Origin of the sequence: Bacillus proteolyticus (genome assembly GCF_001884065.1) — a bacterium.
GTDB lineage: Bacteria > Bacillota > Bacilli > Bacillales > Bacillaceae_G > Bacillus_A > Bacillus_A proteolyticus.
The window spans coordinates 1-230,686 of record NZ_MACH01000116.1; the positions used below are offsets into that span (position 1 = coordinate 1).

Sequence of the window (230,686 nt, forward strand, 5' to 3'; positions counted from 1 at the left end):
AGGTAACACGGGTGCTACTGGATCTCAAGGTGCTCAAGGTAACACGGGTGCTACCGGACCTAGAGGTAACACAGGCGCTATCGGTGCCACTGGACCTCAAGGCGCTCAAGGTAACACGGGCGCTACTGGACCTCAAGGTGCTCAAGGTAACACAGGCGCTACCGGACCTAGAGGTGCTCAAGGTAACACGGGTTCTACTGGACCTCAAGGTGCTCGAGGTAACACGGGTGCTACTGGACCTCAAGGTGCTCAAGGTAACACGGGTGCTACTGGACCTCAAGGTGTTCAAGGTAACACGGGTGCTACTGGACCTCAAGGTGCTCAAGGTAACACGGGTTCTACTGGTATAGGAGTTACCGGACCTACTGGACCTTCTGGTGGGCCTCCTGGACCTACCGGACCTCAAGGTGCTCAAGGTAACACGGGTTCTACTGGACCTCAAGGTGCTCGAGGTAACACGGGTTCTACTGGACCTCAAGGTGCTCAAGGTAACACGGGTTCTACTGGACCTCAAGGTGCTCAAGGTAACACGGGTTCTACTGGGCCTCAAGGTACTCAAGGTAACACGGGTGCTACTGGTGCCACTGGACCTCAAGGTGTTCAGGGTAACACAGGTGCTACCGGTGCCACTGGATCTCAAGGTGTTCAAGGACCAACGGGTGCTACTGGTATAGGAGTTACCGGACCTACTGGACCTAACTTCCCAGTAGCGACAATCGTTGTAACAAACAACATCCAACAAACAGTACTCCAATTTAATAACTTTATTTTTAGCACTGCAATTAACGTAAACAACATTATCTTTAACGGCACAAATACAGTTACTGTTATTAACGCTGGTATTTATGTAATTAGCGTATCTATTTCTACAACTGCGCCAGGATGCGCTCCACTTGGAGTAGGAATTTCAATTAACGGAGCAGTTGCTACTGACAACTTCTCTTCAAATCTAATAGGCGACTCACTTTCATTTACTACAATCGAAACATTAGCTGCTGGAACAAACATTTCTGTCCAATCTACTCTTAACGAGATTACGATCCCTGCAACAGGAAACACTAACATCCGTCTTACTATATTTAGAATCGCTTAAATTTCACTATTTATTGTTTAAAGCAAATAAAAAAAGAGCGAGAAACTCGCTCTTTTTTTATTATGTACAATAATTCATTACTACTCTAATTCAATTGAAACATTTTTTTGAGGTACAAATGTAGAAATTGCATGTTTATAAATAAGCTGTTGCTTACCTTCTGTTTCCAGTAGGACTGTAAAATTATCAAATCCTTTAATTAATCCACGAAGCTGGAAACCATTTAATAAGTACAGCGTAACGAACGTATTCTCTTTACGGAGTTGATTTAAAAACTGATCTTGAATATTGATTGATTGCTTCATGTCGAATCCTCCTCTTTTTCTCTACTTAATATTATTCGACTTTAGTTGTAACTTTCCTTCTATGTATCGTAAAATTTCTGACGTTTTTTCACCATCCGTAACATCAAACCATGCGACATCCATTTTATTGCGGAACCATGTTAATTGACGTTTGGCATAACGGCGTGAATTCGTCTTTAATTGTGACACCGCTTCTTCTAAAGAGACACGATTCTCAAAATAACCATATATCTCCTTATACCCAATCGCTTGAATAGATTGACAATCTCGTATCCCTCTATTATACAGCCCTTCTACTTCCTCTAATAAACCTTGTTCCATCATTAAATCCACTCGCAAGTTAATGCGATCGTATAGCATTTCTCGATCCATTGTCAAGCCAATTAATGAAACATCATATAATAACTCGTTTTCTTGTTTTTCAAGTTGATCACTCATTTTTTCGCCCGTCGTGTGGAAAATTTCTAACGCACGAATGACACGTCGCACATTATTTGCATGAATACGCTCCGCGCTTTCTGGATCTACTTCTTGCAATTTTTTATGTACATATTCCACACCACGTTCCAAAGCTAACTTTTCCATTTGTTCTCGGTATGTAGCATCACCAGCATCATCTGTAAACTGATAATCGAATAAAACAGATTGTATATAAAGACCGGTTCCCCCAACTATAATTGGTAATTTACCACGCTTTGTAATTTCTCGAATATGTTTACGAACACGTTCTTGAAATTCCGCAACGGAAAATGATTCTTCCGGATCTTTTATATCGACCATATAATGCGGAATTCCATCCATCTCTTCTTTTGTTACCTTTGCAGTTCCAATATCCATCGTGCGATAGATCTGCATGGAATCACCACTTATAATTTCACCGTTCAACGCTTTTGCAAGATCGATACTTAACTTCGTCTTCCCAACAGCAGTGGGTCCAATTATGACAGCAACTTTTTCACGTTGCACTTCTCCCATATCATTCAACTCTCTTTATGTAATGTACTCCATCTATTGATTATACCCAATCTTACCAATTTTAACGACATGATTGCAAGTTCTTTCATTTCGGTAAATGAAATTATAAATAAAAAAAGAACATAGTTTGTCCAATTCTGCATATACATGATAAAAATCGCTCGGAGAGGATGGGTTGACTATGAGACAATCCACTATCAATTTTTCAACACTAACAAATGACCTCATTTTGGCTACAGCTACAAAAGAACAAAATTGTTCACAAGACGAATTATACTTCGCCTTAAATTGTTTACTACGTTCTTTTCATTCTACTCTTCAAGAAACAACGTTACATTCGGAAAACACACATACAGAGTATATGCAAACTCAATTTTGCAGCGCATATAAAATTATTACAGGTAAAACAATTTATCCATTTCAATAACCATTCTTTGAGGCGATATTGTTATTACAAAATGATAAAAAGCGGTTGCTTACATATTTTCAAGCAACCGCTTTTTATCATTAATAAAGATAAACTATTTTATAACTTTCACTTTAACGGATTTACGACCCCAACTATCCGCATTACTATCTGAACCAACTAAAACATCAATACGGTTTCCTTTAATCGCGCCACCAGTATCTCCAGCAATTGCTTCTCCATACCCTTCTACCCATACTTTTGATCCAAGAGGGATTACTTTCGGATCAACAGCAATAACTTTCATGTTTGGATTCGCTGTTAAATCATGACCCATTGCAGTTAACACTCGACCACCATATGTGCCATTTTCACCTGGATTCGCTGTGTACGCTGTCGCTTCTACCGTTATTTCACGACCACCAGCCGGTGCACTTGTTTCAGTAGATTTCGCCACTGGTTTAGCTGCCGGTTTAGCTGTTTGCTTCGCCTGCGCTACTGGTTTACTTGATTCTTCACTCTTAGCAGGTGCTTTCCTATTAACTGCCGTATCATTTTTAACCGCCGTTTTCACCTTAGTTGGTGCTTCAGTTTGAGCTGGAATTTCTTTTCTTTCAACAACAGGTGCTGTACCTGTTAAAAATGGTACGTGAACATATGCCGCTTTCCCACCATATTCGAATTGTAACCATTCGTTTTGCACTTGATTTGTCGTTTCAATCACGTCATCTTTTTTTAGCGTGCCAAGAATTTCTGAATCCGTATTTGCACCAGTACGAACGTTTAATACGTTTGCTGTTACATAGTAAGTACTTTTCGTGAACTCAGTACTTACAAACGCTTCTTTACCGTCTAATTTAATTTTTGACCATCCGTTTTCTGTATTTATAACATCTAATTTATTTCCACTTAACATTTTACCTACAAGTTTTGATTCTACAGTTGGGTTTTCTCTAACATTTAATACATCCGTTGTTACAATCGTTTCCGCTTTCGCAGAACCTGCAAAAATCCCAAGACCAAAAACTGCTGCTGTTGCTATACCTAATAATTTTTTCATGAATAGCCTCCATTTGCTTTGTTTTCGTATTTTCATTATAGCAACAGATTTTGGGGATTTTTAGAAATCACACAATTACAAAGCATTCGTAATATATGATTAATGAGCTGTAACATAAATTTCCATATTCATAAAGTGCATTTCCAATAGAATCCCCAATAGTTTTCATATATTTTCCACATAGGAGCATGAGAATCTTTTCCAGAAAAAATTACAGTATTACTGTTTTGTTACAAAAAAATCACGTTTCATTACATCTTTTACCAAAATTCATCATTCTCCAACTATTAACCTACTTTTTTGTAATAAAAAAGGAACAACTCCTATTAGCTGTCCCTTTTATCATTTATTTAACTTTCTTTTTCCAAACACCTATCATAACCGCTGAAACAATCGTTCCAATTAATATAGAGAAAATATATAGCAACGGTTTATTTACTAATGCTATAACAAACAACCCACCATGTGGCGCCGGTAATGTAATTTGGAATAACATAGATAACGCACCCGCAATACTTGAACCAACAACACAACTTACAATTACTCGAATCGGATCTGCAGCTGCAAATGGAATTGCACCTTCTGTAATAAACGATGCTCCCATAATATAATTTGTTAAACCAGATTTACGTTCCGCTTCTGTAAACTTCGATTTAAAGAATGTAGTTGCAAATGCAATTGCAAGTGGAGGTACCATACCACCAGCCATAACAGCAGAGTGCACTCCAAAGTTCTGCGCTTCTATTGCAGCAATACCAAATGTAAATGCCGCTTTATTAATTGGACCACCCATATCAATTGCCATCATACCACCTAAAATAAGACCTAGTAATATAGCATTTGTACCGTTCAAACCATTTAACCATCCTGTTAACATTTCATTTAATGCTACTACAGGTGGATTTACTACTTTTTGCATTACAACTCCTGTAATTAACAACCCAAAGACTGGATATAACAAAACAGGTTTAATTCCTTCTAACTGTGCTGGTAATCCTGAAAATAATCTTTTCAATCCTAAAACAACATATCCAGCTAAGAAACCAGCAATTAATCCACCTAAAAATCCAGCATTCGCATGTGCCGCTAAAAATCCTCCGACAACACCAGGCATAAAACCAGGACGATCAGCAATAGAACTCGCAATAAATCCAGCTAGAATTGGTACAAGGAATAAAAACGCCCCTGTTTTCCCTCCACCAATAGACATGAACAATTCAGCTAATGGACCTTCCGCCTTTATACCACCAAACGAAAACGCTAGCGCTATTAAAATTCCACCGCCAACAACAAACGGAAGCATATTACTTACACCGCTCATTAAATGCTTATAAATTCCTAATCCTTTTTCTTTCTCTACACTTTCTGTCTTCCCATTCTCTTCTACACCTTGAAAGATTGGCGCATCTTGTTTTACAGCTCTATTAAGAAGGACTTCAGTTTTTCTAATACCATCAGCTACTGGCACTTGAATGACACGCTTTCCAGCGAAACGGTTCATTTCTACTTGTTTATCTGCAGCGACAATAATTGCTGTTGCACGATTAATATCTTCTTTCGTTAAACCGTTCTTTACACCTGTTGATCCATTCGTTTCAACTTTAATCGCAATCCCTAACTCTGCTGCTTTTGCTTTTAAACTATCCGCAGCCATATATGTGTGAGCGATACCAGTCGGACAAGCTGTAACAGCTAATACGTATGGTTCATTCCCTTCCGGCTTTGCTACTTCAACTTCAACTTCTTCTTTTTCATTCTCTTTTTCATCAAATAAACGGAGAAGTTCATCCTCATCCTTCGCTTCTAACAATCGCTTGCGAAACCCTTCATCCATCAATAACGTAGAGAGACGAGATAACGTTTCTAAATGAGTATTATTTGCCCCTTCACTCGCAGCGATCATAAAAAACAGATGTGCCGGCTGTCCATCAAGCGATTCATAGTTGATACCGCTTACACTTCTACCAAAACAAATCGATGGTTGCTTAACTACCCTCGTCTTCGCATGAGGTATTGCAATACCTTCCCCAATTCCAGTCGTACTTTGGGACTCTCGCTTTAAAATAGCTTCTTTAAATTCAGCCTTATTATTTAAACGATCGGCACCACTTAATTTCTCAACTAATTCATCTATGACAGCTTCTTTATTTGAAGCTGTCAAATTCATAATGACTGTATCCCTTTTTAATAGTTCTGTAATTTTCATATGTTGCTTCCCCCTATCGCTTTGTAACAATTACTTGCGACAATAATTCTTCTACTTTCTCCTTTGTACATAAATCTGCTGAAAATGCTGTTGCACTCCCTGTTGCAACGCCATATTGAAATGCCTTTTCAATATCTTTTGTTTGTTCATATTCCCCTACAAATCCTGCAACAAGAGAATCTCCTGCCCCAACTGAGTTAATAACAATGCCTTTCGGAACAGTCGCCTCATATATACCTTCTGCCGTAAACAATAAAGCTCCATCTCCTGCCATTGATACTATAACGTGCTGTACACCTTGTTCGATTAATTTTCTTCCATACGGTAAAATGTCTTCTACTGTTGAAATCTCCACTCCAAATAACTCACCAAGTTCATGATGATTTGGCTTTATTAAAAACGGCTTATTTTTAATTACATGCTGCAGCGCACTACCACTTGCATCTACTACTACACGAATACCTTTTTCTGCTCCAAACGCTGCGATTGATTCATAAAAGGTATTTGGAATAGAAGCTGGTACACTTCCAGCTAGTACAACACAATCTCCAAATTGCATACTTTCGATTTTTTTCATTAACTGCCCAAATTGCTCATCTGTCACACTAGGACCCTGTCCGTTTAATTCTGTTTCTTCTTGTCCTTTTATTTTCACATTAATTCGAGAATCTCCGTCTACTTGGACGAAGTTTGTTGTTACACCTTCCGTCTGTAATACATCTTTAATAAATTGACCGGTAAATCCACCCGTAAATCCGAGTGCTACATTTCCAACACCTAAGCGATGAAGAACGCGAGAAACATTAATCCCTTTTCCTCCAGGAAACTTCATATCTTTCTCTGCTCGGTTTACTGTTCCTAAACTGAAAAAATTAACTTGTACTACATAATCAATAGATGGGTTTAAAGTAACTGTATAGATCATTGTTTATCAGCCTCAATTACATTTGTTTGTCTTTTATATTTTTCTAAATCAAGTTCTAAATGGTTTGTAATAATGCTTGCCTCTTCAACATTTGCAATTTTCGCAAACGCAACTTCTGAAAATTTACTTTCATCAATTAAGAAATACCCTTCGTTTGCTAATGTTAATGCCATTTGTTTCAAGAGTGCTTCTTCTGGATCTGGTGTTGTATACCCTAACTGTTCATGTACACCATTAGCTCCTAAAAAGCATTTATCAAAGCGGTACTTCTGCATACTTTCCTGTGCCATGGCACCAATTAAAGCTTTCGTCCTACTCTTCATCATTCCGCCTAGTAAATACGCCCGAATGTTATTTTCAACTAAAGCTTCAATATGCATAAGACCATTTGTAACAACAGTAACATCTTTATTTATTAAAAATGGAATCATTTCAAAAGTCGTACTTCCTGCATCTAAATAAATACAATCACCTTGTTCAACCAAGTTTGCCGCAAACCTTGCAATTTGTTGCTTTATATGAATGTTTTTGGATGATTTTTCAACCATCGTTGGCTCTTGCCCTTTTCCAGTTAATATAGAGGCACCGCCATGAACTCTTTTTAATAATCTTTGTTTTTCCAATTGCGCTAAATCACGACGAATTGTCGATTCAGAGCTTTCCGTTCTTTCAACTAATTGCTGCAATTTAACAATTTTCTGTTCCTTTACAAGTTGCAATATCATTTGATGACGTTCAGGAGTTAACATTTTATTCACCTCTCCTTTGATTACAGTATAATGAAAACGATCACAAAAATCAACCACAAACAACCAAAAATAATCATTAACAATCACAAACAGTTATAAACAACAAAAAAGAAACCTATTTGATACAATAATCAAATAGGTTTCTTCTCTCGATTTACTTATAAAGAAGCTTTATAAATTGCAAGAACATCGTCTTTATTTAATTTTTTAAAGTTACCGAATTCACCATAAGCCATCGCTTTATCCGCCATTAAGTCAATTTCATTTTCTCCAATAGCGTAATCAGCTAATGTTACTGGTGCTTCAATTGAAGTCCAAAATTGACGTAACGCCTCAATTCCCTCTAATGCAACCTCTTTATCTGTCTTCCCATCTGTTTCTACATCGAATACACGAATAGCGAACTGTTTAAAACGATTCACATTCTCATCCACAACATGCTTCATCCAGTTCGGGAATAAAATCGCTAGGCCACCTCCATGTGGTATATCATGAATTGCCGAAACTGCATGCTCAATATTATGAGTTGCCCAGTCTCCTTTTACTCCCATTGCTAAAATGCCGTTTAACGCCATAGTACCGCAATATAAAATTGTTTCCCTATGCTCATAATTTTCTAGATCACTTAAAAGCTTAGGAGCTGTTTCAATTACTGTTCTTAAAACAGATTCACAATAACGATCTTGTAGTTCTGTATTTGTTCCATGATGAAAATATTGTTCTAATACGTGTGACATGATATCTACCATACCGTAAATTGTTTGATCTTTCGGTACAGACGCAGTATGAACTGGATCTAAGATTGAAAACTGTGGGAAAGTAACCGGGCTACCCCAGCCATATTTTTCATTCGTTTCCCAGTTTGTAATTACAGATCCTGCATTCATTTCAGATCCTGTTGCTGCAAGAGTAAGTACAGTACCAAACGGTAACGCCTCACTTGCAAATGCTTTTTTCGTTACAATGTCCCATACATCTCCATCGTACTTACTACCAGCGGCAATTGCTTTCGTACAGTCGATTACACTTCCTCCACCCACTGCTAAAATAAAGTCGACTCCATTATCTTTACAAATTTGAATCCCTTTCTTTACAGTTGATACACGAGGATTCGGTTCAACACCTGTCAACTCAAACACTTCCGCATTTATATCCTTTAAAATAGAAACTACATTATCATAAATACCGTTTCTTTTAATACTTCCTCCTCCATATACGAGAAGAACTTTTTTACCGAACTGTGGAATTTCAGTTTTTAACTGCTCTAATTGTCCTTTACCAAAAATAAGTTTTGTTGGATTGCGAAATACAAAATTTTGCATATACCTTTACCATCCCTTCCATATAAAAAGCAACTATACTTTTGTATACCATATTTTTTAAATTTCACAAACAAATTTGCTTAACAAAAAAATCCCAGCCCTCAGGCTGGGATTTTTTATTGATAATAAGGTGAGATCATTAAGTAAACAATAACACCAGATAAGCTTACATATAACCAAATCGGCATCGTCCAACGTACAATTTTACGGTGACGTGTTAATTGATTCGTAAAACCAAATACAAGTGCGAACAAAGCAAGTGGTACGATAATCGCTGCAAGGATAATATGTGTAATTAAAATGAAGAAATACACATATTTAATGAAACCTTCTCCTCCAAAATGCGTTGCTGGTGCCAAGTAATGGTACGATAAATATGACACACAAAATAATAAAGTCGTTGTAAATGCTGCAAGAATAAAACCACGGTGCATTTTTACATTCTTTTTAATAATAGAGAATAAAGCTGCTAATAAAAATACAAACGTAAAACTATTAAAAATTGCATTTAACATTGGTAAGATAGTTACATCAAAATGTAATTCTCCTTCATAGCCAACAGGTCCAAAGAACAAAAATAAAATAATCGCGTTTACAATTACAGAAAGCGTTATCACAATAGGAGCATAGCTTTTCTGATTTGTTGATTGATCCACCAAATTGGTCACTCCTCTTCTTTCAAATATGTATAATTAACCTCACTATTTTAACATATTATTCACGGTGTAAATGTGACAATAGTTTGACACAGTAAGACAAGGCAAAGAAAAAACCCTTCTTAACAATATTTCTTAAGAAGGATTTTATCGCTTTATTATTCAAATAGCAATGCAATTAGTTTTTGTTAAAAAACGTACTGCTATATGCTTGAAAAATTTCAGACACTTGATATCCCATTAATGTAATTGCTGTTAATGAAAAGAAACCAATCATAAGAAATCGAAACCACATGTAAATCTCCTCCTTGTATTTAGCTTAAAAAACGTTCGCTATATTACAAGTTGAGTGGCACTCTTCATCGTCACTTTCCTTTTTCTTTACAATCGCTGTTATAAAACGAATCATAAAGAAGATAACAAAAGGAATTTGTTCATCATTTCTATTGGCATAGTTTAGCAACGGCTCACGTTGCAACTCGAACGGGGATGAGAAGGAATAGAACATACCTTGCTCTTCCACATATACGATTATAATTTTCATACAAAATACTATCCCAAGAAACGAAACAATATCTTGCCATTCTGTCGTATATAACAGGTTATACAGATCTAATACGTACTCTTCCATCATCATCCCCCCTTCCTTTTTTACCATTTTGCTCGCCTTCGTATAAAAAGTCAAGAAAAAAGTTTATATTCACTATGACAATAGTAATTACTCTTTTCTTTACTTAATATATGAATCTTTTCTAGCAATGATTGGATATACCTTTCTTCGAAAACAAGAAATTAGAATTGAACGGGTTCTTTATCCCCACTTTTAGGATTCAAAACCGAACTATTTTTATTTCTATTAAAAATAAAATAAGAAACTATAATAAGAACAGTAACAAGCATCGTTAAAAGTGCTTGTGAACGTAAAGATTCAATTGCAACCATTGCAACTAAAACTGCTATAATAGCGGCAATTGTAACATACGTTACATACGGGAAAAGCCACATTTTCACTTTCAAATTTTGTTGTTCTACTTTCCCCATTTTTTTACGTATCTTGAAATGTGAAACTGCTATAACGAGATAAACGAGTAACGCAATCCCGCCAGATGCATTCACTAAAAATAAAAATACTTTATCTGGAGATATGTAACTAAAAACAACTCCAATGTAAGCAAAGAAAGTTCCAAATAAAACCGCCCGAACTGGAACACCACTACTGTTCAATTTCAAAAATGCCTTTGGCGCATCTCCTCTTTCTGCCATTGAAAAAAGCATTCTTGAGTTCGTATATAAGCCCGAATTTAAACAAGAAAGGACAGCTGTTAAAACGATAAAATTCATAATTTGTGCTGCCGCTGGTATTCCTATATGTTCAAGCACCGCTACAAATGGACTTTTTAGTATGTTTGCTGAATTCCAAGGAAGGAGTGTAACAACTACAGCGATAGATCCAATAAAAAATACGAGAATACGCCAAATTACACTATTTGTTGCTGTTTTTACTGCTTTTACAGGTTCGGCAGATTCACCAGCCGCTACTGCAACAATCTCTGATCCCATAAATGAAAATATAACGACGGTAATTCCAAGCAGCACCGAACTTATACCATTTGGCATAAATCCACCTTGCCCTACTAAATTTGAAGTGCCAGGTGCTTCCGTTCCTGGTACAAATCCTAAAATCACAGCAAGACCAAGGCATAGGAACAAAACAATACTAATTACTTTAATAAATGAAAACCAATATTCAAACTCTCCAAATGATTTCACTGAAAAAACATTCGTCAACGTTAATAAAATTGTTAATAGTAAGCTTAATAACCATAGTGGGATTTGTGGAATCCAGTATTGAATGATACCAGCCCCTGCTGTAGCTTCTATTGCAATAACAATTACCCAGAAGAACCAATATAGCCACCCAATTGTATAACCCGCCCAGGGACCGATTGCTTCTCGTGCATATGTTGCAAACGAACCACTTGTCGGATTAATAGCTGCCATTTCCCCCAGCATTCTCATAACGAAAATAACTAGAAGTCCTGCTAATGCATATGAAACGATAGAACCTGGCCCTGCTGAATGCACAACTGCACCACTTCCGACAAACAAACCAGCTCCTATTACGCCGCCAATTGAGATCATTGTAATGTGGCGTATTTTGAGATCTTTCTTAAGATTTTTATCCAACTCTTGTACATCCCCTTCCAAACTTGATTTTGAAATTTATGTAAGAGTATTATGCGAAAAACCTTGTCCTACACTTCAAAATATATCAAAATATTCTGAACTTTAAAATTGCAATGCAAGCTCCTACAGAAATTATTACATTAGGTTTAATAATTTTCCATACAAAATTGTTGAGAAAATTATAAATCTAGATAACTTTTTGTATAGATTATATTTCGATACTATTTCCACGCAAAAAAGAACAATAGATCCCTTTACAACCTATTGTCCTTTTTATTTATGCAAATTAATTTATCGTATTCACATCTAAAGTCTCAAGAAATTCTTTTCCATCTCTTAAATAACTATTCACAAGACTTAAAAGCAACTTACCACCAACCAACATCGCACGTTCATCAAAATCAAATTGAGGATGATGATGTGGATATGTTGCCCCTATTTCTTCATTACCGGCACCTGTGAAGAAAAATGCTCCTGGAACATGTTCTAAGTAGTATGCAAAATCTTCTCCCCCCATAATCGGTGGTACTTCAATGACCCTTTCTCTTCCAAGATCTCGTTTCGCAATCTCCATAAAATGACTCGTTTCATCTAAATGATTTATTAATATCGGATAGCCGCGTTTATATTGAATATCAACTTCAGCATGAAGAGATTGACAAATCCCCTCAACAACTCTTTTAAATTCCTTCTCCATAAATTCTCTCACTTCAGGATCCATCGTCCGAATTGTCCCTGTAAATATAGCAGTATCCGCAATAATATTATCCGCTTGACCAGCCTGAAACGTACCAACTGTTAATACCGCAGATTGAAGCGGATCTATTTTTCGACTCACTAAAAGTTGCAACTGATTAATTACTTGTGTTGCAACGATAATAGCATCAACAGTATGATGCGGCATACCACCGTGACCGCCTCGCCCTTGAATCTTCACTTCAAAAGTATCAGCTGCCGCCATCATTGCTCCAGCTTTCGCTCCAACAATTCCTAAAGGCATCTGAGAAGATAAATGTGTACCAAAAACAACATCTACTCCTTCTAAACAACCATCCTTAATCATAGCAATTGCTCCGCCAGGCTCTTTCTCTTCTGCATGTTGATGTATAAGAACTATTTTGCCAGAAAGCTGTTCTCTATGGTCACTTAATATTTTTGCAACGCCTAAAAGTGTTGCTGTATGTCCATCATGGCCACAAGCGTGCATTACGCCTGGAATCTTTGATTTATATGAAACTTGCTTTTCATCTTGGATAGGTAGTGCATCAAAATCAGCACGTAGCGCTATCGTCTTCCCAGGTTTTCCACCTTCAATTACGCCAATTACACCTCTTCCCCCAACGTCTGTTGTCACATCAATATGAAAGCTTTTTAAGATTTTAGCTATTTTTTTCGGTGTTTCTATTTCTTGAAACGATAGCTCTGGGTATTGATGAAAATCTCTTCGCCACGAAACCATTTCGTTATATAAACTTTCCAATTCTTTATGCCATGTTTCTATCATAGAAATTCTCCTTTCTTTTTTAACACTTTAAATAAAAGTTACATAATATTCTGTGTTTAATCAATAAAAAAGAGAACTTTCTCTGAAAGTCCTACTACTCTAGAATAGTCTAGTTGCTATTTTGCTTTAACACAAATACTGAAAGTTCAGGTACACTCCAAAATCTAACAGGCATTCGGGTTGTCCCAATACCACGATTTACGTATAAATGTAACGGCTTATTCTTCCCTTCTAATTCATACATACCTTCCACATAGCTCTCAGCTAGTTTTGTAGTAATTAATGGACCTATAAAAGGAATTTGAACTTGTCCTCCGTGACTATGGCCTGACATTTGAAAATCAACTGGGTAACGAGCTACTCTATCTACAACATCCGGCTCATGTACTAATAGCATATTGAAATCTTCTTGTCTCACATGTTTTAAAGTCGAGTCTATTTGCGGCTTTCCTAATAAAAAATCATCCAAACCTGATATTGTAATATACTTTCCGTTTTCCGCTTTAATTTTTTGCACTTCATTTACTAACACAGAGAAACCGGCTTCCTCCATATACTTTTTATAAAATAAACTACCTCCCCCGCCCCTATCATGATTCCCATACACTGCATATTTCCCTAAGGGCGCATGTATTTTTTGTAAAATACCTTTCGCTTCTTCTCTTTCGGCTTTATATGATCCAAACTTATCTATTAAATCCCCTGTAAAAACTACTACATCTGGATGTAACGCATTCATCTTCTCCACCAAATTTTCTAGTTGTTTCAGTGTAAATTCTGGTCCTAAATGCACATCTGAGAATTGCAATATCTTTTTATTATTAAACTCTTTAGGAATTGTCGATGTTTCTATTTCATTCCACGTAACTGTTACTAGTTTTCGTTCTATTTCTGTCGCATAGAAATACAAACTTACTGAAATCATTACTATACTTATGAAACTGATTATAAATATTTTTATGATTGATTTTTTTTGTTCTTTTTTTACATGATGCGTATTCATGTTCTCACCTCTAGAAGTACTTTAAAGCCTTATTGTTACATTAATGTGACAACATGAACAATGTTAGCTATATCTAATTCCATCCCTATTCACTTTGACAATTTTATACAGAAGGCATAACATATTTTTATAATACATAGATTCTTAAAAATGTTCCTTCTATTCATTCTATCATTTTATTAAGGAGAGATTATTCATGTCTGTATTTACACCCGAAGAAATTACGGAACTTGCTGCGAATTCCGGAAGAAAAAAAGCGCATTTATCATTACTCCCTATGCTAATTCTCGGTTTTTTTGGCGGTGCTTTCATAGCATTAGGGTATTTACTCGATATTCATGTTATTGGAACAATGCCAAAGTCTTGGGGATCATTTACTAGTTTTCTAGGCGCTGCTGTATTCCCTATCGGTCTTATACTCGTTATTCTTGCAGGTGGTGAATTAGTAACTGGCAATATGATGACCGTTTCAATGGCGTGGCTCCACAAAAAAATTGACTTATTTCACTTCATTCGAAATTTAGTCATTGTTACGTTTAGCAACTTCATAGGTGCTGTATTCGTTGCTTATTTTTTCGGTCATATCGTTGGATTAACAGAGGGTGCTTTTTTAGCGAAAACAGTTTCTATTGCGCAAGCTAAACTACAAGATACCCCACTGCAAGCCTTCATTTCTGCAATCGGATGTAATTGGCTCGTTTGTTTAGCTGTTTGGCTCAGTATGGGAAGTAAAGAATTTATCGGAAAGATTATCGGCATTTGGTTCCCTGTTATGACTTTTGTTGCGATTGGATTTCAACACGTTGTAGCCAATATGTTTGTCATCCCAGCTGCAATTTTTTCTGGTCATTTAACTTGGATTGAATATTTTCCAAACTTCATTTTTGTTTTCTTCGGAAACTTAGTAGGAGGTATGTTATTTGTAGCGTTACCTTATTTCATATCCTATAATAAGAAACTATCTTCCAATAAAGAGCAAACTGAATTAAAGAAAAAATCTGTATCCGCTTAAATAAAACGACTATACAGATATCCTGAAAAATATTACAAATTTCATTTTTTTTGCGAATATATGTACGTACACTTGTTCTCGAATGTTTTATACGTTATAATAACAACTTAAATAGCATTATTTACATATGAGGTGAAAAACATGAACAAAACAGAATTAATTAAAAACGTAGCACAAAATGCTGAGATTTCTCAAAAAGAAGCTACTGTAGTTGTACAAACTGTAGTAGAATCAATCACTAACACTTTAGCTGCTGGTGAAAAAGTACAACTTATCGGATTCGGTACATTCGAAGTACGCGAAAGAGCTGCTCGTACAGGCCGTAACCCACAAACTGGTGAAGAAATGCAAATCGCAGCTTCTAAAGTACCTGCTTTCAAAGCTGGTAAAGAACTTAAAGAAGCTGTAAAATAATGAAAAAATAGCCTTCTCGTTTACGAGAGGGCTATTTTTTCATTATATAATTAATAAAAATCTGACCATTATGCTGTTTCTTTTGTTCCTTTATGCAAATAAAACCTTTCCTTTCAAAGAAAGGTTTTGCTGTAATACTCGCTTCTGTATATATCTCCCTATGCCCCAAGTTCACTGCTTCTTTTTCTAACTTCTGTAGTATGTATGAAGCTATCCCTTTCCCTTGATAGTCTTTATGCGTAAATAAGCGATCTACATAATAATCATCATTATAATCCCCAAATCCCACTATCACACCGTTATGATCCGCTACATAACTAATATTCTTCTCTAAAGACTGTAACCAACTTTCTCTATCTAGTCGATCTGGTGCCCATGCCTGTAGCTGTAACACGTTATAATCTTTTGCATTAATTGTATGAACTGTTTCATAAAACAACTGTAATACTTGTTCTAAATCCTCTTTATGGAATGTTCTAATGATCGTATCTTTTAACATATATGAACCTCCTTACTAAACTATCATTTAACTTTTCTATCATCTAGTATTCAATATTTCTGCTTTATTATATCTTTTTTCTTTCTATATAAACAAAAAACAATACTTATTTCAAAGTATTGTTTTTTGTTTAAAAGCATATTCAATTACCCTATAGATTTAAATTTCATTATTTTAATTTCACTCTTTGCAATCGCAATGCATTTAATACGACCGATACAGAACTAAATGCCATCGCCGCTCCTGCAACCCAAGGTGCTAAGAAACCGAACGCTGCAATCGGGATTCCTAAGCCGTTATAAGCTAATGCCCAGAATAAATTTTGCTTAATATTTCTTATAGTCATTTTACTCATAAAGATTGCATCAGCAATACTATTTAAATCACCACGGATTAACGTAATATCCGCCGCTTCCATCGCTACATCCGTTCCGGTTCCAATTGCCATACCGATATCCGCCGTAGCAAGTGCAGGAGCATCATTTATTCCATCCCCAACCATTGCTACTTTCTTACCTTGAGCTTGAAGTTTTTTCACTTCTTTTGCTTTTCCTTCTGGTAATACTTCTGTAATTACGTGATCAATACCAACTTGCTTAGCGATTGCCTGAGCAGTTTGTATATTATCTCCTGTAATCATAACAACGTCTAGACCCATTTTCTTAAGTCTTGCAATAGCTGCTTTTGAAGTATCTTTTACAGTATCCGCAACAGCAACAATTCCAGCATATTCCTTATCTATCGCAATAAGCATTGCTGTTTTTCCTTCTCGCTCTAGTTCTTCCATTGATTTAGAAACTTCTTCAATATCAATATTAAACTTCTTCATTAATCGGCGTGTACCAATTAATAATTGTTTTCCTTCGACAACCGATTCAATACCAAATCCCGGAATTGCTTCAAACGTTTCTGAACTTGGGATATCAATTCCCTTTTCTTTAATTCCTGCAACAATCGCTTCTGCAAGTGGATGTTCAGAATTTCTTTCTGCTGCACCGACTAATTTTAATATTTCCTTCTCTTCAAATCCGTCTGCTACAATAATATCTGTTAATACTGGTTTTCCATTTGTTACTGTACCCGTTTTGTCTAAAATAATAGTATCTAATCGATGCGTTGCTTCTAAATGCTCTCCACCTTTAAATAAAATACCATACTCAGCTGACCTTCCTGATCCAGCCATAATAGATGTAGGTGTCGCAAGACCTAAAGCACATGGACAAGCAATCACAAGTACTGCAATCATTTTCTCAAGCGCTCCGCCAAAATCACCAGGTGTAACAAATATCATCCACACCGCAAATGTAATAATAGCAATCACAACTACAACTGGTACGAAAATACCAGAAATTTGATCAGCTACCCTTTGAATAGGCGCTTTCGATCCTTGAGCTTCTTCTACTACTTTAATAATTTGAGCTAATGCAGTATCTCTACCTACCTTAGTAGCCTTAACTTTTAAAAATCCATTTTTATTCATTGTAGAACCGATTACTACATCCCAAATTGTTTTATCAACTGGAATACTTTCACCCGTTAACATCGATTCATCAATCGCTGACTTTCCTTCTACAATCTCACCATCTACTGGTATTTTTTCACCAGGCTTTACATAAACGATATCACCAGCTACTACCTCTTCGATTAAAATTTTCATTTCCGTTCCATCTCGCACAACTGTAGCTGTCTTCGCTTGTAAACCCATCAACTTTTTAATTGCTTCTGATGAACGTCCTTTTGCTTTTGCCTCAAATAATTTACCTAAAATAATTAATGTAATAAGTACTGCGCTCGTTTCAAAATATAAATCTGTCATATGTTCCGAAGAACCAATCGACCTAATGCTTAAATACACACTGTAGAAATACGCTGCAGAGGTTCCAAGTGCTACGAGAACATCCATGTTGGCACTTTTATTGCGTAACGCTTTATAAGCACCAATATAAAACTGGCCTCCAATTATAAACTGTACTGGAGTTGCAAGGGCTAGCTGCACCCAAGGGTTCATAAGCATATCAGGTAAATAGATAAACGATGTAAATGAGAAGTGGCTCACCATTGCCCATAATAATGGGAATGATAAAATAAACGAAATAATAAACTTCTTCTTTTGTCGTTCAATTTCTTGTAATCGATGATCCGTTGATGCATCTTGCTCATCTGATTTCACTTCTAATTGATATCCTAGCTTTGTAATCGCACTCTTCATTTCATTTACATTGACTTCATCAGGATTAAAGTCTACTGTTGCCGATTCTAAAGCGAAATTTACTGTCGCTTTATTCACACCCCCCAGCTTATTTAAACGTTTTTCTACTCTATTCGCACAAGCTGCACATGTCATTCCTGAAACAGTAAACTCAGCTTTATCACTTACAATTCCATATCCTAACGATTCAACTTTTTCTTTAAATTGTTGCGGATTTGTTTTTGTCGGATCGTACATTATTTTTGTTTTTTCCAGTGCAAAGTTTACATTTGCATCATGAACACCTTCTACTTTTTTCAGACCTTTTTCAATTCTATTTGCACATGCCGCACATGTCATTCCTGATATTTGAAGATTGGCCTCTTTTTGTTCATTCATGTCTCTCACCTCTATATACCCTTATGAGGTATAATTATTAGCAAAATAAATCGTACTTCGTTTAAAGTACGATTTATTTCCATATCTAAAAATAATTATTGAACATCGTATCCTTGATCTTCGATTACAGCAACGATATCTTTTAGTGTTACGGCAGACGAGTCGATAGTAACTTCAACAGTTCCTTCTGCTAATTGAACCTTCACTTGTTCAACACCGTTTAGCTCTTTCACACTGCTTTCGATAGAATTTACACAATGGCCACAAGACATACCTTCAACTTTTAATGTTAACTGTTCCATTTAAAACCCTCCTCTTGTTCATTCATTGTTTGTTAATCACAACCCTATCTTACCATACCCCCCTAAGGTAATCAATGGTTTTGTATCATGATTTTTCAATTATTTTCTAAAAATTTATTTTATACACAATTTTTCACATCAATACACCTAAGTTCTATATGCGGATAAACAAAAAAACAAGCCAGTTAAATACTAGCTTGTTTTTACGCTTTTGAAAAACGTTCAAATACTGTCATTAATTCTTCAATTGCTTCGTCACCATTACCATCTTTAATAGCTCCTGAAACACAATGACTTGTATGATTTTTGAGAACACCCATTCCTACTTTTTTCATCGCTGCATTAATCGCTGAAATTTGCACTAAAATATCAACGCAGTACCGATCATTTTCAATCATGTTTTGAATACCACGGACTTGCCCTTCAATTCGCTTTAATCTATTTATAATTTGTTCTTTTTCTTTTTCTGATCTATGTGTTACTGATTCATGCTCTTTATGATCCATATTATCACCTTCTCAAAATTTTTCTTCAACCAATAAAACAATTATTTTTACGAGTATACCAATTATAGCATCAAACATCTATGTATGATACCCCACATGAGTATATTTCCACTTTATGATTATTCTTAACAATTTATTGACTTCTCAGTCCCCATTATCATTATACCCTGTCCTTTTTAAAAAAAATCATTACATCTTCCATCAAAACTCAATAAAGAAAAACTTTAATCAGAGGGAGTTTTGTCCATCCCCCTCTGATTATTTTTCCTAACGAATCGGGCTTTTACGGGCAGTTAATGCGGGATAAAATGAAACATTAATAAGCGGGGATTGTCCATCCCCGCTTATTATTCGCCCACAAATGTAACAGTCTCAATCTTCACATATTTAAATTGAAACTTTTTTCTTCCTATATATAATTATTGTTGATCACATACTTTTGTATCATTCACTACAGAAGTTCCTTCAACGGTTACCGTATGAAAACAATCCTTTACTCGGACAGTAACAACATTGTCTTGTCGATCAATGATATGATATTCATTAAAATTTTTATTCAGAGCACTGCGAATTTGTTCTCCTTCATAAATTGGAATACCATGTGATAAAACCCAAATAAGCCCAGCGATAGCAAGAATAGTTTTCATACGATCTACCTCCTTGAGAATATAGTGAACTTTTAATCCGCATTTTTTTAGCTCTACTAATCATGAATTAAATTAACCAAGCTTTTTTAGAAATAAGTTCATTTCGTCTATATTATGTTTATGCTAATTGTGACTGAATTGTGACAACTTTTTGTCTCTTTAGACGAAAAGTTGAAACAAAACTTTCAAAAAGGACAATTCTACTTACAAAAACAAAAGGCTATGAGGAATTTCCCCATAGCCCTTTCTTTGCATTTTATTAAACAATCATTACATGGACGCTTAATGCATCTAATCCCGAAGTAATTGTCCCAATATGAAGATTATGTATATCGCGTACACCTTCTACACATGACTAATAAATCGTAACCCCTTACTTAAAGAAGTCGGCACAACAGATGCATGATTCTCTCCTTCAGCTTCATAAAACTTATACCTAAACTTCTCATGTTTTAATTGAAGTAGACGTTCTGATAATACATTTGCATCTATAACCATGTGCTCTCGTTCCAATGAGCCAACTGTAAGGAATACTCCCGTTTCAAACTTAGCATTATTTAATTCATTTGTAATGTTCCCTTCTTTTTCAAGCACGGATCGGTTATTCCACCAAATAGATGGACTACTTATAAAATAATTTTGAAAGGCATTTACGTTTGTGAATAGTATATGTAAAGCAAATAGACCACCTAAAGAATGTCCAAATAACGTTTGCTTTCCTTTATCAATCTCAAATTCTTTTTCAATTTGTGGTTTCAATTCTTCTTCAATAAAAGTAAAGAAGTTATGCGCTCCCCCTGTTTTAGGCCACGGTTTACCGTCCGGTTTTAACGGGGCATCTTTTGAAATTACACTAGGCGTAAAATCATAGCATCTTTCTTCTCCTGAAAATGCACCTTCAATCGGATAACCAATACCGACTATAATGGCTGGTGAAACACCTGTTTTTTCTGCTCTAACTGATTGTATTTTAACCGCTTCATGGAATGTTTGAAAAAAGGCATTGCCATCTAAGACGTATATGACAGGATATCCTGACGTTGCTGCTGGTTGCTTCGGCTTTGAAATATGAATTTGATATTCTTTATCTTCTAATTTCGAATACATTTTCCACTGTTCTGTATTAGATGTAATAATCTGCTGTTTTTCAATAGTAGTATTCACCCTATATCCCCCCTTTTTAACTTGTTACATATATTTCTACTTTTTCTTCTTGCGATACAACGCTATCGTAGCCGAAACAAACAGGAGAGCCGTTATACGGATCAATCATGACACGCGCATCAATATGAAATACTTCTTTTAATACTTCATTTGTAATGATTTCTTCCGGACTACCAGTTGTAACAATTTCCCCTTCCTTCATTGCAATAATTTCATCTGAAAACCTCGCTGCATGGTTAATATCATGTAGTACCATTACGACTGTACAATTATGTTCTTTATTTAATTTCTCCACAATTTGTAATACATCTAATTGATGAGACATATCAAGGTATGTAGTTGGCTCATCTAACAGCAATACCTCTGTCTCTTGTGCTAAAGCCATCGCTAACCATACCTTTTGTCGTTGACCACCCGATAAATTTGCAATTTGTCTCGTTCGAAATTCAGAAGTTTTCGTTATATCTAGTGCCCAATCAATCATCTCTTTATCTTTTGAAGTTAACTTATTTACGTTATTTCGATGAGGATAACGTCCATAAGAAATTAATTCTTCTACTTTAAGCTCTCCTGGTGCAATTGGAGTTTGTGGAAGTAAAGCTAACTGCTTTGCAATTTCTTTCGTCGGAATTGTATTTAAATCTTGCCCTTGCAAATACACTTTACCGCTTTTTTGTTTTAAAATCCGTCCCATTGTCTTTAACAAAGTTGATTTTCCGCACCCGTTCGGACCTATAATTGTCGTTACTTTTCCTTCTTGTATTTCCACATTTAAATCGCGAAACACGGTAAGCTTTTCATAACTCGTTTCTAAATTTTTTGCACTTAAAATACTCACTTTTATTCCCCCTCTTACGCTTTCGCCTTATAAAGTAAATATAAGAAATACGGTACACCGACAATAGAAATAACAATTCCAACTGGTAACTCTACAGGTGTGAAAACTGTTTTTGCAATAAAATCTGAGGCAATTACAAGAAACATTCCTATTACTCCGCACGTAGGAATTATATGCTTATGCTGAATACCAACAAGTCTTTTCGCTATATGTGGTGCCATTAGTCCGATGAAACCAATACTTCCTGAAACAGCAACGCATGCGCTCACAAGTCCGATACTACTTAATAGTAAAATAGATTTCTCTCTTTCTACCGAAACACCTAAACTTGTAATGCTCGTTTCTTCCAATTGGAATAAATCTAATAGATAAGCTTTCTTTTGTATAAGAGGAATTAATATGATAAGCCACGGCAACATCGCAACAATATACTTCCAGTTCGCACTATATATACTTCCAGACACCCATACTGCAGCCATCTCGAAATCAGTTGACTTCATTTTGAGTGATAAATACATAGAAAAGGCTCCAAATCCTGATCCAATTGCAATCCCTGTTAATAAAAGTCGCTGCGAGTCTAGCTTACCGTTTTTCCAAGAAAACAGATAAATCATTATCGCTGCACCTAATCCACCTATTAAGCCAAACATCGGCATCATCATTATAGAAACCCAGTCTGTGCTCTTTAATTGCCCTTGAAAGAAACACATAAAAATTACGATTGCTGTTCCTGCACCTGCATTTACTCCTAAAATACCTGGATCCGCCAAGCCATTTCTCGTAATCCCTTGAATTACAGCACCCGCAACGCCGAGACCTAATCCTACTAATCCAGCAATTACTATGCGCGGAAGACGAAATTCAAAAATAACTAAATCATGGTCTGGTACTGGATCTATCCTAAGGAGTGTTTTAAATACATCTATAATCGTAATATCAAACGTACCATTCGTTAAACTAATATAAATAGCACATAGTATTAAAAATATAATAATCCCCATCGTCATTCCAAAACGTTGACTTGAACTTTTAAGCATGTCTTTCTCCTCCTCTTGTACGGATTAAATAAAGGAAGAAAGGAATCCCAATTAAAGATGTTACGACTCCAATTGGCGTTTCAAATGGATAATTTACAAATCTACTTAAAACATCACATAACGCTAAGAAAACGCCACCAATAACACCTGCACATGGCAATATCCACTTATAATCTACCCCAATTAAAAAGCGAGTAATATGCGGAATAATTAAACCTACAAAACCAACTTTCCCCACTAAAGCAACTGCTGTTCCCGTTAAAAAAATAACTGATAAAATAGCCATCGCTTTAACTAGCTTTGTACGCTGCCCTAGATTAATAGAAACTTCTTCTCCTAAAGAAAGAATAGTAATAGATTTTGATATTAACAGCGCTAAAACTATTCCAATTATCCCAAAAGGTATCGTGATTTTAATAATATTCGGGTCCACTTGATCTAATTTTGCATTAAACCAAAAGCTAACATTTTGAGAAATTTGGAAATATGAAGCCATTGCAGCAGATACACTACTTAAAAATGTTCCAATAACTGTTCCGATAATTGCTAACCTAACTGGTGATAAGCCATTTTGAAGGAGCGAACCAAAGCCAAACACGATACCGGCTCCTAGTGCAGAACCAATCATTGAACATAAAACCATACCAATTGATGACATTCCCGGAAGAAAAATCATACAAATTGTAATAACAAAGGCTGCCCCATCCGTCACACCCATAATAGAAGGGGATGCAAGATAGTTTCTTGTCATCCCCTGCATAAGTGATCCTGATATGGCTAGAAATGCTCCGACTAAAAGAGCTGCAACTACCCTTGGTAAACGTGAAGTAATAATAATATTATGATTTACATCACTTGAATCAAAATGAAATAATGCATTCCACACTGTTTCAGCATCAATGTTTTTCGCACCATATAAAACAGAAAGTATAACGATAATTAAAATCAATATGGGTGCTATACATAAAATGGTTACTGGTACTGCATTCGTTTTCTGCATATCATTCAACGCACCTTACTTATTGTATTATTTAGATAAATTTTTCACTGCTTCTTTTAAGAATGCTGTTTTACTCCAAGCTGTACCACCTTGTGCCATTGGATCTACAACGTTTACAAATACTTTCTTTTCTTTCGCAGCATTCATACTTTGCCAAATTGGATTGCTTTCAATTTCTTCTAGCACTTTCGGGTTTTTATTTTCACTTGCCTCATATTGTAAGAAAATATAATCTGGGTTAAGTTCAGCAAGTTTTTCAAATGAAATTTTCTCTTGTGCTTTTACAGCTTTAAGTTGTTCTGGAGCAGTTAGTCCAAGATCTTTATAAATCACAGGGTTAAAGTATACTCCTTCTGGATATAGGAATAATTCGTTTGCTCTTAGTCTTATAACAAGTACTTTTTTATCTTTTAACTTATCTCCTAGTTTTGCTTTTGCTTTTTCAGCGTCCGCATTGTAATCTTTAATAATTTTTTCTGCTTTATCTTTTTTACCAGTTAGTTCTCCCATTAGCTTTAAGTTATCTTCCCAATCTGTTGAAACATGTGATACTGGGAACGTCGGAGCTACTTTCGTAAACTTTTCAGCTGTTTCTGCTGGAAATTTCGTACTAGATGTAATAACATCTGGTTTTAATTGAAGCAATGTTTCAAAGTTCGGTTGCATCTTTTCACCTACAGATTTTGCACCCTCTAATTCTTTTTCAAGATACTTTGGTAATTTACCGCCTACAGTAATTGCACCAACTGGTTTAATTCCAAGTACTGCCGCATCTTCCATTGACTCTAAACTAGCCGTCGCAATTTTATCTACTTTTGCTGGTACTGTATATTCTTTACCTAAATATGTAATTTTTCGCGTTTCATCTTTTTTCGTTTCCGTAGCTTTTGTTTGTTGCTTTTGTTCCCCAGAAGTGTTGTCTGCACTATTACATGCTGCCAAACCTACACTTAAAACTGTTACCATCCCTAATGTAAATAATTTCTTGTTCATATTGATATATCTCCTCTCGAAATCTTTAAATATATTATTCCAACAACTAAACTTAATTATATGAAACATAACCTTCATCTATATTTCACATCATTAACAAATCTATGTAAAATGAAGATTCATCCTCGTTCACTTCCCCTAGTATGAAATTATTTGCCGTTCCCACCAACGATAACTATTATCATTGATAATGATTATCGTTATTAAGTATATATTTAATATTTAATTATTTCAAGAATGATTTGAAAAATTTTAACAAACTGAACAAAAAAAGAAGTATCTCCTTTTCTCAGGAAGATACTTCTTTTTTTAGAAATCCATATGTAATTCAACCGGACAATGGTCGGATCCCATTATTTCACTATTAATTTTCGCATCGGTAATTTTATGTTTTAGCCTTTCAGAAATTACAAAGTAGTCTAAGCGCCACCCGATATTTTTCGCTCTTGCTCCCATACGGTATGACCACCATGAATATGCGCCTTCTTGCTCAGGGTATAAAAAGCGATATGTATCAACAAAGCCTTCCTCTAAAATATTTGTAAACTTCTCTCTTTCTTCATCCGAAAAACCAGGATTTTTCCGATTGCTTTTCGGATTTTTCAAATCGATTTCTTTATGGGCAACATTTAGATCACCACAGAAAATAACTGGTTTCTTTTTATCTAATCGCTTTATATAGGCCCTGAAATCATCTTCCCATTTCATTCTGTAATCTAAACGTTCTAATCCCCGTTTTGAATTTGGTGTATATAGCGTTATCATGTGAAAATCTTCAAATTCTAATGTAATAACGCGTCCTTCTTGATCATGTTCTTCAATCCCTAAACCGTATGTAACAGAAAGCGGTTCTTTTTTCGTGAAAATAGCCGTTCCTGAATAACCTTTTTTCACAGCATAATTCCAATATGTATAATATCCCTCGGGATTTAAATCAATTTGTCCACTTTGTAATTTAATTTCTTGTAGACAAAATATATCTGCATTGGATTCCTCAAGATATTCTAAAAAACCACCCCTCGCGATAACTGCACGCAAACCATTTACATTCCATGAAATTAACTTCACTTATAGTCCTCCTCTTGATGTTCACTTTCAAAGTTCATGCTAACACAAAATAGATAACCTATCATAGTTTCATCTTTGTAATCTTGCTCTTACATTTATGAATACGTACATACGCACATGATTCAGGTTATACTAATTTCAGAGGTGATGATCTTTGCAAAATGAAGAGTTTACGCTAACAAGTGAGCATTGGCAAGCTATTATTCATAATGATTCTTCCTATGATAACAAATTCTTTTATGCTGTGAAATCAACCGGGATTTTTTGCCGGCCATCATGCAAATCAAGAATACCGAATAAAAACAACGTACGAATTTTTCTAAACGCAGAGCAGGCATTGCATGAAAACTTTCGTCCGTGCAAACGTTGTAAACCAAATGGGATTGCTTTGCCTAATGAAGAGTGGGTAAAACAAATTAAAGACTATATTGAAAAGCATTATGACGAAGAGTTAACTCTCGACACACTCGCAGAAATGTGCCACGGTAGCCCATTTCATTTACAACGCACTTTCAAAAGATTGATAGGGAAAAGTCCAATAGAATATTTACAGCAAATCAGGATTGTTAAAGCGGCAGAATACCTTTCACATACAAATCAATCTATCAAGGAAATTAGCACTGCTGTTGGGATAGAAAACCCAGAGTATTTCGCAACTTTATTTAAAAAGAAAACCGAATTTACTCCTACTGAATATCGAAAAAAGAACGGAACAAAAGAGGTATGAAATAATGAAACCATATGAAAGTAAAACTATATATTGGACATTGCTTATTCATAAACATTGGCGTATGCATATTGCAGCTACTTCAAATGGATTATGCTTTATCGGATCGCAAAATGAAACTTTTGAAGAACTAAATACGTGGGCTAGCAAAAAACTGCCACAACATACATTCATCCAAAATCCAGATTATCTGCAAACATATACAAAAGAACTTATCGAGTATTTGGAAACCAAACTAGAAACCTTTACAATTCCTATCGATGTTTACGGAACTGCATTTCAATTATCTGTTTGGAATATGGTACGTGAAATTCCTTATGGAAAGACATATTCTTATTCAGAAATCGCGGAAAGCATTCAAAAACCTACAGCTGTGCGTGCCGTTGCTACTGCTATTGCCGCCAATCCCCTTCTCATTACAATTCCTTGCCATCGTGTTATAGGAAAAGATGGAAAACTGACTGGTTTTAGAGGAGGATTAGAAATGAAGAAAGAATTGCTTACATTAGAAACGTTACAGGTGGAACCTATATGACCGAACTTAGCTATGACTCATTAACTTTAACTGTTCCGAAAGAATTTAGTTTTCAAGAAAACTTGCGCTATCTATCACGTTCTAACAATGAATGTATGTTTCACATTGAAGATGACAAAATCTATAAAGTCATCCCTGTTCAAGATGTAAATCCTTTAATTGAAGTTAGCATGAATACTGATGGCAATATTCAAGTACGTTTTTTAGGAGAATTATATATCTCTGAAAAATGGATATGCGATGCTGTAGCTAACTATGTAAAAGAGTGGTTTGATTTAACTACTGATTTAGCTCCCTTTTATAAATTAGCTATACATGACCCACTCCTTCAAGGTCCTATTCAAGAGTATTATGGGCTTCGCACATTAGGTATTCCAGATTTATTTGAAGCACTTTCCTGGGGAATTATCGGTCAACAAATTAACCTCACATATGCCTATACTCTAAAAAGAAGATTAGTCGAACAATTCGGAAATTATGTAGAATGGCACGATAGAAAACATTGGATATTCCCATCACCTGACACAATTGCAAATCTACATGTAGAAGATCTCAAAAAATTAAAAATGACAACTAGAAAATGTGAATATTTAATCGGTATCGCGGAGCTTATTGCAGAAGGGAAACTATCAAAAGAATCTTTACTACAAACACAGGATATAAAGATTGCCGAAAAACAATTAACTGCTATCTATGGTATAGGACCGTGGACTGCCAACTATGTTTTAATGCGCTGTTTACGATTTCCTTCAGCTTTTCCAATTGATGATGTTGGTTTGCATAATGCAATTAAATTTATAACAGGTTCCGAAAGTAAACCGACTAAAAATGAAATAAAAGATTTTGCAGCAAATTGGATAAACTGGGAGTCTTACGCCACTTTTTATTTGTGGCGAATACTATACTAAACAACCAAGTAGCACATCCGTACTACTTGGTTGTTTTTTTAAGCTTGTTCTTCAAACCTTCTTGCGATTTCTACAATAACTTGAACGGCTTTTTCCATAGTATCTACCGAAACATACTCAAATTTTCCGTGATAGTTTTCACCACCAGTGAAAATATTCGGCGTTGGTAATCCCATATACGATAATTGTGATCCATCTGTTCCACCACGAATTGGATGGATGTTCGGTTCGATATTTAAACTTTTCATCGCTTCATATGCAATATCAACAATTTCTCGCACTGGTTCAATTTTTTCAAGCATGTTATAGTACTGATCATTCATCTCTAAAACAATCGCATCTTCACCGTACTTCTCTTTCATGTTTTTCACAATATCTTTAATGTTATTTTTACGCGCTTCAAAATGATCACGATCAAAATCTCGAATAATATAGTAAGCTTTACTTTGCTCGACATCACCATTTAAAGAAAGCAAATGATAGAATCCTTCATAGCCTTCCGTATATTCTGGTGCATCTTCTACTGGTAAATGCCCATTAAACTCCATAGCAAGTTTAGTTGCGTTACGCATTTTATTTTTCGCTGTTCCAGGATGTGTATTCGTTCCGTTAAATGTTAACTTAGCACCTGCAGCATTAAAACTTTCATACTCTAAACCACCTAATGGACCTCCATCCATCGTGTAAGCAAATGATGCACCAAACGCTTCTACATCAAAATGCGCTGGCCCACGACCAATTTCTTCATCCGGTGTAAATGCTACTCTTATTTTCCCGTGCTTAATTTGCGGATTATGTATTAAATAGTTCATTGCAACCATAATTTCTGTAAGACCAGCTTTATCATCTGCTCCTAGAAGTGTTGTACCATCAGTTGTAATAATGGTATGTCCTTTATATGATGGTAATTCCGGGAACTGCTCTGGTGTTAACACAACATTTAACTCTTCATTTAACGTAATTGCATTACCATCAAAATTTTCATGAATTTGTGGTTTTACGTTTTTCCCTGTAAAATCTGTTGCTGTGTCTAAATGAGCTAAAAACCCTATTACAGGAACATCCTTATCTGTATTAGCAGGCAGTGTTGCCATTACGTAACCATTATCATCCATCGTCACTTCTGATAACCCGATCTCTTTTAACTCTGTCACTAATAACTTACCAAACTCAATTTGACCTGGTGTTGTAGGCACTGTATGACTTTCTTCATTTGATTGTGTATCAATCTTTACATATCTCGTAAATCTTTCAATAAGTTCTTGTTTCAAATTCGTTCACTCCTTTTATAGTTCTCTCTCTATTATAATCCTTAAAACGAAATATTTTAACTTTTTTGACTGTGAAAATATATATCCATTTACATTTTTAATAAATTATAAAAAGACATAATATTTGTACATTGAAATTCAAACATGTAATATACATCATTATATATTGGGAGGTTTTAAAGATGAGGCTAACTCTCTTTCGCTATTTTCTTTTTTTCCTAGGATTAATTTTCTTTGGACTTGGAAATGCTCTTGCAGTCAAAGTTAAATTCCTCGGTTTACACCCTTGGGAAGTTTTAAATATGGCTCTCTACCAACGATTTGGGTGGACAATTGGTACGTGGAGTGTCATATGTGGATTATGTCTCGTTCTTATCTCTTTACTAGTAGATCGAAAATATATAAACGTGGGCACATTTTTAAATGCACTACTTATCGGTCCTATTATGGACTTTTTCTTACAATCAAAAATCCTTCCAAACGCTAGTGATTATTTATGGATAAACTTACTCATTTTATTTTCTGGTATTGCAATTACAGGAATTGGGGGCGGCATGTACGTTGCGGCTGGTATTGGTGCTGGACCCCGCGATGGATTCATGCTTACCATTTCTGACAAAACTGGGTTATCTATTAGCCGTGCTCGAATCATTGTAGAATGCTTTGTACTAGTCATTGGATACATGCTAGGAGGTCCTGTTTTTATCGTAACTTTTCTATACACTTTTATTCAAAGTCCAATATTCCAGCATTCATTTAAGGTATTTCAAAAACTCTTACATACTTTAAATAACAAAAACAAAGAACATATTAGTGAAAATATTTAAAACTCAACTTAATACAAAAGAGTGTGTTTTAAAGGTAATTTTTAAAACACACTCCATATACCCCATTTCATTCTTCTTTCCATACTCTCTCTACATTCATTAATTGCTCTTCTTTAAATTCTAGCTTATATATATCCGGTTTGGATGTATTCATTAAAAATTCAAGTCCATATTGATTATCAAAATAGTTCATCATTAGTGTCATTACAAGCCCATGTGTACCAATTACAATTTTATGTCCTTGAAAATTCATTAATATTTCTTTTAACACTTTCACTACCCTTCTCTGACAATCCGCATATGACTCTCCATCCGTCAGTGCATATTTTGGATTAAAAAACATCTCCTTTACAAGTGGGTACACTTCCTTATCCGATATAATTTTATCTTCATTTGAAAACTTACACTCTTTAAGATTTTCATATACTAATATTTCTTTTTCATGTAGATTTGCTGACTCTTCTATCGTTAACATAGCCCTCTTATACGGACTTGAAATGAAAGTATTAATTCCCTCTGTTTTTAATATCTCAGTTACTCTTTGAGCATCTAAAATTCCCTTCTCAGTTAATCCACGTGTTCTTTCATTTCCTTCTAATTTTGGCGATTCACCATGCCTAACCATATAGATATATGTATTCATAATTCCTCCTTAAAAATATTTATAAGTTAATTACTTTAATCTTTTCCGTATCAAAACTTGAATACAATCAAAATATTAATTTATTCTTTTTTTATGAACTTTGCTGAGCAGTTCGTCTAACCCACTCCGAAACTAAACTCTCAAATAATTCAGGCTGTTCAATTTGCAAATTATGTCCCGCCATATCTAATACCGCTAATGTCGCTCTTGGATAATCTTCAATGATTCCTACAATATCTTGATAACCTACCGATATATCTTGTCTTCCGGCCAATAAAAGAACTGGCTTCTCATATTTTCTACAATGAAAATTCATAGTAAGAGAGTAATTCTTTTGCAACCTTTCAATAAATTCATAATTAGCAACATCTAACCCTGGCTTAATTTCTTCTTTAAATCGCGTATATGTATATTCATTTGCTACCACCGCTAACTCACTAAATTCTTCTCTTTCGGTAGAAGTTAGCGTATTTAAAAACTCCTCATCTCGTACAAATACCTGTTTATCTGGTAATCGTCTTTCTTTTTGCTGTGCTACGACAACAGGACATACTAATAATAATCCATTCACTCTCTCAAACACCTTTGAAAGTATCCCTCTAGCTAAATATCCGCCGAAAGACTCTCCTACCAGTAAAAAATCTTTCTTTTGAATGATTTCTTCAATAAATGTAGTTAACACTTCTAATATATGATCTGAACTATTTATCCAATCTGGAGCGTTCGACTTTCCCATACCAGGTAAATCAATATATATTCGTTGATAACCTTCATATTTCTGAAATACCGATTCCATACATTTCATCATTAACCTATGGTCAGGAGCACAGCCATGTATGATAAGTACTGGCTTTCCTTCTCCAATGATTTCATAATATAATTCTGCATCCCTAATCCGGCATATCATAAAAAAACCTCCCTATTTTTATATTCACCTTTAAAAACAATCCTCTCAAACTCAAAAGAATACACGTTCTCATTTTATATCTTTTCAGAAGTTAATTTCAAATCTTAATTTTCAGATTACAAAAACAAAAAATCTTCCCTATGAGTGTATCTCCTCCAAGGAAGCTTTTTTATATTTTCTTATACTCTATCAAAATTCGAAACTTCTCTAGCCTCATTCTTCTATTTGCATCAATACAATTCTCCAACCATCTGGGTCCTCTATAGTAATCCCCTTTTCTTTCCAATATGGATTTTCCGGTTCTACTTCATCGTATCCCATTGCATGCAGCCTTTTACTCACTTTTTCTATTTCTTTATATTCTCTTATATAAAACACAAGTAAATTATCCTTTGTTGGGGCTGGACATGGGCTTCCATCTATATGTCTTGTAAATTCTAAATGATATTCTTCATCCGGTAGACCAAACATGACTCCATCATAGCCATCATGATCATAAAACTCACCTATACGTTTTAAGCCTAATCCTTCTTCATAAAACGCTATAACCTCTTCAAACTTATCCGTTGGACGTGCTATTCTAAACTTCACCCATTTCATCATGATTTTCCCTCCATCTTAAAAATTAATTACTGTATTACATATTATTGTATATAATTAACACGTTTCTTTAATCCCTCATTAGTATGAGAATAGCTAAATACAAAGGTCTTAATTAATACTCTATAATAGCGAAAAACTCCCCTCATCTAGAGAGAAGTTCCCATCACTTTATATGCAATTTTACATCTCCTCTTGCAAATCACTAAAAAACCTTTAAAATCTAAAGGATGACTAAATATACAAATTCTATCTGCATTCCTTATAATCTAAAAATTATTGAACTCAATACTTTTTCAATTTTAAGAAATATTACATTCTTCATTTTTTCTTATAGGCATGCTTTTTATAAAGAAATCTGATACAATCTTTTAGTAATATTATTATGTATAGATATTACGAATATAGTGCATACTTTAAGAAGGTGATTTTATTGAAATTAAATAAAAATTTACAACTATGTATATTAATTACAACACTAATATGCTATTCAATCTATTTTATGTTTTTCTTTCTGTTCCCTACTCATTTTTCAAATTTCAATGTACGCTTCGCTTCACTCATCGTTGAAGCCATTACATTTGTATCACTAATATACTCTATATATTCTAAAAGAGTTAGTTCAAATCCTTTTTGGATATGTATTACAATTGCAATTGGTAGTTTTTTATTAGGAAAAATAGTATATACGTATCAAGAGAATTTTTTCGAATTTCCAATACATCGTTTTACTGTTTCTGATGTATTTTACATGTTTTTTCTATTCTTCTGCCTTATCGCTTTCTGCTATAAAATCTTAAAAGAGTGCAATAAATGGGAAAAAGCGTTCTTTATTTGTGATATATGTATAGTACTTACTTCCATATTCACATTAGAATGGTATTTATTTAATCAGCCAAATTTAAATATATTTTCCCTTTCACTGGGAGATATTTTTCTTTCCTTTCTTTATCCAATTGCAGACCTATTATTTCTTCTACTAGGTGTTAGTCTCTTTTTCCGTCCAACTGTTTTTAATTCCAAACGGAAAATTTATATTTTTATTTTTGTATTAATAAGCTCTGCAACTTTTAACTATATTTATTTTTACTTACATAACCATTTATCAACTGACACGATAACATTATTACGTCTTTTATATAGAATACCTATATTACTTATCGCAATAGCTGGGGCTATTTCCGAAGATTATAATAGTCATAAAAATTATTTCATTGTAAACCATATACTAGGAAAAAAAGTATTAGTTGTATTTCCATATCTTGCTGTTGCAATACTAATCGGGTTTACATTAAAAGAACAAACAGCACCTTCAACTCTCATTACAGGAAATTGTATTACTTTTATTTTCGTACTCATTCGTCATTCTATTGTACGTACGCAAAACAATTCCCTAACAAAACGTCTACAAGCATTTAATGCTCAACTAGAAGAAAAAGTTACTTTAAGAACCTCTGATTTAGTCCAAAAATCAGAGGCTTTATCTCAAAAACAACAAAAATTGAAATCTTTATATGAGTATCATCCTGATCCTATTTTTACGATTGATTTAAATGGAACATTCTTAAATGTAAATAAAGCAGGAAGCGTATTACTCGGAGCACCAACGAACGAGTTACTCGGTGAAACATGTTTTTCGATTATTTTAGATGAAGATAAACATAAACTAGCATCTGCATTAGAAAAAGTTAAACAACAAGAATCAGCATCCTTACAACTTAGTTCTCAATATAAAGATGGCTTTACTTATTTTTTATACGTTACCATCGTTCCTATTATGATAGATGGACAAATTTCAGGAAGCTATATTATGGTAAAGGATATTACCGCACAAAAAAAACAACAAGAAGAAATAAAATATTTAGCATTCCATGATACGATAACGAAAATTGGGAATCGAGCTTATTTTCATAAAAAATTAAAGAAGGCTATAAAAAGAGCACAAGCAACCAATAGTGAATTTGCATTATTGTATTTAGATTTAGACCGATTCAAAGTTATTAATGATACACTTGGACACTCAACAGGCGATTACATATTAGGAGAAGTAGCAAAACGTTTCCAATCATGTCTTCCATCACATACTCATCTGTCAAGAATCGGTGGCGATGAATTTACAATTTTAATCGAAAACTATACGGACCATGATTCCTTATTCAAGTTATGTAACCAATTATTTGAAAACATGAAAAAACCGTTTCTCATACATGAGCATAAATTAACTTTATCACTGAGTATCGGCATCGCTATTTATCCACATTCTGGAATCGATACCGCTACACTTCTGAAAAACGCTAATGTTGCAATGTATGATGCAAAGGCAAAAGAGCTTAACTCTGTCTCTATTTATGACGATGTAATCGCTAAAAAAATCGAAAGACGATTACGATTAGAAAAAGATTTACCAAACGCAATACAAAATGAAGAATTGTTCCTTTTGTATCAACCTCAAGTTGATAGTGAATCTAATAAAATTATAGGTGCAGAAGCTTTAATTAGGTGGAATCATCCTGAATTAGGTGTTATTTCTCCATACGAGTTTATTCCAATTGCCGAAGAAACACTGCAAATTATTCCAATTGGACAATGGACATTACAGCAAGCCTGTCAGCAAATGAAGCACTGGCATGCATCTGGCTATCCTCATTTAAAAATAGGGGTAAATTTATCTGCTAAAGAATTTGAACAAGAAGACTTTGTAAAATCTATTTCTTCTACTTTAGCAAATACAGGCTTACAAGCAAGTTCCCTTGATCTAGAATTAACAGAACGAATTGCAATGATGGATGAGAGAGAAACATTGATAAAACTGCGTACACTAAAAAGTTTAGGGGTTCACATTTCAATCGACGACTTTGGTACAGGCTATTCTTCATTATCATATTTACCTTTATATCCAATCGATACGTTAAAAATTCCGAGAGAATTTATTACAATGTCTGAAACGTGTGAAGATGGAATGGAAATCATTAAAACGATCATCACATTAGCAAATACATTAGGAATGTCTGTCATTGCTGAAGGTGTAGAAACGAAAGAACACGTAAATTTCCTTCAAAAAAATAAATGTCAGTTTATTCAAGGTTATTATTTCAGTAAGCCTATTCATGCCGATTCATTTTCTATTCTGCTGAAAAAGGGAATTCACACATAATAACTTTACATTATAGTTTCTAATACAAAAAAGGAAAGAAGAGTCAGCCTCATCTTTCCTTTTTTCTATACTTTTTAACTTTTCATTTCCCTCGCATATCATTTATTTAAGCAATTATTAATACATTTATGATAACAGACTTGAATAGGAGGGAATGAAATGTACCAAGATAACCAAAATAATAAACTTTACAAAAACATCCCTCTGTCCCTCTTCTCTATAAAAACAGAACTAAAACAAAAATGTATTAACGCAAATAGCTCCCCTTATACTCTTTCTAAAGAGGAAAAAATATTAATCTCTACAATTAAAGAACGAACTAAATTATTAAATCAAAACAACGTTACAAGAACACGTGCTTACTATCAATTTTACAAAAGATATCCTGAAATACATTGGGCACTGCTTGGACATATGGTATCGCGTAACGGCGGTTGGAACATGACAGATTTAAAAGGTGACTTATATACGAAGTTATTATCTGAGAAAGATCAATTTACTTTCTTTTCTTTTTTAGAGCGAGGAAATTGGCTTATTTTTCAAGATGTGTATCCACAATTTTTATTATATGAGCAAAGTTTAAAAATATCCCGAAACCTCTTTCACCTTCTACCGTCCCTTAATGTTTCAACATTTATGGAAACGATGTGGAACTTTTTTTGGAAAACTGGAAACAAAAAAATATTAGCAATTGCGACGATTATTAATGAACAAAACTACTTAGAAAAAAGAGTGATTCAAAATACACACTTCAAAAAAACAGTACTAAATAGTATTGGTTTCAAACTTTTTGATTTTTTTCAATTTAATCATATCCTTTTTCCCTTCTATGAAGAAAGTTCCAAACAGAAAGCAATATTAATTGGTGATACAATGACACATTTTACTTCCTTACACGAACGACTTTTGCTCGGAAAAAGATTATATGCATTATTATTTCATGATGAACATGCGTTAGCTCGTATACTACAATGGGTTGATACTCATCCACACACTGGCTCACGAAAAGATTATTGGCCACATTTATTTTCAAGTGTAAATGAATCTTTCTCAAGAGAGTTTTATAAACGAAGAATAAAGAAATGCCAATTAAAAAATGATTCCTACCGTATATATAGCCCTGCACTTATGTACGCATGGAAAAATATAAAACATGAAGAAACAGTACATGAAGATTGGTTTAACGACTGGCAAGTCATACATTATTTAACTGATAAGGAGGAAAGCATACATGGACAAATTACAGAAGAATACTGTAAAACACTCGAAAAAATTGAACTCGCAATTCTTGCAAAAAAAAATATTCTCCTTCGAGAAGAAGAATGATTATCTAGCATTGGTAGTTACAATCTTTCTCTCTTCTATTATTGGAACTTGCTTAGATGCTTTCTTTATTCATAAACAAATATATTCCTTTCCAGCTAGGCCCTTTTCCTCCACATTTTCGGTTAATATAGCTTTTACATTGTTCGTACTGCCAATTTTAACAGCTACCTTTATGCACATTTCAAAAAAATTATCTAAAGTCTCTAGAATTCTATTTATTATTTCAATAGGTATTTGCGCTAGTATTTTTGAACAAATCGCGGAAGGTTTAGGTTTATTTGTACATAGTGCAGATTGGAACCATATATATTCTTTATTTGGTTATATGATTTTCTTTTCTTTTATTTGGAAAGTGTATAATTTAATACAAAAATAAAGAGACCATTATAGGTCTCTTCTTAAGCATAATCTTCAGTTATGGCTAATGGTGCAAGAGTTTGAAGACTTTTAGAGCGCAAACGATAGGCAACGACTTTCTTTTTATATTGCTTTATTACATCAACATGTTCCTCATAGCTATATAGAGAAAATCTAATATTTTTATTCCCTTTCTTCGTATCAATGACTATTGGTGTTCCTTCACCGTGCGGCGGAAAATAATGTTTATCCAAAAATAAGGCCTCATTAAATTCGTTAATAACTTGTAGTTTCATTTCTCCCTCTATATTTTTTCCATCTATCGATATAGAGGTATTCTCCTCCTCAAGTTTTTGATGTAATTCAAATCTACTAATAATAGATTCTACAACAGAAGTTGGCATACTAGAAACTAGTACTTTAAGAGAACCAAAAATAAATAATGTAACTATAAACCATGTTGTCACTTTTATCATCTCCATTACATTTTAAAATATAAATTTCGTTCCATACGGTATGAATATACTAATGAGTATTCCTGTTACAATCATCGTTACCGAACCGATAGTCGCTTCTTTCTCGCCTTCCTTCACTAGACGACTCACACCGATAATATGTGAGGCGCAGCCCATTCCAACGCCTTTTCCAATCGTACTTGTTATACGAAAAAACTTAAGTACTGTTGGTCCGATAATAGCACCTGTTATTCCTGCAACAACTACAAAGCTAGAAGTCATAGATGGAATACCACCAATTTGATCCGCTAATGAAATGGCAATTGGCATTGTCGCTAATTGCGGGAGCGTTGTTAGTATAAGTTCCTTATCTATATTTAAAATTCTACCAAGTGCTACATTCATAATCGTTAAAGCTACTATACCTATCAATACGCCAATTAGTATCGATAAAAAGTTTTTTATCAGTATCTTGCGCTCTTTAAATAGAGGTATAGCTAACGCTACAATTGCAGGGCTCAAGAAGCCTGAAAGAATGTCTCCTCCATTTTCCTTATACTCATGATGAGAGATTCCGAAAATAAGGAATAAACAAATCATAATTGTTGTAACTGTTAATACCGGTAACGTAAATGGAAACGTATATTTTTTATACAGCTTTGTCGCGAATAAATATATTACTACAGTAATAATAATAAAGACCATTTGAATAGCGCACCTTGTCGATTTTATTTTTTTGATGTTACTAACAATTGACTTACATACCCTGAAACAATCAATGTTACTATCGTACTTGCAACAACTAAAAGAAATATAATACTCCCCTTACTAAAAAGAAAAGACCCATATTCCATTAACCCAGTTGTCGAAGGAATTAGAAATAATGGTAAAAATATTATTAACTTTTCTGCACCTACCTCAAACCATTTTAACGGTAAAATACGAGTGGAGAGGAGCAAGAACAGCATTAACATCCCAATTAAACTTCCTGGCATCGATAGATGGAATACTCCCTGAATCCACGTTCCAGCTAAGCTAAATACATATAGCACGCCTACTTGAAGTAAAAGCGTCACGTACTTCATTTTTTTCCCTCATTTCAATATCGAGCATCACTATTACGAAATCTCATTTAACGTTTCTGCAAACCTCATAATTCCCAGTTGAATTTGTTCTACGTCTACTCTCCCAAAAGTAAAACGAATATATTCACTTTTAGAACCTAAAACACTTCCCGGAACGAATGCTACACCATTTCGTATCGATTCACCTAACAAATGATATTCATCAAACGTTCCTTGCACTTTGCACCATAAATGTATTCCGCCCTCCGGAACGAAAAATTCAACTCGGTCCCCTAATAATTCTTCAAGCTTTTTAATTAACTCATCTCTTCTTTGTTTCAATTGTCCACGAAGCATTGTAATATGCGCATGAAAATCTTCTGATTCTAAAAATTGATTTGCTACCCACTGTGTAAATACACTATGACCAAAATCAACTTGTTGCTTCGCATCTGCTAAACGTTCTATTACGCGTGTAGGACCAATTACCCAACCAATACGTAATCCTGATGCAACAATTTTTGATAATGAACTTACATAAAGAACATTCCCATTTTGATCCATTGATTTTAATGTGGGATTCACTTCTCCATTAAAAGAAGTTAAGCTATATGGATCATCTTCAACAATCGGTATACCGTATTCAGAAGACAGTTCTAGAATTTTTTTACGTCTCGCTACTGAAAGCACAGTACCAGTTGGATTTTGATAATCTGGATTCAGAAAGACCATACGAATACGATGCTTTTTGTGCAAATCAATTAAATCATCTGGATTCATTCCGTGCTGATCAACAGGTAAATGGAATATTTTTAAACCAGCGGATTTAAACATCGGAAGTGAGAAACAATACGACGGATCCTCAATTGCAATCGCATCACCAGGTTTTAATAAACATTGAACGATAAGATTCAGCGCCTGTTGTGCTCCAGATGTAATAAGTATAGAACTTGAATCTGCTTCAATTTGTTTATATTGCTGAACATGTGCTGCAATTGTTTTTCTCAACATTTCATTTCCAAGTGGATGGTCATAACCAAGGTTTTCCATAAATGTTTTCTCCGACAAAATCGTTCGGAATCTATCACTTGGAATTAATTCCGGTGACAATTCACCACTCGCTAAATTAATTAAGTCATCTTTTTGTGTTTCCGTTCGAATTTGTTGAACAAGTGGTACATTAGGTAAGAACGATCCATCCTCAACGTACCTACCCCAGTTCGGTATTCGTTTATGTGACACACCCCATATATCTGTATTTACCCGTGTTCCGCTTCCTTTTTGCCGTTCTACTACTCCAAGTGATTTTAATTCTTCATATGCAGCTACTATTGTGCTCCGGTTCACTTGTAATTCCTTTGCTAACATACGCTCAGAAGGTAACTTACTATCAGAAGGAAATTCACCTGAAGAAATACCTCTTTCAATATAATCAGCAATTTGTTTATATACAGGTGTCTTATCTGCACGATTTGGTTTCCATTCCATATAGTTGCCTCCTCTCAAAACTAACTATACCTTACTCATTAATAACAGTATTCACTGTAACAATAGTATTAATTAAGCGCATGATATAAAAATGTTTCTACTGTTATATTAAAGCTAGTCGGCTGTTCTAAATAAGGCAAGTGCCCGCTATTTTTAAACTCAATGAAAGTTGTATTTTTTAAATACTTTTCAAACACTCTTACATATTTTTCTGGGACAAAATCATCATTTCTCCCTCTTATAATTAAAGCAGGACATGAAATATTTGAAAGAAACAGTCTTTGATCATAATCAACTAATTCAGCAAATAACCTTTGAATATGCACCGTGTTAATAGACTGTAAAGATTGATAAAATCCTCGAACGATTCCTTCATTACCTTCTACTCCCATCGCCTTCAATAATGTATCCGCCCATGTTTTTCCGTTATCATGTAAGCTAAGTAAATCATATACTTCAAGTCGTTTTTTCTTATCTATTGGTTCCAAATAGGGAAATGCATTTACAACAATTAAGCTAGAAACAAAACTTGGATATTGAATGGAAAAATCGATACCGACTCTAGCCCCTTTTGAAAGGCCGCAAATGACTACTTTTTGTAACTTTAAATAATTGCATAACTCATACAAAACATTTGAGTATTCTTTAAAGCTAATTTCTAGTCCTTCAGATTTCCCATGTCCAGGTAAATCAATTGAAACCACTGTCCAACTTTTCTTAAAATATTGCCTTTGATATAGCCAATTGTTTGAGTTTCCTCCAAGGCCATGTAAAAACAATATAACAGGACCAGATCCTTCTATATTGTAAAAAACCTTTCGATTATTATATTCAAAATACATATTCATCACCTTCAGCTGTCGTATCACTCATTCTTATCTTTGAATGGATATATCCAAAACGGTTCTCTTTCTAACCACTCGACTGTGCCTGAAATACCGTCTTCATACTCTCTTTCCAGCTCATCCACTTTAGTTGTAAATTGTGATGCATGTGCTCGTAATGCTTCCAATTTTTTCGGAACATATTTTTTCACTTCATTTTTAAAATCTGGAGGTCCTATTTCGTCTTCATGATTTTTCGAAAAAGCTACAGCATAAAAGGCTGGTCGTTTACTTTCTGAAATATTAGCTAAGGCCTCTACTACTGCTTCCCCTGTTGCATCGTGATCTGGATGAACTGCATACCCAGGATAGAAAGAAATAACTACAGAAGGATTCAATTCTTCAATACAGTTTTGAATCAAGCTTTTTAATTTTCCAGGCTCTTCAAATTCAAGAGTTTTATCACGATATCCCATCATACGTAAATCTTCAATCCCTAAAATATTTGTAGCTCGCTTTAACTCTTTTTCTCTAATAGTATATAAAGATTCACGAGTTGCAAAAGGTGGATTCCCTATCGCTCTCCCCATTTCACCAAGCGTTAAGCAAACGTAGGTAAGAGGGACTTTCTGCTCCGTATAAGCCAAAATTGTTCCCGCCACACAATACGACTCATCATCTGGATGCGGGAAAACAACTAAAACATGGCGCTCATTTTTCATCAATACATTAACTCCTCCATCATATACACACTCTATAAAATAACGACCGCATACCAAGTAACTCCCACAAGAAGCCCTAAAAGAAGAATGATATAGATAGCAGATAAGTTTTTTACATTCCTCTTTGTAGACTTACCGTAATTCTCTTCTACATTTCGTGCGACTAGTACGGTCCCAAATAGTGATACAACTACAATAATAACAACTAGTGAAATCGCAAAACTCATTGTCTTTCACCTCTCTAAGGCCAGTCTATTTTAAAGCATGAATAAAATACTACCTTTCTTCTCTTATCATAATAGATGTTTGTAAAAAACGGACCAACCACTTTTGTGTTTTTTTGCTCATCCACTTTAAATATAAAAAGCAACTGCTCACTTAGGACCAGTTGCTTTTTTATAAGGCTACTTATATTCATTTTCAATTAAAATTAATTCGATTTAAAAGTTTGGTCCTTTCATAATGAAACATTGATTGAGATAGCTCGAAAATTGTTCCATTTACAAGATAAACTGTATTTTCAATAAGGAGCGCTGGATCATAGTACCAATACGTTTCATATTCATTCGCATGATTTGCTGCTAGTACATTTTCTTTTTAATCATCCACACTATAAGCAGGCAAGTAAACATGCGTAAATGTTAACAGACTTATTCTTCAATAATGAATTGTGAAATTAGCATTTCTAAATTTTCGACTTTCTTTTTCATTTCATTAGATTTCGTCGTTATTTCTTGAATCAATGTGGCTTGTGCTTGAATTGATTGTACCGTTCGATTCGTTTCTTGTGCGACTTGTGTTGCAGTTTCAGAAACTATTGATAAAGAGGCATTCACTTCTTCTGTCCCAGCAGACATTTCTTCTGTGGCAGCAGACACTTCTTGAATTTGGGACGTTATTCTATTAATATCTTGCATAATAGATGAAAATGCGAGTTCTGCCTTATGTACTGCTTCTTTACCACCACTAGCCTGTTGTTGACCTTTTTTCATTACATGAACTGTATCCTGTGTATCTTGATGTATAAAGCGTAATAAATTATTTATATCATTTACAGATGTTTTAGATTTCTCCGCCAGACCTCTTACTTCAGCTGCAACTACTGCAAATCCTTTTCCATTTTCTCCGGCGCGTGCTGCCTCAATTGCTGCATTTAAGGCAAGTAAATTCGTTTGTTCCGCAATATTAGTAATAATATCTAGCGCTTCTTCAATTTGTTGTGTACGCGTAACAAGTCTATCAATGACCTTAGAAGTTTCTTCGACAACTTCATTCACACTATTCATTTGACGAATAGATTGTTTTATAACTTCACTACCAAAATTTGCTTGGTCTATTGTTGCAACAGCAACTTCAGCAACCATCGCTGAAGATTCAGCTACTGTTTGAACTCCAGTTGCAATTTCTTCCATCGAAGTTGAACTTTCTTGAATACTAGTCACTTGTCCCTCTATTTCTTTATTTACTTCAGAAGTAGTTCGAACAACCTCGTTTGATATATGTGCTGCCGTTTTTGTCTCTTGTAGCATATTTTCAGTTGAAATAATTACTTCTTTCGCTGTAACCTTTACCTGACCGATTAATTGTTGCAAGTTATCTAACATACTATTAAAGGATTGTACAATACGGCCTAATTCGTTCTCGGATTTATAAGAAGTTCGAATTGTTAAATCTCCAGCAGATACTCGTTCCATATCTTTTTGTAATAATACAATTGGTTTTTTTATAGCATTTTTTATTATAAAACCAATAAAAATGATTATTATGATTCCAACAAATGAAATAATTACAAATGTTATTATTGTATTTCTCACACTATTAATATTCTCTTTTTGTAATTGTTCAGCCGCGGTATTATTATGTAAAATAAGTTCACGAATAGACTGAATTGTTTTTCCCATATTAGGTTCAATTTCTTTTAAATAATAGCTATACGCTTCTTCATTATTAGTCAGTCCCAAGTCCTGTGCTTTCTCCATTTGCATTCTTAAATCTTTGAATTGACTTTGAAATGCATTATACAAGTTCTTTTCTTTATGAGAACTAATTCTAGCTTCAAATTGTTTTAATAACTCATCACTTTCTTTCCTAGTCTTATCTATTTCTGTTATTAGTTCTTTCATTCTGTTTTCATCTTTCGATATCATAATCTCCATAAAATTCATATTAGCATGGTAAAAATTTGATTCTACAATTCCTATCCATTGAATTGGTAATAGCCTTTCGTCATACATACTAGAAGATGTATTTTCACCTTTTTGAAGCCCTAAAAACCCCAGTGAAGATAACATGATACAAGCCAAACTCGATATAATGACTAACACATTTAATTTCGTTCCAATTTTACTATTTTTAATAAAAAACAACAAATCCACCTAATCTGTATATTATGTTTATATGTTTCATATTACAACAATAATCGACATTTATTTCGTATCAATCTTATAATTGTATTAAGTTATTATATTAACTATATAAACCTATTCAAAGAACTTTGATTCTCATAATATCAAATACTAAAAAGTCTTATGGGAATTCTACAAAACTTTTAATAGAGTTACATTGTTTCTATGAAATTATGGTGAAAATGAAAGTGACTTATTAGTACTTATAACTTCTTGATAGAGAATCGGTAACCACGTCTTCGCTAAATAAGATTTGAAATCATTAACAGACCTCTTCACTTAAAAGGTCTGTTTTTTTATATGTAAGATTTTATTAATCATATGACATAGTGATCATTTAAAACTATTTCTTCTTTCAAATAAAAACATTTGTATTTACTCCACCACTCGGAGAAATTAAAAAAGCATCAAGTTCAAAAACGCCCTCTTTATTAATAAAAGCTATTTCTTAACTTCATAAAAGTGTTATACACTAAGAAAATAAAAAACAAACTATTCGTTAGCAGGTGAAAAAATATGTATGACATTACTATTATCGGCGCTGGCGTAAGCAGTATTTTTACGGCTTATTCATTAGCTCAAAGTAACAAAAATATTTTAATTCTTGATAAAGGTAAACCGCTAGAACATCGGAATTGTCCTTTAGACCAAGGGAAAACGTGTAATTGTAATACATGTGATAAATATTTCGGGCTTGGTGGTTTAGGAAAATCTGAAGGGAAATTTAATTACACAAACGGTTTTGGAGGCGGACTTGAGCAAAAGGTAGGTAAAGAAGGCTTTATACAACTCATGGATGAAGTAGATGAAATTCTATGTCAGTTTGGCGGAAATTCAGTTTCAAAATATTCTACAGAAAATCTAAATCTCACTAAGAGAGCTGAAGCGTGTGGTTTACAAATGCTAACAACTGAAGTAAGGCATCTTGGTACTGCACTTTCAAGTAACATTTTCCAGCTGCTCTATGAATTTTTACTTACGAAAATAAATATCCAATTTCATATAGATGTACAACATATCAGTAAACAAAATGATCATTTTAAAATAGAAACAAATCAAGGAACAGTTCATTCTAAGCAACTAGTATTTGCAACAGGGCGTTCCGGGGCGGATTGGTTAAAAGAAATGTGCACTTCTCTAAATATTTCTCAAGAGCAAACTCGTGTAGATTTAGGTATTAGAGTAGAGATGAAAGAACACCAATTACGTTCTATATTAAAAGATACATTTGAGACGAAACTTTCTTATCAAGGCGAAAACTTCACAGCAACTACTTACTGTATGAATCCAAAAGGACGCATTATTCGAAAGTACGAAGACGGCTTGATTATGCCTGACGGTCAAAATTTCCGAGAGCAAGAAACTGGCACTTCTAATTTAAATTTCACTTTATTTATCCCGCGCTATTTTCTAACTCTCAAAGAAGCAAATGTATACGCAAGTTCAATTATTAAAAGCATTAACCAAGGACGAGATCGGATTGTTATACAGCGCTTAGAGGACTTAATAAAGAAACAACCTACTACGGAAAAAGATATGACACATAATCGTATACAACCTACACTACACGGAGATTATGGAGATTTGCATAAAGAAATTCCTCCATTATATATTGATGGACTCAAAGAATTTTTATTACGCTTAGAACACTTTACCCGAGAACCTATCGATCAAGATACTTTATTATATGGAATTGACGGAAAGTTCTATGCCCCTACAATAAAAACCAATAACCATTTTGAAACAAGTATAAATGGATTATTTTTAGTTGGAGATTGTTCAGGCGTCACTCATTCATTATCTCAAGCAGCTGCAAGCGGTCTGTATGTTGGAAAATATTTATCTGCCCTTTAAACTCTTTAATTAAGATGCCAGTCAAATATTTTAAGTTTCACCAACATTTTACTTATTTAGTAATAACGATAATGAAATTTTTATCTCTCTCTGATGATTAACCCAAAAAAAATCAGTATTTTATGGGATACATGAAATATATACGAAAAACTACATTCTATATAGAATGTAGTTTTCTACTAATTCATATAATCGCTTCGTTACACTCCCCTTTCATTTAAATTCTAACTACCTGAATTTCAAAAGTATCTATTCATCTTCACTTTCATTTGTTCAATATTTTGTAACATCATCATAGTGTTTAATATGTTAGGATGTCTATAAGTCACTATAACTATGACTTTTTTTGCTCCGTTTCTAAACAAGAGTTAGTTTTATGTTACTTCGCTTTAAAATTCCCCATTGTATGTATACGAATACTTCAAATTATTACCTTTAGAAAAATATAATCTAAATGGTTCACCACACTCTAATAGTTATAAAAATATAATATATAACATTAGTTAAATAAACTCTATAAAGAAGGTGTAAAAATGAAGAATAAAATAAATTTACAAATGCAAAATATAAGCTTTGTTATAATAATTGCTTTAGCAGTATGGTTAAAAACATATCTTATTACGCGATTCAGTTTTGATTTAAAAATTGAGTCTTCTACACAAGAACTTATTTTGTTTATTAGCCCTCTCGCTGCATCGTTAGCATTTGTTGGATTAGCATTATTTGCAACCGGTGAAAAGAGAAATTATATAGCGCTATGTATTAATTTCTTATTAACAATCGTACTTGTTGGGAATGTAATGTTCTATGATTTTTATAATGATTTCGTTACATTGCCAGTACTTGGACAAACATCAAACTTTGGCCAATTAGGCGGCAGTATTATAGAAATATTGAACTACAAAATTATACTCGCATTCGTAGACATTATTTTCTTCTTTATTTTATTAAAAAAGAAAGCAATAGTCTTTAAAACAGAACGTGTAACTCATTCTGCACGCTTATTATATTTTCTTTTAACGATTGGTGTATTTTTTGCGAATCTACATCTTGCAGAAAAAGAACGACCTGAATTATTAACGAGATCCTTCGACCGCGTAATGCTTGTGAAAAATTTAGGACTATACACTCATCAAGTATATGATTTAACACTACAAGTAAAAGCAGGATCCCAAAAGGCACTTGCAGATAGTAGTAAATTACAAGAAACTGAAAACTACGTAAAAGCAAACCAAAGTGAACCAAATCCTAATATGTTTGGTGTAGCGAAAGGAAAAAACGTAATTGTCGTTACTCTTGAATCCTTGCAAACCTTTTTAATAGGTGCATCCGTCAATGGTCAAGAAGTTACACCGTTCTTGAATGAATTCATAAATGAAAGCTATTACTTTGATAACTTTTTCCACCAAACTGGGCAAGGAAAAACATCAGATTCTGAATTTCTAATAGATACATCGTTGTATCCATTAAATCGAGGAGCTGTATTCTTCACGCACGGTAACAACGATTATACTGCGACTCCAGAAATTTTACGTCAGCAAGGCTATTTTACTTCTGTATTCCATGCGAATAACGCAACATTTTGGAATCGTAATATCATGTACTCTGCTCTTGGTTATGATCGTTACTATAATGAGCTTGATTACAAAATTACACCCGAAACAAATTTAAATTGGGGATTAAAAGATATCGAATACTTTGATCAATCAGTAGATATATTAAAAACTGTTGATCAACCATTTTATGCTCGTTTCCTTACTTTAACAAATCATTATCCATTTACGTATGATGAAGATACAAAATTCATTGAACCTTACAACTCTGGTAATGGCGTATTTGATCGTTACATCGTAACAGCACGTTACTTAGACGAATCAATTAAAAAATTTATTGAGCGTTTAAAAGCCGAGGGAATGTATGATGATTCTATTATTGTGTTATATGGTGATCATTATGGCATTTCTGAAAAACATAATCGCGCAATGGCACAGTTTTTAGAAAAAGATCAAATAACAGAATTTGATGCTTTAAATTTACAACGCACACCTTTATATATTCATATCCCTGGCCAAACAGAAGGTCAAACTATTTCAAAGCCTACGGGACAAATCGATATGAAACCTACTATTCTAAATTTATTAGGGATTGATACTACTAACGATATCAGTTTTGGCCATGATATGTTTTCAGATGAATATACCGGTTTTGTTGTTTTACGTGATGGTAGCTTTATTACAGACAAGTATGCATACAAAAATCACACTTTCTATGACCGCATAACAGGTGAAATTGTAGATTTACCAAAAAAAGAAGCACAAGCACTCATTAACCGTGCACAAAACGAATTACGAATGTCTGATAAAATTATTGGAGGCGATTTATTACGTTTCTCTGAAAGTAATAAAATGAAAACTGGCGAAGTACAAACTAAAATTAAAGAAACTGAAAAATAATCTATATATATGGAAAGGGAGCACCCCATTACGGTTGCTCCCTTTTTACTCTCTTATAACAGATGATGCAATTTGATATAAAAAAGACCTGACATATTATACGGATGTAAGCAAAAAAACAACTCCAAAATCCACTTTCATTATATAATTTGGAGTTGTTTTACGTTTATTCTATAGTTGTTTCTACAGTTAAATCTGTATAGGCATGTTCCTCACCTATATTTAAGATTACTTCACATTGACGTAATCTCAATTCAAAGAGCGTTATAGAATCATGATAGACTTCAGGATTTGATTTCATTTTATGTAATATCTCTTGTTTTTCTTGTATTTCTAAATGAGTATTTTCTATAGCTTGTTTCAAGGAGATAAATGGATTCCTAAAGAACATATTAATATCTCGCTCTTGCGTGTTTTCAAACAGCTCAAATTGCAAGAAAAATTTATTCATAATAGAAGCCGTTACTTCCGTATAATCTTCATTTTCTACATACTGTTTGTATTTGTTATATAGCATAGCTCTATTCTTTGGAAGAACTCCAAATAATTTACCGGCACTTTTCAGTAAAAATTGTGCTGGCGTAAATCGGCGTAAAATATTTACTTCTTCCATTTGTATTCTAGTCGTCATTCTATCAGTATCTCTGCGCCAGTCATCCAGTACTTTAAAGTCACATTCTAACTGTATTCGATTTTCTCCAAATAAAGAATTAAGTCCTTCACTGAGCTCTTCTAAGTACGATTGACTTTGAAGGAACTCAGTATTAGAAGTTGCAATCCAATTTTGCATAGAACGAGCAAGGTTAGGTAATACAGTTTGTTCTAAATATTTGTGCACTCTTTCGTTCATCGCTGTATTTAGTTCCGTATCAATGTGTCCGAAATCGCTTTCTTCACTAATTAAATCGGAACAACTCTGCAATAGTTTCGGAATATGTTCTGTAAGATCATTAGTAATTTCGTTTTTCATTGTACGATATGATTCTGTAATGAAATGAATTTTTTCCTTCTCAAATGCAGTAAGGTTATTAATGCTACCATTTAGTTTAACTAACATATCCTCATTCCACTTAATAGCATCCACTATATTGTTTTCCTTCTCAACACGCTTATCCAAAAGATATGTAATTGTTTTTCGAATGAAAAACACTAACTTTTCAGTACGTTCTGCATCGATATTTTTATGGTTAAAGTTAAAACGAATAAACTCAGTTAAATCATTTAGTTGTTGACTACTTGTATATAACGAAGAGTAAGGGAAAATTCTCGCATGCGGGAAATATGCGTTTATTCTCGCTTGCGTATCATGTAAAACCCTTTTTATTTCTGCTTCACTGTAAATGTTATCGATTTTATTTAACAAGAAATGAATTTGTAGATTTGGTGTATGTTCTTGAATACCTAATAGAATATCACGTTCTTTATCAGTAAAAGGTGAATCCGCATTCAATACGAACAATAATTCATCTACCGAATTTAAATATTCAAATATCTCATCCCTAGTATCGTTATTCCTATTAAATCCAGGTGTAACTACGAATGTAAGTTTATTTTTACTTAAAAATCTGCATGGTAATTTAAATTCAACACATGCTCTATCTCTATATGTTTGATGGTGCACTGCCATCATATTATGGTAATCATAGAAATTTTCAGTTGTTGTAATGGCTGAATCTGTTATAGCGTTAATTTCTGTATGGGCATCATTTTTTAAAACTACTACATTTGAGATTGAGTTTTCTAATATATTTTCTCCTAATATAGAGTTAATAAATGCAGTTTTTCCGTTTCCTGACGTTCCCGTTACTAAAATACGATTTGTTTTTAAATCTGCAAGCTCGCCAACTAACCATCTAAATCTGTGACCCATTTCTATTTCATGCTTTTGTGCCCACTGTGTAATAGATTCAAAAAGATGTAAACTATACTCTAAGCCATTCACATGATTAATAGAATATGACAGTAGGTCTTCCGCATGCTTTATATTTGCTGAATCTATTTTGGAAGGAAAAATCTCATTCCATGCCAATACAGCTGCTGATGGAAATACAGCATGAGACGGATTGACTACCTTTAACCAATTTGTTAACAGATTTGGAATGATATCGTGTAATTGTCTAAGCATATATTGACCTTGAATTAATTCAAAGTACGTTTCTTCGTAAAGAGAAGAAATTTTGTCCCATATATCGGACGAATGTATTTCGATATGTATGAAAAATTCATTTATTGTATTAAGCCATAATAAGTAATTTTGTTCATTTTTATAACTGTTCCAAAGTGATGAAACCATTTGCGTAAATTGCACTTGATCTACATTATTTAATGTCACTAATACTTCATAAAAATAATCTGGTGAAATATTTTTAGTAAATCCTTTATCGATATATCCTTTTAGCACCTCAAACCACGGATAAGATTCTGTTCGAATTAACTCATTCACAGCAAGCTCTACTGCACTATCAAAATCTTGCTGTTCCTCATAAAAGGAACGGGCAATGATTGTGACATTTGGATAATCAGGGTTTAAAGAAACCGCTTCTTTTATAACAGTGAAAGCTGAATCAAAATTATTCTGCTCGATGTAAAGAGAAAGTAATTGCAGTCCAATTTCGGTCATCAATATTTTATTATCAGTAGTAATGGAAGTATACACATTTTCAGCAACTGATAATCTGTTAAGTTCGAAGTAAGCATCCGCAATATTTTTTTGTGCCCATGGTGCTAATTCATTACTAACTTTCTCCCATTTAAAAATAGCTGCTTCAAAATCTTGATGATGATAATAAAATTCACCCTGTGCAAAACGAATATAAGATCCATCGGAAATTTCATTTTTTTCTTCATTTACATAAGCTTCTCCAAGTACTTGAAGAGGTGGTTGTGTTTCATTCTCCATTAGGAATGTTTCATAGTACATCTTTTTTATTAATTGTTTTTCTAATCTCATCTTTTCCCCCACCATATCTTGAAATTACATTTTTGAGATATGTCAATACTTTTTTGTATGTATGCTTTTTATCTTAACAAAGAATTCCTGTTGGAAAATTTCATTTTCCTTTCATTTTTCAAGTAAGATTGAATTTTTATGAGAAAAGTTGCAGTTTTTTTTCAATTCCCTTTCAGTTGTGAAACAACATTAAATGTTCCTAATAACCTAATAACAATATAATATTCCACATTATATTATCAGGAAAACTCCATATAAGTCATATTATAAAAACAATCTATAACGAATATATATGCATTGTTTACTTTACTGATAAAGTAAAACTTTAATCAGTGTGGGTGTCCATCCCCTACTGATTATTAGCCTATACCAATTGGGTGGCAGTTGATCTCCCACTTAATTTCTTTGCTTCAGCCGAATTACTTTCCTTTAAAATATTTCAGTAGTTATGTAATTAAATTCCTCTAACCTATATAAATAACTAGTCCCAAAAAAATCTATATGCATATCATGTTATAGTAAAGAATTTAGGAAATCCTAAAAAGGAGGCATTTTCATGTTTGAAGATAAATCTAAAATAAATTACCCATATGAATTTACAGAAACTACAACAGTTCCTCTAAAGAACCCCATTGATAAAAAATTCAAGAACGGCACAGATACACATAATTTCCCAATTAAAAAACACTACAAAGAACAGGTGCTCTATACTGAAAAAATTAATAATAATAATAAAAATAAATAATTGTATAGATCCTTGTAACAATGTGCCAAATAAGAATCTATATTAGACCTTGCATAGTTATGTTTTTAGTAATGTATAAATCTTTCTTATACAACTCATGTACTTTTAAAAAGTGCTGATATACAGCGCTTTTTTATACATAGATAAATTTAAGCTAACGTAGCCAAGAAATAAACTACTTACAATCTTAAGTATGATATGCTCAAATTTAAATAAACTGCAAAATTACTCCGCCATATTCTCGTTTAACAATTAATTCTACATATTAAAAGGGAGCAACAGTAAATGTTGCTCCCTTTTGAAACCTAGTTTTATTAACCCTACATAACCCTCTTAAACATCTTCTCCAACTCATAAGTAGAATGATGCACAAGAATCGGTCTTCCGTGCGGGCATGTATACGGGTTTGTTGTTGTGCGAAGTTCTTCAAGTAAAGCAAATATTTGATCGTTCGTTAAATATTGATTTGCTTTAATCGATGCTTTACAGCTCATCATGATGGCAGCTTCTTCACGCAACTTTTTAATATCTACTTTTTTTAGTTTAACAACTTGCTCCATCATTTCATCAATGATTTCTGTTTCTTGTCCTTTCGGGAACCACGTTGGGTGTGAACGGACGATAAAGGATTGATGGCCGAATTGCTCCAAGAATAGACCGACTTTTTTTAGTTCTTCTAGTTGCTCTTCGACACGTAAAAATTCAGTAAGAGATAAATCGATACGGTACGGTACAAGTAGCTCTTGTACTTCTTGCGCTACTCTCCCCACTTTATCACGGAAGTATTCATAATTGATACGTTCTTGCGCTGCATGTTGATCAATCATATATAGCCCATTATCATTTTGAGCGAAAATATATGTTCCGTGCATTTGTCCAATTGGATAAAGCGGTGGTAAGTCATTACCGTTCATTTCAATCTCTTTTATTTCGTGAACTTCTTCTTCCAATTCCTCTAATTCAAAATCGTCACCGTTGCTAGTCCATTCCTTTTCCTCTCGAACCGTTTCTTCTATTACCGGCTTAGAGGATGACTGCCAACTTTGCTCTTCTCTTACTAGTGACTGTGGTGGTTGCCATTCTTGCTTCGGCGATTGCCAAAGTTGTGCCGGCTGTTTCACAGTCGTTAGTTCTTCTTGCTTTTCATCCATACCAGTCGGTAAAACGATGTTAGGCATGGATGATTCTCTCGGTTTTGTATGCTCAAACTTGAACTGTTCTTGCACACTTTCATCTTTTTCTTTTTTCTTTGTTGTTACACCAGCATCTGGAATGAGTTGTATTTTTTTGAATGCAGCTTGCAATGTTTCTTCGATCAGCTTTAGCAACTCTTGTTCTTTACTAAAACGAACTTCTAATTTCGCTGGATGTACGTTAACATCAACAAGCATTGGGTCCATTTCAATCGATAAGAAGCCGATTGGGTATCGTCCGACTGGCAGTAATGTATGGTATCCTTGCTGAACTGCTTTCATTAATACAAAATTTCGAACGTAACGACCATTTACGATCGTTGACATATAATTACGAGACGCTCTCGTTACTTCTGGTAATGTTACATACCCTTTAATTGTGAAGTCTAAAGATTCTGCTTCAATTGGAATTAGCTTCTTCGCAACTTGAATGCTGTAAATCGCTGCAAGCACTTGTCTTACATCACCATTTCCTGATGTATGAAGCAATTTCTTTTCATTATGAAACAGCTTTAACGATACTTCTGGATGTGACATTGCAATACGATATACAATATCTGTAATATTCCCAAGCTCTGTATGAATCGTTTTCATATATTTAAGACGCGCTGGGGTATTAAAGAATAAGTTTTGAACTGTAATATCTGTTCCTTTTCGGCTCGCTGTTTTCTCTTGTTTTATAATGTCTCCACCTTTAATAATAAGGTGTGTACCAGGCGCATCACCTGTGCTTGTAATTAATTCCAATTCACTTACAGAGGCAATACTCGGCAGAGCCTCTCCGCGGAAACCGAGCGTTCTTATACGAAATAGATCATTTTCATCTTTAATTTTGCTCGTTGCGTGGCGTTCAAATGCAACGATACAATCTTCTTCTGCAATGCCATCTCCATTATCAATGATGCGAATTTTCGATAACCCAGCTTCTTCTAAGTGGATTTCAATAGATGTACTATTCGCATCGATGGAATTTTCCACGAGTTCTTTTACAACTGAGGCAGGGCGCTCTACTACTTCCCCTGCCGCAATTAAGTTAGAGAGTTGATCATCGAGTTTGCGAATTTTCCCCATCTACTTACTCATCCTTTCTTTAACTTTTTTTGTAAACGATACAGTTCGTTCATCGCTTCTAAAGGTGTCATATCGAGTAAATCAATTTTTTTAATTTGTGTAAGTACTGCCGTTTCTTTTGCATCTAGAACTAGCTTGTCTTGTTTTTCCAAAGACTTTTCTGCACTAAAGAAAGATAGTTGTGATTCTTCTTCAGTCTCTACTTTCGTTTCTTGTATTTCTACAGGTTCTTCTTTTACAACTACAGGTTCCGGAGCAACTTCTTGCACTTTCACTTCTGTGCGCTTTGGAATAATAATTTCTTCTTGTCCTTCTAGCTGCGCTAACACTTCTTTCGCACGAGCGATTAAGCTATCTGGCAATTCAGCAAGTTGCGCAACGTGAATTCCGTAACTTTTATCGGCCGCTCCATCTTGAATTTTATGAAGGAAAACTACTTTTCCATTCTCTTCAATAGCTGAAACATGTACATTCTTTAGTTGGTCTAAACTTTCTTCTAACACTGTTAATTCATGATAATGTGTAGAGAATAACGTTTTTGCGCCAATTTGGTCATGAATATGTTCAATAATTGCTTGTGCAAGTGCCATACCATCATACGTAGATGTACCGCGTCCAATTTCATCGAATAAAATTAAACTTCTTTCTGATGCATTTGCAATTGCATTTTTCGCTTCTAACATTTCAACCATAAATGTACTTTGACCTGAGATTAAATCATCCGCTGCACCAATTCTCGTAAAGATTTGATCGAAGACAGGTAATACTGCTTCTGTCGCTGGTACAAAGCAACCAATTTGTGACATAACAGTAACAAGTGCTAATTGTCTCATATACGTACTTTTACCAGACATGTTCGGTCCTGTAATTAAAAAGACATCCATCTTCTCCGGCATAATACAATCATTCGGTACATACAATTTCCCGTTCAATACTTTTTCAACGACAGGATGACGACCATCTTTAATAAAGATTTCGCGCTTAGTTGTTAAAACAGGTTTTACAAACTGCTCTTCTTCACTAACTGTCGCAAAGCTTTGCAGTACGTCTAGCTCACTAATTACTTTCGCTAAATGCTGTAATTTCGGAATGAATACTTTGACTTCTTCGCGAAGTGCTGTAAATAAATCGTATTCTAATTGCACAATTTTCTCTTCTGCTTCTAAGATTAATGTTTCTTTTTCTTTTAGTTCATCTGTTATGAAACGCTCTGCATTTGCAAGTGTTTGTTTTCGCTCATAGCGCCCTTCTGGAAGTGCCGCAAGATTTGCCTTCGTCACTTCAATGTAGTAGCCGAAAATACGGTTGTATCCAATTTTTAATGATTTAACCCCTGTAATATCACGCTCTCGTTTTTCAAGCTCAGCGATCCACGTTTTCCCGTTTTTACTAACGTAACGATATTGATCAAGCTTGTCATTATAACCGTCTTTAATAATATCTCCATCTTTAATAGAAAGCGGTGGGTTTTCTTGAATACTTCTTCCTAGCAATTCTGTTAAGCTCTCACATGGATCCGCACCTTGAATTAATCTAGCTGCATAAGCATTATCTAAAAGACTAATCGCTTCTAAAATAGCTGGTACTTGAAGTAAAGAACGTCTTAACTGTAATAAGTCCCGTGCATTTACATTACCAAATGCAACTTTCCCTGCTAAACGCTCTAAATCATATACTTCTTTTAACTTTTCTTTTAAATCTTCACGTAAGAAGTAATCATTTACAAACGTTTCAACCATTTCTAAACGCTCTTCAACTTTTTCTTTCTGAATAAGCGGACGTTCCATCCACTGTTTTAACATACGACCACCCATAGCTGTTTTCGTTTTATCTAATAGCCATAATAATGATCCTGTTTTTTCTTTTGTTCGAAGGGTTTCTGTCAGTTCTAAATTTCGCTTTGAATGCACATCAATTTTCATAAACTGGTTCGTATAATAAATTTCCACTGGTTGCAAGTGATCTAACGAACGTTTTTGTGTTCTTATCACATAGTTAAATAAGCGTCCAATCGCTTTAATTAACTTTGCTTGTGAAACATTTTTCACAAGCTGTTCTAACCCTTCCGGAATAGTTGTTGCATCTTCATACGAAATCGTCATTTTTAATGTTTCAGTTAATTTATTTAATTCATCTTTTGAAAATGTAGAATCTACAACAATTTCTTTTGAACCAGTTGCATACACTTCTAATAAAATATCTTCTACTGAACCCGTTAACAACGTCACTGTATTTTGTCCAGTCGTTAAGTCATTGCAAGCTAGCGCATAAGATCCATCTTCGAAATGTGTTAATGCTGCTAAGAAGTTATTCTCTTTCTCGTCTATTGTACGCCCTTCCATCATCGTTCCTGGCGTAATTAGTTGTACTACTTCACGACGTACTACACCTTTAGCTGTTTTTGGATCTTCCACTTGCTCACAAACAGCTACTTTATATCCTTTTTCAACAAGTTGTTCAATATAATTTTTAGCTGCATGATGCGGTACACCGCACATCGGTATACGATCACTACTACCACCATCTCGGCTCGTTAATGTAATTTCAAGTTCATGAGCTGCTTTAACCGCATCTTCAAAGAACATTTCATAAAAATCACCTAATCGGAAAAATAAAAAGGCATCTTGATAGTCTGCCTTAACCTTTAAGTATTGCTGTATCATAGGGGTATATTGCGTCATGTCTTTCCTCCATAATTCTTACATAATAATCTATATTCATATATGTCACACTTCACGGACACCCATATCTCCTATTTCAGGAGTCTTTCCTCATTATAGCACATTTCATAAGAAATCATGTTCATTCAGCACCACTTATGTAATGTAAAAAGCTAGGAAGAACTTCTCCCTAGCTTTCTATTACTCTTCTTCTGCATCGACGATAAAGTTCGGATCTAATTCTTCAAACTCATCATCATCGATTTGAAAATCCTCGTCTGATTCTACGCAACCTTCAGGATTTACACTTACACAAATTTTCGTTTCTCCAACTACTTCTGTTACAAATTCACGTTCTACCGTCACAACAATTTTATTACCATTTGGTGATACAAGAGCTTCTAAACAATTTGGCGGTTGAATTACACGAGCAATAATTTCTAAATCGTCACCCGAGAAGTTTTTATCACGATACCCAATGCTTACTTCGTCAGTGTAGTTAACACGCTCTGTTACAACTTCGGTCTTTGTGTTTCCATCAAATGAATACCAAGTGTTTACATCATAGAAACCTTCAATTTCCACATGTTTTCCATTCTTTCTCGCTTCGTACGAATGGTTAATTACCCAGCACCCTAAAATACTTGTTGGCTCATTATTCGATTCACATGTATGCGTTGACTTTGTATACTTACGTCCTTTTCCAACCACTGCTTTTGTAATAATCTCTCTAAATTCGGACATTCGTAACCCTCCTCAATCACTATTCACTTAATCATATGCGTGACAATAGCGGAATGTGTCATTCTTTTTTTGAGAAGAATTTACGTTATAACCCATAAAAAAAAGAGATGTCAATAAGACATCTCTTTAACAACCACAATTTCCTTTTTTACTTTCTACTGCTGCACCAGTTTCACCCTTCAACACATCGCCACCAGTTGAAGCTAATACTTCATCTGTTACATTGTTAGAAATCGTACTAGCAACTAGCTGCAGTAAATCATTTACATATGTTTGTGAAGATTTAAACTCCTGCACAACTGGGATACTATCTAAATTATCTTGAAGCGCATCAATTTCAGCTTCTACTTTTTTCAAAGCTTCCCATTTTCCATAATGTTGTAAGTTAACTGCTTGTTTTTGCAAAGCTTTAATTTCATCAATTGCTCGCTTTACATTTTCATTTTTATGAATTTGTGCTTCTGCTCGCTTAAAGAAGTCGACTTCTTCTGTTTCAGAGATCATTTTCGCTAATTCTTTCGCTTGCTCAACAATTTCATCTTTCGTATATACTTTCATCTATTATTTCACCTCAATCGGCTCCTTAACCAATTCCCCGTTAAGTGACCAAGTTTTTGCTTCCGTTACTTTTACTTTCACAAGCTGACCAATTAAAGATTTTGAAGCAACGAAGTTTACAAGTTTATTCGTACGTGTATACCCCGCAAGTACTTCAGGATTATTTTTACTTTCTCCATCAACTAATACTTCTACAACTTGCCCTATATAACGCTTATTCTTATTAACAGCATATTCATTCACTAGTGTATTTAAGCGTTGTAATCGCTCTTTCTTCACTTCCATCGGCACATTATCTTTCATTTTTGCAGCTGGTGTACCCTCGCGCGGGGAATAAATAAATGTAAATGCCGTATCAAATCCTACTTCACGATATAGCGACATCGTTTCTTCAAATTGCTCATCCGTTTCATTTGGGAAACCAACGATAATATCCGTTGTTAGGACTGCATTCGGAATCGTTTCTTTAATTTTTCGTACAAGCTCTAAATAATGCTCACGCGAATATTTACGCGCCATAATTTTAAGCATATCTGTACTACCAGATTGAACTGGTAAGTGGATATGTTCTACGAGGTTACCACCTTTTCCAAGAACATCAATTAAATGATCGTCAAAATCACGTGGATGACTTGTTGTAAAACGAATACGTGCGATATCGATTTTACGAAGTTCATCCATTAAATCGCCAAGACCATATTGTATGTCTTCAAAGTCTTTACCGTATGCGTTTACGTTTTGTCCAAGTAACGTAATTTCTTTATAACCGTTCGCTGCTAAATGGCGAATTTCTTTAATAATATCTTCTGGACGTCTGCTGCGCTCTTTTCCGCGTGTATACGGTACAATACAATATGTACAGAACTTATCACAGCCATACATAATATTTACCCAAGCTTTAATATCACCACGACGTACTTTCGGAAGGTTTTCAATTACGTCCCCTTCTTTTGACCAAACTTCAACCACCGTCTCTTTTGAGAACATTGCGTCCTTTAAGATATACGGTAATCTATGAATATTATGTGTACCAAACACCATATCTACATGCTGATTTTTTTGCATAATTTTATTTACAACAGATTCCTCTTGAGACATACAACCACATACACCAATTAAAAGATCCGGGTTTCTTCGCTTTAATGATTTTAAATGACCAAGTTCACCGAACACTTTATTTTCAGCATTTTCACGGATTGCACAAGTATTCAATAAAATGACATCGGCCTCTTCAGTTGAAAAAGTTGGCTCATATCCAAGTGTTGTAAAAATCCCCGCCATTACTTCAGTATCATGCTCATTCATTTGGCAGCCATATGTACGAATGTAAAACTTTCTTCCTGCGCCAAAATTGCGGAACTCTTCAGGTAAGCCAAAATCTCGTTCAATTTTAACTTCTTCTTTCCCACGCTTTTTTGCCTCTTTCAAGGAAGGTGGTTTGTATACACTTTCAAAGTATTTACTATAATCTTTCTCTTCTTTTTTCGTAGAGGAATTTGCTTGTTGACTTGCTAATCGTTGTTGCTCGTTCATCGGTAATCTCCTTTCACCCTTAACTATACACACTCTGTAGTCCATTTTAATGCGCTTAGACCCATCTCAATGATGTTAGATAGCTTGAGAGATAACTTGCCCTTTGAAACTTGAGTAATCGATCTAATCATCCGTAAGAATGAAGTCTTCCCCACACCAATAGACATTCCCTTTTTAGTATTTCACCTTGTCCTACCCAAAAGCATATTGCTTTATCCCTATACACATTATCATAGTATAGAGCCTTTAGCCAATTTTAACGAAGAAGCATTCTTATCCTATTTTACATTTTACAGTTAATGAACATGCTATTTCTATACAACGATTTATATATTATTTTATCATTCTGAATTTTCCAAGTAAACAAATCTATTCATTATTTTTATTCATTCAAAAAAGGTTGCCAAGTGGCAACCTTTTCTTTTAGCATTACATAAATTCAGCAACAAGCTCATCAAACATTTTCTGATCCATATTCAAATCAGCTTGCACTAAAGGCTTTTCGCTATAGTCTTTTACAAGCTCTTGGTAAGAAGGCTGCTTTGTATTTTGATAAATTAAACCAGTTACTAACCCGTTCTTTTCCATTAATGTTTGCATAGCCATCATGCGGTTAGATGGATCATATCCTTCTACTGTACTTAGTTTCGTTAAATTCTCTTTAAACCAATCATAAGTATTTACTTTATTGTAAGTAACACATGGACTAAATACGTTAATTAATGAAAATCCTTTATGATTAATACCAGCTTCAATAATTTGTGTTAATTCTTTTAAATCACTTGAAAAACTTTGCGCCACAAATGTCGCACCAGCTGTTAAAGCCATTTCCATAACATTTAGTGATGGTTCAATTGAACCTTGTGGTGTACTTTTCGTTTTAAATCCAGCTTCACTACGTGGTGAAGTTTGACCTTTTGTCAATCCGTAAATTTGGTTATCCATTACGATATACGTAATGTCAATGTTACGACGAATAGAATGGATTGTATGTCCCATACCAATCGCAAAACCATCACCGTCACCACCTGATGCGATAACTGTTAAATCACGATTTGCCATCTTCACACCTTGTGCGATTGGAAGAGCACGTCCATGAATACTATGCAAACCATATGAATTAATATAACCTGAAATACGACCTGAACAGCCGATACCAGAAATAACAGCTAGTTCATCTGGATTTAAACCAACGTTAGCTGCCGCACGTTGAATCGCAGCTTGTACTGAGAAGTCTCCGCAACCTGGGCACCAGTTCGGTTTTACACTGTTACGAAAGTCCTTAAATGTTGCCATTTAATACAACCCCTTTTTTGCATTCGTTGTAAATCTCTTTCGGTAAGAATGGGTTTCCGTCATATTTTAAAAGACTAGAAATTTTCTCACCATTACCAAGATTCATTTTCATAATGTTAGCAAGCTGACCAGTTGCATTGTTTTCTACTACCACTACACGCTTCGCTTTTTTCACAAGTGGATCGATTTCAGCTGTTGGGAAAGGATGAATTAAACGTACATGAGCATGGTTTACTTTCATTCCTTCTTGTTCCAAACGCTGCATTGCCTCTTCGATCGCACCACGTGTTGAGTTAAAACCAACTAGCAATACGTCTGCGTCATCATGCTTAACATTTTTATAAACAGGGGTATTAAACTTTAAGTTCTCCATTTTACGGAAACGTTTGTCCATTTGATTTTTACGGTTTATTGCTGATTCAGATGGTTTACCCGTTTCATCATGTTCTACACCTGTAACATGGTGAATACCATTTTTCATACCAGGTAAAACACGTGGTGAAACGCCGTCTTCTGTTACTTCATAACGTTTGAAGTATGCTTTATTTTCACGTTCTGGTAATTCTACTTCTAAGTCAAGCTTACCACGACGAATTTCCACTTTATCTAACGTAAGTGGTTCTACAGTTTGTTTCCCTAAAGAAAGCTGTAAATCTGTTAAGAAAATAACAGGCACTTGATATTCTTCTGCTAAGTTAAACGCTTCTACAATATCATAGAAAGCTTCTTCAACTGTACTTGGCGCCATTACGATTTTTGGAATTTCACCATGCGTTCCGTAAATCATAGCCATTAAGTCAGACTGCTCTTGTTTTGTTGGTAAGCCCGTACTTGGACCACCACGTTGTGTATCAATGATAACTAGCGGTGTTTCAGTAATACCTGCTAAACCTATTGCTTCCATCATTAAAGAAAGACCAGGACCAGCAGATGCAGTTAATGTACGAACACCAGCGTAGTTTGCACCGATTGCCATTGTACAAGCTGCGATTTCATCCTCAGTTTGGATTACTGTCCCGCCGACTTTCGGTAACTTTTTAATTAAGTATTCCATAATTTCAGATGCAGGTGTGATTGGATATGCAGACATAAAGCGAGCACCACCAGCTACTGCACCGAATGCGATTGCGTCGTTTCCAATCATAAACATGCGTTTCTTACCGTCAGCTTTTTCAAGCTGCATCATGTTTACTTTTTCACCAAGCAATTCTTTCATATATTGAGAGCCGCGTTTAATGGCTTCCATATTCTTTTGAACGACTTGCTCTCCTTTACGACCAAAGATTTCTTCAACAACCTCTAAATACGCTGTTTCGTCTAATCCTAATACCGCACTAGATGCCCCAACAGCAACCATGTTTTTCATTAGTGATGTGCCTAACTCTGAAGCAATATCTGTAAACGGTATCACATATAGATTTACATCTGTATTATCAGGTATTGTTGGATTAAATTTCGCATCCGCAACTACAATTCCGCCCGGACGTAGTTCGTGGAAGTTAAAATCAATTGTTTCTTGATCAAAAGCAATTAAAATATCTAAATCATCTGAGATCGCGCGTACTTCTGTTGTACTTACACGAATTTTATTATTTGTATGGCCGCCTTTAATACGTGATGAGAAGTGGCGGTAACCGTATAGGTAATATCCTAATCGGTTTAATGCAATACAGAAGATTTCCCCTGTACTTTCAATTCCTTCACCTTGTTGGCCTCCAACTTTCCATGAAAGTTGACTAATCATCTCCTACACCCCTTTTGGCTGCATTCATTGTAGTGTATTTTTTTACAGTATTAGTTTAGCATTTTTTATACAAATAAACTACAATGGACGCAAATTATGCCTCTTCTGATTTCCCTGAATCTTTAGTATAAAGCTATTTCGTTTACCATTCTAGTATTAGGTCTTAAAAAAATCAATAAATTCAAGTGGGTTTATTTTAATTTTTCTGAATTTTTAAAACACAACCTTTAGAACGTTACACAGTCAACAAAATTTTTATACAAAAATCGATCTACAGTTGATTCACTATACTTTTTACACAGGTGATTAATTATATTTTCATAATCCCTATATGCTTCTACACCTACAACGGTTTCTAAAATCCCATCAAAATCAGAACCGAATCCTATATTTTTTTCTCCACCTAATGAACAAATATGTTCCACATGTCTTAATATATCTGCTATATTCGCTTGTCTTTCATTCGTTAAAAACTGCGGTACGAATGTAATACCAATAATGCTATTTTTCTTTATGAGAGCTCTTATTTGTTCATCGGTTAAATTGCGTGGATGCCCACAAAGTTGATAACAGTTTGAGTGCGATGCAATTGGGTTTTTAGCTATTTCTATACCATCCCAAAAGCTTCTTTCATTTAAATGAGACACATCGGTCCATAAATCTAACATATTAAGTTCTTGTACAACTTGTCTACCAAATGTAGTTAAACCTGCACCACGTGTCTCTAGCGCCCCATCAGCTAATAAATTAGCATAGTTCCATGTTAATCCAAAGGAACGTACACCTAAGCGATAAAACAAACGTAATCTCATCGCTTCTTTTCCAATCGCTTCGCATCCTTCTAATGTTAATAACGCTCCAATCTCGTCCTGTTTTAGCATGTTAATATCGTTTTTTGTCTGAATAAACTTCATTCCTGGTAGCGATAGAATTTCACTATGAAAAATATCTATCATTTGCAGTGCAACTTCAAAGCGCTTTTCATACGCTACTGTTTCTGGTACATATATCGCGAAGCATTGTATACTTCCTTTTCTTTTCTTTAATTGTTCAAATGTAATATGTAATTGTGAATCGTTTTGAAAGTCTTTTTTTCCCTTTGCACTCCATAACTGAAAGAGTACATCGCAATGAGCATCAAAAATTTTCATATTCATTCCTCCACTATAAAAACAACCTGTTTGCATACATGCAAACAGGTTGTTTTAACTTAACGAGGTTCTACAATTAATTTTATCGCTGTACGCTCTTCGCCATCAATCATAATATCTGTAAACGCTGGGATACAAATCAGATCCAAACCACTAGGCGCTACAAATCCTCTTGCAATTGCTACTGCCTTTACCGCTTGGTTCAATGCACCTGCACCAATAGCTTGAATTTCTGCTGTTCCGCGTTCGCGAATAACACCTGCAAGTGCACCAGCTACAGAATTAGGGACCGACGTTGCTTTAACTTTTAATATTTCCATTCCGCGTTTCCTCCTCGTTTTTATAAAAAGTAATAGCAATTATTTCACTTTAACTTATATTCACGAGGAATGGCACGTATTCCTGCTAAATTTCTGTAATTTTTCTAAAAAATTAAAATATAATGACTTCTCTAACTTTTCGTTAAAAATTACTCAAAAAACGGCTGATCATCATTAATTAAAATGCGTTCAATTTTCTTCGCTTTCCCTGTATTTGGATCCACATCGATTAAAACTGCACTTAATTGCGTTCTGCCATTCGTTACTTCAAAACGTACTGGTAAGTTCGTTAAAAACTTCTTCAATACCGCTTCGCGATCCATACCTAAAATACCATCATACGGTCCTGTCATACCAACATCTGTAATATAAGCTGTTCCGCTTGGTAAAATACGATTATCAGCTGTAGGAACGTGTGTATGTGTACCTACTACAGCTGTAGCACGACCATCTACGTACCAACCTAACGCCTGCTTCTCACTTGTTGTTTCAGCATGAAAATCAACAAAGATAATATTCGTACGTTTTTTTGCAATATTGATTAATTCATCCACTTTACGGAATGGACAATCAATTGGAGGAAGGAAAGTACGTCCTTGTAAGTTAATTACCGCAACTTCTGTTCCGTTACAGTTCACAAAGATAAGACCTTTTCCTGGCGTTCCTTCTGGGAAGTTAGCTGGTCTTGCAAGATATTTAGCATCATCAATAAATTCAAATACTTCACGATTATCCCAAGCATGGTTTCCAAGCGTAACTGCCTGTGCCCCGCACTCCAAAAAGTTTCGATATATTTTTTCCGTAATTCCACGTCCACCCGCAGCATTTTCTCCATTAATGATTGTTACTGTAGGTGTATATTTTTTCTTTAATGCCGGTACGTACTGTTGAATCATGTCTCTACCAGGAGATCCTACTACATCCCCAACAAATAATATTCTCATATGTCTTACCCTTTCTATGTACTACATTTTTTATTACCTTACTCTAACAAGCAATTTCCTTATAATATTAAAATTTTACCTATTATAAGTTTCTTTCACTTGCATACTTCTCATAAATAATTTTCTTTATTTTACCCAATTCCAACACAAAAAAATAAAGTGGTGTTTCACCACTTTATTTTGCGTATTCCACTGCACGTGTTTCACGAATAACAGTAACTTTAATATGTCCTGGATAATCCAGTTCATTTTCAATACGTTTTCGAATATCACGAGCTAAACGATGAGCTTCTAAATCATCAATTGTATCCGGTTTTACCAGAATACGAACTTCACGTCCTGCTTGAATTGCGAAAGATTTTTCTACGCCTTCATAAGACTCTGAAATTTCTTCTAACTTTTCAAGACGACGAATGTAGTTCTCAAGTGTTTCACTACGAGCTCCCGGTCTTGCAGCTGATAATGCATCTGCTGCTGCAACTAGAACTGCAATGATAGAAGTTGGTTCTGTGTCACCATGGTGAGATGCGATACTGTTTATTACAACAGGGTGCTCTTTATATTTCGTTGCGAGTTCAACACCAATTTCAACGTGGCTACCTTCTACTTCATGATCAATTGCTTTTCCGATATCATGTAATAGACCAGCACGTCTTGCTAGTTTTTCATCCTCACCAAGCTCCGCTGCCATAAGTCCAGTTAAATATGCAACTTCCATAGAGTGTTTTAAGACGTTTTGTCCATAACTTGTACGGTATTTTAAACGACCTAAAATCTTAATTAAATCTGGATGTAAGCCATGAACACCCACTTCAAACGTTGTTTGCTCTCCGACTTCACGAATATACTCGTCCACTTCACGTCTTGATTTTTCGACCATCTCTTCAATACGCGCTGGGTGAATACGTCCGTCCTGTACTAGTTTATCAAGAGCGATACGAGCTGTTTCACGACGAATCGGATCGAATCCAGATAGAATTACCGCTTCTGGTGTATCATCGATAATAAGGTCAATACCTGTTAACGTTTCTAGCGTACGAATATTACGACCTTCACGTCCGATAATACGTCCCTTCATTTCGTCGTTTGGAAGATTTACAACCGAAACGGTTGTTTCAGCAACATGATCAGCTGCACATCTTTGCATTGCAAGAGATAAAATCTCTTTTGCTTTCTTATCCGCTTCTTCTTTCGCACGAACTTCACTTTCTTTTACCATAACGGCAATTTCATGAGAAACTTCACTTTCTACTTTACCAAGAATAATTGCTTTCGCTTGTTCGCGTGTCAGATTGGAAATGCGCTCTAATTCTGTTTGTTGCTTTTGAACTAACTCTCCCACTTTGCTTTCCAACTCTTCAATCTGTTGTTGTTTCGCTACAAGAGAATCCTCTTTCTTTTCCAACTGTTGCTCGCGCTTATCGAGCGTTTCGTCTTTACGATCAAGGTTCTCTTCTCTTTGCATTAAACGATTTTCTTGTTTTTGTAATTCGCTTCTACGGTCACGAATTTCTAATTCAGCTTCTGTACGAAGTGTATGAATTTCATCCTTTGCTTCTAAAAGCGCTTCTTTCTTAAGTGCTTCTGCCTCACGATTCGCTTCGTCTAGAATACGTTTCGCTTCATTAGTTGCACCATTAATCTTCGCTTCAGCAATAGACTTTCGAACAAAAAAGCCAACAACTGCACCGACTGTTGTTGCAAGCAAAATGGAGATGAGTATCCAAACTGTACTACTCATGATTTCACCTCCCCTTGCTATGAATGAAAAAAGACTGTCGGCATGTACATTGAATAGCAACGTACAGCAAAGACCGTCGTCCCGCTTTTTTAAGGGACTTTCTTCATTTCACAATTAAAATGTCATATTATTATTTCGGCAAGATTTAAGTCTTACTCCGAATATTACTTCTCTTCTTGAGAAGAGTGTATCGTATATAAGAAAAAATATACATTCTCATTGTATCTATCGCAATTTTCATTGTCAAGCGTTGTCTACTTTTACTTTCTTTACCTTCAGCCCTGAATCTTATCTGAATTCGAAAAGTAGGTAGCATATTATCCTGGAAAACCTTAGTAAATTCCATTGTCTTCACGTAAAACATATAAATATTCCTCTTTACACATAGCCTTTTGGATAGAATAAATATTTTATCTCCAGCTATATACAACGCTTTCATAAGACATTAAAAAATAAAAGACACGGGAGCGTGTCTTTTATTTTTTAATCTTGAATAGTTGAACCTTCCGTGTCTTCAACACCAGAGTCTTCACCAATTCCGTGATGTTCACGAACAAAGAAGGCAATTTCTTCTCTTAAATCCGTATTCTCTTTTAAGAATTGCTTCGAATTTTCACGACCTTGTCCTAAGCGTTCTTCATTATAAGAGTACCAAGCACCGCTCTTTTGAACGATATCAAGTTCAGAAGCCATATCTAAGATTTCACCTTCTCTTGAAATACCTTCTCCGTACATAATATCAACTTCAGCAACACGGAATGGTGGTGCTACTTTATTTTTAACTACTTTTACTTTTGTTTTATTACCAACGATGTCATTACCTTGCTTTAATTGCTCAGCACGACGTACTTCAAGACGGACAGTTGAATAGAATTTCAACGCACGACCACCTGGAGTTGTTTCTGGCACTATCTATAGATTTTCCATCTCTATAGTCCGGACTATCTCTTCATCTCTTCACAGAGAGCCTTGCACTTCCAGCAGTAGCCTATCATCTGCCGTACCCTACTCAGTTAACTAAAAGTCCTTTTCGGTAGTCTCTACACCTTCCCCATATAACTATGGAGCTTGGCACGGTATTACCCTAACAAAATGGTGGGCTTCACCGTTAGCAACTATATGAATAGTTACACCCTTAGGCAATAAGGTTCACAAGGTTTTTTAACATGCTATCACTAGCAAGGGAAACCCAGAGTAAACTCCTTAATCTTTTCGATTAAGCAACTTGTAGTTGATTTCCGAACATAACCCCAACTTTTTCACGAATTTGGTTGATAAAGATTGCGATTGTTTTTGATTTATTAATTGCACCTGAAAGTTTACGAAGTGCTTGTGACATTAAACGTGCTTGTAAACCAACGTGAGAGTCACCCATGTCCCCTTCGATCTCAGCTTTCGGTACAAGAGCTGCTACAGAGTCAATTACGATAATATCAACCGCGCCACTTCGTACAAGTGCTTCTGCGATTTCTAGTCCTTGCTCCCCTGTATCAGGCTGCGATAATAGTAATTCATCGATGTTAACACCTAATTTTTGTGCATAAACAGGATCCATCGCATGCTCCGCATCGATAAATGCTGCTTGTCCACCTTGTCGTTGCACTTCCGCGATTGCGTGTAATGAAACTGTTGTTTTACCTGAACTTTCAGGTCCGTAAATTTCAATAATACGGCCACGTGGGTATCCGCCTACCCCTAGTGCCACATCCAGTGCTAAAGAACCGCTTGAAATTGTAGAAATTCTACGCTCCGCTTGTTCTCCTAATTTCATAATTGAACCTTTACCGAATTGCTTCTCTATTTGTTTTAACGCCATATCTAATGCCGCTTGACGATCACTCATTCAAAATTCCTCCTTAACTGAATTGCTAATCTTATTATACCTATTTTCAATTCAATTTGCCAACAAAAATCGAACATTTATTCGATTTTTTATTTTATATCGAATAAAACTAGATTTCCCCACAAAAAAACTAGAAGAAATTTATATCTCTTCTAGTTTTTTGTATAAATGATAAAATCCATATTTTGTAGAGCGTTCTCTAATTTGTTGACGACTTCCACTTAAATTAAGAGAGAAGACTTCAGTCGGTTCATCCTTAATCGCCAATCCAACAAATACTGTTCCTGGTTCTTTATACTCTGAACCGCCAGGTCCTGCCACCCCAGTAAAACTAATTCCGATATCTGCTTTTAATAATCCCTTAACATTTTCAGCAAGATAACGAGCACATTCTTTACTAACCGCACCACCCGTATGTAACACTTCTTCAGGCACATGTAAAACATGCTGCTTCACATCATTATGATAACAAATGACACCGCCTTTAAACACAGACGAAACACCCGCATTTTCTGTTACTTGATTTCCAAAGAGACCGCCTGTTAAACTTTCTGCACATGCTAAAGTTAACCCTTTTTGCTTCAATAACTCTATTGCCTTGTAATGAAGAAAATCTTGGTCATATCCGTAGAAAAATTCTCCTACTCTTTCTAAAATCAAATTTTCCACATGTTGAATTAGTTTCTCCGCCTCATTCGCATCATGATGTTTTGCAGTTAAACGTAATGTCACTTCTCCATCATTTGCGAGTGGTGCAATGGTCGGGTTCGTTTGTCCATCAATTAAATCTTGAACTTTTACCTCTAATTGAGATTCCCCAATACCGAAAAAGCGAAGAACGCGAGAATAAATATTTTCCCCTGTTGTAAAGTTACGTAAAAAAGGCTCTACGTAACTCACGTACATCGGCTTCATTTCTTTTGGTGGCCCTGGTAATAAAATATAAACTTTGCCGTTTTTATTTAACCCCATGCCAGGCGCCATACCGTGATCATTCGCAAATACAGTCGATCCACTTAGAACGAGCGCCTGCTTTTTATTATTTTCCGTAAATTCACGGCCTGTACGCTTAAAATAATCGCTTATGGATGTTAATGCTGTTTCATCATACACAAGCTCTTCACCTAAGCTAGACGCTATTGTTTCTTTCGTCAAATCGTCTTTTGTCGGCCCTAATCCGCCTGTAAAAATAAGCATATCAGCGCGCTCTTCAGCCACTTCAATTGCCTTTTGTAATCGCTTGTTATTATCACCCACAACAGTATGATAGTACACATTTATTCCAATTGAAGCTAACTTTTCAGATAAAAACTGGGCATTTGTATTTGCAATTTGTCCAAGTAACAATTCAGTTCCAACCGCAATAATCTCAGCATTCATCCCAATTCCCCCATAAAACTTCTATTTTGAGTTTACAAAAGCAGCCCTATTTTTCCAGAAATAATCCCATCCTGAAATAACAGTAAAGATTAATGCAATCCATATGAAAATATCAGCAACTGGAATATGGATTAAATTTAAAGGTACATCGTGTAATAAATACGCTGCAATCGCAATAATTTGTGTCCATGTCTTAATTTTCCCTAACTGATTTGCTGCCACTACTTCCCCTGTCCCAGCAAGTACAAGGCGTAAACCTGTTACTGCAAACTCACGGCTTATAATTACAATAACGATCCAAGCAGGTACATATTGCATTTCTACCAATGTGATAAGTGCTGCCGAAACAAGTAATTTATCTGCTAACGGGTCAAGAAATTTCCCTAAATTCGTTACAAGATTATACTTTCTTGCATAATGTCCATCAATCCAATCTGTAGCCGAAGCAATAATAAAGATAAGTGCCCCTACTAAATGTTGAATTGGTAACTCTACATCACCAATTATAAATGAGCCCCACTCAAAGGGTGCTAACATAATTACCATAAAAATCGGAATTAAGAAGATTCTAGATATTGTAATTTTATTTGGTAAATTCACAGCTATTCCTCCATCATATCAAAAACATTTGTTCATTGAAAAAAGTCATCGAAGCGATGACTGTTATTGTGCAGGTTGCCCTATCCCTTGGTTTTTTATCACCAATCTTTGGTGAAGTTCTTTTTCTGGATCCAATGGGAAAGCAACCACTTGACCATTCAGTTTAACTTCAACATTCATTGCATTTCCAATATTAAGTCGCACTTCTTTTACTGTTGATAAATCACGTTTTTCTATTTGGCCACCTTGTACTGTAGTGTTTAGAATTTCGTTCCCAGCATCATCTTTAACATCTACATAACTCGCACCTTTGCCCGATATTTCCAGTTCTAATGTTTTATTATTATGAATTTCCAAAGTAGATACCTTACCAGTTGTTCCAACTACCTTTATCTCTTGCTGTCCAGTTGGTTGTGCTGGTTGTTCCTCTTTCTTTGGTTCTTCTTTCTTTGGCTCTTCTTTTTTTGGTTCTTCCGCTTTCTCTTCATCTTTCTTCGTATCTAGCGGAGAATTTTTCGCTTTTTGAACTTCAATTTTCTCACTTTGAGCATTTGGAACTTGCCTATCATCTTTTCCAGTTAACGATTGAATAACAAACCAGACTACCACTCCAATTGCAATCACTAATAACGCAATCAAAATTTTCGGCATATGATCTGCAATTGGCCATGATGAAGATTTTTGCATTGTTTCTTGTGTTTTCTGTCCAGTTGATACTTGTGGAACATCGTGTTTTTCAGATTGTGGTATCGTACTCTGATATTCTACAAGCAGTTCCTCTCCATTTAATCCAACCGCATCTGCGTATTGTTTAATGAATGCACGCGCATAAAAAGCTCCTGGCAATACATCATAATTGCCTTCTTCAATCGCTACTAAATGGCGTTTTTGAATTTTTGTAATTTCATGCAGCTGATCAATAGACAAGCCTTTCGCTTCTCTTGCTTCTGTCAGCTTTTGTCCTAATTCCGTCACTACTAACACCTCAATATTTCTTTAAAAGTCAAACATAGAGAAATTATTTTGCGTACCTTGCTCAATTTCATCTACTAAATTATATTGAATTTCTTCATCATAATCGTTACGCAATTCGATAATATAATCAAAATCATCCAATGTGTATTCCGACTGAGTCACAAATACATCTGGATGTTCTACAACTTTCGTTGCAGGCAATCTCATGATTTCACGAACAAGCTGCCAATGTCTTTCATTTGCACGCTTTGTTGATACAATTCCATCTAGTATGAAAATATTATCGTCGCTATACTCATCTTCAATCAATTGGCTACGGACAGTTTGCTTAATAAGAGTCGATGATACGAATAGCCATCTCTTATTTGCACAAACACTTGCGGCAACAATGGATTCTGTTTTTCCGACACGAGGCATTCCTCGTATCCCAATTAGCTTATGACCTTCTTTTTTCATTATCTCCGCCATAAAGTCTACAAGTAAGCCTAATTCATCACGTACAAATCGAAATGTCTTCTTATCATCTGCATCTCGTTGTATGTACCTACCATGTCTAACTGCTAGCTTATCTCTAAGCTTTGGCGGACGATATTTCGTTACCGTTATATTATCCATCGTATTTAGAATTGATTCAAGTCTAGAGATTTGCTCTTGATTATCACACATAAGCAGAAGTCCACGTCGTGCATTATCTACACCATTAATTGTGACAATATTGATGCCAAGCATACCGATTAACGAAGAAACGTCACCAAGTAAGCCAGGTCGGTTTTTATGTATTTCATATTCAAAATACCATTCAATCATCCAAGATCACTCCCCCACGCTTACTTTACACCTACGTACTATATTATATGATTTCATCTTAATAGGGAAGCTAAATGTATAATCTATCCCGTGTAATTATTATACAAAAAAAATAGAGAGGAGAATCTCCTCTCTATTTTTACTTATGTTGTACAAACTTCACCATTAAATTTGCGATTGTATGTTGCTCTTGTTCATCAGCAACTTTCCAAAGCTCAGACAATAATTTTTCTTGATCGTTGCGCGCTTCTACTTCATTTGCTAAATAATCACCAACACGAAATGCCATATCTGATACTGCACCACCATCAAGGCCTTTTCCTCCCGCTTGTTCTAAACGTTCTCCTAAAAAGCTCTTCCACTGATCAAAATTATCTAACACTGACATGTTTAAGCACCTCACTATTGAGTAATAGAATCATGCTTAATTTGCACAATTTCTTGTTTTTTATGTAAGTATTTTTAACAATGCCAACCGCCATTGACTCCAATAACCTGCCCCGTAATATAAGAAGCTCCTGGCGAAACAAGGAAAGAGACTGTTTTTGCTACCTCTTCCGGTAGCCCTAGTCTACCTAATGGAATATCTTCAGCAATTTCATTTTTATCATCTGCTGAAAATACATTTAACATTTCTGTTTCGATTGCACCTGGCGCTACCGCATTAACACGTAATCCACTTAAAGAAACTTCTTTCGCTAAAGCTTTCACATATGAATTTTGCGCACCTTTTACCATTGAGTACAGCACCTCACAAGATGCTCCTATTTGCCCCCAAATGGATGAAATAACAATAACATTTCCACTTCTCCGCCCAATCATCGATGGAAGCGCCATCGAAAGAAGTCTATATACACTCTTCACTTGAAGCTCGACCATATAATCTAATTCTTCATTCGAAACATCTGTTACTAATCCAAAAATACTCTTTCCAGCTGCGTATACAATAACATCAATTGGATGTTCGATTTGCGCCCACAATTCCTCTGCTCCATCTCTAGAAGCTAAATTTGCTTGCACAGGAATCACTACATCAAATTCCTTCTGTAACTCCCTTACCTTCTCTTCGCTTTTATTGTAATGAATATAGACTGTATAACCATCCTCCATTAACTGCTTCGAAATAGCAGAGCCAATCCCTCCGCTCCCTCCAGTTACTAATGCATACTTTTTCATAAGTTCCCTCTCTTATCTTTTATGTATAAATAAATAATACCCTCATCTTACCATTTGGCAATAACCAAACGTTAGATGAGGGATATAGATACTGCGTTTTTTATTCAAATATCAATTTACTTTTTTGGCAGCACTTGGCAGACGCTCATTTTCTCTTCAATTAATAATGTTTTTGCTGCTTGTTGTAGGTCTTGAACAGTTAATCCTTCTAACACTGTAAGAGCATCAAATAAACTAGATTCATTAAACGCATATCGTGTAAACTGATTTGCAATATATTCAGGTGAATTCAATGATCGTAAAAATCCACCTATTTTCTTTTTCTTCACCCGTTCCAACGCAGCCTCATCTAACTGATCATAATTCGTTTGTAGTAAAATACCTTTTAATCGATCTGCCAATTCATCAGGTTGCTTCGTATCTCCACCAACCATTGCAAAACCGAAGTTATTTTCTTCTGTATAGTCATACGAGAACGAATCATCAATAAGACCTTCATTATATAAAGATTCATAATGAACTGACCCTTTTCCAAATAAATAATCTAAAAGTAATGTAAGCGCAATTTCTTGTTTTAAAAGAGCTTGCCCTTTTTCTTGTAAATTCGTTGCTTTAATACCAACTAAACATTTTGGAGTTTGAACAGGCATTAAAATAATCTTTTTCTTTTCATTTACTTCTTCTGGTTCCTCTTCAAAAGAACGAACGATTTCCGGTTGATTTTCGTAATCTTTTTTCGCTTGATTTTCACGAACTAAATCCATTGTTTTTTCAGGATCAATCGCTCCAACAACAAACAATAACATATTGCTTGGATGGTAAAAAGTCTCATAACACTCATACAATAGGTCTTTTGTAATTTTACTAATAGACTCGATTGTCCCTGCAATATCAATTTTAATTGGATGTTTCACAAACAAGCTATCGATTAATCCAAAATATAAACGCCAATCTGGATTATCTTGGTACATTTGAATTTCTTGGCCAATAATACCTTTTTCTTTTTCAACCGTTTTTTCTGAGAAATACGGTTCTTGAACAAAATTTAACAACGTATTTAAATTTTGTTCTACATTTGATGTACAAGAAAAGAGATAAGCAGTTCTCGTAAAGGACGTAAAAGCATTCGCTGAAGCACCTTGTTTACTAAACAATTGAAAGGCGTCATGGTCCTCCTTTTCGAACAATTTATGCTCAAGAAAATGAGCAATCCCATCTGGTACACGGGTCATTTCTTCTTTTCCAAGTGGGACAAACGTATTATCAACAGAACCGTACTTCGTCGTAAATGTCGCAAATGTTTTATTGAATCCTTGTTTCGGTAAAATGTATACGTCTAATCCATTCGGAAGTTTTTCATAATATAGTGTCTCTTTTAATTGCTCATACACAATTTTCTCCATTTACTCTCCCTCCGTTCCATGTAAAAAGTAAATTGTATCTAATTCAATATTATTAGCAACTTTCACAATTTCTTCTTTCGTCACGCCTTCTATACCTGTTAGCCACTCTTCAACTGGACGCGTACGCTCTGAAATAACGCCATGATAAAGCATTTCAACAAAACCACGTGGTGTATCAACAGCCTCTAAGATTTGATTTTGAATTACACTTTTCGTTTGTTGAATCTCTTCCTCTGAAAAATCACCGTTTTGCATTGCTTTCATCTGTTCTTTAATAATTTCAACCGCTTTTTCAAAGTTCTTCGCTTCAATTCCAGACATAACGAAGAGCAAACCTTTATGACTTTCAAATCTTGATGCTGCATAGTACGCTAAACTATTTTTTTCACGGACGTTTACGAATAACTTTGAATGAGAAAATCCCCCAAATAATCCGTTAAACAATTGTAGGGCAAAATAATCTTCATCTTTATACGTAATGAATGTGCGATAGCCGATATTTAATTTACTTTGCTTTAGTTCTTGTTTTTCAACAATTTCTTTCTCTTCATTATTTCGTTTATGAAGAAGTACATTTCTTTCTTTCCTAGCGCGAGGTGAAATCGAAAAATACTTATTTACAAGCTCCACAGCATCTTCTGAAATGTCACCAATGATATATAAATCCATTTCATCTTCAGCTAACACTTTTTGATAATATTGATACAAACTTTCATTTGTAATAGAAGCAACACTTTCTTTTTTCCCATTTGCACTTAAACGATATGGTTCTACTTTGCACATTTCTTCAATTAAACGCTCGTTTGCATAACGCATTTTATCATCATAAGTAGCTTCAATTCGTTGCAAGAGTGCTCGTTTCTCACTTTCTACAATAGCAGGTAGAAAACCTTCGCCTTCTGTTGCTGGATGCAAAACAATATTAGATAACATAGAAAGCGCCTTTTCAAATAACGGTGGTGCATCGCGTAAATATGTTTCATTTGCGATGTCTACATAAATAGAGATGATATGGTCTTCTCCTTTTTTACTTACATCTACCGCTAAAGAAGATCCATATAATTCTTCTAAATATTGGCGAAGACGAATTACAGAAGGCAGTTTTTCTGTCGCACTTTGTAATACGTATGGCAATAGGGCACGCTCTGTCACCGTCTCCTCATTTAAAGGTGCTTTAAAACGAAATACAAAGGTATTTGTTTTATATTTATCAGTCGGAATAATATGTACTCGCAAGCCACCTAATTCATGTAGTCGCTGTTCCATTAGTTTCATTAATAGCCCTCCTTTACGTATGTAGGAATATTCCTCTTCAATATACAGTTTTTAGAAATAAAAAATCAACTTTTCTTCCTTATTATGCTTACATTTGAGTCTTTCTAAAAACTTTAATATGTAAGGAACATAGTAAATTTCCGTATTAAATATATTCTATGTAAAAAAGCCCGCACTAATGTGCGAGCTTTTCTTATACTTTCTAAATACTCATCGTTTTCCTTTTTCATAAGGCGTTCCTAATGCTTTCGGAGCTTCAGATCGGCCGACAAAACCAACAAGTGCTAATATTGTGAATACATACGGTAATATCGTTAATAAAACACTTGGAATTTGGTCTAATACAGGAATTGTTCCACCGGTTACACTAAGAGACTGAGCAAAACCAAAGAATAGAGCTGCACCTAGTGCGCCTAGTGGATTCCACTTTCCAAAGATCATAGCAGCTAAAGCTAAGAAACCTTGTCCTGTAATAGTTGCCCCTGAGAAGTTATTAGAAATTGACATTGCAAAAATCGCCCCACCAATTCCAGCAAACACCCCTGATATACAAACGCCGATATAGCGCATTTTATATACGTTAATCCCCATCGTATCCGCTGCCATTGGGTGTTCACCAACAGCACGCAATCGAAGACCGAACGGTGTTTTATAAATAACATACCAAACAACAAATGCTAAAATAATCGCAATATACGACGTTATTGGTACATTTGAAAAGAATATTTTCCCTATAACTGGAATATCCGAAAGACCTGGAATATCAATCTTTTCAATACGGTACTGAATAAAGTCAGTCTGCCCTTTATCAAAGATCTTCTTAATTGCAAATACTGTTAAACCAAGAGATAAGAAGTTAATTGCTACACCACTTACAACTTGATCCGCTCGGAATGTAATAGATGCTACTGCATGAAGCAATGCAAATAACCCACTGCCAATTGCCGCAAATAATAACGCAATCCACGGAGTCATCGTTCCCCAAGTATCACCCATTAATAAGTTTGTAACAACTCCAATAAATGCACCAAATAGCATTAGTCCTTCTAATCCGATATTTACAACACCCGATCGTTCACTAAATACACCACCTAGTGCTGTGAAAATTATAGGTGCTGATGTATATAACGTACCCGTCACAAGAATGGCTAATATATCTAAAAAGCTCATTTATTTCCCCTCCTTGCTCATGCGTGTAAGCGCCCATCTTAACACATAACTACATGCAACAAAGAAGATGATACATGCAATAATTACGTTTATAAGCTCTGATGGCACATCTGCCTCAAAGTTCATTTGAGGGGAAGCACTTTTCAAACCACCAAATAATAAAGCTGAAAGGATAATGCCAAACGGATTATTTCCACCAAGTAACGCTACGGCAATCCCATCAAATCCTACCCCTGTAAACGAAGACATCGCTGTCATGCTTTGGAATGTTCCTAACCCTTCCATCGCTCCACCAATCCCTGCAAATGCACCAGCAATTGTCATGGAAAATACTACATTACGAGAAACTTTCATACCTGCATATTGAGAAGCATGTTGATTAAATCCTACCGACTTTAATTCATAACCTAAAGTTGTTCGATCTAATAAGAACCACATTAAAATAGCGATTAAAATTGCTACAATAATTCCCCAGTGAAGGCGTGAACCGTCAGTAATGGAAGCAAGCCAGTCTGAAGATAATGACGCACTCTCTTTAATGTCGTACGTTTTATCATTACCCTCGTGTAAGAAACGCTTAATAATGTCGTATGTTACATATAATGCGATATAGTTCATCATAATTGTTACAATAACTTCATTAACTTGAAACTTTCCCTTTAAATATCCAGGGATGAAACCCCAAATTCCGCCTACCAATGCTGCGAATAAAATAGATAATGGAATGTGAAGAACAGCTGGTAGTGAGACTGCATAACCGAACCAAACCGCTGCAAGCCAACCAACTAACAATTGACCCTCTACCCCGATATTAAATAAACCTGTACGAAATGCAAACGCCACCGATAAACCAGCAAGAATAAGCGGTATCATTGTACGAAGCGTTTCACCAATCGCACTTGGGCTACCAAACATTCCTGTCCAAAGTGCACTATAACCAACAATTGGGTCATAGCCACTAACTAGCATTACAATTGCTCCTACAAGTAAGCCGAAAATAACGGATAGTACTGGGACTAAAATATTTATCGTTCGTTCTGTTAAAAGTTTTTTAGCCATTTGTACCCACCTGCTCTTTCTTTGTTCCTCCAGCCATTAACAATCCAAGCTGTTGTTCATTCGTTTCTTTCGCATCAACAATTGCTACAATTTTCCCTTCATAAATAACAGCAATTCGATCGCTAACATTTAAGATTTCCTCTAACTCTAGTGATAAAAGTAATACACCTTTTCCTTTATCTCTTTGCTCTATTAATCTCTTATGAATAAATTCAATTGCCCCTACATCTAAGCCACGTGTTGGCTGTGCTGCAATTAATAAATCTGGATCACGGTCTACTTCACGTGCAATAATTGCTTTTTGCTGGTTTCCCCCAGATAGTGCACGAGCTAACGTTTGCTCACTAGGTGTACGTACATCAAACTGTTCAATAAGTGCCTTTGCTTTTTCTGTAATTTTACTGAAATTTAAAATCCCTTTCTTTGAAAACGGATTTTTATAGTACGTTTGCAAAACTATATTATCTCTAACAGAAAAATCAAGAACGAGTCCGTGTTTATGACGATCTTCTGGAATATGACCAATTCCTTCTTCTGTGATTCTTCGAACAGGCCAATTCGTTATTTCTTTCCCTCTAATTGCAATAGAACCTGACTCAACTTTTCGTAAACCAGTAATTGCTTCTATTAATTCACTTTGTCCGTTTCCATCAATCCCTGCAATCCCAACAATTTCCCCCGCACGAACAGTTAAGTCAAGGCCTTTTACAGCAGGTAGTTGACGCGCATCGTGAACAACAAGGTTTGCAATTGAAAGTACCTCTTCTTTTGGCTTCGCGTCTATTTTTTCTGTTTTAAAATTCACTTGACGTCCGACCATTAATTCTGCAAGTTTATTTTCATCCGTATTTGCAACGTCAACCGTTCCAATCCCTTTTCCTTTACGAATAATCGTACAACGATCGCAAACTTCCATAATTTCTTTCAACTTATGTGTAATAAGAATAATAGATTTACCTTCTTGCACAAGCTTTTTCATAATTTGAATTAGCTCATGAATTTCTTGTGGTGTTAACACAGCTGTCGGTTCATCAAATATTAAAATTTCTGCCCCGCGGTAAAGTGTTTTTAAAATTTCAACACGCTGTTGCATACCGACAGAAATATCTTGTATTTTTGCATATGGATCTACAGCTAAACCGTATTGTTCAGACAGTTTTTGAATTTCTTTAGCAGCTTCCTCCACAGCAATTTTCCCTTTTTTCTTCGGTTCGTTTCCGAGAATAATATTCTCTGTAACTGTAAAATTATGAACAAGCATAAAGTGCTGATGGACCATTCCAATACCAAGGTCATTTGCTATATTCGGATTTGTAATTTTTACAGGTTTTCCTTTAATTTTAATTTCGCCTTGTTCTGGCTGGTACAAACCAAATAGTACATTCATCAATGTGGATTTCCCTGCACCATTTTCTCCAAGTAAAGCATGTATTTCTCCCTGCTTTACTTGCAGCGTAATATCATCATTCGCTACAATGCCTGGGAATACTTTCGTAATATTATTCATCTCAATTACGTATTCCATTGTGTTCCTCCTTTTAACAGGGAACATTCCCCTATTACACTATTAACTTATTAAGCAATTCGGAAGTTTTATACATACAAAGGTTAGTTCTATGAACTAACCTTTGCTATTTCTCTATTTATTTTTTTAGAGAAGCTTCATATTCTTTATACTCTTTATCTGTAGCTGGTACTTTAATTGCACCATCTGTAATTTTCTTTTCAAACTCTTCTACTTTTGTTAGAATTTCAGGGTTAACTTTTTTCACGTTGTCAGTTGTTTTTGCAATACCAACGCCGTCATCTTTTAAGCCAAACGCTTCTACTTTACCGCCTTTTAATTTACCGTCTTTCGCTTCTTGTGCTACTTTTTCAACAGCGATATCTACACGTTTTACCATTGAAGTTAATGTTACGTTTTCAGGCATACCTTCTTGGTTTTGGTCACGGTCAACACCGATTACCCAAACGTTTTCACCTTTTTTCTTACGGTTTTTCGCTTCAGTGAACACACCGTTACCTGTACCACCAGCAGCATGATAAATTACATCTACGCCTTGACCATACATTGCTGAAGCAAGAACTGTACCTTTTTCAGGTTTATCAAATGCTTCTGCATATTCAGATACGATTTCAATATTTGGATTTACTGCCTTTGCACCTGCTTTAAATCCATTTTCGAATTTACTAATTAAATCACTCTTCATTCCACCAACAAATCCTACTTTATTCGTTTTTGTTGACATAGCTGCTACTGCACCTACAAGGAATGATCCTTCATGATCTTTAAATGTAATGCTTGTTACGTTTGGTGCATCTACAACAGTATCAACGATTGCGAATTGTTGTTTTGGAGTTTCTTTTGCAACTTCTTTAATTGCACCTTCTAATTTATAACCAATTCCGAAAGTTAAATCATATTTATCTTTTGAGAACTTTTTCAAATTCGGAATATAATCAGCTTCTTTTTCAGACTGTAGATAACGATAATTTGTCTTTTCTTTTAATCCATTCTCTTTACCAAAATTTTGTAATCCTTCCCAAGAAGATTGGTTAAATGACTTATCATCAACGCCCCCAACGTCTGTTACCAAACCAACTTTGAAGTCTTTATTGTCTTTCGTGTCTTTCTTGTCACTGCTCGCCTTATCCGAGTTACCACATGCACCTAACACTGTACTTGCTGCTAACGTTAACGATAATAAAAGACCTGTTTTTTTCTTCATACTAGAAACCCCTCCTGAAATGTTTTGTCTAATGATTCATACGCTGCTGTCCCTTACTTCTTGCTGTCACCTCCCTAAAAAGGAACTTCCCTACATACGTTTTCTTAATACGTGGAAGCTAAACTTATCAGCTCTAAAGTAATTAATAGAATATAAGATTGGCTCATCATTTTGATCATAGTGCATTTGTTTTAAAACTAGCAGTGCCGTTTCAGGTTCACATTCTAAAATCGGTGAAATTTTCGGGTGATAACCAATCGGTTCAATATGAGCAACTGCGTACGTGATACGCTTATGCGTATTATTATGTATAACTGTAAGCAGCGATTCCTCATTGTACCCCGATAAATCTGGTAATATCTCTTTCGCTAGTTTATCAATGCAATATACAACTGGTTCCCCATCCGCTGTACGAACACGCTCAATCATTACCGCACTAAATCCATCTTCACAATTAAACTTCTCTTTTTCTTCTTCTGTTAAAGTTGTTGTAGATGATGATAAAAAGATTGTTCCTGGTGTTTTCCCCACACTAGAAATCATATCTGTAATACTAGAAAGTTGCTCTATTCCAGAAGAAAATAACGGCTTCGCATTTACAAACGTCCCTACACCATGTCTACGAATAACAACATTTTCTTCTTCTAAAATACGTAGTGCTTCCCTTAAAGTTGCCCTACTTACACCAAGCTCTTTCGCTAGATCAAACTCTGAAGGTAACTTTTGCTTTTCTTTATAAGCCCCATCTTTAATTTTTCCTTTGATGTGATCAATCACCCGCAAATATAGGTGACGACTATCGGATTTTACTGACATAAGACTCCCCCGCATTTCAATTATTCGACCTCTGATGTAAGACTTCTTTTCTCTTTTTTCAACTTACAACACAGCATAATTACTAAATACTAAAAATAAGTGTAATTATCGAACAAATATTAATAATTTTTCAAGATGAAATTTTCACTCTTTATTCTATAAAAAAAACTTTGCACCATAAACATTCCTCATATCGAGAAAAAGTTCGGCACAAAGATCCCTTACATCCTTTGTTACACACTTTTCCCCCATAGTCTAGCAATTCATGGTTGCCAGGTAGAAACTTATGGACCTTATCTCCAAGATTATATGAGGCAGTGATTCTTTTCGAAGTAATCTTACCACTTGCTCCCATATGTGTCAACAGAATTCAACATTTTTCTACATTAAATATCGAACGTTTCGAAAATCAAAACAATAAGCATTCGTATTCTAAAGAGTACCTCGTTATGTAAGCCCTTTCTTTTATGTTGACTATAGTATATAACAAAAACAGCATATAAAAAAGCCTAATTGTAAAAACAATTAGGCTTTTTTTCAAGAACTTTTTTCTTGCACATCTTTAATGAGTACTTCTCTCGGTTTACTACCTTCATAAGGACCTACTACACCATTCATTTCCATGGCATCGATTAAACGAGCCGCTCGCGTATATCCTACTCTAAATCTACGTTGTAACATAGACACAGATGCTGTTTGCATTTCTACTACAAGCTGAATCGCTTCATCGTATAATTCATCTTCTACTTCCTGCTTTGTTTCAGGAATATCTTGCGGAATCATATCCTCTTGATATTGCGCTTTTTGTTGCGCAATAACAGATTCTACGACTCTCTCAACTTCATCATCTGATAAAAACGCCCCTTGTACACGAACAGGTTTCGATGCACCAATTGGTATGAACAACATATCTCCACGACCTAGTAGCTTCTCTGCGCCACCACCGTCAAGAATTGTACGCGAATCCGTTTGCGAAGATACAGCAAATGCAATACGCGATGGAATATTCGCTTTAATAACACCCGTGATAACATCAACTGATGGGCGCTGAGTCGCAATAATTAAATGAATACCAGCAGCACGTGCCATTTGTGCTAAACGCATAATTGCATCTTCTACATCCGATGAAGCAACCATCATTAAATCAGCTAACTCGTCCACAATCACTACAATATATGGTAATTCAGGTTGTTTCGCTTCCGATTGACTATTGTGTTCTTTAATATAATCATTATATCCTTCAATGTTACGTGTGCCACTATGAGCAAATAATTCATAACGACGCTCCATTTCACTCACAACTTTCTTCAAAGCCTGTGACGCTTTTTTCGGATCAGTTACAACTGGTGTTAATAAATGCGGAACACCGTTATATACATTTAACTCTACCATTTTCGGATCAATCATCATTAATTTTACTTCATGTGGTTTCGCACGCATTAAAATACTTACAATAATTCCATTAATACATACACTCTTCCCACTACCAGTCGCACCAGCTACTAATAAATGGGGCATTTTATTTAAACGTGCCAATACAGCCTCTCCTGTAATATCACGTCCAAGACCAATTAATAACTTCTCTTCTGGGTGGTTATTCGCCTTTGAATCAAGAACTTCTCTAAGCGTTACCATAGAAACTTCTGAATTCGGAACCTCAATCCCAACAGCTGATTTCCCGGGAATAGGTGCTTCAATACGAATGTCTTTCGCTGCTAAAGCAAGCGCTAAATCATCACTTAAACTAACAATTTTACTTACCTTTACTCCCATATCAGGATACACTTCATACTTCGTAACTGCAGGACCTCTATGTACTTTTGTTACTTTCGCTTTCACACCAAAACTTTGGAATGTACGTTCCAATTTACGAGCATTTTCATAAATTTCCGCATTTTCATTTGTAACTTGCTTATTTTGGGGAAACTTTAATATATCAAGCGAAGGAAGCTTATAATCTTTATTTTCCACATTAGAAAATTGCATAGGAGGTGCTTTCGTTTCGCCTTCTAGCGATTCAACTATTTTTTCTCCTCGTTTCTTTTGAGGTTGTTCTTCTCGCGTAGGCGGAACTGCCTCTTCAATAAACGGAGAAGTGATTAAATCATTTTCTTCTATTTGCTTTTCCGTCTCTTCGCTTACTGGATAATTCTCAGTAAAATTTGAAATAATTGGCGGACCAATTTCTATCTCTTCTACTGGCTCAATAGCTTCTTCTTGTTCAGCAACACGTTCACGCCTCTTGCTTCTTGTTGTTTTTTTCTTTTCAGTTTGCTCAGCGACCCTTTGAGATTTCCAATCTTTATAATCCCCTTGCATTACTTGAAATTGACTTCTAAGAATTCTCCCTACCGGAGCAAGTACTTCTCCAATATGCTTATTTGTTATACAAAGTATTCCAAGAATAACTAAAATAATTCCAATGATATATGCCCCTACTTCGTCAAATAAGAAGTAGCACGTTGCGAACATAAGTGCACCGAACATACCACCACCTAAATGAACACTATCCGGGCCCTTTTTCATTTCAAGGAAGAAGTAATCTTTTGTACTAACAATTACAGAAGTATTTTGCACAGCTCCATCTTTCGTAAGAAGGTTAAATAATGTAATATGACTAAACATTAATATTGCTAGTACAATTAAATAAACACCTATTAGCCGTTTATTTAAAAGGTTTGGCCATCCACGCTTTATTACAAACGCAACAGATAAAGCTATTACACCTAACACACCAATTATGTACCACTCACCAAAGAAGAAGCGAAAAAATAACACAAACGATTTCCCTACAACACCTAGCTGTAAAATCGTAATAATCGAAAGTGCAAAAAGAGTCAACCCGACGATTTCATAATACAAAGTTGGCTTTATCGTACGTCTTGCCTTAGCCTTCGTCCCTCTTTGCTTTTGTTTTGCCATTTCTTCACCTCGTGTTCTAAAAATTAAGTACAACTTCCTAAAAAAGCTCTACTTATATGTCTTTCTCTCTATTTTCTGGTCTTTATATCTTCTATTTTTACACTTCTTGTAAAATGTTAAATAAACAGAAGAAAGCAGCCTACTCATGGCTGCTCAACCGTCTTGTTTTTTATATTATACCATAGCTCCTAAACAAAATCCTTCTTTTTGCTAAAAGGTAATTTTCTGTCCAGGCTCAAACTCTAAGTAGTGAGACGGATTCGTACTTAACACACGTACAATAGAATAACATTGATTATCCTCCTCAGAGACCATTAATTCCACGCCGTTTACATTCACAACTTTTTGACTTTCACATTGTGAATAATCAGCCGGATATACAAGTTGCTCTGGCATAATTGTATATAAAATCATTGTAGCATTGTCCCTTCTGCACTATTATCCTTGCGTTCGTCAATTAATTCGTTTAATTTTCTAAGTGCGCTACCAATACCACCGACATCATCTATAAGACCATACTTCACCGCATCTCCACCTATTACATTAGTCCCAATATCTCGCGTCAAATTCCCTTTTGCAAACATAAGCTCTTTAAAACGATCTTCCGTTACTTTCGAATGCTTTGTCACAAATCGAATGACTCTTTCTTGCATTTTATCCAAATACTCAAATGTTTGCGGCACACCTATAACAAGACCTGTTAAACGAATCGGATGAATTGTCATCGTCGCTGTTTCGGCAATAAATGAATAATCAGTTGAGACCGCAATCGGTACACCAATTGAATGCCCTCCTCCTAAAACAAGAGAGACAGTTGGTTTTGAAAGCGAAGCCACCATTTCAGAAATTGCTAATCCAGCTTCAACGTCACCTCCAACTGTATTTAATATTAAAAGTAAGCCTTCAATTTTCGGATTTTGTTCGATCGCGACAATTTGCGGAATGATGTGCTCATATTTTGTTGTTTTATTTTGTGGTGGCAACTGAATGTGGCCTTCCACCTGTCCAACAATTGTTAAACAATGAATACGCGATTCATTCATTTGCGGGACATTCGTCTGTCCAAGTTGTTGAATTTTCTCCACTATAGAAGCTTCTTTCGGAATTTCTTTCGGCTCAGCTTCTTTTTCTTCATTTATATAACGGTCACGTTCTGTCATATCGCATCCCCTTTCGCTCGTATATAACTATTATTTCTTAAGTTATAAATTTCATGCGATAGGGTTAAAAAAGAAAAAGATCACCTGTAAAGGTGATCTTCTTTATACTTCCATAATAATCGGTAAAATCATTGGCTTTCTCTTCGTTTCTTCGTACAAGAACTGCCCTAATAATTCACGAATATTTTGTTTTAACATAGACCATTCAATTGAATACTCTTTAATAGATTGTTCAACAATCATACGTACAATATCTGTAGATCGTTCGATCAACGCTTCTGATTCACGTACATATACGAAACCGCGTGAAATAATTTCTGGACCAGAGATTATTTTCTTTTCATCTTTACCAAGTGTCACAACAACAACTAAAATTCCATCTTGAGATAACATCTTTCTATCTCGAAGAACAATATTACCAACGTCGCCAACACCTAATCCATCAATTAAAACATTGCCCGCTTGCACTTTACCAACTAAGTTTGCTTCTTCATCGCCAAAAGCAATTACATCGCCTTTTTCTACAATAAAGATATTTTCTCTCGCAATACCTACATCTTCCGCTAAATATGCATGTGCTTTTTGCATACGGAACTCACCATGTACGGGTACAAAATACTTCGGCTTCATTAAATTTAACATTAGTTTTAATTCTTCTTGGCTACCGTGACCTGAAACGTGTACTTTTCTTTCACCATAATAAACAACCTCGGCTCCAGCTCTAAATAACAAGTCAATAATTTTTGATACAGATATTTCATTTCCTGGAATTGGTGAAGCTGCAATAATAACCGTATCACCTTTACGAATTGAAATTTGTTTATGAGCTTGCTTCGCCATTCTAGAAAGGGCTGCCATCGGTTCACCTTGACTACCTGTCGTTAAAATAGCTACCTTTTTCTCTGGGAAATTATCTACTTCTTGTAATGAAATAACCATACCTTCTGGAACATCTAAATAACCAAGACGTCTTGCAATGTCTACTACTTTCACCATACTACGTCCTACTACCGCTACTTTTCTTCCTGTTTCGGCAGCCGCGTCAAATACTTGTTGAATACGATGTACATTCGATGCAAATGAAGCAACGATAATACGACCTTCTGCACCGTAGAACACTTTAGAAATTTCTACACCAACTTCTTTTTCCGAACCTGTGTAGCCTGGACGCTCAGCGTTTGTACTATCAGATAATAAGCAAAGTACGCCTTCATTCCCGATTTGCGCCATTTTCCCAAGATCTGCTCCATTATTTCCAATTGGAGTTTGATCAAATTTAAAGTCCCCTGTATACACTACAGCACCTTTTGATGTATGGAAACAAACACCAACAGAATCCGGAATACTATGTGTCGTTCCAAAGAATGACACCGTTGTAGTATTAAAATCTACTGTTGAATTTGAATCGATTGTTTTTAAGTCTACACGGCCTAACATGCCCGCTTCGCCAAGTTTTTCTTGTATAAGTCCTACTGTTAATTTCGTTGCATATACTGGAATAGATAATTTACGAAGTACATAAACAATTCCACCAATATGATCTTCATGACCGTGAGTAATAAATAAACCTTTTACTCGCTCTTGATTTTCCACTAAGTATGTAATATCAGGAATAACGATATCAATTCCAAACATTTCATCTCCTGGGAACATTAATCCTGCATCTACAATAAAGATTTCAGAATCAATTTCAACACAGTACATGTTTTTCCCGATTTCACCTACTCCACCAAGAGCAAATACTTTAACAGACTCATTCTCTTTTCTCTTCATGTTGTTGCCTGGTTTAAAAATCTTGCAAACACTGATTTCACTAAAATTGTAGAGACACCAGGGGAAACTCTACAACCACCATATATTCACCGTCCAAGACGAATGTCCTTACCGTTATGCGATATCATGTCCTTGTTTATTTTTTAAACCAGGTTTCACCTCTCTTTCATTATATAAATCAAATATCTTATTCGATATGATATGAAAATTTCATTGAATCATAATTTTTCCCAATTTTGCTAAGCATACCCGTACTAAGCTACTTAGCCATATTATACCTGATACAAGAAATAGAACACAAGTTAAATTATGCGAAAGACAAGAGAAGACACTAAAATGAGGTTATAATTTACGAGGGTGAAATTCATATCACCTTTCTTACTTTTCCTACTCCACAAGAGTTTAATGGAAAAATATTCATGCGATTTCTTTGCATGAATATAAGACTATATGCATTAACAATGTTCCATAATATATTAACTACGCAATCAATATATAACTAATTAAATGTTATTTCCTCTTCCCCTACATCCTATTAGCTCTAAGGAATGTTACTACAGTTAGTTAAAAAAATAAAAATGACCTAGTTTCAAACTAGGTCATTTTTTATTAACGAGGAATGGATTGCATTACAGATTGTAACGTTACTCTTTCTTCTTCTGTTAATGGAAGAAGTGGTAAACGTACAGAACCTACATCTAATCCAACCATTTGTAACGCTGTTTTTACTGGAGTTGGGCTTGGCGCCATAAATAATGAATCCGTTACTCTTACAAGTAATTGATGTAATTTTTGCGCCTTCTTAAATTCTCCTGCTTGGAACGCTGCAATCATTTCTTGCATTTCGTTTCCAATAACATGAGATGCTACCGAAACGATACCTTTCGCTCCAACTGCCATAGCCGGTAACGTTAAACCGTCATCACCGCTGTATACTGCAAAGTCGTCCGCTGTTTTTTCAATGATTTCTGTCATTGTTAACACATCGCCGCCTGCATCTTTAATCGCAACAATGTTTTCGATTTCTGATAAACGAACAACTGTATCAACGGAGATTTGTACAATAGATCGCCCTGGAACGTTATATAGCATAACCGGAAGTGGCGTGCTTTCAGCAATCGTTTTAAAGTGCTGATACATTCCTTCTTGACTCGGTTTGTTATAATACGGCGCCACTAGCATAACTGCATCAACACCAACTTCTGTTGCCTTTTTAGTTAAGTCAACAGAGGCATGTGTATTATTGCTACCTGTTCCAGCGATTACGGGCACCCTTTTATCGACAACAGATACGACATGGCGATATAACGCTACTTTTTCTTCTGATGTTAGTGTAGGAGATTCACCTGTCGTTCCTCCTACCACAATTGCTGTTGTACCGTTATCAATTAAATAATTTACCAATTTCGTTGTCTTTGCAAAATCGATATTCCCGTTTATATCAAACGGTGTTACCATCGCAGTTGCAATTGTCCCAAAATCTATCATGGTCTCACTCCTTATTGTTCCAGTTGCTTTTCTTTTGAAAGCTCAAACGCACTATGTAATGCATTTACAGCCTCCACTAAATCGGTTTCTTTTACAAGAACCCAAATTGTCGTATGACTATCTGCTGATTGCAGAATTTGAATACCTTTTTCAGCTAAAGCTGTAACGATTTTCGCAGTAACCCCTGGGTATCCTGCCATTCCAGCTCCTACAATAGATACTTTTGCACAATGCTCTGTCACAATTGGCTCATATCCAAGGTTCTTTAATAATTCAACTGCACGACTTGATACATTATCACTCACCGTATAAGCTACTCCAGTAGGTGAAATGTTAATTAAATCGACACTTATTCCTTCATTCGCCATTTCTTTAAACACATGCTGTTGCAAATCATATGCCGTTTCTTTTGCAAGCACTTTAATTTGCGTCACATTTGATACATGTGCAATACCTGTAACAGGACGTTCTTCGACATCACGGCCTTTTGTAGCACCATCAGATGCTGAAATAAGCGTACCTTCACTATCAGAATACGTAGAACGTACACGAAGAGGTACTTTTGCATGCATCGCAATTTCAACTGCACGTGGATGAACGACTTTTGCACCTTGATAAGCCATGTTACAAATTTCGTTATACGTTACAGTTTGAAGATGGCGTGCATCCTTTACAATACGAGGATCCGCAGTCATAACACCTTCTACATCTGTGAAGATATCAATATATTCAGCATGAAGCGCAACACCTAATGCTGAAGCTGAAGTATCGCTACCTCCGCGTCCAAGTGTTGTCGTATCACCTTTTTTCGTTTGCCCTTGGAATCCTGTAACGACGATTACATCTAAACTTTGTAACTCTTCATGTATACGATCGCAATTCATTTCAATAATCTTCGCATTCGTAAAATCATCATTTGTTACAAAACCAGCTTGTGCACCATTTAATGCCGCTGCTTTAATGCCGTTCTCATTCAACATATTAGAGAAAACAATTGCAGAGATTAACTCTCCACATGATAATAATAAATCTTGCTCACGATTAGAAATATTAGATTTCTCTTGATTTACAAGACTTAATAACGTATCCGTTGCATATGGTTCACCTTTACGGCCCATAGCAGATACGACAGTAACTACTTTATAACCAGCAGCTAACGATTTTTTTATATGATGAAGCGCATGCTTACGTCCATTTTCATCACGTACTGATGTGCCACCAAATTTTTGAACAATTATTTTCATATTTTGCACCTTCTCTTAGCCGTTTACACTAATTGTAATTTTACTAAGCGCTCTGCAATTTGAACAGAATTCCATGCAGCGCCTTTTAATAAGTTATCAGATACGACCCAAAGATGGAATCCTTTATCGTTATTTAAATCTTTACGGATTCTTCCAACGAATACTTCGTTTTTACCTACTGCAGTAGCTGGCATTGGATATAACTGCTCTTCTGGATTATCTTGCAGAACAATACCTTCCGCATTTGCAAGTAAGCTCTTTAATTCTTCTACTGTTACGCCTTCTTTTTCTACTTCGATGTAAACAGACTCAGAATGCCCTGATACAACTGGTAAACGTACACATGTTGCCGCTACTTCTAATTCAGGCATATGCATAATTTTTTTCGTTTCATTAATCATTTTCATTTCTTCAAACGTAAATCCATTATCTTGGAACTTATCAATCTGTGGAATCGCATTAAAAGCAATTTGGTAATGTTTTTTATCACCTGATACAGGTAAAACATTCGCCTTAACTTCTTCGCCATTTAAGATTGCTTGTGATTGTTCATGAAGTTCTTCAATCGCTGCCGCACCAGCACCTGATACAGCTTGATATGTGGAAACGATTACTCGTTTTAAACCATATTGCTGACGAACTGGCTCAAGAGCTACTACCATTTGAATTGTAGAACAGTTCGGATTTGCAATAATACCATTATGTTCTTTTAAGTCGTTTTCATTTACTTCAGGTACAACAAGTGGCACGTTTTCTGTCATACGGAATGCACTTGTATTATCAACAACAATCGCACCGCGCTTTGCTGCTTCTGGCGCTAATTGTTTCGATACAGATCCACCAGCACTAAATAGTGCGATATCTACTCCTTCAAAACTTTCAGGAGTTGCCTCTTGAACTGTAAATTCTTCGCCTTTAAATACAAGTTTCTTACCTGCAGATCGTTTAGATGAAAGTAACGTTAATTTCCCGATTGGAAATTCTCGTTTCTCTAAAGTATTTAACATTTGTTCACCAACTGCGCCGGTTGCTCCAACTACAGCGACATGAAAAGTTTTTTGCTTTTCCATCACTATGCCCCTTTCTAGATACCAATCCTTCTATAACTTAGAATTAGAAGGAGTATAGAATACCCCTTCTAATCTTAATAACGTTAATTTTATCATATTCTACAGTAAGAATGATGGTTTCATCAAAAATTGTACATTTTTTTTCGTTTTTTAATTCATATATCTGAATTTTTCTACAACAACTGGTTGCAATTGCTTCCCTTGCAGTGCTTCTAATACTGTATCTTCTAGTAACTCCATGCGAGCTACCATTGAGTTCGGTTTTTTCTCTGGTGCGTCTTGGCCGAATGGGACGAAGTAGATGTTTTTTGTGGCCATTAGACGCATGAGGTTTACCCCATTTAATCCCAAAGCATCATTCGTTGAAACAGCCAATACGACAGGTTTGCCATTTCTTAGCGTCGCTTTTGCTGCCATTAGTACCGGAGAGTCTGTCATTGCATTTGCAAATTTACTCATAGAATTTCCTGTTAGTGGTGCAATCACCATGCAATCTAGTGGGATTTTAGGTCCTAGTGGTTCTGCGCCAACGATTGAATTAATTGCCTTAAAACCTGTTATTTCTTCAATCTTTTTAATCCACTCTTCTCCTTCTCCAAATCTAGTATTTGTTGATTGAACAGTGTAAGAAACAACGGGACGTACTTCTGCTCCCTCAGCAATTAATTTTTCTAAATGAGGCATCACTTCCTCATACGTACAATGTGAACCTGTAAAACCAAATCCTATTCTTTTCCCTTTTAAATTCATTCCCCATTCTCCTTTCTTGCTATTGCACCTTCTGCTAGTAACTGAGAAAGAACGTTCGCTAAAATTTGTCCGGCTGTTTTCGGAGCAACAATACCCGGCAAACCAGGTGCTAACAACGCCTTGACCCCTCTTTTTTCCGCATATCTAAAGTCGGTACCGCCTGGTTTAGAAGCTAAATCAATTACTAACGTATGAGCTGGCATTTTTGAAATAACATTCGCTGTCACAACGAGATGCGGAATTGTGTTAATCACAATATCGATATTACCTACTTCTTTTTCTATGTCTTGCATATGAAAAGGAGAAAACATCATTTCTGTAATACGAGCAATATGTTCCGATCGTCTCGCTCCTACTTTGACATGTGCTCCTAATGATTGAAAGGCTCTCGCTACACTCATACCAGTTCTACCAAACCCTAAAACCATTACATTTGATCCATGGATTGTATAATCAGTATGTTGAATAACCATCATTAGTGTACCTTCTACAGTCGGAATAGAGTTATAAATTGCAACATCATCACGATCAAATAATTTTACAAGTTTTCGATTCGTAGTAGATACAAGATTCTCCAAATAAGGTGTTCCGATACCTGAATATATAGTAAAGTGTTCTGGTGTCTTTTCAATTTGCTCTTGCGTTATAGAAACTTTTTCATTTGAAAAAATAGTATCTACTTCTCCTTTGGCATTCGTCCCTGCAACTGGCAAAATAATGGCATCTAAAGCAGTGAAATTTAAATCTTGTATACTTTCTTTTGCTGCCCCAGTGAAGCCATGATCTAGCTGTTCAAACCCTATTAATGAAAGTTTCGCATCTAGTTCAACTAACTTGCGAATTACTTCTAGCTGCCGTGCATCTCCTCCTATGACAGCGATATGCATCTCAGTCAACATTCCCTAATTCACCTTCTTTTTCTTTCATTTATAAGAAAAATGCCTACTTTTTCTTTTTCCTCCACATCATATGTAATGTACGAGTTTGAGGTGATTGAAAAACAAAAAGCACACATGTTTTATCTGCTCTATATAAAAATAAGAAAAAAGACAACCAAAACGGTCATCTTTCATTCTGACTTTGTATGATTTGTAAAATCGCAAATTATCATATCATGTCCCACTTTCTTAATTTGGTTCCATTCCACCCTCACTTCTTGCTGTTCTCTTTTAAAGCCTCCCCATTTCCCAAGCGGTATAATAAGAGCTTGTATTCGTCCGTCTCGCTCATTAATTTCTACATCTGCGTGACCTAAAACTCCCATTTTTTCCGCTCTTTCTAAATCCACAATCTCTTTACCACTTAATTCACTTAAGCGCATGAAATCTCCCCCTTATCTTTTTATAAAAGCCTCCTATAATAAGTACCTATTCTGCATATATAAAAAAAATAACCGTACCCCATATAAATGAGATACGATTATTCTCGAAAAGGAATGAATCATAAAACCAACTAAAGTTTCATTCCTTTTGGTAGTTTTCCATCCGGACTAATAAGTGCCGCAGAGAATTCATCTGTAAACATATTACGAATTAACTCGTCTACATTTTGTTTTGTTACAGTATTTACACTTTCAATTATTTCATCAAGAGAACGATGTTTACGAAGAAGTAATTCGTTTTTACCGTTACGGCTCATACGACTATTCGTACTTTCTAAACTTAACATTAAGTTTCCTTTTAATTGTTCTTTACTATTAACAAGCTCTTTTTCTGTAATACCTGTATTTTTCAACGTATTTAACGTCTCTTGCATTGTTTCATACAGTGTATCTAATTGTTGGCTACCTGTTCCACCGTAAAGCGTTAACATCCCTGTATCTTCATAAGAAGAGTGATAAGAGAATACTGAGTATGCCAATCCACGTTGCTCACGTACTTCTTGGAATAAACGGCTACTCATACTACCGCCTAAAACATTATTTAATACAATTAAGTTATAAATATCTTCGTGTCCCATTTGCAAGCCTTTATATCCTAAACATAAATGAGCTTGTTCTGTTTCCTTCTTACGTGCTACTTTATTGAAATGGAAAATTGGGCTATGTACTTGTTCACGATTTGTTGTGCCTTCGTAATTACCGAAATATTGCTCTACAATTTGTAAAAATGATTCATCAATATTTCCTGCAATTGATACAACTACATTTTCAGGTGTGTAATGATCTTTTATATATTGACGTAACGTATCACCTGTAAATGTTTCAAGTGTTTCTTCTGTTCCTAAAATAGGATATCCAAGCGGATGCGTTTCATATGTTGCTTTCGTTAACATATCATGCACAATATCATCTGGCGCATCTTCGTACATTTTTATTTCTTCACATACAACATTCTTCTCTTTTTTCAGTTCTTCCTCATCAAATGTTGAATTAAAGAACATGTCTGCTAAAACATCTAACGCGTATTTAGCATGCTCATCTAACACCTTTGCATAGTAACATGTATATTCTTTTGAAGTAAAAGCATTTACTTGTCCGCCAATGCTATCAAATGATTCTGCAATTTCTCGCGCGCTACGTGTTTCTGTCCCTTTAAAGAACATATGCTCTAAAAAGTGCGAAACTCCATTGTTTTTTTCATTTTCATTTCTTGAACCTGCATGGATCCATATACCAATCGCAACCGATCTCACAGTTGGTATATTCTCCATAACAATTCTTACACCATTTTTACACGTATATTTTTTAATCAAAAACTTTCCTCCTACTGCCAGTTTCTCTAAATAAATGCTATTATTTAATGATAACAAGTTTAAGGATGAATGTCATGCAAATGTATTTAATCTACACGTTTTTCATCCAATAATTCTGTTATATTCCCTACTTTATATCCTTGTTCCTTCAATTTTGTAATCATTGTATCTAATGCTTCTGCTGTAGATGAAGTAGGATGCATTAATACGATAGCACCTGGATGTATTTTTCGCATTACTCTCTGCAATAGTACGTCTGGCTCTGGTCGTTTCCAATCGATCGTATCTACTGTCCACATAATCGTCCCCATTTGAAAATCATCTGCTATTTTCACTACTTCATCTCGAAAACTGCCACTTGGCGGAGCAAACCATTTCACTTTTTGATTCGTAGCAGCTTCTATCATTCGATTTGTTTTTTGTAACTGATCTCGTATTTCACCAGACGATAGCGTTTTCATATTAGGGTGTGTGTAAGAGTGATTTCCGACTTCTTGATTTGCATCAACAATCATTTTTGCAAATCGTAAATTTTCTTTGACCCAACGTCCTTCTAAAAAGAAAGTCGCCTTCACATCATGTTTTTTCAATATCTCTAATATACGAGGTAAATACTCATTTCCCCATGCCACATTTATTGTTAATCCCACCATCTTTTTGTTTGGATGTCCCCTATAAATTGGGGCTGGTGATAAATCTTCTAGGTGGACACTTGGTGATACTTCCTTGAATTCAAGATATTCCTGATCAAATTCCTTTCGCTTCTTCATATTATTATAAGATGCTCCAATATCCACTTGTCTTCCATTATATCCAGGTGTTGCCTTCCATATTTTATCAATTATCGCATTTTGAGGCGCAATCTCATATTGTTTTGCATGTTGTTGAATTTCTTCATACAAATTATCCTGTGCAAAAACGGAATAAGAGCCTAAACTGACATATAAAGAAAATATACATATGTATGCCCATATACGAGCTTTCATATAAACCCTCCCATTAACTATATAAAAAACATTTTTCTTCTTATCTTTGTTAATTTGAGCGTTATAATGAAAACTATACCTATACTGACATAAAAATATATGTAAATCATATTTTTACATAACAAAAAAAGCCAGTTTAACTGGCTTTTACTTATTGCTGCTCTTGCTTGTTTTCTTCTTTAGCAGCTTCTTTTTCTTGCTCTTCTTTTAGCAATACTTTTCTAGATAGATTTACGCGACCTTGCTTGTCAATCTCGATAACTTTAACTGTAATTACATCACCGATTTTCACAACGTCTTCTACTTTACCTACACGTTCAAGTGCAAGTTCAGAAATGTGAACTAATCCATCTTTCCCACTGAATAATTCAACGAAAGCACCGAATTTCTCAACACGTTTTACTTTTCCTTCGTAGATTTCATCTACTTGTACTTCGCGAACGATATCTTCGATAATTTTCTTAGCTTTGTCATTCATTTCTTGATTTATTGATGAAATAAATACCGTACCATCTTGCTCGATATCAATTTTAACACCAGTTTCTTCAATAATTTTATTAATTTGTTTACCGCTTGGTCCAATAACGTCACGGATTTTATCTGGGTTAATTGTCATTGTAATAATCTTTGGAGCGTAAGCTGATAATTCAGTACGTGGCTCTGCAATAACAGATAACATATGATTTAGAATGTGCACACGACCAATTTTCGCTTGTTGTAATGCCTCTTCTAAAATTTCACGAGATAGACCATCGATTTTAATGTCCATTTGCAGTGCAGTTACACCTTTTGCTGTACCGGCTACTTTAAAGTCCATATCACCTAAATGATCTTCCATACCTTGAATATCAGATAAAATTGTGTAATGCTCACCAGATTTAACTAGACCCATTGCAATACCTGCAACTGGAGCTTTAAGTGGAACACCAGCATCCATCATCGCTAAAGTACTACCACAAATACTTGCTTGTGAAGTAGAACCGTTTGACTCTAAAACTTCAGATACAAGACGTACTGTATATGGGAAATCTTTTTCAGATGGAATTACAGGCTCAAGAGCACGTTCTCCTAATGCACCGTGACCAATTTCACGACGACCTGGTCCACGCATCGGTCTTGTTTCACCAACACTAAATGATGGGAAATTATAATGATGCATGAAGCGTTTTGACTCTTCTACACCAAGACCATCTAAAATTTGCACATCGCCTAATGCGCCTAATGTACAAATACTTAACGCTTGTGTTTGTCCACGTGTGAATAAACCAGAACCGTGTGTACGCGATAAAATACCAACCTCTGATGCTAAAGGACGAATTTCGTCACCTTTACGACCATCTGGGCGGATTTTTTCAACTGTAATAAGACGACGTACTTCTTCTTTTACAATTTTATATAAAATTTCACTTACTTGTCCTAATGTATCAGCGTCAACTTCCTGAACTTCGTAATGCTCAATTACACGCTTTTTCACTTCATTAATTGCATCTTCACGTGCATGTTTTTCGTGCACTTGAATTGCAGAATGCATATCCTTCTCAGCCATTTCACGTACAGCTTGATTAAGATCAGCATCTACTTCATAAAGTTTCACTGCTGTTTTCTCTTTACCAACAGCTTGTACAATCTCTTCTTGGAATGCAATTAGACGTTTAATTTCGTCATGACCAAACATAATTGCCTCTAACATTGTTTCTTCAGGCACTTGATCTGCTCCTGCTTCAACCATGTTAATTGCATCTTTCGTACCAGCTACAACAAGGTGAATATCACTTTGTTCTTGCTGTTCTACTGTTGGATTAATAACGAACTCGCCATTAATACGACCTACTGTCGCACCTGCGATTGGACCTTCAAATGGAATATCTGAAATAGATAATGCTAATGAAGAACCAAGCATAGCTGCCATCTCAGAAGAACAGTCTTGATCAACACTCATTACGATGCTGACAACTTGTACTTCATTACGGAAACCATCTGCGAAAAGCGGACGGATTGGGCGGTCAATTAAACGACTTGCTAAAATTGCTTTTTCACTTGGACGGCCTTCACGCTTAATAAAACCGCCTGGGATTTTTCCAACTGCATATAAACGCTCTTCATAGTTTACTGTAAGTGGGAAGAAATCTACATTTTTTGGCTCTTTTGATGCAGTTGCTGTAGATAGAACTGCTGTGTCGCCATATCTTACTAATACTGCTCCGTTCGCTTGTTTTGCAAGCTGACTTGTTTCAATTGTTAGCTGACGACCAGCTAAATCTATCGAGAAGACTTGCTTTTCCTGACTCATTTAAGTACCCCTCTCAATTTAAAATATTCAATTCTTCTATGTAAATGGATAGTATATCACAATATTCTTTCCTCTAGTATTGCCGAAAATTTAATAAGCTATAAAGAGTAGAAGATATATTTTTACCTAACAAAAAAGCGGGAATATTCCCGCTTCTCTGACTATCGACGTAAGCCAAGCTTTGTGATTAATTCACGGTAACGTGTGATATCGCTATTACGAAGGTAAGTAAGTAAGTTACGACGTTTACCAACCATCTTTAATAGACCACGACGTGAATGATGATCCTTCTTGTGAGTACGTAAGTGCTCGTTTAGAGTGTTAATTTGCTCCGTTAGGACAGCAATTTGAACCTCTGGAGAACCAGTATCAGTCTCATGAGTTCTAAATTGTGCAATGATTTCATTTTTACGCTCTTGTGTTAAAGCCATCCTATTTCACCTCCTAATAATTAAACCCCCAATTACCTAGCAAGCGTCGGTGAGTCGCAATGCCAAGCAATGGTTGTCATAAAGTACATAACATAGAATACTACTTTTCATTTGAAAAAGCAAGTATATTCTTTGCGCTTGAAAAATATTCTTGGGCGATTTTCTTATCTTTCGCGATTTGTGCAACTAACTCATCAATACCATTAAACTTTTTTTCTTCTCTTATACGTATATGCCACTCCACCGTGACACTTTGATCGTATATATCTTTATTAAATTCAAATAGATGTACTTCAATAGATAATTGGCGCTCATTCTCTTTAAAAGTTGGTTTATATCCAATATTACATACGCCATCGTGCCATTCATCGTGAACTTTCAATCTCACTGCATATACACCTATTGGCGGAAGTAGATATTCATCACTTAAACCTACATTTGCAGTTGGAAAGCCAATTTGGCGTCCACGCTTGTCGCCGTGCACAACTGTTCCTTCTACCGTATAAGCTCTCCCTAAAATAGATGGAATCTGCTCCATTTCTCCATTTCGAATTAACTTTCGTAATGAAGTAGAACTTACTTTTTCTTCTTGATATTCAACTTTTTCGATCACGGTCTGTGTAAACTCCCCTCTTGCATGAAATGGTAAAGTCTCCATCTTCCCTTTTCCTAAACGTCCATATGAATAATCAAAGCCTGCTACTACATGCTTTACGTTTAAATCAATAATATAATCATCTACAAATTGTTGTGGTAATAATCCTGCAAATGATTCATCAAATTTAATAACATATAATATATCGATTCCTAAACTTTCGACTATTTTTTCTTTATCACGCATTGGTGTAATATACTCCACATGCGCTTCCTTTTTTCCTAAAACAACAGATGGATGAGGATAAAATGTCATAACTGCACTTTTATATCCCCGTTCATCCGCTATTTGCTTCGCAGTTCGAATCACACATTGATGTCCTAAATGAATGCCATCAAAAAATCCTAATGCCATTACAGTAGGTGGTAATTCTAATTTATTTTGTTCATGTGGATGAGTTAAATGAATAAGTTTCACGCTTGAATTCACCTTTTTCTGTAATAATCCTTCCGATAATTCATTATAGCTTTAGTTCTTGATTATTCACAAGTACTTTCATTGGCTTTAGCATACCAGGGTGTTTTGGATGATGCTCATAAATCGCCAAGCAACAATCATTTTTATCAAATACTGTAATAAATGGTGCTGTTATTTCTAATTCATTCTTTAAGAACATACCATTTTTTATTTTTTCTGCTTGCTTTTCATCTACAACCATTTTTGGAAACTTACTTAACGCTTCGTCGATTGAAATGAAGATAGACTCTACTGTTCCATTTTGCACGTTTTCTTCAATTTCTTCAAATGATATGCAATCTTCTAGTAAAAATTCACCAGATGCTGTTCTTACAAGATGGGACATGTGTGATGGAAAACCAAGTTTTTCACCAATCATTACCGCTAGCGTTCTTACATATGTTCCTTTACTACACGTTACACGGAAACGGAATGAAATGTTTTCCCCTTCAAAAACTTCACGTTCATCAAGTAATACAAATTCGTGAATTGTAATTGTACGAACTGGACGTTCAACCTCTTGACCTGCTCTAGCATATTCGTATAGTTTTTTCCCGTTTACTTTTACAGCTGAAAACATCGGTGGCATTTGTTCAATTGTTCCTGTTAACTTTGCAAGAACATTTTCTACTTCTTTTCGTGTAATAACACGATCCACATTTTTCGTTTCTACAACTTCACCCGAAGCATCTTCAGTCGTCGTAGAAAATCCTAATGTTACTTCACCTTCATACGTTTTCGTCTCACTTGTTAAAAATTGTGCAATTTTCGTTGCTTTACCAACACAAATCGGTAATACACCCGTTACATCTGGATCTAATGTTCCCGTATGACCAATTCGTTTCTCACGTAAAATCTTTCTTAATTTAAATACACAATCATGTGATGTCATGCCTTTTGGCTTATGTAATAATACTACGCCTTCCATATATGTTCACCTCATCATAATTCTTTCATAATAAATATCCAAAACTTATTTTGCATTGAAAAAATGGATAGACATATGTCTATCCATTATTCTTCACGTTTACCTTCTTTATTAATTTCATGTAAAAGTGTATCAATTCGATGACCATATCCGATAGACTCATCAAATTCAAAGGAAATTTCCGGTGTTTTACGAAGACGAATACGTTGGCCAATTTCTGAACGAATGAAGCCTTTTGCCTTCGCTAAACCTTTTAATGTACTTTCTTTCTGTTCTTCATCACCTAAAACAGAAATATATACTGTAGCAATTTGTAAATCTCCACTCACTTGTACATCTGTTACTGTAACAAATCCGACACGTGGATCTTTAATTTTACGACTGATTATGTCGCCTAATTCTTTTTTCATTTGCTCGCCTACACGGTTTGCACGTAATTTCATAACTCTTCACCTCATTCAGTACCATTCCAATTGTGTTATCGTACGTTCAATTTCAGGAAATGAATCGATGTACTCAAGTACACGATTCATTTCTTTTTCACAGATAACACGATTTGAGGATACGGAAACAATTGCAATTTCTGTACGTTGCCATACATCTTGATGCCCTACTTCTGAAACAGCTACGTTATAACGCTGCTTCACACGAGTTAGCACCCTTTGTAAAATTGCTCGTTTCTCTTTTAAAGAATGCACATCGTAAATCATACACTCGAATGAGAGTGAAGCGATAATCATCGCTTCACTTCTTCCATAATGTACGCTTCAATGATGTCCCCTTCTTTAAGATCATTATATCTCTCAATTGTAATACCACACTCATAGTTTTGTGCAACTTCTTTTACGTCGTCTTTGAAACGTTTTAACGTATCAAGTTGTCCTTCGAAGACTACTACGCCATCACGGATAATACGAACGCCACTATCACGTGTAATTTTACCGTCGATTACGTAACAACCTGCGATTGTTCCAACTTTTGTTACTTTGAACGTTTGACGTACTTCCGCTTGACCGATTACTTTTTCTTCGAATTCTGGATCCAGCATACCTTGCATTGCTGATTCGATTTCTTCGATTACTTTATAGATAATACGGTGTAAACGAACATCAACGTTCTCTAATTCAGCTGTACGCTTCGCATTCACATCAGGGCGTACGTTAAATCCAATTATAATTGCATTAGATGCAGAAGCTAAAATAACATCAGATTCTGTAATCGCACCTACGCCTGTATGGATAATTTTCACTTTTACGCCTTCAACATCAATTTTACGAAGTGATGCTGCCATTGCTTCTACAGAACCTTGTACGTCTGCTTTCACAATTAAGTTAATTTCTTTTACATCGCCCTCTTGGATTTGTTGGAATAAATCTTCAAGGCTTAATTTAGATTTCTCACCACGTTGAGCAAGTAACGCTTCTTGTGCACGTGATTCACCGATTTGACGAGCTTTTTTCTCATCAGCGAATGCCATGAAACGATCTCCCGCTTGTGGTACTTCATTTAAACCTGTAATTTCAACAGGAGTTGATGGACCAGCAACTTTTACACGACGACCAATATCACTTACCATCGCACGAACACGACCGAATGATGTTCCAACAACAATTGGATCTCCAACTCGAAGTGTACCGTTTTGAACAAGTAATGTCGCGATAGTTCCTTTACCTTTATCAAGCTGCGCTTCAATTACAGTACCAGTTGCATAGCGATTTGGATTTGCTTTATATTCTTCTACTTCACTCACAAGAAGAATCATTTCTAGCAAGTTGTCAATTCCCTCGCCTTGAATTGCAGAAATTGGTACGAAAATTGTGTCTCCGCCCCAAGCTTCTGGAACTAATTCATATTCTGTTAATTCTTGCATTACACGATCAGGATTTGCCGCTGGTTTATCCATTTTATTCACTGCAACAATAATTGGTACTCCAGCTGCTTTCGCATGGCTAATTGCTTCAACTGTTTGTGGCATAACACCGTCATCAGCTGCAACAACAAGAATTGTAATATCCGTTACTTGCGCACCACGAGCACGCATCGTTGTAAATGCTGCGTGACCAGGCGTATCTAAGAATGTAATTTTTTTATCATTTACATCAACTTGGTATGCACCGATATGCTGAGTAATTCCACCAGCTTCGCCAGCAGTTACTTTTGAATTACGGATAGAGTCAAGCAATGTTGTTTTACCATGGTCAACGTGTCCCATAATTGTAACAACAGCTGGACGCTCTTTTAAGTTTTCTTCATCATCTTGCTCATCGATGAATGTTTCAAATTCAGTTTCACTTACAACTACTTCTTCTTCTACTTCAATACCGTAATCAGTAGCAATTAACTCAATTGTATCTTTATCTAAATCTTGGTTAATTGTTGCCATAATTCCTATCATGAAGAGCTTTTTAATAATTTCAGATGGCTCTTTGCTTAACTTTTTAGCAAGTTCACCTACTGTAAGGCTTCCAGAGAAAGTAATTTTATCTGGTGTTTCTACTATTTGTGTTTGTTGTCTTCCAGCAAAGTTTTCTTGACGTTTGTCTTCATTTCCTTTGCCTTTTTTCTTCTTCTTATTGCTGTTCTTTTTACTGCGAACAACTTTCTCTTCTACTTCAAACTCATCTGCAACAGAAGGTTTTTCTGCCCCAGTGTTATATTGATTATCTAATTTGTTTACTACTTCGTCTTCTAACATTGTCATATGATTCGAAACCTCGATATTCATCTCTTTTAGTTTTGTCATAAGATCTTTACTTGAGATATTATTTTTTTTTGCATATTCATGTACTCGGATTTTACTCATACCTTCACCCCCGGTAATTTGTATCGAGCATGCTACGTAGCTTTTTCGCAAAGCCTTCATCTAATACAGCTACAACGACTCGCTCGTCTCTCCCAATCGCATGCCCTAATTGTTGTCGGTTTTCGACTTTTCTCATTGGTATGTTGTAGTACGTGGTTTTATCAATGATACGTTTTGTAGTGTTCGCTGACGCATCTTCAGAAAGCAATACAAGCTTTGCTTTGCCACTTCGTACTTCTTTTAAAACGAGTTCTTCACCCGAAATAATTTTTCGAGCGCGGTTTGCTAGTCCTAAAAACGATTTCCAATCGGACACTTACTTCGACTCCTTCTCAACAAGCTCAAGAAGCTCTTCGTACAGAGAACTGTCGATTTTCGCTTTTAGATGATGTTCCAAAATATTTTTCTTTTGGGCTTGAATAATGCATTCTTTATCTTTTGACAAATATGCACCTCGTCCTGATTTTTTTCCTGATAAATCAATAGACACTTCGCCCTCTTTGGAACGAACAATGCGAACGAGCTCTCGTTTTGATTTCATCTCTTGCGTCGCAATACATTTTCGTAACGGAACTTTTCGATTGCTCATGCTCATCACCTCTATTCGATTTCGTCTTCAACTGAATCGAATCCGAATGCGATTACGCTATCTTCTTCTGTTACAATACCAAGTTGTTTCGCATCAGACTCACTTTTAATATCAATTTTCCAGCCTGTTAATTTAGCTGCAAGACGTGCATTTTGTCCACGCTTACCAATTGCTAATGAAAGCTGGTGGTCTGGAACAACAACAGTTGTTGCTTTTTCTTCTTCATCTACAAGTACTTTAACAACTTGTGATGGACTTAAAGCATTTGCAACATATTCAACTGGATCATTTGACCAGCGAACGATGTCAATTTTTTCACCTTTTAGTTCATCTACAATGCGTTGTACACGTTGTCCTTTCGGTCCTACACAAGAACCTACTGGATCAACATCGATATTCTCTGCATACACAGAAATTTTCGAACGATCGCCTGCTTCACGCGCTACAGAGCGAATTTCTACAGTTCCATCATAAATTTCTGGAACTTCCATTTCGAATAAACGTTTTAAAAGACCAGGATGTGTACGTGATACGTAAATTTGTGGTCCTTTCGTTGTTTTTTCTACTTTTGTAATAAATACGCGAATACGATCATGTGGTTTATATTGCTCATTTGGCATTTGCTCACTTACAGGTAATAAAGCTTCTACTTTCCCTAAGCTTACATAGATGAAACGAGCATCTTGGCGCTGTACAATACCAACCATAATGTCTTCTTCACGATCACTAAATTCTGAATAAATAACACCACGTTCCGCCTCACGAACTCGTTGTGTTACAACTTGTTTTGCAGTTTGTGCTGCAATACGACCAAAATCTTTTGGCGTTACTTCAATTTCTAGTACGTCGCCATCTTGGTAGTTTGGATTAATTTGTCTTGCCTCTTCTACAGAGATTTCAAGACGTGGATCAAACACATTATCAACAACGTCTTTACGTGCTAAAACTTGAATTGTTCCCACTTCTGGGTTAAAGCTCACACGAACGTTTTGTGCTTGGTTAAAATTGCGTTTATAAGCAGAGATTAATGCTGCTTCAATCGCATCAATAATAATATCTTTGCTAATACCTTTTTCTGACTCTAAAACGAGCAAAGCATCTAACAACTCAGTGCTCATGTAGATCCCCCTTCTTACTAAAACGTAACAGCAAGTCGCGCATTGGCAACTTTATCCATTGGAATTTGGATTTCTTTTTTACGTGTTTTAATTGTTAATAGTAGTGTAATTGTAGTACCGTCGTAGGAAAGTAGCTTTCCTTCAAACATCTTCTCACCATCAATCGGCTCATATGTTTTAATTGCCACTTGTTTCCCTACCGCTTGCTGGAAGTCTTTCTCTTTCTTTAATGGGCGTTCCGCTCCAGGAGATGATACATCCAAAAAGTAAAGATGAGGAATTGGATCCTCTTTATCTAAAGCTTCGCTTAAACGTTCACTTACCGCACCGCATTCTTCAATGTCGACTCCCTTTTCAGAATCGATGAATACGCGTAAGAACCAGTCTTGTCCTTCTTGCACATACTCTACATCTACAAGTTCAAGATTTAACTCTTCAACGATCGGCTGCGCAAATGCTTCTACAACTTCTGTGACTTTCTTATCCATAAACAGCCTCCTTCCTGCCGCCATGTACCATTTACAAGAAAAGATCCCGTTCATTAAGACGGTCTATCTTATTCTTTCTCGTTAGCTAACAAAAGCCCCTGCCGTTAAGCAGGGAATATCTGTCTTAGTATTACCAAATTTAAGAAGTAAAACTTGTAACAAAATATGTATATACGACAGAAATATCTTTACTATCCCATAAATAAAATGTAGATAGTAACACGAAAGAGTGGGTTTCCCCACTCTCTTTTTCACAAAATATACATGACATGGTTATCTCGGTTTATAGTATACCATAGCAAATATTGATTTGCAAAGACTTTTCCTACCTGTTAGAACAGTGATAATTGGTTTTGATCCGGTAAATCTCCTAGACAACCTTGACTATCTAAATACTCAATAATTGTTTTTGAAACCTTACTGCGCTGCTGTAAGTCTTCTTTTGATAGGAAGTCTCCATTTTTACGTGCTTCTACAATACTTAAAGCTGCGTTTGTACCAAGACCAGGCACTGCATTAAATGGAGGAATTAATGAGTCTCCATCAATAATAAATTCTGTTGCATGCGAGCGGTATAAATCAACCTTTTGGAATGAGTATCCACGTTCACACATTTCAAGTGTCATTTCTAGTACAGTTAATAAACTCTTCTCTTTCGGCGCTGCATCCAATCCTTTTTGAGCGATTTCGTCAATTTTTACGCGTATGGATGCTGAACCTTTCGCCATCGCTTCTACATCAAAATCATCTGCACGAACTGTAAAATATGCCGCATAGAATAAAAGTGCAAAATGCACTTTAAAGTATGCGATACGTACAGCCATAAGTACGTAAGCAGCCGCATGGGCTTTAGGGAACATGTATTTAATCTTCTTACATGAATCAATATACCAACCCGGTACATTATTATTTTTCATGTCCTCTTCCCATTCTTCCGGTACACCTTTACCTTTACGAACTGACTCCATGATTTTGAAGGCTAATGATGGATCTAAACCTTGATAAATTAAATATACCATGATGTCATCACGACAACCGATAACTTCACTCAGTGTACAAGTACCATTATAAATTAACTCGTTTGCATTACCGAGCCATACGTCAGTACCATGTGATAGTCCAGAGATTTGGACTAACTCTGAGAATGTCGTTGGTTTTGTCTCTTCTAACATTTGTCTTACGAATTTCGTACCAAACTCTGGTATACCAAGTGTACCTGTTTTACAGTTGATTTGTTCTTCCGTTACCCCTAACGATTCTGGACCAGAGAAAATTTTCATCACTTCTGGATCATCCGTTGGTATTGTTTTTGGATCAATACCACTTAAATCTTGTAACATACGAATAACGGTCGGGTCATCGTGTCCTAGTATATCAAGTTTTAATAAATTATCATGAATTGAGTGGAAATCAAAGTGTGTTGTTCTCCACTCAGCCCCTATTGAATCCGCCGGAAACTGTATTGGTGAGAAATCAAAGATGTCCATGTAATCTGGCACAACGATAATACCACCTGGATGCTGTCCAGTTGTACGTTTTACACCCGTACATCCTGAAACTAAACGATCAATCTCTGCATTTCGAATCGTTAAATTATGATCATTTGCATAACCTTTTACATATCCATAAGCAGTTTTTTCCGCAACCGTACCAATCGTTCCAGCACGATATACATAATCTTCACCAAACAATACTTTCGTATAGTTATGGGCACGTGGTTGGTATTCCCCAGAAAAGTTCAGATCGATATCGGGCACCTTATCTCCTTTAAATCCAAGGAACGTTTCGAACGGAATATCGTGGCCATCTTTTACATATGACACATTACAGGTTGGACAGTCTTTATCTGGCAAGTCAAAACCAGAACCAACCGAACCGTCATTAAAGAATTCTGATTGCTTACACTTTGGACATACATAATGTGGTGGTAATGGGTTTACTTCTGTAATTTCCATCATCGTTGCAACAAATGATGACCCTACCGACCCACGCGAACCTACTAGATAGCCGTCGACTAACGATTTTTTCACAAGCTTATGCGAAATTAAATAAATAACGGCGAATCCATGTCCAATAATACTTTTCAATTCTTTTTCCAAACGAGCTTCTACAATTTCCGGTAGCTCTTCACCATAAATGCTACGCGCCATTTTATAACTCATATCACGCGTTTCATCATCGGCACCTTCAATCTTCGGTGTGTATAAATCATCTTTTACTGGATGAACATCACCAATTAACGATGCAATCTTTTGTGTATTCGTTACTACAATTTCTTTCGCTGTGTCTTCACCTAAGAATGAAAAACACTCTAACATTTCATCTGTTGTACGGAAATGTACAGGCGGTAATGAATGACGATTTAATGGATTTGCTCCACCCTGCGAACTGACTAAAATTTTACGATACATTGCATCCTCTGGTTCTAAATAATGCACGTTCCCTGTAGCAACAACTGGTTTGTCTAACGTCTCACCTAGCTTTACTAAGTTAGAAATAATTGTTTTTAATTGTCCTTCATCTCTAACAAGTTCACGTTCTACTAAATGACGTAACACCTCTGGAGGCATAACCTCAATATAATCATAAAACTGTGCAATTTCTTCTACTTCTTCAGGTGCTTTTTGCATCATCGCTTCAAACACTTCACCTTTATCACAAGCCGTTCCAACTATAATACCTTCACGATATTTTTTTAATAGTGATCGTGGCACACGTGGTACACGGTAAAAGTAATTAAGATGAGAATATGAAACAAGTTTATATAAGTTCTTCAATCCAACGTCTGATGTAGCAAGTAATGTCATATGACTTGGGCGCCCTCGTTTATATGCATCCCCTTGTCCCATACTATCGTTTAATTGATCGTGATATTCAAATCCCTTTTCAATCACATCTTTTAACATTTTTACAAGTAAATATCCCGTTGCTTCTGTATCATAAATCGCACGGTGATGTTGTGTTAATTCAATATCGAGCTTTTTACACATCGTATTTAATCGATGGTTTTTCATTTCTGGGAATAAGAACCGTGCAAGTTCTAACGTATCAACAACTGGGTTTTTCGTTTTTTCTAGCCCTGCTTTTTTAAAGCCTACGTTAATGAATCCCATATCAAAGCTTGCGTTATGAGCAACAAGAGTATGGTCACCCATCCATTCCTCAAACTTTTTAAATACTTCGTCCACTTCTGGCGCATCAGTTAACATATCATCTGTAATACCTGTTAATTCAATAATTGTCGCAGATAATGGTTGATGCGGATTTGCGAAAGATTCAAAGCGGTCAATAATTTCGCCACCTTTTACCTTTACAGCAGCTAACTCAATAACTGTATCATATACAGCCGATAAACCTGTCGTCTCAACGTCGAAAACAACATACGTTTCCTCTGCAAGTAGACGATGTGCTTCGTTATATGCTATCGGTACACCATCATTAACTAAATTAGCCTCTACACCATATATAACTTTAACCCCAGCCTTTTTACCCGCAGAATATGCCTCTGGGAAAGACTGAGCAACGGCGTGATCTGTAACTGCAATTGCCTCATGCCCCCATTTCCCTGCTTGAGCAACAAGCTTAGAAACAGGAGTAACAGCATCCATTTGGCTCATCGGTGTGTGAAGGTGCAGCTCTACACGTTTTTCGCCTTCTGGCGCTTTATCTTTACGTGAAGGACCTGTTATTTCATTAATATCATTTGCAATCATTACTAAATCTCGAACAAACGTATCATTTTGGACAGAACCACGCGCTTTCACCCACATTCCTTTTTTCAAGGATTGCAGCATCGGAATATCTTCTTTGTCACGTGAGAACATTTTTATCATAATAGAATCTGTATAATCCGTTATTTTTAAAGTTAATAACGTACGTCCACTACGAAGCTCTTTTGTTTCTACATGGAAGACATACCCTTGAACTGTTTTTCTTCTTTCTTCATCTTGAATTTCTCGCATCGGTGTAATCTCTTCATCTGGCTTAATAAGATACCCGAGTGTGATCGGCCCTTCATGCACAACGCTACTTTCTTCAGCTTGCTTCTTCGCCATTTCTTCCATAGCTTGTATTACACGCTCTCGGTCTTCTTGCTGAGTTTGCTCACGAAACTTTTGCATTTCTTCTGTATTTTGCTTTATATGTGTGTCTAGCTGAAAACGTGGGAATCCAAAAGCTTCATATTGATCACCTACTGGTTTCGCAACATTTTTCTTTAAAGCAGTAGATTCAAGATCATTATTCACATTTATTAGCAGCTTCACGCCATTAACCTGCGGAAGTTGCTTCTTTAAGTACGCAAACATAGGTGAAAATGTAATTCGTTCCGTACAAAGCGGCCAATACGCCTTTACTTCTTCTTCTGTAAATTGTTTATTCTCTGTTTCTAATGCAAATGTTGTTCTTGCAATATGAGAAAATGATTGCTTAAGCTTCGTTTCTAGCAATTCATATAATTCTGTCGGCAAAATACGTGGCACTTGTAAATCAAAATGCCAACTTTTATTCGCTTTATCAATAACTAGCCTTTCAATACCACCGCCATGTAAATATTGATTTATAAGGTCTTCTGGTATTTGCAACTGTTGGAGCAAAATTTGAAATCGCTCTTGTTGTTCATTTGTTAATGACATAAGCACTCTCCTTCCATTTGCTATTATAAATTGAAACGTACTACAAAGAAAGATTTCTCCCTTCTTCTTTTACAAAATACGTTTACAAAGAAAGAGAAGGTACCTCGTAACGAGGTACCCCTTCTTATTTTAAAATATTAGCAATATATGTTTGAAGTTCTTCTACTTTCACTTCTTCAGATTCGCCTGTAGCACGTACTTTCACTTCTACAATACCTTCATCTGCTTTTTTACCCACTGTGACACGAACTGGAAGACCGAATAAATCTGCATCTGCAAATTTCACACCTGCACGTTCTGCTCGATCATCTAGTAATACTTCGTATCCTTGTTCTTGTAATGAGCTGTAGATATTTTCACCCATTTCACGTTGTACATCAGATTTCATATTTACTGGAATTACATGCACATGGAATGGTGCGACAGCTTTTGGCCAAACTAAACCGTTCTCGTCATTGAACTGTTCTGCAATGGCTGCCACTGTACGAGATATACCAATGCCGTAACAACCCATAATAAGTGGTTTTGTTTTCCCATTTTCATCTAGGAACGTTGCTTGCATTGCCTCACTATAACGAGTTCCTAATTTGAACACATGACCAACTTCAATTCCGCGTGCGAAAAGAATTGTTCCATTTCCATCTGGAGATTGGTCTCCTTCTTGGATGAAGCGTAAATCTGTATATTGACTTACTTTAAAGTCACGTTCTGGATTTACATTTACATAATGGAATCCTTCTTCATTCGCTCCTGAACATCCGTTTACAATTGATGCTACAGCATGGTCAGCAATAATTTCTACATCGCCTGTCACACCAATCGGTCCTAATGAACCAATTTCACAATTTAATAACTCTTTTACTTCTTCATGGGAAGCAAGTTCAACAACTGAAGCGCCGTATACATTTTTCACTTTTACATCGTTTACTTCATGATCACCACGAACAAGTACAACTACTAATTTCTCATCTACTTTAAATACCATAGACTTAATGCATTTTTCCGCTGCAATATTTAAGAATGCAGATACTTCTTCAATAGCCTTTTGATCTGGTGTTGCTACTTTTTCAAGTGCCTTTTCTTCTTCGTCACTCTTTGTATACGTTGCTACAACAGGAGCCATTTCGATGTTTGCTGCATAATCAGATGTATCAGAGTATGCGATTGTATCTTCCCCAACATCAGATAATACCATAAATTCATGTGTATCTTTTCCGCCCATTGCTCCAGAATCAGCAATAACCGCACGGAAATTCAAACCACAACGAGCAAAAATGTTAGAGTATGCTTTGTATAAGCGATCGTACACTTCATCTAAGCTCTCTTGTGTAGCATGGAAAGAGTATGCATCTTTCATTAGAAACTCTCTTCCACGTAATAAACCGAAACGAGGTCTTTGCTCATCACGGAATTTTGTTTGAATTTGGTATAATGTTAACGGCAATTTTTTATATGATTTCACTTCATCACGCACAAGATCCGTAATTACTTCCTCATGTGTCGCTCCTAATGCAAACTCACGAGAGTTACGATCTTTCATACGCATTAATTCAGATCCATAAGAATACCAACGACCTGACTCTTGCCATAATTCTGCAGCTTGCATAGCCGGCATTAATAATTCTACAGCTCCTGCGCGCTCCATTTCTTCTCGAACGATACGTTCTACTTTGTGTAATACTTTTAAACCAAATGGTAGAAAACTATAAATACCAGAAGCATTTTGACGCATAAAACCTGCGCGAAGTAATAGTTGATGACTCTTAATTTCAGCATCAGCTGGAACTTCACGTAATGTAGGACTGAATACCATACTTTGTTTCATATATTTGCACCTCTTCATTTTACTCTTATACGCAGTAAAACCCCTCACCTCGAATTAGGTGAGGGATTTCATTCTACGAGCTCTATTTCATTATAAGTTTCATTCTATTTTACAAGAAAAACTTACGAATGTCATTCCATGTTACAACTAACATTAATAACATTAATAATGCAAAACCAATAAAGTGAACCATTCCTTCTTTTTGACGGTCAATTGGTTTCCCTCGTAACGCTTCAATTAAGAAGAAGAATAAACGTCCACCGTCTAAAGCTGGAACTGGTAATAAATTAAATAAACCAAGGTTAATACTTAATACTGCTGCTAAATTTAATACACGCGTAAATCCATAATCTACAACTTGATCTGTAAGATTATAAATTCCTACTGGACCTGACAACTCATTAATAGAGAATTGACCAGTTACTAATTTCACAAGCGACTCAAAAATTATTTTTGTCCATTGGTATGTTTGTTCAAAACCTGATTTAATAGAACCCATTACTGTTTTCTCTACTGGAGTGTAAACACCAATTCTACCCACTTCTTCTTTACCATCTTTATCGAGTGTTGGCGTTACTTTCACATTAAGCTGTTCATTATCACGCTTTACGTGTAACGTAATTTCTTTATTCGGGTTTGCACGTACAATGGTAACAACATCTTTCCATGTACTTGTGTTTTTCCCATCAATTGCTTGAATTGTATCATTTTCTTTTAATCCAGCTTGCTCTGCAGCACTATTCTCCATTACTTTTCCGACCATTGGCTTGTCAATAGGAACCCCTTGTACAAATCCAAGAATCACAAAAATAACAAATGCTAAAATGAAGTTCATTGCAGGACCCGCAAAGATTGTTAAAGCGCGTTGCCCCAGTTTTTTTGAGCCAAATTGTCTATTATACGGAGCGATTTGAATTTCTTCTCCCGCAGTAATAATACGAGCCTTTTCATTCACACGGAACGTTTGAAGATCTTCCTCGTACTCTTCATAGCCCGAAATTGTTAGATTATGCTCTAAATCAGCTTGTTCGACTTCAATGACACGAACATTTGGATACTTTTCATACCCATCAAAAACTAATTTCACAACTTCGTCTTTTTCATTTAGTACAAGGCCAACCTTTTTGCCGGGCTTTAACTCAACTGTGTCTGCATCCTCGCCAGCCATTCTTACATAGCCACCAAGGGGCAGTAATCGAATCGTATACACCGTTTCATTCTTTTCAAATGAGAATATTTTCGGACCAAAACCAATTGCAAACTCGCGGCATAAAATACCTGCTCTTTTTGCGAAATATAGATGTCCTAGCTCATGGAAAAATACGAGTGCACCGAAAATTAATATAAAGGCAATCGCTGTATTCAATTCCATAACCACCTTTGCTAAATTTGTTCCATCACAAACCGTCTTGTGGCTGCATCAATTTCCAGAATTTCCTCTAAGCTCGGTCGTGCAATAACATTGTGATGGTGCATTGCTTTTTCAATGAGGTCTTCCACTGTTAAGAAACCAATTCTCTTTTGTAAAAAAGCTTCAACAGCTATCTCATTGGCTGCATTCATTACAGCTGGCATACTTCCACCTGCTTTCCCAGCTTCATACGCAAAACGTAGGCAACGGAAACGTTCTTGATTCATTTTCTCAAAATGCAATGTTCCCATTTCCCATAAATTTAACTGTTTTGTGTCTGAAAGAGGTAATCTGTCAGGATATGTAAGTGCGTATTGAATTGGTACTCGCATATCCGGTGAGCCAAGCTGCGCCATTACACTACGGTCTTCAAATTCAACCATAGAATGGATAATACTTTCTTTATGTAAAACAACATCAATTTGCTCGTAAGGGATACCAAAAAGCCAATGTGCTTCAATTACTTCTAGTCCCTTATTCATCATTGTAGCAGAATCAATTGTAATTTTCGAACCCATTGACCAGTTTGGATGTCGAAGCGCATCTTCTACGGTCACATGATGCAATTCATCCCTCGTTTTATCACGGAAACTTCCACCAGAAGCCGTTATAATGAGTCGAGAAATTCTTTTTTCATTTTCACCATTCAAGCATTGAAAAATAGCTGAATGTTCACTATCTACTGGAAGTAACGAAACGTTATGTTTTCGTGCCGCTTCCATTACAAGATGCCCTGCAGTTACTAACGTTTCTTTGTTTGCAATTCCAATTGTTTTTTTCGCCTCAATTGCACGCAGTGTTGGTAACAACCCTACACTACCTACAACAGCATTTACTACAATCTCCGCATCTGGATGTAATGCTACTTCTAAAAGCCCTTCACTACCATATACAATTTTTGTATTACCAGAAACAGCTTGTAATTTTAAAACATCTTCTTCTCTTTGCACAGAGACGATTTGCGGAGAAAATTCTTGAATTACCTTTACTGCGTAGTCAATGTTTTTCCCTACAGAAAAAGCAACGAGACGGAATTGGTCTGGGTGCGAGCGTAATACATCTAAAGTTTGTGTACCGATTGATCCGCTTGCACCTAATAAACTTATGTTTTTCATGACTCCAACCCCTCGTTCATTTATTAATTATATTGTAATAAAAAATAGAGAATTGGTAAAACAAATAACCAACTATCTGTTCGATCTAATATTCCACCATGTCCAGGTAAAATTGTACCTGAATCCTTTACACCATAATGGCGCTTAAATGCAGATTGCACTAAATCACCAATTTGTCCAAAAATAGAAATGATAATCGTCAGAACGATTAAAATCCCTACATTCGCTTCAACCGGGAAGAACATATTGTACACAAGTGCAACAACAATTCCACAAACGATTCCGCCTAATGAACCTTCAATCGTTTTATTTGGACTAATTTCCGGCCACAATTTTCTCTTTCCTACTGCTTTCCCTACGAAATATGCGCCTGAATCAGTAGCCCATATAACAAATAATGCGCAAAACACATATTTAATTCCTAATATTCTCGTTTCATTTAAATATAAGAATCCCATTGCCACATATGTCGTTGCCATTAGTAAAAAGGAAGCATTATCAAAAGTAAATGTATTCTTAGAAAGGACTGTATATGATAAAAGTAATAAAACAATCACAAATGTGATTTCTAATTTACCTAATCCAATCCACGTAAACAGTTCTGATGCACTACTTGGGATTAAAATAATCCACAATAATATTGCAGCTAAAACTGTTGGTACTGAAATAATCGTAAGCTTATTCATACGAATTAATTCATATAAACCTATAGAAGCAAGTGCATACACTAAAACCGTAAAAGGCACGCCACCGTAAATTACGATGGGAATGAATAGCGCGGCAGCAATCACTCCAGTAATAATTCTCTGTTTCACTACCAAACCCTCTCTTTCTACACGCCTCCGAACCTGCGCCCTCTATGCTGAAAATCTGTAATCGCATTTAGCAAATGTTCTTCGGTAAAATCTGGCCAATACACATCTGTAAACCAAAATTCCGAATAAGCAATTTGCCATAACATGAAATTACTAATACGTAGCTCTCCGCTTGTACGGATTAACAACTCTGGATCAGGTAAAGAATTCGTCATTAAGTAAGAAGAAATCATTTCTTCACTTATTTCTTCAGCACGAATTTTCCCTTCCTCACTATCTTTCATCATATGTTGCACAGCAGAAACGATTTCATCTCGACTTCCATAGTTTAACGCGAAATTAAGAATTAATCCCGTATTCTCTTTCGTATCTTCCATGGCTTTTTCCATCGCTCTGCGCGTATGCGTAGGAAGACGATCTTGTTGCCCTATTACTCGGACTTGTACGTTTTCTTCAATTAATTCTGGCAAAAATGTACCTAGAAATTCCTCTGGAAGCTTCATCAAATAATCAACTTCCTTTTTCGGTCTTTTCCAGTTCTCAGTCGAAAAAGCATAAAGAGTTAATACTTTCACACCAAGCTTACTTGCAAATTTTGTTATTTTTTTCACAACTTGCATGCCTTCATGATGTCCAGCAATGCGAGGCATCGCTCTCCTCTTTGCCCATCTTCCATTACCATCCATAATGATGGCAATATGTTCTGGGATATATCCTTTTTTCACTTCTTCAATGAGATGATCAAACGATGTGACCTTTTTACCTTTAAAAAAAGGAAACTTTTTAAACATCATTCATACCCTCCAACAAGCAGACGTATGCCTAAAAGTGTAAAAAGACCCCCTTAAGAAGAGGGTCATATTTGCGAAGTTATCGCTATTACACTTCCATGATTTCTTTTTCTTTGTTTTTTGCGATTTCGTCAACTTTTGCAATATATTTGTCTGTTTCTTTTTGGATATCTTCAGTATATCCTCTTAAATCATCTTCTGTAATATCTCCAGCTTTTTCAAGCTTCTTAAGATCGTCATTACCATCACGACGTACGTTACGAACAGCTACTTTTGCTTCTTCAGCATATTTTTTCACAACTTTAACAAGATCACGACGACGCTCTTCTGTTAATGCAGGGAATGCAATACGAATTACAGTTCCATCATTAGAAGGATTTAAGCCTAAATCTGCTTTTAAAATTGCTTTTTCGATATCACCGATAGAAGTTTTATCATAAGGCTGAATTACAAGTAAACGTGCTTCTGGAACTGTGATGTTCGCTAATTGCACAACTGGTGTTGGTGCACCGTAGTAATCAACTTGTACCTTATCTAATACAGATGAGCTTGCACGACCAGCGCGAACTGTTGCTAATTCACGAGAATACGCTGCAACTGCTTTTTCCATTTTTTCATTTGAAGACTTCAATACTTGTTGTCCCATATTTATTTCCCCCTTACAACTGTTCCAATATTTTCGCCTAAAACGGCACGTTTAATGTTACCTTTTTCCATAACCGAGAATACAATTAATGGAATATCGTTATCCATACATAAAGAAGAAGCTGTAGAATCCATTACACCTAAACCTTCTTTTAATACATCTAAGTAAGTAAGTGTTTCGTATTTTGTAGCTGTTGGGTCAATAGATGGATCCGCACTATATACGCCATCCACATTATTTTTCGCCATTAAAATAACGTCCGCTTCGATTTCCGCTGCACGTAATGCTGCCGTTGTGTCTGTAGAGAAGTACGGATTACCTGTACCTGCGGCAAAGATCACAACACGTTTTTTCTCTAAGTGACGAATCGCTTTACGACGAATGTAAGGCTCTGCAACCTGACGCATTTCGATTGAAGTTTGGACACGAGTTTGAATACCAATGTTCTCTAAGCTATCTTGAAGAGCTAATGAGTTCATAACTGTTGCTAACATACCCATGTAATCTGCTCCAGCACGATCCATTCCCATTTCACTTCCGATTTTTCCACGCCAAATGTTTCCGCCACCAACAACAACAGCAACTTCTACATCAAGTTCTGCAATTTCCTTCACTTGTTCTGCAACTGATTTAATAACAGCTGGGTTAATTCCAAATCCTTGTTCGCCAGCTAACGCTTCTCCGCTTAGCTTTAATACGACACGATTATATTTCGGTTTACTCATAATGAACCTCCAATTGCTTACATCTTTATTTTAAAAAAGGGAACACAAAGTGTTCCCTAATCTGTATTAGTTGCTACCTTTTACTTGGTTCATTACTTCTTCAGCAAAGTTGTCTTCGCGTTTTTCGATACCTTCACCAACAGCGTAGCGAACGAATCCTTTTAATGTTCCGCCTTTAGACTCAACGAACTGACGAACTTTCATATCAGGGTTTTTAACGAACGCTTGGTCAAGTAAGCAAATTTCTTCGAAGAATTTGCCAAGACGGCCTTCAACCATTTTTGCAACGATTTTTTCAGGCTTGCCTTCGTTTAAAGCTTGTTGTGTTAATACTTGACGCTCATGCTCAACTTCTTCAGCTGTTACAGCATCGCGGTCGATGTATTTAGGGTTAACTGCTGCGATGTGCATTGCTACATCTTTAGCAGCTGCTTCGTCAGTAGAACCTTCAAGAACTGTTAATACACCAATACGTCCACCCATGTGTAGGTAAGCGCCAAATGCATCAGCATCAGTTTTTGATACGATTTCGAAACGACGAAGTGTAAGTTTTTCACCAATTTTAGCGATTGCTTCGTTGATGTGCTCTTCTACTGTTTTGCCGCCTTCGATTGTTTGAGCCATAGCTTCTTCAATGTTAGCTGGTTTGTTAGCTAATAAGTGAGCAGCTAATTCTTTAATTAATGCTTGGAAACCTTCGTTTTTCGCAACGAAATCAGTTTCAGAGTTTAATTCTAAGATTAAACCTTCGTTACCGTTTGTTTCGATGAAAGTTAAACCTTCAGCAGCGATACGGTCTGCTTTTTTAGCAGCTTTCGCAATACCTTTTTCACGTAAGAAGTCAATTGCTTTCTCCATGTCGCCATTAGTTTCAGTTAAAGCTTTTTTGCAGTCCATCATACCTGCGCCTGTTTTTTCACGAAGTTCTTTTACCATTTGTGCAGTGATTGCCATGTTTTTCATCCTCCTAAAATATGTATTTATACCTTTTAAAAAGGTGTTTATACCTTAAAAAAGGTGATAAAAGGCCGAACCCCTTATCACCTTTCCAAATTTGTTACGCAGTAACAGTTTCTTCACCTTGTTTTGCTTCAAGGATCGCGTCTGCCATTTTAGATGTAAGAAGTTTTACAGCACGAATTGCATCATCGTTTGCTGGGATAACGTGATCGATTTCGTCTGGATCACAGTTTGTATCAACGATACCGATGATTGGAATGTGTAATTTGCGTGCTTCAGCAACTGCAATACGCTCTTTACGAGGGTCTACTACGAATAATGCACTTGGAAGACCTTTCATATCTTTAATACCGCCTAAGAATTTCTCAAGACGCTCTAACTCTTTTTTAAGTTGAACAACTTCTTTCTTAGGAAGTACTTCGAAAGTACCATCTTCTTGCATTCTTTCGATGTCTTTAAGACGCTTGATACGCTTTTGGATTGTTTGGAAGTTTGTTAAAGTTCCACCTAACCAACGTTGGTTAACGAAGTACATACCAGCACGAGTTGCTTCTTCTTTAATAGCTTCTTGTGCTTGTTTTTTAGTACCTACGAATAAGATGTCTCCACCTTCAGCAGCGATGTCACGCATCGTTCTGTAAGCTTCCTCAACTTTTTTCACAGTTTTTTGTAAGTCGATGATGTAGATACCGTTACGCTCTGTGAAAATGTAACGCTTCATTTTTGGGTTCCAACGACGAGTTTGATGTCCGAAATGAACACCAGCTTCAAGCAATTGCTTCATAGAAATTACTGACATAATTTAGTTCCTCCTAAATGGTTTTTGATATCCTCCGTTTACTTCAACTCTAAGCGAAACTACAAACGTAGCACCAACACTTAAATCAGTAAACGTGTGTACTTTGTACTGACACCACTGCTTACTATATCATACTGAAATATTACAATCAAGTCGAAAATGCGAACAATGTAAAACTTTCTTTTTTTCACGCTCGAATTCTAGTATTCCCAACCTTCACTTCCTTTAAGCAAGGCGGTGAAGGTTAATTAATAGTTTTCTAATGAACGTTGTCATGACGCCTTACGTAAGCAAAATCATTCTCTTAAAAAAACAAAAAACTCTCCTCAACCGAGGAGAGTTTTTATATAAATTAGTTTGTTTTTAATTTAGCAAGTTCCTGTAGAAACTTGTCGTTTAGCACTTTAATGTATGTTCCTTTCATACCTAAAGAACGAGACTCAATAACACCAGCACTTTCTAATTTACGTAGTGCATTTACGATTACAGAACGAGTAATTCCTACGCGATCAGCAATTTTACTTGCAACAAGTAAACCTTCTGTTCCATTTAATTCTTCGAAGATGTGCTCAATTGCTTCTAACTCACTGTAAGATAATGAGCTGATCGCCATTTGAACAACAGCTTTACTACGTGCTTCCTCTTCGATTTCTTCTGCTTTTTCACGTAAGATTTCCATACCTACAACAGTTGAGCTGTACTCAGCAAGGATTAAATCATCATCTAAGAACTCTTGACCAAGACGAGCTAATACTAATGTACCTAGACGCTCACCGCCACCAACGATTGGTACGATTGTAGTTAAACCTTGACCGAATAATTCTCTGTTTTCTACCGGGAATGCTGTATAAGCACTGTTCACATCTAAGTTTGAAGATGTTTCTGTAATGTTGAATAAGCTTTGTGTATATTCTTCTGGGAACTGACGCTCTGCAAGCATTTGTTTCATACGCTCGTTTTCGATTTGTTGGTGAATTGCATAACCTAGTAATTTACCACGACGACTTACAACGAACACGTTTGCTTCAATTACTTCACACATTGTGTCAGACATTTCTCTAAAGTTTACAGGCTTCCCTGCTGCGCTCTGTAATAACGCATTTAATTTTCTCGTTTTTGCTAATAATTCCATTTCAAAAGTTCCTCCTACATGTTACTTACATATTTTTTCATCACTTGGAAACTAGGGCGAGTCACCTGATGACACTATTACAAAATAAACTGGCTCACATCTTTATTTTTAGCAATTGTTGCTAATTTCTCCTCAACGTATTGAGGTGTTATCGTTATTTTCTCTAACGTAATTTCAGATGCTTCAAACGATAAATCTTCAAGGAGTTTCTCCATAATCGTATGAAGTCTTCTTGCTCCAATATTATCTGTATCCTGATTAACTTGATAAGCAATCTCAGCAATCTTACGAATAGCTTCGTCTGAAAATTCAATTTCTATACCTTCAGTCGCTAATAATGCCATATATTGTTTAATTAACGCATTGTCAGGCTCGATTAATATTTTAACAAAATCGTCTGTCGATAATTTTGTTAATTCTACTCGAATCGGAAATCTCCCTTGCAATTCCGGAATTAAATCCGACGGTTTAGACATATGGAACGCTCCAGCTGCAACGAATAAAATATAATCCGTTTTTACTGATCCGTATTTTGTCGCAACATTCGACCCTTCTACAATTGGTAAAATGTCACGTTGCACACCTTCACGTGATACATCTACGCTATTCGACTGCTTACCAGCAATTTTGTCAATTTCATCGATAAAAATAATCCCGAGCTGTTCAGCACGATAAACAGCCTCTTGTGTAACTTCATCCATATCAATTAAGCGCTGTGCCTCTTCATTTGTCAAGAGTTTTCTCGCTTCTTTTACAGAAAGTTTACGTTTTTTCGTTTTTTTCGGCATAAAACTTCCTAATGCATCTTGGAAATTCATACCCATTTGTTCCATACCCGTTCCTTGTAACATATCAAACATTGAAGACTGTTGCTCAGTCACTTCAATCGATACAATTTCTTCTTCAAGAAGTCCTGCAGCAAGTTTTCTTTCCACGTCTAGACGTTTCTTTTCGATTTCAGCATCTTCCTGTGCATCAGATGTTTGATTCGAATTTTGAGCACCGCCAAAAAGCATTTCTAACGGGTTTTTAAATCCAGATTGCTTCTCCGGACTCGGCACTAAAATTTCAACAAGACGTTGATTCGCTTGCTCTTCTGCTTTATCTTGAACTTTCACTACCATTTCTTCTTTTACGATGCGAACTGACGTTTCCACAAGGTCACGTACCATCGACTCTACATCTCTACCCACATATCCAACTTCTGTGAATTTCGTAGCTTCAACCTTAATAAAAGGTGCTCCAACGAGTTTCGCCATTCGTCGTGCTACCTCTGTTTTCCCAACACCTGTCGGTCCAATCATCAAAATATTTTTAGGTGCTATTTCATCACGTAAATTTTCAGCTAATTTACTACGACGGTATCGATTTCTCAACGCTACAGCAACCGCTTTCTTTGCATCTTTTTGACCGATGATGTATTGATCTAATTTTTCCACAATTTGGCGCGGAGTAAAATGTAAATGCATATAAAATGCCTCCCTTACGATTCTACAATTCTTCAACAATTATGTTGTGATTCGTATAAACACAAATATCTCCAGCAATCTCTAAACTCGCTTTCGCAATTTGTTTCGCTGTTAAGTGTTCACTTGCATATTGCTTTAAAGCACGACCTGCAGAAAGTGCATAATTCCCACCTGATCCAATTGCTAAAATACCATCATCCGGTTCAATCACTTCTCCTGTACCTGAAACAAGGAGCATAGTTGTTTTATCCATGACAATGAGCATCGCTTCTAGCTGACGTAACATTTTATCGCCACGCCATTGTTTTGCCATTTCAACAGCAGCACGCTGCAAGTTGCCATTATACTCTTCTAATTTTCCTTCAAACATTTCAAAAAGAGTAAATGCGTCAGCAACTGAACCTGCAAAACCAGCTAAAACTTTACCTTGGAAAAGTTTGCGAACTTTACGAGCTGTATGTTTCATTACAACAGCATTTCCCATTGTCACCTGGCCATCTCCAGCCATTGCACATTCTCCATTATGATGAACTGCAAATATCGTTGTAGCGTGGAAATTCCCCATAGAAAAAACTCCTTTATATGTTTTTATAGCTTTAATAGCAATTTATGCCCGCGGGTGATGCTTCATGTAAACAGAACGCAATCTTTCTTTAGAGACATGCGTATAAATTTGTGTCGTCGACAAATTTTCATGACCTAACAGCTCCTGTACAGTACGTAAATCCGCCCCCTCATCTAACATGTGTGTAGCAAATGTATGCCTTAACATATGGGGACTTATCCGCATTGTCAATGAAGCCTTCTTAATGAGTTCGTTTAATACATAACGTACACCCCGACTTGTTAGCGGCGTACCTTTCGCATTTAAAAATACCATATGAGAGTGTTCTTCAGTCTTGTTAGCTAACTGTTTTCTCCCGTTCTCTATATAAGTAATTAAAGCATCTTGTGCATAACTTCCGAACGGAATATACCTTTGTTTTTTTCCTTTTCCCATCACTAAAATTGTTCCCACTGCGAAGTCAATATCGGTAAGTTGTAAATTGGTACATTCACTCACACGGATCCCAGTTGCATACATCAACTCTAATAACGCTTGATTCCTTTGACCTAGCGGTGTTTCCGTATCAGAAACTTCAAATAATTCCTCTAATTCTTCAGCATATAAAAACTTTGGGATTGACAATTCTTTTTTGGGGAGTGACGCAAGTGCAAACGGATTATCTTTCCGATAACCTTCACGCATCAAAAAACGATATAAACTTCGTAAGCTTGATACTTTTCTTGCGACAGATTTACGGGCTAACTTTTCATCGTGCAACGTTGTTAAGTACAAACGAACATCCGCGTATGTAACATCTAAAAAAGAGGATATGCCTTCTCGCTCCATAAATTGCACAAAATGTTCTAAATCATTTTGATAACTTGCAATTGTATATTTTGAATAATTTCTTTCAATTTGTAAATATCCAACGAATAATTGTAACAATTTCTTCACATTCACATAATTCACCTCAATAAAGGCTACTAAATCGTATCACAACTTAGTAGCCTTTGCAAGAAATTTAACTAAATATTTACAAAATTTTGAATTGTTTCTAAAGCGCGTGTTGCATATGCTTCATTTCGTTCTGCTTTCTTCTTAATTTTCTTCTCCAACGGCGCAAACAAACCGAAGTTTGCATTCATTGGTTGGAAGTTTTTCGCATTTGTCGCAGTAATATAATTCGCCATACTTCCCATTGCAGTTACAGGTGGTAACACAACCGGTTCTTCACCTTTCACAAGTCGAGCAGCGTTAATACCCGCTAGTAATCCTGACGCCGCCGATTCAACATATCCCTCTACTCCAGTCATTTGACCAGCGAAGAATAAATCATCACGTTGTTTATATTGATATGTTGGACGAAGCAAGTTAGGTGAATTAATAAACGTATTACGATGCATTACACCGTAGCGTACAATTTCTGCGTTCTCCAGTCCTGGAATTAACTGTAACACTTCTTTTTGTGGTCCCCACTTTAAATGCGTTTGGAAACCTACAATATTGTATAACGTTCCCGCTGCATCATCTTGACGTAACTGAACAACAGCATATGGCGTTTTCCCTGTTTTCGGATCTTCTAATCCAACAGGTTTCATTGGTCCAAATACTAGCGTCTGTCTTCCTCTGCTTGCCATAACTTCCACTGGCATACAACCTTCAAAGAAAATTTCCTTTTCAAATTCTTTTAAAGGTACTGTCTCAGCAGCAATTAAAGCTTCATAAAAACGATCAAATTCTTCTTCTGTCATCGGACAGTTTAAATATGCCGCTTCCCCTTTATCATAACGAGACTTTAAATATACTTTGTTCATATCAATGCTGTCTTTTTCAACGATTGGTGCTGCTGCATCGTAGAAATAGAAATAATCTTCACCTGTTAGTTCTTTTAATTGTGCAGAAAGATCAGGAGACGTAAGTGGACCTGTCGCAATAATAGTTGGTCCTTCTGGAATTTCAGTGATTTCTTCATTCATAACAGTTACGTTTGGATGATTTTTCACATACTCAGTTACTTTTGCTGCAAATTCATGACGATCTACAGCTAAAGCCCCTCCTGCTGGTACAGAACACTCATCAGCTGCACGAATAATAACAGAGTCCATTAGGCGCATTTCTTCTTTAATAACCCCAACAGCATTCGTTAATGTATTCGCACGAAGCGAGTTACTGCATACTAGTTCCGCAAATTTATCTGTGTGGTGAGCTGGCGTTTGTCGTACCGGCCTCATTTCATATAATTTCACTTGGACACCACGTTTTGCAATTTGGTAAGCTGCTTCGCTTCCTGCAAGACCTGCGCCAATGACGTTTACTACTTGTGTTGTCATATATATCACCTTTCCTTTTCTTCCCGAAAAAAATGTGAGCAGTTACGCTCACATTTGTTGTTCTTCTTCATAATCACACGAAATACATTGTACTTGCACGCCTTTTTTCAACTTCTTCTCTACAAGCATACCTTCGCACTTCGGACATTTACGGCCAATTGGCTTATCCCAAGATACAAAGTCACACTCTGGATACGTACCGCACCCATAGAAAAGACGTTTCTTTTTATTACTTCGACGTTCAATAATTTGTCCTTTATCACACTTCGGACAAGTAACACCAATTTCTTTCACAATCGGCTTTGTATTACGACAATCTGGGAAATTCGAACATGCCATAAACTTCCCGTATTTACCCATTTTAAAGACCATTGGGTGCTCACATAATTCACAGTCTTCCCCAGCTGGTTCATCTTTAATTTCCACTTCACGCATTTCTTTTTCCGCTTTTTCTAAGCGCGGTTCAAATCCTACGTAGAAATCATCAACAATTTTCACCCAATTTGCATTTCCTTCTTCTACTTCATCAAGGCTTTGCTCCATGTTGGCAGTAAATTCAATGTTAATAATTTCTGGGAAAAACTCTAAAATAAGTTCGATTACTATTCCACCAAGCTCAGTCGGAACGAAGCGTTTATTATCTAAACCAACGTATCCTCGTTTTTGGATTGTTTCAAGTGTCGGTACATAAGTAGACGGTCTCCCAATTCCAAGCTCTTCAAGTGTCCTTACTAGACGAGCCTCTGTATAACGCGGCGGAGGCTGTGTGTAATGTTGCTTCGGTTCTATATCTTTTGAAAATACAGTTTCCCCTACTTCTAAAGGTGGCAACATTTTATCTTTTTCTTCCGCACCATCATCTTTCGACTCTACATACACTTTCATAAATCCTGGGAACTTTACAAGCGATCCACTTGCACGGAACTGAACATTATTATTAATGAGTCTCGCTGTAACAGTATCCATTATAGCAGATGCCATTTGACTTGCAACAAATCGCTCCCAAATCAGTTTATACAAACGTAATTGATCACGACCTAAGAAACTTTTTAGTTCCTCTGGCTTTCTCATTACCGAAGTAGGACGAATCGCCTCATGCGCATCTTGTGCATTCGACTTTTTCGTTTCTTTCTTCTTCTCTGTCCCTATGTATTCCGCACCAAACGACTCTGTAATATAAGTACGAGCCTCTGTTTGAGCTGTTTCTGAGATCCTTGTTGAATCGGTTCTCATATACGTAATAAGACCTACAGTCCCTTGTTTTCCAAGATCTATCCCTTCATACAATTGCTGTGCAAGCATCATTGTTTTCTTTGCTCGCATATTTAATTTACGTGCGGCTTCTTGTTGCAAGGAAGATGTTGTAAACGGTAATGCTGGATTACGCTTCCGCTCTTTTCGCGTTACATTTTCAACCGAAAACGCATTATCTTTCATCTTTTCGATTATTTCGTTCACTTGTTCTTCGTTCGTTAATTGAACTTTTTCACCATCTACACCGTAAAAGCTTGCTTCAAATGTGTCTTTACCTTTCACAAATTCTGTTTTAATTGTCCAGAATTCTTCAGGTTCAAAGTTTTGAATTTCTCTTTCACGTTCGATAATTAAACGAACTGCTACAGATTGTACGCGTCCTGCACTTAATCCTTTTTTTACTTTCTTCCATAATAAAGGACTAATATTGTAACCAACAAGACGATCGAGTATACGCCTTGCTTGTTGCGCATCTACTAAATCCATATTAATTGCCCGAGGATGTTTAAATGATTCTTTTATTGCATCTTTTGTAATCTCATTAAATACCACTCGGCAATCTGATTCAACGTCCACATTTAACGTATTTGCTAAATGCCAAGCAATTGCTTCCCCTTCGCGGTCTGGATCGGCCGCGAGATAGACTTTCTTTGCTTTTTTTGCCGCTGATTTTAAATCTTTTAAAACGGGACCTTTACCACGAATGGTAATATACTTCGGGGTGAAGTTATTCTTTACTTCTATCCCCATTTGGCTTTTAGGTAAATCGCGAACATGTCCCATGGACGCAACGACTTTGTATTTTTTCCCTAAATATTTCTCAATGGTCTTCGCCTTAGAAGGCGACTCCACGATTACGAGGTAATCTGACATGCTAGTGCCTCCTTAAGAGGTGGATTCAAGTCTTCATCAATCTTATTGATTTCTCTTGTTTTTGTCAATCAAGAATGAATATACCATACAGTGACAATCTACCATTTGTCAATAATTGTTTAATAAAAACATAAAAATATATGGCTAATTTATAATTTCCTCCAGGATATCCTCTGCATTTCGTACTAATTTTGCACCTTGTTGAATAAGATAATTCGTTCCTGATGCACTATCTATAAATATTGGTCCAGGAAGGGCAAATACCTCTCTATTTTGCTCTAATGCAAGGTCTGCAGTAATAAGTGATCCACTTCTTGATTTTGCTTCTACAACTAAAACCCCTTTACTTATTCCACTAATAATTCGATTTCTTTTTGGAAAATACCATTTTTTCGGTGCATAATGCGGCGGATACTCTGTCAATAACAATATATAGTCTTTCCACGTGTCATATAACCGTCTATTCTCTTTCGGATACATATAAGATAATCCATGTCCTAAGATTGCAATAGTCGGGCAATGCTGACTTACTGTGACTTCGTGAGCAATCTTATCTATCCCTTTTGCAAACCCACTAACAATAAGCCACTCCTTTTCAAGTAAAGGGTGTAAAATAAATTTCATACTCTTCTTTCCGTATAAAGACGGATCTCTCGTCCCAACAATCGCTAATTTATTTACTTTACTAAGAAAATCCCTCTCCCCTTTTCCATATAAAACAAAAGGAGGATCTTGTATTTCTCGCAATAATTTTGGATAATCCTCATCCCATATAGTCATATAAAACATTCGATTTTTTTCTAAATAGGAGATATATTGTGGGAGACTTGCATTCTGAAGAAAATTTACTAGTTCTGAAGATTTTTTCGAAGATATTCCAGCGTAATATTCAAATTGCTCTGCACTAAAAGTGTACATCCTATTCAATTCCGGATCAACATATAGTATCCTCTCCATCGCTTTCCAATGATCCGCCAACACGTAATGTAGGTGCAATAATCGTTCTCTTTTCATCTTAATTCTCCTTACCCATAATTTTTATTATGTAAACAGGAAAAGTGTAAAAAGACACCCTCAAACAAGAAGGTGTCTTTCAAAAAGATTAATAGTTTTTACAAGTTTCAAATAATCCCTTTTCTTTTAAAACAGAGATTAATGTTTCACCCATAACAGCTGGCGTTTCAGCAACTTTAATACCACAAGCTTCCATTGTTTTAATCTTTTCCGCAGCAGTTCCTTTACCGCCAGAAATGATTGCACCGGCATGGCCCATACGTTTGCCTTCAGGCGCAGTTTGGCCACCAATGAAGCCGACAACTGGTTTTGTCATATTAGCTTTTACCCACTCAGCTGCTTCTTCTTCTGCCGTACCGCCGATTTCACCAATCATAATTACAGCATGTGTTTCTTCATCTTCATTAAATGCTTTTAACGCATCAATAAAGTCTGTACCGTTAACAGGGTCCCCACCGATACCTACAGCAGTAGATTGGCCAATACCTTCTTGTGTTAACTGATGTACAGCTTCATACGTTAATGTACCAGAGCGAGATACGATACCCACATGACCTTTTTTATGAATGTATCCTGGCATAATACCAATTTTACATTCATCAGGTGTAATGACACCAGGACAGTTTGGTCCAAGTAAACGTGTATGTTTACCTGCCATATATCTCTTTACATTTACCATATCTAATACAGGGATTCCTTCAGTAATACATACTACTAAATCAATCTTTGCATCAACTGCTTCCATAATTGCATCAGCCGCAAAAGCGGGTGGAACGTATACAACTGAAGCATTTGCGCCTGTTGCTTTCACTGCATCTTCTACAGTATCAAATACTGGTACACCTTCAATATCAGTGCCACCTTTACCTGGCGTTACACCACCGACAATTTTCGTACCGTATTCAATCATTTGTTTTGTATGGAATAATCCTTGAGAACCTGTAATACCTTGAACAATAACTTTTGTATCTTTATTAACTAATACGCTCATTTTTCTCCCCCGCTTTCTATTAGCCCACTAGTGAAACAATTTTTTGTGCACCGTCTGCCATAGATTCTGCTGCAACAATATTTAAGCCAGACTCATTTAAAATCTTCTTACCTAACTCTACGTTTGTACCTTCAAGACGTACAACTAAAGGTAACTCAAGACCTACTTGCTTCGTTGCTTCAATAACACCTTCTGCAATAACATCACACTTCATAATGCCACCAAAAATGTTAACGAAGATACCTTTTACATTTTTGTCAGAAAGGATAATTTTGAATGCTTCTGTAACTTTTTCAGCTGTTGCGCCGCCACCAACATCTAAGAAGTTAGCTGGGTCACCATGGTAATGTTTAATGATATCCATTGTAGCCATTGCTAAACCTGCACCATTAACCATACAACCGATATTTCCATCTAAAGGAATGTAGTTTAAGTCATATTTAGAAGCTTCAATTTCTTTTGAATCTTCTTCATCAAGATCACGAAGTTCTAAAATGTCTTTATGGCGATATAACGCATTAGAATCGAAGTTTAATTTCGCATCTAAAGCCATAACTTTACCGTCACCTGTTGTAACAAGTGGATTAATCTCAGCGATAGAGCAATCTTTTTCGATAAACGCACTATATAAGCCCATCATAAACTTCACAGCTTGTCCTACAAGCTCTTTTGGAATATTGATGTTAAACGCGATTCGACGTGCTTGGAAACCTTGTAAACCTACTGCTGGATCAATATATTCTTTAAAGATTTTTTCAGGTGTTTTTTCTGCTACTTCTTCAATTTCTGTTCCACCTTCTTCAGATGCCATTAAAACAACTTGAGAAGTTGCACGATCTAATACAAGACCTACATAATATTCTTTTTTAATATCGCAACCTTCTTCGATAAGTAAGCGTTTTACTTCCTTACCTTCAGGACCTGTTTGATGCGTCACAAGTGTAGTTCCTAAAATGCTTTCTGCATATGTACGAACTTCTTCTAAATTTTTCGCAACTTTTACTCCGCCAGCTTTGCCGCGTCCACCAGCGTGAATTTGTGCTTTAACTACACATACTTCCGTTCCTAATTCTTTAGCTGCTTCTACAGCTTCTTCTACTGTAAATGCAACCTTCCCGTTCGGAACGCTAACCCCATAGCTTCTAAGGACTGCCTTACCTTGGTACTCATGGATATTCATGGTCCCATCCTCCCCTGTTTTCCTGTTTTACTCGAAAAGTTTTTTAATGTTTAAAAAACATTACATTGCCATTGTATAAGATGATTGGCACGCTGTCTACAATAAAGTGTCAGAAAACTGAAATCGCTTTATTCTTTTTTGAAAATAATAATGTTCATATACCAAAATAAAAAAATAAGCTGTATATTCACAGCTTATTTTTAAATCATATCTTTAATTGGCGCAAATGATTTCCGATGTTCCTCTAACACTCCATGTAATTCAATCGCTTCTAAATGCTGTTTCGTCCCATACCCCATATGTTGTTCAAATCCATATGCAGGATACTTTTTTCCTAACTCTTTCATCATACGATCCCTTGTCACTTTCGCAATAATAGATGCAGCTGAAATAGATATACTTTTCGCATCACCTTTAATGATTGATGTTTGCGGAATTGATGTAGGCAACTTCATCGCATCGATTAATAAATATTCTGGTGTACATGATAAATTAGCAACTGCATCTAACATCGCTTGCTTTGTTGCTTGATAAATATTGATTTCATCAATAATTTGTGGTGATACAATTCCAACTCCAATTGCAATCGCATGCTCTTTAATTTCATCATAAAAACGCTCTCGTTTCGCTTCACTCAACTTTTTCGAGTCATTTAATCCTGGAATATAAAATTCTTCCGGAAGGACCACAGCAGCTGTCACAACAGGTCCAGCTAACGGTCCTCGTCCCACTTCATCAATGCCCGCAATATACGTGATTCCTTTTTCACGCAAAGCATGTTCATACTTAGACATTTCTAGAAATTTCTCTTTTTCCTTGTGTGCCAACTCTTTTTGTTTATACCACTTCAAAATTAATTTTTGAACACCTTTTCTCTCGTCTTTCACTAACATTTGAAAACGCTCATCTTCTTCATTTATAATTTCTTGTAGCAAACATTCGGCTTCTTGTATAGTTATTTTTTGCATCTATCTATACTCCTTTTTAAACGTATCCAAAAAGAAAAGACGCACAAACGCACGTCTTATATTTCTTCTGCTTTTTCCACATCTTCTACCTGCTCTGCAAACTCTTCTGGTGTTTCAAACGTCATTTTTCCAAGTTTACCACCACGAAGCTCACGAAGTACAAGTTCAGATGTTTTATCATAATCAATCATGCCGCCACCCATTAGGCAACCTCTGTTTTTTCCGATTGCATCAAATAACTCCACAATATCTTCTGGAATGTCATTTAAATTATATCGCTCTTTTAATCGTTCTGGATAATGTTTCTCCATAAAGCGTAATGCATAAACAGCTACATCTTGTAGATTTAAAATAGAGTCTTTAATTGCACCAGTCGTAGCTAGACGTAAACCAACTAATTGATCTTCAAATTTAGGCCACAAAATACCTGGTGTATCAAGTAGCTCCATTTCTTTTCCAACTTTAATCCACTGCTGAGCTGTAGTTACTCCAGGACGATCTCCTGTTTTCGCGATATTTTTCTTCGCTAATTTATTAATCAAAGTGGATTTACCAACATTTGGAATACCTACAATTAAAGCACGAATCGCTCTCGGTCTAATACCTTTAGCAACCATTTTATCGAATTTTTCTTTAACAAGGATTTTACAAGCTGCTGCAATTTCTTTCATACCTTGTCCAGCTTGCGCATTAATTGAAATTGCCTTATGGCCCTTTTCTTTAAAATATGCAATCCATTGTTTCGTTAAACGATCATCTGCCATATCCGCCTTATTTAAAACAACCAGCCTCGGTTTATGTGTAATAATTTCATCAATCATCGGATTTCGAGAAGATAAAGGTAATCGAGCATCTACAAGCTCAATTACAACATCGATTAACTTTAATTTTTCTGTTACTTGGCGTCTAGCCTTTGCCATATGCCCTGGGAACCATTGAATTGCCATGTTGCCACCTTCTTTTTCTGTTATTTCACAATACGTGCATCTTTTAACGGCCAATATAACATATTTGCATTACCAATTACTTGGTCCACTGAAATTGTACCAATTGTCCGGCTATCTTTACTAAAACGGCGATTATCACCTAAAACAAATAATTGACCTTCTGGGACAGTTTTCTTTCCAGTCATTTCTTCCAGAGTAAAATCATATGTAAGCGGTCCGTCAGAAATTTGTTTTTTTTGTTTGTCTAAGTACGGCTCCTCATAAGCTTTTCCATTAACGTATAGTTTATCATTACGATATTCGATTTCATCGCCTGGTAGGCCGATAATACGCTTAATATAATCTTTTTCTTCCGTCGCTCGAAATACAATAATATCAAAGCGCTTCGGATCACCTATGTGATAACCTATTTTATTAACAATCATTCGATCACGATCATGTAAAGTTGGTGACATCGATACACCATCTACGAGAATTGGCGCAAAGAAAAACTGTCTAATAACGCCCGCTAATACAACTGCAATCAAAATTGCTTTGATCCATTCCCAAAGTGAACTCTTTTCTTTCTTCATGCATTTCCCCTCCACAGTTATGTAAGCTGCTCGTATTATATCAAAATTTTATATAGATTGGAAAAAGGGAGCTTGCGCATTTACAAGCTCCCATACATGTCTTATCGAATTTCTTTAATACGTGCTTTTTTACCGCGAAGGTTACGTAAGTAGTATAACTTAGCACGACGTACTTTACCACGGCGAAGTACTTCGATGTTCGCGATTCTTGGCGTGTGAACTGGGAATGTACGCTCAACACCTACGCCGTAAGAAATCTTACGAACTGTGAATGTTTCACTGATTCCGCCACCACGACGTTTGATTACAACACCTTCGAAAAGCTGAATTCTTTCACGAGTTCCCTCAACTACTTTTACGTGTACACGTAAAGTGTCTCCAGGACGGAATGAAGGAAGGTCAGTTTTTAATTGGCCTTTTGTAATTTCTGCGATTAATTGTTGCATATTAAATTCTCTCCTTTAAACAGATGCTCTTATAAAGTCTTAATAAATTACAGCGGAACATCGTTAATACGGCTACTGATTTCAGTAGCACAAATGTTATAATAGCATATTGCTAGGACTGTTGCAACAGAAAATATATCAAGCCCTTATTGGTCTTTTTTAATTTGCTCCAGCCATTTCTCTTCCTGCTTAGATAATTCTCGCTCTTCTAGTAAATCTGGTCTACGCGTATACGTACGACGCAAGGATTCTTTATGGCGCCATTCATCAATGTTTTTATGATTTCCTGACATTAATACATCCGGTACCTTCATACCACGGAAATCAGCAGGACGTGTATAATGTGGGTGTTCTAACAAACCTGTGCTAAAAGAATCTTCCACTTGTGACGTTTGATTCCCTAGTACTCCTGGCAGGAGACGTACAACACTATCAGTAATCACCATTGAGGCTAGTTCTCCACCCGTCAATACGTAATCACCAATAGAAATCTCATCTGTTACAAGATGTTCACGAACTCGTTCATCGTACCCTTCATAATGGCCACATACAAAAATAACATGCTCTTCTTCAGCAAGCTCTTCTGCCTTCCTCTGCGTAAAACGCTCTCCTTGTGGACACATTAAGACGATTCTCGGTTTACGGTCTGTTTCCTTCGTTAACTCTTCCACCGCATCAAAGATAGGCTGAGGGGTTAATACCATCCCAGCGCCCCCACCATACGGATAATCATCTACACTATTATGCTTACTAGTTGTATAATCACGGAAATTGACAACACGAAGCTCTACCGCTTCTTTTTCTTGTGCTTTCTTTAAAATTGAAGACCCAAACACACCTGTAAACATATCTGGAAACAATGTTAAAATGTCAATCTTCATTATAGCAATCCTTCCATTACATGAATGGTTACTAATTTATTCTCAATATTAACTTGAAGCACAACGTCATCAATATAAGGAATTAAAAGATCTTGACCTTTTGGACGTTTAATCACCCATACATCATTCGCACCAGGAGATAAGATCTCTTTGATCGTTCCTAACGCTTCTCCTTCTTCCGTTACAACACTACAACCAATAATTTCATGATAGTAGTATTCACCTTCAGCTAGTTCGCCTAACTGCTCTTCTGGTACTTTTATTAAAGAACCTTTCAACTTCTCTACTTCATCTACATTGTTGTATCCTTCAAGTGTTAATAAATCAAATGTCTTATGTTGACGATGAGAAGTTACCTTCACTGGAAGATAGTCTGTGTCTTTCTCATTACATATGTATAACGTGTTTCCTACTTTATATCGCTCTTCTGGAAAATCAGTACGAGAAATTACACGAATTTCTCCTCTTACGCCATGAGTATTTACAATTTTCCCTACGTTAAACCATTTTGTCATAAATAGTATGTCACCCCTGGTTTCTATATAAATTAAGCATCTCCATTTCACATATGGAACATGCAACTTCTCTTTAAATGTTAAAAAAGGGAGAGGAATTAACTCCTCGCCCTTTTTACGTTTATTGAATTTCCAGTGTTACTTTTTCATCATTATGATGTCCCACTGAATACAAGAGCATTCGAATTGCTTTCGCAACCTTCCCTTGCTTTCCAATGACTTTTCCAACATCCTCAGGATGTACAGTTAATCGATACTTTATCTCTCCGTTGCAAAGTTCCTGTGTAACTTTTACATCTTCAGGATGATCGACAAGAGGCTTGACAATCGTCTCGACTAACTTCTTCATAGTCATTGCCTCAATTACTTACCTTGTTTAGATAAGTGGAATTTCTCCATGATACCTTGGTTAGAGAATAAGTTACGAACTGTATCAGACGGTTTAGCACCGTTTCCTAACCATTTTAATGCTGCTTCTTCGTTGATCTTAACTTCAGCTGGTTGAGCAACCGGATTGTAAGTACCGATTTCCTCAATGAAACGTCCGTCACGAGGAGAACGAGAATCTGCAACAACTACACGATAGAAAGGAGTTTTTTTAGCTCCCATACGTTTTAAACGAATTTTAACTGCCATTTATAAAGCACCTCCGAATTTATTTCACACAGATAATTATATTAGCAAAAAGACTATTGCTTTGTAAAGTATTTTTTCTTAACAGAGCCATCTTTTTTCCTTACATGAATGGAAACTTCATTCCACCTAGTCCTTTTTTCTTACCTTTTTGCATACCAGTCATCGTTTTCATCATTTTCTTCATATCATCGAATTGCTTGATTAGACGATTGATTTCTTGTACGGTTGTACCGCTACCTTTGGCAATGCGTTTTTTTCGACTAGCGTTAATTATTTCCGGTTGTTCTCGTTCTAATTTAGTCATAGAACGAATAATTGCCTCAATATGCCCAATTTGTTTTTCATCAACTTGTGCATTTTTCAGCCCTTTAATTTTATTTGCACCAGGAAGCATTCCTAACAATTCGTCAAGCGGTCCAAGTTGACGCACTTGTCCAAGTTGTTCTAGGAAATCGTCAAGTGTAAACGAAAGCGTACGCATTTTTTGCTCAAGTTCTTTTGCTTTCTCTTCATCAACTGTAGCTTGCGCTTTTTCAATTAATGTTAAGACGTCGCCCATCCCTAAAATACGGGATGCCATACGTTCTGGATGGAACGCTTCAATCGCATCTAGCTTTTCACCCATACCAGCAAATTTAATTGGTGTGTTTGTTACAGCCTTAATAGATAATGCCGCACCACCGCGCGTGTCACCATCTAATTTCGTTAATACAACACCTGTTAAACCTAACTGTTCATGGAAACTTTGTGCTACATTTACCGCGTCTTGTCCTGTCATCGCATCGACAACAAGGAAAATTTCATCTGGTTTCGCAACTTCTTTCACTTTCGCTAGTTCATCCATTAGTTCTTCATCAATATGCAGGCGACCCGCTGTATCAATTAAAACATAATCATGATGATCTTCTTTTGCTTTTGCAATCGCTTGTTTCGCAATTTCAACTGGACTTACTTGATCTCCTAAAGAGAAAACAGGCATGTCCAATTGCTTCCCTAATGTTTCAAGCTGTTTAATCGCTGCTGGACGGTAAATATCTGCTGCAACAAGCATCGGTTTACGATTATACTTTTTACGAAGTAAATTCGCAAGCTTACCTGTTGTCGTTGTTTTACCCGCACCTTGCAGACCAACCATCATAATAACAGTCGGTGGCTTATTAGCAACAGCAATTTTGCTTTGCTCTCCGCCCATAAGTTCTGTAAGTTCTTCCTGTACGATTTTAATTACTTGTTGTCCAGGTGTCAAACTTTTCATTACATCTTGTCCGACAGCACGCTCAGACACACGCTTTATAAAATCTTTTACTACTTTAAAGTTAACATCTGCTTCTAAAAGAGCTAGACGAACTTCTCTCATCATTTCTTTCACATCGGCTTCAGAAACTTTTCCTTTGCCGCGGATTTTTTGCATTGTCTGTTGAAGTCGGTCGGCTAATCCTTCAAATGCCATATTGCCGCCCTCCTAATCTAATTTTTCGATAGCTTCAACAACTTGTTTCATTTCTTCATTCACATGCTCTTCTTCGCTGATTAGCTGTTTTAGCTTTGCAACAAGTCGCTGTCGCTCTTGAAACTTTTGAAGTAATACTAATTTATCTTCATATTCTTCAAGCATCGCTTCAGTCCGTTTAATGTTATCATACACGGCTTGGCGGCTTACATCAAATTCTTCCGCAATTTCACCAAGAGATAAATCATCTAGATAATAAAGCGACATATAACTTCTTTGTTTTTGCGTTAACAACGATTGATAAAAATCAAATAAATAGTTCATTCTCGTTGTTTTTTCGAGCATGTTGGATCATCCTTTGTTAAGTGATTTCCCTTTACATGAATTAGTTTACATGGAGTATAAAAGAGTGTCAAGTTTTTTTCTTAACATCACATGTTTTTTATAGAAAAAGAAGCGGAAATACCGCTTCTTTTTCTTACACTTCTTCAGTTTCTACCAAGTTCGCGAATAAGCCATACACATATTGCTCTGGATCAAATTGCTGCAGATCATCCATTTGCTCTCCTAATCCAACAAACTTCACCGGTACATCCATTTCGTTACGAATTGCTAATACGATACCACCTTTAGCAGTTCCGTCTAACTTCGTTAAAACAATACCAGTAACATTCGTTGCTTCACGGAATGTTTTCGCTTGACTTAAACCATTTTGTCCTGTTGTTGCATCAATAACAAGTAATACTTCATGAGGAGCTCCTGGTACTTCACGCTCAATTACACGCTTCACTTTCTCTAACTCTTTCATTAAGTTGACTTTGTTTTGCAGGCGCCCTGCTGTATCACATAGCAACACATCCACTTTACGAGCCTTCGCTGCCTGTACAGCATCGTACATTACAGCCGCCGGGTCAGACCCTGATCCTTGTTTAATTACTTCTACACCAACACGATCGCCCCATACTTCTAATTGTTCAATCGCTCCAGCACGGAATGTATCTCCTGCCGCCAATAGGACAGACTTACCTTCCGATTTAAATTTATGTGCAAGCTTACCAATTGTCGTCGTTTTTCCTACACCGTTAACACCAACAAATAAAACAACTGTTAATTGATCCTCTTGTATATTAACTTCATTACTAAAGTCGCTATCACCTTTGTAAATTCCCACTAACTTCTCAGAAATCACAGCCTGTACTTCTTTTGGATCTTGAATGTTACGACGTTGCACTTCTTCTTTCAACTGATCAATTAATTCCATTACTGTCGAGACTCCAACATCTGCACTAATTAAAATTTCTTCTAATTCCTCAAAGAAGTCTTCGTCTATTTTACGGTAACGATACACTAAATCATTTACTTTATCAGCAAATGAATTTCTTGTTTTTTCTAATCCTTGTTTAAACTTCTCTGTTACTGTATCCGTTTGTTTTGAAATTTTTTCTTTTAATTTTTTAAAAAAGCTCATACTTCCCATCCTTCCTATTTACTTGCTACAAGTTCTTCGCCATCACCTAAACGAACAGAAACAAGCTTAGATACCCCTGATTCTTGCATTGTTACACCGTACAATACATCAGACTCTTCCATTGTACCTTTTCGGTGTGTAATTACAATAAACTGCGTTTCATCACTAAATTTCTTTAAATACTGCGCAAAACGAGCAACATTAGCCTCATCAAGAGCCGCTTCTACTTCATCTAGCACACAGAATGGGACTGGGCGTACTTTTAAAATACCAAATAAGAGCGCAATTGCCGTCAAAGCACGCTCTCCACCTGAAAGTAAACCTAAGTTTTGTAGTTTCTTCCCTGGTGGTTGCGCTACAATATCAATACCAGTATTTAATAAATCTTCTGGATTTGTCATTACTAAATCCGCTCTTCCGCCTCCGAATAATTCAGAGAATACAGATTGAAACTCCGTTCGAATTCCTTCGAATGTAGTAGAAAAGCGTTTTTTCATCTCTTCATCCATTTCCGTAATAAGTTGATGTAACGTCGATTTCGCTTCTTCCAGGTCATCTCTTTGCTCTAGTAAGAATGTATGACGTTCTGCTACACGTTCGTATTCATCAATTGCCCCTAAGTTTACTGCGCCTAACTCTTCAATGGATAGTTTAATTAATTTCACCTTTTTACGCGCATCTTCTGCTGGCATCGTCATTGTATACTTCAGTTTTGCTGCTTCAAATGAAATAGTATATGTTTCACGTAAATGTTGCAATCTATTTTCCAACTCTACATCAAGTCGGTTAATTTTCACTTCTTGATCTTTCAACATCTCAAGAATATATTTATGTTTACCTATTGTTTCTTTCACACCGCGTTCTAAATGCTCCACTCTCTCTTGCAATGATACGCGTTGTTCACGACGCGAACGAATTAAATCCGAAGTTTGATTACGATCATACGCTTTCTTCTCTATCATATTCGTAATTTGGTCTTCGCCACTTGAATTAGACGTCATCTCTTGTTTTAAGAACGCTAAATCTTCTTTCGTTTTTACAAGCGTCGTATCAGTCTCTTCTTTTTCCTTCGTTAATCGTTCAACTTTTTCTTTTTGATTAGATAAACGTTGTTGTTGTTCAGCTGCTTGTACTTTTAGCTCAGTCATTTCCTTCTGAACTTTCTCTTTTGAAGAATGTTGCTCACTTTTTTGTTTCGTTAATGCGACGATTTTGCCATCTAATTCCGAGATTTCTGCTTGAAGAGTTGCTAAAATCTTTTCTAACTCTCCTTTACGCCCTTGCATTTTCACTTGATCTTGTAAAAATCCTTCTATCTCTAAATCGTATATAGATAAACGATCATTAATTCGATGCTCTTCTAATTCTAATCGATTAATTTCTTCTCTTAATTTCTGTTCATCTACACGCTCAGTTTCTACACCTTGGCGCAGTTCGCGTATTTTCACTTCTTTTTCTTGAATCTCTTGCTTTACTGCTTTAACAAAGTTTTCTAGCTTCGTTGTTTTTTCTTCCATATCAGCTAGCTTTTTAGTCCATTCTTCAAGTTCACGCTGGCGCCCTAATAATGAAGATTTCGCCTGTTTTACAGCCCCACCAGTCATAGAACCACCAGGATTCACTACGTCACCTTCAAGTGTTACAATACGATAGCGATATTGTAATTGTTTCGCCAATTCATTTGCACCGCGTAAATCTTTCGCAACAACAACAGTACCTAATAGGCTTGAAACTACATTCTCATATTTATTGTTGTACTGCACAAGTTCTGCCGCTACACCGACAAATGCTGGGTGTTGATTCACAATGCGTAATTGTTCAAATGATAACGATCTACTTTTAATAACAGCTTGAGGTAAAAACGTTGCACGACCATGTTTATTTTGCTTTAAAAATGCAATTGCATTACGAGCATGTTCTTCTGTTTGTACTACGATATGTTGCATCGCTGCCCCAAGGGCGATTTCCATCGCAATTTCATATTCTTTCGGCACAGTCAGAAGTTCTGCAACAGCTCCCTCGATACCTTGCAATCTATTTTCTCTAGCCTTTAATACTTCACGTACCCCTTGATAGAAACCAGAATAGTCCTCTTGCATTTCTTCTAGCATTTCTTTTCGAGAACGCGCCTGTTGCACAAATTGATACGCTTGATACAGTTTCGTTTCATTTTCACTATACTGAGACTTACATTTCCCAAGTGCCGTTTCTGTCTTCTGTATGTTAGAAATAATGCCAGCTACTTTCTCCTTCACTTGCTCATAACTTTCTACAAGTTTCGCTTTTTTCGCTGTAATTTCCATACGCATCTGTACATATTTTTCATTTTCTTCATCAAGGCGTTCATTTTTAGAATTTTGCTGTTTAGATTGTTCTTCAATCATAGATAATTCATTACGCAGACTTGCTTGTTGATTTAAAAGTTCAATATAATCACCTTTTAAATTCTCAATCTGTTCCTCTAGATTCACGGCAAAAGTTGCAAGTAGTTGCTCATTATCATGCAATTTCTTCTCCAACTCTTTTACCTGATTCACAAATTGCATTAACGCTTCGGTACTTGTTTCAATTTCACCATCATAACTTTGAGCTTTCTCTACCAATTCAACAATCAGCTTTTCAAGCTGCGCACAATGCGTCGTCGCATTTTGCTTTCTTTCCTTTAACAACTCACGCTGCCCTTCTAGTTTTTCTAGCTCTTTACTAGAAAGAAGAAGAACTTCTTGTAAGGAGTTTACAGATTCATCAACCGCTTGTAATTGTCCACGTAACTCCTCAAGCTCTTCTTCACTTTTTTGTAAATTCGTCGACATCTTAACTTCTTCATCTTTATTATGCCCAAATTGATTTCGAAGCGCTTCCCACTTTTCATGTAATTCTTCAATTTCATGTACAATAAGCGCCGCTTCTACTTTTTCTAATTCTTCTTTTTTCTCAAGAAAATCTTTCGCTATAGAAGCTTGTCTTTCTAGTGGTTCTACTTGACTACTCAATTCATGTATAATATCTTGCACACGATTTAAGTTTTCTTGTGTTTCTGCTAATTTCCCTTCGGCTTTCTTTTTACGAAGTTTGTATTTCAGCACACCAGCAGCCTCTTCAAATACACCACGACGTTCTTCTGATTTACTACTTAAAATCTCTTCGACTTTCCCCTGGCTAATAATTGAAAAAGCTTCTCTTCCCATACCAGAGTCCATGAATAAATCAATAATATCTTTCAGTCTACAAGATTGTTTATTAATATAAAAATCACTATCACCCGAACGAGATACACGACGTGTTACACACACCTCGTTATATTCAATCGGTAATCGTTGGTCTTCATTATTTAAAGTTAATGTTACTTCAGCAATATTAACCGCTCTTCTCGTATCACTACCCGCAAAAATAATATCCTCCATTTTTACACCGCGTAATGACTTTGCAGATTGTTCACCAAGTACCCAGCGAATCGCATCAGTAATATTACTTTTCCCGCTCCCGTTAGGTCCTACTACAGAAGTTACACCTGGAACAAAATCGACAGATACACGCTCAGCAAAAGATTTAAATCCTGCTATTTCTAATCTTTTTAAAAACACGAAAGGCCTTCCTCCTATTCTCCGTTGTCGTAAACATTGTCTGTACGAAAACAAGCTACTATACGGATTTCCCACTCCTTTTATTTATAAACAAAAGGAAAGTTTCATTCTATGCATAAGGAATCCCCCTCATTCAAAGGGGGATTCCTCATGATTGTTCTTTTAATTTTTTCAATGCTTCTGCAGCAGCTTGTTGCTCTGCCTCTTTTTTTGACTTACCACTTCCAAGACCTAATGCCTCATTATTTAAAGTTACACGTGACACAAATTCTCGGTTATGGGCCGGTCCTTTTTCTTGCAAAATTTGATACTCAATATTGCCACTACCATCACGCTGAATCAATTCTTGCAATTGACTCTTATAATCCATCACATGAGAAAAAGCACCTTCATTAATTTTCGGATATACAACTTCTTTTAAGAATCCCCAAACTGTTTCAAGCCCTTGATCAAGATAAAGGGCACCAATAAACGCTTCAAAGACATCCGCTAATAAAGCTGGTCGTTCACGTCCACCCGTCATTTCCTCACCTTTCCCTAATAAAACAAGGCTACCAAATGACAATTCATTTGCAAAACGAACAAGAGATGGCTCACATACAATAGCTGCACGTAGTTTTGTTAACTCTCCTTCGCTCATTGTCGGATATTTTTGAAACAGATACTGTGATACAGTGAGTTCCAATACAGCATCACCAAGAAATTCAAGACGCTCATTGTCCTCATGCGGTTTTTTTCGATGCTCATTCACATACGATGAATGCGTAAATGCTTGAATCAATAATTTTTCATCTGAAAACGTAATTCCTATCTCTTCTTGAAATACTTTAAACGCTTCACGATATTTTGTTTCGTATTTTTTTTCTCTATGTTTTCGGTACGGCATAGGTCCCTCCAGATATAAGCCGAGAAGCCCCGCTAAAAAACGGGACTTCACTTAAGCATTATAGATGACTCTCTATGTAAGTCACAGCATCGCCAACAGTAGCAATCTTTTCAGCATCTTCATCAGAAATTTCCATTTCGAATTCATCTTCCAATTGCATTACAAGTTCTACTACATCTAGGGAGTCTGCGCCTAAATCTTCTTTAAAGCTCGCAGCTGGTACTACTTCAGTTTCTTCTACACCTAAACGATCAACGATGATTTTTGTTACACGCTCTAAAACGTCTGCCATTCCATTCACCTCCCCTCAAATATTATATAAAATATTGTCCAAAAAAACTAGGTGAAATCGATTCTTTTATTACATTACCATTCCGCCATCAACATTTAACGTTTGTCCTGTAATATATTTGCTTTGATCAGCAGCAAAAAACGTTACAGTATTTGCGATATCTTGCGCTTCACCAAACTGAGCTGTAGGAATTAACTTTAACATTTCGGCTTTTATATTTTCATCTAATACATCCGTCATATCAGTCGCAATAAACCCTGGAGCAATTGCATTTACAGTAATATTTCGGCTCGCTAATTCTTTTGCTGATGTTTTTGTTAATCCAATTACACCAGCTTTAGCAGCAACATAGTTTGCTTGTCCTGGGTTTCCTGTTACTCCGACAACAGAAGCAATATTAATAATACGTCCATGACGTTGACGCATCATATAACGAGATACTGCCTTCGTACATAAGAAAACACCTTTTAAGTTTGTATTAATAACTGTATCCCATTCTTCTTCTTTCATACGCATTAATAAATTATCTTTTGTTACACCAGCGTTATTTACAAGAATATCTACTTGTCCAAACGTATCTACAGTTTGTTTCACCATATTCGTAACATCTTCAGCATTTGCAACATCTGCTCTTACCGCAATAGCATCTGAACCTAATTTCTTTATTTCATCGACTACTTCATTCGCCTTTTGCTCATTACCAGCATAATTTACTACAACATTCGCCCCTTGTTTTGCTAAATCAATCGCAATCGCACGACCAATTCCACGTGAAGCGCCAGTTACTAATGCTACTTTCCCTTTTAACATCAGTTTTCTCCTCTCAAATTCGAAATGGTATCTTTTAATGTCTCTTCGTCATATATCGCATATGCTTTCACAGAAGAGTCAATCGACTTCATAAGACCAGCAAGTACTTTTCCAGGGCCGATTTCAATAAATGTATCTACCCCTTGATTCACCATATACTCAATGGATGGATACCATAATACAGGCGAATAGAGCTGTTCAATCAGCTTTTCTTTAATATCTGTACCACGTGTAATAACGTCCGCTGTAACATTTGCAATAACAGGAATATTCGTGTCTTGAATTGTAATTTCATTTAAAACACTTTGGAATCTCTCAGCAGCTGGCTTCATAAGTGAGGAATGAAACGGTCCACTTACTTTAAGAGGAATTGCTCTTTTAGCACCATTTTCTTTCGCTCTTTGAGAAGCAAGTTCCACTCCTTGATTTGTTCCAGAAATAACAATTTGCTTCGTGCTATTCATATTAGCAATTTGCACCGCATGTCCTTCACTTGTTACTTCTTCTGTAACTTGTTTCAGCATTTCCGGATCAGCACCTAAAATAGCTGCCATTGCACCTTCCCCACCCGGAACGGCTTCTTCCATATATTCCCCGCGTTTCCTTACAGCATATACAGCATCTTCGAAAGTTAATGCATCCGCTGCCACAAGAGCGCTATATTCACCTAAACTATGTCCTGCTACGAAATCAGGTGTAATTTCGTACTCCTTCAAAGCTGTCAAAATTGCATAACTCGTCGTTAATAATGCCGGCTGCGCATTTGTCGTTAATGTAAGCTTTTCCTGTGGCCCTTCAAAAATCACTTCTGAAAGTGAATCTTGCAGAACTTCATCCGCTTTCGCAAACACTTTCGCAACCTCGTTATTATTCTCCGCTAACTGTCTACCCATTCCAACTGCCTGTGAACCTTGGCCCGGAAAAAGAAATGCTAGTTTTCCCATTTCAAATCCTCCTCTTATTGAAGCGGCTCTTTCTCCATTACACTTGAAATTGTAGGAATTACTTCTTTCGCTACCATTTCTCTTGTTTGACGAATCGCACTAAATATCGATTGGTCATTTGAAGAACCGTGAGCCTTAATGACAGGAGCTTTTAACCCAAATAATGCCGCTCCTCCATACTCCGAATAATCCATTTTATCTTTTAATACCATAAGTTTTGGTTTTAATACCGCTGCTGCTAATTTGCTCGTAAACGAACTCATTAATTGCTCTTTTAACATAGAGAATAATGCAAGCGCTGTTCCTTCTAATGATTTTAGAGCTACGTTACCTGTAAAACCGTCACATACAACAACATCTGCTACACCTTGCAATAAGTCTCTTGATTCAACGTTTCCAACAAAATTAATTGGTGCATCCTTGAGCATAGCAAAGACCTGTTTTGAAAGCTCGTTTCCTTTACCGTCCTCTGTTCCAACGTTTAAAAGTCCAACGCGAGGATTTTCAATTCCTCTTACCTTCTCTGCATAAACAGAGCCCATTACTGCATATTGATATAAATGAATTGGTTTTGCATCAACGTTTGCTCCAACATCTAACATCACAAAACCTTCTCCATCAACAGTTGGCATTGTAGGTGATAAAGCTGGTCGTTCAATTCCTTCCATACGACCAACAACAAATAATCCTGCTGCCATTAAAGCTCCTGTACTTCCTGCTGATATACAAGCATCCGCTACGCCGTTCTTTACTTGCTCTGCTGCTAGTACCATTGAAGCTTGTTTTTTTCGACGAACCGCTCTTACTGGTTCATCTGTCGATTCAATTTTTTCGTCTGTATGAAGTATAGTAATTCGCTCTTCACTCGTTAAGTATTGACGAATTCCCTCTTCTTTCCCTACTAACGTAATATGTAAATCTGAATATTCCTTAATAGCTTTCATTGCCCCTAACACTACAGCCTTTGGAGCATGATCGCCGCCCATTGCATCTATTGCGATTTTCATAAGTTGTTACCTTCCTCACTATAATTACTAGATCGATACATTTCAAAAGTGCCTGTAAAAACAAGTTCTTCTCCAACAAAGCTACGCACTTTGACAACCGTCCGTCCTTTATCATTCTCTACATCTTCAACACGTGCTTTTGCAACAACACGCTCTCCTAATTTTACAGGACGAATGTATCGAATGGTAGACTTTGCAGTTAAAGCTAATTCTTCATCAATAACTGCAACAGCTAGTGAGTTTGCTTGTGCAAACAAATGATGCCCACGAGCAATCTGATTCCTTTTAAATACATGTTCTACCTTCACTTCAAAGATAGAAATCGCATGTCTATCTAATTCTATATCGATAATTTCTCCGACAACCTCTTCTAACGGTAAAGATTTCACATCTTCTTCATGTTGTTTTGTGGCCACATGCTTAATTCGTTCTCTTAATTCAGGAATAGATAATTCCATACGATCAAGGCGAACAGTTTGTATGCTCACTTGAAATTTTTCCGCTAAATCTTCATCCGTTATAAAAGGATTCGCTTCTATTGTTTGTTGTAATAATTCTTGTCTTTCTTTTTTACTTCTTCTTTTTTTCATACCGCACCATCCATTTTTATGACTAGGTACTAACAGTAGTATATAATCATTAAAAGTAGAATGCAACAAAAACTTTTGCAGACCACTCTTAGTCGAGCTTCTCTCCCTGGAACACACCTGTTCCATCAAGATAAGTACGCAACGAAGCATACTGATCATTATGCCAAAACGCTTCTGAATCAACTAGTATCGCCGCATCTTGTCTCGCTGTTTCTAACGCTCGATAATCATGTACCATATCAGCAACCTTAAACTCTGGTAGACCACTTTGCTTACTTCCAAAGAAATCTCCAGGACCTCGTAACTCTAAATCTTTTTCTGACAATACAAATCCATCATTTGTTTCAGTCATAATGCGCATTCTTTCTTTTCCCGTTTCCGATTTCGGGTCCGCAATTAATAAACAATACGATTGTTCATTACCACGCCCAACGCGCCCCCTGAGCTGATGAAGCTGCGATAAACCGAAACGCTCCGCGTCATAAATAACCATAACAGTCGCATTCGGTACATTCACACCTACTTCAACAACTGTTGTCGATACAAGAATTTGCACTTTATTTTCACTAAACTGTCCCATTATCTCTTCTTTTTCTTGAGATGATAGTCTCCCATGCATTAATCCAACTTGGCATTTCCCTTGATAATGGTGAGTCAGCATACTATGTAAGTCGATAGCATTTTGTACGTCAAGTTTCTCAGACTCTTCAATTAGAGGACAAATAACATATGCCTGTCTTCCTTTTTTTATCTCTTTCTCCACAAAACCGAGAACGCGATCTAACATATCATGTTTTGCCCAATACGTTTCGATCACCTTTCTACCAGCCGGCATTTCATCGATAATAGAAACGTCCATCTCTCCAAATGCAGTGATAGCTAACGTACGAGGGATTGGGGTTGCCGTCATAAACAACACATCTGGACTTTCACCTTTCTCACGTAAAACCCGGCGCTGCGCTACACCAAATCGATGCTGTTCATCAGTAATAACAAGACCTAATCTATGAAATATAACTTCATCTTGAATTAAAGCGTGCGTCCCAACAAGGATATCTACTTCCCCTTGCTCTAATCTCGCCAAAATTTCTCGTCGTCTCGCACCTTTAACAGAACTCGTTAGCAGTTCAACCTTCATACCGAAATGTGAAAACGTCTCAGCGAGCGACTGATAATGTTGTTCAGCTAAAATTTCCGTAGGAACCATCATAGCACCTTGATAATGAGCTAATTTTGCTCCATAAAGGGCAATCGCAGCAACAACTGTTTTTCCAGATCCTACATCCCCTTGCAATAATCGATTCATGCGATAGGGAGATGTCATATCTTTCATTATTTCATCTACAACCCGGCTTTGTGCGCCAGTTAACGGAAACGGAAGTGCATCAGTAAACTCTTGCAATTCTACTGACGAAATTTCTTTTTTCGTGCCCTTTGAATTTTCCCTTTCCATTTTCCGCAATGTTTGCATTTTCAACTGGAACAAGAAAAACTCCTCATATACAAAACGGCGCCGCGCTTGCTTTAAGTCTTCCTGTCCCACTGGAAAATGTAACGCCCTGAGCGCTTCATAACGTGGTAATAATTTATACCTACTTAACAAACCGTCAGGTAACACTTCAATTATAGAGTCTCCATATTCCTTTAAAGCCTGGGCAATAAAACGGCGCATCTGCTTTACTGTCAATTTCCCTTTCACTGAATATACTGGCTCTACTTCTTGTTGACGCACAACCGGTCCAAAATGAAGTTCTGATACAGCGATCGTTTGGCGATGCTGATCCCATTTACCAGTAATCGTTACCGTTTCATCGAGCTTTAACTTTTGTTTATAATATGGTCTATTAAAACATACGGCTGTAATTAAATAACGCCCAACAAGAACACGAACTGTAAGACGCGACTTTTTCTTTCCATAATATTGAAGTAAAGGAGCACTATGAACTTTTCCTTCAACCGTCACACGCTCATCATGCTTTACTTCAGCAAGATCTTTCATCGCATAGTCTTCATAACGGTACGGAAAATGTTCTAATAGATGAGAAACTGTATAAATTCCCATCTCGTGTAATAACTCAGATGTTTCTCCTCCGATTCCCTTTACATCCGTAACAGGAACTTGTACAACTTCATTCAAGATTCTCACGCTCCGTCACATTATTTTCTTCGATTCATTCTATTGATTCTCTATTAACATCATCGACATCTATAATCGCTCTCTTTCACCCTATATATTCTATCATAGGCATTCTAAGAGAAACTACTCTAATCCCTCTATATAAAGTGAAACTATAATCAGTGGGGGTTTTGTTCATCCCCCACTAATTATTAGCCCTCACCGATCGGGCTTTTACAGGCAGTTAATCTCCCCCCTAACTTCTTTGCTCCAGCCGAATTTAGGGGTGGAAATTTTACTACCCACAAATAGCGGGACAAAACAAAGATATACAACACGTAAGAAAAGAGCCTCACTATTAGCAGCAAGGCTCTTTTCTATCATCAATATGCTAGCCCTTTGAATAAAAACTAGTAATAAATTTCATATCACTACTTTTCATCCATTAGCAAGTAAGTAATCCATTTATTTTTAAAACGAATCTTTTCTTATTCTACAGAGAAGATGAAAGAGTACACCGGTTGGTTCCCTGCATGTACTTCTACTTCTGCATCTTCAAAGTTCTCTTCAACAAACGCAACTAATTCAGCCACTTCTTCGTCTGTTGCATCTTCACCTTGTAGAATCGTTACGATTTCAGAATCCTCATCAATTAGTGCTTCTAGTAATTGCTTCGCAGCTCCTACTTTTTCAGCGTTTGTTGATACGATTTTTCCATCTGCAATACACATGAAATCATCTTTTTGAATTGCCACACCGTCAATTTCCGTATCACGAACAGCATACGTAATTTGACCTGTTTTCACATGAGATAAAGCTTCGTTCATGTTTTCTTTATTCTCTTCTAACGTTCCAACTGGATTAAATGCTAACATTGCAGCCATACCTTGAGGAACTGTTTTCGAACGAACAACAATAACTTCTTGATCTACTACTGAAGCTGCTTGTTCTGCTGCCATTACGATATTTCCGTTATTCGGTAAAATAATGATCTTTTCAGCATTCGCCTCTTCAATCGCCTTCACGATATCCTCCGTACTCGGATTCATCGTTTGGCCACCTTCGATAACTTTCGTTGCGCCAATGCTCTCAAATAAAGTTTTAATACCAGATCCCATAGCTACAGTCACAATACCATACGGTTGTTTCTCTTTTGGTTGATTCGTTTGTTCAGGCACCATAGTAGGTTCATCTAATAAAGCCGTATGCTGTTCACGCATATTTTCTACTTTAATCTTAATTAGACTACCGTAGCGCTGTCCATAGTTCATAGGATCTCCAGGGTGTTCCGCATGAATATGAACCTTAACAACCTCATCATCTGATACAACAAGTAGCGAATCTCCGTACACACTAATATCTTCACGGAATTTTTGTTCAGAGAAATTATGTTCCTTCATTTTTTCAGGCTCTAATTTCACCATGAATTCCGTACAATATCCATACTTAATATCTTCTGTACTCAATTGGCTTTGTACACTACGGTGATGTTCTGCGCGTACCATGTCATTCATAGATGGTTGCGTCTGCACATTAGAAGAAATCGTTTCTCCTTTTAAGTCAGCTAAAAATCCTTCATATACAACGACAAGACCTTTACCACCGCTATCTACAACGCCAACTTGTTTTAATACAGGTAATAAATCTGGCGTACGATTTAACGATGCATTCGCTTCTTTTACAACGTCTTCCATAAACAAAACAAAGTCGCGCTGTTTTTTCGCAACTGTCACTGCATATTTACCCGTTTCTCTTGCAACCGTTAAAATCGTTCCTTCAATTGGTTTCATAACCGCTTTATAAGCTGCCTCTACTCCAGCTTCTAAAGCTGCAGCAAAATCAACTGTTGTTAATTCTTCTTTTTGTTCAATGGATTTAGAAAAACCACGGAATAACTGAGATAAAATAACCCCAGAGTTACCACGAGCTCCCATTAATAATCCTTTGGCTAAACTTACGCCGACTTTACCAGCATGCAGTGAAGGATTTTCTTTCACTTCACGTGCGCCTGAAGTCATTGATAAGTTCATGTTTGTACCGGTATCGCCATCTGGAACTGGAAATACGTTTAATGCATCAACAAGCTGAACATTATTTGTTAAATTATTTGCTCCTTGAATGATCATTTGTGATAAACGTTTTCCATCAATTTTTTGAATTGACACAGATTTTCCTCCTTAATGCACATTACAAGTTTATTACTTTAACTCCTTGTACGTAGATGTTTACAGAATCTACTGCTAGTCCTACAGTTTGATCTAATGTATATTTCACTTTAGTCTGCACGTTATGTGCTACTTCTGAAATTTTCGTACCATAGCTCACAATAATATACATATCAATATGTACTTCATCTTCATCTTTACGAACAATAACACCTCTAGTGAAATTTTCTTTTCGTAAAATGTCTGTTAATCCATCTTTTAACTGATTTTTTGATGCCATACCTACGATACCGTAGCAATCTACTGCGGCACCTCCAGCAATCGTTGCAATTACATCTGTACTAATATCAATTTGACCGTACTTCGTTTTAATTTCAATTGACATCTCGTTTCCCCCTTCATAAATGGTGAAAGTGAGCTAGACTACTTTAGTTACTATCATATAATCTTTTTAAAGAAAATTCCATCGTTCTTTCTTTTCACTCTCATATTTTATGTTTTATACTACACTTTTCTATGATGAGCAAAATAGTCCATTGTTATTATACAACATGTACCACTATAATATGTCAAGCAATTTTTCTTGATTTCAGCTTTTCTTCATTGATATATGGTGTCAAGTAATTTTTCTTGATTTCTTTTTTCTACGGTGTTGCATTCTCTTTTTAGTTGTGTTAAATTATAGTAGTGTTTTTAGCATCGCAAAAAAGACTAACATTGAAAAATTACGTATGGTAAGGTATCAAGGGAGGGAAATATAAATGGCTCGTGTTTGTGCTATCACTGGAAGAAAAGCTCGTTCTGGTAACTCTCGTTCTCACGCAATGAACGCTACAAAACGTAAATGGGGCGCTAACCTTCAAAAAGTTCGCGTACGCATCGACGGAAAAGTTCAACGTGTTTACGTTTCTGCTAGAGCATTAAAATCTGGCAAAATCGAACGTGTTTAATAATAAAAAAAAGAGCCGCTAGGCTCTTTTTTTATTATACCAATGGAAAAAGCACCGGTAATAGGTGCTTTTTTTAGTCTTTTTTGAAGGTATTTAACATCGCACGTACAATTCCACCAAGAAATTTAGGTAACTTAATTGTATAAAATCTCATGGTTTCCCTCCTAATCCCCATTACTCCACTTGTTTACTATATGATGCAAGGAGCAAAATTGTTTCTTCAATCAGTGCTTCTTATCATCATTAATATGCCCGAAGTAAATGAAAAAGTACCTTTTTCCACAATGAGTTCATTACTAATACAAAGTGTCGATCCCCACTCTATTGTTTTGTTAGTAAGAGAGTACTTAAATCCACGTAATGTAATACCTTTAACTGTTTCAGTAACCGGTACAAAAGATACATAAGGAAAATTTTCATTTTCTTCAATTATATGTGTACCAACTTTTTTTACTGTTATTTCATTTTTATTGTCTACAATACACATTTCTATCTCTGCCGCTAAACCTTTTAAAAGCATTTGTATATTTGCCAAACCATGATCAAGTCTTCCACCAGTCGCGCCAAAAATACGAATTAATTTCGGTTTTTGTTCTAAAGCCCAGCTAATTGCAATTTCTAAATCTGTTTGATCTTTTTCTCGCGGAACAATATGTAACTCATTTGTTTGCTGCCTCATCCATGCTAGCTCATCCTCAGTAACTGAATCGTAATCCCCAAACGCAACGGCCGGAGTGATTCCACTTTTTAACAAACGGTACACTCCCCTATCAACCGCCGCCCACACTACTTCTTCATTTTCATATCGAGAAAAATCTGCGCAGTATTCTACAGGTCCTCCTGCCAAAATATGAACAATCATTTTTTCTTCCCCTTCTATTGTAAAAAGGCAATCTGCCATTCGGTAGATTGCCTTTCTCCTTATTTTTCGCTCTATCCTGTATAAAATAGTGAAGTCTTAATTGACTAGATGCTTCACTAGAATAAAGGCCATTCATTCTTTATCCACGAATTATACGAATTGCTTCACCGCGGTCTTTTTGATTGTATACTGCTGATCCTGCTACAAGAACATTCGCTCCTGCTTCAACACAAAGTCTTGCCGTTTCAGCGTTTACACCACCATCAACTTCAATTTCTACTTCTAGATTTCGCTCTTTAACCATTTCTGCAACTTCTTTAATCTTCGGTAATACAGAATGAATAAACTTCTGTCCACCAAATCCAGGATTTACTGTCATTAGTAATACCATATCTATATCTTCTAATACATGTTCAATTACCGATACTGGCGTATGCGGATTTAATACAACCCCTGCTTTAATGCCATGAGATTTAATTAACTGAATTGTACGATGTAGATGAGGACACGCCTCTACATGAACAGTAATAATATCTGCACCCGCTTTTGCGAAAGTCGGGATATAGTTATCAGGATTTTCAATCATCAAATGTACATCTAATGGTAATGATGTAATCGGACGGATAGCTTCTACAATTAATGGTCCAATCGTAATATTTGGTACGAAATGTCCATCCATTACATCGACGTGAATATAATCAGCTCCGCCTTTTTCTACATCTTTAATTTCTTCCCCTAATTTTGAAAAATCTGCTGATAAAATCGATGGTGCAATTTTAATCATGACTAATACCTCGGCTTTCTCTCTCTAATTTCTTCTACGAATTGTTTGTAATTCTTATAACGATATTCAGTTATCTTTCCTTCTTCAACCGCAGCTTTCACCGCGCATTTCGGCTCAGAAAGATGTGTACACCCTCTAAATTTACAGTATTGGCTCGCTTCTTTCAACTCTGGAAAACAATATGTAAGATCTTCTACCTCTATATCTATGAAATCAAGCGAACTAAAACCAGGTGTATCCGCAACAAGCCCGCTCCCCACTGTAATTAATTCCACGTGTCTTGTCGTATGTTTCCCGCGCCCTAAATGTGAAGAAATATCATTTGTTTTCAATTCTAAATCTGGACGTAAAACGTTTAACATTGAAGATTTTCCAACACCAGATTGTCCTGCAACGACAGAAACACAGCCTTCTAAGAATGGTTTCAAAATATCGATACTTTCCGATGTATTTATAGAAGTAAATAATACATCATAACCTATTTCACGATAATCATTTGCAAAAGCTTCAACAGTTTCCTTCATTTTTCCATCCACTAAATCCATCTTACTAATACAAATAATCGGCTTAATATTATGATATTCAATCTGTACTAAAAATCGATCTAACAGTCCGGGATTAAAATCTGGTTCTACTGCAGAGAAAACGAGAATCGCTTGATCAACATTAGCAATAGGAGGTCTAACAAGTTCGTTTTTTCGATCAAATACTTCTAACACATATCCTTCACTCGGATTATCTGCTTGAAAAACGACTTGGTCTCCTACAAGTGGCGTAATTTTATTCTTTCTAAATACACCACGCCCGCGACACTGTGTAATTCCTTCTTCATGCTGCACATAATAAAATCCACTTAGAGCTTTTACAATTTTTCCTTCTGGCATATAATTCTCCTTTATTTTGTATAAAGTGAAACTGTAATTAATAATGAATTGACTAGAGTTCTTTAAACAATTATTTAAAACTAACTAAATATATACCCAGTTAATATATTTAAACTACCATCACATTCAAAATATTATTCACAATAGTATCACCTTTATAGCTTTTGAATCATATATTTTTGCCTGCTACACCATCCATTATATAGACAGATAACAGGCAAGAGTAATAAAGTGAAACTTTAATCATTGGGGTTTTATCGATCCCTTCTGATTAGTAAAAGCCCTCACCAATCGGGCTTTTACGGGCAGTCAATTCCTGCCTATCTTCTCTGCTTTACAGCCGAATTTTGAGGCGAGAGTCTTACTACCAACAGATAGCAGGACAAATTCCATCCCCTATGAAACAAGAATGGAATCCATTATTATTGAGCTGGATATGGGACTTCTTTTTCTATAATCGTTACTCCATCTCGAACAATTTTATAATGTCCCTTTGAACCTTCTTGAATTACAAATTCCAAAGAAATAGTCGCTGACTCAGTAATCGTTCTCGTTTCAACTGGTCTATCCATTTTTTGCTGCATATCTTCTTTATAAATTTCTATTGTTTGCGGTTTTTTCTCACCTGTTGCAGAAGCTTCATATGGAATAGAAATATTATCCACTTTTACTGTTTTCGTCACTTTGGGCTTCGGACCATCAGAGATAACAATTGTTACTTTATCTCCTTCTTTCAAAGGAGTCCCAGGTTTTGGGAATTGAGAAATAACAAGTCCCTTTTCAACAGTATCTGAATACTCCCTTTTTATATCAGAAACAAGCTTTCTTTCATTTAAGTAACCTTTTACACTGTTTTCAGCCCATCCTGAAAAATCACCTGGCCTAATTTGATAAGGTCCTTTACTTACCCAAATCTTCAGGTCTTGTTCTGCCTCTATAACCATTTGATCAGGCGTTGGTATTTGCTCTACGATTTCACCTTTCGGCTTATCATTTTCAATAAAATTAACGGTAACCTGTTTATATTTTTCTTCTAACTCAGCTCTTATACTCTCGAAATCTTTTCCTGTGAAGTCACTCATTTTACTTTTCTTTTTTCCACCTGATTGATAGATAGTAATTTTAGAGCTTTCTTTCACTACTCTTCCTGCTATTGGATCTGTTTTTATCACTTTTCCAGCTTCAACATTATCTGTATATACAATGTTAGGTTCTGTAACTTCAAAGCCTTTTTCAACTAATGTATTTACAGCTGTCGTATACTTCATACCAGCCACATCAGGAACCTTCACATCTTTCGGAATAAAGAAGCCTGGAATAACAGTAAGTGCTAATGTTATCCCTATCGCTAAAAGTAAAAATGTTGTAATTAAAACCTTCAGCCATTTGTTACTGCGCTTTTTCTTCTTACCTGATTCGGTCTCTTCTTTTCTTACTTGTTCATCCACTTTACTTCCTTTTAGCACAATTGTTTCATCACTCACATTTTGGAATAATTGTTCTTGTTGAATAATTGGAATCGCTTTCGTTGCTTCCATATCTTCTGGTATGTAAAATGGTTGTTCATTTATTCTTTCAGGATATAGCGCTGTTTCAATATCCCGTTTCATCGCGTTAGCAGATTGATATCGATGGAACGGATCTTTCGCAGTTGCCTTTAATATAATATTTTCAACACTTTGTGGAATATTTTCATTCCATCTTTTTGGAGATGGTATTTCATTTTGTAAATGTTTTAAAGCAATTGCAACAGCAGATTCACCCGAAAACGGTTGTCTTCCTGTTAACAATTCAAACATAACAATCCCAAGTGAATAAATATCTGATTGTTTATTCGCTATACCACCACGTGCTTGTTCTGGTGATAAATAATGTACAGAACCGAGCACCGAATTTGTATGCGTAATTGTTGTTGCACTTGTAGCTGTCGCAATTCCAAAGTCTGTGACTTTTATCACTCCATCATCTCGAATCAAAATATTGTGCGGTTTTATATCACGATGCACAATCTCAAAATGATGGGCGTGTGCCATGGCGGACGTTAACTGCTCCATTATATCAAGAGCTTCTCCTATCGGTAACATCCCTCGATCAATTATGTATTGCTTCAATGTTCGTCCAGGTACATATTCCATTACAAGATAATATATACCATCCTCTTCCCCAACATCATACATATTCACAATATTTGGATGCGACAACGTTGTAACAGATTGCGCTTCTCGATGGAAACGTTTAATAAACTCTTCATTATTTGAATAGTCGAGTCTTAATATTTTTACCGCTACATCTCGGCCAAGTATTTCATCATGAGCTAAATATACATTGGCCATTCCTCCACCGCCAATCATTTTCAGCAGCTTATAACGGTCATTTAAGCGTTTTCCAATCAGCACGTTGCACTTCACCTACTTTCGTTTGCCGAATCCGCATAATCAATAATAACGAGAGTGATATTATCTTCTCCACCACGATCATTTGCTAATTGAATGAAATGCTCTCCCTTCGCCTCGAGCTGTTCATTCAATTGTAAAATTTGTTGCATATCAGCCATAGGGACTTTGTTAGACAATCCATCAGAGCAAAGAAGCAATTGATCATCTTCTTCGAGAACTAATGTTTTAACATCTAATCCGACTGTCTCTTCTGTTCCTAACGCTCTTAATAGAACATTCTTTTTCGGGTGATATTCTGCATCTTCTTTTGAAATTTCACCGTGCCTAACAAGTTCATTTACAAGTGAGTGATCTTCCGTTATAAGCGATATTTCTCCCTCTGATACCATATAACAACGACTATCTCCTATATGACCTATTGTTACAAAACTAGGTGTACAAATCGCTACGATAACCGTTGTTCCCATGCCATTACATTCTACATGCTGCTTAGAGTAAGCATATATACGCTCATTAATAATTCCAACGTTAGTATGTAACCACTTTTCTACCTTTTTAGGCTCATTCATATTATGCGTTTGCTTCCAATAATCATGGAATAATTGAATAGCCATCGAGCTAGCTACATCGCCAGCTCGATGACCTCCCATTCCATCTGCTACTACCGCTAAAATATTTCCATCTAAATTGTGAAAAACTCCTGCACTATCTTCATTATGTTGACGAACTTTCCCTTTATCCGATAGAAACACGGCTTTCATCTCGTCACCTCGTCTCTTCTTTGCGCTCCTTTGCACGCAACTGACCGCAGGCTGCATCAATATCATGACCTTGTTCACGGCGAATTGTTACATTCACTCCACGATCTTTTAGCGTTTTTTCAAATAAGAAAATTTGCTCTCGTGGCGTACGTACATAATCACGTTCTGGCACGTAGTTTACTGGAATTAAGTTTACATGACATTTTACACCTTTTAAGAGCGCAGCAAGTTCTTCAGCTTGCTCAACTTGGTCATTTTCTCCTCCAAATAAGCCATATTCAAATGTAATACGACGCCCTGTTCTATTTACATAGTATTTAACAGCTTCCATTAAATCTGGTAGCTTATACGCACGGTTAATCGGCATTAATTTTGAACGTAACTCTGTATTTGCAGAATGCAATGAAATCGCAAAATTGATTTGCATATCTTCTTCAGCGAACTTATAAATTTTCGGAACAATTCCACTTGTTGAAACTGTCATATGCCTTGCACCAATATGAATTCCTTTTTCATGGTTTACAATGCGTAAGAATGACATTAAGTTGTCGTAATTATCAAACGGCTCTCCAATTCCCATAACAACAAGAGAACTTACACGCTCTTCTGTTTCATCAAGCGCACGCTGAACTTCCACTACTTGCGCTACAATTTCTCCAGCTTCTAGGTTTCGTTTTAGCCCACCAAGTGTAGAAGCACAGAACGTACAGCCAATTCGGCAACCAACCTGTGTTGTTACACAAATCGAATTTCCATATTCATGTCGCATTAATACCGTTTCAATAGAGTATCCATCGTATAACTGGAATAAGAATTTAATTGTTCCATCCGAAGACGTTTGTTTTACTAATGTATTTAAAGTAGTAATATCAAAGGAATTCGACAATTTATCGCGCAATCCTTTAGAAAGGTTTGACATATCCTCATAATTTTTTACACGTTTTTTATATAACCAATCAAAAATTTGCCCTGCACGGAATTTAGGTTCCCCTTGTTCCTTTAACCAATCTTGCATTTCATGAAGTTGTAAAGAGTAAATTGACGGTTTCTTTGTTTCTAGATTTTTCTTTTGTTTTTTTACAGTTGTTTCCATGATGCTACACCTTCTTTCTTAAACAAGCAATATAAAAGCCATCTGTTGCAAAATAATGCGGTAAAATTTGTACTTGACCTTCATCAATGTACTTACTTAATTTTTCTGGCATACGTTCTTTTATCGTAGTATCCCACTCAAATTCAGGATGCTCTTGTAAAAACCGTTCTATTACTTGTTCATTTTCTATTTTTTCAATTGTACACGTACTATAAACAAGGCGACCACCTTGTTTTAATAATGGTGCTATTTTTTCTAATATCGCAAATTGAATCGTTGATAATCGTTCACTATCGCCCTTATCTTTCCCTAACTTAATATCAGGTTTACGTCTTATAACACCGAATCCTGAACATGGCGCATCTACTAATATTTTATCAAAGGTTTCATTTTCAAAATGCTCTTGAACTTTTCTAGCATCTAATGCCTTTGTTTCTACATTTTCTAGACCAAGTCGATCTGCTTGTTGTCTAATTAAACGCACTTTATGTGCATGTAAATCAAGGGACATTACCTTACCAGTTCCCTTTAATCGCTCTGCAATATGCGTTGTTTTCCCGCCTGGGGCAGCACAACTATCAAGGACTGCATCGCCCTCATTTGGTTCTAAAGCACGTGCCACCAGCATAGAGCTTTCATCTTGAATAGAGAGAAATCCTTTTTTAAACGCTTCTGTATGCGCTACATTCCCTCTTTCAATTTGAATTGCATCATCTGACAAATCGCCACGTTTCGCTTCTATACCCTCGTTTGCTAATAGCCCAATCGCTTCTTCCACCGTAACTTTATCAACATTCACACGCGCTGTCGGTACAGGTGGTAACATATTTACTTCACACATTTTCCCTGCTGTCTCTAAACCGTATTCAGATACCCAGTCTTGTACAAGCCAAGCTGGATGACTCGTTGTAATCGCAAGACGTTCTACCGGATCCTTGATTTCTTCTAACGATGGTACACCTTCTCGCTGAATTGAACGTAATACTCCGTTCACCATGCCTGAAATCCCTTTATGCCCACGACGTTTCGCAATCTCAACAGCTTCATGAATAGCCGCTCTTTCTGGAACTCGGTCTAAATATAGCATTTGATATAAAGATAGGCGAAGCAACACTCTTACCCAAGCCTCAACCTTCTTTCTTAAAAATGGTTGTAAATAGTAGTCTAATGTGTCACGACGTTGAATTGTTCCATATACAATTTCAGTTAATAAGCCTATATCTTTTCTATCAATTGCACTTTTTTCAATCAGGTTATTTAAAAGTAAGTTGCTATATGCGCCACTTTTTTCTACTTGAATTAAACCATCAAGAGCTAACTCACGAACATTTTGTCTCATGCATTTTCTCCTAACTTCGTACCAATTTCAGGCTTTGTTCCACGTAAAAACTGTGAACAACTCATGCGCTTTTTACCAGACGGTTGTAATTCAGTAATTTTAACACCTGTCTCATTACCTGTTGCAACAACAAATCCATCTTCTTCATGAGCTACTATTGTACCTGGTTCAGCTTTCTCTGCCATAGAAACTTTCTCTCCCCACCATACTTTTACAACTTGTCCTGCTAAAGTTGTATAAGCAACTGGCCATGGATTCAATCCGCGAATGTGATTGTATACTTCTTCACCTGTTTTTGTCCAATCAATTTTCTCTTGCTCACGTTTTATATTATATGCGAACGTTACTTCATCTTCATTTTGTCTAATTGGTTCTAGCTTACCTTGAATTAATAAAGGTACTGTTTTAGATAGAAGATGTGCACCGGCTTCACTTAACTTATCGAATAACGAGCCCGTCGTTTCACGCTCGTCAATTTCCACTTCTACTTGTGTTAAGATATCACCAGCATCTAATTTTTCTACCATATACATAATTGTAATGCCTGTTTTCTCTTTTCCTTCCATGATCGCATAATGGATCGGCGCACCACCGCGAAGCTCTGGAAGTAATGATGCATGGACATTAATACATCCGTACTTTGGTGCTTCTAAAATTTCGTTTGGTACAATCTGACCGAACGCAGCTGTTACAATTAAGTCCGCCTCTAGTGCTAATACTTTTTCATATTCGTCTTTTTCACGAATTTTCAGTGGCTGTAGCACCGGAATACCATGTTTCTCCGCTTCAACTTTAACTGGAGTAGGCGTTAAAACCTTTTTTCTACCTACTGGACGATCAGGTTGTGTTACAACACCCACTACGTCATATCCATCCTCGATAAGACGACGAAGCACCGGTACAGAAAAGTCCGGTGTTCCCATAAATACTACTTTTATCATTCAAAAACCGCTCCTTTTAACACCTATTCTAATTCGTTTTCTTCATAATATCTCGTCACTTTAGATGTAAATAAAACACCATGTAAATGATCGATTTCATGCTGAATCGCACGTGCTAAGAAGTCTTTTGCTTCTAATAAGAATATTTTCCCACGACGATTTTGCGCACGCACTTTAATGTAATCTGCACGCTCCACTTCACCATAAAGTCCCGGAAAGCTTAAGCAGCCTTCGGGACCTACTTGTTCACCACGTTTTTCTAAAATAACCGGATTTATTAATTCTATTTTACCCGTATCATCATCGATATCAACAACAGCAACTTGTAAGCTCACACCTACTTGTGGCGCAGCTAAACCAACGCCGTCTGCAATTAACATTGTTTCATGCATATCTTTTAACAATTTCACTAACTTTTTATCAAAGTTAATTACTCTTTCACATGGTGTTTCTAATACTTCATTTGGATGCTTTACAATTTCTAAAACTGCCATATTTCCCTCCGCTACATTAACATTGTTGGATTAAAATCAATTGAGATTTGTAGCTCTTTTTGCATTTCTGCTTGATAATGTTCATTTACCATTTTGAGCACGTTCTTTAAGTTTGGTTCCCGTTTGTATTTTATCATGCATTGGTAACGATATCTATCTTTTATCCTTGGAATCGCTGAAGCAACTGGGCCTAACACCATTGTTTGCTGCGAGCAATGCGTTCGTAAATGACCGACAATTTTTTCCGTCACTTGGACTGCCTTTAATAATTCTGGATGAGATACGGTTACAAGCACGACGTAATAATACGGCGGATATTGTCTGGTTCGTCTCATTTGCATTTCATGTTCAAAAAACACATCATATTGCTGATTCTTTGCTAATTCTACACTGTAATGTTCCGGTGTATACGTTTGAATTACAACTTCCCCTGGCAATTCATGCCTTCCAGCACGTCCACTCACTTGCGTCAATAGCTGATAGGTCTTTTCACTCGCTCGAAAATCAGGTAGGTGAAGCATCGTATCTGCCGTTAATACACCTACAAGCGTCACTTTCGGAAAATCAAGTCCTTTTGCAATCATTTGTGTTCCCAGTAATATATCTGCTTTCTCTTCTCCAAATGCCTTTAATAATTTTTCATGCATTCCTTTACGGCTTGTTGTATCTACGTCCATTCGAATGACTCGCGCCTGTGGAAATAGTTTTGTGATTTCTTCTTCTACCTTTTGTGTACCAGTACCAAAGAAACGAATATATGTACTATTACAAGCCGGACATTCTGTTGGCATATTTTCCTCATGGCTACAATAATGACATTTTAAACGATGATTCATTTTGTGGTATGTCAACGAAATATCACAATGCGGACATTGTACGACATATCCACAATCACGGCACATCACAAACGTAGAATGCCCCCTTCTATTTAAAAAGAGAACCATCTGTTCTTTCTTTTCTAATCGATCTGCTATTTTCTCATGTAGTGCCTTTGAAAACATTGAACGATTTCCATCACGAAGTTCTTCACGCATATCTACAATTTCTACGGTCGGCAAAGCTTGTTCATTCATACGTTTCTCCATCGTCAGCAGCTCATAGACACCCTTTTTTGCTCTAGCAAATGATTCAAGTGTTGGGGTTGCACTTCCAAGAACGATCGGGCACTTATGATATTGCCCTCTCCACACCGCTACATCTCTTGCATGATATCTCGGATTATCTTCTTGCTTATAACTCGATTCATGCTCTTCATCTATAATGATAATTCCTAAATTTTCAAAAGGAGCAAAAATAGCTGAACGTGCACCAACTACAACTTTTACTTCTTTCCTTAAAATCTTTCGCCATTCATCATATTTTTCACCAACTGAAAGCGCACTATGAAGAACCGCAACTTGCGAACCGAACCTACCTTTGAAACGATCTACCATCTGAGGCGTTAACGCGATTTCCGGAACAAGTACAATAGCTTCTTTTCCCTTTTTCAACACCGCTGCTATAGATTGTAAATATACTTCTGTCTTCCCACTTCCTGTAACACCATATAGTAAAAATGGATTATAAGTTTCATTTGCAATTGATGATAAGATCGGTGTAATAACTTGCTTTTGTTCCTCAGTAAGCGGAAATGGTTTCGTTTGTTCAAAATCATCATCGTCATATGGATTCCGATATACTTCCACATACTTTTCTGAGATTAGCCCCTTTTTAACAAGTGCTTTTATTGGAGCATCTGTTATTTGCAACTCTTCTGTTATCACTTTCAACGGTACACTTTTATAATTTTCCACAAAATAATAGAGTACATCTTGTTGTTTTTTACTTTTCAGTTCAAATGCCGCTAATTCTAATTTATCTTCTGGTAACTCCGGCTGTACTACTCTTTGTTTCTTTTTTTGCACTTTATCCTTTACCTGATAAACAACTTCAATCGTTCCATTTTTAATTTCTTGTTGAATAGTGCGATATAGATGCGGTTGCATCTCGACAGCTTCCCAATCTATCGTTTCCTTCCCATGGAATAAACTAAGGATTTCTGGCGTTACTTCTTCTTGTTTACGAAGTTGTAACCGTTTTTTATACGTCGCTTTTATCGCTGTCGGAAGCATCACTTGAAAAGCTGAAATCATATAACATAACGTTTCACTTGTAAGCCAATATCCAAGCCCTAATAATTCCTCATTTAAAACCGGAGTAACATCTAATATTTCATGGAGTGCCTTTAATTTTTTACTTTCTACCTCAGCCGAGTCTTTTATGCCAATAATAAAACCTTGCAATTTTCTTGGACCGAATGGAACTACTACACGCATTCCTGTTTGCACGATATCTTCCCATTTTTTAGGGATGATATAATCAAACGGACGATCTGTTTGACGTGCTGGTACATCAACAATTACACTTGCAAACTTCATACACAATCATCTTCTAACATCATTTCGATTTGCTTTAATATTTCACGAGCCACTTCTTTCTTCGTTAAAAGTGGTAACTCAATAATCTCTCCATCTTTTCTATACATTGTTACAATATTCGTATCTGTACCAAAGCCAGCTCCTTGCGCCTTCACATCGTTCGCAACAATCATATTTGCATTTTTCTCACGTAATTTTCTCGTCGCATATTCCTCTATATTCGTCGTTTCAGCTGCAAATCCGATAAGTAACTGTCGCTCTTTTTTCTCACCTAATGTTCTTAAAATATCTACTGTTCTTTCCAATTCAATAACAGCATCGCCATTTTGCTTTTTCATTTTATTATCGTGAACATATTTTGGGCGATAATCTGCAACTGCCGCTGTCTTGATAACAACATCTACATTCTGATAATTTTGAAGAACCGCCTCTAACATATCTTGTGCAGATTCTACTTGTATTGTTGTTACATGTAATGGCGGATTTAATGCTGTCGGTCCTGACACAAGTATGACATCAGCACCTAAGCTTGCTGCAACTTCTGCAATCGCATACCCCATCTTTCCAGAAGAAAAATTCGTCATAAAACGGACTGGGTCAATCTTTTCACGTGTCGGGCCAGCCGTTATTAATATTCGCTTTCCTTGCAATGGTTTTTGTTCTGAGAAAACCTCTTCTAACCTTCCAATAATTACCTCAGGTTCTTCCAGTCTTCCCTTAGCTACATAACCACATGCTAAAAAACCTTCGCCAGGCTCAATAAATGTATATCCTAACGCTTTTAACGTCATCATATTTTTTTGAACAATTTTATTTTCATACATATGCACATTCATAGCAGGCGCAATCCAAACTGGAGCTGTAGTAGCCAACAACGTAGTCGTTATCATATCATCCGCAATACCATTCGCTAACTTCCCAATGCAATTCGCTGTAGCAGGTGCCACAAGTACAACATCTGCCCAATCCGCTAAATCAATGTGAGCGATAACCGCTGAGTCTTTTTCATCAAACGTATCCGTATATACATCGTGGCGAGAAAGCGCTTGAAATGTAAGAGGTGTAACAAACTTCATTGCCGATTCACTCATCATTACTTTTACAGTAGCACCCGCCTGTGTCAATTTACTCGTTAACGCAGCTGCCTTAAAAACTGCAATGCCTCCTGTTACACATAGAAGTATCTTTTTCCCTTTTAGCATATGACTCGTCCTCTTTCTTTTTCAAACTTATTCTACTGAAATAGAATTTTCAGCTCGTCAGTACCAATATGTTGTTCCACCTTTTTACGATTATTTCTTCCCTATCGTAAAAAAATAACAACCTACTTGTAAATAGGTTGTTACCGTTACATAGAAAATTATAAAGTCTATGTTTTAATTTGTCGAAAAGAATGTCTTAATCGATGATTTTGTCTTCGCTTGGTACATATTTTAATACTTCTGCATCGATTTCTTCTAATGATTTACCTACACATTTATGAGAAACAGGCTTTTCAATAACACAATTGTTCGCAAGTTGCATTTCGCGCGCACGCTTTGCAGCTACTGTTACAAGCGTATATTTAGAATCGATTTTTGTTAATAATGAATCAATTGATGGATTTAACATAATTATAGACCCTCCGTCATTTCTTTATAATATTTTGCTACTCTTTCGCGGCGGCAATGTTCGCCAACCACAATTGCTTTAATTCTGTCGCAAGCTAATTCAACTTGATCGTTTTCTACAACATAGTCATAAGCGTCCATCATTTCGATTTCTTCTTTCGCTACAGTTAAACGATTTTCAATAACATCTTCAGTTTCTGTACCACGACCGACAATTCGGTTCTTTAGTTCAGATAAACTTGGAGGTGCTAAGAAAATAAATACACCTTCAGGGAAGGCTTTCTTAACTTGAATTGCTCCTTGTACTTCAATTTCTAGGAACACGTCTTTTCCTTCTTGTAATGTTTTTTCAACATAATCAATTGGTGTTCCGTAATAATTACCAACAAACTCAGCCCATTCAAGTAACTTTTCATTACGAATCATTTCTTCAAATTCTTCTCTCTCTTTAAAGAAATAATCCACACCATCTACTTCACCTTCACGCGGTTTACGCGTCGTTACTGAAATAGAGTACTGAAAACGTGTATCCTCATGGCTAAACAGCTCTTTTCGAACCGTTCCTTTCCCAACCCCAGAAGGTCCTGAAAGAACGATGAGCAATCCTCTTCTACTTCTCATAAATATGTAAAACCTACCCTTCCTCACTTAAATCTTCTTTATTATTCAAACGATGTGCAATCGTCTCTGGCTGAATTGGACTTAATACTACATGCCCATCATCCATTACAATAACCGCCCTTGTTTTTCTCCCATACGTAGCATCAAGCAAAGCATTATGTTCACGTGCTTCCTGTACTGTTCGTTTAATAGGAGCTGACTCCGGACTTACAATAGCAATAATTCGATGAGCAGATACAATATTTCCGTATCCAATATTTAAAAACCGCATGGCCATAGTTTGCGCCTCCTAGTAAGTCTATCCGATTTCTCCACCACGTATAACTTTATATATTTTTTGAAAGCTACTCAATATTTTGTACTTGTTCACGAATTTTTTCAAGGTTATTTTTCATTTCTACAACATATTTTGAAATTGTTAAGTCATTTGCCTTAGAACCAATCGTATTAATTTCTCTATGCATCTCTTGCACGATGAAGTCCATTTTCCTTCCAACAGGCTCTTCAATCTGCAGTGTTTCACGAAATTGATCTAAATGACTTTGTAAACGAACTAACTCCTCGTGAATATCACAACGCTCTGCAAACATTGCGACTTCTGTTAGCAATCTTTGTTCATCTAAATCTTGATTATGTAATTCTTTTAAGCGATTTTCTAATCGTTCACGATACTTTTGTGTAACAATTGGTGCATGTGGAATAATTGCATTTACACAATTGTGAATCTCTTGCAAACGATACGCTATATCTTTATGTAATCGTTCTCCTTCGCCATCTCTCATCGTTTTTAACATATGAGCAGCTTGGCGAACAGCCTCATATAAACTGTTTTCAAATTGTTCATTTACATTTTCTATTTCTTCAATTGCCGTTACTTCTGGCATTCCCATTAGTTGCCCGAGTGTAATAGAATCTTGTAATTGAAATTTCCCTTTTATATCTTCCATAATGGATTGGTACTGCTTGAGAAGCTCCCAATTCACACTTAATTTTCTTTCAACAAGCCCTTCACCTGTTATACTAATAGACACTTCAATACGTCCACGGCGAACTTGTCCTGCAATTATTTTACGAATTTTGTCTTCAAACACCATCATTTGCTTCGGAAGTCGAATACTCATTTCTAAAAAGCGATGGTTCACCGACTTCATTTCTACTGTTATTTGAAAAGTATCATTTTCTACTTTCGACCTTCCAAATCCTGTCATACTACAAATCATCTTTATCACATCCAAGCCATGAAATAACTCAATGAAAAAGGTAATAGAGACAAGGCTCTACTACCTTCTGTAAATTATATCATATTTTCATATCATTGACTATTTCAAGTTTAATCCCTTCTTATATAACAGTGGCTTTTTCTTTTGATCCTTTTTTCTTGTTAATAAAGATCCTACTAATAAAAAAGTCGGAATAGATGATAATCCTCCAATTAACAACCAATCTCGTGCTTGTATCGGCATTGTGCTAAAAATCGGCTGTAATGGTGGATAATATATAACTACAAGCATTAACAGTAAAGAAATAATAACCGCCCCTACCAAATATATATTTCCAAACGGGTTACGATGAAATATAGAATGTTCACTACGACAATCAAATACATGAATAAGCTGAGCAAGTACTAATGTTGCGAAGGCTACCGTTTGTGCATACTTTAATTCATTTGGATGCTGGTTAAATGCAATAATAAACGCTACTAATGTCACTGCTCCGATTAGAAAACCACGACTTATAATTTTCCAGGCAAGCCCTCTAGCGAACACCCCTTCTTTCGGATGGCGTGGTGTTCTCTTCATGACATCTCCTTCAGCCTTATCCAAACCTAATGCCATCGCTGGTAAACCGTCAGTAACTAAGTTCACCCATAAAATTTGAATTGGAACCATCGGCAATGGCAGTGCAAGTAACATCGCAAATAACATAACTAAAATTTCACCAACGTTAGATGCTAGTAAATATCGAACAAACTTCCGAATATTTTCATATATGTTTCTACCTTCTTTAATCGCCGATTTAATCGTAGCAAAGTTATCATCTAACAAAACAAGTGAAGAAGCTTCTTTTGCAACATCTGTCCCTGTAATTCCCATCGCAATCCCTATATCAGCTGTTTTAATAGCTGGAGCATCGTTCACTCCATCACCTGTCATAGCTACTATATGCCCCTTATTTTGCAGCGCCTTAACGATTTTCAATTTATGCTCAGGAGACACTCGAGCGAATACATACGTATCTTCTACAATATCTTCTAATGCCTCTACATCCATATTCGCAAGTTCTACACCTTCAACAACGCGCCCACCCGCTGGTAAAACCCCTAACTGTTCCGCAATTGCCATTGCTGTCACCTTATGATCTCCTGTAATCATTACCGTTCTAATACCAGCTTCCTTACACTCCTTCACCGCCTGCGCCACTTCTGGTCTTGGCGGATCTATCATTCCTTGTATTCCAACAAGCATAAAATCCTGCTCTACTTCTCTTTCATGCTCAATTGAATCTGTAGCTTTTAACGGTTTAAATGCCACCGCAATCGTTCGTAAAGCTTGACTTCCTAAACTATGAATCGCTGCCTGCACTTCTTTTCGATACATTTCACTTAAAGGCTGCTGTTTATTCCCCCATAAAATCGTTTGGCTCATTTGCAATAGAACATCTGGCGCTCCTTTTGTAATAACAAATTTTTTCCCTTCACGATCACGAACGATAACGCTCATCATTTTTCTAGTTGAATCAAAAGGAAATTCACGAATCACTTCAAACTTTCCTTTAAGAGCTTCACGTGATATTCCCGCCTTCATTGCAGCAGCTACGAGAGCTCCCTCTGTTGGATCTCCATCTAACACATACGTCTTTTTCTTTTGAATAACATTCGCATTATTACATAAACAGCCAAATGTGAGTAGTTGATACAGTGATTTCGTCTTAGTAGGGTCAATTACTTCTTCACCTTTCATAAACGAACCCGTTGGCTCATAGCCTTGACCTGTTACTTTCCACAATTCTCCGCCTGACCACATATGTGTTACCATCATTTTGTTTTGTGTCATTGTTCCTGTTTTATCTGAGCAAATAACAGAAGCACACCCTAACGTTTCTACAGCTGGCAACTTTCGCACAATTGCTCTCTTTTTAATCATACGCTGTACACCAAGTGATAGCGCAACTGTAACGATAGCTGGTAATCCTTCCGGAATAGCCGCAACTGCGAGCGAAACCCCAGCCAAAAACATGTGATACACTTCATTCCCCTGATATACACCAGCTAATACTACAAGAGCTGTCAAAATAAGAGCGACAATAATTAAAATTTTCCCTAGCTGTTCTAACCTTCTTTGTAATGGTGTTTCCATTTGCTCAGCATTTTGCAACATATTTGCAATTTGGCCCATAGCTGTATTCATTCCTGTCGCTATGACTACCCCTGTTCCAGCACCTCTCGTTATCATCGTCCCCATAAATGCCATGTTTTTTTGATCACCAATTGAAACATCTTGGCCTTGTAATGCTTCTACCTTCTTTTGTACCGGTACTGATTCCCCTGTAAGAGCAGACTCTTCGATATATAAACTCGAAGATTCCACAAGACGAACATCCGCGCCAATACGATCACCACTAGAAAACTTGATAATATCACCTAAGACAAGCGCTTTAGACGGTGCTTTTATCCACTTTCCATTTCTTAGTACCGTAACTTGAGGAGCTGCCAACTCTTTTAAAGCTTCCAACGATTTTTCAGCTTTCCTTTCTTGAAAGAAACCGAGGATACCATTGATAATAACGATTGCAACAATTGCAATTGAATCGATATATTCTCCTAAAAAAGCTGAAATAATTGTTGCACCAAATAAAACAAGTACCATAAAATCTTTAAATTGCGCTAAAAACACCATAAGTGCAGAAGGCCGCTTTGCTTCTTGCAATTCATTTGTACCAAATTTCCTTAATCGCCCCTCTGCTTCTTGCTCTGTAAGACCTACCTCCACATTCGTATTCGTTCTTTCCTCCACTTCATGTGCTCGCATTTCATACCAATTCATCTTGCCATCGACCTCCTGATTCCAGACATACTCTAATGAAAGCTTATTCAGCCTCGTCCAAAAAAATGCTATAATTAACTTTTAGTTAGAAAGGAGTGTTCATTTATGGCATTCGATGGATTATTTACAAGAGCGATTACACATGAAATTGCAAATTCTCTTTACACGGGAAGAATTTCCAAAATATATCAACCTTCAAAATACGAGATTTTATTACATATTCGCGCAAACGGAAAGAATCAAAAACTGATTCTTTCCGCTCATCCGACATATGCACGTTTACACTTAACAAACCAAAATTACGATTCACCTGCACTTCCACCAATGTTTTGTATGCTTCTCCGCAAGCATTTAGAAGGTGGTTTCATTGAAAAGATTGAACAAATTGATTTAGAGCGCATTATTCAAATTACAGTCCGCAGCAGAAATGAAATTGGTGATGAATCGCTAAAGACATTAGTAATTGAAATCATGGGACGACATAGTAACATCATTTTAGTAGACACAAAAACAAACAATATTTTAGATAGCTTAAAACACGTTTCTTTAGCAGTAAACCGACATCGAACTGTATACGCTGGAGCTGAATATATTGCACCACCAGCACAACATAAAATTAACCCGCTTCAGATTGAAACAGATGATGAATTTATTAGACCGCTAGACTTTCTATCTGGAAACATGGATAAACAGCTTGTCGGCACCTTTACGGGAATATCACCGTTATTCGCAAAAGAAGTAGTGAAAAAAGCAAGTATGGTAAATGAAAAAGCATTATCTGAAGCATTTTTCTCCATACAGAAGCCATTACTAACTCATACATATTCACCAACAATGAGTACTGCAAACGGGAAAGAATTCTTTTATCTTTTCCCTCTTACGCACTTGCAAGGAAAAGAAAAAACATTCTCATCAGTAAGCGAATTGTTAGATCGCTTCTTCTTCGGTAAAGCAGAGCGTGATCGTGTAAAACAACAGGCGCATGATTTAGAGCGCTTTATGCAAAACGAAAAAAATAAAAACGAGAAAAAACTCATTAAACTAGAAAAAACATTACAGGATGCCGGGAAAGCAGATAAATACCAACTTTTCGGAGAGCTACTTACAGCCAATATGTATGCTTTGAAAAAAGGTGACAAAGATATTGAAGTCGTTAACTATTACGACGAAAATGGTGGGACTGTAAAAATCACATTAGATCCTTTAAAAACACCATCCGACAATGCACAACGCTATTTCCAAAAATATCAAAAAGCAAAAAATTCAGTTGTTGTTGTAGAAGAACAAATCGAAAAAACAAATGAAGAAATTCTTTATTTTGATAGCTTACTTCAACAAATGGAAGCTGCTTCTTCAAAAGACATCGAAGAAATTCGCGAGGAATTAGCCGAAGAAGGTTATATGCGCAATCGCAAAGCAAAAAATGCTAAGAAGAAACCAACTAAACCGGTATTGGACAAATATTTAGCTAGTGATGGCACAGAAATTTTCGTCGGCAAAAATAATAAACAAAATGATTATTTAACAACGAAATTTGCCCGTCGTGATGAAATTTGGTTACATACGAAAGACATACCTGGCTCTCACGTTGTCATTCGTTCTTTGGAACCGGCTGAAGAAACTGTACTAGAGGCTGCAAAAATCGCCGCTTATTACAGTAAAGCAAAAGAGTCTAGCTCTGTACCCGTTGATTTCACGAAAATACGTCATGTGAAAAAACCGAGTGGTGCAAAACTTGGCTTTGTTACATATGACAATCAGCAAACTGTATATGTAACACCGGATGCTGATACTGTAATGAAATTAAAAGCATAAATATAAAAAAATGCGTCGCTTGCAAGCGACGCATTTTTTATATGGTTTCAATTCCGTTCATATATCCATTCACTAATTCATAACATCTTTCTTCCCTTCAATATTGTCAAAAAAATTGACAGTGTCATTTCACATCTGTATAAATTTTTTGACAGTATGTATATAAAGTGCACCTCCAATCAATATTTTTTCATCCCCCCACTGATTATTGAAGTAATCTTGATTTTATGAACAAACCGCCTCCCACAAATAGCGGGCTAATTTTTTATCTCCCCTAAAACATATGTAGTTCCTACTATCTTTTCTTCAAATATACATTTTGGCACGCTATTTGCTTTATTCAATACTGTGAATAGGGGGAATTAACATGACTTTAAAAATTAATAAAATCCAAAATCAACTACAAAACTATGAAATTGACGGATTACTTATTACAAAAAAAGAAAATCGCCAATATGCAACAGGCTTTACAGGTAGCGCTGGCGTCGTCTTAATCTCTGCAGATCAAGCGGTTTTCATAACTGATTTTCGCTATGTAGATCAAGCGAAATCACAAATAAAAGACGCGGAAATCATTATGCATAAAGGGAATTTGGAAGAAGAAGTTGCAAATCAAGTATCGAGATTAAACATTCAAAAACTCGGAATTGAAGAAAACAACATGACATTGCAACAATATAAAAACTTACAAAAATATGTACATGCGGAAATGATTCAAGTGTGCGAAATCATCGAAAATATTCGTATTATTAAAGACACGCCTGAAATAGAAACAATGAAAATCGCTGCTAATATCGCTGATGAAGCATTTCACCACATCATTACGTTTCTAAAACCGGGAATAAGTGAAAATGATGTTCGAGATGAGTTAGAATTTTTCATGCGAAAAAAAGGAGCTACCTCCTCATCATTTCAAATTATTGTAGCTTCTGGCATTCGTTCTTCACTTCCTCATGGAGTTGCATCAAATAAAATAATCGAACGAGGCGATATCGTTACATTAGACTTCGGTGCACTTTACGACGGATATTGTTCCGATATAACACGCACTGTAGCAATCGGGGAACCATCAGAAGAATTCAAAAAGATATACAATGTTGTACTTGAAGCATTAAAACGTGGAACTGAAGCAATTAAACCTGGAGAAACTGCGAAAAGTATCGATGATATAACAAGAGATTACATTACAGAGCATGGATACGGTCAATATTTCGGCCACTCTACCGGGCATGGTCTTGGTTTAGAAATACATGAACCTCTTCGCCTATCCCAAGAAAGTAAGGCTACTTTAGAAGAAGGTATGGTTGTTACGGTTGAGCCGGGTATTTACATACCGAACTGGGGCGGTTGTAGAATTGAAGATGATATCGTCATTACAAAAGACGGATATGAAGTTATTACAAAGTCAAATAGAGAACTAATTGTTATTCCTTGTTAAAAGCATGGCCTTTTTTAAAAGGAGTTTTTCTCTACACATAGAATTCTTTCTCTGGAGTCATCGTTTAAAGAGGGGGAATTTTAATTGAATTTTGTAATTGATAAAATAGATGGTTTACAAGTTGAATTTTCAAAACTTGTTTCCATGATGAATTACGCTCGTTACACAACGATGCAAGCGGTGGAAGGTTTAACAATTGAAGAACTTGATTATTTATATGATGATGAAGCAAATTCAATTGGCATGTTATTGTACCATATGGCCGCTATTGAATTTTACTACCAAATTCATACCTTTGAAGATCGTGAACCGACAGATGCTGAATTAGAACGTTGGTTACCTGCTGTTGAGTTAGGGAATCTTGGACGTGAGAAAATAAAAGGAAACTCCATTGAATTTTACATCAATACATTACAAGAAGTACGTTCCAAAACGATTGAAACTTTTCAATCGTTACCTGACGAATGGCTATTTAAAACGACAGACTTTTGGCATGACAAACCAGCAAATAACTACTTTAAGTGGTTTCACGTATTTGAAGATGAGATCAACCATCGCGGACAAATTCGTTTAATTAAAAAGATGCAAAAAGCTCATTCAGTAAAGTAAGAAAATGCCACCGAATAAGGTGGCATTTTCTTTTATTCATTAACGAATAACTTTTCGTTTACTTTTTTAGCGACTACCGCTACCGAAATTAAAATGCATATTAAATATAGCAATTTCGCAATAAATAACCACCCTTGAAACATTACAATTCCATCTATTATCTCATTTCCTTTCAATAACAAAAACGGAATCGTGCTAATTATAATAACAAACTCGATACTGAAAACAATTTTCTTTTTTCGACTATATGCTTTCCATTCATCCCAGCGATACATAGGAGCAAAAATCAATACTCCTATACATAATATAACTGGTACCCATTCACTTTTAAGAAATTGCCCTGAAATAACTGATAATAGTAAACAAACGAGCACACCATAATACCCTATTTTCTCTCTCATTCGTACTCCCCCATTCTACTTCGCCTTTAATATGTAACTTGCTATGCTTATAACAATTCTTAGAAAAATAACAACTACAAGTACAATATAAAGACCTTTTGCAGAAGACATCCATTCTTGAAAAATAGACATTTTCTCCATTTGTTTCTGCCCTTCTATTAAAATAAACCCTACGAAAAATGAGCAAACAACAGTGATACCTATCATAATTCCGATACTTTTCTTGCTATATTGTTTCATATCATCCCAGTTATATAACAGTACAAAAACAAACCCGAAAACAGGTATGATACTTACCCATTCATTGTTTGTAAATTGACTTAAAATGATTAATAGACTGCAAGATATGATGAATCCCCAAAATCCAATTTTTTTGTGCATAGCCCCTCCTTAAATTCCATTTTCAGGATTAATTGTATTGTAACATCCATTTCTTATTCTTACCATTACAGTACATGAAATTTTTCTACACTCACATACTTTCACTGCTTTCATACAGTAAACTACACAAATGCCTAGGATGTGAATGTTATGGGAGTTGAATTAACGCTGTTGCACGCTCTCTATATTCTTTGTTTACTCACTATTATTACCTTTTTTATTCTCCGGAAAGATACGACGATTATTTGTATCGTTTTTATCTTTTTATTAGCATTAACCGCTAAAAGTTCTATCCCTCTTGCTATTAGCGGTATTTTTCAAAGTTTCATTTACGCCATTACTGAGCTATTACCAACAATATAGATAATCCTCTAACAAAGATCATAACGAACTAGTGAAGCTACAGACCGTACCATGGGTGGGCGACCTATATATATGTCGGTCTGATAGATGAAAAAAACACACCACATTTTTAAAACTTTTTCAGGCACAAGGCGTGTTGCTGAGAACGATTCTAACGAAATTAACTTTTACTTGATAGGGGGGTACCCTATAATTAAACTAACGGGCAGGTTACTTGAAAAAGGAAACATCTCCAGTCTAATTTTATAATCATAAAAAAGGGGTGATTGGTCTTTGAAAAACATTTCGAAAAAACAGGAAATATTACTCGATGAAGAAATTGATGAACAAGAGTTTGTTAGCATAATCAATAGCATTTACAAGCAAGAGTGTTATATCTATGCGATTATTCCTGAATATGAACAAGACCTATTAAATGAACTTTCAAATGACTTTATTGAAGTTAATAAATTCCCGTTACCACGTACTTTTCCAAGGGAAATGGGTTATATGGGTTATTTAAAAGACAGTCAAAAACGATATATCTATGAATTTTATTTACGGTCAACTACAATGGATTATCTGATATTTTCCGAGACCGATGTATCGGAACAATTAAGTAAATTAACCAAAAAGAATTTGGACATTTACAAAATGCTTCAATTAAATAAGGTTCCTCATATAACCATTGGTCCCGATGGTCAATGGTTAAATATAGTTGAGTATTGAGTAATTTCTTTTTCAACTAACGGGGGCTTTACTTTAAGAGGGTGTATCTTGCCATTTGTTAATAATGAATAGACATTTTTGATAAAAGATAATTTTGCGATGGTTTCTAAAAACTTTTGGGAGGTCTTGCTGCGATGACAGAAAATGAAAAGAAATTGATTGAACAGATATATGACAAGGTAGTATCAATGGAAAAGAAGGTCGATAAGTTGGACGGTAGAATGGTTAATTTAGATATTAAATTAACCTCGGTAGAAAGTAAGATGGACGATTTAAAGAATGTACATACTGGATTGCAAGCTACATTCGAACAAGGCTTTGCTGATGTACGTAAAGGATTAAGTGAGATAATCGAAATAAATAAAAACAGAAAATCAGCAAGGGAAATCGTTGAGGGCATCGCTGGGAATGGAAAATAAAAGGCGTTTTTATAAGTTGAGAAAAAACAAATGGAAAAGTTATGTGAAAGTGTTTATTCTTTATTTCATTATATTGATCCTATATGCTGTATTGTTTGAGTCTGGTAAAGAGTATATGGAGGTAAGAATGGATAATGTTCTTTTACCGCAATTATATTTGGCTGTAGGGCGTACGCTGTTGGGATTGTCGGTATGGCTTCTTCCGAATAAGTTAGGTATTAAGATTCCTTTTATTTGTAAAATTATTATATATGTCATTACGATGATACCAGTGTTTATCTTTTTAGATGTGTTGGGTTTGTTGTAGTAGTAGAGGTTGATCCTTCCCCCCTATTCGATTGGAAATAAAAGTAAGGATATGACCTATCTTTACACATATCTCGGCTGAACCCCAAATAAAGACAGAAAAGGAATCCGGTTCTTTATAGAACAGATTCCTAATGTCCGCTAATGCTTGTTGCGTGATTTTGTTCCATCTTTATCAGGTGACTTCGTTATTCAAGGTGCACAGAAATTAACTGCAAACGCTGCTGGTCTTCCTGTTTCCAGCGTTGTTTCTGCCAGTGTTCCCCTCGTCATTGTTATGGGCATTGTGACAACTTCCGTCGCATTTTTCTTCTTACGAAAAGAATTTCATACAGGACTATCCTTACAAGATTCCTCTTCATCAACTGAACCATCTAAAACTACTATTTTATTATCCCCTCACATAAAGAAATGGCTCGCTAGATGTATCCCTATCATATATATCTTTGATATCTTTGTATGATTCAATTTAAACTACAAGGAAGCGATGCAACTGCACTTATCGGCGGAACGACTGTTATTATGATTATCATTATTTCTCTCATCGCCTACAAAGGAAATGGATTAAATAAAACGACCGATTATTTAATAGAAGGGCTCCAATTTGGCTTTAAAATTTTCGGACCAGTTATTCCAATTGCTGCACTCTTTTATTTAGGAGATAGCGGATTTGTGAAAATTATTGGAGATTATTTACCGAAAGGTTCACATGGAATCATCAATGACTTAGGAATCGCCTTATCTCAAACTGTTCCTTTAAATCAATATGTATCGGCAGGGACATTAACTATCGTTGGTGTTATTACTAGTTTAGACGGATCTGGCTTTTCCGGTATTTCGATTGCAAACCTTTTCGGAACAGCACTTGGGCATGGAACAGCTACATTAACAGCACTCGGACAAATTGCAGCAATCTGGACCGGGGGAGGAACGTTAATTCCTTGGGCACTTATTCCTGCCGCTGCTATATGTAAAGTAGATCCATTTGAACTCGCACGTCGAAACTTTTTACCAGTTGTTATCGGCTTAATCGTCACCACTATCGTTGCGATGTTTATTTTATAACCGTAAGCAAATATTCTCTTGCTTACGGTTTTTTATTGTAAAATTCATCATCTATTACCGGCTTTCAAAAGGTATTATGTATATGGCAGCGAAGTTATATTAGGAGAGTATTTATTTCAAAACGTTTACGAGAAACAGATTACTTCAATTAGAAAAGGGGACATAACTATGAATGAATTGATTTTCGTCTTATTAATTTGTCCATTGCTTATCTTTATCGTTTCTGTTATTGGAACACGCAAGACGAAAACGTATTACGTAATGCCGGTTGTAACGTTTGCTAGTTTTATAATAATAGGTGTTATCGCCTTTACTCCAAAATTTTTCTTTTGGGTTGGCATGTACAGCATTTTCTCATTTATCGTTTCTTACATGACGCTCTTGTTTGTGAGAGGGTATGAGGTTGTGGAAAACGCTAAATAGTTGTTAGCAGGGAGATTATAATATGATTTTCTTTGATATTGATGGAACTTTACTTGATTATGATACCGCTGAAAGTAAAGGTATTATAGATTTCTTTCAAACATATAACACCCTTTTTTCAGGTAATGAATTAGAAGCCACAAAAGTCTGGAATGCATTATCAGAAAAATATTTCAACAAGTTTTTATCCAAGGAATTATCTTTTCAAGAACAACAAGAGATGCGAATGTATCATTTATTTAAAACATACGGAGTAAACTTATCACCCTGGGAATCTCAGCACAGATTCAATCAATATATAGAACTATATAAGAACAACTGGACCCTGTTTGAAGATGTACTCTATACATTAAAAACCTTGCAGCAAAGAGGCCACTCATTAGGTATCATTAGTAATGGTAACTATGAACAACAAATCGAAAAATTAACAGCTCTAAACATTCTACAATATTTCAAATATATTTTTACTTCTAGTGAAATTGGTATATCAAAACCAGACCCTGAAATTTTTCACAGAGCCGTATTACAATCGAATCTCGAAATGAAAGATTGCTATTATATTGGTGATCGATTAGAGACTGATGCAATTAGTAGTACAGTAGCTGGAATGCAAGGGATATGGTTAAATCGAGATAACTCTCAACGCAAGTGTGATGTTCCTACTATATGTTCTTTACATGAAGTTTTAACGATGATATAAAAAGACGACTGCGTTCCCCCGCGGTCGTCTTTTTTCATGTTACGCTGTGACCCAAGCCTCGTCAGCTGGATTTTTACGCCACTCTTGTAATTTTTTCGTTTCAGCTTGTCCGATCATACCTTTTTCTGCTGCAACTTCAGTTAATGCACTGTAATCACTTAAAGAATATGAAGCTACGTTAGCTGCTTCTAATTTTTCTTTTCCTGACTCTAGCTCGTATGTGAAGATTGATACGATTCCTAATACTTCACAGCCAGCTTCACGAAGTGCTTCTACACATGTAATTGCACTACCGCCAGTTGAAATTAAGTCTTCTACTACTACTACTTTTTGACCTTTTTCAGCTTTTCCTTCGATTTGGTTCCCTTTACCGTGACCTTTTGCTTTACTACGTACGTAGCACATTGGTAAATCCATACGATCGCTTACCCATGCAGCGTGCGCAATACCAGCAGTTGCTGTTCCTGCAATAACTTCTACAGTTGGGAAGTGCTCTTTAATTAACTCTTCTAATCCAGCTGCAATCGCTTGACGTACTTTTGGATAAGATAAAGTTAAACGATTATCACAATAAATTGGTGATTTCATACCAGAAGACCAAGTAAATGGATCATTCGGTTGTAAAAATACTGCTCCAATTTCTAATAAATGCGATGCGATTTCTTTTTTCATACTGTTACACCTTCCCACTGTTGTTTTACTGTTTTATACGCTTCAAGCGGATTTTCTGCTTTTGTAATACTACGTCCAACTACAATGTAGCTTGAACCAAGTTCCCTCGCACGTTTCGGTGTTGCTACGCGCACTTGGTCATTCACATCATCGCTTGCAAGACGAATCCCCGGTGTTACTGTTACAAATTCATTTCCGCATACTTCACGTAATTTCGGAACTTCAAGTGTTGAACAAACAACTCCATCAAGCCCACTTTCTTTCGTTAATTTTGCATAATGAGCAACCGCTTCTTCTAACGTTTTCTCAATGCCAATCTCTTTTTTCATCATAGCTTCCGAAGTGCTTGTTAGTTGTGTAACTGCAATACAAATCGGTCTCTCTTTTCCTTCTTGCTTACCTTCCTCTAACCCCTCAATCGCAGCTTTCATCATACTGCTTCCCCCAGCAGCATGAACATTTACCATATCAACATCTAGACTAGCTAGGCTACGCATAGCGCTTTTTACTGTATTCGGAATATCATGAAGTTTTAAATCTAGGAAGATCTTATGCCCTTTTTCTTTTAAGTACGTAATAATCGCAGGGCCTTCTTTGTAAAATAACTCCATACCAACTTTGACAAATAACTCTTCCCCTTCAAAGTGGTGTAGGAATTGTTCTACATCTTGTTTCCCTGGAAAATCTAGTGCAACAATTAACGACTGTGACATGTTTGCTTCCAGCTCCTTCCTTGACACTCCGAAATGTGATCAAATCCTAATTCATCTAGTAACGCTGGTAACTCTTCAATAATTGTCGGACATACGAACGGATCTATGAAGTTCGCTGTGCCAACTGCAACCGCGCTTGCGCCAGCATAGAAGAATTCAATTACATCTTCCGCTGTTTCAATACCACCCATTCCGATAATCGGAATGTTAACCGCTTGACTTACTTCATGTACCATACGAATTGCTACTGGCTTAATCGTTGGCCCTGATAGTCCGCCTGTACGGTTTGCTAAAATTGGTTTTGCAGTTTTTAAATCTAGACGCATACCAAGCAATGTATTAATCATCGTTAAACCGTCCGCACCTGCATTTTCAATTGCTTTTGCAATCTCCACAATGTTTGCCACGTTCGGTGACAATTTCACATATACCGGTACTTCAGAAACCTCTTTTACTCGCTTCGTTAAATCAGCAGCAATTTCAGGATTCGTACCAAAAGCGATACCACCCGTTTTTACGTTTGGACAAGAAATATTTAATTCTAGCGCATGAACATTAGGTGCCTTTGAAATTTCCTTCGCAACTGCTACATAATCCTCAGCTTGTGAGCCAGCAACATTTGCAATAATCGGAAGATCAAATTGCTCGAGAAAAGGTAATTCAGAATTCATTACCTTTTCTAATCCAGGATTTTGAAGCCCGATTGCATTTAGCATTCCGCCTGGTGTTTCAGCAACACGAGGCGTTGGATTTCCATATCGTGGTTGTTCTGTTGTCGCTTTAATCATAATTGATCCAAGTACACTTAAATCATAGAACTGTGCATACTCACGACCAAATCCGAAGCAACCAGATGCTGGGATGATTGGATTTTTTAATGATAACCCTGGTAATTCAACTTGCAATCTGTTCATAGTACAACCTCCCCGATTGGAAATACTGGTCCGTCGCTACACACCTTCTTGTAAGAATGTCCACTCGGATCTGCTTGCAGATGGCATACACATGCGAAACATGCTCCAATGCCACAGCCCATACGCTCTTCTAATGAAATGTAGGCTTTTCTCTCTTTATAGCGTCCTTCTAATGCACGAAGCATCGCTAAAGGTCCACATGAGTATAGAATGTCAAAGTCAATTCCATAGCTATCAATTACATCTGTTACAAAGCCTTCTGTACCATGCGTACCATCAACTGTTGCAACATACGTATCACCAAGCTCTGCGAATTTCTCTTCATAGAAGACAACATCTTTCGTTTGGAAACCTAAGATGTGAATAACGCGTACTCCCTTTGCTACAAGACGCTGTGACAATTCATATAGTGGTGGTACACCAATTCCCCCTCCAACTAATAGAGCCGTTTGTCCAGCTTCCGCTTCTTCTACAGGAAAACCATGTCCTAGTGGTCCTAATACATCTACAAGTTCGCCTTGTTTTCTTTTTGCTAATGTTTTTGTTCCTTGTCCTTCCGCACGATATAGCATTGTAAATTCGTTCTTCTCTTGATCTACATTACAAATACTAATTGGGCGGCGCAGAAGGGGCGCAATGCCCTCTGCTACCTTAATGTGTACAAACTGCCCTGGTTCGTTCATTTGCTGTACTAAAGTTCCTTGAAGCACTAATTCGTAAATGTTTTTTGCGATTTCTTTTTGGTTAACGACAATCATATTTTGCTTTTGCATCATGCATGTACCACCTCGTGACGCTTCGTTTGCGTAATTTCTTTCATTGAATGAGCTGAGAATGTCATAGATTCTAATACTCGTAAGATTGCTCTCGTTGTATCAAGTGATGTTAAGCAAGCCACACCATTTTCTACTGATTCACGGCGAATGCGGAAACCATCACGCGCTGGTTGTTTTCCTTTTGTTAATGTATTGATTACAAACTGTGCTTTTCCTTGACGGATAATATCTAGTAAGTTGTAGTCTTCAGAATCAATTTTGTTTACAACTTGTACTGGAATGTTTTGCTCTGCTAATGTTTGTGCTGTTCCAGCTGTCGCTAATAAGTTATAACCGATTTCGTGGAAACGTTTTGCAATTTCCATCGCCTCTTCTTTATCTTTATCCGCTACAGTGATGATTACTGATCCGTGCGTTGGGATGTTAATTCCAGAAGCAACTAACCCTTTGTATAAGGCTTTTTCAAGTGTTAAGTCTTTCCCCATTACTTCCCCTGTTGACTTCATTTCAGGTCCTAATGTTGTATCAACTGAGCGTAATTTCGCAAATGAGAATACCGGTGCTTTCACATACACTTCTTTCTCTTCTGGGTGATAGCCAGTTCCATATCCTTGTTCTACAAGGTTTTGCCCTAAAATAACTTTCGTTGCGACATTCGCCATCGGTACGCCTGTAATTTTACTTAAGAATGGTACCGTACGGCTCGCACGTGGGTTTACTTCAATTACATACACTTGATCTTCGAATACTACAAACTGGATATTTAGTAATCCAATAATGTTTAATCCTTTTCCAAGTGCAATTGTATGTTCAATAATTTGTTCTTTCAGTTTTGCAGATAAGCTCTGTGGTGGATATACTCCGATTGAGTCACCAGAGTGAACTCCAGCGCGTTCAATATGTTCCATAATACCTGGAATGAATACATTCTCACCGTCTGAAATTGCATCTACTTCAATTTCTTTACCAACCATGTAACGGTCGATTAATACTGGGTGATCTGCGTGAACTTTAACGGCATTTTTCATGTAGTGCAGCAGTTCTTCTTGACGATATACGATTTCCATTGCACGTCCACCTAGTACGTAAGACGGTCTTACTAATACTGGGTAACCAATCTTGTCAGCGATTGCTACTGCTTGCTCTACAGTCGTTGCTGTTTTACCAACTGGTTGCGGGATACCAAGCTGTGTTAGAGCTGATTCAAACTTATCACGATCTTCTGCACGGTCTAAATCTTCAAGTGATGTTCCTAAGATTTTCACACCGTGTGCTTCTAATTTAGCAGCTAAGTTAATTGCTGTTTGGCCACCGAATTGGACGATAACACCTTCTGGCTTTTCTAAATCAATAATGTGCATTACATCTTCGATTGTTAATGGCTCAAAGTATAATTTGTCAGAAATACTGAAGTCTGTCGAAACTGTTTCTGGGTTGTTATTAACAATGATTGCCTCATATCCAGCTTCTTTTATTGCCCATACAGAGTGAACTGTTGCATAGTCAAACTCAACCCCTTGACCAATACGGATTGGACCAGACCCTAGTACAACTACACTCTTACGATCTGTTAAAATCGATTCATTCTCGTCACCATATGTGCTGTAGTAATATGGTGTTGCAGATTCAAACTCTGCCGCACAAGTATCTACCATTTTATAAACAGGAGTCATTTTGCTTTCTTTACGTATATCGTAAATTTCACGCTCTGTTTTATTCCAAGCATTGGCGATGTAATGGTCGCTGAAGCCCATTTCTTTCGCAGATTGTAATACTTCCATATTTCCTACATTTTCTTTTACTTCGCGTTCCATATTTACGATATTTTCAACTTTTTGTAAGAAGAAGAAGTCCATTTCACACCATGAGTTAATTTCTTCTTTCGTTACACCTTGACGGATTGCTTCTGCTACAACGAACAGACGCTCATCATCAGCTTTTATAATACGTTTTTTCATTGTTTCTTTATCAAGCTCTTTTAAGTGGTCTAACTCTAAGTGATAGATACCAAGCTCTAAAGAACGAACTGCCTTTAATAAGGATTGTTCTAAGTTACGTCCGATTGACATAACTTCACCAGTTGCCTTCATTTGTGTACCAAGCGTTCTGTTCGCTGATTCAAACTTATCAAATGGCCAACGTGGAATTTTTGAAACGACATAGTCTAATGCTGGCTCGAAGCAAGCGTATGTTTTTTGTGTTACTGGATTTATAATTTCATCTAATGTTAAACCGACTGCAATTTTCGCCGCTAACTTCGCAATTGGATATCCAGTTGCTTTAGATGCTAGTGCAGATGAACGACTTACACGTGGGTTTACCTCGATTACATAGTATTGGAAGCTATGTGGATCAAGTGCAAGCTGAACGTTACATCCACCTTCAATTCCTAATGCGCGAATAATTCGTAATGAAGTGTTTCGTAACATTTGATACTCACGGTCACTTAATGTTTGGCTTGGCGCTATAACGATTGAATCACCTGTGTGTACCCCTACTGGGTCAATATTTTCCATGTTACATACTACAATCGCGTTATCATTTGAATCACGCATTACTTCATACTCAATTTCCTTACAACCAGCAATACTCTTTTCTAATAAACATTGTGTTACTGGACTATGTTTTAATCCACCTGATACGATTTCAATTAGTTCTTCTTCATTACTACAGATTCCGCCGCCTGTTCCCCCCATTGTAAATGCTGGGCGAACAATAACTGGATAACCAATTTCTTTTACAAATTCATGTGCTTCTTCCAGCGTATGAATAATCGTACTAGATGGAATTGGTTCATTTAATTCCTGCATTAATGTACGGAATAAATCACGATCCTCCGCTTGCTCGATTGCTGATAATTTTGTTCCTAAAATTTCAACTCCGCACTCTTCAAGTATGCCTGATTTCGCAAGTTCAACAGCCATATTCAATCCTGTTTGACCACCTAATGTTGGTAAGATTGCATCTGGACGTTCTTTACGAATAATACGGCTTACGAATTCTAATGTTAATGGCTCAATGTATACTTTATCTGCTGTTGCAGTATCTGTCATAATTGTTGCTGGGTTCGAGTTAACAAGGATTACTTTGTAACCTTCTTCTCTAAGAGATTGACAAGCTTGTGTACCAGAGTAATCAAACTCTGCTGCTTGCCCAATTACAATTGGTCCTGATCCGATTACTAAAATTGTGTTAATGTCTAGGCGTTTTGGCATAACTCTTCCCCTTCTTTCTTGAAGTTTTCAATCATTGCTAAGAAATCTTCGAATAAATCATTTGCATCTTCTGGTCCTGCTGAAGCTTCTGGATGGTATTGTACTGTAAATGCCGGGAACTTCGTATGACGAAGACCTTCTACTGTTCCATCATTTAAAGCAACATGTGTAATTTCAAGTTCTGTATTTTTAACTGATTCTTCTTCTACTGCATAACCATGGTTTTGAGATGTAATTGCTACTTTTCCAGTTGCAAGATTTTTCACTGGATGATTTAAACCACGGTGACCGAATTTCAACTTACTTGTATTTGCACCAGATGCTAGAGCGAACAATTGATGTCCTAAGCAAATTCCGAATAAAGGAACTTTACCGATAATATCTTTTAACATTTCAATTGCTTCTGGTACATCTTTTGGATCTCCAGGTCCATTACTTAACATAATTCCATCTGGGCTAAGGCGTAAAATCTCTTCTGCTGTTGTATTGTAAGGTACTACAATTACATCACAGTCACGCTTATTTAATTCTCGTAAAATACCATGTTTCATTCCGAAGTCTACAAGTACAACACGATGACCACGACCTGGACTTGGATATGGATCTTTTGTTGATACACGTTTTACATGATCTGTAAAGACAGTTGCTTTCAATTGGCTAACGATGTCCTCTACATCCACATCCATATTGCAAAGACGTCCGCGTAATGTACCGTATTGACGAATTTTTCTCGTTAATTTTCTCGTATCAATTCCTGCTAATCCTGGGATGTTTCTTCCTTTTAAGTAATCATTTAACGAAATTTCATTACGGAAGTTTGATGGGTGATCACAAATTTCGTTTACGATTAAACCATTTACAGATGGGTGAATTGATTCAAAATCGTCACGGTTAATGCCGTAGTTTCCGATTAATGGGTACGTAAATGTTACAATTTGACCGCAATATGATGGATCAGATAATGTTTCTTGATATCCAGTCATTCCTGTTGTAAATACAACCTCACCTGACTTTTCGATTTCTCCTCCGAAACCTTTTCCAATTAATACTGTTCCATCTTCTAAGATAAGTTGTCTTTTCATACTAATGCACTCTCCTTTTGCCATGCGATCTTACCACCAACGATTGTCATTACCGGCCATCCTTGGCATTTCCAACCTGCGAATGGTGTATTTTTTCCTTTTGATAAGAATGTTGTTGGATCAATTTCTTCTTCTTGTTCTAAATCAATGATTGTAATGTCAGCTGCTCTACCTTCTTTCAGGCGACCTGCTTCTAAACCGAATGTATCAGCTGGCTTTTCTGTTAAGTATTGAATTAACTGCTCAAGTGTGATAATTCCTTTTTTCACAAGGTTTGTGTATAGAAGCGGGAATGCTGTTTCAAAACCAGTAATTCCGAATGGTGCTCTTTCAATTCCTTGTGCTTTCTCTTCCGCTGTATGCGGGGCATGATCAGTTGCGATCATATCGATCGTTCCATCTAATAGCCCTTCAACTAACGCTGCGTGGTCTTCTTTTCCACGAAGCGGTGGGTTCATTTTAAAGTTAGGATCAGCTGACGGGATATCATCTTCACATAACACTAAGTGATGCGGTGTTACTTCTGCTGTTACTTTAATTCCAGCGCGTTTCGCATCACGGATTACACGTACAGATCCTTTTGTACTTACGTGACATACGTGATAGTGACAATCTGCCGCTTCAGCAAGCAGTATATCCCTTGCAATATGTACAGATTCACATACTGATGGGATACCGTTTAGTCCGTGTTTCTCAGAAAACTTCCCTTCATGTACACAACCTTTATTAATAAGTGTATTCTCTTCACAGTGTGCAACTACTGCCATATTCAATTTCGCTGCACGCTTCATAGCAGCTAACATCATGCTCGCATCTTGTACGCCTACACCATCATCAGTGAAAGCAAATGCTCCAAGTTCTTTTAAAGTTTCGAAATCTGTCATTTCAGAACCTGCTTGGCGTACTGTAATTGCTCCGTATGGTAGTACGTTGACATGTGCTTTTTCTTTAATACGTTTTTGCAGGTCTTCCATATGTTCTCTGCAATCTGGTACTGGACGTGTATTTGGCATTGCACAAATTGTAGTGAATCCACCTTTTGCTGCTGCTAATGTTCCCGTTTCAATTGTTTCTTTATGTTCACCACCTGGTTCACGAAGATGAACGTGTACATCTACTAATCCAGGTGCGATTAACTTTCCATTTACGTCGATTACTTCAGCATTATCTGCCGTAATATTTTCTGCTACTTTCGCAATTTTACCGTCTTGTACGAGAAGATCTGTTGCTACGATGTTTCCTTCTTCATTCATATAACGACCATTTTTAAACAAATAATTCATGTTTCATTCCTCCTAATACATTTGGTAAGGCGCGTTTTAGTACAGCCATTCTTACGTAAACTCCATTTTCCATTTGTTTGAATATGCGCGAACGCTCACACTCAACAAGTTCACTTGCAATTTCAACATCACGGTTAAAAGGAGCTGGATGCATAATAATGCTTCCTTCTTTCATACGTTTTTCTCTTTCAACTGTTAATCCATGTTGCTTGTGATACTCTTTCATGATGTCTGTTTCATAATGATCATGACGCTCATGTTGTACACGTAGTAACATCATCACATCCACTTCTGGAACAAGTTCATCTAATGCTTTGTATGTTCCAAATGTGTTATTTTCATCTTTCCATTCTTCTGGACTTGCAAAGTAAATTGTCGCGCCCATTTTTGTTAAAGCCTCTGCATTAGAACGTGCTACTCGGCTATGACGAACATCTCCTACTATTGCAATCTTTAAACCTTCAAATCTTCCAAACTCTTGTTTAATTGTTAGAAGGTCCAGCAGACATTGCGTTGGATGATTTCCGCATCCATCACCTGCGTTTAAGATCGGGATGTTTACCTGATCTTTTAATTCATCGAAATAACGATCTTGCTCATGGCGGATGACTACCGCTTTTGTTCCGATTGATTCTAGTGTTTTTATCGTATCGTATAAAGTTTCTCCTTTTTGTACGCTAGATGAATCTGCTGAAAAGTTTAATACGTCAAGACCTAATCTCTTCTCAGCTACTTCGAAGCTAAATCTCGTTCTCGTACTATTCTCAAAGAACAAGTTTGCAACAAATGTTTGCTCTGTCGTTTTTCTCTCTTTTCCATTCGCAAAATCTTCTGCGTCTTTTAGGATTTCTGAAATTTCTAGTTCCGATAATTCACTCATCGTTAACAAATGGCTCATCGTCATCCCTCATCTTTCTGATTTTATGTTATCACTTTTGTATTTATATAACAATATCTGCATAAAAATACCCTAGTCGTGTGAGACTAGGGTGCAAGGAAGAAGCCCCCCTTCTCTGTCTCACAGGACTGAATTAAAAGGTTGTTTTTATGAAGCAATCTGCTTAGATTGTTTTACTTGTTTTGTTTCTGGTAGTAGTAGATTTAACAGTACACCTATAATTGCTGCTAGTGCCATTCCTTCTACTTGGAATGATTCACCTACGTGTAGTACCGCCCCACCAATACCGATTACTAGTATAACTGATGCAATCATTAAGTTTCGTTTGTCGCTTAAGTCTGTTTTATCATCTACCATCATGCGCAAACCGCTTGATGCGATTACACCGAATAGTAAGATTGATACACCACCCATAACCGGTGTTGGAATCGAATGAATCAGTGCTGAAATCTTCCCGATAAATCCAAACATGATTGCGAACACTGCTGAACCGATGAATAAGTATACACTGTATGCTCTCGTAATTGCTAGCACACCTATGTTTTCACCGTACGTTGTATTCGGTGGTCCACCTATTAGTGATGCGATCAATGTTGCTATCCCATCACCGAATATTGAACGGTGTAAGCCTGGTTTTTCAATCAAATCTCTTTTAATAACATTTCCTAGTACAATTTGATGTCCGATATGTTCTGAAATTGTTACTAGTGCAACTGGTACCATTAAAAGTACAATCTTCCACGAGAACTCCGGAGTGTATGTTACAAACGGTACTGTGAAATCTGGTACAACAAACCATTTTGCCTCAGCTACCGGCTTTAAGTCTACTAGCCCTTGGAAGTAAGCGAAGATATATCCGCCGATGATGCCAAGCAGTACTGGTATGATGCTGAAAAATCCTCTTCCGAATATAGAGCAGATAATTGTAATTGCTAATGTTACTAATGCTACTGAAAAGTGTGTAAAGCTATACTTGCCATCTGCACCGTTCATCGCCATATTAACTGCTGTATGTGCTAAAGCTAGACCGATTACCATTACTACCGGACCAACTACGATCGGCGGAAGTAATTTCATAATCCACTCTGATCCAGATTTCTTAATTCCGATTGAGATTAAGATGTATACAAGTCCTGCTAGCATTCCACCAAGCATTGCTGCTCCAGGTCCACCTGCTGTTTTTGCTGTAATAATTGGTGCAATAAAGGCGAATGATGATCCTAAATATGCTGGTACTTGACCTTTCGTTATAAGAAGAAACGCTAGCGTTCCTAATCCACTTGATATTAAAGCTACTGATGGATTCAGTCCTGTTAAAAACGGAACAAGCACTGTTGATCCAAACATCGCGAACAAATGTTGTATACTTAATAATAACCATTTTCCCGGTTTCGGTACTTCATGAATGTCTAACACTGGCTTTTGTTCCATTGTTACATCCTCCTTCAGTTATAATCTTTGCAATAAAAAAACTCTTTGTGCCTGTGCACAAAGAGTCCTATACTTTCGTATGCCAAATTTGACATATGAAAGCCAAGACCCTTTGGCAGCCTCACAGGACTACATTTAAAAGGGCTTTACTTATCGTATATGCTTACTCGATCTTGTTGATCTGTCTCTTGCAAATCAACTTCGATACGCTCTTCACTAGATGTTGGAATGTTCTTTCCTACATAATCAGCGCGAATTGGTAATTCACGATGACCTCTATCAACAAGAACAGCCAATTGGATTTGTGATGGTCTACCTAAATCCATAAGAGCATCCATTGCTGCTCGAACTGTTCTTCCTGTATATAACACATCATCCACAAGGATAACTTTTTTCTTCGTAATATCTACAGGGATATCAGAACCTTTTACAAGTGGTTCTTCATTTTTCGATTGTAGTGTTAGATCATCACGGTATAACGTAATATCTAACTCTCCAACTTCCATTTCTTTTCCTTCAATTTGACCAATTCGTTCTGCCAAACGTTGTGCAATAAAAATTCCACGAGTTTTAATTCCGACAAGAACACAATTATCGACACCTTTATTTCGTTCCACGATTTCATGACTAATTCGTGTTAAAGCGCGGCGAATCATTTGGTCATCTAAAACGACAGCTTTCTCTTGCATGCTCTACACCTCCAAGCTTTTTTCTTGCGTGAGAGTAATGGTATAAAAAAAGTCCTCTCAACGTGTGCAAGAGGACTTTTGAAAAAAGGGTACAACATACCCTAAGTATTTCAAACCGTTACCTTCTCAACCTCACGGGGCTGTGTTAAAGGATCATTATTTAACTGTTGTCAGTATCTCAGTTTTCTTACGATTTGTCAATACTATTTCCGTAAAATATTTAGTGCTTCTTCAAACACTTCTGGAATCGGTGCTTCAAACTCAATATATTCACCAGTACGAGGGTGATCGAAACCTAAAATTCCTGCATGAAGTGCTTGCCCATTCAGATCTAATGTTTTCTTCGGACCATACTTTGGATCCCCTGCAAGTGGATAACCAATATATTTCATATGAACACGAATTTGGTGCGTACGTCCCGTTTCTAAGCGACATTCTACAAGTGTAAAGTCTTTAAAGCGTTCTAACACTTGGAAGTGCGTAACAGCATTCTTACCATTTTCATCAACTGTCATACTTTGACGCTCTTTCTTATCACGACCAATTGGCGCATCAATTGTTCCTTTATCATGTGGAATTACACCGTGTACAATCGCTTTGTAGCGTCTTGTTACTGTTTTTGCTACAAGTTGATTTACAAGTGATTCGTGCGCCATATCATTTTTAGCAACCATTAATAGTCCAGATGTATCTTTATCAATACGATGCACGATACCAGGACGCATTACACCGTTAATACCTGATAGGTCTGTACAATGATGCATAAGTCCGTTTACAAGCGTACCGCTTGTGTGTCCTGGTGCCGGATGCACAACCATACCACGTGGCTTATTTACAACGAGTACATCTGCATCTTCATAATAAATTTCTAAATTCATATCTTCCGGTTGAATATCTAACTCTTCTGGGTCAGGAATTGTTACTGTAATTTCATCATTTCCTTTTACTTTATAATTCCCTTTAACTGATTTCCCATTTACTGTCACAACGGCATCTTTAATCCATTGCTGTACTTGTGAACGTGACCATTCACTGTTTATTTCTGCAACGAATTTATCAATTCGCTCGCTTTTTTGTTCTTCTGCAACTGTTACTTGTACTACTTCACTCATTCAATTACTCCTTCGTTTTCTTTCCTTCTAATACTGTTTGAATAATAATTAATACAACACCAATACACAATGCTGAGTCAGCTATATTGAATACTGGATAGTTGTACGAGAAAATATACACGTGAATGAAATCCACTACTTCTTGTCTAAATACACGATCAATAAAATTGCCAATTGCTCCGCCTAAAATTAGACCTAATGAAATACCTAGAAGTTTGTCCGTTTTTGCATATTTTTTCATATAAAATACGATAAATGCTACGAAAACGACTGTAATAATGTAGAAGAACCACATTTTATTTTCTAAAATACCCCAGGCAGCTCCTCTATTTCGATGTGATGTTATGTATAATACATTATCGATAATCGGAATGCTCGTACCCAATTCCATGTTCTTTACAATTAGCCACTTCGATATTTGATCGATGGCAATGACAAATAACGCTATTACATAATATATCATTTTCATTTCCCCCACAAAGACAGTGTACCTCAAAATTTTAGCATAGCTGCTACCTTTTCACAATGAACCTTTATAGAAGAATAAAATAAATTAAAAAAAGGTAACATAATATCGTTGTGCGTATTCATACATTTACCTTTTCATAGAAAAATTCATGAATCGTACGAGCAGTCGGCATTGTTTTCATTTGTTTTGTAGGAATCGCTCTCCCAGTTTCTTCACAAATACCGTACATATCTATTTCCATTTTAAACAATGCACGTTCTACATCTTTTAAATCTTCTTTTATATCATGTAATAGCAATTTTTTCTTTATCTCTTCCTTTATTTCATATCCAAGCTCCCCGCTAAACTCTGTATCATATTTGTGCATGACTTCTTTAGCTAGTCTCTCTTGCAACTCTTTTCTCATCAATTGCAATTCTTCTTTTATTTCCATATATATTTCATTCACGTGTACATTCCTCCCAGCTGCAATGTACGATTAGTGTGTCCGAAATTCTCACGCTTACCTCACACACATTTTTCCTTCATAGGAAAGAGAGTGGAAATTATTTCAATATATCATCAACGAAAAAAACAAAAAAACTGACTGCACTTACTCGCAGTCAGTTTTTTATTATTTTACATAGTTTTCTTTAACAACTGTTGCACAACGCTCACACAATGTTTCATGTTCTGCATCTTTACCAATTGTCTCTGAAACAACCCAACAACGTTCACACGTCTCACCTGTCGCCTGTGCTACAACTACAGCTGTATGCTCATACTTTGGTGCTTCTGTTGGCGCTTCTTCAATTGTACCACCAAGTTTATACTCAGAGACGATGAATAATTGCTTTAAGTCTTCGCTAATAGACTCTAACATAGCCTTCATTTCTGCAGTTGGATATAGCGTAATGCTCGCATTTAATGACTTACCAATTACTTTCTCATTACGAGCTACTTCTAAAGCTTTTAATACGTCATCACGTAATGTCATAAATGCATCCCATTTTGCTCTTAACGCTTCTGAACCCTCTACTTCTGCAGCTTCTGGCATATTAGTTAACTGTACGCTTTCTTCTTCTGCACCAGGAACATATGGCCATACTTCATCAGCTGTATGAGGTAAGATTGGCGTTACAAGTTTCGTTAATGCAACAAGAACATCATATAATACAGTTTGAATTGCACGACGATCCGCGTGATCTGCACCTTCAATGTATAAAATGTCTTTTGCAAAGTCTAAGTAGAATGAACTTAGATCAATTGTACAGAAGTTGTGAATCGCATGATATACAGCAGCAAAGTCATATGTTTCATATGCATCTTTTACTTTTGTAATTAAATCATTTAACTTCACTAACATGTAACGATCTACTTCACGAAGTTCAGCTACCGCTACTGTATTTTCACTTGGATTAAAGTCATCTAAGTTTCCTAATAAGAAACGGAATGTGTTACGGATTTTACGATACACTTCTGCTACTTGTTTTAAAATATCATCTGAGATACGTACATCAGATTGATAGTCAACAGAAGATACCCATAAGCGTAAAATGTCTCCGCCTAATTGATCCATAATTTTCTTCGGTACGACGATGTTTCCAATCGACTTACTCATTTTACGTCCTTCACCATCTAGTACGAAACCATGGCTTAGTACGCCTTTATATGGAGCTTTACCAGTTACAGCAACTGCTGTTGATAATGAAGAGTTAAACCAACCACGATACTGGTCAGATCCTTCTAAATATAAATCGGCTGGACGTTGTAAGTCTTCGCGCTCTTCTAATACCGCTTGGTGAGAAGAACCTGAATCGAACCATACATCCATGATGTCTGTTTCTTTACGAAATTCACCATTTGGGCTACCTGGATGTATAAATCCTTCTGGTAATAAATCTTTCGCTTCACGCTCGAACCATACGTTAGAACCGTGTTCACGGAATAAATCTGCTACATGGTTAATTGTTTCATCCGTAATAATTGGGTCACCATTCTCTGCATAGAATACAGGAATTGGCACACCCCATGCACGCTGACGAGAAATACACCAGTCACCACGGTCACGAACCATATTATGAAGACGAGTTTCTCCCCATGCTGGTACCCATTTTGTTTCCGCAACAGCTTCTAATAACTCTTTACGGAATGCTTCAATAGATGCAAACCACTGTGCCGTCGCACGGAAAATAATTGGTTTTTTCGTTCTCCAATCATGTGGGTATGAATGCGTAATGAATGTTAGTTTCAGTAACGCGCCTACTTCTTCTAATTTTTCTGTAATTGGCTTGTTAGCTTTATCATAGAATAAGCCTTCAAATCCAGGTGCTTCATTTGTTAATACACCTTTATCATCAACTGGGCAAAGTACTTCTAATCCATACTTTTTACCAACAACGAAGTCATCTTCCCCGTGTCCTGGTGCTGTATGAACACAACCTGTACCTGCATCTGTTGTTACGTGATCTCCTAGCATAACTAATGAATCACGATCGTAGAATGGGTGTTTTGCAACTGTATACTCAAGTTCGCTACCTTTTACCGTTTTCACAACTTCAGCATTTTCCCACTCTAACGTTTTCGCAACTGTCTCAAATAATTCAGAAGCGATAATATATTTCTCGTCATTTTCTTTTACAATGCTATATTCAAGCTCTGGATGAACAGAAATACCTAAGTTTGCAGGTAATGTCCAAGGAGTTGTTGTCCAAATGATAAATTTCTCATCACCTTCTAATACGTTCTTTCCGTCTTTTACAGGGAACGCTACATAAATAGATGCTGATTTTTTATCTTGGTATTCAATTTCAGCTTCTGCTAAAGCAGACTCACTTGTTGGAGACCAGTAAACTGGTTTTTGCCCTTTATAGATGTAACCTTTTTTCGCCATATCACCAAACACTTTAATTTGTTGTGCTTCATAAGCTGGCTCTAAAGTAATATATGGATTATCCCAATCTGCACGTACACCTAGACGCTTAAATTGTTCACGTTGACGTTCTACTTGTTCATATGCATACTCTGCACATAACTTACGGAACTCAGCAACTGTCATTTCTTTACGTTTTACACCTTTATTCGTTAATGCTTGTTCGATTGGTAAACCGTGCGTATCCCAACCCGGAACATATGGTGCACTGAAACCAGTCATTGACTTATAGCGAACAATAAAGTCTTTTAACACTTTATTTAATGCATGTCCCATATGAATGTCACCATTCGCATATGGAGGTCCATCATGCAATACAAATAAAGGACGGCCTTTTGTATGTTCTTGTACTTTTTCATAAATATTCATTTCAGCCCATTTTTCTTGCATTGCAGGCTCACGTTTTGGTAAATTCCCACGCATTGGGAACTCTGTTTTTGGCATTAGTAATGTATTTTTGTACTCCATGCTCAATTCCTCCTTACATGTATAAAAGAAAGACCTAAAAAACGGAATAAAAAAGAGACTTTCTCATCCCAAAAGGGACGAGAAAGTCTCCCGCGGTACCACCCTAGTAGATCCTATACATATGTATAAAATCCTCTTTATATTCTTAACGCGAATATACGCCTACGCTTACTTCATTTGTTCAGCGCGGAACTCCAGGGTGATATTCCCATTATCTCCTTATCCTGAGCTTACACCGTCCTCAGTTCGCTATATAAGGTATGAAAAAGGTACTTATCCCTATCTTCGTTTTTCTTAATAAATATGTTGTTTAAAATTATATGTAATAATGAGAAAAACGTCAAGCTTACACTGTTTCTTCTTTTTTCAACAGCTCATCTACTTCGTCTTCTAACTCAATTAACTTATCCCAATCATCGTTGTTTAACATTTCAAGCTGTGTTTCTAATAGCATACGGAAACGAGTTCGGAATACTTTTGCTTGTTTTTTTAATTCTTCAATATCAAATGCAACTTTTCTTGATTTTACTAACGCTTCGTTAATGATACGATCCGCATTCTTTTCAGCTTCACGTACAATTAATTTCGCTTCTTTTTGCGCATTACGTTTTACTTCTTCCGCTGCTTCTTGTGCAACAACGATAGATTTGTTTAGCGTATCTTCAATATTAGAAAAATGATCTAACTTTCCTTCTAATTGCGCAACCTTTTCTTCTAAAGCTTTTTTCTCACGAATGACTAATTCATAATCTTTGATGATTTGATCAAGAAACTCATTTACTTGATCTTCATCATAGCCACGGAATCCGCGACCAAATTCTTTGTTATGAATATCTAATGGTGTTAACGGCACAACGCCACCTCCAAGTAGTTATCTAAATTTCCTCTTTTAATTATATCTTTTCTTCGACAAAATAGGAGGATTTCCTGCTAAAAAAACCAATCATTTTAGTATACCATACAAAATTCTCCATTTGTCGCGCTTCGTTCTACCTTCTACAGAAAATATTTTACTTCTTCCGTATCCTCTAACCGAGAATACATCCCCTGGAAAACATTCATACGCAGTTTGCTCTACTGTTTTCCAATTGACTTTTACTAAGCCGCCTTTTATAAGAGGCTGTACTTTCTGCCTGGATATATGTAGCATTTCAGCTAACAAAACATCTAGACGAAGTGACGAAACTGTTCCAGATTTTTCTCCCCACTTTTCACCTACACGCAAAATTTGTTCTGCTTGTACAGGCGCGAGAGATACTTTCACTTTCCCTATTGATTGTAAGTTCATTTCAATATACGATGCAACTTCTTTTGCAACTGCAATTTGGGCACGATTTTCTTGAAGCAAAATATCACCACATTTTTCTCTTGTTAAACCAAGTGACATAAATGCACCTAATATTTGCCTGTGTTCTAGCGTGTAAAATTTGGAAGGATAGTCAATTTCTAATACTTCTATTTGAAATTCCTCTTCATTTAATTCTAGATAGTCTGGATAAATTAGTGCTCTTTTTCGTTCAGATTCAGGCATCGCACCATCAAAGCGTACAGCAACCTCTCCTTGCCCTATTACCATAGAGACAATTTGTTGCTGTCTTGGATCAAGAAAATCTGTTAACTTGACTTGATGGTACTCAGCCGCCTGTTTCCACTCTAATACTTTATCCACAAAGACCTCTTCATCAGGTCTAAAATGCTCGTAGATGCTCATGCAAGTAACCTCTTATTATAAGAAATAGCGGAATAAACTTACTAAACCATTTGTAGCAAGCTTTAACGCAAGAATCGCAACGATTGGAGAGATGTCAATCATACCAAGTGGCGGAATAAACCTGCGAAATGGTTCTAAATATGGTTCACAAATACGTGCAAGGAACTCTCCAAAAGTTGATTCCTTTGCACCAGGAAACCATGATAGGAGAATGTAAATAATAAGTGCCCACGAGTAAATCTCGATAGCATAAAGTAAAACTGTTAAAACTGTTGCCATGGCGTATTACCACCTCTTTATATTTGTTTCTTCTTCTTCACCGAACAACTCTGAAATTGCACCAACAATATCTACATTTTCAGGTGTACACATAAATGTTTTCGGTCCTATTTTTTGAATATCCCCGCCTATAGCGTATACAGTACCACTTAAAAAGTCAACGATACGCACCGCTTGATCTGTAGACATTCTTTGCAAATTAATTACAACAGCTCGTCTACCTTTTAAGTGATCCGCAATCCCTTGTGCTTCCGAATATGTGCGCGGTTCTAGTAAAACAACTTTTGAAGATTGCTTCGCCGTTTCAATGCTCACAACATTTTGTTTCGGTTGCACTTTTGCAAACGGAACATCCTGTTTTTCTGGGGGATCTTGTTGCTTTTTCATGTCTGTTTGCTCCTTTTCATAACTATATTGAGCTGCTTCTTTTTCTTCTGGTGTGTCAAAAAAGAAGTATTTTACTTTTGACCAACTCATAATAATATTCTCCTTCCTTTTACGCTTTCCCTACTAAAATCGTGCCCAAACGAATATATGTAGCCCCTTCTTCAATTGCAATCGTGTAATCATTGGACATTCCCATTGATAATTCTTCACATGGCGCATGTAACAACTCTAGCTCTTGCACCTCTGCTTGTAACATACGTAATTCCTTAAAGCAGCGACGAATATCTTCCTCTTCAGCTGTAAAAGGCGCCATTGTCATTAGTCCAACCACTTCAATTTTATCAAATTCTTGCAAACTTTGAATAAATGGAATTGCTTCTTCTATCGCTAATCCTTGCTTTGATTCTTCTGATGATGTTTTCACTTGAATAAAGCATTTAATTTTCTTTTCAGCGCGTTTTTGAATTTCTTTTGCAAGCGAAAGGCGATCTAATGAATGTAAATAATCAATCTCGTTAATGATTTCTTTTACTTTCCTCGTTTGCAATGAGCCAATAAAATGCCAATTCACTTTTGAACCGAAATGCTCGTATTTTTGTAAGAAACCTTCATTTCTATTTTCACCTAAATCAATAATTCCCGCTTCAATTACTTCGTTTGTTTTTTCAATCCCTACAGTTTTTGTAACTGCAACGAGCTTAATATCTTTCATCGAACGTCCAGCTCGTGCACAAGATTCTTTAATTGCTTCGTTTACAGCTGCTAAATTCCCTTGCACTGTCACTTGCTTCACTCCTCCTTAAAACCTATGAAACTCAACATTCTCCCCGTCTTACCTTGATCACGACGATGAGAGAAAAATAATTGTTCTTCACAGCTTGTACAAAGAGATGACATTACAATATGTTCTTCTTTTATACCTGCTTGTACACATAATATACGATTAACTTCTTTTAAATTAATTGCGTACTGACCATCAGAAATTACTTTATAAGGAACAGATCCGTTTACTACTTGCTGCGCTGCTGTTAATACACGATCATCAACAACATAACAACACGATCCGATTGCCGGCCCAATTGCGACATGAATTTCATCACTTGAAACACCTTCTGCATTCCACTTTTGAATCATTTCTTTCGCAATCTCTGTTACAGTCCCTTTCCACCCAGCATGCGCAAGTCCTATCATATCATGTGATGGTGCATAAAAATAGAGCGGAACACAATCAGCGTAACAAGATGTTAAGAGAACATCTTTGTTCGTCGTATAAATGCCATCCGTTTTTGGGATACCGTCTTCATATGAATAAACGCCTTTCCCTTTTTCTTGCAATCCTACTTTTTCAACATGATGGTCATGAACTTGTTCAGAGCAAATCCATTTTTCTAATGGTTTTTGTAACTTATTCGCTAAAATGCTTCTATTTTCATGAACATTCTCCACGATATCATTCACATGTAATCCTAAATTCATCGCATGAAAGGAGCCTGTACTTACTCCACCATCTTTTGTCGTAAATCCAACAGTAATGTTTCCAAGTTCTTTCCACGCTTGTAAATACAGTATACCGTCCACATATTTAAATGGTTCTCTCATAAAGGGCTCCTTTTAATTAAAATAACATAAAAAAGCATGGTACTTCCTGTCTATTTTACCATACTTTTATTTTTTCATAATGACAACTGAAAAAAAAGAGGAATTTGTAATATTCTTTAAGAAATTGTCGGTGTTTGTATTGATTCTGTTACAGAATTAATATTATCCACTCTCACAAGTATGACATCTTCCCCAATTTTCATAATTTTCTCCCAAGGGATTACAAATTCTACTTCCTTTCCAAATAGTCCAAGCATTCGTGTCTGCTTTGAAATAATTACTGCCCTAATCTTTCCTGTGTCTATATCAAAATCAATATCTCCAATATTTCCAAGCCTTTTTCCATCTGAAATATTCACAACATCCTTCATTTGAAACTCCGAAATTCGTATCATATTCATCCTCTCCCTTATATCATGAATTGTAAGTACGCTCTCAAATAAAGTGCAACCTTAATCAGTGGAGCTTTTGTTCCTCGCTACTAACTATTCCCCCATGCTAATCGAACTTTTACGGACAGTTGATGCGAGATAAATAGTATTTAACTGCTACTAATAGAGCATCCATTTTATTTTCATTATATGAACCGACCTACTTTACTATGAGCGCAAAATATCATATAAAAAAGGCCTCACCATAACTGGTGAGGGCCTTATCCTTGAATCGTCTTATTCATTTGCTTAATAGCAGACTTCTCCAAACGTGATACTTGCGCCTGAGAAATCCCAATTTCTTCGGCAACTTCCATCTGTGTCTTCCCTTGGAAGAAACGTTTTCGAATAATCATTTTCTCACGATCATTTAAACGCTTCATCCCCTCTTTCAACGCTAGTTCTTCAACCCACTGCTCGTCCTTTTGTTTTTCATCACTTAACTGATCCATAACAAAAATAGGATCTCCCCCATCATTATAAATCGGTTCAAATAGTGAAACTGGGTCTTGAATAGCATCTAACGCAAAAACAATTTCTTCATGCGTCACTTCAAGAACTTTGGCAATATCCATTGCTGTCGGTTCTTTCGAGTTTTCAGCAATCAATTTCTCTCTTACTTGCAATGCTTTATACGCAATATCTCGTAACGAGCGAGATACGCGAATTGGATTGTTATCACGCAAATATCTGCGTATTTCCCCAATAATCATCGGCACAGCATACGTTGAAAATTTTACATTTTGGCCTAAATCAAAATTATCAATGGATTTCATAAGTCCAATGCAGCCAACTTGAAATAAATCATCAACATATTCTCCTCTGTTATTAAATCTTTGGATGACGCTCAGTACAAGACGTAAGTTTCCATTCACTAATTTCTCTCTTGCGCTTATCTCTCCACTTTGCATTTCACGAAATAATTTACGCATCTCTTCATTTTTTAGTACTGGAAGTTTAGCTGTATCAACACCGCAAATTTCTACTTTGTTTCTCGTCAAAGTGTTCCCTCCTATCGGGAGTTGCTGTACAGTGTAAAGTATTTCCTTTGAAGGGGATTTTATGCATGTGGTTTTCTCTTCATTTTTCATTTTAGTTACCTCTTCTACTACAACTAAACAGAGTAAGACCAGCCTACATAAAGGCTGGTCTTACTCTTTACACCATTTTATTAAATTCTTTTCGTAACCTTTTTATGATTCTTTTTTCTAAACGCGAAATGTATGACTGTGAAATCCCAAGCATATCCGCCACATCTTTTTGCGTTTTTTCCTCTTCTCCAGCAAGCCCAAATCGAAGCTCCATAATTTGTTTTTCTCGATCATTTAATTGGTGCAATGCTTTCATTAGAAGGTGACGGTCTACAGTAGCCTCTAAATCTTTTGTAATAATATCATCATCTGTACCTAATACATCTGATAACAACAGTTCATTCCCATCCCAATCAATATTAAGCGGTTCATCAAAAGAAACTTCTGACCGATTTTTATTATTTCGGCGCAAATGCATTAAAATTTCATTTTCTATACAACGAGATGCATAAGTTGCTAATTTTATTTTCTTTTCTGGATTAAATGTATTGACTGCTTTAATAAGGCCGATTGTTCCTATGCTAATCAAATCTTCAATATTTATCCCTGTATTTTCAAACTTCCTTGCTATATATACAACGAGCCGTAAGTTACGTTCAATAAGCAATGACCTCGCAGCTTGATCTCCCTTTGGCAATTTATTCAAAAGAACTTCCTCTTCTTCTTTCGTTAATGGTGGTGGCAACGCTTCACTTCCACCAATGTAATAAATTTCATCGGTCTTAATTCCTAATTTCAGCAATACTTTATACCAAAGGTATACTAAATAAAATTTTAATTTCATCATATTATCCCGCCCTCTCATAATTAAGCAATTACCATCTTTTGTGAAATCAACATTTTTGGATGCACAATACATTGGTACTCTCCGTTAGTAGATAATTGTTGTGTATTTAAACCAATTAATACTTTGTTCACAACAATAGAACTTCCTTCATGATCAACTTGCACACTGTCTGGCTTAATTGCCCATAAAAATTGATTATCGACTCCAACTGCTCGGAAAGGAATTAAGCGTAATTTTGTCGCCCATCCAGAATCATTTTCTGGTATTTGAGGAATTTCTGTTTTGGAATAAATTTGTTCTGTTAACCAAACTGGTAAACAATACTCTAATAATGAAATATGCATAATCATAACTGGTGTTTTTGTTAATGGATCATAAAGCTGATTCCCACTATCAATTAAGCCGGCTAGTTCTAGTTCCTCTTCCCCTACTCGAATCTTCACTTTTACAATTTGATCATAGTGTATTTTCGTAACCTCTACGCTTTCAATACGCTTTTTAGAAAAATAATAAATTACTGGAAAACCAAAAATAACAAACAACCAACTAATTGGATCACCGTAAGAAATTGATTGAGATTGAACCAATCCATTTACCATTTCATTCGTTTGCAAAAAGAAATGAGTTCCAATTAATCCTCCACCAACCATAAAAGTTACAAAATAAAAAGTAAAAACAGTTTGTGCATAATTTCTAAATGTTGAAAACCCAAATGCTGTATACACAATAAGTAACGAGTACAACAGTTTCATAATTGGATGTGTCATCATAGAAGCAAAAGGAGTAAAGGCGAAAATAACAATAGTTGAACCTATAAATGCTCCTAACACAAGCCTCCATCTTTTGATTCTCTTTTTTAACACGGTGGCTGTTAATAAAAGTAAAAGAAAATCAATGCAGGCGTTTAACAACCAAACAATGTCGGCGTAAACAACCAAACAATTCACCTCTTTTTTTAAGTTGAGACTAGTATAATGCATATCCAATAGGAAAGTGTGTCAATTGGTGGAGGGGTTTTTTTGTTATTTTGTGATTTCTAGACATAATCTGTCGGTAAAAAATAAAAGTGTATTTTTCATAGAATAATATGAATTTCTTACTTATATACATAATAATTGAATTATATGTAAGCAAATTTACATCCTCTTTCTCACAACTTCATCTACAAATAAAAAAAAGACCTGCTAAGCAGATCTTTTTCATTCCAATAACAAAAAAGGAGCATGAAAGCTCCTTTTCTTTTATCGTCTACGACGGTTACGTAAGAATGCTGGAATATCGATGTCATCTGAATCTGTATGACGATCATGCACAACCGGCTCTTCACGTTTCATTTCACGCTTAACTTCACGTTGTTTTGAAGGTTGAGCTACTGGCTGTTGTTGCTGTTGCGTGTGATTCACAGTCGGACGGATAATTGGTTTTGGTGGCTGCGTCGAAGCACTATCATCAAAACCAGTTGCAATTACAGTGACAACAATATCATCTTTTAATCCTTCATTAATAACAGAACCGAAGATCATATTTACTTCCGGATCCGAAGCTGAAGCTACAATGTCTGCTGCTTCTTGTACTTCGTATAAGCTTAAGTTCGCGCCGCCCGTAATGTTCATAATAACACCTTGAGCTCCATCAATAGATGTTTCTAGTAATGGACTAGAAATAGCTTTTTTCGCAGCTTCAGCAGCACGATTTTCACCATTACCAGAACCAATACCCATTAAAGCAGAACCTCTATTAGACATAATTGTCTTTACGTCTGCAAAGTCTAAGTTAATTAAACCTGGTGTTGCAATTAAATCAGAAATACCTTGAACACCTTGGCGTAATACGTTATCAGCTTCACGGAATGCTTCTAACATCGGCGTATTTTTATCAACAATCTCTAGTAAGCGATCGTTTGGAATTACAATAAGTGTATCTACATTTTCTTTAAATGCCGCAATACCAGATGCAGCTTGCGTCGCACGCTTACGTCCTTCAAATGTAAATGGACGTGTTACAACACCAACTGTTAACGCACCTAATTCTTTTGCAACTTGAGCAACAACTGGAGCTGCACCAGTTCCAGTTCCGCCACCCATACCAGCAGTTACGAATACCATGTCTGCACCACGAAGTGCTTCTTGGATCTGTTCTTTACTTTCTTCTGCCGCTTTTTTCCCTACTTCAGGGTTTGCGCCTGCACCAAGTCCGCGCGTTAATTTTCCACCAATTTGCATTTTTGTTTCAGCTTTTGATAGATTTAATGCTTGTGCATCAGTATTCACAGCGATAAAGTCTACACCTTGTACACCGTGTTCAATCATACGGTTTACAGCATTGTTTCCGCCGCCGCCGACACCGATAACTTTTATATTCGCTAATTGATCTTGAGTAGTATCAAACTCTAACATGTCGAAATCCCCCTAGAACCTCATTTTTCGTGTCCAATTTTAATCCCATAAATAACGGAATACACGTTTTACTTTTGACATCATACGGTCATCATTTTGATTATTATTGTTTTGATTACGAGTTTTTTGTTTTGCAGGTTGCTGTTGTACCGGCATTGGTGCTGGTACTGGTTCAAAATGCTCTTGCTTTTCCTGCACGTTTTTCCCACGTAATTTAGCTTTTTGATATGAGTGTTTAATTAAACCTACTCCAATTGTATATTGTGGCTCACGCACACCAATATAATCAGGAGTTGCTATACGAACATTTTCATGTAAGATATCATATGCAAGATCAAGAACACCTGGCATAGAAGCAATTCCGCCGGTTAATACATAGCCAGAAGCAACTTGCTTTATTCCTAACTTATGCACTTCATCTTGAACAAACATTAAAATTTCCTCTACACGAGCCTCGATAATATCCGATAATTCCAATTGTGAATACTGTTCTGTCTGATCGCTTCCCATAATAGGAACCGTAAACATTTCTTCTTCAGATGCTGTATCATAAAAAGCATGTCCATATTTTAACTTAATTTGATCAGCATTTTCAGTTGAAGTTTTCAACCCAATCGCAATATCCTTCGTTATATGGTCTCCACCTAATGGCAATACGCTCGTTGTTTGTAACTCTCCATCTTTAAAAATAGATAAAGTTGTAGAGCCTCCCCCAATATCAACAAGGGCCACTCCTCTATTTTTTTCATCTGAAGATATAGCAACTGTTGCAGCCGCTAAAGGTTGAAGACAAATATCAACAATTTCAAGACCTGCTTTTTCTACACAACGAAGTAGGTTATGTAGTAAAGTTCTCGAGCCTGTAATAAGTGTACCTTCCATTTCTAATCTTACACCGATCATCCCGCGTGGATCGTTAATCTCGTCAAGACCGTCTACAATGAACTGTCGAGGTACCACATCAATAAATTCACGTTCAGGAGCAATTGACACAACTTGTGCTGCATCTAGAACGCGTAAGACATCTTCATTTCCGATTTCACGATCTTCATTTGAAACAGCGACTACGCCATGACAAGGAAGTAGCTGTACCTGGTTTGCATTGACACCCACCACAACTTGCTCAATGTGGATTCCCACCATGCGCTCAGCTTGTTCAATTGCTTTTTTAATTGATCGAACAGTCTCATCTATATCGACTATCGATCCCTTCTTTAAACCATTTGATTTTACATTTCCAACACCAATTATGTTTAAGCTGTCATTAACCATTTCACCAATGATGACTTTAACATTGGATGTACCGATGTCAAGACTAACATATATTTCATTGCTGTTCATTCTTTGGCACCTCCTTCTTTATTTATACCATACAACTCAATATATGGAACAACAATCGCAACTTTACTATTTATAAGAAAAATATTCAACGTCTTTATACGTTTCCCTTTTTTAACCCTATACTTTTCTTATTTTTATTTAACATTCATTTAAGAATATCGCAGTAAACTGTGAATAACTGCTTATCTTGAAATAATTCTATTCCAAGTGTAAAGATTACCGCCAAGTATAAGTCTACACTAAGATGTACTCATAGAAAAGTGAAACTTGTACCAATCCTAGTATGAATCTAATAATTTTTACATATTTTTCATCAAATTAAGCATTCTTACAAATTAGCATTCATATAAAAGAACATTCGTTTCGTTTTATACGTAATAACGCAGTGAAAACTATCATTCTATTCTTTCTTTTCTTCAGCACCTAGTTCCTTCGTATAAGCCCCCACTTCTAAGTCAATTAACACCTTCTTACCAGGTTCAATTGTTTTTATAATAAGTGGATAAGCTTCCATTCGCTTTGCGAAATTTTGAATAGTAGTGCTCACTTCATATCCTTCATTCATATATAAAGTAAGATGATCTTCATTTGCGTTCGTTGGTGTATAACGAATTTCAGAAATAGACCTTAAAATAGTCGGCGTTACTTTTTCTAGTTCTGCAATTAACTCCTTCATTTTTTCCTCTTTAAACGGTTCAAAAATTGGTGCTGCAACTGGAAGTTTCCCATTCGGAAGTACATCTAATGTTTTCCCATTTTCTAATAACGGTTGTAATTTTCCATCTTTGTTTATATAGCCGATGGTTAAATATTCTTCTATATGAACATCAATTTTGTTTGGGAAACGCTTCTTTACATTTACCGCTTTAATTTCTTTTCGTTTCGTTAAGTTTTCTTCTGCTTTATGTGCTGTTACTCGGAAATAACTCGTGTCATATGTCACACCTGATTCCTTCATAACTTGTTCATCTGTCATATAATGATTTCCAAACACACTTATCTTTTTTATATTACTAAGTGGAGACCGAAAATAAATTAAAAAGAGTACTAATAAAAATAAAATCGATATGTATAAAATTAACCGATGATTAACAGGTTTTTTATTCTTTTTCTTTTGATGCTTTAACTTTGGTACACGATCTTGTAGTTTAATCACTTTACTATTTTTCATGTACGATCCCCCTATGTAACATAAAAAACGGCATGTTCCTCATGCCGTTCTTATCTTCTTATTATAACATAAATGATAATGAGCGGAACGAATAACCGTTATCTTCCAATTATTTCTACTTCGGTATGCATATCAACACCAAATTTATCCTTAACTGTACGCTTTATCAATGCAATCAAGTCTAATACATCTTGCGCTGAGGCCACACCAGTATTAACAATAAAATTCCCATGCATTTCAGAAATTTGAGCTCCACCTATTGTATAACCACGAAGCCCTGCTTTTTCTATTAAATCTCCTGCAAAATATGGGACTGGATTTCGAAATATACTTCCTGCACAAGGATGATTCCAAGGCTGCGTTTCACGGCGATAATCTTTATTCTTTTGCATGCTTCTTACAATTTCCTTACGTTCGCCTACTTCCAATTGGAATTCAGCTTCCAAAACAATACCAGGGCGTTTCGTTTGCAATACAGATGTACGATAAGAAAACCCCATTTCGGTATTCGTCAACCAATTAATTGTTCCATTTTCAAACAAAATACGAGCTTTCGTTAGTACACTCGATATGTCAGACTTATGAGCGCCTGCATTCATATACACTGCACCACCGACACTTCCTGGAATACCACTTGCAAATTCCAAGCCAGCTAATCCCTGTCGACTAAGTAAAGTTGACAATTTAATAAGAGGATATCCAGCACCAACTCTTACTTTATGTTTTTCGACTTCTAAGTGGTCTAATCCTTCCCCTAAACGAATAACCACACCTTCTATACCTTGATCAGATACAAGAAGATTCGAACCACGACCAATTACAGTCCACCGTGCCTTGTACTTCTTTACTAACTTTAGCGTTTTCTCAATATCAGCAACATGCTTTGGCACAATTAAAATATCAGCTGGTCCACCTATTTTCATAGTCGTGTAACGCGCTAACGGTTCATTAACTAACACGCGACCAACATTTGCTTCTAAAAGCTCTTTTACTAATTGTTCCATAGACAATCTCCCCCATATTAAGTCTCCTTATTACAGTAATATGCAGGGCGTTCACCTAATGTTATTTTTTAATAAGCTTGTTCATTACCTCATATAGCTTATTTGCTGCATCTGGAATACCAAGTTGTTTAGCAGCCAGTTTCATATTTTGTAATGTTTGTGTATCCAATAAAATTTCATCAATATCACGAATAAGCATTTCAGATGTTAAATCTTTTTCAAGTAGCATTTTAGCTGCTCCTTTATCAACAACTGATCGTGCATTTTTTTCTTGATGATTATTTGTTACATACGGACTCGGAATTAATACACTTGGCTTTCCTAATGCTGTTAATTCTGCAAGCGTTGTAGCCCCTGCTCTTGAAACAACAAGATCTACACCAGTCAGTACCTCTGGCATATTATGAATAAAAGGTTTAATAATAACATTATTCGGATTCCCTTTTTGTTTCACAGCTTCCATAACTTTATCATAATGTACTTCGCCTGTTACATATAATACTTCGTAACTTTTATTCCCAAATTGTTCAATCGCTTCTACAAAAGCATCGTTAATCGGTCTAGCCCCGCGACTCCCACCAAAAATAAGCACTGATTTTTTTGAAAGAGATAGTCCTACCGAACGTTTTCCTTTCATTCCATTTTGGTCCAATACTTCTGATGCACGTGGATTACCTGTCATAACCACTTTTGACTGTGGGAAATGTTCTGCAGCTGCTTCAAAACAAACTGCAACTTTATCGACATAACGACTTAAAAATTTATTCGTTACACCAGGTACACTATTTTGTTCATGTACAATAGTCGGAATACCTAATTTAGCCGCAGCATATACAACTGGCCCACATACGTATCCACCCGTACCGATAACAATATCAGGGTTAAAACGACGAATATATCGTTTACTATCTTGAACACCTTTTAGGAAACGCATCACCGTTTTTACATTATCAAGAGATATTTTCCGTTTAAATCCACTTATAACAATAGATTGGAACGGAATACCCGCTTTCGGTACGATGGTACTCTCTAATCCATTCTCTGTACCAATGTATAAAAACCTTGCTTCCGGATTTAATTTTTTTATTTCTCTAATTAAAGCAAGAGCTGGATAAATATGTCCTCCAGTACCCCCACCACTTACTAATACTCGCACTACTAATTCCTCCACTTCCCTGTTCTTATTCAATCGTATTTATTTCTATATACATATTGTATTTTCCACACATACGAAAAACCCTGTCTTTTAAACAGGGTTTAATAGCGAGAATGGCGACTTATATTCAATAATACACCTACTGCCATTAACATTAAGGTCAAACTTGATCCACCATAACTTAAAAATGGCAAAGTAATACCCGTAACAGGCATCAGTCCTGTTACAACACCAACATTAATCATTACTTGAATCGCAATCATCGCCACAATACCTACTGCTAAAAACGTACCATATAAATCTGGCGCTCCTAATGCTATACGAATCCCGCGCCATAGTAATAGACTAAATAATAATAACACAAATGAACCGCCAATAAAACCTAATTCCTCGGATAAGATTGCAAATATAAAGTCTGTTTGTGGTTCAGGTAAATAAAGAAACTTTTGTCTACTTTGTCCAAGTCCAAGACCAAATAAACCACCAGGTCCAATTGCGAGTAACGATTGAATAATTTGAAATCCACTTCCGAGCGGATCCGACCACGGATCTAAATATGATGTGATGCGTTTCATTCGATATGGTGCTGATGCAATTAACCCTACAAATCCCGCTGCACCAAGCAAACCAAACATTGCAAAGTGAAAGACCCTTGCTCCCGAGATAAATATCATAATAATACATGTCCCAACCATTACCGTTCCCGTACCAAGATCTGGCTGTAACATAATCATCCCAAAAGCAAGAAATACAAAACTTAGAGCAGGTAGTAATCCACGTTTAAAAGATGTAATTAATTTTTGTCGTTCCGCTAAAAATTTTGCTAAGAAAATAATCATCGCGAATTTCATAAACTCTGACGGTTGAATGGAGAATGCCCCGATTCCAATCCAACTTCGTGCTCCCCCGCGAACGAGACCTACTCCTGGAATTAAAACGAGAATAAGAAGAACGAAACAAACTAGCAAAATTACTTTTGAATACGTGCGCCACACCCAATAATCAATTTTCATTATAAAAAACATAGCCACTACACCAATACTCGCAAACAACAATTGTCTTTTTGCAAAAAAGAATGAATCCCCCATTTTATAAGAGGCCCAAACCGCACTCGCACTATAAACCATAATCATTCCGATTGTTAACAACGCAAGTGTAACGATGATGAGAATAAAATCAGGCGTTTTCTTCATTACCCATGAACACCACCTCTTTAGGCAGAACCTTTTGCCCTATGTAACAAAACATCAGTAGGTGTTAGCCTACTGATGTTTTGATTTACTTTATATAAGTTTATGCACAGCTTGTATAAAAATGTCTCCTCTTTCTTCAAATGTTTTAAATTGATCCCAGCTTGCACATGCTGGTGAAAGAAGAATTACATCGCCATCCGTAGAATGAGCGTAAGCTTTCACTACTGCCTCACCTAAAGTATCGACACTTTCAATTACATCTAATCCCGCTTTTTCAGCCGCTCTTACTAATTTTGGCGCAGTTTGTCCAAATGTTACAATCGCTTTGACATGTTTAAAGTATGGAATTAAATCGTCAAATTCATTTCCGCGATCAAGTCCGCCAGCCAATAAAACAATCGGTTGTGTAAATGCAGACAATGCTTTTTCTGTCGCTAACATATTCGTCGCTTTTGAATCATTATAAAACTTACGATTATTAATCGTTGTTACATATTCTAAGCGATGCTTTACACCTGTAAAACTTTTTAGCACAGCAGTAATTGCTTCATTAGAAACACCTAGTAACTTCGCAATACTCATCGCTGCTAAAATATTTTCTAAATTGTGCTTACCAGGTAAAACAATATCGCTTACTTCAACCACTTTTTCGCCTTTAAAATAAAGAGCGTTTTCTTTTATATATGCACCATCTTCAATTTCTTTCGTAGTCGAAAATAGTACTTTTTGTCCTTTACTTTGTGCCGATAACGTCATTACATCTGCATCATCCGCATTAATTACACTATAATCTGTTTCAGTTTGGTTTTTGAAAATATTCGCTTTTGCCAAACCATACTCTTCCTTCGTTCCATGGTAATCTAAATGCGCTTCAAATAAATTTAAAAATGCAGCAATTTTAGGTTGGAACGTCTCTACTCCCATCAACTGGAATGATGAAAGTTCTGTAACTACAACTTCATTTTCTTTTGCAGCTTGTGCAACTTCACAAGCTACTGTTCCGATATTTCCCGCAATAACAGGTTGCTTTTTGCCTTCTTTTAACATTTCAAACGCAAGCATTGTCGTTGTTGTTTTACCGTTAGATCCCGTAATTCCAACAAATGGGGCTTCTGAAATACGATATGCTAATTCAACTTCAGTGACAATCGGAATTTGCTTTTCTTTCGCCGCCACTAGTAGCGGATTAGAATATGGAATCCCTGGATTTTTTACGACAAGTGAAATGTTTCTTTCCAACAATTCTAACGGATGTCCACCACAAACAACATCCATACCCTTCGCTTGTAATTCAGCTGCAGGCACGTTACCCGCTAATGGTTTCCCATCATTTACAATAACGTTTGCACCTAATTCATTTAATAAAGTAGCTGCTGCATAACCACTTTTAGCAATACCTAATACAAGAACATTTTTATTTTCAAATTCAGTTATAGTTTTCAATTACATCCACACCCCGATATAAATTCCTAACACAGCTAGTAAAAATCCTACAGACCAAAACGTTACAACAACGCGCCATTCTGACCAACCACATAATTCGTAATGATGATGTAATGGACTCATTTTAAAGACACGCTTTCCTGTTGTTTTGAACGAAATAACTTGGATAATAACAGATAAAGTTTCTGCTACGAATACACCGCCAATAATAACGAGTAACAATTCTTGTTTTAACAAAATCGCTACAGCTGCAATTGCTCCCCCTAAAGCTAGAGATCCTGTATCGCCCATAAATACTTTCGCCGGATTCGCATTGAATACTAAAAAGCCAAGTACAGCTCCTACAACTGCCATACAGAAAATCGCTACACCAAATTGTTCTTGAGCCACAGCAATAATACTAAATGCCCCGAATGCAATAGCAGCTGTTCCTGATAATAAACCATCTAAACCATCTGTTAAGTTAACCGCATTCGATCCACCAATAAGCATAAATAATACAAGAACAAAGTATGCCCATCCTAATTCGAATTCAACATCCGTTCCTGGAATCATAATATAAGTATGAAATGCTTGCCCTTTTCCAATTAAAAAGAACGCAATAGCAATTACAAGCTGACCAATCAATTTTTGTTTTGATGTTAAACCAAGATTTCTTTTCTTAACTACTTTTATATAGTCATCTAAAAATCCGATTAACCCATATCCAAATGTAACTAATAACAATAATGATACTTCTGCACCTAAATTGTTAAATTTAATCGCCATAATGAGCGTAGTTACCATCATGGATACATATATGACAATACCACCCATCGTTGGTGTCCCTGATTTCTTTTGGTGTGACTTCGGTCCTTCGTCACGAATACTCTGTCCGAACTTTAACTTTCTTAAAAATGGAATAAATAATGGCGAAAGGGCAACAGAAATTAAAAATGCTACCCCGGCCGTTACTAATAAACCTTGTTCAAGCACATGTAGTCCTCCTCTCATGCTGTTACTCTTTGTTGTTTAAACGCTCCGTGATTGCTTCTTTAGCGACTTCACGATCGTCAAAATGATGAACTTCCTTACCAACAATTTGATATGTTTCATGCCCTTTACCAGCAATAATAATGATGTCCGCATCTTTTGCTTTAGCAATTGCACAACGTATCGCTTCTTTTCTATCAATAATTACCTCGTAATTATTCCCATTTGCACCATTTACCATATCATCTAAAATAGCCTTCGGATCTTCACTTCTTGGATTATCTGATGTATAAATTGCATGCGTTGCATATTCTGTTGCGACACTTGCCATTATCGGTCTTTTCGTTCTATCTCTATCACCACCGCAACCAACAATACAATATACATTCCCTTTTGCAAATTGTTTTGCTGTTTTAAGTACGTTCTCTAAGCTATCCGGTGTATGCGCATAGTCAACAATAACTGTGTAATTTTGTCCACCATCAACAACTTCAAAACGTCCAGGAACACCAGCAAGCTCTTTAATTACATCAATAATTGTTTGCAAGCTCACTCCTGAAACAAGACCTGCTGCTGTAGCAGCTAACACGTTGTATACATTAAACTTGCCAATTAATTTCATCGTAACATTGACAGTTTCATACGGTGTTACAAGGGTAAATGTTGTACCGCCACTCGTCATTACGATATCTCGTGCCATAATGTCGCTTGCAACATCTATACCGTATGTTACAACAGTAGCTGCTGTACTTCTCATATACTCCTCTGCTACTGGATCATCACTGTTTAATATAGCGTATTTTTCACGATTATGATGATAACTATTGCCAAGCTGTGCAAAAAGCAACCCTTTCGCATGCTTATATTCTTCCATCGTTTTATGATAGTCTAAATGATCTTGTGTTAAATTCGTAAATACTGCAACATCGTAATCGCACCCGTGTACACGGCCAAGATCTAAAGCATGAGACGAAACTTCCATTACTGTGCTATCCACACCTTGTTCAACCATTTTAAAAAACGTCTGTTGAAGTGTTAGTGCATCTGGTGTTGTATTTTTCACCTCAAATGTTTCATCACCGATTTTCATATTAATCGTTCCGATTAGCCCCGTTTTATGACCATGTGCGCGCATAATTTCATCCATAATATGCGATGTTGTTGTCTTTCCATTTGTACCTGTAATACCGATTAAATGTAACTTGTGTGTTGGTTGGCCATAAAAATAATCAGCTAAAACCGCTAGCGAACGAAAAGTATTTTTCACAAGTACAACTGGAACGTCAACATCAATTGGTCTTTCCGCAACAATAGCAGCCGCTCCTTGTGCGGCTGCTTGCTTAGCAAAGTCATGGCTATCAACCGTATATCCTTTCATACATATAAATAAGCTTCCCTCTTTCACTTTACGTGAATCCGCTTCAATAGATGTTATTTCTGGATTTTCTTTTGGAACAACTGGAAAATCATGCAAACATGATAAAAGTGTATGCAACTTCATTTCACTAAACCCTCTCTACATTGTTTATTTATCTCTTATTTTAGCAAGTAACACGTTACCTCCTATTTATATAAAAATAGAAGGTAAGTGCTACTATAGCCTAATCAATAGATTTATTTATTAACGAGACACTTATCGTCTCAAATAAAGCAATTTCCCTATAAAAAACTCACTTCCACCAATTGTACCATAAAAAACAATCAGTTACCTTTAATTCCCGAAGTAAATTCTAACTTTTGAACCCTCTTTTACTTTAGCTCCTGCTTCTGGTGATTGTTTAATTACTTTCCCACCATCACCACTTATATCAAGCTTCAAGTCTACAAGTTGCGTTTGTAAATCTTTCTTTTTCATACCAATTAAATTCGGAACTTCCACAGTTGGTGTATCGCCCCATTTATATTCTTTCTCAACTTGCTCTTTTCTCGGTTCCACTCCCATTACAGGAAGTGCGTCACGAAGAATATTCCCAACAATAGGTGCTGCTACAACTCCACCAAATTGAGTGACTCCTTTTGGGTTATCCACAGCTACATAAACAACAATTTGCGGATCGTCGGCTGGAGCAAAACCGATAAATGATACAATGTAGTTATTATCTAAATATTTTCCGTCTTTTACCTTTTGAGCAGTTCCAGTTTTTCCACCTACACGATATCCATCAATGTACGCTCCTTTACCAGAACCTTTCGCTACAACATTCTCTAATGCATACCGAACTTTCTCTGAAGTTTCCTTGGAAATAACTTCCCTTTTCGCAACTGGTGTCTTTTTGCTGACAACTTGATTATTCTTCGGATCAATAAATTCCTTCGCTATATATGGCTGATACAAAGTTCCACCATTTACAGCGGCCGCTACAGCTGCTACTTGTTGAATCGGTGTAACAGAAACACCTTGCCCAAATGAAGTCGTCGCTTGCTCGACTGGACCAACTTTATCTAAATTAAATAAAATCCCGCTACCTTCACCTTGCAAGTCAATTCCGGTCTTCTGTCCAAACCCGAAATTGCGAATGTATTTAAACAACCGATCTTTACCAAGTCGATCACCGAGTTCAATAAATCCTGGGTTACAAGAGTTTTGAACTACCTCTAAAAACGTTTGGCTACCATGGCCTCCAGCTTTCCAGCAGCGCAATCTAGCTCCACCAACTTCAGCTGCTCCATCATCATAAAACGTATCTTTCTCTAAGTCTACCAAATTTTCATTCAAGGCTGCAGCTAATGTAATAATCTTAAATGTTGACCCCGGCTCGTACGTACTCCATACAGGTAAGTTTCTGTTATATACTTCGGGAGAAACACTTTGGAAATCTGCTGGATCAAAACTTGGCCGACTTGACATACCTAAAATTTCACCATTTTTCGGATTCATTGCAATTGCGATCATGCCATCTGGATTATACGTTGACTCCGCAATATTCATTTCTCTTTCCATAATTCTCGTAATGCGTGCATCAATCGTTAGTCCCAAATTCAAACCAGCTTCTGGCTTTTTGAAATCATCACCTACATTAGGCATTCTCTGCCCTTTCGCATCTGCAAAAAATCGCACATGACCTTTATCACCATTTAACTCTTTATCATAATATTTCTCTAGTCCCATAAGCCCTTGATTATCACTGCCCGCAAATCCTAATACGTGTGATAAAAAATTACCGAATGGATAGTACCGGATAGAATCCTCAGCGATATACACACCCTTTAAACTTAATCCGCGTACTTCTTTCGCTTTGTCATGCGATATTTTCCTTCCGCCTTTATCAAGCCTTACAATCGACTCTTTTTTTGTAATCCGCGTATAAATATCATCTTTTTCCACACCTAATACTGCAGCTAACTTCTCTGCAGTCTCTGCTGGTTTTTCAATTTGCCTCGGCACAACAAAGACGGTCGGTGCACTTTTATTCGTAGCAAGCTCCACACCATTTCGATCTAAAATCTTCCCCCGCTCTGGTTCAAAAGTAATATTACGACTCCATGAATCCTTCGCACGATCTGTTAACATATTCCCAAGAAAAAATTGCACATATCCAAGACGAATATCGATGATGGTGAAAATGAGTATACCCGATATAAGTATAAAAATAAGTCGTTTCCTAACTGTTACATTTGATACACGCATATTGGAACAAGCCTCCCTTACGCCTAGCTTGTTCCAATATATGCTTGTACTTATTTAATTAGAACTTCTTCCCTATTACCATTATGGCTTTTCTGCTTCTTGCTGTGGCTCAAGTGGTGGTACGAGTGTTACACCTAGTTCTGTACCAGGTTGCAACAATGTTCCTTCCGCCACACTTTGTTCCGTTACATATCCTGTACCAGAAGGTTTTAAGTTAAGCTTTAATGTTTTTGCTAAATTCATAACATCACGCAGTGCCCATCCCTGTATATTTGGCATTGTAGGCTTATCTCCTACTAAGAAGACTCGATCACCTTTTAATGTTTGTTCAGTTGCTTTTGGCACTTGCTGCTGTACTTTACCTTCACCTAATACAATTGGACGAAGTTTTGCTTTATCAATTGCTTTTTTCGCTTCATCCATCGTTTTTCCTGTTACATCCGGAACGACAGTTTGTTGCTCTTTCACATATTTCTTCGGATCCTTTACTTCATTTGGCTTAATCTTTAAATACTCTAAACTATTTTTCGTTACATATTTAAAGATATCAGCTAAAGGTTTAGCCCCGTTTTCATCATCTTTTAATTTCGGCTGTTTAACGGCCACATACACAACAAGTTGTGGATCGTCCATCGGTGCCATACCTAAGAATGAGAATATATAATTCTCTCTTCCTGTCATATAGCCACCTTTCCCGTCAGGAATTTGTGCTGTACCTGTTTTACCACCGACTGAATAACCATCAATTTTATATGCAGTCCCTGTTCCTTTCGGTGATGTAACAACACGTTCTAGTAATTGTCTTACTTGCGCGGCTGTCTCTTTGGTAACAGGTTTTCCTACTTCTTCTGGTTTATGCTCTAGCTGTACTTTACCTGTTATTGGATCCACAATTTTATCAACTGTATAAGGTTTCATCATTTTACCATCATTGGCAATCGCTGTTGCAGCTTGCACAAGTTGAATCGGTGTAACTGTAGAACCTTGTCCAAATGCCGTTGTTACTTGCTGTATTTGTTGATCAAATAAAATTGTATTTGACCCTTCACCAGGTAAATCAATGTTTGTTTTTTCATCTAATCCAAAACTGTGAATATATTTTCGAAAACGCTCTGGACCAAGTTTTTGATCCCCTAAAATTGCGAACGCTACGTTTGAAGATCGCTCTACCCCTTCATCAAAAGTAATAGAACCCCATCCAGCGCCGCCGTTATGATCTTTTATTTTGCGATTACCAACTTGATATGTACCAGACTGATAAAAGTCTTGCCCATTGTATACACCTTCATTAATGGCCGCCGCTAATGTAAAAATCTTCATTGTTGATCCCGGTTCAAACGCATTTGCAATGGCGTCGTTATAATAGTAATTCATCTGTCCTTGGTTCGGATCATAACTAGGTTTACTAGACATCGCTAATATTTTCCCTGTCTTCGGATCCGCTACAATTCCAATTAAATTTTCTGGTTCATAATGTTTACTCGCTTCTTTCATCGCGTCTTCTAAATAACTTTGAATACGTTGGTCAACCGTTAAATACACATTATCTCCATTTTTAGGTGCCTTTACATTCACTTTTCCACCGTCAAGAGATACACCTCTACGGTCCCCTGTATACGCTACCTCACCATTAGAAGCACCTAAATACTTATCCAAACTCTTTTCTAAGCCAAATTGACCTACTGCGATTCCATTCTCATCAGGTCTGGCATGACCTATGACGTAAGATGCGAAATCACCGTTTGGATAAACTCTCGCATTTTCGGTAATAAAAGTTATTCCCGGCAATTTCAATGCTTCTATTTGTTCTTTCTTTTCTTTCGTCAAGCCCTTACCCAATGTTCCAAATTCCACTTGACTTCTGCCTTCTTTATTTAAAGTAGCTAAAATTTTATCTTCATCTTTCCCGAGTACTCCTGCGATTTTCTTTGCAGTATCCTCTTTATCCTTAACAGCGTTAGCCCCTTTTAACTCGGCTACAAGTTTATAAGAATTTGCATCTTGCGCTAGGACATGACCATTTTGATCATAAATTGTTCCTCGATTCGCTTCGAGAACTCCCTTTTTACTATGTTTCTGCTCAGCAAGTTTCTTTAAATCATGATTGTCCACTGTTCCGGTTACTTGTATGTAAAAAAATCGGGCTAATAACAGCAAAAAGAGCAGGAGGAAAAATATCATAAAATAACCTGCTCCCTTATTGGTATGAAATTTGGTCATATTTCTCTTCATCTTTTCTTCACACCTATTTGCCTTACTTTAGGCCTTTCACGTTATTCGCATTAATTTCTAGCCCGTGTTTTTTTGCAACTTCAGCGATACGCTCATAACGACTTAATTTCTCTACTTCAGCCTGCAATTCTTGATTTTCCTTTTGGTTTTTCACAATTTGTTCTTCTATCGTCGCTGCTTCTACATTCACTTGATAAAGACCCGCTTTATTCCCAATAAAAGCTACACAAGCATATAATAAAAATCCAATAAACGTTACATACAATAGCTTTTCAATTCTTGTAATTTTCGCTTTAACTTTTGGCTTAACCATCTGCTGTGGCGGCGTTTGAATTTGTACCTCTTCTTGCGCCTGTTGTTTATACTTTACAGCTAAATTAGTCATACCTCTCTCTCCTTTTTATCGTTTTTCAGCGATTCTCAACTTCGCAGAACGCGCTCGATTATTTTCTTCTAATTCAATGTCAGAAGGTAAAATCGGTTTTCTTGTAATAAGCTTTAATTTCGGTTTAAATTCATCCGGAATAATCGGTAGTCCCGGTGGTAATTGTGGCGTTGTGCTATTTCGCTTAAACGTCGTTTTACAAATACGATCTTCTAAAGAATGGAACGTTATAACACTAACTCTTCCACCAGGCTTGACCATATCAATTGCAGACTCCAACGCCTCTTCAAATACTTTTAATTCATCATTTACAGCAATACGAATCGCCTGGAATACTCGCTTCGCAGGATGTCCACCTGTTCTACGTGCCGGAGCTGGAATACCTTCTTTAATTAATTCTACTAATTCTCCCGTCGTTTCAATAGCCTTATTCTCGCGATACGCTTCAATTTTCCTTACTATTTGCTTTGAAAATTTTTCTTCGCCGTATTGGAAGAAAATTCTTACGAGTTGTTCATATGACCAGCTGTTTACAACATCATATGCTGTTAATGGGGCATCTTGATCCATCCGCATATCTAACGGTGCATCATGATGATAACTAAAGCCACGCTCTGGTGTATCTAATTGTGGGGATGAAACACCTAAATCGAATAAAATCCCGTCTACTTCTGTGATACCTAATTCATGTAGTTTTTCAGATAAATAACGGAAGTTGCTCTTCACTGTTACAAATTGTTCACCATAAGAAGAAAATTTTTCCTTTGCATTTTGAATCGCTATTTCATCTTGATCAAATGCTATTAATTTTCCACCATCTGTTAGCTGAGATAATAAATAAGAACTATGTCCTCCTCCACCCAGTGTACAATCTACATATGTACCACTCGGCTTTATATCTAAGCCATCTACTGTTTCTTTCAAAAGTACTGTTACGTGTTTGAACATTGCTGCACCTACTCTTTTTCCAATTAATTATGTTAAATACATTTCTCACTCTACAAACATTATTTACTACTAGAGGATGAAATGCTACTAAAGAACGACTCATTTAACTTCCAGCAAGGTAGCCTGCTATACAAATCGCTATTTTATTTTATTATATACTAAATTTTATCATTTTTTGCGGGAATTTAAACAAAAACCTGTCGAAAAAGATATTAATCCGTTTACATTTTGTGCTATTTTGTCATATATATAAACCTGGTACATAGCGATTCATTACATCAATATAAGATGGATAATTCAGAAATTTTTCACTTCACAGTTAATTCAACGAAATAAAAATAAAATCCTGCTCAAAAGAGCAAGATTTTATAGTTTTATTACATGATGTTTTCCATCCCATGAAAATGATTGTTCCATTACCCGGTCCACAAAATCAAGACCGAAGCGATTTAAATAATAACAGACATTCCACACACGTTCTTGCGGTGCTCCTAATGGACGAAGCGCAAATTGCACACGTCGGAATTTATTTAGTTGAACCTCATGCTTCTTCTCAACGTTTCTTTTCAACATTTTTTCTAACAGTTCAATTTGTTCATTAATTTTCAGTTCATTTTTCCCTGCAAACTCATTTAATCCTGGATCTATTTTTTTCACGAATAGTTGTAATGATGTATGAATATCCATTATTTCTTTTTTCGCTTCTAGAAATCGTTCGTCTATCGGTTCCTCTATTTGATTAGAAAGCCAATTGTCACGCAAATTATCTACTTTTTTTAGAAATGGATCAATTTCTTGCAAATCTAAATCGTGTAAATCTGTCGCTATATCTCGCTCCATATAAGTAATCGTAAGCCGTGGAACGACAGGTGGCATTTGGAAACCGACAGTATGAAACACTTGTTGCAATTCACTCCAATAAGCTAACTCTCCCGGACCACCAATAAACGCTAACGTAGGAAACACATACTCTTGCATAAGAGGACGCGTTACAACATTATTACTAAAACGTTCTGGACTTCTTTCCATCTCTTCCATCAATTCTTCATACGAAAATGAATGCACTCCATCTTTTCCAATAAATTTGCCTTGATTCTCTTCAAGCAATACTCGCTCATTATCAATTTCCATAAATATATGCACTGCATTTGCCTTCGTTTCAATAATCGGTTTAAATCCTAATTCCTTAATTACTTCCTGTTGATTATGAAGGCCTACTTGAATTTCTTTATATTTACTTATTATTTGTTGTAAAAACGGTACTTCTAATTTTCTTAAGGCAGGATGATGAGAATCTACAAGAATTAAACCAGAATTCACGAACATTTTTGTAATAAGGTGCGCAAAGAAATCTACATATGTATGCGATTTATCTAAAGCATCCTCAACAAATTGTAATACATCCTTTGTAAAATTCGTTTCCGGATATGTTTTAAAAATCTCTTCGATCCATTTTCTACAGTCTTCAATAGAAAGCTCTGACTCAGAAGCACTCGCTTTTTTCGGATGACGATCATGAAAAATGGTCTTTTTTATTTTTTTATTTTTCGTTACAAATGTATGATTAATTTCATCCATATCATGATCTTCACCAGCAATCCAAAAGACCGGAACAACTCGAACCCCTAAGCTCTCTTCTTTTTCTTTTGCAAGCTGTAAAATCGAAATGATTTTATGCACCGTATAAAGTGGTCCAGTTAACAATCCAGCTTGTTGTCCAGCTATAACTACATATGTATTTTCATCTTCAAGCGCTTTTATATTTTGAATTGTAGATTCTCCCGCTTGCAATTGTGTATTATATTCTAATAAATGCGTTACTAAATCTTGACGGAAAAACTCTCTCTCACGTAAATCATGTAAACGCTGTTTAAAAGCATCTTCTGTTAACAAATAGTCAAAACATGACTCTATCTCTTTTTTACCGTTCACATAGTCCGCTACAACACCTTGTAGTGGAACAGAGATTTCTTTTATCTCCATATAATTCTTCCTTTCGTATCCTGTTCTCTCACCAACCCACATTGTAGTCAATGTTTCACGTAAAAGCAAAGAAAAACACTTATAATTCCATCCCTTTTATTGCATTATACAAAAATTGAAGTGTCGGAACGGATTGTTGTCGTCCCTTCGCTTCTTCTAATACATATCCGACAATCGCATTAATTTCCGTTTGTCTATTCTCTCTTACATCCGCTAACATAGATGATGTATTACGAGATGTTTTTTTACATACTTGGCATACCATTTGCCATACCATTCTTTCGTCCTCTTCTTTAATAAGAAATGCAACTTCCTCAAATACTTGCTCCATCATTTGATAAAAAAACGGATTTGCAATTAACTCTCCGTTCTCAACCCGTAATAATGCGGTCAGTGGATTAATACATACATTCACCACTAATTTATTACGCATAATCCCATTCCAATCATCTTCAATTTGAATCGGAAAATAATGTAAAGGAAAATGATTCAATACCTTTTCAAAACCATTAGATTGACCACGCACTACACCAAACTTTGTAACACCTATTCCAGTGTGATGTACTGTATGTTTCCCTTCTTTTTTCGCACCATGCTCCACGATCCCAACTGCTATACGTTCATTCCCTAATTTTTTCATAATGTGAAGGTGAGACATTCCATTTTGCAAAAAGATTAATGACGATTCAGCCTGCACAAAAGGTAATATGTCAGTTATATGATACTGCTTTACAGCAATAAATGTATAATCCAACTCCGCATCTCGCATACTTTCTATTGGTAAAACAGTTGGGAATACCGTTTCACTTTCCCCATCTCTAATACAAGTTACACCTGTTACATTCAATTCCTCAGCCTGCTTAGCCGTCCTTGTAAACAACGTAACATCCTGATTATTTTTTTGTAAATAAAATGTATATAGTAGACCAATAGCTCCTGGTCCAACAATTCCAATTTTCATCTTCACACAAGGAACGTGTATTAACAAGTGATATACGCTCCCTTGCCCTTCCCCCTTTACAGCTTATTAAATTATAATTGCATAGTTAAGGATTCAATTATCTTTTCACAAATGCAACCTCTTCTTTCACTATGTATATACTACTTATATACATAGTTCTACTCTTAGTTTAGCAAATCCTCAAAAAAATAATGAAAGAAATATTCTATCTTCTTCATAAAAACTAAAAAATGAGTTATAATATTATTATAAATATTATAACTTTTCTGCATTCAACAAGATATGAAAAGGATGTGATGTAATGGGATTCCCAAAAGTTGAGCGCTTGCTCATCAATTATAAAACATTAGATGAATTTAAAAAGTTTAAAGGTTGCGGAGCTCAAGAACTATCCATGTTGGAAGAATTAGAAGCAAACATTATTGAAAATGATAGCGAATCTCCGTTTTACGGTATTTATTACGGAGGATCGCTAATCGCACGTATGAGTCTATACATGAAAAGAAACGGCGGGGAACCATTTGAAATTACAGGACCTTACCTAGAACTTTATAAACTTGAAGTGTTACCGACTTTTCAAAAACAAGGATTCGGACAAATACTTGTTAACTATGCGAAGCAACTGAAATTCCCAATTAAAACGATAGCACGTATCCATTCAGCTGGTTTTTGGGATAAATTAAGTTTCCAACCAGTATCAGTAACTGATGGTGATTTTTATATTTGGCTTCCAGAAACAAATGTGAATGCGGTTACAAATGAAGAATCTGCATAAGAAATAAAAAAAACAGCTGCGTAACAGCTGTTTTTTATTTCTTTAACTTCTCTAATTTCCCATTCGAGCGAGCACCATTTCTTTCCGCTACCATTACACTTCTTTTTTGATCGATATAATCAAGTAATGTTCTATATTCTTCCTCATATACTGATAATCGCTCCAGAAGACGCTCTCGCTCTGTTTGTAACGATTCAATTTGTTGTTGCAACACCATTAAAGAGTTTTCATCTTTATAATTTCGTAAGAAATCAATAACATCATTCAACGTAATAGATTTCGGCTCTAATACCTTTGTCTCTTTCACTTCATAATTTTCTACCTTACGAAGTTGCTTTGCTTCTTCAATACGTTCTTTATACTGCTTTCTAACGCAAGAATTCCACCTAAATCCACAAGCTGCAGGTGTACGAGACAAATGTCTCCCCACTTCTTTAAAAGCGGACAGTTGGGTTCCACCTTCACGAATATGCCGGAGTACTACTTCTGCCAGAAGCAAATCTTCATCATCAGTCCAAGCATCTTGTCTTGTTGTCGCCATCTCTCTAGTCCTCCCTATGCATTTTTTATTAAGCATATGCAGTTACTAGAAAAGATAGAATACAACAAATAAAGAATAAGACAAAAAAAAATAAACGCAGAAGATATCTTCTGCGTTTATTTTCCCGCAATTACTTGCTGATTACTTCTTTACCTTTGTAAGTACCGCATGCTTTACATACACGGTGAGCTAATTTCGCTTCACCACAGCTTGGGCACTCTACCATACCAGGTACTGATAATTTGAAATGCGTACGACGCTTTCTTTTTACTGTTTTAGAAGTTCTTCTAAAAGGTACAGCCATTCTTCCCACCTCCTTAAAAGAAATAGTTATTTTCATATGAAGGCCTAAACCAGTCTTCCGATTATTTGTCAAAAAACTTTGCAAGTCCTGCTAATCTTGGATCAACAGTCTTTTCTTTGTTTTCCTCCGAAATCACTTGCCAGTCTTGACCTTGCATCGGTGCTCCACCAGAAACATCATCACTGAAAATTTGCATTGGAATCTCCAAAAGTATATTTTCCTTGATTACGGGCAGTAAGTCAAGTACTTCTCCTTCTAAACAATGAATTTCAGCTTCTGTTTCAAATTCTTCTTCTGAAGTTTGGAACACCTCAGTTGTTTTAATGTCAAATGGTAATGTCACATCTACTAAAGAGCGAGAACATGGTAAAACCATGCTTCCAGTTATATGTAGATGAAACGTAAACTTACCGGAGCCAAAATCAACTCTTCCTGTTACATGAACGGGATTAATTTCACGAATATCTTTCTCGACCTCTTTTAGCTCACTTACATCTACCATTTCATTTAATGTCAATCCTTTATTTCTCAATTTATTCAATTGATGGATGGACCATTTCATATCATATCACCTCAAGGCAACAAACAAAATTATAGCTAGCCATTTTATATTTGTCAATGTTTTTTCTTTACACTATAATGAAGTCATCATAGGAAATAATATATAGATTATCACGTTTTCCAAAAAGATGCTACATCGAAAGGAGAGATTACCATAAAAGCCAGTGGTATTGTTGTTGAATATAACCCTTTTCATAACGGTCATGCTTATCATGTGCAACAAACAAAAAAGTTAACACAGTCTGATATTATTATCGCCGTTATGAGTGGTCCTTTTTTGCAGCGTGGTGAGCCAGCACTCATCTCCAAATGGTATCGTACTAAAATGGCCTTAACAAACGGCGTAGACCTCGTTGTAGAGCTTCCTTATGCATTTGCAACACAAAAGGCCGAAACTTTTGCAAATGGTGCAATTTCGATTTTAAACGCCCTTCATGTTTCTGAGATTTGTTTCGGTAGTGAAGATGGAAAAACTGAAAATTTCTACAATACCATCTCTGTACAAAAAAATGAAGAAGAGACTTTCAATCGTCTTGTGAAGCAATTTATGAATGCGGGTAATAGTTATGCAAAAGCTACATCTGAAGCCTTTCAACACATCTTACCACCTGAAAAAACTGTAGATATGTCACAACCAAATAACATTTTAGGTTTACAGTACATTAAAGCTATCCTTTTACAAAATAGCTCCATGCAAGCACAAACTATAAAAAGATTCGCCTCTCATTATCATGATGAAACATTTCACGATCAACATATTGCAAGTGCAACAAGTATCCGCAAACAGCTATTTAATGAACACGGTTCATCTATAACTATTGAGCCTTTTATTCCGAAAACAACTGCTTCTCTTTTAGAAAACTACAAGCAAAACTATGGGACGTTACATAACTGGGAAAAATACTTTTCATTTTTCAAATACAAACTTATGACGATGTCTCCGGGGGACTTACAACATATATATGAAATTGAAGAGGGTTTAGAGCATCGTATTTTATCAAAAATACAAGACAGTTCATCTTTCTATTCATTCATGGAAGCATTAAAAACAAAACGTTATACATGGACTAGATTACAAAGAGCTTGTACACACATTTTAACAAATACAACGAAGGAAGAAATGTATAAAGCTAATATAGAACAGCACGCGCCGTATATTCGTCTACTCGGAATGTCACAAAAAGGACAAACTTATCTTTCTAAAAATAAGAAAAGAATAGAACTGCCAATCCTTACTCATACAAAATCATTCGAACACCCTACTTTAGACATAGAGCGAAAATCAAATGCTGTATATTTCTCCATAACGCAAGAACCTTTGCGGACACAAATGCTAAAACAAGAAGCAACACATCATCCAATTCGTTATGATGAAACAACGAAAAAATTCCTATAAGAAAAACCTCTCTTCTTCAGAGAGGTTTACTTTGTTTTACCCATTTTTTCCAAATATGTTAATGCATCATCCAGTGTGTCCACCGGTACAATTTTCATCTTTGTTTTAATATCTTTCGCAGCTTCAAGAGCATCTTTATAATTCGATTTCTCTACACCCTTTTCATTTGGCGCAAAGAACACTTCAGCTCCCGCATCACTAGCAGCTACTACTTTTTGCTGAATACCACCAATGGGACCAATTTCTCCTTTATCATTGATTGTACCTGTTCCAGCTATTTCATGTCCGTTTGTTAAATCTTCTTCAACGAGTTGATTATAAATTTCTAAGGTAAACATTAAACCCGCTGATGGCCCCCCTATTTCATGGGAATCAATTTTCACTTTCGGATCTACCACTAACTCTCTTTCTGTAACGATAGATACACCTATTCCAACGCGGCCATTTCCATTAGGAATTGTCTTTACATTTAAATTTTCTTTAAACTGTTTTCCACCTCGCTTGTATTCAATATTTACTGTATCTCCCTCTTTTTTCCCTGTCATATACTCAATAAATTGTTCCGTCTTTTCGAATGTTTTTCCGTCGACAGCTATGATGACATCTCCAAGCTTAAGCTTCCCTTCTGACGGCATACCCTTTGTCACACCAGCAACTAGTACCCCTTTATTTTCAAAAGATACGGAACGATTTGCACGTTTATATGCATTATAAATTGCGGCGTTTTGTGAATCTTTCATTGCATAATTTTGGCGAAATTGATATTCTTCATCACTCTCACCTTTTTGCAATATTTCTTCCGCCTTCGAAACGTGTGTATATTTATTAAATTGCGCGGCTATTAAGTTCACAACATTTGCAGGTCCCATTGAGACTGTGACAAGCATAAAATCACCAGACTCTTTAGTTCCACCGTCAACTTGCACGTACGGCGCTAATTTCGCGGCCATACCCGGTTTTGTCACATAGTATGGCAAACGCACATAAACAAGTAGCATCGCCAATATAACCCCTATTAAAATTGCATATATAAACCGAAAACGCTTAAACATTATGTTGCTCCTTCCACTGCTCAATTAGTAAATAAATGTTTGAAATGTGTTTTTCTGCTTCCACTTCTCCGACCCGAATAATGTCTTCAATATGTGTAAAAGCACGCGAACTAAATTGTTCTACTGCTGGCCGCATCATTAAATCTGATGCTATTTGCCGATTCATCACAAGTTCATGCTGCATGATTTCAATACTCTGCATAATCACATCATAAATCGATGTAACCTCTCCATTCACCTTAATTGGAGATACATCAACAGCAATAACAATATCAGCCCCTAAATCTTTTACAACCGATACGGGAATACGGTCAATTACCCCTCCATCCACTAATAAGCGGCCATCTATTTTCTCTGGAACAAACACCCCCGGCACAGATATACTAGCTCGAACCGCCTCCGCAATCGGACCGCTTGTAAAAACAACTTTTTCCCCCTTCAAAATGTCAGTAGCCACAACAGCCGTCGGGATATCTAACTGCTCTAAATTTTTATTATATGTAAACATTTTAATCATATCTTTAATACGTTTTCCAGCAATAAATCCCATTTTAGGAACTGTAAAATCCAAATAATATTTCCTTTTAAAAACAGCGGCCAATCTATACAGTCTTTCAACGTCACAACTCGCTGCATAAAATGTACCAATTAATGCTCCTATACTACTACCTGCTACCATATGAATAGGGATGCCAGCTTCCCTTAACACTTTTATTACCCCTATATGAGCAAAACCTTTTGCACCTCCGGATCCAAGTGCTAAACCGATTTTTGGTTCCTTCATTTTTCTCACCCTTTAATTTTTTTCATTCCTTTTTCATACTTATGGTCTAAATTCACCACATATCCACGTATACTGAAATGAACGTTTTTGGGACAAAGGGGGATTTTCTTACATGTACGAAAAATGGAAAACTGCTTTTCTTACCATATCAATGTTATTTTTAACCTTTTCTCTTGTACTCCACCCCCAAGCTGCTTTGCAAGCTTCAATTCGAGGGTTAAATATATGGTGGGAAGTTGTATTCCCTTCATTACTACCGTTTTTCATCATTGCGGAACTTCTAATCAGTATTGGTATTGTAAAATTTATCGGCGTTATATTAGAACCACTAATGCGTCCATTGTTTCGTGTTCCAGGGGTAGGCGGGTTTGTTTGGGCAATGGGAATGGCTTCAGGATTCCCCGCTGGCGCCAAATTAAGCGCTAGACTACGCAAGAGCAATCAACTAACACAAATTGAAGCGGAACGACTCGTATCTTTCACAAATTCTTCTAATCCGCTTTTTATTTTTGGAGCGGTTTCTATTGGTTTTTTCAATAATCCAAAATTAGGGCTCGTATTAGCAGCAGCACATTATATAAGTAACTTTACCGTCGGATTACTGATGCGCTTTTATGGTAGCAACGATACTTACATAAAAGAAAAACATACGAATCAAAAACGTGCCTTTCAAAATCCTTTTTCCATTCTCCACCAAACACGTATGCAAGAAAAAAGGCCAATCGGAAAACTACTTGGTGACGCTATCGTTTCTTCTATTCAAACACTGCTCATGATTGGTGGGTTTATTATTTTATTCTCTGTTTTAAATAAAATGATTACTGTTTTCGAAATTACAGAAGCGCTTTCTTTTATTATGCAACATATTTTATCATTCTTCCAACTTACCTCCCAATTTAATATTCCGATATTATCCGGTATTTTTGAAATGACGCTTGGAAGCCAAATGATCAGCCAAATAAATGAAACAACACTTCTTCAACAAGCAATGGTAACAAGCTTCATTTTAGCATTTAGTGGTCTTTCTATTCAGGCACAAGTAGCAAGCATATTAGCGGAGACAGATATCCGTTTTAAACCATATTTTTTAGCTCGAATTATCCAAAGCATTATCGCTCCTATTTTCACTTTTATATTTTGGGAACCATTTTATGAAAAAGTTCATTCTGTCTCGCCTACACAAGAAGATATTCCCGTATTTTTATTGAATCATTCTTTTACACTAAATGATATTTGGACAGCATTTATACACTACGGACCAATCTTCACCTTATTTTGTTTATATTTATATGTTATCTTATTGTTTTTACGTATTTATAAAGAAAAACCCCGTTCACTTTAACGGGGTTTGAAACTTTTCTTTTAAAGCTCGCTCTACAATCGGAGGAACAAGGTCTACTACACTTCCTCCATATCTCGCAACTTCTTTCACAATACTTGAACTTAAAAATGAATATTGATTGTTTGTCATAATAAAAAAGGTCTCTATATTTTCGTCTAATTTTCGATTCATTGAAGTAATTTGCATCTCATATTCAAAATCAGAAACCGCTCGCAAACCACGCAATATTGCATTTGCATTACGCATTTTTGCATATTCCACCAATAATCCACTATGTGAATCAATCTTTACATTCGGAATATCCTTTGTCGCCTCTCGAATTAACTCTAAGCGTTCTTCTACCGAAAAGAATGGTTTTTTTGATGAATTATTTAAAACAACTACATATACTTCATCAAATACTTTTGCTCCCCTTTTAATAATATCCAAATGTCCAAGGGTAATTGGATCAAAACTCCCTGAAGAAATAGCTATACTTGTCATTCCGTCCCCTCACCTTCATACTTATAAATCGAAATTGCTGTAATCCCATAGTTTTCCGCTCGTACTTTTACAAGTTCTCCTATAGAGTCAGGTAAAACCACGTCATCCCCGTGCTCTGCCATAATGATTCCATCTTTATTTAACAATCCATGTTGATCCATCACACTAACTAAAGACACAATTTTTTGAGCTTTATATGGAGGGTCTATTAGTATAAGATCGAATGATATTTCACGCTTTATAAGCGCCTTTACCGCACGCTCTGCATCATTTCGGTACACTTCAGCTTGTTCTTGTAGTCTACAGCTTTCTAAATTTTGATGAATGACTTTTATCGCTTTACTATCTCGGTCAACAAAAATCGCTTTATCAATCCCTCTACTTATGGCCTCAATTCCAA

At 36.3% G+C, this 230,686-nt stretch carries 213 protein-coding genes, 5 pseudogenes, 1 riboswitch and 1 other annotated feature (1 of these 220 cut by a window edge); of the genes and pseudogenes, 27 read left to right on the top strand and 191 right to left on the bottom strand.

Features of this window, described 5'->3' with window-relative positions:
• Positions 1-1,093 (top strand): Gly-Xaa-Xaa repeat protein (locus BAQ49_RS19530; protein ID WP_131802729.1); only part of this gene is annotated, 1,093 nt, incomplete at its 5' end.
• A gap of 80 nt (positions 1,094-1,173) precedes the next feature.
• Here BAQ49_RS19530 and hfq read toward each other — a convergent pair.
• Entirely contained in the window at positions 1,174-1,398 is a 225-nt protein-coding gene (gene hfq / locus BAQ49_RS19535; RefSeq protein ID WP_000813896.1) for an RNA chaperone Hfq, read from the bottom strand.
• Between the two features lie 21 nt (positions 1,399-1,419).
• On the bottom strand, positions 1,420-2,373 hold the full coding sequence (gene miaA, locus BAQ49_RS19540; protein WP_071746706.1) for a tRNA (adenosine(37)-N6)-dimethylallyltransferase MiaA: 954 nt from the start codon (positions 2,371-2,373) through the stop codon (positions 1,420-1,422).
• 181 nt (positions 2,374-2,554) lie between these two features.
• Between miaA and BAQ49_RS19545 the strand changes: the two genes are divergently transcribed.
• Positions 2,555-2,800 (top strand): hypothetical protein, encoded by a 246-nt coding sequence (locus BAQ49_RS19545; protein WP_071746707.1) that lies wholly within the window; start codon positions 2,555-2,557, stop codon positions 2,798-2,800.
• 94 nt (positions 2,801-2,894) lie between these two features.
• Here the strand turns inward: BAQ49_RS19545 and entD are convergent, their stop codons facing one another.
• The 10 genes from entD to BAQ49_RS19605 all read right to left on the bottom strand — a co-directional run bounded on the left by entD (position 2,895) and on the right by BAQ49_RS19605 (position 14,391).
• A complete protein-coding gene (gene entD / locus BAQ49_RS19550; protein WP_071746708.1) occupies positions 2,895-3,839 on the bottom strand; it encodes a cell wall-binding protein EntD in 945 nt (314 codons plus the stop codon).
• Positions 3,840-4,185: 346 nt separating this feature from the next.
• Positions 4,186-6,045 carry a PTS fructose transporter subunit IIABC gene (locus tag BAQ49_RS19555; RefSeq protein ID WP_071746709.1) on the bottom strand — a complete coding sequence of 620 codons (1,860 nt, stop codon included), beginning with the start codon at positions 6,043-6,045 and terminating at the stop codon, positions 4,186-4,188.
• Between the two features lie 13 nt (positions 6,046-6,058).
• A complete protein-coding gene (gene pfkB, locus BAQ49_RS19560; protein ID WP_071746710.1) occupies positions 6,059-6,970 on the bottom strand; it encodes a 1-phosphofructokinase in 912 nt (303 codons plus the stop codon).
• Positions 6,967-7,719 carry a DeoR/GlpR family DNA-binding transcription regulator gene (locus BAQ49_RS19565; RefSeq protein WP_071746711.1) on the bottom strand — a complete coding sequence of 251 codons (753 nt, stop codon included), beginning with the start codon at positions 7,717-7,719 and terminating at the stop codon, positions 6,967-6,969. The genes pfkB and BAQ49_RS19565 overlap by 4 nt, the downstream gene beginning before the upstream one ends.
• 158 nt (positions 7,720-7,877) lie before the next feature.
• Complete coding sequence (locus BAQ49_RS19570; RefSeq protein WP_071746712.1) at positions 7,878-9,041, bottom strand: iron-containing alcohol dehydrogenase; 1,164 nt, start codon at positions 9,039-9,041, stop codon at positions 7,878-7,880.
• Positions 9,042-9,157: 116 nt separating this feature from the next.
• Positions 9,158-9,700, bottom strand: a complete 543-nt coding sequence (locus BAQ49_RS19575; protein ID WP_002173006.1) for a DUF420 domain-containing protein — start codon at positions 9,698-9,700, stop codon at positions 9,158-9,160.
• A 316-nt stretch (positions 9,701-10,016) separates the two neighbouring features.
• Complete coding sequence (locus BAQ49_RS19585; protein WP_116733488.1) at positions 10,017-10,355, bottom strand: hypothetical protein; 339 nt, start codon at positions 10,353-10,355, stop codon at positions 10,017-10,019.
• A 134-nt stretch (positions 10,356-10,489) separates the two neighbouring features.
• Positions 10,490-11,884, bottom strand: a complete 1,395-nt coding sequence (gabP, locus tag BAQ49_RS19590) for a GABA permease (protein WP_071746714.1) — start codon at positions 11,882-11,884, stop codon at positions 10,490-10,492.
• Between the two features lie 286 nt (positions 11,885-12,170).
• The gene (locus BAQ49_RS19600) at positions 12,171-13,388 is read right to left on the bottom strand and encodes a M20 metallopeptidase family protein (RefSeq protein ID WP_071746715.1); all 1,218 of its coding nucleotides are present in this window, start codon (positions 13,386-13,388) and stop codon (positions 12,171-12,173) included.
• A gap of 109 nt (positions 13,389-13,497) precedes the next feature.
• Complete coding sequence (locus tag BAQ49_RS19605; RefSeq protein ID WP_071746716.1) at positions 13,498-14,391, bottom strand: metallophosphoesterase; 894 nt, start codon at positions 14,389-14,391, stop codon at positions 13,498-13,500.
• Between the two features lie 196 nt (positions 14,392-14,587).
• Between BAQ49_RS19605 and BAQ49_RS19610 the strand changes: the two genes are divergently transcribed.
• The gene (locus BAQ49_RS19610) at positions 14,588-15,403 is read left to right on the top strand and encodes a formate/nitrite transporter family protein (RefSeq protein ID WP_071746717.1); all 816 of its coding nucleotides are present in this window, start codon (positions 14,588-14,590) and stop codon (positions 15,401-15,403) included.
• A gap of 141 nt (positions 15,404-15,544) precedes the next feature.
• Positions 15,545-15,817: a non-specific DNA-binding protein Hbs gene (locus tag BAQ49_RS19615; protein WP_001043904.1), complete on the top strand. Its 273-nt coding sequence runs from the start codon at positions 15,545-15,547 to the stop codon at positions 15,815-15,817.
• 31 nt (positions 15,818-15,848) lie between these two features.
• On the opposite strand, the gene BAQ49_RS19620 is transcribed toward BAQ49_RS19615, so the two are convergent.
• The 11 genes from BAQ49_RS19620 to BAQ49_RS19670 form a co-directional block, all read right to left on the bottom strand.
• Positions 15,849-16,316 (bottom strand): GNAT family N-acetyltransferase, encoded by a 468-nt coding sequence (locus BAQ49_RS19620; protein WP_071746718.1) that lies wholly within the window; start codon positions 16,314-16,316, stop codon positions 15,849-15,851.
• Positions 16,317-16,485: 169 nt separating this feature from the next.
• Positions 16,486-18,903 (bottom strand): heavy metal translocating P-type ATPase, encoded by a 2,418-nt coding sequence (locus BAQ49_RS19625; RefSeq protein WP_071746719.1) that lies wholly within the window; start codon positions 18,901-18,903, stop codon positions 16,486-16,488.
• A 95-nt stretch (positions 18,904-18,998) separates the two neighbouring features.
• Complete coding sequence (copZ, locus tag BAQ49_RS19630) at positions 18,999-19,205, bottom strand: copper chaperone CopZ (RefSeq protein WP_002014669.1); 207 nt, start codon at positions 19,203-19,205, stop codon at positions 18,999-19,001.
• Between the two features lie 203 nt (positions 19,206-19,408).
• Positions 19,409-19,711: a metal-sensing transcriptional repressor gene (locus BAQ49_RS19635; RefSeq protein WP_000349641.1), complete on the bottom strand. Its 303-nt coding sequence runs from the start codon at positions 19,709-19,711 to the stop codon at positions 19,409-19,411.
• A 419-nt stretch (positions 19,712-20,130) separates the two neighbouring features.
• A complete protein-coding gene (locus BAQ49_RS19640) occupies positions 20,131-20,358 on the bottom strand; it encodes a hypothetical protein (RefSeq protein WP_071746720.1) in 228 nt (75 codons plus the stop codon).
• A 345-nt stretch (positions 20,359-20,703) separates the two neighbouring features.
• A complete protein-coding gene (locus BAQ49_RS19645; protein ID WP_071746721.1) occupies positions 20,704-21,522 on the bottom strand; it encodes an alpha/beta hydrolase in 819 nt (272 codons plus the stop codon).
• A 16-nt stretch (positions 21,523-21,538) separates the two neighbouring features.
• Positions 21,539-22,360, bottom strand: coding sequence for an ABC transporter ATP-binding protein (locus BAQ49_RS19650; RefSeq protein ID WP_000025778.1), 822 nt, complete (start codon positions 22,358-22,360; stop codon positions 21,539-21,541).
• 14 nt (positions 22,361-22,374) lie between these two features.
• Positions 22,375-23,397, bottom strand: coding sequence for a FecCD family ABC transporter permease (locus BAQ49_RS19655; RefSeq protein ID WP_071746722.1), 1,023 nt, complete (start codon positions 23,395-23,397; stop codon positions 22,375-22,377).
• Complete coding sequence (locus BAQ49_RS19660; protein ID WP_071746723.1) at positions 23,390-24,397, bottom strand: FecCD family ABC transporter permease; 1,008 nt, start codon at positions 24,395-24,397, stop codon at positions 23,390-23,392. Before BAQ49_RS19660 ends, BAQ49_RS19655 begins: the two co-directional genes overlap by 8 nt.
• A 27-nt stretch (positions 24,398-24,424) precedes the next feature.
• On the bottom strand, positions 24,425-25,390 hold the full coding sequence (locus BAQ49_RS19665; RefSeq protein ID WP_071746724.1) for an iron-hydroxamate ABC transporter substrate-binding protein: 966 nt from the start codon (positions 25,388-25,390) through the stop codon (positions 24,425-24,427).
• 309 nt (positions 25,391-25,699) lie between these two features.
• Positions 25,700-26,458 carry an exodeoxyribonuclease III gene (locus BAQ49_RS19670; RefSeq protein WP_071746725.1) on the bottom strand — a complete coding sequence of 253 codons (759 nt, stop codon included), beginning with the start codon at positions 26,456-26,458 and terminating at the stop codon, positions 25,700-25,702.
• Positions 26,459-26,612: 154 nt separating this feature from the next.
• On the opposite strand from BAQ49_RS19670, the gene BAQ49_RS19675 reads away from it, so the two are divergent.
• The 3 genes from BAQ49_RS19675 to BAQ49_RS19685 are packed head-to-tail and all read left to right on the top strand — an operon-like array spanning position 26,613 to position 28,628.
• On the top strand, positions 26,613-27,185 hold the full coding sequence (locus tag BAQ49_RS19675) for a bifunctional transcriptional activator/DNA repair enzyme AdaA (protein WP_071746726.1): 573 nt from the start codon (positions 26,613-26,615) through the stop codon (positions 27,183-27,185).
• A gap of 4 nt (positions 27,186-27,189) precedes the next feature.
• Positions 27,190-27,720, top strand: coding sequence for a methylated-DNA--[protein]-cysteine S-methyltransferase (locus tag BAQ49_RS19680; protein ID WP_071746727.1), 531 nt, complete (start codon positions 27,190-27,192; stop codon positions 27,718-27,720).
• On the top strand, positions 27,717-28,628 hold the full coding sequence (locus BAQ49_RS19685) for a DNA-3-methyladenine glycosylase family protein (RefSeq protein WP_071746728.1): 912 nt from the start codon (positions 27,717-27,719) through the stop codon (positions 28,626-28,628). The genes BAQ49_RS19680 and BAQ49_RS19685 overlap by 4 nt, the downstream gene beginning before the upstream one ends.
• A 38-nt stretch (positions 28,629-28,666) precedes the next feature.
• Here the strand turns inward: BAQ49_RS19685 and pepT are convergent, their stop codons facing one another.
• Positions 28,667-29,899 (bottom strand): peptidase T, encoded by a 1,233-nt coding sequence (pepT, locus tag BAQ49_RS19690; RefSeq protein WP_071746729.1) that lies wholly within the window; start codon positions 29,897-29,899, stop codon positions 28,667-28,669.
• A gap of 182 nt (positions 29,900-30,081) precedes the next feature.
• Here pepT and BAQ49_RS19695 point away from each other — a divergent pair, with 182 nt between their 5' ends.
• Positions 30,082-30,726: a YczE/YyaS/YitT family protein gene (locus BAQ49_RS19695; RefSeq protein ID WP_071746730.1), complete on the top strand. Its 645-nt coding sequence runs from the start codon at positions 30,082-30,084 to the stop codon at positions 30,724-30,726.
• A 67-nt stretch (positions 30,727-30,793) separates the two neighbouring features.
• Here BAQ49_RS19695 and BAQ49_RS19700 read toward each other — a convergent pair whose 3' ends face one another.
• From BAQ49_RS19700 to BAQ49_RS19710, 3 genes are all read right to left on the bottom strand, one after another.
• Positions 30,794-31,369: a histidine phosphatase family protein gene (locus BAQ49_RS19700; protein WP_071746731.1), complete on the bottom strand. Its 576-nt coding sequence runs from the start codon at positions 31,367-31,369 to the stop codon at positions 30,794-30,796.
• Positions 31,370-31,460: 91 nt separating this feature from the next.
• Positions 31,461-32,276, bottom strand: coding sequence for an alpha/beta fold hydrolase (locus BAQ49_RS19705; RefSeq protein WP_071746732.1), 816 nt, complete (start codon positions 32,274-32,276; stop codon positions 31,461-31,463).
• 213 nt (positions 32,277-32,489) lie between these two features.
• Positions 32,490-32,879: a VOC family protein gene (locus tag BAQ49_RS19710; RefSeq protein ID WP_071746733.1), complete on the bottom strand. Its 390-nt coding sequence runs from the start codon at positions 32,877-32,879 to the stop codon at positions 32,490-32,492.
• Between the two features lie 430 nt (positions 32,880-33,309).
• On the opposite strand from BAQ49_RS19710, the gene BAQ49_RS19715 reads away from it, so the two are divergent.
• The 3 genes from BAQ49_RS19715 to BAQ49_RS19725 all read left to right on the top strand — a co-directional run bounded on the left by BAQ49_RS19715 (position 33,310) and on the right by BAQ49_RS19725 (position 37,732).
• Positions 33,310-36,030 (top strand): sensor domain-containing protein, encoded by a 2,721-nt coding sequence (locus tag BAQ49_RS19715; RefSeq protein WP_071746734.1) that lies wholly within the window; start codon positions 33,310-33,312, stop codon positions 36,028-36,030.
• 159 nt (positions 36,031-36,189) lie between these two features.
• The gene (locus BAQ49_RS19720) at positions 36,190-37,356 is read left to right on the top strand and encodes a DUF2515 domain-containing protein (protein ID WP_071746735.1); all 1,167 of its coding nucleotides are present in this window, start codon (positions 36,190-36,192) and stop codon (positions 37,354-37,356) included.
• The gene (locus tag BAQ49_RS19725; protein WP_071747010.1) at positions 37,331-37,732 is read left to right on the top strand and encodes a CBO0543 family protein; all 402 of its coding nucleotides are present in this window, start codon (positions 37,331-37,333) and stop codon (positions 37,730-37,732) included. The genes BAQ49_RS19720 and BAQ49_RS19725 overlap by 26 nt, the downstream gene beginning before the upstream one ends.
• A 22-nt stretch (positions 37,733-37,754) precedes the next feature.
• Here the strand turns inward: BAQ49_RS19725 and BAQ49_RS19730 are convergent, their stop codons facing one another.
• From BAQ49_RS19730 to BAQ49_RS19775, 9 genes and pseudogenes are all read right to left on the bottom strand, one after another.
• Complete coding sequence (locus BAQ49_RS19730) at positions 37,755-38,180, bottom strand: YfmQ family protein (protein WP_071746736.1); 426 nt, start codon at positions 38,178-38,180, stop codon at positions 37,755-37,757.
• A 21-nt stretch (positions 38,181-38,201) separates the two neighbouring features.
• On the bottom strand, positions 38,202-38,873 hold the full coding sequence (locus BAQ49_RS19735; RefSeq protein ID WP_071746737.1) for an LrgB family protein: 672 nt from the start codon (positions 38,871-38,873) through the stop codon (positions 38,202-38,204).
• 23 nt (positions 38,874-38,896) lie between these two features.
• On the bottom strand, positions 38,897-39,253 hold the full coding sequence (locus BAQ49_RS19740) for a CidA/LrgA family holin-like protein (RefSeq protein WP_071746738.1): 357 nt from the start codon (positions 39,251-39,253) through the stop codon (positions 38,897-38,899).
• A 33-nt stretch (positions 39,254-39,286) separates the two neighbouring features.
• The gene (pdxR, locus tag BAQ49_RS19745) at positions 39,287-40,720 is read right to left on the bottom strand and encodes a MocR-like pyridoxine biosynthesis transcription factor PdxR (RefSeq protein ID WP_071746739.1); all 1,434 of its coding nucleotides are present in this window, start codon (positions 40,718-40,720) and stop codon (positions 39,287-39,289) included.
• 68 nt (positions 40,721-40,788) lie between these two features.
• On the bottom strand, positions 40,789-41,562 hold the full coding sequence (locus tag BAQ49_RS19750; protein WP_071746740.1) for an alpha/beta fold hydrolase: 774 nt from the start codon (positions 41,560-41,562) through the stop codon (positions 40,789-40,791).
• Positions 41,563-41,585: 23 nt separating this feature from the next.
• Complete coding sequence (bshB2, locus tag BAQ49_RS19755) at positions 41,586-42,266, bottom strand: bacillithiol biosynthesis deacetylase BshB2 (protein ID WP_071746741.1); 681 nt, start codon at positions 42,264-42,266, stop codon at positions 41,586-41,588.
• A gap of 32 nt (positions 42,267-42,298) precedes the next feature.
• The gene (locus BAQ49_RS19760; protein WP_002014626.1) at positions 42,299-42,493 is read right to left on the bottom strand and encodes a hypothetical protein; all 195 of its coding nucleotides are present in this window, start codon (positions 42,491-42,493) and stop codon (positions 42,299-42,301) included.
• A 193-nt stretch (positions 42,494-42,686) separates the two neighbouring features.
• Positions 42,687-42,806 (bottom strand): annotated as a pseudogene (locus tag BAQ49_RS34345) (GntR family transcriptional regulator); the annotation flags it as partial.
• Positions 42,807-42,916: 110 nt separating this feature from the next.
• Entirely contained in the window at positions 42,917-44,632 is a 1,716-nt protein-coding gene (locus BAQ49_RS19775; RefSeq protein WP_071746743.1) for a methyl-accepting chemotaxis protein, read from the bottom strand.
• A 555-nt stretch (positions 44,633-45,187) separates the two neighbouring features.
• Here BAQ49_RS19775 and BAQ49_RS19780 point away from each other — a divergent pair.
• Together BAQ49_RS19780 and BAQ49_RS19790 are read left to right on the top strand one after the other, a co-directional pair.
• Positions 45,188-46,525 (top strand): NAD(FAD)-utilizing dehydrogenase, encoded by a 1,338-nt coding sequence (locus BAQ49_RS19780; RefSeq protein WP_071746744.1) that lies wholly within the window; start codon positions 45,188-45,190, stop codon positions 46,523-46,525.
• 533 nt (positions 46,526-47,058) lie between these two features.
• Positions 47,059-48,978, top strand: coding sequence for an LTA synthase family protein (locus tag BAQ49_RS19790; RefSeq protein WP_071746745.1), 1,920 nt, complete (start codon positions 47,059-47,061; stop codon positions 48,976-48,978).
• Positions 48,979-49,144: 166 nt separating this feature from the next.
• Here BAQ49_RS19790 and BAQ49_RS19795 read toward each other — a convergent pair whose 3' ends face one another.
• Entirely contained in the window at positions 49,145-51,928 is a 2,784-nt protein-coding gene (locus BAQ49_RS19795; RefSeq protein WP_071746746.1) for a dynamin family protein, read from the bottom strand.
• A 556-nt stretch (positions 51,929-52,484) separates the two neighbouring features.
• On the opposite strand from BAQ49_RS19795, the gene BAQ49_RS19800 reads away from it, so the two are divergent.
• Positions 52,485-52,673: a hypothetical protein gene (locus tag BAQ49_RS19800; protein WP_071746747.1), complete on the top strand. Its 189-nt coding sequence runs from the start codon at positions 52,485-52,487 to the stop codon at positions 52,671-52,673.
• A gap of 320 nt (positions 52,674-52,993) precedes the next feature.
• Here the strand turns inward: BAQ49_RS19800 and mutL are convergent, their stop codons facing one another.
• From mutL to BAQ49_RS20250, 89 genes and pseudogenes are all read right to left on the bottom strand, one after another.
• Positions 52,994-54,937 carry a DNA mismatch repair endonuclease MutL gene (mutL, locus tag BAQ49_RS19805; protein ID WP_071746748.1) on the bottom strand — a complete coding sequence of 648 codons (1,944 nt, stop codon included), beginning with the start codon at positions 54,935-54,937 and terminating at the stop codon, positions 52,994-52,996.
• An 8-nt stretch (positions 54,938-54,945) separates the two neighbouring features.
• A complete protein-coding gene (mutS, locus tag BAQ49_RS19810; RefSeq protein ID WP_071746749.1) occupies positions 54,946-57,618 on the bottom strand; it encodes a DNA mismatch repair protein MutS in 2,673 nt (890 codons plus the stop codon).
• 180 nt (positions 57,619-57,798) lie between these two features.
• On the bottom strand, positions 57,799-58,341 hold the full coding sequence (gene cotE / locus BAQ49_RS19815) for an outer spore coat protein CotE (RefSeq protein ID WP_001288800.1): 543 nt from the start codon (positions 58,339-58,341) through the stop codon (positions 57,799-57,801).
• Between the two features lie 126 nt (positions 58,342-58,467).
• A complete protein-coding gene (locus BAQ49_RS19820) occupies positions 58,468-58,899 on the bottom strand; it encodes a YlbF/YmcA family competence regulator (RefSeq protein ID WP_071746750.1) in 432 nt (143 codons plus the stop codon).
• A 3-nt stretch (positions 58,900-58,902) separates the two neighbouring features.
• Positions 58,903-60,432, bottom strand: a complete 1,530-nt coding sequence (gene miaB, locus BAQ49_RS19825; protein ID WP_071746751.1) for a tRNA (N6-isopentenyl adenosine(37)-C2)-methylthiotransferase MiaB — start codon at positions 60,430-60,432, stop codon at positions 58,903-58,905.
• A 429-nt stretch (positions 60,433-60,861) separates the two neighbouring features.
• Positions 60,862-61,728: a 2-oxoacid:ferredoxin oxidoreductase subunit beta gene (locus tag BAQ49_RS19830; RefSeq protein WP_002088040.1), complete on the bottom strand. Its 867-nt coding sequence runs from the start codon at positions 61,726-61,728 to the stop codon at positions 60,862-60,864.
• Positions 61,715-63,472 (bottom strand): 2-oxoacid:acceptor oxidoreductase subunit alpha, encoded by a 1,758-nt coding sequence (locus BAQ49_RS19835; RefSeq protein ID WP_071746752.1) that lies wholly within the window; start codon positions 63,470-63,472, stop codon positions 61,715-61,717. The genes BAQ49_RS19830 and BAQ49_RS19835 overlap by 14 nt, the downstream gene beginning before the upstream one ends.
• A gap of 227 nt (positions 63,473-63,699) precedes the next feature.
• Entirely contained in the window at positions 63,700-64,623 is a 924-nt protein-coding gene (locus BAQ49_RS19840; RefSeq protein ID WP_071746753.1) for a dipeptidase, read from the bottom strand.
• A gap of 59 nt (positions 64,624-64,682) precedes the next feature.
• Positions 64,683-64,943, bottom strand: coding sequence for a stage V sporulation protein SpoVS (gene spoVS, locus BAQ49_RS19845; RefSeq protein WP_000404341.1), 261 nt, complete (start codon positions 64,941-64,943; stop codon positions 64,683-64,685).
• 149 nt (positions 64,944-65,092) lie between these two features.
• Positions 65,093-65,887, bottom strand: coding sequence for a 2',3'-cyclic-nucleotide 2'-phosphodiesterase (locus tag BAQ49_RS19850; protein WP_001221088.1), 795 nt, complete (start codon positions 65,885-65,887; stop codon positions 65,093-65,095).
• 175 nt (positions 65,888-66,062) lie between these two features.
• Positions 66,063-67,628, bottom strand: coding sequence for a ribonuclease Y (gene rny / locus BAQ49_RS19855; protein ID WP_071746754.1), 1,566 nt, complete (start codon positions 67,626-67,628; stop codon positions 66,063-66,065).
• A gap of 483 nt (positions 67,629-68,111) precedes the next feature.
• Positions 68,112-68,534, bottom strand: a pseudogene (locus BAQ49_RS19865) (recombinase RecA family protein); the annotation flags it as partial.
• A 328-nt stretch (positions 68,535-68,862) separates the two neighbouring features.
• Positions 68,863-69,471: pseudogene (gene recA, locus BAQ49_RS19870) on the bottom strand (recombinase RecA); the annotation flags it as partial.
• Between the two features lie 141 nt (positions 69,472-69,612).
• Positions 69,613-70,851, bottom strand: a complete 1,239-nt coding sequence (locus BAQ49_RS19875; protein ID WP_071746756.1) for a competence/damage-inducible protein A — start codon at positions 70,849-70,851, stop codon at positions 69,613-69,615.
• Positions 70,852-70,872: 21 nt separating this feature from the next.
• Positions 70,873-71,451 (bottom strand): CDP-diacylglycerol--glycerol-3-phosphate 3-phosphatidyltransferase, encoded by a 579-nt coding sequence (pgsA, locus tag BAQ49_RS19880; RefSeq protein WP_071746757.1) that lies wholly within the window; start codon positions 71,449-71,451, stop codon positions 70,873-70,875.
• A gap of 63 nt (positions 71,452-71,514) precedes the next feature.
• The gene (locus BAQ49_RS19885; RefSeq protein WP_071746758.1) at positions 71,515-72,426 is read right to left on the bottom strand and encodes a helix-turn-helix domain-containing protein; all 912 of its coding nucleotides are present in this window, start codon (positions 72,424-72,426) and stop codon (positions 71,515-71,517) included.
• Positions 72,427-72,447: 21 nt separating this feature from the next.
• Positions 72,448-73,233: a DUF3388 domain-containing protein gene (locus tag BAQ49_RS19890; RefSeq protein ID WP_071746759.1), complete on the bottom strand. Its 786-nt coding sequence runs from the start codon at positions 73,231-73,233 to the stop codon at positions 72,448-72,450.
• A 139-nt stretch (positions 73,234-73,372) separates the two neighbouring features.
• Entirely contained in the window at positions 73,373-73,621 is a 249-nt protein-coding gene (locus BAQ49_RS19895) for a DUF3243 domain-containing protein (RefSeq protein ID WP_000114449.1), read from the bottom strand.
• Positions 73,622-73,695: 74 nt separating this feature from the next.
• The gene (ymfI, locus tag BAQ49_RS19900; RefSeq protein ID WP_071746760.1) at positions 73,696-74,409 is read right to left on the bottom strand and encodes an elongation factor P 5-aminopentanone reductase; all 714 of its coding nucleotides are present in this window, start codon (positions 74,407-74,409) and stop codon (positions 73,696-73,698) included.
• Positions 74,410-74,525: 116 nt separating this feature from the next.
• Positions 74,526-75,812 carry an EF-P 5-aminopentanol modification-associated protein YfmH gene (gene yfmH / locus BAQ49_RS19905; RefSeq protein WP_071746761.1) on the bottom strand — a complete coding sequence of 429 codons (1,287 nt, stop codon included), beginning with the start codon at positions 75,810-75,812 and terminating at the stop codon, positions 74,526-74,528.
• Positions 75,813-77,087, bottom strand: a complete 1,275-nt coding sequence (yfmF, locus tag BAQ49_RS19910) for an EF-P 5-aminopentanol modification-associated protein YfmF (protein WP_071746762.1) — start codon at positions 77,085-77,087, stop codon at positions 75,813-75,815.
• Between the two features lie 210 nt (positions 77,088-77,297).
• On the bottom strand, positions 77,298-78,257 hold the full coding sequence (locus BAQ49_RS19915) for an ABC transporter permease (protein WP_000008852.1): 960 nt from the start codon (positions 78,255-78,257) through the stop codon (positions 77,298-77,300).
• On the bottom strand, positions 78,258-79,316 hold the full coding sequence (locus BAQ49_RS19920) for an ABC transporter permease (RefSeq protein ID WP_001085263.1): 1,059 nt from the start codon (positions 79,314-79,316) through the stop codon (positions 78,258-78,260). It lies immediately after the preceding gene.
• Positions 79,309-80,841, bottom strand: a complete 1,533-nt coding sequence (locus BAQ49_RS19925) for an ABC transporter ATP-binding protein (protein WP_071746763.1) — start codon at positions 80,839-80,841, stop codon at positions 79,309-79,311. The genes BAQ49_RS19920 and BAQ49_RS19925 overlap by 8 nt, the downstream gene beginning before the upstream one ends.
• 118 nt (positions 80,842-80,959) lie before the next feature.
• Complete coding sequence (locus BAQ49_RS19930; RefSeq protein ID WP_071746764.1) at positions 80,960-82,045, bottom strand: BMP family lipoprotein; 1,086 nt, start codon at positions 82,043-82,045, stop codon at positions 80,960-80,962.
• 90 nt (positions 82,046-82,135) lie between these two features.
• Positions 82,136-82,861 carry a GntR family transcriptional regulator gene (locus BAQ49_RS19935; protein ID WP_002121705.1) on the bottom strand — a complete coding sequence of 242 codons (726 nt, stop codon included), beginning with the start codon at positions 82,859-82,861 and terminating at the stop codon, positions 82,136-82,138.
• Positions 82,862-83,092: 231 nt separating this feature from the next.
• A riboswitch (purine riboswitch) is annotated at positions 83,093-83,194 on the bottom strand.
• Between the two features lie 204 nt (positions 83,195-83,398).
• Complete coding sequence (locus tag BAQ49_RS19940) at positions 83,399-85,783, bottom strand: DNA translocase FtsK (RefSeq protein WP_071746765.1); 2,385 nt, start codon at positions 85,781-85,783, stop codon at positions 83,399-83,401.
• Positions 85,784-85,993: 210 nt separating this feature from the next.
• Complete coding sequence (locus BAQ49_RS19945; protein ID WP_000605032.1) at positions 85,994-86,197, bottom strand: YlzJ-like family protein; 204 nt, start codon at positions 86,195-86,197, stop codon at positions 85,994-85,996.
• The gene (gene tepA / locus BAQ49_RS19950) at positions 86,194-86,943 is read right to left on the bottom strand and encodes a translocation-enhancing protein TepA (protein WP_071746766.1); all 750 of its coding nucleotides are present in this window, start codon (positions 86,941-86,943) and stop codon (positions 86,194-86,196) included. The genes BAQ49_RS19945 and tepA overlap by 4 nt, the downstream gene beginning before the upstream one ends.
• Positions 86,944-87,045: 102 nt before the next feature.
• Positions 87,046-88,716, bottom strand: a complete 1,671-nt coding sequence (locus BAQ49_RS19955; protein WP_071746767.1) for a ribonuclease J — start codon at positions 88,714-88,716, stop codon at positions 87,046-87,048.
• Between the two features lie 609 nt (positions 88,717-89,325).
• Complete coding sequence (dapA, locus tag BAQ49_RS19960; RefSeq protein ID WP_071746768.1) at positions 89,326-90,204, bottom strand: 4-hydroxy-tetrahydrodipicolinate synthase; 879 nt, start codon at positions 90,202-90,204, stop codon at positions 89,326-89,328.
• A gap of 11 nt (positions 90,205-90,215) precedes the next feature.
• Positions 90,216-91,448: an aspartate kinase gene (dapG, locus tag BAQ49_RS19965; protein ID WP_071746769.1), complete on the bottom strand. Its 1,233-nt coding sequence runs from the start codon at positions 91,446-91,448 to the stop codon at positions 90,216-90,218.
• 23 nt (positions 91,449-91,471) lie between these two features.
• Positions 91,472-92,518, bottom strand: a complete 1,047-nt coding sequence (asd, locus tag BAQ49_RS19970; RefSeq protein WP_071746770.1) for an aspartate-semialdehyde dehydrogenase — start codon at positions 92,516-92,518, stop codon at positions 91,472-91,474.
• A 150-nt stretch (positions 92,519-92,668) separates the two neighbouring features.
• Positions 92,669-93,268: a dipicolinate synthase subunit B gene (dpaB, locus tag BAQ49_RS19975; RefSeq protein ID WP_001049482.1), complete on the bottom strand. Its 600-nt coding sequence runs from the start codon at positions 93,266-93,268 to the stop codon at positions 92,669-92,671.
• Positions 93,265-94,167 (bottom strand): dipicolinic acid synthetase subunit A, encoded by a 903-nt coding sequence (gene dpaA, locus BAQ49_RS19980; RefSeq protein ID WP_071746771.1) that lies wholly within the window; start codon positions 94,165-94,167, stop codon positions 93,265-93,267. The genes dpaB and dpaA overlap by 4 nt, the downstream gene beginning before the upstream one ends.
• Before the next feature lie 170 nt (positions 94,168-94,337).
• Entirely contained in the window at positions 94,338-94,589 is a 252-nt protein-coding gene (locus BAQ49_RS19985; RefSeq protein ID WP_071746772.1) for a YlmC/YmxH family sporulation protein, read from the bottom strand.
• A 131-nt stretch (positions 94,590-94,720) separates the two neighbouring features.
• Positions 94,721-95,962: a M16 family metallopeptidase gene (locus BAQ49_RS19990; protein ID WP_071746773.1), complete on the bottom strand. Its 1,242-nt coding sequence runs from the start codon at positions 95,960-95,962 to the stop codon at positions 94,721-94,723.
• Between the two features lie 86 nt (positions 95,963-96,048).
• Positions 96,049-96,948: a polysaccharide deacetylase family protein gene (locus tag BAQ49_RS19995; RefSeq protein ID WP_071746774.1), complete on the bottom strand. Its 900-nt coding sequence runs from the start codon at positions 96,946-96,948 to the stop codon at positions 96,049-96,051.
• A gap of 151 nt (positions 96,949-97,099) precedes the next feature.
• On the bottom strand, positions 97,100-99,238 hold the full coding sequence (gene pnp / locus BAQ49_RS20000) for a polyribonucleotide nucleotidyltransferase (RefSeq protein WP_071746775.1): 2,139 nt from the start codon (positions 99,236-99,238) through the stop codon (positions 97,100-97,102).
• Between the two features lie 161 nt (positions 99,239-99,399).
• Positions 99,400-99,669 (bottom strand): 30S ribosomal protein S15, encoded by a 270-nt coding sequence (gene rpsO, locus BAQ49_RS20005; RefSeq protein ID WP_001229392.1) that lies wholly within the window; start codon positions 99,667-99,669, stop codon positions 99,400-99,402.
• 100 nt (positions 99,670-99,769) lie between these two features.
• On the bottom strand, positions 99,770-100,741 hold the full coding sequence (gene ribF, locus BAQ49_RS20010) for a bifunctional riboflavin kinase/FAD synthetase (RefSeq protein ID WP_071746776.1): 972 nt from the start codon (positions 100,739-100,741) through the stop codon (positions 99,770-99,772).
• A gap of 43 nt (positions 100,742-100,784) precedes the next feature.
• Positions 100,785-101,708, bottom strand: a complete 924-nt coding sequence (truB, locus tag BAQ49_RS20015; RefSeq protein ID WP_071746777.1) for a tRNA pseudouridine(55) synthase TruB — start codon at positions 101,706-101,708, stop codon at positions 100,785-100,787.
• A gap of 86 nt (positions 101,709-101,794) precedes the next feature.
• On the bottom strand, positions 101,795-102,151 hold the full coding sequence (rbfA, locus tag BAQ49_RS20020; RefSeq protein ID WP_000776443.1) for a 30S ribosome-binding factor RbfA: 357 nt from the start codon (positions 102,149-102,151) through the stop codon (positions 101,795-101,797).
• A 15-nt stretch (positions 102,152-102,166) separates the two neighbouring features.
• Positions 102,167-102,448, bottom strand: coding sequence for a DUF503 domain-containing protein (locus BAQ49_RS20025; RefSeq protein WP_000582364.1), 282 nt, complete (start codon positions 102,446-102,448; stop codon positions 102,167-102,169).
• The gene (gene infB / locus BAQ49_RS20030; RefSeq protein WP_071746778.1) at positions 102,445-104,511 is read right to left on the bottom strand and encodes a translation initiation factor IF-2; all 2,067 of its coding nucleotides are present in this window, start codon (positions 104,509-104,511) and stop codon (positions 102,445-102,447) included. Before infB ends, BAQ49_RS20025 begins: the two co-directional genes overlap by 4 nt.
• Positions 104,512-104,515: 4 nt before the next feature.
• Positions 104,516-104,827 (bottom strand): YlxQ family RNA-binding protein, encoded by a 312-nt coding sequence (locus BAQ49_RS20035; RefSeq protein ID WP_001286519.1) that lies wholly within the window; start codon positions 104,825-104,827, stop codon positions 104,516-104,518.
• The gene (gene rnpM / locus BAQ49_RS20040; RefSeq protein ID WP_000071123.1) at positions 104,828-105,100 is read right to left on the bottom strand and encodes an RNase P modulator RnpM; all 273 of its coding nucleotides are present in this window, start codon (positions 105,098-105,100) and stop codon (positions 104,828-104,830) included.
• An 11-nt stretch (positions 105,101-105,111) separates the two neighbouring features.
• Entirely contained in the window at positions 105,112-106,218 is a 1,107-nt protein-coding gene (nusA, locus tag BAQ49_RS20045) for a transcription termination factor NusA (protein ID WP_000102601.1), read from the bottom strand.
• Between the two features lie 17 nt (positions 106,219-106,235).
• The gene (gene rimP / locus BAQ49_RS20050) at positions 106,236-106,706 is read right to left on the bottom strand and encodes a ribosome maturation factor RimP (protein ID WP_000359098.1); all 471 of its coding nucleotides are present in this window, start codon (positions 106,704-106,706) and stop codon (positions 106,236-106,238) included.
• A gap of 332 nt (positions 106,707-107,038) precedes the next feature.
• On the bottom strand, positions 107,039-111,340 hold the full coding sequence (locus BAQ49_RS20055; RefSeq protein WP_071746779.1) for a PolC-type DNA polymerase III: 4,302 nt from the start codon (positions 111,338-111,340) through the stop codon (positions 107,039-107,041).
• Between the two features lie 124 nt (positions 111,341-111,464).
• Positions 111,465-113,165 carry a proline--tRNA ligase gene (locus BAQ49_RS20060; RefSeq protein ID WP_071746780.1) on the bottom strand — a complete coding sequence of 567 codons (1,701 nt, stop codon included), beginning with the start codon at positions 113,163-113,165 and terminating at the stop codon, positions 111,465-111,467.
• A 109-nt stretch (positions 113,166-113,274) separates the two neighbouring features.
• Positions 113,275-114,531 (bottom strand): RIP metalloprotease RseP, encoded by a 1,257-nt coding sequence (rseP, locus tag BAQ49_RS20065; protein ID WP_071746781.1) that lies wholly within the window; start codon positions 114,529-114,531, stop codon positions 113,275-113,277.
• 17 nt (positions 114,532-114,548) lie between these two features.
• Positions 114,549-115,691: a 1-deoxy-D-xylulose-5-phosphate reductoisomerase gene (dxr, locus tag BAQ49_RS20070; RefSeq protein WP_071746782.1), complete on the bottom strand. Its 1,143-nt coding sequence runs from the start codon at positions 115,689-115,691 to the stop codon at positions 114,549-114,551.
• Positions 115,692-115,714: 23 nt separating this feature from the next.
• On the bottom strand, positions 115,715-116,506 hold the full coding sequence (gene cdsA, locus BAQ49_RS20075; protein ID WP_071746783.1) for a phosphatidate cytidylyltransferase: 792 nt from the start codon (positions 116,504-116,506) through the stop codon (positions 115,715-115,717).
• A gap of 17 nt (positions 116,507-116,523) precedes the next feature.
• Positions 116,524-117,300 (bottom strand): undecaprenyl pyrophosphate synthase, encoded by a 777-nt coding sequence (gene uppS / locus BAQ49_RS20080; protein ID WP_071746784.1) that lies wholly within the window; start codon positions 117,298-117,300, stop codon positions 116,524-116,526.
• 85 nt (positions 117,301-117,385) lie between these two features.
• Positions 117,386-117,943, bottom strand: coding sequence for a ribosome recycling factor (gene frr / locus BAQ49_RS20085; RefSeq protein WP_000531504.1), 558 nt, complete (start codon positions 117,941-117,943; stop codon positions 117,386-117,388).
• Positions 117,944-117,945: 2 nt separating this feature from the next.
• Positions 117,946-118,668, bottom strand: a complete 723-nt coding sequence (pyrH, locus tag BAQ49_RS20090) for a UMP kinase (RefSeq protein WP_000042662.1) — start codon at positions 118,666-118,668, stop codon at positions 117,946-117,948.
• 66 nt (positions 118,669-118,734) lie between these two features.
• Positions 118,735-119,622, bottom strand: a complete 888-nt coding sequence (gene tsf, locus BAQ49_RS20095) for a translation elongation factor Ts (protein WP_001018584.1) — start codon at positions 119,620-119,622, stop codon at positions 118,735-118,737.
• A 103-nt stretch (positions 119,623-119,725) separates the two neighbouring features.
• Positions 119,726-120,427, bottom strand: a complete 702-nt coding sequence (gene rpsB / locus BAQ49_RS20100) for a 30S ribosomal protein S2 (RefSeq protein WP_000111485.1) — start codon at positions 120,425-120,427, stop codon at positions 119,726-119,728.
• 352 nt (positions 120,428-120,779) lie between these two features.
• Positions 120,780-121,559, bottom strand: coding sequence for a GTP-sensing pleiotropic transcriptional regulator CodY (codY, locus tag BAQ49_RS20105; protein ID WP_000421290.1), 780 nt, complete (start codon positions 121,557-121,559; stop codon positions 120,780-120,782).
• 77 nt (positions 121,560-121,636) lie between these two features.
• Complete coding sequence (gene hslU / locus BAQ49_RS20110) at positions 121,637-123,028, bottom strand: ATP-dependent protease ATPase subunit HslU (protein WP_071746785.1); 1,392 nt, start codon at positions 123,026-123,028, stop codon at positions 121,637-121,639.
• Between the two features lie 22 nt (positions 123,029-123,050).
• Positions 123,051-123,593, bottom strand: a complete 543-nt coding sequence (gene hslV / locus BAQ49_RS20115) for an ATP-dependent protease proteolytic subunit HslV (protein ID WP_000526272.1) — start codon at positions 123,591-123,593, stop codon at positions 123,051-123,053.
• A gap of 42 nt (positions 123,594-123,635) precedes the next feature.
• Positions 123,636-124,535: a tyrosine recombinase XerC gene (gene xerC, locus BAQ49_RS20120; RefSeq protein ID WP_071746786.1), complete on the bottom strand. Its 900-nt coding sequence runs from the start codon at positions 124,533-124,535 to the stop codon at positions 123,636-123,638.
• Between the two features lie 65 nt (positions 124,536-124,600).
• Complete coding sequence (trmFO, locus tag BAQ49_RS20125) at positions 124,601-125,905, bottom strand: FADH(2)-oxidizing methylenetetrahydrofolate--tRNA-(uracil(54)-C(5))-methyltransferase TrmFO (protein WP_071746787.1); 1,305 nt, start codon at positions 125,903-125,905, stop codon at positions 124,601-124,603.
• 48 nt (positions 125,906-125,953) lie between these two features.
• Complete coding sequence (gene topA / locus BAQ49_RS20130) at positions 125,954-128,032, bottom strand: type I DNA topoisomerase (protein ID WP_071746788.1); 2,079 nt, start codon at positions 128,030-128,032, stop codon at positions 125,954-125,956.
• A 144-nt stretch (positions 128,033-128,176) separates the two neighbouring features.
• Entirely contained in the window at positions 128,177-129,046 is an 870-nt protein-coding gene (dprA, locus tag BAQ49_RS20135; protein ID WP_071746789.1) for a DNA-processing protein DprA, read from the bottom strand.
• 88 nt (positions 129,047-129,134) lie between these two features.
• Positions 129,135-130,037 carry a succinate--CoA ligase subunit alpha gene (sucD, locus tag BAQ49_RS20140; RefSeq protein ID WP_000115185.1) on the bottom strand — a complete coding sequence of 301 codons (903 nt, stop codon included), beginning with the start codon at positions 130,035-130,037 and terminating at the stop codon, positions 129,135-129,137.
• A 19-nt stretch (positions 130,038-130,056) separates the two neighbouring features.
• Positions 130,057-131,217: an ADP-forming succinate--CoA ligase subunit beta gene (gene sucC, locus BAQ49_RS20145; RefSeq protein WP_001020797.1), complete on the bottom strand. Its 1,161-nt coding sequence runs from the start codon at positions 131,215-131,217 to the stop codon at positions 130,057-130,059.
• A gap of 200 nt (positions 131,218-131,417) precedes the next feature.
• Positions 131,418-132,185: a ribonuclease HII gene (locus BAQ49_RS20150; protein WP_071746790.1), complete on the bottom strand. Its 768-nt coding sequence runs from the start codon at positions 132,183-132,185 to the stop codon at positions 131,418-131,420.
• Positions 132,186-132,241: 56 nt separating this feature from the next.
• Complete coding sequence (ylqF, locus tag BAQ49_RS20155; RefSeq protein WP_071746791.1) at positions 132,242-133,132, bottom strand: ribosome biogenesis GTPase YlqF; 891 nt, start codon at positions 133,130-133,132, stop codon at positions 132,242-132,244.
• 20 nt (positions 133,133-133,152) lie between these two features.
• Positions 133,153-133,704 carry a signal peptidase I gene (gene lepB, locus BAQ49_RS20160; RefSeq protein ID WP_071746792.1) on the bottom strand — a complete coding sequence of 184 codons (552 nt, stop codon included), beginning with the start codon at positions 133,702-133,704 and terminating at the stop codon, positions 133,153-133,155.
• Between the two features lie 101 nt (positions 133,705-133,805).
• A complete protein-coding gene (rplS, locus tag BAQ49_RS20165) occupies positions 133,806-134,150 on the bottom strand; it encodes a 50S ribosomal protein L19 (protein WP_001186517.1) in 345 nt (114 codons plus the stop codon).
• 146 nt (positions 134,151-134,296) lie between these two features.
• Positions 134,297-135,031, bottom strand: a complete 735-nt coding sequence (gene trmD, locus BAQ49_RS20170; RefSeq protein WP_071746793.1) for a tRNA (guanosine(37)-N1)-methyltransferase TrmD — start codon at positions 135,029-135,031, stop codon at positions 134,297-134,299.
• A complete protein-coding gene (gene rimM, locus BAQ49_RS20175) occupies positions 135,031-135,546 on the bottom strand; it encodes a ribosome maturation factor RimM (protein WP_071746794.1) in 516 nt (171 codons plus the stop codon). Before rimM ends, trmD begins: the two co-directional genes overlap by 1 nt.
• Positions 135,547-135,667: 121 nt before the next feature.
• A complete protein-coding gene (locus BAQ49_RS20180) occupies positions 135,668-135,895 on the bottom strand; it encodes a KH domain-containing protein (RefSeq protein ID WP_000737392.1) in 228 nt (75 codons plus the stop codon).
• 14 nt (positions 135,896-135,909) lie between these two features.
• Entirely contained in the window at positions 135,910-136,182 is a 273-nt protein-coding gene (gene rpsP / locus BAQ49_RS20185) for a 30S ribosomal protein S16 (RefSeq protein ID WP_000268750.1), read from the bottom strand.
• A gap of 100 nt (positions 136,183-136,282) precedes the next feature.
• Entirely contained in the window at positions 136,283-137,632 is a 1,350-nt protein-coding gene (gene ffh, locus BAQ49_RS20190; RefSeq protein ID WP_071746795.1) for a signal recognition particle protein, read from the bottom strand.
• A 12-nt stretch (positions 137,633-137,644) separates the two neighbouring features.
• The gene (locus BAQ49_RS20195) at positions 137,645-137,977 is read right to left on the bottom strand and encodes a putative DNA-binding protein (protein WP_000891061.1); all 333 of its coding nucleotides are present in this window, start codon (positions 137,975-137,977) and stop codon (positions 137,645-137,647) included.
• Positions 137,978-138,110: 133 nt separating this feature from the next.
• The gene (gene ftsY / locus BAQ49_RS20200) at positions 138,111-139,100 is read right to left on the bottom strand and encodes a signal recognition particle-docking protein FtsY (RefSeq protein ID WP_000007653.1); all 990 of its coding nucleotides are present in this window, start codon (positions 139,098-139,100) and stop codon (positions 138,111-138,113) included.
• A 14-nt stretch (positions 139,101-139,114) separates the two neighbouring features.
• The gene (gene smc, locus BAQ49_RS20205) at positions 139,115-142,684 is read right to left on the bottom strand and encodes a chromosome segregation protein SMC (protein ID WP_071746796.1); all 3,570 of its coding nucleotides are present in this window, start codon (positions 142,682-142,684) and stop codon (positions 139,115-139,117) included.
• A 148-nt stretch (positions 142,685-142,832) separates the two neighbouring features.
• Positions 142,833-143,570 (bottom strand): ribonuclease III, encoded by a 738-nt coding sequence (gene rncS, locus BAQ49_RS20210; RefSeq protein ID WP_071746797.1) that lies wholly within the window; start codon positions 143,568-143,570, stop codon positions 142,833-142,835.
• A 58-nt stretch (positions 143,571-143,628) separates the two neighbouring features.
• Positions 143,629-143,862: an acyl carrier protein gene (acpP, locus tag BAQ49_RS20215; protein ID WP_000786062.1), complete on the bottom strand. Its 234-nt coding sequence runs from the start codon at positions 143,860-143,862 to the stop codon at positions 143,629-143,631.
• A gap of 69 nt (positions 143,863-143,931) precedes the next feature.
• Complete coding sequence (gene fabG, locus BAQ49_RS20220) at positions 143,932-144,672, bottom strand: 3-oxoacyl-[acyl-carrier-protein] reductase (RefSeq protein ID WP_071746798.1); 741 nt, start codon at positions 144,670-144,672, stop codon at positions 143,932-143,934.
• Entirely contained in the window at positions 144,672-145,616 is a 945-nt protein-coding gene (gene fabD, locus BAQ49_RS20225; RefSeq protein WP_071746799.1) for an ACP S-malonyltransferase, read from the bottom strand. The genes fabG and fabD overlap by 1 nt, the downstream gene beginning before the upstream one ends.
• A gap of 14 nt (positions 145,617-145,630) precedes the next feature.
• The gene (gene plsX, locus BAQ49_RS20230; RefSeq protein WP_071746800.1) at positions 145,631-146,623 is read right to left on the bottom strand and encodes a phosphate acyltransferase PlsX; all 993 of its coding nucleotides are present in this window, start codon (positions 146,621-146,623) and stop codon (positions 145,631-145,633) included.
• Complete coding sequence (gene fapR / locus BAQ49_RS20235; protein ID WP_071746801.1) at positions 146,620-147,213, bottom strand: transcription factor FapR; 594 nt, start codon at positions 147,211-147,213, stop codon at positions 146,620-146,622. Before fapR ends, plsX begins: the two co-directional genes overlap by 4 nt.
• An 88-nt stretch (positions 147,214-147,301) precedes the next feature.
• Complete coding sequence (gene recG, locus BAQ49_RS20240; protein ID WP_071746802.1) at positions 147,302-149,350, bottom strand: ATP-dependent DNA helicase RecG; 2,049 nt, start codon at positions 149,348-149,350, stop codon at positions 147,302-147,304.
• Between the two features lie 467 nt (positions 149,351-149,817).
• On the bottom strand, positions 149,818-151,494 hold the full coding sequence (locus tag BAQ49_RS20245; protein WP_071746803.1) for a DAK2 domain-containing protein: 1,677 nt from the start codon (positions 151,492-151,494) through the stop codon (positions 149,818-149,820).
• Positions 151,495-151,516: 22 nt separating this feature from the next.
• Positions 151,517-151,879, bottom strand: coding sequence for an Asp23/Gls24 family envelope stress response protein (locus BAQ49_RS20250; protein WP_000021109.1), 363 nt, complete (start codon positions 151,877-151,879; stop codon positions 151,517-151,519).
• A gap of 376 nt (positions 151,880-152,255) precedes the next feature.
• On the opposite strand from BAQ49_RS20250, the gene rpmB reads away from it, so the two are divergent.
• On the top strand, positions 152,256-152,444 hold the full coding sequence (rpmB, locus tag BAQ49_RS20255) for a 50S ribosomal protein L28 (RefSeq protein ID WP_000124776.1): 189 nt from the start codon (positions 152,256-152,258) through the stop codon (positions 152,442-152,444).
• Positions 152,445-152,517: 73 nt separating this feature from the next.
• Here rpmB and spoVM read toward each other — a convergent pair whose 3' ends face one another.
• The 17 genes from spoVM to BAQ49_RS20340 all read right to left on the bottom strand — a co-directional run bounded on the left by spoVM (position 152,518) and on the right by BAQ49_RS20340 (position 170,689).
• On the bottom strand, positions 152,518-152,598 hold the full coding sequence (spoVM, locus tag BAQ49_RS20260; protein WP_001213599.1) for a stage V sporulation protein SpoVM: 81 nt from the start codon (positions 152,596-152,598) through the stop codon (positions 152,518-152,520).
• Positions 152,599-152,664: 66 nt separating this feature from the next.
• Positions 152,665-153,345, bottom strand: coding sequence for a thiamine diphosphokinase (locus BAQ49_RS20265; protein ID WP_071746804.1), 681 nt, complete (start codon positions 153,343-153,345; stop codon positions 152,665-152,667).
• A 100-nt stretch (positions 153,346-153,445) separates the two neighbouring features.
• The gene (gene rpe / locus BAQ49_RS20270) at positions 153,446-154,090 is read right to left on the bottom strand and encodes a ribulose-phosphate 3-epimerase (protein WP_000589964.1); all 645 of its coding nucleotides are present in this window, start codon (positions 154,088-154,090) and stop codon (positions 153,446-153,448) included.
• A 2-nt stretch (positions 154,091-154,092) separates the two neighbouring features.
• On the bottom strand, positions 154,093-154,974 hold the full coding sequence (gene rsgA, locus BAQ49_RS20275) for a ribosome small subunit-dependent GTPase A (RefSeq protein ID WP_071746805.1): 882 nt from the start codon (positions 154,972-154,974) through the stop codon (positions 154,093-154,095).
• Positions 154,975-155,396: 422 nt separating this feature from the next.
• Positions 155,397-157,370 carry a Stk1 family PASTA domain-containing Ser/Thr kinase gene (gene pknB, locus BAQ49_RS20280; protein ID WP_071746806.1) on the bottom strand — a complete coding sequence of 658 codons (1,974 nt, stop codon included), beginning with the start codon at positions 157,368-157,370 and terminating at the stop codon, positions 155,397-155,399.
• Between the two features lie 8 nt (positions 157,371-157,378).
• On the bottom strand, positions 157,379-158,131 hold the full coding sequence (locus BAQ49_RS20285; protein ID WP_000648692.1) for a Stp1/IreP family PP2C-type Ser/Thr phosphatase: 753 nt from the start codon (positions 158,129-158,131) through the stop codon (positions 157,379-157,381).
• A gap of 4 nt (positions 158,132-158,135) precedes the next feature.
• Positions 158,136-159,224 (bottom strand): dual-specificity RNA methyltransferase RlmN, encoded by a 1,089-nt coding sequence (gene rlmN, locus BAQ49_RS20290; protein WP_000450535.1) that lies wholly within the window; start codon positions 159,222-159,224, stop codon positions 158,136-158,138.
• A gap of 4 nt (positions 159,225-159,228) precedes the next feature.
• Entirely contained in the window at positions 159,229-160,563 is a 1,335-nt protein-coding gene (gene rsmB / locus BAQ49_RS20295; RefSeq protein ID WP_071746807.1) for a 16S rRNA (cytosine(967)-C(5))-methyltransferase RsmB, read from the bottom strand.
• Entirely contained in the window at positions 160,560-161,504 is a 945-nt protein-coding gene (fmt, locus tag BAQ49_RS20300) for a methionyl-tRNA formyltransferase (RefSeq protein WP_071746808.1), read from the bottom strand. Before fmt ends, rsmB begins: the two co-directional genes overlap by 4 nt.
• Positions 161,505-161,527: 23 nt before the next feature.
• Positions 161,528-161,998 carry a peptide deformylase gene (def, locus tag BAQ49_RS20305; RefSeq protein ID WP_000279466.1) on the bottom strand — a complete coding sequence of 157 codons (471 nt, stop codon included), beginning with the start codon at positions 161,996-161,998 and terminating at the stop codon, positions 161,528-161,530.
• Between the two features lie 11 nt (positions 161,999-162,009).
• A complete protein-coding gene (priA, locus tag BAQ49_RS20310) occupies positions 162,010-164,415 on the bottom strand; it encodes a primosomal protein N' (protein WP_071746809.1) in 2,406 nt (801 codons plus the stop codon).
• Positions 164,412-165,617, bottom strand: coding sequence for a bifunctional phosphopantothenoylcysteine decarboxylase/phosphopantothenate--cysteine ligase CoaBC (gene coaBC, locus BAQ49_RS20315; protein ID WP_071746810.1), 1,206 nt, complete (start codon positions 165,615-165,617; stop codon positions 164,412-164,414). Before coaBC ends, priA begins: the two co-directional genes overlap by 4 nt.
• A gap of 196 nt (positions 165,618-165,813) precedes the next feature.
• Positions 165,814-166,026 carry a DNA-directed RNA polymerase subunit omega gene (rpoZ, locus tag BAQ49_RS20320; protein WP_071746811.1) on the bottom strand — a complete coding sequence of 71 codons (213 nt, stop codon included), beginning with the start codon at positions 166,024-166,026 and terminating at the stop codon, positions 165,814-165,816.
• Between the two features lie 2 nt (positions 166,027-166,028).
• A complete protein-coding gene (gene gmk, locus BAQ49_RS20325; RefSeq protein WP_001257739.1) occupies positions 166,029-166,646 on the bottom strand; it encodes a guanylate kinase in 618 nt (205 codons plus the stop codon).
• A 13-nt stretch (positions 166,647-166,659) separates the two neighbouring features.
• Positions 166,660-166,923: an extracellular matrix/biofilm regulator RemA gene (gene remA, locus BAQ49_RS20330; protein WP_001251456.1), complete on the bottom strand. Its 264-nt coding sequence runs from the start codon at positions 166,921-166,923 to the stop codon at positions 166,660-166,662.
• A 67-nt stretch (positions 166,924-166,990) separates the two neighbouring features.
• On the bottom strand, positions 166,991-167,866 hold the full coding sequence (locus tag BAQ49_RS20335) for a YicC/YloC family endoribonuclease (RefSeq protein WP_071746812.1): 876 nt from the start codon (positions 167,864-167,866) through the stop codon (positions 166,991-166,993).
• A 99-nt stretch (positions 167,867-167,965) separates the two neighbouring features.
• Positions 167,966-170,689 carry a calcium-translocating P-type ATPase, SERCA-type gene (locus BAQ49_RS20340; RefSeq protein ID WP_071746813.1) on the bottom strand — a complete coding sequence of 908 codons (2,724 nt, stop codon included), beginning with the start codon at positions 170,687-170,689 and terminating at the stop codon, positions 167,966-167,968.
• Between the two features lie 105 nt (positions 170,690-170,794).
• On the opposite strand from BAQ49_RS20340, the gene BAQ49_RS20345 reads away from it, so the two are divergent.
• The 3 genes from BAQ49_RS20345 to BAQ49_RS20355 all read left to right on the top strand — a co-directional run bounded on the left by BAQ49_RS20345 (position 170,795) and on the right by BAQ49_RS20355 (position 174,551).
• Positions 170,795-172,504, top strand: a complete 1,710-nt coding sequence (locus tag BAQ49_RS20345; RefSeq protein ID WP_071746814.1) for an Rqc2 family fibronectin-binding protein — start codon at positions 170,795-170,797, stop codon at positions 172,502-172,504.
• Positions 172,505-172,871: 367 nt separating this feature from the next.
• A complete protein-coding gene (locus BAQ49_RS20350; RefSeq protein ID WP_071746815.1) occupies positions 172,872-173,942 on the top strand; it encodes a M24 family metallopeptidase in 1,071 nt (356 codons plus the stop codon).
• Between the two features lie 84 nt (positions 173,943-174,026).
• Positions 174,027-174,551, top strand: coding sequence for a DinB family protein (locus BAQ49_RS20355; RefSeq protein ID WP_071746816.1), 525 nt, complete (start codon positions 174,027-174,029; stop codon positions 174,549-174,551).
• 32 nt (positions 174,552-174,583) lie between these two features.
• On the opposite strand, the gene BAQ49_RS20360 is transcribed toward BAQ49_RS20355, so the two are convergent.
• Both BAQ49_RS20360 and BAQ49_RS20365 read right to left on the bottom strand, forming a co-directional pair.
• The gene (locus tag BAQ49_RS20360) at positions 174,584-174,952 is read right to left on the bottom strand and encodes a YoqO family protein (protein WP_071746817.1); all 369 of its coding nucleotides are present in this window, start codon (positions 174,950-174,952) and stop codon (positions 174,584-174,586) included.
• 15 nt (positions 174,953-174,967) lie between these two features.
• Positions 174,968-175,333 (bottom strand): YoqO family protein, encoded by a 366-nt coding sequence (locus BAQ49_RS20365; RefSeq protein WP_071746818.1) that lies wholly within the window; start codon positions 175,331-175,333, stop codon positions 174,968-174,970.
• A gap of 150 nt (positions 175,334-175,483) precedes the next feature.
• Between BAQ49_RS20365 and BAQ49_RS20370 the strand changes: the two are divergent.
• The 6 genes and pseudogenes from BAQ49_RS20370 to BAQ49_RS20400 form a co-directional block, all read left to right on the top strand.
• Positions 175,484-175,693, top strand: a pseudogene (locus BAQ49_RS20370) (hypothetical protein); the annotation flags it as partial.
• A gap of 276 nt (positions 175,694-175,969) precedes the next feature.
• Entirely contained in the window at positions 175,970-176,404 is a 435-nt protein-coding gene (locus tag BAQ49_RS20375) for a hypothetical protein (RefSeq protein ID WP_071746819.1), read from the top strand.
• A gap of 134 nt (positions 176,405-176,538) precedes the next feature.
• The gene (locus BAQ49_RS20380; protein ID WP_071746820.1) at positions 176,539-176,823 is read left to right on the top strand and encodes a chromosome segregation protein SMC; all 285 of its coding nucleotides are present in this window, start codon (positions 176,539-176,541) and stop codon (positions 176,821-176,823) included.
• Positions 176,824-177,298: 475 nt separating this feature from the next.
• Positions 177,299-178,194 (top strand): annotated as a pseudogene (locus tag BAQ49_RS20390) (hypothetical protein); the annotation flags it as partial.
• Between the two features lie 168 nt (positions 178,195-178,362).
• A complete protein-coding gene (locus tag BAQ49_RS20395) occupies positions 178,363-178,617 on the top strand; it encodes a YbeF family protein (RefSeq protein ID WP_071746822.1) in 255 nt (84 codons plus the stop codon).
• Positions 178,618-178,639: 22 nt separating this feature from the next.
• Positions 178,640-179,317: an HAD family hydrolase gene (locus tag BAQ49_RS20400; RefSeq protein WP_071746823.1), complete on the top strand. Its 678-nt coding sequence runs from the start codon at positions 178,640-178,642 to the stop codon at positions 179,315-179,317.
• 39 nt (positions 179,318-179,356) lie between these two features.
• On the opposite strand, the gene pyrE is transcribed toward BAQ49_RS20400, so the two are convergent.
• The 39 genes from pyrE to panE form a co-directional block, all read right to left on the bottom strand.
• The gene (gene pyrE / locus BAQ49_RS20405) at positions 179,357-179,989 is read right to left on the bottom strand and encodes an orotate phosphoribosyltransferase (RefSeq protein ID WP_000711455.1); all 633 of its coding nucleotides are present in this window, start codon (positions 179,987-179,989) and stop codon (positions 179,357-179,359) included.
• A complete protein-coding gene (pyrF, locus tag BAQ49_RS20410) occupies positions 179,986-180,702 on the bottom strand; it encodes an orotidine-5'-phosphate decarboxylase (protein WP_000083488.1) in 717 nt (238 codons plus the stop codon). The genes pyrE and pyrF overlap by 4 nt, the downstream gene beginning before the upstream one ends.
• A complete protein-coding gene (gene pyrD / locus BAQ49_RS20415) occupies positions 180,687-181,616 on the bottom strand; it encodes a dihydroorotate oxidase B catalytic subunit (RefSeq protein ID WP_071746824.1) in 930 nt (309 codons plus the stop codon). The genes pyrF and pyrD overlap by 16 nt, the downstream gene beginning before the upstream one ends.
• Positions 181,613-182,392, bottom strand: a complete 780-nt coding sequence (pyrK, locus tag BAQ49_RS20420) for a dihydroorotate oxidase B electron transfer subunit (protein ID WP_071746825.1) — start codon at positions 182,390-182,392, stop codon at positions 181,613-181,615. The genes pyrD and pyrK overlap by 4 nt, the downstream gene beginning before the upstream one ends.
• On the bottom strand, positions 182,389-185,607 hold the full coding sequence (gene carB / locus BAQ49_RS20425) for a carbamoyl-phosphate synthase large subunit (protein ID WP_071746826.1): 3,219 nt from the start codon (positions 185,605-185,607) through the stop codon (positions 182,389-182,391). The genes pyrK and carB overlap by 4 nt, the downstream gene beginning before the upstream one ends.
• Positions 185,592-186,689 (bottom strand): carbamoyl phosphate synthase small subunit, encoded by a 1,098-nt coding sequence (locus BAQ49_RS20430; RefSeq protein ID WP_071746827.1) that lies wholly within the window; start codon positions 186,687-186,689, stop codon positions 185,592-185,594. Before BAQ49_RS20430 ends, carB begins: the two co-directional genes overlap by 16 nt.
• Positions 186,686-187,972, bottom strand: coding sequence for a dihydroorotase (gene pyrC, locus BAQ49_RS20435; protein ID WP_071746828.1), 1,287 nt, complete (start codon positions 187,970-187,972; stop codon positions 186,686-186,688). The genes BAQ49_RS20430 and pyrC overlap by 4 nt, the downstream gene beginning before the upstream one ends.
• Positions 187,956-188,870, bottom strand: coding sequence for an aspartate carbamoyltransferase (pyrB, locus tag BAQ49_RS20440; RefSeq protein WP_071746829.1), 915 nt, complete (start codon positions 188,868-188,870; stop codon positions 187,956-187,958). The genes pyrC and pyrB overlap by 17 nt, the downstream gene beginning before the upstream one ends.
• A 147-nt stretch (positions 188,871-189,017) precedes the next feature.
• Positions 189,018-190,301: a uracil permease gene (uraA, locus tag BAQ49_RS20445; RefSeq protein WP_071746830.1), complete on the bottom strand. Its 1,284-nt coding sequence runs from the start codon at positions 190,299-190,301 to the stop codon at positions 189,018-189,020.
• 146 nt (positions 190,302-190,447) lie between these two features.
• Entirely contained in the window at positions 190,448-190,990 is a 543-nt protein-coding gene (pyrR, locus tag BAQ49_RS20450; protein ID WP_001156490.1) for a bifunctional pyrimidine operon transcriptional regulator/uracil phosphoribosyltransferase, read from the bottom strand.
• Positions 190,991-191,193: 203 nt separating this feature from the next.
• Positions 191,194-192,102, bottom strand: coding sequence for an RluA family pseudouridine synthase (locus BAQ49_RS20455; protein ID WP_071746831.1), 909 nt, complete (start codon positions 192,100-192,102; stop codon positions 191,194-191,196).
• Positions 192,103-192,106: 4 nt separating this feature from the next.
• Positions 192,107-192,565: a lipoprotein signal peptidase LspA gene (gene lspA / locus BAQ49_RS20460; protein ID WP_000642178.1), complete on the bottom strand. Its 459-nt coding sequence runs from the start codon at positions 192,563-192,565 to the stop codon at positions 192,107-192,109.
• A 124-nt stretch (positions 192,566-192,689) separates the two neighbouring features.
• The gene (locus BAQ49_RS20465) at positions 192,690-193,019 is read right to left on the bottom strand and encodes a TraR/DksA C4-type zinc finger protein (protein ID WP_071746832.1); all 330 of its coding nucleotides are present in this window, start codon (positions 193,017-193,019) and stop codon (positions 192,690-192,692) included.
• 165 nt (positions 193,020-193,184) lie between these two features.
• Positions 193,185-195,950 (bottom strand): isoleucine--tRNA ligase, encoded by a 2,766-nt coding sequence (ileS2, locus tag BAQ49_RS20470; protein WP_071746833.1) that lies wholly within the window; start codon positions 195,948-195,950, stop codon positions 193,185-193,187.
• A gap of 70 nt (positions 195,951-196,020) precedes the next feature.
• Positions 196,021-196,245: a binding site (T-box leader), on the bottom strand.
• A 51-nt stretch (positions 196,246-196,296) separates the two neighbouring features.
• Complete coding sequence (divIVA, locus tag BAQ49_RS20475) at positions 196,297-196,803, bottom strand: septum site-determining protein DivIVA (RefSeq protein WP_001131611.1); 507 nt, start codon at positions 196,801-196,803, stop codon at positions 196,297-196,299.
• A 90-nt stretch (positions 196,804-196,893) separates the two neighbouring features.
• Positions 196,894-197,661, bottom strand: coding sequence for a YlmH family RNA-binding protein (locus tag BAQ49_RS20480; protein WP_071746834.1), 768 nt, complete (start codon positions 197,659-197,661; stop codon positions 196,894-196,896).
• 15 nt (positions 197,662-197,676) lie between these two features.
• A complete protein-coding gene (locus tag BAQ49_RS20485; protein ID WP_071746835.1) occupies positions 197,677-197,940 on the bottom strand; it encodes a YggT family protein in 264 nt (87 codons plus the stop codon).
• Positions 197,941-197,946: 6 nt separating this feature from the next.
• Positions 197,947-198,417 carry a cell division protein SepF gene (locus BAQ49_RS20490; protein ID WP_071746836.1) on the bottom strand — a complete coding sequence of 157 codons (471 nt, stop codon included), beginning with the start codon at positions 198,415-198,417 and terminating at the stop codon, positions 197,947-197,949.
• A gap of 19 nt (positions 198,418-198,436) precedes the next feature.
• Entirely contained in the window at positions 198,437-199,111 is a 675-nt protein-coding gene (locus BAQ49_RS20495; RefSeq protein WP_071746837.1) for a YggS family pyridoxal phosphate-dependent enzyme, read from the bottom strand.
• A 5-nt stretch (positions 199,112-199,116) separates the two neighbouring features.
• Positions 199,117-199,926, bottom strand: a complete 810-nt coding sequence (pgeF, locus tag BAQ49_RS20500; protein ID WP_071746838.1) for a peptidoglycan editing factor PgeF — start codon at positions 199,924-199,926, stop codon at positions 199,117-199,119.
• Positions 199,927-200,042: 116 nt separating this feature from the next.
• Positions 200,043-200,321, bottom strand: coding sequence for a YlmC/YmxH family sporulation protein (locus tag BAQ49_RS20505; protein WP_000619396.1), 279 nt, complete (start codon positions 200,319-200,321; stop codon positions 200,043-200,045).
• 257 nt (positions 200,322-200,578) lie between these two features.
• Positions 200,579-201,358 (bottom strand): RNA polymerase sporulation sigma factor SigG, encoded by a 780-nt coding sequence (gene sigG, locus BAQ49_RS20510; RefSeq protein WP_000197755.1) that lies wholly within the window; start codon positions 201,356-201,358, stop codon positions 200,579-200,581.
• A 157-nt stretch (positions 201,359-201,515) separates the two neighbouring features.
• Complete coding sequence (gene sigE / locus BAQ49_RS20515) at positions 201,516-202,235, bottom strand: RNA polymerase sporulation sigma factor SigE (protein ID WP_000976947.1); 720 nt, start codon at positions 202,233-202,235, stop codon at positions 201,516-201,518.
• A 20-nt stretch (positions 202,236-202,255) separates the two neighbouring features.
• The gene (gene spoIIGA / locus BAQ49_RS20520; RefSeq protein ID WP_071746839.1) at positions 202,256-203,173 is read right to left on the bottom strand and encodes a sigma-E processing peptidase SpoIIGA; all 918 of its coding nucleotides are present in this window, start codon (positions 203,171-203,173) and stop codon (positions 202,256-202,258) included.
• 303 nt (positions 203,174-203,476) lie between these two features.
• The gene (gene ftsZ / locus BAQ49_RS20525; RefSeq protein WP_071746840.1) at positions 203,477-204,631 is read right to left on the bottom strand and encodes a cell division protein FtsZ; all 1,155 of its coding nucleotides are present in this window, start codon (positions 204,629-204,631) and stop codon (positions 203,477-203,479) included.
• Positions 204,632-204,670: 39 nt separating this feature from the next.
• Positions 204,671-205,972, bottom strand: a complete 1,302-nt coding sequence (ftsA, locus tag BAQ49_RS20530; protein WP_071746841.1) for a cell division protein FtsA — start codon at positions 205,970-205,972, stop codon at positions 204,671-204,673.
• A 400-nt stretch (positions 205,973-206,372) separates the two neighbouring features.
• Entirely contained in the window at positions 206,373-207,143 is a 771-nt protein-coding gene (gene divIB / locus BAQ49_RS20535; protein WP_071746842.1) for a cell division protein DivIB, read from the bottom strand.
• Positions 207,144-207,241: 98 nt separating this feature from the next.
• Positions 207,242-208,147: a UDP-N-acetylmuramate dehydrogenase gene (gene murB / locus BAQ49_RS20540; protein WP_071746843.1), complete on the bottom strand. Its 906-nt coding sequence runs from the start codon at positions 208,145-208,147 to the stop codon at positions 207,242-207,244.
• A 61-nt stretch (positions 208,148-208,208) separates the two neighbouring features.
• Entirely contained in the window at positions 208,209-209,303 is a 1,095-nt protein-coding gene (gene murG / locus BAQ49_RS20545; protein ID WP_071746844.1) for an undecaprenyldiphospho-muramoylpentapeptide beta-N-acetylglucosaminyltransferase, read from the bottom strand.
• A 101-nt stretch (positions 209,304-209,404) separates the two neighbouring features.
• A complete protein-coding gene (spoVE, locus tag BAQ49_RS20550; protein WP_000753514.1) occupies positions 209,405-210,496 on the bottom strand; it encodes a stage V sporulation protein E in 1,092 nt (363 codons plus the stop codon).
• 90 nt (positions 210,497-210,586) lie between these two features.
• Complete coding sequence (gene murD, locus BAQ49_RS20555; protein WP_071746845.1) at positions 210,587-211,939, bottom strand: UDP-N-acetylmuramoyl-L-alanine--D-glutamate ligase; 1,353 nt, start codon at positions 211,937-211,939, stop codon at positions 210,587-210,589.
• Positions 211,940-212,914: a phospho-N-acetylmuramoyl-pentapeptide-transferase gene (gene mraY / locus BAQ49_RS20560; RefSeq protein WP_000893066.1), complete on the bottom strand. Its 975-nt coding sequence runs from the start codon at positions 212,912-212,914 to the stop codon at positions 211,940-211,942.
• A 22-nt stretch (positions 212,915-212,936) separates the two neighbouring features.
• Positions 212,937-214,412, bottom strand: coding sequence for a UDP-N-acetylmuramoyl-L-alanyl-D-glutamate--2,6-diaminopimelate ligase (gene murE, locus BAQ49_RS20565; protein ID WP_071746846.1), 1,476 nt, complete (start codon positions 214,410-214,412; stop codon positions 212,937-212,939).
• Between the two features lie 210 nt (positions 214,413-214,622).
• Positions 214,623-216,539: a stage V sporulation protein D gene (locus tag BAQ49_RS20570; RefSeq protein ID WP_002121911.1), complete on the bottom strand. Its 1,917-nt coding sequence runs from the start codon at positions 216,537-216,539 to the stop codon at positions 214,623-214,625.
• Positions 216,540-216,620: 81 nt separating this feature from the next.
• Positions 216,621-218,771 (bottom strand): penicillin-binding protein, encoded by a 2,151-nt coding sequence (locus BAQ49_RS20575; protein ID WP_084667521.1) that lies wholly within the window; start codon positions 218,769-218,771, stop codon positions 216,621-216,623.
• Positions 218,772-218,793: 22 nt separating this feature from the next.
• A complete protein-coding gene (gene ftsL / locus BAQ49_RS20580; protein ID WP_000182807.1) occupies positions 218,794-219,156 on the bottom strand; it encodes a cell division protein FtsL in 363 nt (120 codons plus the stop codon).
• Between the two features lie 15 nt (positions 219,157-219,171).
• Positions 219,172-220,104 carry a 16S rRNA (cytosine(1402)-N(4))-methyltransferase RsmH gene (gene rsmH / locus BAQ49_RS20585; RefSeq protein ID WP_000472513.1) on the bottom strand — a complete coding sequence of 311 codons (933 nt, stop codon included), beginning with the start codon at positions 220,102-220,104 and terminating at the stop codon, positions 219,172-219,174.
• Between the two features lie 366 nt (positions 220,105-220,470).
• Entirely contained in the window at positions 220,471-222,087 is a 1,617-nt protein-coding gene (gene bshC / locus BAQ49_RS20590) for a bacillithiol biosynthesis cysteine-adding enzyme BshC (protein ID WP_071746848.1), read from the bottom strand.
• A 79-nt stretch (positions 222,088-222,166) separates the two neighbouring features.
• A complete protein-coding gene (gene panE / locus BAQ49_RS20595; RefSeq protein WP_071747012.1) occupies positions 222,167-223,054 on the bottom strand; it encodes a 2-dehydropantoate 2-reductase in 888 nt (295 codons plus the stop codon).
• Between the two features lie 295 nt (positions 223,055-223,349).
• Between panE and BAQ49_RS20600 the strand changes: the two genes are divergently transcribed.
• Entirely contained in the window at positions 223,350-223,823 is a 474-nt protein-coding gene (locus BAQ49_RS20600; RefSeq protein WP_071746849.1) for an N-acetyltransferase, read from the top strand.
• A 34-nt stretch (positions 223,824-223,857) separates the two neighbouring features.
• On the opposite strand, the gene BAQ49_RS20605 is transcribed toward BAQ49_RS20600, so the two are convergent.
• From BAQ49_RS20605 to BAQ49_RS20615, 3 genes are all read right to left on the bottom strand, one after another.
• A complete protein-coding gene (locus tag BAQ49_RS20605; RefSeq protein WP_071746850.1) occupies positions 223,858-224,364 on the bottom strand; it encodes an RsfA family transcriptional regulator in 507 nt (168 codons plus the stop codon).
• A gap of 130 nt (positions 224,365-224,494) precedes the next feature.
• Positions 224,495-224,668: a 50S ribosomal protein L32 gene (gene rpmF / locus BAQ49_RS20610; protein ID WP_001984764.1), complete on the bottom strand. Its 174-nt coding sequence runs from the start codon at positions 224,666-224,668 to the stop codon at positions 224,495-224,497.
• A gap of 61 nt (positions 224,669-224,729) precedes the next feature.
• Complete coding sequence (locus BAQ49_RS20615; RefSeq protein WP_000872151.1) at positions 224,730-225,230, bottom strand: YceD family protein; 501 nt, start codon at positions 225,228-225,230, stop codon at positions 224,730-224,732.
• Between the two features lie 153 nt (positions 225,231-225,383).
• Here BAQ49_RS20615 and BAQ49_RS20620 point away from each other — a divergent pair, with 153 nt between their 5' ends.
• The gene (locus BAQ49_RS20620) at positions 225,384-226,625 is read left to right on the top strand and encodes a nucleotidyltransferase (RefSeq protein WP_165616069.1); all 1,242 of its coding nucleotides are present in this window, start codon (positions 225,384-225,386) and stop codon (positions 226,623-226,625) included.
• 26 nt (positions 226,626-226,651) lie between these two features.
• Here BAQ49_RS20620 and BAQ49_RS20625 read toward each other — a convergent pair whose 3' ends face one another.
• On the bottom strand, positions 226,652-227,677 hold the full coding sequence (locus BAQ49_RS20625; RefSeq protein ID WP_071746852.1) for a SepM family pheromone-processing serine protease: 1,026 nt from the start codon (positions 227,675-227,677) through the stop codon (positions 226,652-226,654).
• Entirely contained in the window at positions 227,670-228,461 is a 792-nt protein-coding gene (locus BAQ49_RS20630; protein ID WP_071746853.1) for a patatin-like phospholipase family protein, read from the bottom strand. Before BAQ49_RS20630 ends, BAQ49_RS20625 begins: the two co-directional genes overlap by 8 nt.
• A 112-nt stretch (positions 228,462-228,573) precedes the next feature.
• Between BAQ49_RS20630 and ylbJ the strand changes: the two genes are divergently transcribed.
• A complete protein-coding gene (gene ylbJ / locus BAQ49_RS20635; protein WP_071746854.1) occupies positions 228,574-229,803 on the top strand; it encodes a dipicolinic acid transporter SpoVV in 1,230 nt (409 codons plus the stop codon).
• Here ylbJ and coaD read toward each other — a convergent pair.
• Positions 229,795-230,286 (bottom strand): pantetheine-phosphate adenylyltransferase, encoded by a 492-nt coding sequence (gene coaD, locus BAQ49_RS20640; protein ID WP_070144650.1) that lies wholly within the window; start codon positions 230,284-230,286, stop codon positions 229,795-229,797. The two genes, ylbJ and coaD, sit on opposite strands and share 9 nt — an antisense overlap.
• Positions 230,283-230,686: the 3' portion of a 16S rRNA (guanine(966)-N(2))-methyltransferase RsmD gene (gene rsmD / locus BAQ49_RS20645; RefSeq protein WP_001266992.1), read on the bottom strand. The gene runs 163 nt beyond the window's last position; only the last 404 of its 567 coding nucleotides appear in the window; its start codon lies beyond the right edge, outside the window; its stop codon occupies positions 230,283-230,285. Before rsmD ends, coaD begins: the two co-directional genes overlap by 4 nt.

Bases quoted from the DNA above. Each gene is read 5' to 3' on its own strand.
- hfq (WP_000813896.1), bottom strand. From the start codon at position 1,398: ATGAAGCAATCAATCAATATTCAAGATCAGTTTTTAAATCAACTCCGT.
- miaA (WP_071746706.1), bottom strand. From the start codon at position 2,373: ATGGGAGAAGTGCAACGTGAAAAAGTTGCTGTCATAATTGGACCCACT.
- BAQ49_RS19545 (WP_071746707.1), top strand. From the start codon at position 2,555: ATGAGACAATCCACTATCAATTTTTCAACACTAACAAATGACCTCATT.
- entD (WP_071746708.1), bottom strand. From the start codon at position 3,839: ATGAAAAAATTATTAGGTATAGCAACAGCAGCAGTTTTTGGTCTTGGG.
- BAQ49_RS19555 (WP_071746709.1), bottom strand. From the start codon at position 6,045: ATGAAAATTACAGAACTATTAAAAAGGGATACAGTCATTATGAATTTG.
- pfkB (WP_071746710.1), bottom strand. From the start codon at position 6,970: ATGATCTATACAGTTACTTTAAACCCATCTATTGATTATGTAGTACAA.
- BAQ49_RS19565 (WP_071746711.1), bottom strand. From the start codon at position 7,719: ATGTTAACTCCTGAACGTCATCAAATGATATTGCAACTTGTAAAGGAA.
- BAQ49_RS19570 (WP_071746712.1), bottom strand. From the start codon at position 9,041: ATGCAAAATTTTGTATTTCGCAATCCAACAAAACTTATTTTTGGTAAA.
- BAQ49_RS19585 (WP_116733488.1), bottom strand. From the start codon at position 10,355: ATGGTAAAAAAGGAAGGGGGGATGATGATGGAAGAGTACGTATTAGAT.
- BAQ49_RS19600 (WP_071746715.1), bottom strand. From the start codon at position 13,388: ATGATAGAAACATGGCATAAAGAATTGGAAAGTTTATATAACGAAATG.
- BAQ49_RS19605 (WP_071746716.1), bottom strand. From the start codon at position 14,391: ATGAATACGCATCATGTAAAAAAAGAACAAAAAAAATCAATCATAAAA.
- BAQ49_RS19610 (WP_071746717.1), top strand. From the start codon at position 14,588: ATGTCTGTATTTACACCCGAAGAAATTACGGAACTTGCTGCGAATTCC.
- BAQ49_RS19615 (WP_001043904.1), top strand. From the start codon at position 15,545: ATGAACAAAACAGAATTAATTAAAAACGTAGCACAAAATGCTGAGATT.
- BAQ49_RS19620 (WP_071746718.1), bottom strand. From the start codon at position 16,316: ATGTTAAAAGATACGATCATTAGAACATTCCATAAAGAGGATTTAGAA.
- BAQ49_RS19625 (WP_071746719.1), bottom strand. From the start codon at position 18,903: ATGAATGAACAAAAAGAGGCCAATCTTCAAATATCAGGAATGACATGT.
- copZ (WP_002014669.1), bottom strand. From the start codon at position 19,205: ATGGAACAGTTAACATTAAAAGTTGAAGGTATGTCTTGTGGCCATTGT.
- BAQ49_RS19635 (WP_000349641.1), bottom strand. From the start codon at position 19,711: ATGGATCATAAAGAGCATGAATCAGTAACACATAGATCAGAAAAAGAA.
- BAQ49_RS19640 (WP_071746720.1), bottom strand. From the start codon at position 20,358: ATGAAAACTATTCTTGCTATCGCTGGGCTTATTTGGGTTTTATCACAT.
- BAQ49_RS19655 (WP_071746722.1), bottom strand. From the start codon at position 23,397: ATGCTTAAAAGTTCAAGTCAACGTTTTGGAATGACGATGGGGATTATT.
- BAQ49_RS19660 (WP_071746723.1), bottom strand. From the start codon at position 24,397: ATGCAGAAAACGAATGCAGTACCAGTAACCATTTTATGTATAGCACCC.
- BAQ49_RS19665 (WP_071746724.1), bottom strand. From the start codon at position 25,390: ATGAACAAGAAATTATTTACATTAGGGATGGTAACAGTTTTAAGTGTA.
- BAQ49_RS19680 (WP_071746727.1), top strand. From the start codon at position 27,190: ATGAAACCATATGAAAGTAAAACTATATATTGGACATTGCTTATTCAT.
- BAQ49_RS19685 (WP_071746728.1), top strand. From the start codon at position 27,717: ATGACCGAACTTAGCTATGACTCATTAACTTTAACTGTTCCGAAAGAA.
- BAQ49_RS19695 (WP_071746730.1), top strand. From the start codon at position 30,082: ATGAGGCTAACTCTCTTTCGCTATTTTCTTTTTTTCCTAGGATTAATT.
- BAQ49_RS19700 (WP_071746731.1), bottom strand. From the start codon at position 31,369: ATGAATACATATATCTATATGGTTAGGCATGGTGAATCGCCAAAATTA.
- BAQ49_RS19705 (WP_071746732.1), bottom strand. From the start codon at position 32,276: ATGATATGCCGGATTAGGGATGCAGAATTATATTATGAAATCATTGGA.
- BAQ49_RS19710 (WP_071746733.1), bottom strand. From the start codon at position 32,879: ATGATGAAATGGGTGAAGTTTAGAATAGCACGTCCAACGGATAAGTTT.
- BAQ49_RS19720 (WP_071746735.1), top strand. From the start codon at position 36,190: ATGTACCAAGATAACCAAAATAATAAACTTTACAAAAACATCCCTCTG.
- BAQ49_RS19735 (WP_071746737.1), bottom strand. From the start codon at position 38,873: ATGGTCTTTATTATTATTACTGTAGTAATATATTTATTCGCGACAAAG.
- BAQ49_RS19740 (WP_071746738.1), bottom strand. From the start codon at position 39,253: ATGAAGTACGTGACGCTTTTACTTCAAGTAGGCGTGCTATATGTATTT.
- pdxR (WP_071746739.1), bottom strand. From the start codon at position 40,720: ATGGAATGGAAACCAAATCGTGCAGATAAGACACCTGTATATAAACAA.
- BAQ49_RS19750 (WP_071746740.1), bottom strand. From the start codon at position 41,562: ATGTATTTTGAATATAATAATCGAAAGGTTTTTTACAATATAGAAGGA.
- bshB2 (WP_071746741.1), bottom strand. From the start codon at position 42,266: ATGAAAAATGAGCGCCATGTTTTAGTTGTTTTCCCGCATCCAGATGAT.
- BAQ49_RS19760 (WP_002014626.1), bottom strand. From the start codon at position 42,493: ATGAGTTTTGCGATTTCACTAGTTGTTATTATTGTAGTTGTATCACTA.
- BAQ49_RS19780 (WP_071746744.1), top strand. From the start codon at position 45,188: ATGTATGACATTACTATTATCGGCGCTGGCGTAAGCAGTATTTTTACG.
- BAQ49_RS19790 (WP_071746745.1), top strand. From the start codon at position 47,059: ATGAAGAATAAAATAAATTTACAAATGCAAAATATAAGCTTTGTTATA.
- BAQ49_RS19795 (WP_071746746.1), bottom strand. From the start codon at position 51,928: ATGAGATTAGAAAAACAATTAATAAAAAAGATGTACTATGAAACATTC.
- BAQ49_RS19800 (WP_071746747.1), top strand. From the start codon at position 52,485: ATGTTTGAAGATAAATCTAAAATAAATTACCCATATGAATTTACAGAA.
- mutL (WP_071746748.1), bottom strand. From the start codon at position 54,937: ATGGGGAAAATTCGCAAACTCGATGATCAACTCTCTAACTTAATTGCG.
- mutS (WP_071746749.1), bottom strand. From the start codon at position 57,618: ATGACGCAATATACCCCTATGATACAGCAATACTTAAAGGTTAAGGCA.
- cotE (WP_001288800.1), bottom strand. From the start codon at position 58,341: ATGTCCGAATTTAGAGAGATTATTACAAAAGCAGTGGTTGGAAAAGGA.
- BAQ49_RS19820 (WP_071746750.1), bottom strand. From the start codon at position 58,899: ATGAAAGTATATACGAAAGATGAAATTGTTGAGCAAGCGAAAGAATTA.
- miaB (WP_071746751.1), bottom strand. From the start codon at position 60,432: ATGAACGAGCAACAACGATTAGCAAGTCAACAAGCAAATTCCTCTACG.
- BAQ49_RS19830 (WP_002088040.1), bottom strand. From the start codon at position 61,728: ATGGCAACATTTAAGGACTTTCGTAACAGTGTAAAACCGAACTGGTGC.
- BAQ49_RS19835 (WP_071746752.1), bottom strand. From the start codon at position 63,472: ATGATTAGTCAACTTTCATGGAAAGTTGGAGGCCAACAAGGTGAAGGA.
- BAQ49_RS19840 (WP_071746753.1), bottom strand. From the start codon at position 64,623: ATGAAAATTTTTGATGCTCATTGCGATGTACTCTTTCAGTTATGGAGT.
- spoVS (WP_000404341.1), bottom strand. From the start codon at position 64,943: ATGGAAATATTAAAAGTTAAAGCAACGTCGGTCCCTAATTCTGTAGCT.
- BAQ49_RS19850 (WP_001221088.1), bottom strand. From the start codon at position 65,887: ATGAGAATATTATTTGTTGGGGATGTAGTAGGATCTCCTGGTAGAGAC.
- rny (WP_071746754.1), bottom strand. From the start codon at position 67,628: ATGAGTAGTACAGTTTGGATACTCATCTCCATTTTGCTTGCAACAACA.
- BAQ49_RS19875 (WP_071746756.1), bottom strand. From the start codon at position 70,851: ATGAATGCTGAGATTATTGCGGTTGGAACTGAATTGTTACTTGGACAA.
- BAQ49_RS19890 (WP_071746759.1), bottom strand. From the start codon at position 73,233: ATGATTGAATGGTATTTTGAATATGAAATACATAAAAACCGACCTGGC.
- BAQ49_RS19895 (WP_000114449.1), bottom strand. From the start codon at position 73,621: ATGTCAGTGTTAGATAATTTTGATCAGTGGAAGAGCTTTTTAGGAGAA.
- ymfI (WP_071746760.1), bottom strand. From the start codon at position 74,409: ATGAAAAAGTATGCATTAGTAACTGGAGGGAGCGGAGGGATTGGCTCT.
- yfmH (WP_071746761.1), bottom strand. From the start codon at position 75,812: ATGGAGAAAATTGTGTATGAGCAATTAAAAGAGACACTATATTATGAA.
- yfmF (WP_071746762.1), bottom strand. From the start codon at position 77,087: ATGAAACTAATGGAACAGCGACTACATGAATTAGGTGGCTTGCGAGTA.
- BAQ49_RS19915 (WP_000008852.1), bottom strand. From the start codon at position 78,257: ATGAGCTTTTTAGATATATTAGCCATTCTTGTGACGGGTACGTTATAT.
- BAQ49_RS19920 (WP_001085263.1), bottom strand. From the start codon at position 79,316: ATGGCTAAAAAACTTTTAACAGAACGAACGATAAATATTTTAGTCCCA.
- BAQ49_RS19925 (WP_071746763.1), bottom strand. From the start codon at position 80,841: ATGGAATACGTAATTGAGATGAATAATATTACGAAAGTATTCCCAGGC.
- BAQ49_RS19930 (WP_071746764.1), bottom strand. From the start codon at position 82,045: ATGAAGAAAAAAACAGGTCTTTTATTATCGTTAACGTTAGCAGCAAGT.
- BAQ49_RS19935 (WP_002121705.1), bottom strand. From the start codon at position 82,861: ATGTCAGTAAAATCCGATAGTCGTCACCTATATTTGCGGGTGATTGAT.
- BAQ49_RS19940 (WP_071746765.1), bottom strand. From the start codon at position 85,783: ATGGCAAAACAAAAGCAAAGAGGGACGAAGGCTAAGGCAAGACGTACG.
- BAQ49_RS19945 (WP_000605032.1), bottom strand. From the start codon at position 86,197: ATGATTTTATATACAATTATGCCAGAGCAACTTGTATATCCGGCTGAT.
- tepA (WP_071746766.1), bottom strand. From the start codon at position 86,943: ATGACAGAACGTGACCGTTATATAAATGAAGAAAAAGAAGCTGAGCCG.
- BAQ49_RS19955 (WP_071746767.1), bottom strand. From the start codon at position 88,716: ATGAAGAGAAAAGAGAATGAGTCTGTTAAAGTATTTGCTCTTGGTGGA.
- dapA (WP_071746768.1), bottom strand. From the start codon at position 90,204: ATGATAGATTTTGGGACAATTGCAACTGCGATGGTAACACCGTTTGAT.
- dapG (WP_071746769.1), bottom strand. From the start codon at position 91,448: ATGAAAATAATTGTTCAAAAATTTGGTGGCACATCAGTACGTGATGAA.
- asd (WP_071746770.1), bottom strand. From the start codon at position 92,518: ATGGAAAAGCAAAAAACTTTTCATGTCGCTGTAGTTGGAGCAACCGGC.
- dpaB (WP_001049482.1), bottom strand. From the start codon at position 93,268: ATGAATTTAAAAGGGAAAAGAATAGGATTTGGTTTTACAGGTTCACAT.
- dpaA (WP_071746771.1), bottom strand. From the start codon at position 94,167: ATGTTGACTGAGATGCATATCGCTGTCATAGGAGGAGATGCACGGCAG.
- BAQ49_RS19985 (WP_071746772.1), bottom strand. From the start codon at position 94,589: ATGCGCTTAAGTGAATTAAGTGGTAAAGAGATTGTGGATTTAGAAAGA.
- BAQ49_RS19995 (WP_071746774.1), bottom strand. From the start codon at position 96,948: ATGAAAGCTCGTATATGGGCATACATATGTATATTTTCTTTATATGTC.
- pnp (WP_071746775.1), bottom strand. From the start codon at position 99,238: ATGAGTCAGGAAAAGCAAGTCTTCTCGATAGATTTAGCTGGTCGTCAG.
- rpsO (WP_001229392.1), bottom strand. From the start codon at position 99,669: ATGGCTTTAACACAAGAGCGTAAAAATGAAATCATTGCACAATTTAGA.
- truB (WP_071746777.1), bottom strand. From the start codon at position 101,708: ATGGAAGGCGTAGTATTATTACATAAGCCAAAAGGCATGACATCACAT.
- rbfA (WP_000776443.1), bottom strand. From the start codon at position 102,151: ATGAAATTACGTGCAAACCGTGTAGGCGAGCAAATGAAAAAAGAATTA.
- BAQ49_RS20025 (WP_000582364.1), bottom strand. From the start codon at position 102,448: ATGATTATCGCTTCACTCTCATTCGAGTGTATGATTTACGATGTGCAT.
- infB (WP_071746778.1), bottom strand. From the start codon at position 104,511: ATGAGTAAAATCCGAGTACATGAATATGCAAAAAAAAATAATATCTCA.
- rnpM (WP_000071123.1), bottom strand. From the start codon at position 105,100: ATGAGCAATCGAAAAGTTCCGTTACGAAAATGTATTGCGACGCAAGAG.
- nusA (WP_000102601.1), bottom strand. From the start codon at position 106,218: ATGAGCACTGAGTTGTTAGATGCTTTGCTCGTTTTAGAGTCAGAAAAA.
- rimP (WP_000359098.1), bottom strand. From the start codon at position 106,706: ATGGATAAGAAAGTCACAGAAGTTGTAGAAGCATTTGCGCAGCCGATC.
- BAQ49_RS20055 (WP_071746779.1), bottom strand. From the start codon at position 111,340: ATGTCATTAACAAATGAACAACAAGAGCGATTTCAAATTTTGCTCCAA.
- BAQ49_RS20060 (WP_071746780.1), bottom strand. From the start codon at position 113,165: ATGAAACAAAGTATGGTATTCAGTCCTACATTACGTGAAGTTCCAGCT.
- dxr (WP_071746782.1), bottom strand. From the start codon at position 115,691: ATGAAAAACATAAGTTTATTAGGTGCAAGCGGATCAATCGGTACACAA.
- uppS (WP_071746784.1), bottom strand. From the start codon at position 117,300: ATGATGTTTAAAAAGTTTCCTTTTTTTAAAGGTAAAAAGGTCACATCG.
- frr (WP_000531504.1), bottom strand. From the start codon at position 117,943: ATGGGACAACAAGTATTGAAGTCTTCAAATGAAAAAATGGAAAAAGCA.
- pyrH (WP_000042662.1), bottom strand. From the start codon at position 118,668: ATGAGTAAACCGAAATATAATCGTGTCGTATTAAAGCTAAGCGGAGAA.
- tsf (WP_001018584.1), bottom strand. From the start codon at position 119,622: ATGGCAATCACTGCACAAATGGTAAAAGAACTTCGTGAAAAAACAGGC.
- rpsB (WP_000111485.1), bottom strand. From the start codon at position 120,427: ATGTCAGTAATTTCTATGAAGCAATTGCTTGAAGCTGGTGTTCATTTC.
- codY (WP_000421290.1), bottom strand. From the start codon at position 121,559: ATGGAATTATTAGCAAAAACGAGAAAATTAAATGCGTTATTACAGAGC.
- hslU (WP_071746785.1), bottom strand. From the start codon at position 123,028: ATGCATTTACATTTTACTCCGCGCCAAATTGTGGAAAAATTAGATCAA.
- hslV (WP_000526272.1), bottom strand. From the start codon at position 123,593: ATGGGGAATTTCCACGCTACAACGATATTTGCAGTTCATCATAATGGA.
- trmFO (WP_071746787.1), bottom strand. From the start codon at position 125,905: ATGACAACACAAGTAGTAAACGTCATTGGCGCAGGTCTTGCAGGAAGC.
- topA (WP_071746788.1), bottom strand. From the start codon at position 128,032: ATGTCAGATTACCTCGTAATCGTGGAGTCGCCTTCTAAGGCGAAGACC.
- dprA (WP_071746789.1), bottom strand. From the start codon at position 129,046: ATGAAAAGAGAACGATTATTGCACCTACATTACGTGTTGGCGGATCAT.
- sucD (WP_000115185.1), bottom strand. From the start codon at position 130,037: ATGAGCGTATTAGTTAATAAAGATACAAAAGTTATTGTTCAAGGTATT.
- sucC (WP_001020797.1), bottom strand. From the start codon at position 131,217: ATGAATATCCATGAGTACCAAGGTAAGGCAGTCCTTAGAAGCTATGGG.
- BAQ49_RS20150 (WP_071746790.1), bottom strand. From the start codon at position 132,185: ATGCAAAAAATAACTATACAAGAAGCCGAATGTTTGCTACAAGAAATT.
- ylqF (WP_071746791.1), bottom strand. From the start codon at position 133,132: ATGGCAATTCAATGGTTCCCAGGGCATATGGCAAAGGCTAGACGCCAA.
- lepB (WP_071746792.1), bottom strand. From the start codon at position 133,704: ATGAAGAAAGAAAAGAGTTCACTTTGGGAATGGATCAAAGCAATTTTG.
- rplS (WP_001186517.1), bottom strand. From the start codon at position 134,150: ATGCAACAATTAATCGCAGAAATTACAAAAGGCCAATTAAAAACTGAC.
- trmD (WP_071746793.1), bottom strand. From the start codon at position 135,031: ATGAAGATTGACATTTTAACATTGTTTCCAGATATGTTTACAGGTGTG.
- rimM (WP_071746794.1), bottom strand. From the start codon at position 135,546: ATGACAAAATGGTTTAACGTAGGGAAAATTGTAAATACTCATGGCGTA.
- BAQ49_RS20180 (WP_000737392.1), bottom strand. From the start codon at position 135,895: ATGAAGAAGTTAGTCGAGACGATTGTCAAGCCTCTTGTCGATCATCCT.
- rpsP (WP_000268750.1), bottom strand. From the start codon at position 136,182: ATGGCAGTTAAAATTCGTTTAAAACGTATGGGAGCTAAAAAAACTCCT.
- ffh (WP_071746795.1), bottom strand. From the start codon at position 137,632: ATGGCATTTGAAGGATTAGCCGACCGACTTCAACAGACAATGCAAAAA.
- BAQ49_RS20195 (WP_000891061.1), bottom strand. From the start codon at position 137,977: ATGCTCGAAAAAACAACGAGAATGAACTATTTATTTGATTTTTATCAA.
- ftsY (WP_000007653.1), bottom strand. From the start codon at position 139,100: ATGAGCTTTTTTAAAAAATTAAAAGAAAAAATTTCAAAACAAACGGAT.
- rncS (WP_071746797.1), bottom strand. From the start codon at position 143,570: ATGCCGTACCGAAAACATAGAGAAAAAAAATACGAAACAAAATATCGT.
- acpP (WP_000786062.1), bottom strand. From the start codon at position 143,862: ATGGCAGACGTTTTAGAGCGTGTAACAAAAATCATCGTTGATCGTTTA.
- fabG (WP_071746798.1), bottom strand. From the start codon at position 144,672: ATGTTAAAAGGGAAAGTAGCATTAGTAACTGGCGCTTCACGTGGAATT.
- fabD (WP_071746799.1), bottom strand. From the start codon at position 145,616: ATGGGAAAACTAGCATTTCTTTTTCCGGGCCAAGGTTCACAGGCAGTT.
- plsX (WP_071746800.1), bottom strand. From the start codon at position 146,623: ATGAAAATCGCAATAGATGCAATGGGCGGCGATCATGCTCCAAAGGCT.
- fapR (WP_071746801.1), bottom strand. From the start codon at position 147,213: ATGAAAAAAAGAAGAAGTAAAAAAGAAAGACAAGAATTATTACAACAA.
- BAQ49_RS20250 (WP_000021109.1), bottom strand. From the start codon at position 151,879: ATGTCAATTGAAATTAAAACGAAGTACGGTCAAATTGATATTAGTACA.
- rpmB (WP_000124776.1), top strand. From the start codon at position 152,256: ATGGCTCGTGTTTGTGCTATCACTGGAAGAAAAGCTCGTTCTGGTAAC.
- spoVM (WP_001213599.1), bottom strand. From the start codon at position 152,598: ATGAGATTTTATACAATTAAGTTACCTAAATTTCTTGGTGGAATTGTA.
- BAQ49_RS20265 (WP_071746804.1), bottom strand. From the start codon at position 153,345: ATGGCAGATTGCCTTTTTACAATAGAAGGGGAAGAAAAAATGATTGTT.
- rpe (WP_000589964.1), bottom strand. From the start codon at position 154,090: ATGATTAAAATTGCACCATCGATTTTATCAGCAGATTTTTCAAAATTA.
- rsgA (WP_071746805.1), bottom strand. From the start codon at position 154,974: ATGCCAGAAGGAAAAATTGTAAAAGCTCTAAGTGGATTTTATTATGTG.
- BAQ49_RS20285 (WP_000648692.1), bottom strand. From the start codon at position 158,131: ATGAAAGCCGTGTTTCTATCGGATAAAGGGAAAGTTCGTCAACATAAT.
- rlmN (WP_000450535.1), bottom strand. From the start codon at position 159,224: ATGGAAACAACTGTAAAAAAACAAAAGAAAAATCTAGAAACAAAGAAA.
- rsmB (WP_071746807.1), bottom strand. From the start codon at position 160,563: ATGAGACAAAATGTTCGTGAGTTAGCTCTTGATGGTTTAATTCAAGTA.
- fmt (WP_071746808.1), bottom strand. From the start codon at position 161,504: ATGATAAAAGTAGTATTTATGGGAACACCGGACTTTTCTGTACCGGTG.
- def (WP_000279466.1), bottom strand. From the start codon at position 161,998: ATGGCAGTTTTAGAAATTGTAAAGCATCCAAATGAAGTATTAGAAACA.
- priA (WP_071746809.1), bottom strand. From the start codon at position 164,415: ATGAAGTTTGCAAGTGTAATTGTTGATGTACCAGCACGTCAAACAGAT.
- coaBC (WP_071746810.1), bottom strand. From the start codon at position 165,617: ATGCTAAAAGGGAAAAAGATACTTCTATGTGTAACAGGAGGCATTGCA.
- rpoZ (WP_071746811.1), bottom strand. From the start codon at position 166,026: ATGTTAAATCCATCAATTGATTCATTATTAACAAAAATCGATTCTAAA.
- gmk (WP_001257739.1), bottom strand. From the start codon at position 166,646: ATGAGAAGTAGAAGAGGATTGCTCATCGTTCTTTCAGGACCTTCTGGG.
- remA (WP_001251456.1), bottom strand. From the start codon at position 166,923: ATGGCCATGCGGTTTTTAAATATTGGATACGGAAATATTGTATCTGCT.
- BAQ49_RS20335 (WP_071746812.1), bottom strand. From the start codon at position 167,866: ATGATTTGTAGTATGACAGGATTTGGAAGGTCGAAAGTAGAAAATGAT.
- BAQ49_RS20340 (WP_071746813.1), bottom strand. From the start codon at position 170,689: ATGAATTGGTATGAAATGCGAGCACATGAAGTGGAGGAAAGAACGAAT.
- BAQ49_RS20345 (WP_071746814.1), top strand. From the start codon at position 170,795: ATGGCATTCGATGGATTATTTACAAGAGCGATTACACATGAAATTGCA.
- BAQ49_RS20350 (WP_071746815.1), top strand. From the start codon at position 172,872: ATGACTTTAAAAATTAATAAAATCCAAAATCAACTACAAAACTATGAA.
- BAQ49_RS20360 (WP_071746817.1), bottom strand. From the start codon at position 174,952: ATGAGAGAGAAAATAGGGTATTATGGTGTGCTCGTTTGTTTACTATTA.
- BAQ49_RS20365 (WP_071746818.1), bottom strand. From the start codon at position 175,333: ATGCACAAAAAAATTGGATTTTGGGGATTCATCATATCTTGCAGTCTA.
- BAQ49_RS20380 (WP_071746820.1), top strand. From the start codon at position 176,539: ATGACAGAAAATGAAAAGAAATTGATTGAACAGATATATGACAAGGTA.
- BAQ49_RS20395 (WP_071746822.1), top strand. From the start codon at position 178,363: ATGAATGAATTGATTTTCGTCTTATTAATTTGTCCATTGCTTATCTTT.
- BAQ49_RS20400 (WP_071746823.1), top strand. From the start codon at position 178,640: ATGATTTTCTTTGATATTGATGGAACTTTACTTGATTATGATACCGCT.
- pyrE (WP_000711455.1), bottom strand. From the start codon at position 179,989: ATGAAAAAAGAAATCGCATCGCATTTATTAGAAATTGGAGCAGTATTT.
- pyrF (WP_000083488.1), bottom strand. From the start codon at position 180,702: ATGTCACAGTCGTTAATTGTTGCACTAGATTTTCCAGGGAAACAAGAT.
- pyrD (WP_071746824.1), bottom strand. From the start codon at position 181,616: ATGAACAGATTGCAAGTTGAATTACCAGGGTTATCATTAAAAAATCCA.
- pyrK (WP_071746825.1), bottom strand. From the start codon at position 182,392: ATGATGCAAAAGCAAAATATGATTGTCGTTAACCAAAAAGAAATCGCA.
- carB (WP_071746826.1), bottom strand. From the start codon at position 185,607: ATGCCAAAACGCCTAGACATTAACACAATTTTAGTAATCGGATCAGGA.
- BAQ49_RS20430 (WP_071746827.1), bottom strand. From the start codon at position 186,689: ATGAAAAGACAACTTATCTTAGAAGATGGAACAGTATTAATTGGAAAA.
- pyrC (WP_071746828.1), bottom strand. From the start codon at position 187,972: ATGAATTATTTGTTTAAAAATGGTCGTTATATGAATGAAGAAGGAAAC.
- pyrB (WP_071746829.1), bottom strand. From the start codon at position 188,870: ATGAGCCATTTGTTAACGATGAGTGAATTATCGGAACTAGAAATTTCA.
- uraA (WP_071746830.1), bottom strand. From the start codon at position 190,301: ATGGAACAAAAGCCAGTGTTAGACATTCATGAAGTACCGAAACCGGGA.
- pyrR (WP_001156490.1), bottom strand. From the start codon at position 190,990: ATGCAAGAGAAAGCTGTCGTTTTAGATGACCAAATGATTCGCCGCGCT.
- BAQ49_RS20455 (WP_071746831.1), bottom strand. From the start codon at position 192,102: ATGAGTGAAGTAGTACAAGTAACAGTTGCAGAAGAACAAAAAAGCGAG.
- lspA (WP_000642178.1), bottom strand. From the start codon at position 192,565: ATGATATATTATGTAATAGCGTTATTTGTCATTGCCATCGATCAAATA.
- ileS2 (WP_071746833.1), bottom strand. From the start codon at position 195,950: ATGGAGTACAAAAATACATTACTAATGCCAAAAACAGAGTTCCCAATG.
- BAQ49_RS20480 (WP_071746834.1), bottom strand. From the start codon at position 197,661: ATGAGCATCTACGAGCATTTTAGACCTGATGAAGAGGTCTTTGTGGAT.
- BAQ49_RS20485 (WP_071746835.1), bottom strand. From the start codon at position 197,940: ATGGCAACAGTTTTAACAGTTTTACTTTATGCTATCGAGATTTACTCG.
- BAQ49_RS20490 (WP_071746836.1), bottom strand. From the start codon at position 198,417: ATGAGTTGGTCAAAAGTAAAATACTTCTTTTTTGACACACCAGAAGAA.
- pgeF (WP_071746838.1), bottom strand. From the start codon at position 199,926: ATGAGAGAACCATTTAAATATGTGGACGGTATACTGTATTTACAAGCG.
- BAQ49_RS20505 (WP_000619396.1), bottom strand. From the start codon at position 200,321: ATGATACGAATTTCGGAGTTTCAAATGAAGGATGTTGTGAATATTTCA.
- sigE (WP_000976947.1), bottom strand. From the start codon at position 202,235: ATGATGAAATTAAAATTTTATTTAGTATACCTTTGGTATAAAGTATTG.
- ftsZ (WP_071746840.1), bottom strand. From the start codon at position 204,631: ATGTTAGAGTTTGATACTACTCAAGATCAATTAGCGAATATAAAAGTT.
- ftsA (WP_071746841.1), bottom strand. From the start codon at position 205,972: ATGAACAGCAATGAAATATATGTTAGTCTTGACATCGGTACATCCAAT.
- divIB (WP_071746842.1), bottom strand. From the start codon at position 207,143: ATGAAAAATAGTAAAGTGATTAAACTACAAGATCGTGTACCAAAGTTA.
- murB (WP_071746843.1), bottom strand. From the start codon at position 208,147: ATGGAACAATTAGTAAAAGAGCTTTTAGAAGCAAATGTTGGTCGCGTG.
- spoVE (WP_000753514.1), bottom strand. From the start codon at position 210,496: ATGAAGAAAACGCCTGATTTTATTCTCATCATCGTTACACTTGCGTTG.
- murE (WP_071746846.1), bottom strand. From the start codon at position 214,412: ATGAAGTTGCATACACTTTTATCATGTTTGCATGATTTTCCAGTTGTT.
- BAQ49_RS20570 (WP_002121911.1), bottom strand. From the start codon at position 216,539: ATGCGTGTATCAAATGTAACAGTTAGGAAACGACTTATTTTTATACTT.
- BAQ49_RS20575 (WP_084667521.1), bottom strand. From the start codon at position 218,771: ATGAAGAGAAATATGACCAAATTTCATACCAATAAGGGAGCAGGTTAT.
- ftsL (WP_000182807.1), bottom strand. From the start codon at position 219,156: ATGACTAATTTAGCTGTAAAGTATAAACAACAGGCGCAAGAAGAGGTA.
- rsmH (WP_000472513.1), bottom strand. From the start codon at position 220,104: ATGTTCAAACACGTAACAGTACTTTTGAAAGAAACAGTAGATGGCTTA.
- bshC (WP_071746848.1), bottom strand. From the start codon at position 222,087: ATGGAGATAAAAGAAATCTCTGTTCCACTACAAGGTGTTGTAGCGGAC.
- BAQ49_RS20600 (WP_071746849.1), top strand. From the start codon at position 223,350: ATGGGATTCCCAAAAGTTGAGCGCTTGCTCATCAATTATAAAACATTA.
- BAQ49_RS20605 (WP_071746850.1), bottom strand. From the start codon at position 224,364: ATGGCGACAACAAGACAAGATGCTTGGACTGATGATGAAGATTTGCTT.
- rpmF (WP_001984764.1), bottom strand. From the start codon at position 224,668: ATGGCTGTACCTTTTAGAAGAACTTCTAAAACAGTAAAAAGAAAGCGT.
- BAQ49_RS20615 (WP_000872151.1), bottom strand. From the start codon at position 225,230: ATGAAATGGTCCATCCATCAATTGAATAAATTGAGAAATAAAGGATTG.
- BAQ49_RS20625 (WP_071746852.1), bottom strand. From the start codon at position 227,677: ATGTTTAAGCGTTTTCGGTTTATATATGCAATTTTAATAGGGGTTATA.
- BAQ49_RS20630 (WP_071746853.1), bottom strand. From the start codon at position 228,461: ATGAAGGAACCAAAAATCGGTTTAGCACTTGGATCCGGAGGTGCAAAA.
- ylbJ (WP_071746854.1), top strand. From the start codon at position 228,574: ATGTACGAAAAATGGAAAACTGCTTTTCTTACCATATCAATGTTATTT.
- coaD (WP_070144650.1), bottom strand. From the start codon at position 230,286: ATGACAAGTATAGCTATTTCTTCAGGGAGTTTTGATCCAATTACCCTT.